Below are 228,684 nucleotides of genomic sequence, written 5' to 3' on the forward strand. Positions count from 1 at the left end.
CCTCATGGGGAACGTGAGCCCAGCGTAACTTCTGGAAGGGCGCTTCCAGCGAGGAAAACTTGCGCTGGCCATCGACCGCGCTGTGGGTTGGCTCGTCGTAGGCAAAGGCGATGCGGTTGAGCAGGGGCTTGAACGCGTCGGTACTGGGGAACCTGCATTCGATGGCAAAGCCCACGAGGTCCGCGGGAGGACTCTCGACATCGAAACCGATCAGGCACATGTGTTCGCCGCGCCACAGTTTCATGGTGAAACCATCGATCGTCTGTGCGTTCTGGAAAGCGGACATGAGCAGCGCTCCTTGCTGTGGCATGTGGGTCAAGAGGGGATCCGGCATTCTGTAGCCTGGAGCAAAACGCCAGCTCCCTCATGGCGGGGGGCTGGCAGCAGACCCCTGGTCAAAGACGATCCGCATCGATCACTGCCTGGGCAAACGCCCGCGGGTCTTCCTGCGGCAGGTTGTGGCCGATGCCGCCGCTGATCAGGCGGAACTGGTATTTGCCGGTGAAGCGCTTGGCGTAATCCGCGGGGTTCGGGTGCGGCGCGCCGTTGGCATCGCCTTCGAGGGTGATGGTCGGCACGCTGATGGTTGGGGCCGTGGCCAGTTTCTGCTCCAGGGTGGCGTAGCGGCTTTCGCCTTGAACCAGCCCCAGGCGCCAGCGGTAGTTGAACACCGTGATGTCGACGTGATCGGGGTTGTCCAGGGCCTTGGCGCTGCGCTCGAAGGTGGCGTCGTCGAACGTCCATTGCGGCGAGGCCAGTTGCCAGATCAGCTTGGCGAAGTCGTGAGTGTTTTTCTCATAGCCGGCGCGACCGCGATCGGTGGCGAAATAGAACTGGTACCACCACTGCAATTCCGCCTTGGGCGGCAGCGGATTCTGGCCGGCCGCCTGGTTGCCGATCAGGTAGCCACTGACCGACACCAGCGCCTTGACCCGCTCCGGCCACAGCGCCGAGACGATGTCCGCCGAACGCGCGCCCCAGTCATAACCTCCGAGCACTGCTTGCTTGATCTTCAGCGCATCCATGAAGTCGATGACGTCACTGGCCAGCGCGGCCGGTTGGCCATTGCGCAGGGTTTTCGCCGACAGGAAACGGGTATCGCCATAGCCGCGGGCATAGGGCATCAGCACCCGATAACCCTTGGCGGCCAGCAAGGGCGCGACCTCATCAAAGCTGTGAATGTCGTACGGCCAGCCGTGCAGCAGAATCACCACCGGGCCATCGGTCGGGCCGGTTTCGGCGTATGCCACGTCCAGCAGCCCGGCGTTGACATGCTTCAACGGACCGAAAGGCGAGGGGGCGGCATAAGTGGTGCCGGTGCTACCCGCGTCGGCTTGCGCCGCCGTGTTCGTCTGCGCCTGGGCCGTGCCGAGGATGCCGAACAGGGTGAGGGCCAGGACCGATGCGCCGATTGTGTGGTTGCGCAGTGTCATCTTCATGCTGATCTCTCCATTGGATTGCAAGCCGGGGGTGAGGATCTGGCCGATCCCCTTCAACCTGGGTTGCATTTGACGGCCGCGACGTATCTGGCCTGTGTCCGAATCCCGGGGCGGATGCAAGCTTATGTAGCGGGAGGTGATGTAGACACACTGCGATACATAGGGGATGGGCAGAAGGGCTGGGGCGTTCCATTCCCGCCTCCCGGGCTGCGCAAAGCTCGAGGCAAAAGTGGCTTTTGCCCCGGCTTGCCTTGGCGCCGATACGCGAGCGACGGGGCGGGCGAAACCAGGGGCCCGGTCGCATAAATTTGAAATGCACGGCATTGCCCGACAGAATCGCGCCCCGATCCGGTCAAAGGCGCCGGAGGTTCGTGGTGAAAAGGGGCGGCAGTTGAACCAACAGACATTGTCCATGCGCCTGGAGCGCGTGGCGGCGCATGTGCCAGCGGGTGCGCGCCTGGCCGATATCGGCTCGGACCACGGCTACCTGCCGGTGGCGTTGCTGCGCCGGGGCCTTATCGCGGCGGCGGTGGCTGGCGAGGTGGCGTTGACGCCGTTCCACGCGGCCCAGCGCAGCGTGCGTGAAAACGCGCTGGAGTCGGGCATCAGCGTGCGCCTGGCCAACGGCCTGGCGGCGATCGAGCCGGAAGACGGAATCACGGCAATCAGCCTTTGCGGCATGGGCGGCGAGACCATCCGCGACATCCTCGACAGCGGCAAGGCGCGCCTGAATGGCGACGAACGCCTGATCCTGCAGCCCAACGGCGGCGAGCAGCCCCTGCGCCAATGGCTGATGGAGCATGGCTACCGCATCCTCGGCGAGGAAGTGCTGCGGGAAAACCGCTTTTACTACGAAATCATCGTCGCCGAGCGCGCCGGGCCGGTGAGCTACACCGCCGAGGAACTGTACTTCGGCCCGCTGCAACTGCAGGCCCGCAGCCCGGCATTCCTGGCTAAATGGCAACGCATGCTGCGCCTGAAACACAAGACCCTGGCCCACTTCGCCCGGGCGCGGCAGGCCGTGCCCGAGGAGAAGGTCCAGGACATCGCCCGGCAGGCCCGGTGGATCAGCGAGTTGCTGGCTTGAGCGCGGTAAACTGGAAGCGGCTGCAACTTCCGTTTCCCAGATGCTGACCGTTCAGTTGGAAGCGTTGTTCAGCTGCTGAAGCTCAAGTTGCTTGGCAGCACTGGCTTCGAGGGTTGCACGCTCTTCATCCAGATACCGATAGATGCTTTGGAAGTTGGCGATTTTCTGTTTGATTTCTGCCATCTTCCTTTCAATTAACTTAGCGCCGTCAGCACAATCGATCAGCTTGTTCCGCTGCGCATCCAGAATCTCGCCTATTTCCCCCAGGGAAAACCCCATGCTTTGCGCGCGCTGGATAAAGTCCAGGTCCTGCAGAGTTTGCATTGTGTAAACGCGATAGTTGTTAGTTTGCCGCAGCGGTGAGATCAGGCCGATTTGCTCGTAATAACGCAGCGTATGGCGGCTGGCGCCGCTGCGGGCTTCGAGTTCGCCGATCTTCATGAAAACACCGCTTGACTATAGAGTTGGGTCGATAGTTTACGCTCGATTTCTCACCTTAAACAAGGAACAGGGAAATGAGCGTGGAGTGTTTTGTCACCGGGGGTACCGGCTTCATCGGTCAACATCTGGTGGCGTACCTGAGTGCCAAAGGTCACACAGTTAGGGTGTTGATGCGTCGCCCGGAGCGACTGGCTGCACTGCGCGAGCAAGTCGATAATTTGGGAGGGTGCGCAACCCGGGTATTTGCCGTAGCTGGCGATCTGGAACGGGACAACCTCGGGCTGAGTCTTGTTGACCGAGAAGTGCTAAGGCACGCCAGAGTCATATTCCACCTCGGTGCCCACTTCGCCTGGGGGCTTTCAGTGGAGCAGTCTCGTGCGGTGAATGTGGAAGGGGCAAAGCGCGTGGCGCTGTTGGCGGCTGAGCAAAAAAGCCGGTTAGTGATGATCGGCGGCTACATGCTGAAAAATCATGAACATCTGCAACGCATCGGAATTGATCCTCGTTATCCGCAACTGACGAATTGGCCTGCCGTCTACCGACAGGTCGGTGGTTACGAGGGAAGCAAGCTGGAGGCGCATTTTGCGACCCTGGAGGTCATGTCCGCCAAGGGCGGGGAGATGACCGTTGTCCACCCTGCGACGGTCTGTGGCCACAGCCGCACGGGGCATATCCTTGACGGTCAGCCGCTGGTGGCGCTGATACGCAACCTTGTGCAGGGAAAGCTGACGGCAGTGCCCGGCACCGCCGAGCACTGGCTGCCACTGGTCACCGTGGATTACCTGGTTGAGCTGGTGGCGGTGTGTGCTTTCGATCCTGCCATGGTGGGCCAGGAACTGCTGGCGCTTGATGACCAGACTCCCAACTTGCGAGAACTCCTGGTACAGGCGGCACAACCTTTGGGCGTAAAGTCTCCCAAGCATTACATTCCACTGCGCTTGCTGAAGTTGCTACTGAGTATTGCTCCCGTCGCGCGGTTTTTGAACACAAAACCCGAAGCCTTGGACTTTATCCAGACCACGCGTTTTGATACGGTCGCGGCCGAGCAATTTGCCAACAGGCATGGAATAGCCAAACCGGATATACGCCAGTCCTTGCAGCACACTGCGACGTTCGTTAACTCATATTGCCTAGCCAAGGGCCAGGCCCTCTGACTTCTCCCAGGGGAGTGAACCTGATCCACCCACTTTTTTCCGCCATTTCGTACGGAAACTTCAAGAGGCCGACAGCCCCCTACTGGGCGATCCAGCTGATGCCTCAATAAATACTTGGTGTGGTGGATCTTCGTATCCTCAAACTTTGCGCCGTCGATGTAGGGCGGCATTCTATCGAACGACAATTCAGCGACAGGGATCGTCATCAATGCCATCTACTTTCAGCAAAGGCGTCATATTTGCACTCTCCGCTGCGGCACTGAACGCAACGATCGGTGTACTCAGCAAAGTCCTCATGAGTAATGGTTTCACCGCTAGCAGTGTCGCTGTCATCAAGACCGTACTGGGTTGCGTGCTTCTGTCGATCTTGCTGTTTTTCCTCAAGCGCCCGGCGACGTCGACCAAATGGACTCAGGCGGCTATCTGCGCATTCCTTGGCATCTTTGTGCTGTTCTATTTCGAAACGTCCGCCTATCAACACTACGCTGCGGCAGGTGTGGTGGTGGTGCTGATGGCCAGTGCCTCGATTTCCTCGATCATTCTGGGGCGCGTTTTCCTCAAGGATGCCATCACCGCGAACGCTACCGTTGGCGCCGCATTGGCTATCGCTGGGATCTCGGTGATCTTCGGCGGCGACCTGCAGCAGGGCTTTACCCTGCAAGGTGCTGCGCTCGCCTCCATGGCCGGCTGCGGCTATGGGGCCTTTTCGGTTGCCATGAAGCGTATGAGGGTGTCGGGGGGGCTGCACTTCACCCGACAATTGTTGTTCTTTGGCAGCCTGTACCTGCTGATGCCGGCGGCGGCCGATGGTTTCGCGATAGGCGAGCTGTCGCCGCTGGCGATCGCCGCGCTGCTGGCGCTGGCCACGCTGCCGACAATCCTGGGCTTCTTCTGCACCACCAAGGCCATCGAGTACCTCAAGCCATCCCAAGTGCAAGCGCTGGAGCTGACCGAGCCACTGTTCGCCGCGCTGCTGGCGTTTGTGGTGCTCAATGAAGTACCGCGCGAAAGCCTGTACGCGGGAGCGGCACTGATCATCGTCGGCCTGTGTTTCTCCAATGAACTCATCCGCTTGGGCAGCAAAGCATCCGTCCCTTCGACCGAGTGAGCTTTTTTCGGAGCCTGATGACTTTGGCAATCAGTGGCTTTTAGGTGTTTTGAGCGATTGGACCGCTCCTGGCCGGAGCGGATATTCGATACCTTCCAGCCAAGCGGAACCGAGCGAGATCTCGCCTGTTGACCCGTTCTATCCAGTAATATGCAACCCCCATCCTCCGACGAGTCTGAAAATGGACCCTCACTCGATTCTGGCTTTTACCCTGGTCGCCGCGATTGCCATCGCCAGCCCGGGGCCTGCGACATTGATGGCGATCAACAACAGCCTCGCCCATGGCCAACGCAGCGCGGTGTGGTCCTCGTTGGGCAATGCCAGTGGCCTGTTCTGCCTGTCGGCGGCTGCGATGCTGGGGCTGGGGGCGTTGCTTGCCAGTTCCGAGTTGCTGTTCAACGCAGTGAAGATCATCGGCGCCGGTTATCTGTTCTATCTGGGGATCAGGCAGTTGTTCAAAAAGAGCCCGATGCTCGCGGACGGTATCCAGGATGACGTGAAGAAGAGCAGGCCCACTCGCGTGAAGCTGTACAAGTCGGCCTTCCTGACGGCGGTGACCAACCCCAAGGCGACGATGTTCTTCACCGCGCTGTTCCCGCAATTCATTGATCAGGGCGCGCAGCTGCTGCCGCAGTTCCTGATCCTCACTTCGATCTTCATGGGGCTGTCGGTGGCGTCCTTGAGCCTGTATGCCGCACTGGCCTCCCGGGCCAAGGGCGTGCTGACCCGGCCCGAGCTGTCCCGCTGGGTCAGTCGGGTGGTGGGCTCGACCTTCATCTGTTTCGGAGCGGCCATCCTGACCATGCGTCGACAGGCTGCATAAGAGGAGTGTGGCTATCCATGGATGGTTGGTTCTGGCCGGAACCAACCATTCCCATGCAACCGCTAACGACCAAAAGCGCTCATCTTGCGGCCTTTGGGAAACCCGTGGCTCCAAGGTTATGCATTCAGTGCGCGGCACAGGAATCCGGCCCGATATCGTTAGCTGATATCATCCGAAACCTTACCGGCCGAGTAGAAAGACCATGAACCGTCGTAAAAAAATCAATCAGCTATTAAAGGCTAACGCGAAAAAGGCCAGTGCCAAGCTGGCGCCGTGCAGCAAGCCCAAATACATCAGCAAGGCCGACCGATTGAAGCTGGCTGCCGAATCCAGTCCCGAGTCCGTGGTGTCCTCCGAGAGCTGATAGCGCGCCTTTTCCGGGTGGCTTCAGGCTGCCCGCCAAACCGGATCGCCTGCCCACGCCTGGCCGCCCTGGCCTTAACGCAGGCTCCACGCCACCCCGACATACATCGCCATGCCTTCCCCCGGCGTCGAGCGCGCCGCGTCCAGGCCTTTGTCGTCATAGCCCGGGGTGACGGTGGCGGCGTAGTGCTGGTCGGTCAGGTTGCGCAGGTCGAGCCAGGTCTGCCAGTCGCCCTTGGGCGCGTTGTAGCCCAGGGTGGTGCCGAACAGCGCGTAGGGATCGGCGTAATAGCTGTTGGCGTAGTCCACCGCCACCTTGGACACCAGTTGCGTGTTGAGCGCGGCGAAGAAGCCCAGGGGCCAGTCGTAGCGCAACTCGCCCTGGTAGTAGTGCATCGGCAGGCCCGGCAGGCGGTTGTCGCCGAAACGTTCATCGTCGCGGTAGCGGAAGTCGCTGAAGGTGTAGCTCTGGCGCAGGCTCAGCTGGCCGCCGTCTTTCCCTGACCACAGCTTGCTGTCCAGGCTGGCTTCCACGCCCTGGTGCACGGTGGGGCTGGCGTTGAGCTCATAGGGGGTGGTGGCGTTGGCGTCCGGCAATACCGAGAGCAGTTCGTGGCGTACCTGGGCGTAGTACCAGGCCAGGCTCCATTGGCCGATGGCGCTGTCGCCCCGGCCGCCGAGTTCCAGGGTGGTGGCGGTCTGGTTGTGTAGCTTGATCGGGTCGCGCTGGGTGCCGGTGGCGGCGCCGCTGCCGGCCGGGAAGCGAATGTTGGAGCTGTAGATCAGCGACCAGGGGTGGGGCGCCTCGACCGAGCGGCTGAGGTTGCCGAACAGTTGCAGGTCGGGGCTCAGCTGGTAGCGCAGGCCCAGGCGCGGCGCGTAGTCCCAGTCGCCGAGGCTGGTCTTGCCACCGCCGTCGGGGTAGGTCACGGCGCTTTCGCGGCGGGTGTAGAGGGCGGCCAGGCCGGTGGTCAGCCACAGGTCGTCGGCGATTTCCAGGTCATTGCCCAGATGCAGGACGCTGTCCGAGCCCTGGTAGGTGAAGTTGCGCATATGAGTACCCGGCGCATAACCGGCGGTGTTGCCGCTGGGGATACGCACCAACTCGCTGGCCCCTGAGTTGGGCAGGTGCTTGGTCACGCGCAGGCCCAGGGTGCTGTGGCTTTCCAGGCCCCAGAGGGTGTCGCGGCGCTTGTAGTCGAAGGTGCCGCTGACGTCGGTGTAGGCCACCTTGAGGCGGTTGGGGCCCTCGCGCAGGTCCATGGGGTAGTCGTGGTAGACCAGGCCGGTCTGGATACTTGAATCGTCGTCGATGTACCAGGTGGTCTTGTTGCCGATAAAGGTGCTGCCCGGCTGGTCGCGGCTGTCGTTACGCGTCACGTAGGCCGGGTTGGCCGCCCGCGGGTGCTGCTCGATGGAGCCTTTGGTGACCCGCCCGGCGAGGTCGTTGTCGGTCTGGCGATGGCGGATGTAGAAGCGCGTTTCCAGGTTCGGGTTGAAGCGATAGCCGAAGTTGGCGACGACCCCCTGGCTCTTGCTGGCGCTGTGGTCCTGGTAGCCGTCGGAGTGGGCGTCGGTCAGGGACAGGTAGTAGTCGAAGTCGCCCAGCACCTGCCCGGAGCTGACCTGGCGCTGCTGATAACCGTGGCTGCCGGTGGCGTAGCGCACCTGCAACTTCGGCGCGTCGTAGCCGGTGTGGCTGATGTAGTCGATGGCGCCGCCCAGGGCCAGGGCGCCGCGGTCGAAACCGTTGGCGCCGCGCAGCACTTCCACACGCTCCAGCCACAGCGGCTCGAGCAACTCATAGGGCGTGCCGCCCGGGCCGCTCAGCGGCAGGCCGTCGAGCAGGGTGTACAGCCCCGAGGCATGGGCGCCCGGCGCGCGGTTGATCCCAGAACCGCGGATCGAAATCTTCACCCCTTCGTTGCCCGCCGACTGGGCATAGACCCCCGGCTGATACGCCAGCACATCCTGGTTGCTGGCCACGCGGCCCTGCAGCGGGCGGCGCAGGTCGACCACATTGCTGCCGCCGGGCACCTGGGCCAGCCGCGCCTTGGCCTCCTCGATCGATGCGTCTTCGCCGCTGCGCTCCTCGGCGCCGATCAGCACCTGCCCCAGCTCCAGGCCCTGGGCTTCGGCCAGGGTCGGACAGACAAGGGCCAGGCCCAGCAAGGCAGCGGGCAGGGGACGGGGCGAGGGCATCGGGGGGAACTCCAGGCATGGGCAACGGGCAGTGAGAACTGCGACGTATGAAAGAACGAAGGAAACACATGGCAATTTTATCTTTTGCCAGGCAGGCGCAGATCGGCAGGAGTCCAGCGTCCATGCCCGTGCGCTATCAAGGCTGTTCGCAATGGATATATCCGCGCATCGGCGTTCGGCTATCGTCACCCTATATGACTCGATCGCGCAGCTACTGTGCTTTTGCGTTGACGCTATGTCGGCCGCTGCTGCGATTCACACAGCGCTCTCAAACGCGAGGACATCACGATGGGCGTCCACAAAGCTGTTGCTGTTTCGCTGGCCCTGCTCGGCGCAACCTTCCTGGCATCCGCCGCTCTGGCCGAGGGCCAAGGGTTGATTGCCGCCACCCCCGCCGAACTGAAATGGGCCGCCGCGCCCTCGGTCGGGCCCGGCGTGATGATTGCGGTGATCGAAGGCGACCTGAAAGCCGCGGAGCCCTTCACCCTGCGCCTGAAACTGCCGGCCAACACGAAAATCGGCGTGCATACCCACCCCGTGACCGAACGTGTCACCGTGATCTCGGGCACCTTCTACTTCGCCACCGGCGACACCTTTGATGCAGCCAAGGCCAAGGCCTATCACCCGGGCGACACCCTGATCATTCCCGTCGGCATGCCGATGTACGCCGCCACGCAAAAACAGGAAACCGTGCTCCAGCTCCACGGCACGGGCCCCTGGGGCATCACCTACCTCAACCCGGCGGACGACCCCAGGAACAGCAAAAAATAGGCAATGACTGAAGGCTGGATTCGATCTGATATGTGTCAGGCAAGGCCTGACACATATCCCTCTTAATGATTAACAGGCTACGGACTTGGCCACCCGGATGTACTCTTCAACGAAGTTGTTGGCAGAGTGAACCCTTACGCCTTTGAGCTTATCCAGTGGTGGGTTTTCCCAATACTCAGATGCGGTGATGGGGCAGATGGGGAATATGGAAATTCCCTGGGGTGGGTCAGCGACGAAGTCAAAGTCTTGAATCCCGTCTTTCGGGAAATCAATGTAAAACCGCGGTTGCAATCTTGGGTTGGTCCAGCCGGTAGAACCCACCAGGCCATGGGCCAATATATGCAACTGCGGTGGGTTGGACTTGAGCAGTGACAGGTGAATGTCCAAAACTTTCAATATGCTAGCCATCTTCGATCTCCTTTCGATGAGTGCGCCTCTTTTCACCTCGGCGCTCGGGTGTAAAACCCTCTAGCTGAAAGCCTGATACGTTTCAGAATGTCCCTTGGCAGGCAAGAAGTGCCACGTGCACTTCCTGGATGGTTCTCTCCTTGAGTACCGGGAGGAACGAGTAGGCGAACACGCTACTGTTCGAGAAGGAGTACGGCATGGACAGTGAACTCAGGCCAGTTAGAACCGGTTCGGCTGCTGTTGGGTAGACACTAGTAAAGGAGCCTGCCGGCTGCCAGGCCCGATCATCGGATACCGCAGAGGGCTGGACGCCTCCCGCGCAAGCGTTTTACCAGGAGGCAACCGCGGTGCCTGCTAAACCAGGGGAGGCCCGATACGCCGCTATTTTATTGAAAAGAAAACCGACTCTGCTTACCTCTCATCCAGGGCCCGAGGTTTCGCGCCCGCCATCACCCTTCGTCAAAGCCCTCGATCAAAGGTGCCTCCATGCTGCTTGCCCGCTGGCTGCCAGGCTTGGCCAATCTCCTGCAATACCGCCGCGAATGGTTCAGGTACGACCTGCAGGCCGGTTTGTCGGTGGCCGCCGTGCAGATCCCGATTGCCATCGCCTATGCACAGATCGTCGGGCTGCCGCCCCAGTACGGCTTGTACGCCTGCGTCTTGCCGATGATGGTCTATGCCCTGGTGGGCAGTTCGCGGCAGTTGATGGTCGGGCCGGATGCGGCCACCTGCGCCATGGTCGCCGGCGCGATCGCCCCCCTGGCGCTGGGCGATCCCGAGCGCCTGGCGCAGTTGGCGGTGATTGTCACGGTGCTGGTTGGCCTGATGCTGATCGGCGCCGGCATCGCCCGGGCGGGGTTTATTGCCAGCTTTTTCTCGCGGCCGATCCTGATCGGCTATCTGAACGGCATCGGCCTGAGCCTGCTGGCCGGGCAACTGGGCAAGGTGCTGGGCTACAAGATCGAAGGCGACGGGTTCATTCTCAGCCTGCTGAACATGCTGCAGCGGCTTGGCGAAACCCATCTACCGACCCTGGCCATCGGGGCGGGCGCTCTGGCGCTGCTGATCTGGCTGCCGCGACGCTTTGCCAGGTTGCCGACAGCGCTGGTGACGGTGGCCATCGCTACCTTATGCGTCGGGGTGCTGCGCCTGGACCGCTACGGGGTCTCCGTACTGGGGCCGATCCCTTCGGGCATGCCGCAATTGAGCTGGCCCGAGACCGACCTGAGCGAACTGAAACGGCTGCTGCGCGATGCGCTGGCGATCGCCACGGTGAGTTTTTGCAGCGCGATGCTGACGGCCCGCAGCTTCGCCGCGAGGAACGGCTACACGGTCAACGCCAACCATGAGTTCCTGGCGCTGGGGGTGTCCAATATCGCCGCCGGGGTCTCCAGCGGTTTCGCCATCAGCGGCGCCGATTCGCGCACGGCGGTCAACAGCATGGTGGGCGGCAAGAGCCAGTTGGTGGGGATCATCGCCGCCCTGGTGATTGCCCTGATCCTGCTGTTCTTCACCGCGCCCATGGCCTGGATCCCCCAGGCGGCGCTGGGGGCGGTGCTGTTGATGGCCGGCTGGGGCCTGATCGATATCCAGGCGATGCGGGTCATCCGCAAGCTCAGCCGTTTCGAGTTCTGGCTGTGTGTGCTGACCACCCTGGGGGTGATTGGCGTGGGGGTGCTGCCGGGTATCATCGTCGCGGTGCTGCTGGCGATCCTGCGGCTGCTCAAAAGCATCTACCAGCCCACCGACGCGGTGCTGGGCTGGGTGCGCGGGATCGAAGGCCAGGTCGATATCAGCCAATACCCGCAGGCGCGCACGCTGGCGGGGCTGGTGGTGTATCGCTTCGACGACGCGATCCTGTTTTTCAACGCCGACTACTTCAAGGCGCGCCTGCTCGAGGCGGTCGAACGCGAGCCCGAGCCCCGCGCCGTGCTGTTGGTCGCCGAGGCGGTGACTTCGATCGACGTCAGCGGCATCGTGGCCCTCAGGGAGCTGCGCGACACCCTGCTGGCCCGAGGCATCATCCTGGGCATTGCCCGGCCGCACGGGACATTCCTGCGGATGCTGGTGCGTTCAGGCCTGGCGCGCGAGTTGGAGCAGGGATTGTTGTTCCCCTCGGTACGCGCCGGCATCCGCGCTTATCGGGTCTGGCGCAATCAGTTGCAGCGCAAGGCGCAGACAGAGGAGCCTCGGGCCGGCACCCTGCCAGCGCCCGCCAAGCCGGCGCCATGACTGGACGCGGCCGTGGCCAGCCACCACCAACGCTTGACCCAAGAGGAGGTACGGCATGGAACGATTCACCGGCGGTTGCCTGTGCGGCAAGGTGCGGCTCGTGGCGTCGGGGCCGCCATACCGGGTCGGTTTGTGCCACTGCCTCGACTGTCGCAAGCACCATGGCGCGCTGTTCCATGCCTCGGCGATCTTCCCCGAGGACGCGGTGACCGTCGAGGGCGAAACCCGCGACTACGCTGGGCGGTTTTTCTGCCCGCATTGCGGCTCGTCGGTGTTCGCCCGCAGCGCCGACGAAATCGAAGTGAACCTGGGCGCCCTGGACGCCCCCGACCAACTCAAGCCCAGCTATGAAAGCTGGACTATTCGTCGCGAGTCCTGGCTGCCGGCGTTTCCACTCGCCAGGCGCTACGCGCGCGACCGTGATGCCAGCAGTCGCTTCGAGGAATAGCAGGCGCCCAGGCTTATGACCAGGGCGTCTCGGGCGTCACCCCGCGCGGGCGTTTCGCCAGGAGCTTGCGGGCGGTGTCGACGAAGGGCGTGACGATCAGGCTGTAGACCGTCAGGTAACGCCGCTGGTCCTGCTCGCCGGTGCCGAAGCGCAGCGGCTCGGGTGTCGAGGAGGTGACGTAGAGCGTGCCGAACATCCAGTCCCAGAGGGACAGGTTGGTGCCGAAGTTGCGGTTGAAGTGGCGGGGCGCGTCGCTGTGATGGATCTGGTGCTGGGCCGGGCTGTTCAACACATGCTCCAGCCGCGGGCCGAACGACAGCCAGACATGGCTGTGCCGCAGATTGGCCGCCAGGCTGTTGAAGATGAATATCAGGTAGGTCACGCCGAACAGGGTGTAGCGGCCGATCTCGCCGCCGCAGGCATACCAGAAGCAGCCGGCGTAGAGGCCCAGGCCGAGGCTGATGCTCAGCTTCTCGACGATCTTTTCCACGAAGTGCACCCGGCTCGCCGTTGCCGGCACCAGCACCGGCGCCGAGTGATGGACCTTGTGGAAGGCCCACAGCCAGCGTGAGTGAAACGCCCGGTGCGCCCAGTAATGGAGGAAGTCCTTGAGCAGGAACACCCCCAGCCCGTAGAGCAGCGCCAGCCCCAGGTTCTGGCCCAGGCGCGGGCGCTCGCCCCAGAGGTTGCTGAAAAAGGCCAGGTAGTCCCCGGAGCGCAGGATGTAAGGGTCGACCAGATGAACGATGGGCAACACCAGCGCGACCTTGAGGATGGCGCGCACGAAGTAGTAGCGGTAATCCAGCAGCGCCGAGGAATGCAGGTGCACCCGGCCGCCGCCAAGAAATTGCCAGAACGACCGGGCGTGGCTCAGGCCGCGGCGCTTTCGGAAACGGAACAGGCCATAGGCGACGCCGTAGGACACGCACAGGAACAAGACCCCGAGCCGGCCGTTCAGATTGAAAGTGCCGAGAAACTGCGCGGTGACAGGGGCGATCACCCACTCGGTCAGGTGCTTGTAGACAAGCGACAGGGCATCCACGAATCGCCAGCCTCTGAGCCAGAAAAAAAGAATGGCATTGTAAATCAGTTCGGTTTGGCCGGGCAGGGTGGCGCGACAAGCAGGCAAGGTGCCCCGCGCGCCATCCGCCTGGAACCGGCCACGGCTGTTGGAGTACGCTGGCTGCTCGCTGTATTCCGGAGGTGCCTGGCTCATGACCCTGTTACGGGAATCCGCAAACCGGTTGCTGCAACCTCGGGTGGGCGCGGGTTGCATCCGCGCGCGCGGCGCCGAGGGCGCGGTCCTGCAGTCGGCGTCGCTGTTCGACGGCCTGGTGACCATCGATCATCGCCGCTGGGCCTGCCGCGAAGCCGAGCTCAGCTGGACGGCGCCGCAGCACGTGGTGATTCTCACGGAGCGCGGGGCAACGGCAAAGACTCATATCCGCAGCAGTTCAACGCTCAATTACGAGGGCTGCGACCGCCCCGGGTCGATCAGCTTCGTGCCGGCCGGCGTCGAGCGCCAGGGCTATTTTCGCGACGCCGACCTGATCTACACCGCCCTGTGGATCGACACGGCCCTGGATTTTCCCGGCTGCCCGCGGCTGGCCGAATTGCCCATGCGCATCAACAGCGGCGATGGGGTGATCCATTCGCTGCTCGCCGCCCTCAGCGCCGAGATGGCCGGCGGGCATATCCCGGAGGCCAGCTACATAGAGCACCTGGTGGCGCTGGTGGGGTTGCGCCTGGGCCGGGTCGATACCGCCAGCGCTGGCGGCGGACGCCTGGGGCCGCAACTGCTCAAGCGCTTGAGCGACTACGTCGATGCACGAATCGACGGCAGCCTCTCGCTGACCGAACTGGCGCGGATCGCCAGCATGCCCGTGGACACCTTCGCCCGGCATTTCAAGGCCGAAACCGGCATGGCGCCCTATGCCTATGTGATCGAGCGCCGGGTGCGCCGCGCCGAAAGCCTGCTGCGGGCCGGCAGCATGCCGATCAGCGCCATGGCGCTGGAGCTGGGGTTCTCCAGCCAGAGCCACTTCACCTCGACCTTCCGGCGGATCACCGGGACCACCCCGAACAGCTACCGCCAGCAGGCGTCCAGAATCCTGACAAGCTCGTCCTGATACCTGAAAGAACGGCGCCGCGTCCTTGGCGATACTCGCGTCCAGCCGTTTATTTCAGGAGAGCACCATGGAAGACCTGGATTCTCCGCGTCCGTCGCGCCGCGCGCTGCTGCAAGCCGGGGCCGCCGCCAGCCTGCTTTGGGTGGGGGGCAGCGGCGCGCTGGCCCAACCCGCCCCGACGCCGCCCAGCCCCTCCCGCCCATTACCGTCCCAGGCGATCACCCTACGCATCAATGCCAGCGACCAGTTGCTGGACCTCGACCCACGCACCACCTTGCTCGACGCGCTGCGCCATCAACTGGGCATGACCGGCTCGAAGAAGGGCTGCGACCACGGCCAGTGCGGCGCCTGCACGGTGCTGGTGAATGGCCGTCGGATCAACGCCTGCCTGAGCCTGGCGGTGATGCATGACGGTGACGAGATCACCACCATCGAGGGGCTGGCCAATGGCGACCTGCTGCACCCCCTGCAGGCCGCCTTTATCGCCCGTGACGCTTTCCAGTGTGGGTACTGCACGCCGGGGCAGATCTGCTCGGCGGTCGGCATGCTGCAGGAGGTGCGCGCCGGCTGGCCGAGCCATGTCACTGAAGACCTGGCGTCCCCTTCCGTCAGCCTGAGCGACAGGGAGATCGGTGAGCGCATGAGCGGCAACCTGTGCCGCTGCGCCGCCTATCCCAACATTGTCGCCGCCATCCGCGACGCCGCCGAGGAGGCCTGAGCCCATGATGCCTTTCAGCTATGCGCGTGCGAGCGATGTGCAGCAGGCGGTCAGCCTGATGGCCGCGCAGCCACGGGCGCGCTTTATCGCCGGTGGTACCAATCTGATCGACCTGATGAAGCTGGGCATCGAGCGGCCCAGCCACCTGATCGATATCAGCCGCTTGCCCCTGGCCATGATCGAGGACAGCGCCGAGGGTGGCCTGCGTATCGGTGCCCAGGTACGCAACAGCGACCTGGCCGCCGACCGCCGTGTGCGCGAGCGCTACCCGCTGCTGTCCCAGGCGTTGCTGGCTGGCGCTTCGGGGCAGATCCGCAACAAGGCGTCGACCGCCGGCAACCTGCTGCAACGCACGCGCTGCCCGTACTTCTACGACCCGGGCATGGCCTGCAACAAGCGCGAGCCCGGCAGCGGCTGTTCGGCTCTGCAGGGGCACAACCGCATGCATGCGATTCTCGGCGCCAGCGAGTCGTGCATCGCGGTGCATCCCTCGGACATGGCAGTGGCCATGGTCGCCCTGGAGGCGCGGGTGGAGACCCTCCTGCCCGACGGCAAGCGCCGCTCCCTGGCCCTGGATGAGCTGTACCGCTTGCCCGGGACCACCCCCGAGCTCGAAACCCGGCTGGCCCATGGCGAGATGATCGAGGCCATCACGCTGCCGTCGCCACCCCCGGGGCGGCAGCTGTATCGCAAGGTGCGCGATCGCGCTTCCTATGCCTTCGCTTTGGTCGCCGTGGCGCTGGTGCTCGAAGTCCGCGCGGGGCAGGTGCGCACGGTCCGCGTGGCCTTGGGCGGCGTCGCGCCCAAGCCGTGGCGGGCTACGACGAGCGAGCAGGCGTTGCTCGGCCAGCCACCTGCTCAGGCGCTTTACGAGCAGGCTGCCGACGCCGCCCTGGCCGGCGCGCGCGGGCAGGGCGGCAACGATTTCAAGATCCCCCTGGCCAAGCGGACCCTGTACCAGATGCTGGCCCAGGCCGCCCAGGAGCAAGCATGAGCACATCCATGCCAACCGGCCCGATCGGCCAACCGCTGGACCGCGTCGACGGCCGGCTGAAAGTCACCGGCCGCGCGACCTACGCCTACGAGCAGCGGGACATGGGCGACACTCTTTATGGCTATATCCTCGGCGCGAGCATCGCCCGCGGCCGCATCGACGAGATCGACAGCCACGAGGCCGAACGCACGCCGGGTGTGCTGTATGTCATGACCCACCGCAACGCACCGGCCCAAACGGCCTTCGGCCCAGCGCTGACACCCACCCCGGGCGAGGTGTTCAGCCGCGCGCGCCCGGTGCTGGCCAGTGATCGTGTGCGTTACCACGACGAACCTGTGGCGCTGGTGGTTGCCTCGACCTTCGAGGCCGCGCGCGCGGCGGCCCGGCTGATTCGCGTGCGCTACTCGGCGGAGCAGGGCAACTTCGACCTTGCTTCCCGCCTGGCCCAGGCCTACAGCCCGCCGCGGACCAACGCCGGCTTCCAGACCGACAGTGCCATCGGCGATTTTGAATCGGGGTTCGCCAATGCGCCGGTCAAGCTCGACAGCACCTACAGCACCCCGTACCAAAGCCACGTGCCAATGGAGCCCCATGCCTCTATCGCCGTCTGGTCCGGGGAAGAGCTGACCCTCTACACCTCGGCGCAAACCCTGGCGAACTTCCGTGGCGGGCTGGCCAACACCCTGGGCATCGAGCCGGCGCGTGTGCGTATCGTCAGTCCTTATATTGGCGGCGGCTTTGGCGCCAAGCTGATCATCCATCCCGACGCGGTGCTGGCGGCGCTGGCCGCGCGGGTGCTCAAGCGCCCGGTGAAGGTGGCCCTGACCCGCCAGCAGATGTTCGCCAACGCCGGTTACCGCCCGGCCATGCAGCACCGGGTAAGGCTGGCGGCGGACAGCAGCGGCAAGCTGACGGCCCTGGGGCACGACGTCTGGTCGAGCACTTCGCGCTTCGAAGAGTTCTGCGAGCAGACCGCGGTGTTTGCCCGTTCGCTGTATGCCGCGCCGAATCGCCTGACCCGCCATCGACTGGTGCCGGTGGACCTCAATCGCGGCGAGTGGATGCGCTCGCCGGGCGAGGCGCCGGGCATGCTCGCCTTCGAAAGCGCCATGGACGAGCTGGCCGAACGCCTGGGCCTGGACCCCATCGAATTGCGGGTGCGCAACGAGCCGGAACTGGACCCCGAACTCGGCGTACCGTTCGCTTCGCGCAACCTGCTGGCCTGCATGCGCAGCGGTGCCGAGCGCTTCGGCTGGAGTCGCCGCAAGCCCAGGCCCGGCAGCGTGCGTGAGGGCCGCAAGCTGATCGGCATGGGCATGGCCGCGGCGATCCGCCCCAACTACCTGGGGCTGTCCAGGGCCCAGGTGAGCCTGGGCCCGACCGGGCGGGTGCTGGTGCGCCTGGACATGACCGATATCGGCACTGGTACCTACACCATCCTGACCCAGGTCGCCGCCCACAGCCTGGGGGTGCCGATGTCGGCGGTGCAGGTGCAACTGGGCGACAGCCGCTTCCCGCAGACCGCGGGGTCGGGCGGTTCCTGGGGCGCGGCCAGTTCCGGCTCGGCGGTGGAGGCCGCCTGCCAGGCCCTGAAGCAGCAACTGATCCAGGCCGCCGGCGCGCCTTACAACCAGGCGCCGGTGCGCTTCGCCGACGGCCGTATCAGCACGGGCGAGCGCTCGGAGCGCCTCGTTGACCTGATGCTGCGGGTGGCTCCCGCCGGGTTGCAGGCCGAAGGCAGCGTCGGGCCGATGGGGGAGGACTACAAGCAGTTTTCCCAGCATTCCAACGGCGCGCACTTCGTCGAAGTCGCGGTGGACATCGACACTGGCGAAGTCCGCCTGCGCCGCATGCTCGCGGTGATCGGTGCCGGGCGCATCCTCAACCCCAAGACCGCGCGCTCGCAGATCCTCGGCGGCATGGCCTGGGGCGTCGGCGCGGCGCTGATGGAGCAGACCCTGCTGGACACCCGCCACGGCCATTTCGTCAACCACGACCTGGCCGAGTACCTGATACCGGTCAATGGCGATATCGCGGCGATGGACGTGCTGTTCCTCGAAGAGCCCGATCCCAGGGCCAACGCCCTGGGCATCAAGGGCCTTGGCGAGCTGGGCGTGTGCGGGGCCGGGGCGGCGGTAGCCAACGCCGTCTACAACGCCACCGGCATCCGCGTGCGCGAGTTCCCGCTGACCCTGGACAAGCTGCTGCCCGGGCTGGCGGCCCTGGAGGAGTAGGCGCAGCCTGCATCGACAAAAAATCTCGACGGCATGCCCTGGATTGGGCAGGCTTGTGGCCTCGCACCCGCCTGGTTGGCGGGTGTGGAATTCAAGCCATCAGCCGACGGATTTATCCATGAACCTTGCCACCCTGGTGCTGTTTCTCCCGGCCTGTTTCGCCCTCAACATGGCGCCCGGGCCGAACAACCTGCTGTCGATCCGCAATGCCACCACCTATGGCTTTCGCGCCTCCTGCCTGGCGGGAGTAGGGCGGCTGGCCGCCTTTGCCCTGATGATCGCCCTGGCGGCGGCCGGGCTGGCGGTGGTGCTGCAAGCTTCGGAACTGCTGTTCCACGGGATCAAGATTCTGGGGGCTGGTTACCTGCTGTACCTGGCATACCAGCTATGGACCGCGGACACCCAGGTCGAGGCCGAGAACAAGACCGCGCCATTGGGCCTGCTGGCCTTGGCCCGGCAGGAATTCCTGATTGCTATCGGCAATCCGAAAGCGATATTGATCTTCACCGCCTTCCTGCCGCAGTTCGTCGACCCGCAAGCCCCGGTTCCCGCCCAGTTCCTGGTGCTCGGCGCACTGTTCCTGGCCCTGGAGTGGATCGCCATCAGCGCCTACGCCTACATGGGCCTGCACCTGCGCCGCTGGTTCGCCGAGCCACGGGGCAAGAGAATCTTCAACCGCTGCTGCGCGGCGTTGTTGTCGGCGGCGGCTTCGGTGTTGCTGTTGGCGCGGCGGGCGTGAGTCGGTTGGTAAGCATCGTTGGGACTACGGGCGCTCGGTTGAATACACAGCCAGAAGCTGCCTTTCACGCTGTCCACAGAAACACACTCACCGCGCGCTGCTGAAAGACAACATTGAAAAGGAGTTCGAATGAAAACGGATTGGCAACAAATTCGAGAGCGCATATGACTACCGCCATCAGGCAGGCAAAAAACAATCTGACGCTTAGATTCACGGGCAATCACCCGGCGGAGACGGATCTGTCACCTCTGGTTTGAACGTCTCCTATGGGGCGGGAGCCGCTCCATGGCCGAAACGAACAATGGAGGTTAGAACCCATGCTTCGTGAGGGATCACAAAGGAAAACTTATGCCTATCGACAACTGTCTTCATACATTTGAAGAGCTTGCCTCAACGGTGTTGCCTAGCCATTTTGCAAGGCTAAAGGCTGCCCTGGAGACTCCAATGCCTGCCGCAACCTTTGTTGGCTTCAAGAGCGCATCAAAAAAAGCTCTGTCCAAGGTGGGTAGAACCACAGATTTCCCAGGGTGCTACGTCTTCAGCGATCAAGGTAAGCCGGTCTATGTAGGTATTTCGAGAGGGGTAGTAAAGAGGCTCGTCCAGCATTTAAATTTCGAGTCGCACAACACCGCAAGCCTCGTCTACAAAATGGCTGCAGAAGACTATCCGCACGAAATGAAGCGTGATCAAGCGATGAAAGACGAACAATTCAAGGAAGTCTTTCTTTCAGCTCAGGGGCGCCTCCGACAAACAACGGTGGCCTTTATCGAAGTCAACAATGACCTTGAGTTGTACGCCTTCGAAGTACTTGCGGCCATGAAGCTAGACACAGATGTATGGAACACATTCCGCACACATTGAAGCTGATAGCTAACCTTTCCATAAAGCGGACTCTGCTACGCAAACAGGTCGCCGCCGTTCATTACAAACGTTAAGTCGCGTCCGCGCTGAATCGAATGTGGTCTGAAATGAGCGTCCGCTTCCGGCCACAAGCGAACATCTCGATAGCCAATCTCAAAGAGGCTGAACACTGAGGCCGGCGGTTATTTAAGCCGCAGCTCCCTAGAACTTTTCTCTATTTATCGGTCTATGTGGATAGGCTCATCCGCTCGGTAAGCGCGGCCTCGCAGGCTTACCGCAGCCGGATGGCCACACGTCCGATTGTCCAGCAGAGGTTGTCTTCGCTCATGAAATTCCCTGACCCACGGATGGTGCTCTTCGGCCTATTCGCGTTCGCGGCATTGGGCTCGGCATCAGCAACGCAGATGAAGACCTCAACCCCTGTTTTAGCAACTGAAGTCCCAGCCGTTCAGGCTCCTGCCCAGGCCGCCGGCAACCCTTGGCCGACCTTGGCCAGCATGCTTGGCAAGCAGCCCGGGCCATTGCTTGCCCATGACGACCGATACTGGCATGACGGCCGTTGGCACGATCGTCGAGACGATTGGCGCCGGCACGACTGGCGTCGAGAAGACTGGCGTAGGGAACAGTGGCGTAGAGAGCAAGCCCGCCGAGAAGCTGAACGCCATCGCGATTGGGAGCGCCACCACGATCGCGCCATGCGGCACCGCTACGAAGACAATCACCGATACTATCGTCGCTAGCGCGGCGCCACGAGATTAATCCACCTCAGGCAGGTGCCAAAACAAGCACGGGGATATTGAGTGGTTAGGTCAACGGGCGAGCCGGCGATACGTCAGATCTCAGCACTTCCTACGGAAATCCTGGTACTGGAAGCGGAGGCAGTTACGGAGGGTTTCAGGTTTCTTACGCGCTTGGTTGCAGAGTGGCAGAACGGGTCGAATCGGTTCGATCAACCCGGTGAATGCCTTTTGGGAGCTTTCCGCGATGGGCAACTGATTGCCATCGGCGGTCTTTCATATGATCCATATGCTGGGCCGGACATCGGCAGGCTGCGGAGGGTATACGTCGTGCGTGCAGCAAGGGGGCAGAATGTGGGTAAGGCCCTGGTGCAGCAGCTTTTGGCCTATGCGGCTCAGCGATTCCGTGTCGTGCGCCTATCCACGGATACACCCGAGGGCGCCGCATTTTACCTGCGCTGCGGGTTCCAACCGATACAAGATGATTTTGCTACTCATGTGAAGTCGTTAGTCGATGCCACCTAAAACATCATTAAGGATTATGCATGCCGCTGATCTCGCAACGTGTCGAGTTAGCACGTAACGGAGCTAACGATAAAGTGATTTGCCGAATGGCATCAGGTTGGGCGGTCATGGGCGATGTGCAATTTCTACCGGGTTACTGCCTGTTGCTGCCCGACCCCGTCGTTCCGAGCCTGAACGATCTGGATGCTGAGGCCAGAGCCACCTACCTGCTCGATATGGCCCGTATTGGTGACGCAGTTTTACAGGCAACCGGGGCGCTTCGTATGAACTATGAAATTCTAGGGAATTCGGAGCCAGAACTGCATTGCCACATTTTCCCACGCTACTCCTCAGAACCTGAACAGAATCGCAAGATGCCCGTATGGTTTTATGACTGGAAAACAGCGATTCCCTACGCAGAGGAAGCGCATGGGGATTTGCGTAAAAAAATTGCTCAGTTACTGAATGCATCGAGCCAGGATGCCTGAGTGCACTTGGCAATGCTTGAGGCTACGCGGGCCTCATTGCGTTTAGTGAGTCCATGAGCGCCCCGTTGCTTGTCAGTAGCCGATACCCGCTTTCAGCCTTGGGCCGAAAGCAGCCACCCGACCGGTAGTGAAATCAAGCTGGACTTGCAACGCACCCAGTATCAGCCCCGATCCCTGCTCATCAATGGAAAGGGAAGATGTAGTTCATCCAGGCCGACATGCGCAGGAGGATCTTGCGCATGATCGCCACATGGTGGAAGTGCTGGCTATAGAGCGCCGCCTGGCCATAGGCGCCACCGGGCATGAGTTTGGCGTAGGGCAGGTAGTCCGGGTCGGTGATTTCAATGACCACCGGCACCCGTCCCGGCGGCGGTGAGCCGGTGTAGCTCAGCAGGGTGCCGGATGGCTGGACCTGTCCTTCGCCGATCACCGCGATGACATTCTTCACCCGGCCCTTGAATACCTTGCCGGGGATACCGTCGAACGCCACTTCCGCCTCGTCCCCCGGGACCAGGCGCAGCAGGCTGTTCTGGCGCATCCAGGCAGAGAAGTAATGGCCCTCGTCCGGAATGAACACCATCGACGGGCGCAGCGGCAGCTTGCTCGCCATCATTCCCGGGCGCAGCGACACGTGGGTGACGAAGCCTTTGCTCGGGGCCCGGACCACGGTGCTGTTCAGCTCGAACTGGGCGTTGGCGATCTGTGCCTGCAGGTCGTCGACCCGGGCAATGGCGGCTTCCTGCTCACGGCGAGTGCCGAAGTTGCGCCTGATCAACTCGTTGATCCGGAACAGGTCGCCCCGCGCCGCCGTCTGCTGGGCCTTGAGCGACTTGAGGCGGTTCTCGAAAGGCTCGGGGTCGATGCGAAACAGCACATCGCCTGGCTCCAGCGGCGTGTTGCCCTGCACCGGCACCTCGATCACCCGGCCGGTGACGACCGGGATCACGGGCACCGAGACGAAGTAGGAGCGCGCCACTTCCGAATAGGGGTGGTTGTAGTTCATCAGGAAAATCAGCGCGCCGATCAATACCACGCCGCCCAGCACGGCGGTGGGCACCGTCCATTTGTTCAGCGGGATACGGAAGATCTTGAAGATGGCCACGCAGATGGCGGTGTAGGTCAGGATCAGTAACAGGTCCATGGGTCACGGCTTCCCTTCCGGGCGGGGCCCGGCCTGGGATTGTCCTTCCAGTCGCTCGACCCGCTGTCGCAGCTCGGCCAGTTCTTGGGCCAGATCTCTTTCGGCCTGCATCCGCGCCTTGTCGGTCGCGAACCCCCAGCCCCGGTCCTCGCGGTACAACATGGCCCAGATCCACAGGAACGGCCACAGGGCATGGAGCGTGAACAGACTGACCCAGCCTGCCGCGTGAATGGCGTCCTGATGTGGATGGTTCCGATGGACGGCAATTTCGTAGGGAATGTCGTGCAGGACAATGATTCCGTAGAACAGCACTATCCCGGCAAAGATAAGCATGCCCAGCGCAATCTGATCGAGCATGATTCGCCTCCCGGAAGCCATCGGCCTGCACGCAAGCGCTTATGAAGCCTGTTGATCCGCCACTGCCATCCGACAGTCCGATGGGACGGGCCTTACGAAATCCATACTAGTTCAAGTTCGATCGTCTGCCTGGCTGCCTTCCGGGAGGCGCGCGGCCCTGGACCTGGAAAGCTGCGCTCACCCAGGCCGCGGTTTATGATCGCTACCTGTCGTCCCTCACTGCGAGCCCGATCATGCCTTTTGAAGTGGACCTTCCCGAAATCCGCGCCGGCATCGTTGAATTCCCTGTCTGGCATGCGCGCGGTGGTACCTCCACCGGTTTGATCCTGGCTCGCGAAACCCTGCCCGAGGACCCGTTGCTGGTCGAAGAACTGTTGCGCCACCTGATGGGGGTGCCGTTGAGCGGCGAGCTGCCGGGCAATAACCAGATCACCGGCCTGGGCCGTGGCGGGCCCACCAGCAACAAGGTGTTCATCGCCGAGCGCCAGCCCGGCGAGGCGCGGATGGTCAGCACCCTGGCGCAACTGGCGGCGGGTAAAAGCGCGATCGACTGGAGCGTCAACTGCGGCAATATGTCCGCGGCCTTGCCCCTGTACGCCCTGGAACGTGGCTGGCTGAGCGCGGACGAGGACAGCGCGCAGATCGAGATCTTCAACAGCAATACCCAGACCACCATGCTCGCGCGCCTGGCGTTCCGCGACGGTCGCCTGCTGAGCGATACGCGCATTCCCGGGGTCAATGGCGTGTTCCCCGGGGTCGACCTGTTTCTCAGCGACCCGGTGGGGGCCAAGACCGGTCAGCTGTTCCCCACCGGGCAACACATCGACCTGCTCCATGGCGTGCGCGCCACCTGCCTCGACGTGGCGGTGCCGATGGTCATCGTCCAGGCCGCGGACCTGGGCAAGACCGGCCTGGAAACCCCGGCGCAACTGGACGCCGATACCGACTTCAAGGCGCGCTTGATCGGCTTGATGGTCGAGGGCGGCCTGCGCATGCAACTGCGCAATCGCAGCGGCGCCTTGATGAGTGCCGATGAGTTGCAGCGCAGCGAAACCCTGCCGAAGATCTGCATCGTCAGCCCGGCCCAGGGCGCGGGCGATATCAATACCCGCTATTTCACCCCGCAAAACGCCCATCCTTCATTGGCCGTCTCCGGTGGCTGCTGCCTGGCCGCCGCCTGCCTGGCGTCAGGCACCGTGGCCCATGAACTGCTCAAGACGCCCAGGCCCCTGAGCGCCACCACGGCGGAATACCCGGTGTCGATCGAAAACCCGGCGGGGGTGCTGGACACCTTGATCACCGCGCGCGAGGAGGGCGCCTCAATGCGCATCGACGCGGCCGCCTACCGGCGCAGCGCGCAGATCCTGCTCAAGGGCCGGGTGCCGCTGTACAACGCTTCGGCGGCGTTGGTCGAGGCGTTGCAAGGGCGGCGTTGACCCGCAGGCGCTCCGGGGCCATCGCCGAACGGGGCCGTACGGTTCACAGGTCCAGGTCGACCCACACCGCCGCGTGATCCGAGCCGGCGTTTTCCTTCTTGTCCAGCTGCGGGTAGACCTCCCAGCGCTTGGGCTGGCTGCCCGGCCACATGCCCTTGCGCCATACACCGCCGGCGGTGACGGTGGCGAACAGCGCGGGGGAGAGCAGCAGGTAGTCGATCTTGTTCGCCGCCTTGCAGGTGTCGAAGGTGCCGGGGTAACCACCGTCATCGAAGGCCGGATGGACAAAGGCATCCTTCAGGTCGGTGCCCTTGAGCAAGGGCTCCAGCGGCGCGCTGTCCGGGGTGTCGTTGAAGTCGCCGACCACCGCGATATAGGCCTCGCCCTGGGCCACCAGCTCTTGGTAGATGAGCTTGATCCGCTCGGCCTGGGCCAGGCGTTTTTTCGCCGAGGCCGCAAGGCCGCCGAAGCCTTTGCTCTTGAGGTGGTTGACCAGGACGATCAGCTGCTTGTCCTTTTGTTTTCCAGAAGGCAACGGGATATGAAACTGCGCGCAATCGCGGGAAAAGATCAGCTCGCCGTTGGCCGCGCTGTCGTCGACATGGCTGCGCAGCTGGCCGATGGGGTAGCCTGCGGCGGTCATCAGGCCGACATCGATGCCCCGCGTATCGTTGCCGTCGATCAGCATCACATGGGAGTACAGCGGGCCGCCCAGGGCGCCGATGATTTCGGTATTGAAGTCGCGCAGGGCCGGGCGGCTTTCCGCCTCGACCACCGCCAGCACATCGGCTTGCAGGTCGATCATCACCCGCGCGGTATTGCGCATGGCTTCCAGGTCCACCGGGGCCTCGATCAGCTCCAGCGAACCGACCCACTCGGTGCGGCCGTTGGCGACAATCTCCAGGCCACCGGCCTTGGGCCGCTTGACCAGGCTGCCGCGGTTTTGCCGCAGGATCACAAAGGGGCCCTTGTCCGACTTGCTCAGGCCCAGCTCGGTCAGCAGCTTGACCATCTGCGCCTTGTCCTGGTCGGTGTAGATGGGCTCGCCCAGCAGTTGGTTGAGCTTGGCGAAACGCTCCAGCACCGGCTTGCCTTCGGCCCAGCCTTCCAGGTTCATGGCCTTGGCGCGGTTGAACAGGTTTTCAACGTTGTAGGACGCGAGTCTCATCGGGCTCTTCCTTTGCGTGGGGCGGACGTCAATGCGCATTACAACTGATAAAAATGACCGAATGCCGACAGACGCGGCATCTTGTTGCCTTCTTTATGCTGAACTCAAGAAAGGGCTAAACCGGCCCGGGATTCCCGGTGGGCGAGTCGCAGAGTGCCGGTGGGGAAGCGACCTGGCAGGCAGCACTTCGCCCGAACCGAATGGGGAGGACAGGGCATGAATGATGCGTCCCGCGAGCAGGGCGAGCCGTTCAAGCGGCTGTTCTTCGCCTTGCCCTGCACCGCCACCCAACGCCGGGCCATTGCCCAGTGGCGCAGCGCGCTTGGGCTCAGGAGCGGCCGGCCGGTGCCGGCGGAAAACTTTCATTTGACCCTGATGTTCCTGGGCTCGGTCGCCGTGGTGCAGATTCCGCGGATCTGCGCCGCGGCGGCGAACGTGCGAACGCCCGGTGAGGCGCTGCACGTCCCGCTCGACCGCCTGGAGGTCTGGCGCCGGGCCGGGGTCTTGTTGCTGGCGCCGGCACAGGCGCCGCTGGCGTTGCGTCAGCTGGTGTATGCCTTGCAGGAAGCGCTGCTGCCCCTTGGGTTGGTCGATTCGCCGCGGGAGTTTCGCCCACACTTGACCTTGATGCGCGACTATCGGGCGCCGGTTCCTGAGTCCCAGACCCCTGCGGATTTTCAGCTGAGTGCCCGGCACTTCGCCCTGTACGAGTCGCATAAAGGCCGTTATCGGCCGCTGGCCGAATGGGCACTGGAGCGGTGACGGTCGGGGCAGCCGCCGGTCAGCCGAAATCCGCGTGCCTCAGGGCCTGCACGTTATAGTTGATGAGGCCGAATCAATGGGAGGCGGGCATGCGCCAGATCGTCAGCAAAGAGCCGTGGTGGGCCGCGCCGCCGAAGCCGGGCCAGGATGAGTCCGAGCTGGACTGGGGCTGGCTGGTCACTTACAACGAGGGCGAGCCGCGCTTCGAGTTCGTCAAGGAGCGCCCTTCGGAGCAGGAGATCCGTCAGCGCAAGAGTTGCCGGACCACGCCGTCCGAGTAGCCGGTCGGCGCGGAGGGCAATCTTGCGTGACCCTCACTGTTTGTAGCCGATCTGCCGCAGCAGGTTCTTGCGCCACAGGATGTCGTCGTCGCCTTCCAGGCCCTTGGCGCAGAAGCCATCCACCACCCCCAGCACCGCCCGGCCCTGCGCCGTTTCAGCGAGAATCACCTGGCTCGGGTTGGCGGTCGCGCAGAAGATGCGGCACACCTCAGGCACCATCTTCAGGGCGTTGAGCACGTTCAACGGATAAAAACCGTCGCCGAGAAACACGATAAAGCTATGGCCGGCGGCGATCGCCTGGGCGTTCTTTTGCGCCAGCGCGATCATCGTTGGATCGCTGCCGGACCAGCGCACCAGGCATTGGCCGGAGGCTTCGCAAAAGGCCAGGCCAAAGGCGATGTTCGGCACGCTGGCGACCAAGGCTTCGTGGATGTCCTCGACGGACTTGATGAAGTGGGTCTGGCCGAAAATGAAGTTGGTGGCTTCCGGCTTGTCGATGTTCACGCTGATCAGTTGCATCTCGAACCGCTCCTTGCCGATGTCGCGCGGCGCTAGGGGGCGTTGACGAAAAGGGGCAGCCGTCGCCGCCCGTTATCGCGGCGGCGAGATTGCTTGCTGCAACAGATCAAGCATAGCCACTCACGGATCGTTGCTTCGCTCGTTCGCGCTTGGGGCGCGAGTACCGGCAACAGGATCGACGGTCATGCGTCGCGAGCGGCAGGCTGCTATGCCTTCCCTAGGGGGCAATGGTTTCGGGCCGGCCGAGAGGCGGGGCGATACCGATGCGTGGTCGTGGTCACGGTGCCTGCCTGGCGCACGCAACGAACAACGGGCGCCCGTTTCGCAGGAGGTGGCAGATGTTATTCATTGTCAGTTGGTCAATCAGCCCCGAACGTCGTAACAGTGCGATCGAGCGATTTCTCAAGACGGGTGGGGCGCCACCCGCAGGGGTGAGCATGCTGGGACGCTGGCATGCCGTCGGCGGCATGACGGGGTTTGGGATCGCGGAAACCAGCGATCTCGCGCTGATGCAGAAATGGGTGCTTGAGTGGAGCGACCTGCTGCGCATGGAAGTGCACCCGGCGTTGACCGATGAACAGGCCGCGCCGCTATTGGCGGCAGCGCTTGGCAGGTAACGGGCAAGCAGACCGTTGGCGATCCGCCGAGGGCTGTCTGCCTCGGCCAATATACGGGGTAACGCTGTTTGTCGGCGTGCCCCGGCCATTCACGAAGTGGAGGTTGTCATGCCGAAGTTCGTCATCGAGCGCGAGATGCCGGAAGCCGGGGCGCTTACGCCGCAGGATTTGCAACAGATCTCGCAAAAATCCTGCAAGGTTATCAGTGAGCTGGGGTCGCAAGTGCAGTGGCTGCATAGCTACGTCACGGGCGACAAGATCTATTGTGTCTATATCTCCCCGGACGAGGAACTTGTCAGGGAGCACGCCAGGCTAGGCGGTTTTCCGGCGGACCGGGTATCGCGGGTGACCTCGATCATCGATCCGACGACCGCGGAGTAGGGCCTTGCGGTGACATGTGTGCGCCTGGCTCGGCGTCCCCTTACTCCAGGGCGAGGTGATGTCGCTGGCAGGAAAACAAGGCCGCCCTCGGGGCGGCCTTTTTCATGGGCGCGGCGTGCCGCGTTAGCGTCGCGGGGCGTCTTGCCAGGCACAGGCTCGGCTATGCTGCAGAGTCGACGGCCGGTTTGCGGCCGATGTCCACACCTTGAACCAAGAGCGCCATGAGAAAAACCACCCAGCAGATGTTGCTCCACGAAATCGCCGACTGGCGCCACCGTGGCCTGATCGATGCCGAGGCGCAGCAGCGGCTCGGCGCCCTGTACGAACGTCCCGAACACCGCTTGTCCACGGTCCTGCAATGGCTGGGCATCGGCGCGGTGCTGCTGATCGGCATGGCGGTGCTGGGCGGCATCGGCCTGCTGGCCGAGTCGGTGCTGGTGGGGGCGGTGCTGTTTTTCGCCGCCGGTGTCGGGCTATGGCTGATCGGCGCGCGCCTGGCCCGCGACCCGGCGCGGCGCATGCCGGTCACCGGGGTGGCGATCCTGACCATCGGCCTGATCCTGATGGGCGCCAGCCTGTTGCTGGGCAGCTCCGACAGCGAGACCGGCGACTTCGGCAACCTGCCCCTGGCGCTGCTGGTCACCGCCGCCCTGAGCATCGCCACCGCCTATGGCTATCGCCTGCGCTGGCCGCTGCTGCTGGGCCTGCTCTGCGTCTTCCACGGCCTGGGTTCGTGGGAGTGGTATGGCGGTTCCGGCACTTACTATTTCGGCATCCAGGACCCGCGCTCCATGGCCGTGATCGCTGCGTTGACCGCGCTCCTGGGGCTATGGCACCAGCGCGCCGAGGATCACGCCTTGCGCCGGTTCAGTGGCTTCGGACGGCTGTATGTGATCTTCGGATTGTTGTACTTCAACTGTTCGCTGTGGTTCCTCAGCCTGGAGGAAGCTTACCGTCAGACCCTGACCTGGACCCTGTTGTTCACCCTCGGCGCCATCGTCCAGCTGGTACTCGGCGCGCGTTTCAAGCACCCCAGCTTCACCGGTTTTGGCGTGGTGTTCCTCGGCATCGACCTGTACACGCGCTTTTATGAGTACGCCTGGGAACAGCTGAGCGCCGCGGTGTTTTTTGCCGTGGCTGGCGCGGTAGGCATGCTCCTGGGCTGGTTGTTCGAACGCACCGCGCTGCGCGCCGGGGAGGCTGGCCAATGAACCCGGATCGCCGTAATCGCCAGGTGCACAACGCCCTGGACCAATGGCTGCGCGACGGCCTGATCGACACCCAGGCCCACGCGCGGATCGCCGAGCTGTATCCGCAGACCCGCTGGGACTGGCGTTCCCTGGGGCGCTGGTTCCTGACCTTCGGCGCCATCAGCCTGGCGGCGGGCTTGCTGATCCTGCTGCATGAACACCTGACGTTCACCTTGCCGAAACTGGCGGGCGGCCTCGGCCTGTTGATGGTCGGCTTGTTCGTCGCCGGGCGCTGGCTGCTGGGCAAGCAGCTGAAGCTGCTCGGCGCGACCCTGGCGTTGCTCGGCGGGTTTGCCCTGATCGGCCTGAGCCTGGTGCTGGGCATGATCTACTCCGACGGCTCGGGCAACTGGCCGGCGCTGTTGCTGGTGGACCTGCTGCTGTTGCTGGCGCTCAGTTATGTGCTGAACAACGCCTTGCTGCTGACCCTGTGCAGCGTGCTGTTCTTCATCTGGTTCGGCGGGCGCAGCGGTTATGAGTCGGGGTGGGGCGCCTACTGGTTCGGCATGAACTACCCGCTGCGTTTCCTCGGCGCGGCCCTGGCCATGGTGCTGTTCGGCTTTGTCCATCTGTGGGGCGAGGCCTCGAGGCTGGCCCGTTATCGCGGCTTTGCCAAGGTGTGGATTTCTGCCGGGCTGTTCATGGCCCAGATGTCGTTGTGGCTGCTGTCGCTGTTCGGCAGCTACGACCTGATCGACGGTCCGTGGCACCTGGCCGAGGCCGGCGAACTGGTGCTGTTCAATGGGCTGTGGGCAGCGTTCAGCCTGGGCTTGCTGGCACTGGGCATTCGCTTGCGCTTTTCCATGCTGGTGGGCTATGGCGCGACCTTCTTCATCATCCAGCTGTACACGCTGTTCTTCACCCAACTGGCGGACACCCTGGGCTGGTTCGTCAGCCTGCTGATTGCTGGTGGCAGCCTGCTGGGGCTGGTGATCTGGCTGGAAGGCAAGCGCCAGCAACGCCGGGCTGGGCCGGGCGAAGCGGAATCGGTGTAGGGAAGGGGAGAAGCCCATGCCCGAAGTTGCGGGCATGGGCAGGCGACGGACCCTAGGCTGTCAGTCGTTTTTCGATATCCCGGTAGGTTTCGCTGTCCGTGGCCGCCAGCAGTTTGCGGCCATCCTTGAAGGTGCCGATGAAGGTCACCTCGGTTTCCTTGCCGGCTATCAGGTAGCCCGCGAGCGCACCCACCGGACCCAGCAGCATGGCCCCGGCGATGCCGTAGCCAATGGCGTCCCTGTTGGTGATGCTGTCCTGTGTCGCGATTTCCAGGTGTTTGAATGCGGAAGCTTTGACCTCGACGCCCGGGGAGGGGTTGGTCACGGTCGGCAGCTTGAAGACGCCCTGTCGGTACTCGCCATTCCCTTGTAGAAAATCACCAGCCAATACATTGATCTTTGCCATGTTGAATATCCTTGTTCAAGCATTGCGGATTGACCATACAGCGCCGTCCCGTGCCCACCGTCAATGAGGGGGCGATGAAGGGCGGTACCACTGATCGGTGATGTTGCGCCTAACAGCATCGGTCTCGAGTGTAGACGCCTGGTTGACGCAGATCAGTGCGCTGGTCGCAATGGGCTACCGCTCGTCCGTTTGATTCTGCGCGGGCTGCAAGGCTGTCACGAGCTGTCCGGCGTCCATGTTCGGCAATGTTAATAAATGTTAGGTATTAAAAAATACTTCACATAATCCGTTCATTGATGGATGATCAGGCCACACCTGATAACAACAAATCACAGGACGGCCCCTCGATGTCCGACACGGTCTCGATTCACCCGCCAGGCGACCCTGTCGCCCCCGCCGCCCGTGCTGCCCTTTACCCCGCGGCCCGCCGCCCGCGCCTTGCCGGCGTGGAGCAAGCCGCTGTCTTCCCTGGAGTACCCCATGAATAACAAGAATGTCGGTGTTGTCGGCCTGGGCGCGATGGGCCTGGGCATTGCCCGCTCGCTGCTGCGCGCGGGTTTCAAGGTGCATGCCTGTGACGTGCGTGAAGCGGTCACCCAACAGTTCGCCAGCGAAGGCGGGGTGGCCTGTGCGTCGCCGGCGCGAATGGCCGAAGCCTGCGATGTGATCATCACAGTGGTAGTCAACGCCGAGCAGACCGAAACCGTGCTGTTCGGTGGGGAGGGCGCCGTGTCGGCCTTGGGTGCCGGCAGCCTGGTGATCGGTTGCGCCACCGTGGCGCCGACCTACGCCGTGGAGCTGGGCGAGCGCCTGGCCGAACAGGGCCTGCTATACCTCGACGCGCCGATCTCCGGCGGCGCGGCCAAGGCTGCCGCCGGCGAGATGACCATGATGACCTCCGGCCCGGCTGCGGCCTACGCCAAGGCCGAAGCGATACTCGCCGGTATGGCGGGCAAGGTCTATCGCCTGGGCGACGCCCACGGCCTGGGTTCCAAGGTCAAGATCATCAACCAGCTGCTGGCCGGGGTGCACATCGCCGCGTCCGCCGAAGCCATGGCCCTGGGCCTGCGCGAAGGGGTGGACGCCGACGCCCTGTACGAAGTGATCACCCACAGCGCCGGCAACTCCTGGATGTTCGAGAACCGCGTGCCGCACATCCTCAAGGCTGACTACACACCGCTGTCGGCGGTGGACATCTTCGTCAAGGACCTGGGCCTGGTGCTGGATACCGCCCGCGCCAGCAAATTCCCGCTGCCGCTGTCGGCCACCGCGCACCAGATGTTCATGCAGGCCTCCAGCGCCGGTTTCGGCCGCGAGGACGACTCGGCGGTGATCAAGATTTTCCCGGGCATCGACCTGCCGACCGCCAAGCCCGAGCCTGTCTGAGGAACGCTCCATGACCCATTCCACCGCACGCCCGTTGCTGGGCTGCATCGCCGACGATTTCACCGGCGCCACTGACCTTGCCAACATGCTGGTGCGCGGCGGCATGCGCACGGTGCAAAGCATCGGCATCCCCAGCCGCGAAGTGGCGGCCGGGCTGGATGCCGACGCCATCGTCATCGCCCTCAAGTCGCGCACCACACCGGTCCAGGACGCAGTCGAGGAATCCCTCGCGGCCCTGGACTGGCTGCGCGAGCAAGGCTGCGAGCAGATCTTCTTCAAGTACTGCTCGACCTTCGATTCCACCGCCGCCGGCAATATCGGCCAGGTCAGCGAGGCCCTGCTCAAGGCCCTGAACAGTGATTTCACCCTGGCGTGCCCGGCGTTCCCGGAAAACGGCCGGACCATTTTCCGCGGCCACCTGTTCGTCCAGGACCAGTTGCTCAGCGAATCGGGCATGCAGCATCACCCGCTGACGCCGATGACCGACGCCAACCTGGTGCGCGTGCTGCAGGCCCAGACCCAGCTGAAAGTCGGCCTGCTGCGCTACGACAGAATCGCCGGGGGCGTCGAGGCGGTGCGGGCGAAAATCGCCGAACTGCGCGCGCAGGGCGTCGGCATGGCCATTGCCGACGCGCTGTCCGACCAGGACCTCTACACCCTGGGCAGCGCCTGCGCCGACCTGCCGCTGCTCACCGGCGGCTCGGGCCTGGCCCTGGGCCTGCCGGGCAACTTCCGCCGCGCCGGCAAACTGCGCGACTTCGACGCGGCGTCGCTGCCGACGGTTGCAGGCGACGAAGTGGTGCTGGCCGGCAGTGCCTCGGTGGCCACCATCGGCCAGGTTGCGGCCTGGCTGGAGGCCGACCGTCCGGCCCTGCGCATCGACCCCATGGCCCTGGCCGCCGGCGAGCCGGTGGTGGAGAACGCCCTGGCCTTTGCCCGCGACAGTGACGAAACCGTACTGATCTACGCCACCAGCACCCCGGCCGAGGTCAAGGCGGTGCAACAGCAGCTCGGCGTCGAACGCGCCGGCGCGCTGGTGGAGAACGCCCTGGGCGAGATCGCCGCGGGCCTGCGCCAGAACGGCGTGCGCCGCTTTGTGATTGCCGGTGGTGAAACCTCTGGCGCGGTGGTCAAGGCGCTGGGGGTCAGCCTGCTGCAGATCGGCGCGCAGATCGATCCGGGCGTGCCGGCCACAATCAGCAACTCCAGCGAACCGCTGGCGCTGGCCCTGAAGTCCGGCAACTTCGGTAGTCGCGACTTCTTTGCCAAGGCCCTCAAGCAACTGGCCGGAGGTGGCCAATGAGCGCCGCGGCGAATAAGGAACAGGCCCTGCGCGAAGAGATCTGCGACGTCGGCCGCAGCCTCTACCAGCGCGGCTACACCGTGGGCAGCGCCGGCAACATCAGTGCGCGCCTCGACGATGGCTGGCTGATCACCCCGACCGACGTCTGCCTCGGCCGCCTCGATCCGGCGGCCATCGCCAAGGTCAACCTGGCGGGGGAGTGGGTGTCCGGCGACAAGCCGTCGAAGACCCTGGCCCTGCATCGCCAGGTCTATGACCGCAACCCGGGCGTCGGCGGCGTGGTGCACACCCATTCCACCCACCTGGTGGCGCTGACCCTGGCCGGCGTATGGCGGCCGGACGACATCCTGCCGCCGCTGACGCCGTACCAAGTGATGAAGGTCGGGCACATCCCGCTGATCGGCTACCAGCGCCCGGGTTCGCCCAAGGTCGCCGAGCAGGTGGCGCAACTGGCCAACAGCGTGCGCGGGGTGATGCTCGAACGCCTGGGGCCGGTGGTCTGGGAAAGCTCGGTGGCCAAGGCCAGCTACGCCCTGGAAGAACTGGAAGAAACCGCGCGACTCTGGCTGATGAGCAATCCCAAGCCGGCGCCGCTGGATCAGGCAGCCCTGGATGAGCTGCGCGAGACCTTCGGCGCGCACTGGTAGGTAGCGCGCCGCTGCAACTCGAAACTGTAAACCGACATTGCAAGCACCGCCCGGGAGCCGCCGTCAGGCTCTCGACGGCCCCGGCTTGCCTGAAAAAACAATAACAACAGGACATCCCCGCATGACGTTCCCTGACTGCAGCTGTTTTGGCTTCACCGGCGCTTCTTTCTCTTATGAGGGAGGGGCCGCGCAATGAGCCCGCTTATCCTGATGTTGACGGCCGGCGCGGGCATCGCGCTGCTGCTGTTCCTGGTGCTCAAGTACAAGTTCCAGCCCTTTGTCGCGCTGATGCTGGTGAGCATCCTGGTGGCGCTGGTGGCCGGGGTGAAACCGGCCGACCTGGTGGCGACCATCGAAGGCGGCATGGGTAAGACCCTCGGCCATATCGCGATCATCATCGCCCTCGGCGCCATGATCGGGCGGATCATCGAGCTGTCCGGCGGCGCCGAGGCCCTGGCCAAGACCCTGATCGAGCGTTTCGGCAACCGCCGCACGCCGCTGGCGCTGACCATCGCCGGGTTCATCATCGGCGTGCCGGTGTTCTTCGAAGTGGGGGTGATCATCCTTATGCCGCTGGCCTATGGCGTCGCTCGCCGGGCGCGCAAGCCGCTGCTGGTGTTCGCCTTGCCGATGTGCGCGGCGCTGCTCACCGTGCACGCGTTCCTGCCGCCCCATCCGGGCGCCGTGGCCGCGGCCAGCCAGCTGGGCGCCGACCTGGGCCGGGTGCTGATGTTCGGCCTGCCGATCACCGCCTTCCTGTGCTACGTCGGCTACCGCGTGGCCGGGCGCATGACCCGGCGCTTCTACCCGATGACCGACGACATCCGCGCCGAAGTCTACGGCCCCCACGTGACCAACGAGGACCTGCTGGCCTGGACCAATGGCAACGGCCATGAGCAGAACCCGCAACAGGCGGCGGTGGCGGCGTCCCACATGGGCCTGGAAGAATCCACCAGCGCCATTGTCGCCAAGCTGCCACCGGCGCCCGCGCCGGGTTTCGGCCTGATCGTCAGCCTGATCCTGCTGCCGATCGTGCTGATCCTGCTGGGCACCCTGGCCACTTCGCTGCTGCCGGCCGAATCCACCCTGCGCGGCATCATGACCGTGCTCGGCGCGCCGCTGGTGGCGCTGCTGATCGATACCTTGCTGTGCGCCTGGCTGCTGGGTTCGCGCCGTGGCTGGAGCCGCAACCAGGTGTCGGACGTGATCGGCTCGGCCTTGCCGGGCGTGGCCATGGTGATCCTGATCGCCGGGGCCGGCGGAGTGTTCGGCAAGGTGCTGGTGGACACCGGGATCGGCGCGGTGGTCTCCGACCTGCTGCGCACCACCGGCCTGCCGGTGCTGGCCCTGGGCTTTTTGCTGACCATGCTGCTGCGTGCGGTGCAGGGGTCGACCACCGTGGCCCTGGTGACCACGGCCGGGATCATCAGCCCGCTGATCGCCACCCTGAACCTGACCCCCAACCACATGGCGCTGCTGTGCCTGGCCATGGGCGGTGGCGGGCTGGCGATGTCGCATATCAACGACGCCGGCTACTGGATCTTCACCAAGCTCGCCGGGCTCAACGTCGCCGACGGCCTGCGCACCTGGACCGTGATCACCACCTTGCTCGGTACCCTGGGTTTCTGTATTACCTTGCTGATCTGGCCTTTTGTCTGAGCCGTTTTTAGGAGCCAACATGCCTCGTTTTGCTGCCAACCTAAGCATGCTCTACCCGCAACACGGGTTTCTCGAGCGTTTCGCCGCCGCGGCGGCCGACGGTTTCGAAGCGGTGGAATACCTGTTCCCCTACGACTACAGCCCCCAGGAGCTCAAGCAGCGCCTGAGCGACAACGGCCTGGTCCAGGCCCTGTTCAACGCGCCGCCCGGCGACTGGGCGGCGGGCGAGCGGGGCACCGTGACCCTGCCGGGGCGCGAGGCGGAGTTCCGCGCCGGCTTCGAGCGCGCCCTGGAATACGCCGCGGTGCTGGGCAACTCGCGCATCCATGTAATGGCCGGCCTGCTGCCCTCGGAAGAGCTGCGCGAACGCCATTACGCGGTGTACCTGGAGAACCTGGCCTACGCCACCGCCCAGGCGGCCAAGGCCGGGGTCACGGTGCTGCTGGAGCCGATCAACACCCGCGACATGCCGGGCTTCTTTCTCAACCGCCAGGACCAGGCCCAGGCGATTTGCAAGGAAGTCGGCGCGAGCAACCTCAAGGTGCAGTTCGACTGCTACCACTGCCAGATCGTCGAAGGCGACCTGGCGACCAAGCTGCGTCGCGACTTCGCCGGCATCGGCCATATCCAGATCGCCGGCGTGCCGGACCGCCACGAGCCGGACCTGGGCGAGCTGAACTACCCGTACCTGTTCGCGCTGATGGACCAGCTGGGCTACGACGGCTGGGTTGGTTGCGAGTACCGACCGCGCGGCGATACCTCGGCCGGCCTGCAATGGCTGCGGGACTGGAAAGCCTTCTGAGGGGCGGGTGGGGCGGCGCCATGGGTCAGTGGGTGCCGCCCGCGAAGCGCGATTCTGCGGGAATCTGAACATTTCTGGAGGTGTCGGCCTTCGCTCCCCAGCTGCGGGTACATTGGCTCCCTGTCGCCAGGGCCATCACTGGTGCCATCAATGGGAGCGGGGAGCATGGAAAAGTCGATATTCGTCGATCAGTCGGGCCTGGACGACGCGCCTTGTCGTCCGCGCGATCTGCATTGGGAACAGATTCCCACCGTGACCCTGGAGCGCATCGAGCGCGAATACCGCCGTGCCCGGCGCACCACTATTCTTGGTCAGTGGATCAATATCGCCAGCGTGCTGCTGGTGGTGCTGAGCGCCGCCTGCGGCCTTTGGCTGTGGAACCACTTCCGCGCCCAGGGGCTGGACCAGGGCTTTGGCCTGCGGCAACTGTTCGTGCTGCTGTTCTTTTTCGCCAGCCTGTGCGCGGTGGTGGAGTGGCTGCGACGCATTCGCCGCACTACCCGGGTGGCCCTCGACGGCTTGGGCGAAGACCTGCGGGATATCGCCTGCGTGCTGTGGTTCAGAAAGCAGCACCAGTGAGCGGCACCCGCGCAGCGGCTGTCAGTCTTTCGCTGCAACCGCTTGCGAGTCGGAGGGCAGCAGCAATTCCACCCCTTGCTTGCGAATCCCGTCCGCCGCGGCCTGGGCCAGGTCGTCGTCGCTGATGATTACGTCGAACTGCTCCAGCCCGGCGATGCGGTACATGCTGAAGGTGCCGTACTTCGAACTGCTGGCCACCAGCACCACCTGGGACGCCGACTGCATCGCCACCTGCTTGACCTCGACCTTCAGCGCCGACGGCGTGGTGATGCCGCGGCGCAGGTCCCAGGAGCTGGTGGACATGAAGGCGATATCGGTCACCACCTGACGCAGGGTCGCCACCGCCAGCCCGCCGACGCAGGAATGGTTGTCGTGGTCGAGCTGGCCGCCGGTGTGGATCACCGTCACCTGAGGCGCCTCCATCAGCGCCTGGACGATGCCGAAGTCATTGGTCACCACGGTCATGCCCGACAGCGCCTTGATGTACGGCACGATCTCCAGGGTGCTGGTGCCGGCGTCCAGGTACACCGTCATGTCCGCGTGTAGCAAACGCGCCGCCAGCCGGGCCATGGCCTGCTTCTGCGGCAGCTCGACCACCGCCTTGCTCTGGTGGCTCGGCTCGCTGTGCAGCTGGCTGGCGATGCGCACCCCACCGGTCACCGAATAGGCCCGGCCTTCCTGCTCCAGCAGCGCGATATCGCGGCGCACGGTCATGTGCGAGCAGTCGAACATCTCCATCAACTGATGCACGCTCAACACCTGGTGCTTGCGCAACTGGCGCAGGATCAGCTCGCGACGCTGCTCGGGAATCATCGGGGCGCCGCTATCGCTGGCGATGTCCTTGGGGTTGGGCATTGAGGCTCCGCAGTGGCTGGGCAGAAGGCAGGTAACTGGCGGACATAGTAGCGAATCCGCGGGGCGGGAACGAGAAGCACGCAACCGATCGTCCCCCTGTACGAGCGCGTGGCTCTGCCTCTGCAGGAGCGCAGCTTGCGCGCGATGAACGATGACGCGATATTCCTGCATTGCGCGTGACGGCTATCGAGCATCGACCGGCGAGCAGCTACTAAGGAGCGGTCATGGACCCCAAGCGTTATGAACACCTGACGATCAGCGTCGAGCCCCATGAAATGCGCATGAGCCACTGGGTGTACGCACCCAGGGTGGTGGATGCTCGCGATGGCCGGGTCGTGCTGGACCTGAGTGGCGGGCCGTGGGACCTGGTGTCCTGCTCGCCATCGACGGCGGCGGTGGAACTGCTGTTGCGCAAGTACCCCGGAGAGCGTGAGGCGGTCTGCCTGAGCATTCGCCTGGCCGACAACAGTCTCTGGCTGGGCGACAGCCCGGTCGCCGCCGGGGATATCGAGGGGGCGTTGGAGAGGGCGCATGGCTGAGCCGCGCCGTGGCTCATGCCGGCGAAGCGTCACCGGGCCTGACGACCGTTGGTAAGCTGGCGGTTCTTTCTTTTGCCAAATGGCATTAAAGTGAATGCCATCTGTCATCAGGCCGGGAGATGATCATGACCGCCGCCGCCAAGAATACCGCCACCGTGAAACCCTCGGCCGAGGCTGAGAAGGCCAAGGGCAGTGCGCCCAAGGCCATCGCCAAGGTCGAACCACGCAAGCCCTCCGCCAGCCGCGTCCGCGGCCCCAAGGCCAACCTGCTGCGCGAAGAGGCGGCGGTCTATGCGCTGCCTTCGCCCATGGTGCGCGGGCTGCTGCCGGGCACCGACGCCGATGACCCGATGGCGGTATTCAGGGCCACCCAGCTGGGGTTCTCCCTGGGCGCGGTGATCGAGCTGGTGGAGTCGGTCGAGGCCTTCAAGCGCTACAACGTGCTGGCGAAGATCGTCGGGTTTTCCGAGCGCACCCTGGCGCGGCGCCTGAAGAACCAGGACCAGGCCCTGACCCCCGAACAGAGCGCCCGCGCCTTGCATTACGCGCAAGTGCTGGAAAAGGCCGAGGCGGTGCTGGGCTCCCGGGCGCTGGCCGAAGAGTGGATGACCCAACCGGCGCTGGGCCTGGATGGCGAAGTCCCCATCGACCTACTGGCCAACCCGGTGGGCTATGAACTGGTGACGGACTTTCTGCACCGGCTCGAGTTCGGGGTCTACTGATGCTCACCGACCCCTTGGCCCCGGCCCTGCATTTCTGGCGCCTCGACCAGGCCCGGCATGCCTCGACCTGGAACAGCGGCATTGGCGCCGAAGGCAGCGGCGGGCGCTGGAACCCCAAGGGGGTGCAAGTGGTGTACGCCAGCCTGGACGCCTCGACCGCCATCCTGGAGGTGGCGGTGCACAAGGGCTTCAAGGCCCTCGACTGCCTGCCCCACACCCTGACCGCGGCCCGGGTGCTGGACCCGTCGCGGGTCCACACCGTCCGCCCCGAAGACATCCCCAACCCCAACTGGCTGATCCCCGGCACCCCCAGTCACAGCCAACAAGCCTTCGGCGCCAGCCTACTGGAGCAGCATCCCTTCGTGCTGATCCCCTCCAGCGTGTCGCGCCATAGCTGGAACCTGCTGATCAACCCCTTGCTGGCCACGGGGTTGTATGAACTGGTGTTGCAGGAGCGTTTTGCGCTGGATGGGCGGTTGAGTCCGCCGGAGCGTGTCGTGTAGCGCAGCAGCACCGAGCAATTTCAGAATCTTCCTACACCCCGGCCGTAGCCACTTAGCGTAACGTTCCGTTGCCAACTGCAACCAAACTTGCCCCCATCTTGATGGGGGCTTTTTTATGGACGATGTGGAAGTGGACACGGATGAGCGGCTATGTACCCAACGCCCCGAAGGGCTATCGCAATAGAGGCGTGGAGCCTGTCGATATCGGTGAACAGCGCTGGGCCGAATACAAAGACCTGCCAGTTAAACCAGAGGCAAAACCAGCCCTTAAAGGCTGTGTCTTCGCCAAGTCCTGCGCCTTGCCCAATGGGGTGATAAACCACAGCAACCCCGGTGGTTTTGTGCCCGTCGAGTCGTTGAAACAGTACGGCACCTTCGCGGTATTGGGCACCGGCTCGGCGATAGCTGCGGCCGGTACCCCACTGCAATGGATCGGTGGTTCAGGGAGTGCTTCAGCCCTCGTAGCCCGCCTGGGAGGCAGCCTGGCTTTGGCGGGCTCCACGGCTGTGGGCTTCGCCGCGTTACTGCTGCCTGACGATACGTCGGCCGACAGCGCCTTCTATACCTCCGAGCAATACGCACAGTTGAGCCAAGGGAACACCCGTGTACGGGTCAACGTAAAACACCTGCCGGACGGTACTGTGAGCGTGTACGGGTTCTATACCGGGACCAAGACGGAGTGGCAGCAGGTGCCTGTCATCGAAGCGAAAGCGCGGGGCGACCAACTGGTAGCGGACATTGGGAATGGACTAGAGGTCATATGGACCCCGGCAGCTGACCCAAAGGCTGTGCTAGGAATCCCTGCCTTGGAAGGTGTTTCGTTGAAGCCAGGGGTATGGGTGTACCCGCCGACCGAACAGGCCGATAAGATACTGGTCAACCCGGAACATCCGCCTGACTACCGGGATGCGATTATCTGGTTCCCTGACAAGCCCCAGATTGCTCCGATCTACCTATCGATAAGCGCCAAGGGCGGCGGAGACCTTAAGTACCACAAACCTCCAAAAGAACTTGCTGCTTTTTCAGACGCTAAACCAGCAAAGGATAAAAACCCTGTCCAAGGAGGCGGCGGCATGCGACGACGCTGGAAGGATCGTAAAGGCCGTATTTACGAATGGGACAGCCAGCACGGAAGAGTTGAAATTTTCAACTCGCAAGGAACCATACATTTTGGTGAGTTCGACCCTGAAACAGGCGAACAAACCAAACCTGCCAAAGCCGGTAGAACAACCCCAAAATAGAGAGGCTATCAGCGTGTTTTTATGGATTAGCGGTTTTTTGCCGGGCGATAACGAAGACGACTCACTGAAGTACGAACTCAATGTACCTCACGAGTTTGAACGAAAAGTCCTGGATACTCTTGGATGGACAGACTTGGAAAACAGCCCCGAGGGCGATTGGCTACTTAACACGATGCAGGTACAGCAGATTGCAAAGATTATTGGCGAATCTCTTCCAGCAGACTTGGATTTGTTCATCGGCGTAACTGCGTAGAACGGGTGAATCATGCCTGGACGAACAGCAGAAAAATAGGAGTGCTTTATGTATCTGTGTATCACCGGCTTTTTGCCAGACAGTTTTAGCGACACCTCATTGAAATACGAGCTGGACGTAGCACCTGAATTCGAATAGCAGATCGTAGCTCTGCTGGGCCATAAAAGCCTCAACGCAATGGCAAGCGGGGAGTGGTTGTTGACGGTGGAGCAGGCTCGGCAGATCGCTGTTTTGATCAAAGAACCCATTCCTGATGATCTGGATATTTTTATTGGGGTTGAAGCGTCCCTGTTGGGTCGATAGTTCAGGAAACATCGATGAGTGGGGCACTCGGTACGGTGCGGGTGAGGATGACAAAAAGGCAGGGAGTTCGACTCTGCAGCGACGGAATGAACGAGGCCAGCAGACCCTTATGTTTTTATGTATCGCAGGCTTTTTCCCCGATGGTCACGAAAATGAATATGTGCAATTTGAACTGGGCGTAGCACCGGAATTCAATCAGGCCGTGCTTGATTTGGTCGGCTGGAGCTCCCTCGAAGAGGGCGTGAAATATGGCGTTGTAGCGTTAACCGCGACACAAGTCAGGCAGATTGAGAGTGTGCTTGGGCAACCCATACCGAGTGATCTGGATATCTGTATCAGCGTTTTTGCCTAGAAACTGGATGCGGTCTATGCACCTGTACCTCACCGGCTTTTTATCCGATGGCTTTGATGACACGTCATTAAAATATGAGTTGGACGTTGTTCCGGAATTTGAACAGAAGGTCATGGGCATCTTGGGCTGGGAAAGCCTCGCCGCAGAGGCTGATGGTGAGCTACCACTGACCAAGGAACAGGTCATGCAAATAGCTGCGGCCATCAAAGAATCCTTACCCCATCACCTCGATTTGTTTATTGGTGTGGTGGCTTAGCTCCACCCATCATCCGTGATCCCTGTCGACCCATTGACGGGCGAAATCAGGAAGTTCTGATCGTTCTTCTCGTCCCCTACGATTAGCAAAGGTTTTTAGTACGGAGGTTTGGGAAAGCTCTGATATTTACGACTTTTCTGCATTGATAGGGTCGGTGCCTGAATTTTTCAGACACTCAGGATGTACTCATGGCCTATGTCATCAGGGAAGGAGACCCGACCACGACCGGTGGAAAGGTTATCGCAGGTTCGTCAACAACCATCGTTGAGTACCGCAAAGTTGCACGCATCACCGACCCGGTGTGGTGTCCGGTGTGCCAGTCGGTGGGGTATATCGCGGAGGGCCATAACACATGGCTGGATAACCAACAGGCTATCGCGGTGGAAGGGTGCGCCGTTCAGTGTGGCTGCCCTGTAGGTTCTAACCGTCTTGTCGCCACTCAATCTTCTGTCCTCTCGGATAATCAGCCAGCGGTTCCTGTTCCCGTCGCCTTGGTGCCGCAAGTTGTGGCGAATACCCATCAATGGGCCGAAGCGATCAGGCGGGGATATTCGCAAAACCAATTCGCAGATTCGCTGCCGCGCGATCAGGTGAAGGGGCTGGCGCCCATCAGCGAAACGGCGCTGTCAGCGCCCGCTCGGTTGTCGCAACAAGGCGTAGAGCCGGGCTTTTATATCGTTCAGTCCCCGATGAGCCGTGCAGCCCTCGAAGTGGTGCTTTTCGGTCGGCCCGACGCGGCCCTCCTGGAGAAGTTTCGTCGGCTCAACCCCCAACTGACGGACACCGCCAAACCCGGCCAGATGGTGGTCCTCAGCCATCCCGAAAACCATCAGTGCAGCCGTGAAGAAACACTGCTGATGGACGCAGCGCAAAAGGTCAGCGCCGCGCTGGACACCCTCACGGCCGAGGAGGCGGCCTTTATGGTCCAGTACCGGCAGCAGATCGAGTCGGTCCTGTCTTATGGCTCAACCAACCTTGGGGTCGCGACCGCTGCCGCCGGCAATCATCTGGACGGTATTAAAAGAACCTTGCAGGCCATCGAATCCCTCCACCAAACCTACTTCCTGCGGGATGGGCATCTACGCAGCGTCCAGTTCTTCGCTGAACGGCGGGCACTGCTCGCCCGGCTGGACGCAAACCTCACCGCCATCACGAAAATGAGCATCGCCTTTCCCGACCACCCGGACCTGAAAACCGCACTGGGGATTTCCAGCCGCAGCCTGGTCCATCATTGGACCAAAGCAGGAGCAGCGGGGCAGATACCGGGGTATGCGACGCATATCGAGGGTGTGTCGAAGGCTTCCACGGTGCTCAAGTATGGGGGGTGGATTGGCACGGCTTTGGGCGGTGGCGCGTCTTATGTGAAGGTTCAGGATGTTTGTTCTGCGGGGAATAAAGAGGCTTGCGAGAAGGTGAAGTTTACTGAGGTGGGGAGTTTTGTTGGTGGGGTGTTCGGAGGGGCAATCGCCAGCCCGGTTTTAACCCAGGCTATGACTTCCATCTGTGCTGCAGTTGCTGTTCCTACAGGGGGGATGGGCGGTGTTGTCTGTGGCTTGGTGGTGGTTGGAGCGGGGAGCTATTTGGCAGGGAAGGGCGGAGAGGCCTTCGGAGAGCTCCTCGGAGAAAATATTTATGAGGTCGGGCAATGAGTAAGTTAAGTACTGCGGAATACGTGCTTACCTTTTTGGGTGTAGCCACGTTTTTGGGTGGGGGAGTTACTGCAGGGGTGTATTTCTATCTGAGTTGCACCCGAATGGATGAGATTTTGGGGTATGTAAAAAACTGCAAAGTAGTAAATAACCAAAGGTATTACCTTTATATGGGGGGGTGGGGGCGCTTTTTAATGATAGGGATGATTTCGGGTGCCTTGGCATACTCTAACTATCAAATTAGAAAGGGGATGATGGATGCTGGTGATGTAGATAATTTTCCTGAGCCGCTCAAGCGGAGACTGATTGCAATGTTTAACATGCAGTTAGTATTCCTGGTCTGTCTAATAGTTGAGTTTATTGTTCTGAAATTGATCAGGCCGTGATAAGTGGCGTTATTTATGAGGTTTTCAATTGGGCCTGCTTAACCTGGCGGCAGTTGTGCTTGCATTCACATTTGCCGGAATACTTGTTGGTGCCTTTGCCCTGATGGGTGTTTTTCTGTATGTCGGGTATTCACGTATGGAGGAAATGCTGGGCCATCTTGAGAATTGCCAAGCAATACAGCAAAGAAGGTTTCTTATGCACGTCGGGCCGTGGGGGACAGTCATGCTTACGGCGTCGATTGCGGGAATCATGACATTTCCCGGAATCTATCTTCGTCACGGCGGAGTCAGTCAGGCGGACTTGGACGCTTTTCCATCGCCCCTGAAGCGCAAGCTGATCCTGTTGCATATCGTGAATATTGCGTTGGCCGTGGGTGGTTTTTTGGTCGGCGGAGCAATGGTTGTGTGTTGGAACTATGTAAAAAAGGCGGACTTTAAGGCCCCGAGGTTCGGACATAAACTGCCACGTCTTTGTCGTTGCCCCGTATCGAGCCCAGAGCTAGCCTTTGATCGTCGCTGCAAACGCAGTGATCGGGCTTGGTAACCCGTTTTGATGCAGGCGCAACGATATGGAGTTCAATTATGTGCGCCGACAAGTCGTCCGCAGATCGCGGCTTTTCTAATCTCCTTTTCCTGCTCAATTACGTCTGCTCCCCAAGAGCAAAAGGAGGTGCGCTATGAGCACCTCCACCCCCGTCAAAACCCTCGGCTTCGTCACCTTCGGTCTTTGCGGCGACGGCGATCAAACCCTGTTCCGCGTCAATGCCGACGTACCTCTGCACCAAGCCCTGGAACACGCTTCGACCCTGCTGTACTACGCCAAGAAACTTGCCCTCGATGCCGCCATGGAAGAGCAGGGCGAACGTTACGCCTGGGCCGCGCACTTTCTGGCGGAGATGGGCAAGGCGGTGATCGATGATGTGGGGTTGGGCTTAAGGGAAGAGGAGGCGTTGCAGGTTTAACAGGTAGGAGGATGTCGGGTAGGGCGTCGTTTCTGGGTGGCAGGGAAGCGGCGTCGATTTCCCAAAGTCTGGTTCGACTATCTTTCAGGGAATGAAGCCGATGGATCGCAATGACCGTCGGCGTTCCCTTCGGCCGGGCCATCCAGGACCTGTTCTCGCAGTTGCTGCTGGGGCGCCGTATCGGTCGGGAGCTGCCCGGGGACGCAGCGACGACAAAAGAGCAACTATGCTAGGTCTGATGCCGGAATTGATTGAGCAGATCGGGCTTTGCGTCCTTGCGTCGTGTAAAAGCAATGGGAATGGGATCGATCCGCTTGGGTTGAATTGACCGTCGCTGCATCTCAAGGTCGGTCTGTTGGAGGTCTGAAGTTGCGAATCGCTTTTCTGGTGAACCGAGACGTGGAGAGCAATCTCACTCTCAACTTCCTGTTGCCCGAGATTCACGAGAGCACCGTGGGGATATTCCTCTCGGAGAGAGTGGGAACGGGCAGCAAGGTACCCCGCATGCTCGGACAACTCGCATTGATCGAGCAGGACTTCTTCAATGCCTTGGCTCCGGGGTTGAGCGGATCGAGCGACCAGGTCAGCAGCGGGCATCGATTCGGTTTTGCAGAACTGCAGCAACGCTTTGGGGTACCTGTGCGGGTGTTGCCCAGCTTGCGGGAACCGCAGGGCCTGCAAATGCTGCGGGATGCGGGAGCGGATCTGTTTGTCTCAATCCGCTTTGGTCAAATCCTCTCCAATGAAGCGTTGGTCATTCCGTCACGCGGCGTCCTCAACCTTCACTCTGGTCTCTTGCCTCACTATCGAGGCGTTCTCGCGACGTTCCGGGCGCTGCTCAATGGTGACCCGGAGATTGGCTGTACGCTCCATTGGATAGACAGTCCCGGCATTGATGTGGGTCGCATCATTGAGACGGCGCGGGTGACGGTCGAAAAGGAGCGCTCCTTGCTGTGGCACATCCTTGCACTTTATCAACCAGGCGCGAGCCTCATCCTGGACGCAATCAGACGCCTGGAGCGCGGCGAGCCCATGACGGGGGCGCCTCAGGATCCATCTGCAGGCGCCTACTACTCCTTTCCCAGCGAAGATGACCTGATGCGCTTCACCACACTGGGGTGGCGGCTCTTCGATCGCGAGGACGTCTGGGATCTTTTCGAGTCGTACGGATTTCCGTTGCGCACGCGCACGCTTTGAGCGTTGAACGGCGCCAGGCGTCCAGAGGTAGCGTGCTGTTTGCCTCCAACATCCGGTCACGAGAGGCACGCCAGAGCGCTGGTCCCCATGCCATGACCGGTGGAAGGAAGATGTTCACCGGGCTGGGGAGGCATTGATCTGGCGTTTTTCCAGCGTTGAATCTGACAGACTCGCGTGAGCGGCTGCATGACTGTGTTTCCAGTTGCGACCATGGCCGGATAGGCCGACTCCTCGATACCCCGCGCAGAGCGCAGCCCGCCCTGAGTGACCGCATTCCAGATATTTCCAAGACGATGGGGTTAGACATAAACTGCCACGCCTTTGTCGTTGCCCTGTATAGAGCCCGAGACTAGCCTTTGATCGTCGCTGCAAACGCAGCGATCGGGTTTGGTCGCCCGACTTGATACAGGCGCAACAGCGCCCCCTTGACGATTGCAGGCGCTTTTTTTGCGCTCGCATTTCCGTGCAATGGCGGCTGTGCGTGGAAGGGCTTCGGCCCTGCCGGGTTCCTGTATCTCCGGTCGACCAATCCGCGCACGGCTGCCACCCATTCGTTTGGTCGCGAACGTGGCAGCTCTCACTTTGATATGGGAGTTTCAATCATGTACGCCATCAAAACCGCTGCAAATTGTGGTCGCTTCAACGGGGCAAATGGCGGTGCACTATGAGCACCTCCACCCCTGTCAAAACCCTCGGCTTCGTCACCTTCGGTCTTTGCGGTGACGGCGAGCAAACCCTGTTTCGCGTCAACGCTGACGTGCCTCTGCACCAAGCCCTGGAGCATGCTTCGACCCTGCTGTACTACGCCAAGAAACTCGCCCTGGATGCGGCGATGGAAGAGCAGGGCGAACGTTACGCCTGGGCCGCGCACTTTCTGGCGGAGATGGGCAAGGCGGTGATCGATGATGTCGGGCTGGGCTTGAGGGAAGAGAAGGTGCTGAAGGTTTAGTGGAGGGATGATGTTGCAGAGCGCCGTTTCTGGGTGGCAGGGAAGCGGCGTTTTTTAGGGTGGTTACCCCGCATCGCACTGTCGATTTCCCGGAGTCTGGTTCGACTATCTTTCAGGGAACGAAGCCGATGGGTCGCAATGAGCGTCGGCGCTCCCTGCCTGAGCACTTTCACGCAGACGAACCAGGAGAAGACCATGCGCAAGCTAATCGTTGCCGCTTTCATGAGCCTGGATGGCGTTATCCAGGCGCCCGGCGGGCCCGAAGAAGACACCAGCGGCGAATTCCGCTTCGGTGGCTGGATAGTGCCCTACGCCGACGAAGCCTTCGGCCGGGCCATACAGGACCTGTTCTCACAGCCGTTCGACTTGCTGCTGGGGCGGCGCACCTACGACATATTCGCGGGCTATTGGCCGCACATACAGCCCGGCTCAAGCAACAGCGTCATCGCCGACCTGTTCAACCGCGTGCCCAAGCACGTGGCCACCCATAGTCCCGACACCCTTGATTGGCACAACAGCCATGCGCTGCAAGGAAACCTTGCCGACGCTATACAGTCTCTCAAACAGCAGGACGGCGCCCAGCTGTTGACCCAGGGCAGCGGCGAGCTGGTGCGCCAACTGCTTGCAGCTGGGTTGGTGGACGAGCTTCGGCTGATGATTCATCCCATTGTGTTGGGACGCGGCAAGCGGTTGTTTGATGAGCATGCCCAAGCGTCGGCTTTCACGTTGGCGAATTCGATCAGCACGCCCAGTGGGGTGCTGGTTGCCCGTTACGTCCGCAGTGGTGAAGTACGTACAGGAGTGTTTGAAGAGTAGAAAGCCCGTGCCTTAGCAGACAGCTACTTCTGGGGTTTGGGAGGGAGTAGATGTTCCTGGGTGTTCGTTTAGCGGGGAAGCGGTTGGTTATAACTGACTGTTAACGGCCAATAGCTGTCTCTCACAAAAGACCGCTGCTGGCTAGATGTTATCAGTCGATGGCACCAGTCCCGACCGAGACTTTGCGATCTATAGTAAGTAGTATGCGGCCCACAAACGGCGCCTTCCTCAAGCCCAAACACACAGCAGTGCGAATTGACATGGCAAGAGCAAAAAAAGAAAGACCAGTTCTTGATGCAACCAGTATTAGCCTCGAAGAGTGGCTTTCCATGGTTTTCACTTACAAAGAAAAGAGAAAATATAGATTCATAGATTTTCGCTTTCCAACAGATACCCATGCAGCCGAATATCTGGCCTCAGCTGAACTAAGATCGGAGTTTGAAACTAAGAATCTAATACGTTCATTCTTAATCCCCCCTGGGGTTCAGGGATATGATCATCAATTTTTTCACCATTGGATAGATAATGGGGACATTACCCAGATGATTGAGACGAACGAGTATGCTCGTCGCCTTTTCAGAAATGAAGGTTGGGAAGGTTTGACTTGGATATTAGATCTCCTCCCAGATTGGCCTCAACACGCTATTGGCGCATTGGACGCTTTCATACGGGCGCATACACTCTACCTCTCCGATGACCGAATATGGGGCCTTTGTGACGCGGTTTCGATAATTCGCCATAAGTATCTACTTTCATCTAATCCTCGTGACATACTCAACGATGTTTCTTCAAGGGATTTTGAATTTCTCATCGCCGCCTTGTTTAGAAGGCAGAAATATCACGCAAAAGTCACTAAACAGTCACGGGATGGAGGGGCTGACATAATATGCAGTTCACTCGATACCCCCATAAAGCAAAAGGTATTGGTTGAGTGCAAGCACCACACTGGCACCATCGGCGTTGAAGTAATTCGTAAGCTGGCAGGAGTTGTAAGTGAAACCGGAGCCACGAGCGGCTGGGTTGTGACCTCTAGCAAATTTAGTTTGCCAGCGGTGGAATTTGCTAGTGCTACAGGGAGGATTCAGCTCCTAGATTACAAGGCATTGAACCTTAAATTTAACGAGTATTTTGGTGCGCGATGGAGTGAGTGCTTGCCATCTCTAATCAGTGAGGAGCAGCGAAATCAAGTCAAACATGCCGCTAAAGTAAGTTGAAAGCGGTTAGCGCGTGATCGGGCAGCTTCCGGCTAAAAGCAGGCATTGGATGTGACTACGGAGCTCGAGGTGATTCAAAACTCCTTTAGACGTTCGTCTTCAGCCGATCGCCATATGGACAGCATGCATCACCCGAGGTACGGTTGAATTGCGGTGGCAACCTGCCATCTTTAAGTGATGCCTAGAGGGATTTAGAGTGCACGTTAAATCGATCAAGCTGATCAACTTCAAAAAATTTCGCGACGACCTCCTAGAGTTCAACGACGACGTCAATATTTTCGTCGGCGACAACAATGCTGGTAAAAGCACAATCCTGGAAGCGTTAGAGATTGTTCTCAATTACAACCATCGTGGACGGCCCTTCAACGGCGAGTTCTCCCCCGATCTTTTCAATCAAGATGCCGTCACTCTATTTCTCGCCTCAGACTTGAGCTCCAAGCACCTGCCCAGCCTGATCATCGAAGCCTACATTGATGGTGTGCCTGAGTACCGAGGCTCGAATAACAGCCTCAAGGCTGACGCCCAGGGTGTCGTGGTACAAGCCTGTTTCGACTCGTCGCTGGAGGCCGTTTACGAGAGCCACCTCCTGACCAAGCCGAACATCACCAGCATTCCGATTGAATTCTATAAGGTGGAATGGCTTGATTTCGGTTGGAACCCGATAAAGCCGATCGCCAAGAAGTTCAAGGCGCTTTATATCGATCCCACACGTATCCACCCCACCATGGGGAAGAACCAGTACATTTCGAGCATCCTCAACACCGCCTTGGCGAAGGAAGAGCTCGTCAAGCTGACCCTCAATTATCGTGAGAACCTGCAAGTGTTTAACAACTCCGGGGAGGTTAGGACGGTCAATGCCAACCTTGATGCGGGTCACCTTATCACTGATAGCAAGCTCACCATTGCAGCAAGCACCTTACCAGCGGGCTCCATCCAGACTGGCCTGCAGCTTGAGGTCGATGATGTGCCGTTTCACTTCATCGGCAAGGGTGAACAGAGCAATGTGCAGATCAAACTGGCCATTCAGAACAAATCCCATGACATCGATCTGGTGATGATGGAAGAGCCCGAAAACCATCTGTCTCACACCAATCTGAACAAGCTGGTGCACTACATCGAAACCCAGCGAGGAGAAAAGCAGCTGTTTCTGACCACGCACAGCTCGTATGTGTTGAACAAGCTGAGTATCGACAAGATTTGCCTCGTGCAGTCAGGGTACAAAAGGCTGCACACGCTAGATCCGAAAGTGGTAAAGACCCTCAAGCGTCTTCCTGGCTACGACACCCTGCGAGTGGCACTGTCGGGCAAGGTCATCCTAGTCGAAGGACCGTCGGACGAACTGGTGCTCAAGAAAATCTACCAACGAAAACATAACCGACTTCCTGAGCAGGACGGGATAGATATCATCGTGGTACGCGGTGTGGGGTTCAAGACGTTTATCGAAGTGGGCAAAGAGATCGGCACCAAGATCCACGTGCTCAGGGATAATGACGGCGACTATAACGGTAACGTTGTGCAAGGACGTCTGGAGTACGCTGCGTTTCCTAACATCCAGTTGTACTCGTCGATGAATGACGCCGAGTTTTCGCTTGAGCCAGCGATGATTTATGCCAACGCAATTGACATCAAAACCCTTGACGCTTTCGCGAAGGAAGTCTTGTCGACGGAAACCTTCAATATCTACAACGCAGAGGTCGCTCTGGAGGACCGAAGGGAAAATCTGATCCGTTGGTTCAAAAGCGTAAAGGGCAACGGTAAAGGCGCTCGAAAGGTCGATTCGGCGGTCAAACTGTTTGATGGCGAACTGGACTTCAAGTACCCAGCATTCCTTGACGAGGTGCTCGATTTTGCCTAACGAACTCTGGATCGCAGGCGCCGGGTCAGGTAAAACGCACAAGATCATTACTGAAGCCATTGAGGTTATTAAGGCTGGCGGGCGGGTGCTTGTAGTCACCTACACGACCAATAACCAGGCAGAGCTACGCTCTCGCTTTGTTGAGCTGTACGGTGCTAGCAGTGAGCACTTCGTCGTTAAAGGGCTGTTCTCTTTTTACCTAGAAGATATGGTACGTCCCTATCAGAGCGAGGTATTTCCAGATCGAATCACGACTATCTCCTTCACTGAGAACAACCCTCACTTGATACCAGGTACAACCTACTACATTGAAGGCAGAGCTGAAAAATCAAAAGACGGCACGATCAATCCGCTGCATTACCTGACAGCCTGCAAAACCAAGGCGTACTCCGGACTGTTGGCAAAGCTTGCGACGCTCATTGCGAAGCTATCCAAAGATGCCCCTGCCAAGCGGCTGAAAGAGATTTATCAAAGAGTTTTTTTTGATGAAGTGCAGGATTTGGTCGGTTGGGACTACGACGTGATCAAATCACTAAACAAGGTCATGGTCGACTCGATCTGTTGTGTGGGCGACTTTCGACAGACGATCTACACCACGACATTCGGCCATAAAGCTCCGCAGACGCCTCAGCAGAAGGTCGATTACTTCGTCGGTAAAATGAGATTTGAAAAGCATTCGATGCCAAAGAATCGCAGGTGCATCCAAGAAATCTGCGATCTCTCCGACACGATCCACCCGGGGGCTTATGACAAGACAGTATCGGGTGTCGAGAAAGTGCCAGACGAAATATCGCATCACCATGGTACCTTCATAGTGAAGCAATCTCAGGTGAGCGATTATCTGGCAGCATTTCAGCCCCAAGTACTACGTTGGTCGTCAACCACCGGCACTGGATATCTACCGTGTGACCTTATCTGTTACACGTTCGGCTCCTGCAAAGGCTTAGGCTTTGATCGAGTGCTTTTGATCCCGCCAGATAAACACCTGAAGTTCGTTGGCGGGAATGCCAAGGCGTTCGACAAGGATAAAACAGAGGAGTCGCGAAACAAGCTATACGTCGCGATCACCCGTGCGCGCTATAGCCTTGCCTTCCTCGTCGAGGATAAGAAGGTGAAAGGGCTCCCTTATCCCGTGTGGGATGGCGCTGGCGCGCTCACTACAACGATTGAAAAGTGAGGCAGAGGGCGGCCTGGTGGCTCGTCGATGTCGAGATAGATTAAATGCTCTATGTCTCATAGGCGCATCGAATGGCTGCTTTTGGCCGCAAACAGCCTTCCGGGAATGGCTGCTTCCGGCCAAAAGCACACTAAAAAACTCTACCAAACGATCAAAAACTCAAAACCAACCTCACCTCACCCCCACCCCAAACACCTCCCCACCCTTCGTCGACTGAATCACCCATTCCCCCCTCACTCGAAACGACTTAGCCGACGCATAGGTATCTTCCATAAACTGGAAATAAACGATTTTCCCATCGACCACTTTGGCAAGAATCGAGAACGGCGAGGTAAAGCGATGGCCCACGCCAACCGAGGTGTAGGTAAAGCTACCGAAGACCGCGACTTTTTCACCTTCGCCGAAGATATCGGTGACCGAGAAGTCGTTGATGTCCCAGTAGGTGCCGACGTTGGAGAAGGTGTCGACGTAGATCTGCCGGCCTTTGCGGGTGCCGGCCCAGGGTTCGATCTGTTGCAGTTCGGGGTTGTCGAAGTTCAGGGACACGTAGGTGGCGTCTTCGCTGACCAGTTGGGTGGCGGCGTGTGCGACGCTGTTCTTGGCGGTGTTGGCCAGGAAGGCGCTGACGACGTCGATCGGGGCTTTGGTTTTTTGTGCTTTTTCGATTGCGGCGAGATTGGCCATTTTATTGCCTGCTCAATGAAGTGTTTCAGGGGGTGAGTTGAAGTTCTTGCTGTATCGCTTCTGGCGTCTAGGACGCGGATTTATGGCGCTTGTCGACTCAAGGTTGGTGGGGCGGTTGAAGCAGAGCGCGGATACCCGGGCAGCCAGCAAGCCACCCGGATACCTGGCTCTTGATTTCTACAAACCAAACAAGCGTTGCGCATTCCCCCGCCCAATCTTCTCCCTATCGTTCTCACTGATCAGCGCCTGATCAAACCAGTTACTCGCCGTGGCCATGCTTTCATACGGGTAGTCCGCCGAGAACAGCACACGATCGACGCCGATTTCGCTGATGGCGTCCAGCAGGCCCTTGGTGTGGAAGTGGCCGGCGGTGGTCAGGTAGAAGTTGTGGCTGAAGTAATGGCTGACCGGTTTTTTCGCGTTGCCCAGGCCTTCGCCTTCGCGTTGCATGTGCAGGCGGTGTTCCAGGCGCGGCAGCATCAGTGGCAGGCCTTCGGCCAGGTGGCCGAGGATGAGGGTCAGGTTGGGGAAACGGTCGAACAGGCCGCTGAGCATCAGGCGGATCGCGTGGGTGGCGGTTTCATGGGCGAAGCCCCAGGCCGAGCCGATCAGCGATGGATAGCCCTCATAGATCCGCCGCTGGGTCGGCAGCGGTTCGCGCGGGTGCAGGTAGACCGGCACGTTGAGCGCCGCGACCCGCTCCCAGAATTCCCATACCGGCGGTTCGTCCAGGTACTGCGCGGTATTGGCGTTGCCGATGTTGGTGTAGCCGTTGATCAGTGCCCCCACCATGCCGTAATCCTTTACCGCACGTTCCAGTTCGTCCGCCGCGGCCCTGGGCGATTGCAGGGCCACCGTGGCGAAGGCCTTGAAGCGTTGCGGGTGGCGGGCGACGAACTGCTCGGTGATCTGCTCGTTGGTGCGTTGCGCGAAGGCGATGGCCTGGCGCGGATCGAGCAGCGACTGGGCGCCGGGGGAGGTGAGGGAGAGGATGGCGAGGTCGATGCCATTGCGGTCCATCTCGGCGACGCGCTGGTCGCTGTCCAGCAGGCGTTTTTCCACATCCGCCATATAGGCCCGGCCATTGCGCGTGGCTTCGCCGGAAGCATCCCACAGGCTGTTGTTCAGCTCGGTGCTGACGTGTTCCTCGAGTACGATTTTGCCTTTCATGCTGATGTAGCCTCTTTAAGGATAAACAGGTACGTAGCGCGTCAAACTCGGTCTGGGCCTAGGCCTCGGCGGTGGACAGGCTGATGTGTTTGTATTCGATGAAATCGTCGATGGCCGCGACGCCGTTCAGGCGGCCCAGGCCGGACTGGCGATAACCGCCTTCCTCGAATTCGTCGTAGACCTTGGCCCAGTCGTTGATCCACACGGTGCCGGCCTGCACCTTGCGCGCCACGCGCAGCGAGCGCTTGGTGTCGCGGGTCCAGATGGCGGCCGCGAGGCCGTATTCGCTGTCGTTGGCCAGGGCCACGGCTTCGGCTTCTGTATCGAAGACTTGCAGGGTCAGCACCGGGCCGAAGGTTTCCTGTTGCACGATGTCCAGCTTCGAGTCGCTGACTTGCAGCAGGGTCGGGCGGTAGAAGGCGCCGTTGGCCAGCTCGCCTTCGGTGATGGGGCCGCCGCGCACTATGACCTTGGCGCCGGCGGCGATGGCGGCCTCGACGGCCTGGTCGACCCGCTGCACGTTGGCCTTGTCGATCAAGGGGCCCATGTCGCTGCGCGGGTCGGACGCCGGGCCGACCCGCACCGCTTGCAGGCGCGCGGCCAGGCGCTCGCGCAGTTGCTCGGCGATGCCGCGCTGCACCAGCAGCCGCGAGCCGGTCATGCAGAACTGCCCGGCGAACACGGTCAGGGCTTTTTCCAGGACCGGCAGGGCGGCGTCGAGGTCGGCGTCGTCGAACACCAGGTGCGGGGTCTTGCCGCCCAGCTCCAGGCCGAAGCGCTTGAGCGACTGCGCGCCCACCGCGGAAATCGCGCGGCCGGTGGCGGAGGAACCGGTGAAGCTGATGACCGGCACCTGGGGCGAGGCGATCAGCCGGCGCGAGCCTTCGCCGCCGGACTCGGTGAACAGGTTGACCACCCCGCGCGGCAGGGACGGCGCCTCGGACATGACCTTGGCCAGCAGGGCATTGGTCTGCGCGGTCTGCGCCGGCATCTTGATCACCACCGTGGCGCCGGCGGCCAGGGCCGGTGCCAGCGAGCGCACCATCAACACCACCGGCGAGTTCCACGGCACGATGATGCCGGCCACGCCCATCGGCTCGCGCAGCACGATGGACAGCACGTCGGGGCGCGGGGTGCCGCTGTGGCCGCGTTCGGTGCGGGCCAGGGCCGCGTAGTAGCGCAGCTTGGAGGGCACCATGCTGACTTCGAAGCGGGCTTCGGGCTTGATCTTGCCGTTCTCCAGCGCCAGTTGCTCGATCAGCGCCTCGCTATTGCGCTCGAAGGCGGCGGCCAGCTCGTCGAGGACCCGGGCGCGCAACGCGCTGTCGTCGGTCCAGCCACTGTTGAAGGCGCGCACGGCCGCGGCGATGGCCGCATCGGCCTCGGCGGCGCCGCCATCGGCGTAGTGGCCGATGACCCGGGAGGTGGCCGGGTCGATGGATTCGCGGTGTTCGGTCGAGTCGACCCAGGCGCCGTCGATCCAGTGTTGGGCAGCGGTGTTTTGCATGGTCATGGCAGTGTTCTCCACATTAGCTGTAGCGACGCGCGATGTATTCGGCGGTGGCGATGGTGGTGATATTGGTGGCGACCGAAATGGCGTCCGGGAAGATCGACGCATCGACCACCCGCAGGCCCTGCACGCCGTGGACCCGGCCTTCCAGGTCGACCACCGCGCCGGGGTCGCCGGCAGGGCCCATGGGGGCGGTGGAGGTGGGGTGGTGGTAGGTGTCGAGGGTGGCCAGCATCGACTGCTCGATCTGCTGGTCGCTGCTGGTCTGGGCGCCCGGGTTCAGTTCCGAGTGGATCAGGTCCTTGAGCGGCGCGGTCTGGCCGATCTTGCGCGCGAGCTTCACCCCTTCCAGCAGGCGGGCGCGGTCCTCGGCCTGGGCCAGGAAGTTGAGGTCGATCAGCGGCGCTTGCGCCGGGTCGCGGCTGGCCAGTTTCAGGCTGCCCACCGACAGCGGGCGAGTCAGGGCCACGGCGAGGACAAAACCGACCTGGGTCGGGCTCTGGTCGTGGGGGAACAGGTGGGTGGCGGTGATGTGCAGGTCGAGGTCGCCGTTTTTCGCCGTGGAACTGTGGGTCCAGAGCTTGGCGCCGATCACTGGGGACTGCTTGCCGATCAGCTCGGGGCGGGCGGCATAGGCGTTGTAGTAGAAGGGGTGGTCCTTGAGCCGCTGGCCGACGGGCAGGGCGGCGACCAGGGGGATCGACAGCGACGCCAGGTGCTCGCGCGGGCCAATGCCCGAGCGCAGCAGGATCGCCGCGCTGCCGTAGGTGCCGGCCGAGAGTATGACTTCGTTCGCATGGATGACTTCGCCGCTGGCCAGGCGCACGCCGGTGGCGCGGCGGCCGTCGAACAGCACCTTGTCCACCAGCACGTCGCCGCGGATCTGCAGGTTGCCGCGGGCCCGCACGGCATTGTCGAGGTAGGCGATGCCGGTGTTGACCCGCACGCCGTCGACGATGTTCATCGGGTAGGGACCGACACCCTTGGCGTCGGCGCCGTCGAAGTCGTCGACCGCGCGGAAACCGTTGGCGACGGTGGCGTCGACGAAGGCCCGCTGCATGGGGCTGATGTCATTGCGAGTCAGCTGGTGCACCGGCAGGGGGCCGTCGTGACCGTGCAGCTGGTTGCTGCCGGTGTTGCGTTTTTCCAGCTTCTTGAACGACGGCAGCAATTCTTCATAGGACCAGCCGGCAGGTTCCAGTTGACCAGGTCCTGCTTGCGGGCGCGGATCGCCACCGCGCCGTTGACTGCCGAGCTGCCGCCCAGCACCTTGCCGCGAATCGCGTGGATCGGGTGGCCGATATAGCCGGGCAGGGTCTGGTAGCCCCAGTCGCTGCCGGCATCGCCGCCGACGCTGTCGCTGCTGGCGATGACTTTCGGGTAGTCGCGGGTGCCGTAGACGTGGCCGGCTTCGAGCAGCAGCACGTTGCGCTCGCGGCGTTCGCTCAGGCGCCGGGCCATGACCGCGCCGGCCGAACCGCCACCGATGATCAGCACGTCCACCGGGTTGCCGGCACTGCCGTCGCGCTTGCCGTTGGCGCCTTGCGGGGCTGCCGCGAAAGCGGGGCCGGCACCCAGCATGGAACCGATGGCCAGGGTCGCCGAGCCGACGACTGTCTGGGCCAGCAGTTTGCGGCGCGAAGGGTTTTCTGGTTGGTGGTGACTCATCGCTCATCTCCCATAGCAGGCGAATGCCTGTCAGATGGAAGCTGAGGCTAAGGTGCGCTCGGGTTGAGCGACAGCCACTGTTAAGTGAACCGCTGGTTCAGTATTGCTTGACCGGGCGGCGGGCCCTGCGCGCTCAGGCGGTGGCGCCGCCCGGCAGCAGCCCGCGAGCGATCAACGCCGCGTCCCAGGGCGCCGGGCGACCGATTTCCTCGCCGAGAAATTGAATCAGCGCCTGGACCTTGGGCGGGGTTTTCAAGGTCTTGAGGTACACCGCCGAGATGTGCCCGCCGGACGGCGCGTAGTCGTCCAGCACCGACACCAGCCTGCCGTCGAGCAGGGCGTCGGCGGCCAGGAAGGTTGGCAGGATCGCCAGCCCCAGGCCGGCCAGCGCGCCTTCGAGCAACTGGTGCCCGGAGTCGGTCCGCATGCGCACGCGGACGCGGAACGAGTTCTGCGCGCCGTCCATGGGCAGGCTCCACATGCCGTTGGGTTCGCGGTTGTAGTAGATCAGCCCGTCGTGCTGCTGCAGGTCGCCGGGGTGCTCGGGAGTGCCCTGGCGCGCCAGGTAGTCGGGGCTGGCGCAGATCAGGTGGCGGTTCTCGGTCAGCGGCCGCGCCACCAGGCAGGAGTCGTTGAGGTTGCCCAGGCGGATGGCGACGTCGAAATGGCCATCCTGCAGGTTGGCCACCCGGTCCTGGGCTTCCATGTCGACGCACAGTTGCGGGTATTGCAGGGCGAAGCGCGCCAGCAACGGCGCCAGGTAGCGTGGGGTGAAGGCCATCGGCGCCGCTAGGCGCAGGGTGCCGCCGAGGCTGGCCTGGTGGTCCTGCACCGACTCTTCGGCGCGCGCCAGGTCCAGCAGGATGCGTGTGCAATCGGCGTAGAACAGCTGGCCGGCCTCGGTCAGCTTCAGCGGCCGGCCACGGGTCAGCAACACCACGCCCAGGCGCTTTTCCAGCTGCTGCATGCGTTGGCTGACCAGCGACTTGGTGGTCCCCAGGCGTCGTCCGGCTTCGGAAAAACTGGCCGCCTCGACGACCGCAACGAAGGTGCTCATGTCCGAGAATTTATTCACCGCCACTCCTGTTGCCCTGGGTTGAGGAACCTGAAAAGAAACACGCAGGTTCGCGTGCTGCTCAGGGGCGACATGAGAAGCCAAGCGCATCGGACAACGCAAGTGGCGAACCGGCCAGAGATGAAGTTGCCGCCCGGGGCGACGGACGGGGGCTGTTGCCGATGGACAGACGCCCGGGCTACCTGGTGTTGCCGAAGTTTGGCGCGGATCGCACGGTTTTCCATGGCCCTGTCACTTCGCGGCTATTCTCTAATTTCAGGTCGATGGCCTAAAGATCCATGTCCACGCCTATGGCCTGATGTCCTGCTCGCCTGGGTAAAAACGCTTTTCTCAGCCTTGCTGAGCCGTATCGGGTGTTGCTTCGAGGACGGGCCCCTCCAGTTCGAGGGCGGTTAATGGCGCTTCACGGTGATCAGGGACGATGACCGTGAGGGCATGCATGCAGTGGCGGCCATGGATATGAGCGTCGGGTCAACGACCGGAGAAGAGGCGGCGGACTTTTTCGTGCAGACCCTGGAACAGGCCAACGATGCCGTGGTGATCATCGATGATCGCAACCAGGTGGTGTTCTTCAACGCGGCGGCCGAACGCTTCTGGGGCTGTCCACGGTGCGAGGTGCTGGGCAGCGACGTCAGCACGCTGGTGCCGATCCCCATCCGCTCGCGAAACGACGGCGAGACTGGGGTCAACAAGATCATCGGCACCAGCCGCGATGTCTGCATCACGCGCAAGGATGGCGAAGAGCGCTGGGGCGCGATGGCGATTTCGAAGATCACCCTGCAGGGGCGCATTTTGTATGCCGCTTTTTTCAAGGACGTGACCCAGACGCGGCTGAAGGATATCGAGCAGCGCCTGCTGTCGATGTCGGTCAACGCCAGCAGCTCGGCCACCTGCATCGTCGACGCCGACGGTCGGCTGATCTATATCAACGACGGGCTGGTCCGCTTGCTGGGGTATTCCCGCGAGGAATTGCTGGAGCGCTCGCCGCAGGTGTTCTTCGTCGCCGATACCCCAGGGCGGGTTCAGGCCGACGAGCTGCAACTGGAGAGCATCCTCAGTGGCCAGCCCCATGAAGCCTGCGGCCTGATCAGCAAGCGTAACGGCCAGCGGCTGTGGGTGCAGGTCTGCTCGGCGCCGGTGTTCGACGCCGGCGGGCGGATCGGCAACATCGTCATCGTGTTCACCGACATCACCCGTTCCAGGCTGCCCGAAGTGCTACAGGACAAGGTCATCGGCGCCTTGTTGCAAGAGCAGCCCCTGGAACGCGTGTTGACGCTGCTGTGCCAGGAAATCGAGCGCCTGGCGCCGGAGGTCGTCGTCTCGATACTCAGCGTGGACCCACAGGGGCTGCTGCATCCCCTGGCCAGTCCCGGCCTGGCGGCCGACTATTCCCAAGCCATGGAGGGACTGCCGATCGGGCCCGCCGCCGGTTCCTGCGGCACCGCGGCCTTTCGCGGCGAGCCGGTGCTGGTCACCGATATCGACACCGATCCGCTGTGGGCCGATTATCGTTTGCTGGCGCGGCAGGCCGGGGTGCGGGCCTGTTGGTCGATCCCGCTGCGCAACAGCGCCGGCAGGGTGCGCGCGACCTTTGCCCTGTACTTCCGCGAGCGCCGCAAGCCCGATACCACCCATGCCCATCTGATCATGACCGGGACCCACCTGTGCATGCTGGCGCTGGAGCGCGAGGAGGCGCGCCAGTCGATCCGCCACATGGCCTTGTCCGATGCCCTGACCGGCTTGCCCAATCGCAGTTCCCTGTTGGCCGAGGCCAACCGCAGCATCGCCGAGGTGGCCCTGGAGCAGGGCGAGCTGGCGGTGCTGTATGTCGACCTGGACCGCTTCAAGCAGGTCAACGAGGCCCTGGGGCATGCCTCGGGCGATGAGCTGCTGCAGGTCATGGCGCAACGGCTGCGCAGCGTGCTGCGCGAGTCGGACATCGTCGGCCGGCTGTCGAGCGACGAGTTCGTGCTGGTGCTGCCCCGGATGAACGCCACCCGGGTCACGACCTTTCTCGAGCGCCTGATGCCGACCCTGGGCGCCCCGGTCGATATTGTCGGGACCGCCGTGCTGCCTTCGGCCAGTGTCGGCGTCAGCCTGTACCCCAGCGACGGCCAGGATATGGAAAGCCTGCTGCATTGCGCCGATATCGCCATGTACCAGGCCAAGCGTACCGAGCGCGGCGGTTTCAGGTTCTTCCTCGAGGAGATGGACCAGCTCGCCCAGCAGCGTCTGCAGCTGGAGACGGCGCTGCGCCAGGCCCTGACCAGCGACGGCCTGCATCTGGTCTATCAACCGCAGATCGATTTGCGCAGCAACGGCCTGGTCGGGGTCGAGGCGCTGGCGCGCTGGGAGCATCCGCGCCTGGGCAATATCCCGCCCGCGCAATTCATCGCGCTGGCCGAGGAGTGCGGGTTGATCAACTACCTCAGCCAGTGGGTGCTGTGCGAAGCCTGCGAGCAACTGGCGCGCTGGCGTCGATCGGGAATCCGGGTGCCGTCCATCTCGGTCAACCTGTCGCCGATCAACTTCCATAACCTCAACCTGGCGGCCCTGATCGCCCGCCAGTTGCAGCGTTGCGGCCTGCAGCCGGCGGACCTGTGCGTGGAGGTCACGGAGGGCGTTTTCCTGTGCAGCAGCCCGACCACCGAGCAGACCCTCCAGGACTTGCATACCCTGGGCGTGCGCCTGGCCATCGACAACTTTGGCGCGGGATATTCCAGCCTGGGCTATCTGCGGCGCTTGCCGATCAATGAGCTGAAGCTGGACCAGAGCTTCGTCGAGGAGCTGGAGCACGACGCCTCCTGCCGCGCCTTGAGCGAGGCGGTCATCGGCATCGGCAAGGGCCTGTCCCTGCGGGTGATCGCCGAGGGCATTGAACACCCCGCGCAGCGCGACATCCTGCAGGCGCGGGGCTATGACGTGGGGCAGGGCCAGCTGTTTTCCTCGCCATTACCGGCCCGGGCGTTCGGGCAGTGGTTTGTGGGTTGGCAGAGTTAGCCGGCCGGTCGATGGGGCAGCGCCGCGCTCCAGGCGGATGCGAAGTGGACCGCGACGGGCCTGCACACGACCCTTTCTTTTCCTTCTTTCCAGGGCCGCTGCGGGCATTGCCCGGTGCCAGGCATGGGCGTGGTCATTCAAACACTCTGTTCTTTAAGTCAAGTTGTTAGCGTGTAGGGATTTTCTGTTTTATGCCGTGGAAAACCAATTAAACCTGACGGTTTGTTAGATGTTTAGTTGTGGGTATTTAGTGTTTCTGCTTATTGGATTTTGTAACTGTTGGCGTATTCCGTATGGGACTGATGTGATTCGGGAAAATCATTTGTCAGCGGTATTTTTGTGGGCTTTAGTGGGGGTGGAAAACAATTCGCGAACACTTCCAAACAGCATGATTCAATCATGGGTGGTTTAAATATAATAAGAAGGTAAGCCATGACAGACTCCACAAAAGTGCCGGCTGCGTGCGATACAGCGGGCGATTTTCATAATGAGAAAACCGCCGGCGGACTGAAAAGAACCCTGACGCCCCGCCACCTGAACATGATCGCCATCGGCGGCTGCATCGGTACCGGGCTGTTCGTCGCCTCGGGCTCGACCATTGCCCAGTCCGGGCCGGGCGGCGCGCTGCTGGCCTTTGTGGTCATCGGCGCCATGGTGTTCTTCCTGATGACCAGCCTCGGTGAACTGGCGTCCTGCATGCCGGTCACCGGTTCATTCTCGACTTATGCCTCGAAGTATGTCGATGAAAGTTTCGGCTTCGCCCTGGGCTGGAACTACTGGTATGCCTGGGCGGTGACCGTTGCAGTCGATCTGGTGGCCGCGCAGATCATCATGGCTTATTGGTTTCCGGAGGTGCCGGGGTATATCTGGAGTGCGGCTTTTCTATTGATCATCAGCGCACTTAATATGGCCTCGGTGCGCTTGTTCGGTGAGTCCGAATATTGGTTCGCCCTGATTAAAGTCATCACTATCCTGCTGTTTATCACGGTGGGCATTCTGATGTTGTTCGGCATTCTCAGCGGCGGCGAAAATGCCGGCCCCAGGCTCTGGTTGATTGGCGATGCGCCGATTGTCGGCGGCCTGGGGGCCCTGGTCGGGGTGGCGATGATCGTGGGGTTTTCGTTCCAGGGCACCGAGTTCGTCGGCATCGCCGCCGGTGAAACCCGGGACCCCGGGAAAAACGTGCCGCGCGCGGTGCGGCAGATCTTCTGGCGGATCCTGCTGTTCTACGTGCTGACCATCCTGATCATCGGCCTGTTGATTCCTTACAACGACCCGAGCCTGTTGAGGAATGGGGTGTCCGATATCCGTGTCAGCCCCTTCACCCTGATCTTCGAACGGGCCGACATGCTCGGCGCGGCTGCGGTGATGAACGCGGTGATCCTGACCTCGGTGCTGTCCGCCGGGAACTCCGGCATGTATGCCTCCTCGCGGATGCTCTACAGCCTGGCTCTGGAAGGCAAGGCGCCGGCGATCTTCGCCCGTTTGAGCGCATCCGGCACCCCGCGGTGGGCGCTGCTGGCCACGGCCACGGTGGCGGCCCTGTGCTTCCTGACCTTCATCTTCAGCCCGGGGCAGATCTATAACTGGCTGCTCAACACCTCGGGCATGCTCGGCTTTATCGCCTGGCTGGGCATCGCGGTCAGCCACTACCGGTTTCGTCGCGGTTATGTGCGCCAGGGCCATGACCTGGGCAATTTGCCTTATGTGTCGCGGTTCTTTCCGTTCGGGCCGATTTTCGCCTTTGTCCTGTGCCTGTTCGTCACCCTGGGGCAGAACTATCAAGCCCTGCTCGGCGACTCGATCGATTGGGCCGGGCTGACCGCCACCTATATTGGCCTGGTGCTGTTCCTGGCGATCTGGCTGGCGCACAAAGTTGTCAGTGGATCCAGGTTCGTCCGGTTTGCTGACATGAGCTTTTCGATGATTCGCAACAAGTCCGAGACTTGCCCGCCGCTGGAATCGGCTATGAATGAGAATGCGGGTCTTCCTGTGCGAATGACCCAGGTCGGAGCCAAGTGATGAGTCAGGATTTTCTCGAAAGTTATTACCAGGCCACGGTTGAAAAGACCGCCTATCCGGCGCTTGGCGGCCGGGTGGAAACCCGGGTGTGCATTCTGGGCGGCGGGCTGGCCGGGCTGTCCACGGCGCTTGGCCTGGCCGAACGCGGCGTAACCGACGTGGTGGTGCTGGAGTCCCACACCGTGGGGCACGGCGCCTCGGGGCGCAACGGCGGTTTTGTATTCGGCGGCTATTGCCTGGGCAATGCCGAGCTGCTCAAGACCCTGGGCCGCGAGGAAGCGCGGCGGCTCTACCGGCTGACCATCGACGCGGTCGAACTGATCCGCCAGCGCGTCCGGCAATACGGTATCCAGTGCGACCTGACCGACAGGGGCGTGCTGCTGGCCAACTGGTTCAACGACCCGGCGCGTCTGGAAAAGCCTCGGCAACTGATGAAGGAGGTCTACGGCGTCGACTGGCAGTACGTACCGCCGGGCGAGTTGCGGGAAAAGCTCAAGACCGAGCGCTATTTCGGCGCCTTGTTCGAGAGCAATGCCTTTCACTTCCACCCGCTCAAATATGTGTATGGCGTGGCGGCGGCTGTCGCCGGCTACGGCATCGATATCCACGAACACTCCGCGGCCCTGGCGATCGAGCAGCAGGGCGGCAAGTACCTGATCAGGACCGCGGGTGGCGAAGTCCTGGCTGAACAGGTGGTGTTCGCCGCGGGTGGTTACGCCCGTGGGCTGTACCGCCCGGTGGAGCGAGCGACGCTGCCGATTGCCACCTATGTGGTGGCGACCGAGCCCCTGGGCGAGCGTTTGCGGGAAGCGATCGACTGCGAGTCGGCCATTTACGACACCCGCTTTGCCTTCGACTATTACCGCCCACTGGCGGACAGCCGGATTCTCTGGGGCGGGCGCATTTCCATCCTCAATCGTGGCCCGCAGGCGATTGCCGGCTTGCTCAAAGCCGATCTGGTCACGGTCTACCCGCAATTGGCCGACGTCGAGATCGAGTATTCCTGGGGCGGGCTGATGAGCTACGGCCGCCAGCAGATGGCGCAGATCGGCCGGGACGACAACGGCGTGTGGCATGCCGTGGGGTTCGGCGGTCACGGCATGGCGCCGACCACGGTGGCGGGGGAAGTGCTGGCGGATGCCATCGCCAAGGCCATCCCCATTCCCCAGGGCTTTGGCCAGTTCGGCCTGGTGCCCACCTTTGGCTTGGCCGGTCTGGTCGCGGCGCAGGCGACCTATACCGCCTATCAGGCCCTGGACGCCTACGATGCCCACCGTTTGAACAAATGACCGCAGCTTCTCCCGGGCCATACAGGTCATGGAGCAATCTCAGCGTTTTCTGGCCCAAACCCCGGAATGAACTTATGCTGGCGGGCAAATCTGCACTCATTGAAAACCCAAGGCGTGACGCGAGGACGTTCCGAGCGTCTACGACTTGAACAAGTGACGCTGCTGCAGCCCGTATTGGCTCTTGGCATATTGAAATTGGGAGATTGTGTATGGTCATCAAACCCCGCGTTCGCGGCTTTATCTGTGTGACGACCCACCCGGTCGGTTGCGAAGCCAACGTCAAGCAACAGATCGACTACGTCACCGAACAAGGCACCATCGACGCTGGGCCAAAGAACGTACTGGTGCTCGGCGCTTCCACCGGCTACGGCCTGGCCGCACGTATCACCGCCGCCTTCGGTTGCGGCGCCAACACCCTGGGTGTGTTCTTCGAGCGCGGCAGCGTTGACGGCAAGCTCGGCACCGCCGGCTGGTACAACACCGCGGCTTTCCACAAGTTCGCCGAAGAAAAAGGCCTGTACGCCAAGAGCATCAACGGCGACGCCTTCTCCGACGAAGTCAAGCGCCAGACCATCGAAACCATCAAGCGCGACCTGGGCAAGATCGACCTGGTGGTCTACAGCCTGGCCGCTCCGCGCCGTACCCACCCGAAAACCGGCGAAGTCCTGAGCTCGACCCTCAAGCCGCTGGGCAAATCGGTGACCCTGCGCGGTGTCGACACCGACAAGGAAATCGTTAAGGAAACCACCCTGCAGCCAGCCACCCAGGAAGAAATCGACGGCACCGTGGCCGTGATGGGCGGCGAAGACTGGCAAATGTGGATCGACGCGCTGCACGAAGCCGGCGTCCTGGCCGAAGGCGCGAAAACCACCGCTTTCACCTACCTGGGCGAGAAGCTGACCCACGACATCTACTGGAACGGTTCCATCGGCGAAGCCAAGAAGGACCTGGACCAGAAAGTCATCGGCATCCGCAAGGAGCTGTCGGACCTGGGCGGCGACGCGCGGGTATCGGTGCTCAAGGCCGTGGTGACCCAGGCCAGCTCGGCGATCCCGATCATGCCGCTGTACTTGTCGCTGCTGTTCAAGGTCATGAAAGAGCAGGGCAGTCACGAAGGTTGCATCGAGCAGGTCTACGGTCTGTACAAGGACAGCCTGTACAACCCGAACCCGATCATCGACCAGGAAGGCCGCCTGCGTGCCGACTACAAGGAACTGGAACCTGCTGTCCAGGACCGCGTGAAGCAGCTGTGGGATGAAGTCACCAGCGAAAACCTCTACCAGATGACCGACTTCGCCGGCTACAAGCAGGAATTCCTGCGCCTGTTCGGCTTCGAGATCGACGGCGTCGACTATGAAGCCGATGTCGATCCGGACGTGAAGATCGCCAACCTGATCCAGGTGTAAGCGAACTTAACGCATCATTGCCAACGCCCCTCCCATGAGGGGCGTTGTCGTTTCTGCCCGGGCTGTGCGCAGGTTCAGGCCGGTGCCTGGCAACGGTCGGCCTGGGCCGGGATCGACATCTGGCGCATCACTCGTGTTGAATGTCGGCCCATTGCCAAGGGGGAAGACCATGCAAGCCGCACCCGTGCGCATCACCGCCGAGGAGATGCTCTCCGACAACTGGTACCTGCTGAAGAAATACAGCTTCGACCTGCAGCGCCGCGACGGCAGCTGGCAGGCGCAGACCCGCGAGGTCTACGACCGCGGCAATGGCGCGACCATCCTGCTGTACAACCGCGAGCGGCGCACGGTGCTGCTGATCCGCCAGTTCCGCATGCCGACCTACGTCAACGACCACAGCGGCTACTTGATCGAGACCGCCGCCGGCCTGCTGGACAATGCCAGCCCGGAGGAGCGCATCCGCCTGGAAGCCGAGGAGGAAACCGGCTACCGCGTCGGCACGGTCGAGAAGATCTATGAAGCCTTCATGAGCCCAGGCTCGGTCACCGAGCGCATCCACTTTTTCATCGGCGAATACTCCCCCCGACGACCGTATCGGCGACGGTGGCGGCCTGGAGGAAGAGGGCGAGGACATCGAGGTGCTGGAGCTGGGTTACCAGCAGGCGCTGGACATGGTGCGCAGCGGCGAGATCGTCGACGGCAAGACCATCATGCTCCTGCAATATCTGGAACTGCGCCTGATGCCGCCGCGCCGCCTGACGATCCTGGTGGCCGCGCCCCGGTACTCGGCAACCGACGATGCGGCGGCGCTGGCGCGGCAGGTTGCCAGCCTGGATGACTGGGCCGCGCAGTTGTTCGAGGCCGGGCACAGCCCCGTGTTCGGCCAGTGGCTGGGGTTGGCGACGGATGCTTCGAGCGCTGTCGACGAGTTCCAGGCGGGTGCGCGGCAGCAGTTGCAACGTTGCGACGCGCTGCTGCGCATCGGCGGGGCCTGCGCCAGTGCCGATGCCCTGGTCGCCATGGGTGAGCAATTGGGCTTGCCGGTCTACCGTTCGCTGCAGGACATCCCGCGTTGCACTTCGGCCAGTTGAGCCAGCGCTCACCTGGCCGGTTGGCCGACGGCCTTGTATCGGAGTGTGTATCGGCCCGCTGCTGATACACCTGCTTGTCCTGGCGCCGGTTGCGCACACAACCCGGATACACCCCGAGGATTAACTACGTCCACCCGCCAGCACCGAGCTTCTCGGTGTCGGTGGCGGGAACCGTTAATCAATCCATCGAAGGGGTATCAGCATGTTCAAACTCTCCAATGTTTCCAACGTCGCGCTCGGCCTGGCGCTGGTCGGCGGCCTGGGCCTGTCCACCGCCGCTTCGGCGCTGAGCATGACCGAGCTGTCCCAGGGCTACACCCTGGCCGCGGCCGACGGGGTCAAGACCTCCACCGAAGGCAAGTGCGGCGAAGACAAGTTCGCCAAGACCGACACTAACCACGACGGCAAGGTCTCCCGCGAGGAGTTCATCGCCGCCGCCCCCGAGCGCGCCGCCGAGTTCGACAAGATCGACGCCAACCACGATGGCGCCATCAGCCTGAGCGAAGCCAAGCAGTACCTGGCGGCCAAGGCCGGTTCGGCCGAAGGCAAATGTGGCGAAGGCAAGTGCGGTGCGGCGATCGAGTCCTGATCGACGGTGGCGGGGGGCATCCGGGTGCCCCCCGGTTTTTTCCGGGGCAACCAGGAGACTGGCCCATGCAACCCTCTCACAGCGTGTTATCTACCCTGGCTCCGCGGCTGCCCGTTTCGGCAACCGTGGGGCTTGGCTTGCGTCGTGCCTTGCTCGACTCATTGCATACGGCGCCTGCGGGCGCTTTTGACTTTCTGGAACTGGCGCCGGAAAACTGGATCGGCATCGGCGGTGCCCATGGCGCCGCGTTGCGCGCCCTGGCCGAGCGCTGCCCGTTGACCTGCCACGGGCTGTCGTTGTCCCTCGGTGGCCCGGCACCGCTGGACCTAGGGTTCCTGCGGGAAGTGCGGCAGTTTCTCGAGCGTTTTAAGGTGCCGCTGTACAGCGAACATCTGAGCTACTGTGGCGACGACGGGCACCTCTACGACCTGCTGCCGCTACCGTTCACCGAAGAGGCGGTGCGCCATGTCGCGGCGCGCATCCGCCAGGCCCAGGAGGTGCTGGGCCGGCGTCTGGCGGTGGAGAATGTCTCGTACTACGCTGCGCCGCGCCAGGACATGGACGAGCTGGCGTTCACCAACGCGGTGCTGGCCGAAGCCGATTGTGACCTGTTGCTGGACGTCAACAACCTCTACGTCAACTCGGTGAACCACGGGTTCGAGCCCCAGGCCTTTCTTGCCGGCCTGCCGCCAGAACGGGTGGTGGCGATGCACGTGGCCGGGCACTACGACCAGTCCGACAGCCTGAAGATCGACACCCACGGTGCGCCGGTCAAAGCGGTGGTCTGGGATTTATTGGCGCGCGCCTACCAACTGTTTGGCGTGCAACCGACCCTGCTGGAACGGGACTTCAACTTCCCGCCATTCGCCGAGCTGCTGGGCGAGCTGGACAGCATCCGCCAGTTGCAGGCCAGTGCCTGCCAGATGCAGGGGCGGCTGGCCCATGGATAAGCCGCTGATCGCCCTCGACGCCCAGCAACAGGCCCTGACCGCCTACCTGCGCGACCCCGAGCACCGGGCGCCGCCCGCCGGGATGGACCGCGCGCGGGCGGAGATTTACCGCGAGCTGGTGTTCGACAACCTGCAGTCGTTGCTCAGCGGTACTTTTCCGGTGCTGCGTTCGGTGCTCGGCGAGACGGACTGGCGCCGGCTGCTGCGGGTGTTCCTGCGCGAGCACCGCTGTGCCACGCCAAAGTTCGGCGAGATCGCCGGCGAATTCGTGGCCTGGATGGCTTCCACGCCCGCCGGTTTGCAGGACGGCAGTTGGCCGGCCTTCATGGTCGAACTGAGCCATTACGAGTGGATCGAAATGGCCCTGCAACAGACCGAGGCCGAACCGCTGCCGGCCAGCGACCCGGAGCTGCTATTGCGTCGCCCGCTGCGCCTGTCGCCCCTGGCCTGGCCGCTGGCCTACGCCTGGCCGGTGCAGCGCCTGGGCCCGGCCTGGCGTCCCAGCGACCCCGGGGCAGCACCGACCTTGTTGCTGATCTACCGCGATGCCGGCTACCGCGTGCGCTTTTGCGAACTCAGCCCGCTGGCCTGGCGCCTGCTGGAGCGTATCGAGGCGTTCCCCCAACTCCACGGTCGCGCCCAGTTGCAAGGCCTGGCCCTGGAAGCGGGCATCGACGACCTCGACACCTTTCTCGCCAATGGCCAGAGCCTGCTACGACAACTGCACGGCCAAGGCACTATCGGCCCAATGTAGCCGCTGGCGCAGCCTGCGATCGGCGGCGTAGCCGTCGTAAAACCTGGTTGCACGTTCTTCCTGGCACACCGCGTTGCCTGGGTTTGCGTCTGCTGCGCAGCCGATCGCAGGCTGCGCCAGCGGCTACGGGGATATGTGCCTGTTATCGAACTTCCGCCGTAGAAACACCAAAGCCGCAGCTCACGCTGCGGCTTTTTTGCCCCTCGGTATCAGCGTCCGTGGCGCAGGCGCCCGATCAATGCATCCAGGCTGAGTTTGCCCGGGCCCTGGAACAGCAGGGGCAGCAGCGCCGCCAGGTAGATCGCCGGCAGTTTGAAGTTGCCGTGGCCCTTGTTGCTGATGGCGTAACCCTGGGCCAGTTCACTGAGGCTCGACCAGTCGGCCGGCCAGTGCACGGCGGCGGTGGCGACCACAGTGACCACGATCAGCACCAGCGCGGCGCAGCGGGTGCCCAGGCCCAGCAGCAACGCCAGGGGGCACAGCAGCTCGGCCCACATCGACAGCTGCCAGTTCAGGCTCGCCGGCAACTGGTCGAAGGGAAACGGGAAGGCGGACTGGATCTGCTGGAACCAGTTTTCCCCCCGCCATTTTTCCAGGCCCGACTCGAAGAACTCCCAGGCCAGCAACAGGCGCAGGCTGAGGAGCGCGACCCAGGGGGACAGGCGATTGAGGTGGCGTTGCAGCCCGTCGAGGGCGGACGAAAGCGTGAGGATCATGGGGTGGATCTCCTGGGCAAAGTGGGGGGCATTACAAAAGCGGCGCCGTCTGCGACGTCGATCGCAGCGCCTGCGCCAGCGGCTACCGGGGCGGTATCAGCTCAGCGCGGGTTCAGGGCCTGGCGTTGCCGGCGTTTGTTGGCCTGAGCCAGCTTGCCCAGCAGGTTGATCGCCATGGCCGAGCAGGTGAGCGTGAAAGGCAGCAGGTACCAGGCGCTCAAGGGGATGCGTTTGAAATTGGAGAAAGCGAATATCGCGGCGATCACCCACATGCCGGTGGTGTGCAAGCGTTTCCAGGCCGTGCGGCTGAGCAGCGAGGCCGGGCCTTTGAACGAGGTCAGGGTCAGCAGCAGGATAAACAGGTAACCCACGGACCCGGGCAGGTTGCCCAGGGTGCTGCGGCCGGGCCAGAACTCCGGGTTCAGTTGCCCGTAGCTGTAGATCAGCAGCGCGTGGACCAGGTGCGAGAAGGCGAACGCCAGGCCGATGAAACGGCGCTCGCGCACCAGCGTCTGGCTCAGGGGAGAGGGCAGCAGCACGGCGAACGCCGAGGCAGTGAAGGCCAGCAGAAATAGCACGAAAGATGAGCGCGCGGTGGCGCGGATGGCGCTGCGGGTGGCCTCGATCAGGTTCGGCTCGAGCAGTAGCACCAGCGCGGTCATCAGCAGCACGGCGGCGGCCAGCAGGCTGAACAGCCGCCAGCCGTGGAAACGCGAGGGAAGGGATTGAGTGGGCATGAGAGGCTCCTTGAGGTTGGGCGCCGCTGTCGCGGCGCGTCCCAGGAGTCTTGCAAGGCCATGTATATCGGCTGTGTCGGCGAGGGGCGGTTATGTATGCCTGTGTAGCGAGGCGCTCAGAGGCTGGCCTTGTTGCTGACCAGGATCAGTTCCGCGCACAGGCCACCGCCCTGGCGATTGCTCAGGCGCAGCGAGCCACCCAGGGCCACCGCCAGTTGCTGGGCGATGGCCAGCCCCAGGCCGGTGCCGCCGGTGTCGCGATTGCGCGAGCTTTCCACCCGATAGAACGGCTTGAGCACTTCGGCCAGTTGCTCTTCGCTGATCCCCGGGCCGCGGTCCAGGACCTTGACCGACAGGCGATCGCCGGCTTGTGCCTGGACCTCGATCCGCGCCGCGCCGGAGAACTTCAGCGCGTTGTCCACCAGGTTCACCAGCACCCGGCGCAGGGCGTGGGGGCGGGTGTCGATCAGCGCGCCGTTCTTGCCGGCCAGCTCGACGTCCTGGCCGGTGTCCTGGTAGTCGAACACCAGGCTGTCGAGAAACGCGTCCAGGTCGATGCGGCAACTGGCCTCGGTGGCGCCATGGATGCTGCGGGCATAGGCCACGCCCTCGCGCACCAGGTGCTCCATTTCACTCAGGTCGTTCCACAGCTTGTCCTTCTCGGCGGAGTCGTCCATGAACTCGGCGCGCAGTTTCATGCGGGTGATCGGCGTCTGCAGGTCGTGGGAGATCGCCGCCAGCAGTTGCATGCGCTCCTTGAGGTAGGCGCCGATCCGCGCCTGCAGGGCATTGAAGGCCTTAGCCGCGTGCACCACTTCGATCGGGCCTTTTTCGTCCAGGTGTACGCCGTGGGTGTTGGGGTCGAGGCTGTCCACCGCCTGGGCCAGCCGGGTCAGTGGGCGCACGGCGATGCGTACCGCCAGCCAGGCGCAGAGGATCAGCACCAGCAACTGCCCCAGCAACACTGCCGGCAACCAGGGCGATATCGGCGTCATCGCCGGGCGCACGTCGATGGTCAGTGGGCTGCCGTCGGCCAGTTGCAGGTGGGCCTGATAGTGCTGGCGCGGTCCGGGAATGGTGTTGAACGCCAGGTCGTAGTCGCGGCCGAGGGCGCTCTTGATCGAGTTCACCGAGACCGGTACATCCTCGCCGTCCAGGGGCTGGCCGGGTTCGCCGGCGCTGAGCAGGTAGCCATAGTTGCGCCGTTGCAGACGTTGCAGCCAGGCGGGGCGCTCGGCGGCGGGCAGGCGATCGAGGATGGCGATGGAGGTGGCGACGTCGCTCTCCAGGTTGCCGAGCATGGTCATCTTCGCGCTCTGGTAGCGCTCGTAGGACTGCGCGGCGAACGACAGGCCCTGGGCCAGCGCCAGGCCGATCAGGAAAATCAGCGACAGCCGCGAGGCGAGGGTGCGCGGCCAGTGCAACGCAAGCTTCATGACGCGGCCTCGAGGATCTCCACCGGCAGCGAGAACACATAACCCTCGCTGCGCACGGTCTTGATGTAGGCCGGTTCGCGAGCATCGTCCAGCAGGCGCTGGCGCAGGCGGCTGACCAGCAGGTCGATGGAACGGTCGAACAGGTCGGCGTCGCGGCCCTGGGTCAGGTTGAGCAGCTGGTCGCGGTTGAGCACCCGTTGCGGGTGGTCGAGGAACACCCGCAGCAGCCGGTATTCGGCGCCGCTCAGGGCGACCAGGGTGCCGTCCTGGTCCAGCAGGTGGCGCGCGGTGGTGTCCAGGCGCCAGCGGCCGAAGCCCAGCAGGCGGCCGCTCTCGGTGACCACCAGGTTCGGCGGCAGCATGCGCGTGCGGCGCAGCACGGCATTGATCCGCGCCAGCAGCTCGCGGGCGGCGAAGGGCTTGACCAGGTAATCGTCGGCGCCCATCTCCAGGCCGATGATGCGGTCGGTCTCATCGTTGCGCGCGGTGAGCATCAGCACCGGCGTAGCCTTGTGCTTGCCGGCGCGCAGCTCGCGGCACAGCAGCAGGCCATCGTCGCCGGGCAGCATGATGTCGAGCACGATCAGGTCCACCGGGGTGGTTTCCAGGAAGCTGCGCATCTGCCTGCCGTCAGCCACTACCGTGGTGCGCAGGCCGTTCTTTTTCAGGTAGTTGCCTACCAGCTCTCTGATCTCGCGGTCGTCATCGACTATCAATACGTGATCGACATGATCCATGGGGTTGCCTCTGTATAGGGTCGTGCTGCCTAGTCTATAGGGCCCGGGCGGGCCTGCCTGCGGCGCTTTGTATTGCAGTGTATCTGGCGCCTGGCTGAATACACGGCGATGCAAAACAGGGTTTTTCCGACGCCTTTGTATCGCTGTGTATCCCCCGGCGGCGTGGATACGCAGGGAAACAGCAAGGGCGGTTTGCCGACACAGGCGCGATACCTTGCGCGCATTCAATGGGCTCCATCGAGGCACAGCCACTGGCCTCGCCACCAAAGCCCATTGTCGTTCGAGGAAACCCGCATGAAACGCACCGCCCTCTACGCCGCCTGCCTGTTCGCCGCGCTGAATATCTGCACCCTGTCGGCCCGTGCCGAAAGCACGGTACAGGCCCAGACCTACAGCTACGGCACCCAGCTGGATATCCAGAAAGTCCTGTCGATGACCGAAGACGCCGAGCCGAGCTGCGGCGTGGTCAATGCGCGCATGACTTACCTCGATTCCCAGGGCCGTACCCAGGCCCTGGATTACCGCAAGTTCGCCAACAACTGTAACGACGGCAACTGAGTGCACTCATTTGTCATGTAGTCCCTGTTGAACATGAGGATCAGCCCATGAACACCCTGAAAACCTGCCTGCTTTCCCTGACCTTGACCCTGGCCGGCGTGGCCGTGGATGCCAGCGCCGCCGATTCGTCCTGCACGACCTGCTTCCAGCTCGCGCCCTTGAGCCAGGGCGGCCAGCCAGAGCGAGCGGCGCCGCTGCTCGCCGAAGGCGGCTACGAGCGCACCCCGCAGGGGATGCGCGCCGACAACCAGGCCTGAACCGGGCCTGCCACCCCTGAATACGCCCGCCATCGATGGCGGGCGGGACATTGACCGATCACAGGTGATGCCATGTTGCTCATAGCGTTTCTCGGCGGGGTCCTGACCATCCTCAGCCCCTGCATTCTTCCGGTGGTGCCGTTCCTGTTCGCCCGGGCCGACCGCTCGCGCGGCTCGGTGCTGCTGACCCTCGGCGGCATGGCGCTGACCTTTGCCCTGGTGTCGAGCCTGGCGGTGGTCGGCAGCGACTGGATCGTCCGGGCCAACGGCATCGGGCGCCAGCTGGCGCTGATTGTGCTGGGGCTGTTCGCGCTGTCGCTGATCTTTGCCCGCTTCGGCAACTGGCTGGCGCGGCCCTGGGTCAGCCTGGGCAATCGCCTGGACGGCCTGCGCCTCGATCGGGCGCGCAAGTTCTCCGGACCCTTGGCGGCGCTGTTGCTGGGGGTGGCCACCGGCTTGCTCTGGGCGCCCTGTGCCGGGCCGATTCTCGGGGTGATCCTGACCGGCGCCATGCTGCAAGGGGCGAGCGCCCAGACCAGCCTGTTGCTGCTGGCCTACGGCCTGGGCAGTGCCCTGTCCCTGGGGCTGCTGATCTTTGCCGGAAGAGGGCTGGTCAACCGGCTCAAGCCGTCCCTGCCGGCCACCGCCTGGCTGCGCCGCGCCGCCGGTTGCCTGGTGTTGCTGGCGGCCGTGGCGATCGGCAGCGGGGTGGACGACCGCCTGCTGGCCAGCACCTCATCCCAAGGCGGCGCGGCCCTCGAGCAAGGCCTGCTGAAGAGCGTGCCCAAGGCCCTGGACTACCTGATCGACAAGGCTGGCGCGGCACCCGCCGAGGCGCTGCCGAGCAAGGGCCCGATGCCTTCGCTGAGTGGCGCGGTGCAATGGTTGAATTCGCCGCCGCTGGACGCCGAGGCCTTGCGCGGCAAGGTGGTGCTGGTGGACTTCTGGACTTACGACTGCATCAACTGCCAGCACAGCCTGCCGTATGTGAACGCCTGGGCGAAAAAGTACGCCAAGGACGGGCTGGTGGTGATCGGCGTGCACACCCCGGAATACGCCTTCGAAAAGGTCATCGACAACGTCAAGGCCCAGGTGCGCAAGCTGGATATCGGCTACCCGGTGGCCATCGACAACGACTATGCGATCTGGCGTGCCTTCGACAACCAGTACTGGCCGGCTCACTACTTTATCGACGCCCGCGGCCAGGTGCGCTACAGCCACTTTGGCGAGGGCAGTTACGAGGCGCAGGAGCAGGTGATCCAGCAGCTGTTGCGCGAAGCCAAGGCGCCTTGAGGGGCCGGGTTGCCGATTGGGGGCCGGGCGGTGGGGCAGGCACACCGCGTTCTTCAGAGCGCCAGCCAGCCTCTACAACCACCAGCGCAGCAGGAAAAAGAACGCCATGCTCAGCAGCATGCTGACCAGGGTGTTGCGGGTGTAGATCACCAGCACGATGGCCACCAGCGAGCTGATCAGGTACGGGTTGTCGTAGGCCAGGTTCAGCTGGTGCTCGGGCATGAACACGATCGGTCCGCAGATCGCGGTGAGCATGCCCGGTACGGCGAAACCGAGAAATTGCCGGGCGTTGCTGCTCAGGCGCACCGGCAGGCGCGGTTCGAGAAACACGTAACGGTTGAGAAACACCAGCAAGCCCATGCCGAAAATCACTGCCCAGACCATCATGTGCGCTCCCGGTATAACTTGTTGCAGAGAAAACCCGCGGTCATGCCCATCAGGCCCGACAGCACCAGGGCCGAGCCCCATTGCCAGTAGCTGAACAGTACCGAGCAGAACAGCGATACGGCCACGCAGACCACGGTCGGCACGTTGCGCACCAGCGGCGTGATCAGGGCGATAAAGGTGGCGGCGATGGAGAAGTCCAGGCCCAGGTGTTCGAGCCCGGGAATGGCGCGCCCGAGGACGATGCCGGCCAGGGTGAACAGGTTCCAGGCGATGTAGAAGGTCAGGCCCACGCCGAGGGCGTACCAGCGATCGAACTGCTGCTTGTCGTGCTGGCTGGTCAGGGCGAACAGCTCATCGGTGAGCAGGAACCCCAGGCCGACCCGCCAGCGTCCTGGTAGCGGCGAAATCACCGAACGCATGCTCATGCCGTACAGCAGGTGCTGGGAGGTCAGCAGCAGAGTGGTGAGCAGGATCGAGAAAATCCCCGCGCCGCCCTTGAGCATGCCGATCGCCACCAGTTGCGCGGCGCCGGCGAAGACGATGCTCGACAAGCCCTGGCCTTGCAGGGGCGTGAGATTGGCCTCGATGGCCATGGAACCCGCCAGCAGGCCCCAGGGCGCGGTGGCCAGGGACAGCGGCAGGATGGCAACGGCACCACGCAGGAACGCGGTGCGGGGAAGAACAATGCTGGACATGACAGCCTGCAATCAAGGAACGGGAACCGACTGTGCCAGCCCGCGACGGAAATGGCTTGAACGATCTTGCGCACTTGGCGCCAACGACCGTTATTTATCGTTCACCCCGCAGATGCTTCGGTAGGAGCGGCCGGTCGACGCTCGATTGTCGGCGATTGGAGCAATGCGGTGTGCCTGGCATGACGCCTCGCGAGCAAGCTTCGCTCCTACAGAGGCGAGTGTTTGCCACAAATCCCGCATTCGCCTGGTCATTGCGTAGACGCTGCCCGCTGGCCATGGCGCCAACCCGATCTGTCTGCTAAAACGCTTCGCTAGCATCGGCCAGCTTCCCTGTGGGGGAGGTGGCCTGTCATCTTCCTGCAACAGCCCCGTGCCAAGAAGGGTGTCTGGCCGCTACCGGCCAGGTCACTACGGGGCCGTTCACCCACTGCCCCATCCCAAGGAGAGGGTCTATGAGAAAACTGTTTGCAACCGCGGCGCTGGCCGCGCTGATGATCTGCACCGTCGGGGTCAGCCAGGCACGGGAGGCGCGACAGCAGCGCGAATCGGTCGCCGGGGTGTTCGACTACTACCTGCTGTCGCTGTCCTGGTCGCCGACCTTTTGCCTGACCCATCCGGAAAACGAGCAGTGCTCTGGCAAGGGCTACGGTTTTGTCCTGCATGGCCTGTGGCCGCAATACGCCAAGGGCGGCTGGCCGCAGTCCTGCCCGCCCTTGACGCAGCTGAACGCCGAAGAGCGGGCCAAGGGCCTGACCCTATTCCCGACGGCCAAGCTGATGGAGCACGAATGGAGCAAGCACGGCACCTGTAGCGGGCTGGGCGCCATGGGCTACCTGGAGACCTCCGACCAGGCCCTGGGCAAGGTGAAGATTCCCGAGGTGCTGGAACCTTCGACCACCGTGCATTACTTCGAGGCCCGGGAGATCGAGCAGTTGTTCCGCCAGGCCAACCCGGGCATTCCGGAGAAGGGCGTAGCGGTGTTGTGCAGCGGCCCGGAACTCTCCGAAGTGCGGGTCTGCCTGGACAAGAACCTGGGGTTCGGCGCCTGTGGCAAGGGCGTGCGCACCCAGTGCCGCCAAGGCGATATCCGCATACCGCCGATTCGCTGACCGGCGAGCGGCCAGGGGGAGGCGGCATAGGCTGGCCTGAGCATCTAGGGTTGCAAGACGCCCGTCTTCATCCAAGGAGTCCATGATGCTGCATATCCGCACCCCCCTGATCCTGCATCCCGGGTTGTCCACGGCCACCCGGCGTATCTGGCTCAAGCTGGAAAACCTGCAACCCAGTGGCTCGTTCAAGATGCGCGGCCTGGGCCTGCTCTGTACCCAGGCGGCGCAGCAGGGCAAGCGCCGCGTGGTCTGTCCGTCCGGCGGCAATGCCGGGCTGGCCACGGCGATGGCGGCGGCCAGCCTTGGCCTGCAAGCCTGCATCGTGGTGCCACAGACCACCGCGCAAACCACCCGCGAACGCATCGCCCGGACCGGCGCCGAGGTGCTGGTGCATGGCCAGGTCTGGGACCAGGCCAACGAACGCGCGCTGCAACTGAGCAGCGCTGCCGACAGCGAATACGTGCCGGCCTTCGACCACCCGGTGCTGTGGCAAGGGCACAGCAGCATGATCGATGAAATCCTCGAAGACTGTCCGCAGGTCGACACCATAGTGGCGTCGGTGGGCGGTGGAGGCTTGCTGGCCGGCATCCTCACCGGCCTGCTGCGTCACCAGCGCCAGGACTGCCGGATCATCGCCTGTGAAACCACTGGCAGCGCTTCCTTTGCCGCAGGGCTGGCGGCCGCGCACCCGGTCAAGTTGGCGAAGGTCGACACCGTCGCCAGTTCCCTCGGCGCGGCCCAGGTGGCGGCCTGGCCGTTGCAGCAGATCCAGGCTTTTGCCCATCAGTCGCTGGTGTTGTCGGATGCCGAGGCGATCCTCGGCGTGGTGCGTTATGCCGACGATCTGCGCCAGCTGGTGGAGCCGGCCTGCGGCGTCTCGCTGGCGGTGGCCTACCTCGATCACCCGGCCATCGCCGCGGCGCGGGACGTGGTGATCGTGGTGTGCGGCGGCGTCAGCATCAGCGCTCGCCAGGTGGCGGACTGGGGCGCTTCGCTGCCGGGCTGAAAGCCCCTGGTGTATGCTGGCCGACCTGTTGTACCTGTGGTTTTACGGAGGGTTCGGATGGACGCCACCACATTGTTTCTGTACGTCGTCACCGTCAGCGCGGTGATGATGACCCCGGGGCCGTCGATGCTGCTGGCTCTCAATAACGGTGCCACCCATGGCATGCGCATCGCCGGTTGCGGCATGGCTGGCGCGATGCTGTCCGACCTGTTGCTGATCGGTGCGGTGGGCTGCGGCCTGGGGGCGTTGCTGCAAGCTTCCGAGCAGCTGTTTTCCATCGTCAAGTGGGGCGGCGCGGCGTACCTGTTGTACCTGGCGTGGGTGCTGTGGAAGGCGCCGACAACGGCGCTGGCCGCGCAGAGCGGCGGCGCTGCCAGCAGCGGGCGCGGGGCTTTCATGCGCTCATTGCTGGTGGGGCTGTCGAACCCCAAGGGGTTGCTGTTTTTCTCCGCCTTCCTGCCGCAGTTCGTGCGCCCCGACCAGCCGGTGGCGCAGCAGTACCTGATCCTGGCGCTGGTCAGCACGGCGATCAATTGCGTGATGATGGCGACCTACGCTTTTGGCGGGCGCTATGCCATGCGCACCTTCTCCGCGCGGGCGATGCTGTGGATCAACCGCAGCTGCGCCGGCATGCTCGCGGTGCTGGCGCTGGGCCTGAGCCTGTATCGGCGCAGCGATATCCGCTGAGTCTGCATGAGTCTGACCTGCCGGCGCGCTGCGCCTATCGCCAGCAAGCTGGCTCCTACAGGCTTTGCGGCGAGCGCGGACTCGCGGCAGGCGCCGATCCTGTAGGAGCCAGCTTGCTCGCGAGGCGGTGTGTCAGGCACACCGCGTTGTCCCTGGCGCGGCCTTTCTGAAACAGCCTCTAGAACCTCAAGGTCGCGCCGCTGGTCAGCCAGCGGTCGCGGCCTTCGTTCAACTGGCCACCGAGCACCAGGTCGAGGTCCAGGTTCGCCCCCAGGTGCAGCCGTGGCCCGGCTTGCCAGGCCTGCTCGCCGCCGCGCTGGCCGTAACGCTCGGCGACCAGGGTCAGGCGTTCGCCCAGGTCGTATTCGAAGCCGCCGCCCCAGGTCCAGTGGTGGTTCTGCTGGCCGTCGTCATAGGCGTGGGCCCAGCCGGCGTTGAGGTTCAGGCGCAGGCTGTCCAGGGGCTGATAGGTCAGCGGCAGGCCGATGTCGCCACCGTCGAACGAGTGGTTGCGGTTGAGGGCGAAATGCGCGGACGTCGCCAGCGCCAGTTGCAGGCCAAGGTCTTCGCGGTTCCACAGTTGCGCCTTGAGTTGCGGGCTCAGTTGGGTTTCGCCGTGGCCGTCCTCACGGTTGCGCTCGAGGGCGGCGCCCAGTTGCAGCCTGGGCAGGCCGGCGAAGGTGCAGGCCGGGGAGACCACCGCGCCATGGCTTGCGCCGTGGTGGCGCAGGCTCTGGTACCAGATATCCAGGTTGCATTCCCCCGGGGCGTTGATTGCGCCGTCGTCCACCACATAGGCGCCGCCCGCGGCATTGGCCTTGGCGACCAGGGTCAGCAGGCCGATCAGGCTCAGGGTGAGGCCGACGAACATCAGGTTGCGCCGCAGCATGCGCCGTTTCGCCGGGGGCAGGTCGCGGGTGAGGCTGGCGAAGCGGTTGTGGCGCGAAGGGCTGTATTTGGACATGTCGGTTCTCGCTAAGGCATGGGCAGCGGCCGCGCTGTGTGGGCCGCTGCGTAGTCGAGTGGGGAAGTAGTCGAGTGGGAAAAGGGTCATTGCCAGTCGCTCACTGACAGGGTCTGGATGCCCGCGGCCCTGGCCAGGGCCACCAGCTCTTCGGTGTCGTCGCCGCCGGGCAGGGCGATCACCATGTCCGGCCGGCTGTCGCGCAACATGAAGGCGTTGCGCAGGCGTTCGGCGAGCTTGCCGTGCAGCTGCCAGTTGGCCGGGTAACGCACGATGTCGGCGCCGATTTCCCGGCCCCAGTCTTCTATTTCTGCGCCGAGGAACTGGTTGCCGCCGTGGATCAGCACCTGCACTTCATGCAGGCGCTGAAAGGCGTCGAGCACCCGCCGGCACATCTGGACGTCGGCGCAGTGGCGCCCGGCGCAGATCAGGACACGCATCGTGCGGTCTCCTGCGCCGTCGGCTGGATGCTCAACGGGTTGTCCAGGAGCATTTCGCCCAGTTCGGCGTTATCCAGGTCGCGCTCGCCGGCCCGCTCCAGCGCCGGATAGGCCAGGGCCGCGATGTGGTGGTGCACGCGCCGGTAGTCGCGCAGCACCCGCTGGAAAATGTCGCCGGACTCGGCCCAGGCCGTGCGGTCCTCGCGCAGGCTGCGAAAGTGCTCGCGGCTGGCGTCGGCTTCCAGCCGCCTGACCAGTTCCTTGCGGTTCACCAGCTGGTGGGCGTTGGCCAGGTCTTCGCGCAGGAACACGGTGATCGCCAGGCTCAGGCTGTCGACCACGGCCTGGTGCAAGGGCTCGATGCAGTCCAGCTCGAACACCGAGAACTGCTCGCCGCGCCGCAGCCGGCGCGCCGCCAGTTGGGTCAGGCTGCTGGAGAGGATGTCGCCGGCGTGTTCCAGATTGATCACGAACAGCAGGATTTCCTGGGCGCGGTCGGCGTCCTGGTCGCTGATGCCGTCCTGGCCGATATCCGCCAGGTAGGCGCGGATCGCGGCGCTGAGCAGGTCCAGCGACTGGTCGATGCGCCGCACTTCATCGGCGCCGGCCGGGGTCGAGGCCTGGAACAGGCGCAGCACCCGGTCGAGCATCAGCGACAGCATGTCGGCCAGGCGCAGGGCTTCGCGGGCGGCGTTGGACAAGCCGATATTGGCCACCGCCAGGCCGGCTTCGTCCAGGTAGTGCGGCATGCCCGGGTCGACGTCGCGCGGCGGCTCCGGCAGCAGGCGGTTGAGCAAGGTTGCCATGGGACCGGTCAGGCCGATGAACAGCAAGGCCAGCACCAGGTTGAACAGGCTGTGCAGGTAGACCACCTGCAGGCTGGCATCGAGGGCGGCGACCGGCGCGCTCTGGGCGATCCAGGGCAGGCACGGCAGCAGTACGGCGGCGCCGCTGAGGCGCACCAGCAGATTGCCCAGGGGCAGGCGCCGGGCGACGCTGGAATCGGCGTTGAACAGCGACGGCAGGGCGCCGCCGATATTGATCCCCAGCACCAGGGCCATGGCGGTCACCGAGGACAGCAGCCCGGTGGCGGCCAGGGACGCCACCAGCAGCACCACGGCGACGCTGGAGTGGCACAGCCAGGTCAGCAGCGCCGCCGCCAGCAGGGCGATCAGCAGGTCGCCGTCGAGGCCACGCATCAGCGCGGCGAACACCGGCGTGCCTTCCACTTCGCCCAGGGTGCCGCCGAGCATGCGCAGGGCCAGCAGCATCAGGCCCAGGCCGATCAGCGCGCAGCCGAGGCTTTCAAAACGCGAGTCGTCGCGCAGGCGAAAGACGATAAAGCCTGCCAGCAGCACCAGCGGCGTGAGGATCGAGATATCGACGCTGAGCAGTTGCACCACCAGGGTCGAGCCGATATTGGCCCCGAGCATCACCGCCAGTGCGGGGGCCAGGCCCAGGGTGCCGGTGGCGGTAAAGGAGCTGGCCATCAGGCTCACCGCGGTGCTGCTTTGCAGGACCCCGGTGATGGCGATGCCGGACAGCAGGGCCATCCAGCGGTTGTTCAGGTGCTGCCCCAGCCACTGGCGCAGCTGGGTGCCGAAGCCGCGCAGCAGCGCCGAGGAAATCATCTGGGTGCCCCACAGCAGCAGGGCGATGGAGCCAGCGAGGTTGATCAGCAGAGTAGTTCCCGACATGAGGACTCTCCCTTGTGTGTTTCATGGCTTGGCGGATCGCAGCAGGCGGATGCAGCGGCGATGAAGAGCGCTGGCAAGGCCCAGCAGCAGGCGGATCTCGACCCCGCTCAGCAGGCCCCGGGCATATAGCCGCACGCTGGCCTTGGTCAGCAGGGTGGCGATCCGTTCCAGGACGATTACCAGCAGCGCGCGCAAGGCGCGTTCGGCCGATGACAGCAGCTCGATGATCGGTTTCATGCTGGGTGCTCCACTTGGGCGGGGCCCGGTGTTTGCGATACCTGGATGGGCGGTGCCTGGGGTAGCGCCGCGGACCGTCAGGCCCTCAGAACCATTGCTTGAAGCGACGGATATAGAGGGTCTTCATGGTCTGGGCGACGACGCAGTAGCACAGCAGGGTGCCGACCAGCCAAGGGAAGTATTCCCACGGCAGCGGTACCAGGCCGACCATTGCACCCAGCGGCGAGAACGGCACGTAGATGCCCAGGGCCATCACCAGGCCGGTCATCAGCATCACCGGCAGCGCCGCGGTGCTCTGGATGAACGGGATCTTCTGGGTCCGCAGCATGTGCACCACCAGGGTCTGCGAGAGCAGGCCTTCGATGAACCAGCCGGACTGGAACAGGGCGGCCATTTCCACGCTGTTGGCGGCGAACACGAACCACATCAGGGCGAAGGTGGTGATGTCGAAGATCGACGAGGTCGGCCCGATCCACAGCATGAAGCGCCCGATGTTCTTGGCGTCCCACTTGCGCGGCTTGCGCAGGAACTCCTTGTCCATCTTGTCCCACGGCAGCGACAGCTGGGAGATGTCGTACATCAGGTTCTGCAGCAGCAGGTGGATCGCCAGCATCGGCAGGAACGGAATGAACGCACTGGCCACCAGCACCGAGAACACGTTGCCGAAGTTGGAGCTGGCGGTCATGTTCAGGTACTTCATGATGTTGCCGAAGGTCTCGCGGCCCTTGATCACGCCTTCTTCGAGGACCATCAGGCTCTTTTCCAGGAGGATGATGTCCGCCGATTCCTTGGCGATGTCGGTGCCGCTGTCCACCGAGATACCGACGTCGGCGTCGCGCAGCGCCGGGGCGTCGTTGATGCCGTCGCCGAGGAAGCCCACGGTATGCCCGTTGGCCTGCAGGGCCTTGAGCACCCGGGATTTCTGCAGCGGGGTGAGCTTGGCGAACACCGTGCGTTCTTCCACCAGGCGCGCGAGCACCGCGTCGTCCATGTGCTCGATATCCCGTCCGAGCAGCGGCTGGCCGACTTCCAGGCCGACCTCGCGGCAGATCTTCGCGGTGACGATCGGGTTGTCGCCGGTCAACACCTTCACCGTCACGCCGTTTTCGCGCAGCGCGGCGATGGCCGGGCCGGCGGTTTCCTTGGGCGGGTCGAGGAAGGTCAGGAAGCCTTCGATGATCAGCTCGCGCTCGTCGCTGGCGCTGTATTGCTGGCGGGTCTGCCCCGGCGCCAGGTCGCGGGTGCCGACCAGCAGCACGCGGAAACCATCGCGGTTGTATTCCTCGGCCAGCTCCAGCAGCGCCGCCCGGCGCCCGGCGTCGAGGGCCACGGTGACGCCGTCCTGGCGCACCCGGGTGGCGGTGTCGAGCATCTCCTCGACCGCGCCCTTGCACACCAGCAGGTGATGGCCGCTGGCGTCGGCGAGGATCACCGAGAGGCGCCGACGGACGAAATCGAACGGCAGTTCATCGACCTTGCTCCAGGCATCGGGCGCGCTGAACTTCGGGTTGTTTTCGGCGTAGCTCACCACCGCGCGGTCCATCAGGTTCTTCATGCCGCTCTGGTGGTAGCTGTTGAGCCAGGCCAGTTGCAGCACCTGGTCGCAGCGGCTGCCGCTGATATCGACGTGGTGCTCGAGGATGATCCGGTCCTGGGTCAGGGTGCCGGTCTTGTCGGTGCACAGCACGTCCATGGCGCCGAAGTTCTGGATCGCGTTGAGGCGCTTGACCACCACCTTGCGCTTGGCCATGGCCGCGGCGCCCTTGGCCAGGTTGGCGCTGACGATCATCGGCAGCATTTCCGGGGTCAGGCCGACGGCCACCGCCAGGGCGAACATGAAGGCTTCGGCCCAGTCACCCTTGGTGAAACCGTTGATCAGCAGCACCACCGGCACCATCACCAGCATGAAGCGGATCAGCAGCCAGCTGACGCTGTTCACCCCGCGGTCGAAGGCGGTCTGGCTCCGCGAGCCGACGATGGAGCGCGCCAGGGAACCGAAGTAGGTGCGCGATCCGGTGGCCACCACCACCGCGGTGGCGGTGCCGCTGACCACGTTGGTGCCCATGAAGCAGATGTTCGGCAGGTCGAGCAGGTCCTGTTGGTCGGCTGCCGTGCGATGGGCGGATTTCTCCTGCACTGCGCCCAGGGTGTCGTACTTCTCCACCGGCAGCGCCTCGCCGGTCAGCACCGCCTGGCTGATGAACAGGTCGCGGGATTCGATCAGGCGGATATCGGCGGGAATCATGTCGCCGGCCGACAGTTGCACGATGTCGCCGACCACCAGGTCGCGCATCGGCACTTCGCGCAGCGCGGCTTTCATGCCCATCTGCTCGCGGCGCAGCACGGTGGCGGTGGTCCGCACCATGGCCTTGAGCGCCTCGGCGGCCTTGGACGAACGATATTCCTGCCAGAAGCGCATCAGGCCGCTGACCAGGACCATGACCAGGACGATGATCACCCCGGTCAGGTCGGTTTCCTCGCCGGCTTGCAGGGGCAGCCAGAAGTCGGTGAAGAAGCTGATGGTGGTCAGCGTCATCAGCACATAGATGAACGGGTTGTTGAAGGCTTGCAGCAACTGCACCAGGGCATGCGGCGGCCGGTCGTGGGCCACTTCGTTGAAGCCGTCGCGCTGCAGGCGGCCTTCGGCGTCGAGTTCGGTCAGGCCGTTGGCGTTCGACTTGACGTTGTCCAGGGTCACGCCAAGGCTGTTCTGCGCTTCGCGGGCGGCGCGCATCGACAGCCGGGTGTCGTCGCGGGTGGGGTTTTGCGAGGAGGCGGTGCGGGTTTTTACCGTAGTCATTACGTGTGCTCCTGCCGCAGGCTTGCGGCACGACACACAGACCACTCACCTATTCAAAGACGAGCGAACGTATGTCGAGCCGCAAGTAAGCGATCGATTCAGGTAGTTGCGTTTTATTGGTTTTAACGTTCGCCGCCTATTCAATGGATATGAACAGGCGACGAACCTACTACTGGCTTCGTCCATAACAATGACCACCAACTTTTAGTTGTAAGCAGGCAATAGGAAGTTGCCGAATTCCTTATTAGGGAAAACGTTAAGGAAGGACTTGAAAGTGCCTTCGATTGAACTAGAAGTGCGAGTCCCGGGACAGGCTCAGCAGCAGGCCGGCCTGCATGAGGAGGCCGGCCAGGCTCCGACTCTGAGGGTCCTGGCTGTCGTCGAAACTCCAGCGTTGCTGGAGCCGGCAGGTGACCGGGCAGACGCGCCAGTTGGCCCGCGGCCGGGTTTGCGAGGAGGGGGTGGAATACAGGGTGCCGACCCGGGAAACGGCCGCGCGCTCAGCGCAGGGCTTGACCCGCATGGTCGATGCAAAGGCGCGTACGCCGGGCATTACAGTGGATTTGAAGTTCATAACAGTTGCCTCGCGACCGGACTGGCTCCGGTGAAGGCAAGTTACGAAGGAGCGTCAAGCTCTAGCGCAGCTCACCCGACCGAAAAGTCGAGTCCCGTCATGTTCTGGGTTAAGTGCCCAGCCCTGCGCAAGCGCATCGACCAGACAGCGTCTAGATACTGTGTCCATTGGCTTCTTTTGTGAGTTGAAAAAAGGCCGGTTTGGCCGGCCCGCGCAATTTACTCAGGGCCACCTGTCAAGTCAAGATTAAATTGCCACGAATCATATGTTCGTTCAGCTTTAAGTAAGGTCTGTAGCGGAACTCAGATAAATGATGGGCAAGTTATATAAGGCAGTTCTGAATGACGGCCATAACAATGCTGGAGATCGTTATTGTGCTGTAGCCGTTGAGAAACAGGCCGAGGCGCATTGCGCGCCCCGGCGGATATATCAGTCGAGGATCAGGTGCGGCAGGAAGCGGCTGGAGTCCTTGGTGATCAGGCTGTCGTCTTCACGCACGCCGATACCGGCGGCCTGGTCGCCGATGACCCAGGAGCCGATCAGGGTGTAGCTGTCGCCAAAGCGCGGCAGCGGGGCGAAGGACTGCAGGATGTAGGGCGCGTCGGTGTAGGGGCCGTCTTCCTTGACCACCTCGTCCTGCGGGGTGCGCAACTCGATGTTGGCGCCTTCGCGGGAAAAGAACGGCTTGCGCACCCAGCCCTTGGGCACCTCGCGTTGCGGGTGTGGGTCCAGGTGGGTTTCCAGCAGGTTCGGGTGGCCCGGGTGGGCCTCCCAGAGCAGCGGCAGGATGCCCTTGTTGGAGAGGATGGATTTCCACGCCGGTTCGAAGAACTGCGTGTCGCTGGCGGCGATCGCTGCGCCGAAGGGCTCGTGGAAGATGAACTCCCAGGCGTGCAGTTTGAACAGGTGCGGGATCCAGCGGTCCTGCAGGTCGACGAAGCGGCCTTCGGCGGTGAGGCCGATGTCTTCCACGTCGATGTGCTGCGACTCGATGCCGGCCTTTTCCGCGATCAGGCGCAGGTAGTCGGTGGTGGCGCGGTCCTCCACCGAATCCTTCATCGAGGCGAAGTAGAACGGTCGCGTGATCCCCAGCTGAGCGAAAGCCTGGTGCAGCCGGGTGTCGATGCTGTTGAACTGGTCGGCATGCCGTGGCAGCAGGCCGCGCTCGATGTTCTGCTCCAGCCAGCCCCATTGGAACGCCGCGGTTTCATAGAGGCTGGTGGGCGTGTCGTAGTTGAGCTCCAGCAGCTTGGCCGGGCCCTGGCCGTTATAGGAAAAATCCAGGCGGCCATAGAGGTGCGGGTGACCCTCGAGCCATGAAGTGCGGATCATGTCGTAGAAGGCCGGCGGGATGCTCAGGCGATCGAGCAGGGCCTCGCTGCGCACCACCCGGTCCACCAGGTCCATGCACATCTCATGGATCTCGGTGGTCGGGTCTTCCAGGTCGTCCTCGATCTGCTTGAGGCTGAACTGGTAGTAGGCGCTTTCGTCCCAGTAGGCTTCGCCGTCGATGGTGTGGAACAGGAAGCCGAGTTTTTCCGCGGTCTGTCGCCAGTCCGGGCGTTCGTTGCAGAGGATCTTCTTCATGGCGCGCTTCCTTAGCTGCTCGAGCGTCCCGAACTCCAGCTCGAGGAGCTGGAGCCGCCCCAGCCGCTGCGGGCGCTGGCCTGGCTGCCGAAGCCGCCGCGGGAGGTGGCGGAGGACACGGACATCGGCCGGGTGTTGGTCCGGAAGCCGCTGCCCGACTGCGCCTGGCGTGACTTGGAGAAGGTCGAGCCGCTGGCGATGCGCTGGTTGAGCGTCGAGTTGGCGTAGCTGCCGCGGTCGTCGCGATAGCGGTAGACCGGCTCGGAGTAATAGTTGCGGCTACCGCCGCTGAGCAGGTTACCGATCAGCAGGCCGGTGAGCAGGCCGCTGTCATTGCTGCTGAACGACGAGCTGCGGCCAGCCTCGGGGCTGACCCCGGCTGCCGCCAGCTGTTCGCGGGTGAAGGCGCCCTGGGCGTTGATTTCAAAGCCGCCGAGCTTGGGCACGAACTTGCCGCTGGAGTCCACCTGGCACCAGTTTTCGACGAAGTCGGCATCGCAGTCGGCCTGGTTGTCGTAGACCGGCGCCTGAGCGCGGTGCTCCGCCATGGCCTTGATATAGGCATCGGAGCAGACGTCCACGGCGATCTTGCCGTCCACGCATTCCTGCACCGACTGGAAGTTGAATTTCTGCTGGACCGCGAGGGTCTCCGGCTCCGAGTTGCAGCCCGAGATCGCCAGCGCCACCGAGGCGGCCAGGGAGAGCTGAACGTATTGGCTTCGTTTCATCGAGGGCTCCGTGCGGTCGATCAGTTCTGCGAAGGGGTCATGCAGGCGGCGTTGAGCAGGCCGACGCTGATGGCCACGGCGGCGACATAGATGCCGGCGGCGATTTCGCCGTTGCGGATACGCTGCGAAGTGCCCTTGAGCACCAGGCTGGTCATCAGGAACGCCAGCAGTTGCACCACGGCGGCGATCAGCGCCCAGACGGCGAAGTCCAGCAGGCTGATGGAGTAGGCGATGACGTTGCTCGCCGGGATGGCGAAACCGATGATGGCGCCGCCCAGGGCGATGGCGGCGGAGACGTTGCCCTCGCGGATCAGCTGGAATTCCTTGTGCGGCGTCAGGCGGGTGTAGACGAACTGGAACAGGGCGAACAGCACGGCCGCGCCGAGGATGTAGGTCAGGAAACCGACCACGGCGAATTTGTTCAGGGAGATGGAAAGGGCTTCAAGCATGGGTTCTGGTCCTTGTCAGAGGGTTTGCAGGTCGGTCATGTACAGGGAAATACCGAGGGAGGTCACCAGGCTGACGGTGCCGTCGGCGTATTGCTCCACGGAAAACAGCAGGAACTCGCGGCGATTGGTCAGGCCGGTGTCGCGGGCATAGAGCATCGAATGGCTTTCGAAGGCGAAGGTCTCGTCCGGCTTGGACACCTGCTCGCGCAGCGGCACCAGCTCGGTCTGTCCGGCTTCGGTGCCCCATTCGCGCAGGTACTCGACGCCGTCGAGGCTGTAGGTGGGCTGGCCGATCAGGCTGTTCGGGCCGGCCAGGCGCCGCAGCTCGGCTTCGCTGTTGACGGCCTGGTTGCTCAGGTAGTTGAACAGGATGATCGATTTGACCTGGCCGTCGATGCCGCCGCTGGTGTGCACCTGCAGCCAGTAGTCCTCGTCGTCCAGGTAGTAGCGCGACAGCCATTCGGACTGGCCCAGGTCCACCAGGCCTTCGCTGTAGACCGCCTGGTCGTCGGGAATCGCCACGCGGCTGTTGTCGGCGAGCAGCAGCTTGAGGCTGGCATCGAAGCGGATGCCCGCGCCCATGCTCAGGCCCAGTGGCCCGGTGGCGAAACTCGAGCTTGTGGTGGCCGGGGCCTGGAGCCCCAGAAAGCGTTTAAACCATCCCATTGTCGATGTCCTTGAGGCGGGTGGAAGCGATGTAGAAGAGTTCGCCGCCCTGGATCCGCGTATCGCTGTGCGGGTTGATCTGCGGGTGTTGCGCGCCGCGGGCGCGGTAGCCGATCAGGGTGGCGTTGTAGCGTTCCTTGAGGTGTACGTAGAGCTCGGCGAACCGGCCCTGGTAAGTCTCGGGCAGGCGCATGACGTATTGGGTGGCGCCCTGGCCGACGCACAGCAGTTCGTTGATCACCACCGAGGAGCCCGGGTCCTGGGAGGAGCGCACCAGCATCTCGATGGCCATGCTCGAGGTGCACTCCAGCTTGGGGGCGTAGGAGGCGGCCAGGGTGGCGATTTCGCTGTCGTTGAAGTGGGCGACCACATGGCCGCTGGGGCGCAGCTGGTTGATCGCCAGCACGCTGGCCAGGGTCAGGTCGTCGGAGCTGGTGCGCACCAGCACCCGTTCGGCGCCGGGAACCCCGGCGCGCAACAGCAGGGCCGCGGACGACAGGCTTTCGCCCTTGATGAAGGCAGCCTTGCCCTGCATCGGGTTCTCATCGAGGCTGGCGTCGCAGATGACGATCAGGTTGTCGTTGGAGGTTTCGTCCTGCAGCAGCAATTCGATCACCCGCTCGCTGGACGCGCCTTCCCAGCCGACCAGCACGGTATGCCCGGTCTTGCCGGTGAAGTCGCCTTTGCCTTTCATGCCTTTTCTCCATACTTCGATAACGCTGCTGGTGGTCTTGCCGATGGCCGCGGTCAGCAGCGCGATGCCGCCGAGCATCACCCACACGGCGACGAAGACCCGGCCAGCGGCGGATTGTGGCGACAGGTCGCCATAACCCACGGTCAGGGTGGTGGTGAAATAGAAATAGATGAAGGTCGCGGGCGCGGTGAGGTGCTGCTCGCCCAGGGCCACCAGGCCGAGATAGGAGGTCGCGGCATGCACGCCGAGCGCGATGGCCAGGCCCATCCAGCCGAAGCGCTGGAAGAAGGTGGCCGCGTATACCCGAAGCAAGATGAAAATCGACATCGAATCCCTGATTTCCTGATGAGCTGATCTATCCGTGATGCTGCGCGCCGTGCCCGGGCAGGGCATGGCTCATTGCCGCGCGGCATTAGACATCGGCTTGGCGCCGGATAAAAGCATTTTTGCTGCGATGAACCCCGCGAAGGCGCCAAAGATGTGCCCTTCGAAGGACACCCCGGCCCGTGGCAGGAACCCCAGGACCAGGCCGGAATACAGAAACATCGTCACCGCGGCGGCCAGCAGGCTGCTCCAGCTGCGCAATAACCAGGCGCGGGTGAGGATGTAGGCCCACAGGCCGAAGACCCAGGCGCTGGCGCCAACGTGGATGCCCCTGAAGCCGAACAGCCAGACCAGCGCGCCGCCGAGCAGGATGATGATCAGGCTGGCCACCACGAAGCGCCGCTGGCCTTCGGCGATCACCATGGCGCCGAGGATCAGGAAGGGCACCAGGTTGGCGGTCAGGTGAGTAAAGGAGCCGTGGAGAAAGGGCGAGGCGAGTATCCCCGGCAAACCCTGCAGGGTGCGCGGGATCAGGCCGAAGAGATTCAGGCTGTAGCCGCTCAGGCTGTTGAGCACCTGCACGGCGATCATTACCAGGGCCAGGCCCGCCAGGGTCTTGAAACCATTTGCAACGGCCATCGAGGCCCTCCAGGAGGCCGAAAAAACACAGGCGATTCACTGTAGGAGCGCAGCTTGCTCGCGATGGACTGGAGGGCGCCGCGCTCATCCAGGCAGTACGCGACATCGTTAACGACCATCGCGAGCAAGCTGCGCTCCTACAGGTTGAGTGGTGCAACAGCGCTGTTTACTCGGCGGACTGCTGCTTTTTCAGGCGTTCGAGGATGGCGTTGGCACTGCCCTGGTCCGGCACGATGTTGGCTTCGCGCAGGCGACGTTCCAGGTCGTTGCCGTTGCTCGAGTCGGCCAGTTGCTCCTGGGCTTCCATTTCCGCCGCGCGCTGGTCTTGCTTGGCCTGCAGGCGGTTCAGGGTGTTGACCGCGGTTTCCAGCTTGCCGTTGGCGCCGCCGCTGGCGATCGAGGCGCTGACCTGGGCTTTCTGCACGCTCTCGCGGGCCTTGGCCATGTCCACTTGCTGGCGCAGGCTGCGGATGCGCGCTTCGGCCTTGCCGATGTCCTTGCGCATCTTCTCGGCGTAGGCGCCGAATTCGCTGGCTTGCTTTTGTTCCGCTTCCAGGCCGGTGGTCAGGGTCGAGATGGCTTCGGCGACTTCCAGGGCCAGGTCTTCGCGGTTGGCCTGCAGCGAGGCTACTGCCTTGGATTCCAGGTCGGCGATCTTCGCGGTGAATTCGCTGACTCGCTCCGAAGACAGCTTGTGCTTGGCCATGATGGTGACCAGTTCGCGCTTGGCGTTGGACAGGGCGTTGTCGGCGTCGCGGATTTCCTGGTCGAGGATGCGCAGGGCCTGCTGGTCGGCGATGCTTTCGCCGACTTCGTTGGCGCCGCCGCGCAGGGCGGTGAACAGTTTGTTCCAGATGGACTGAGTCATGTAGGTGTACTCCGGATTCTCGGCAATCAGTTGAAGAAGCTTTCGAAGGCTTCGGTGGCGCGTTGGACGTTGTCCACCAGGGTCTTGACCTCGGTCACCACGTTGGTCAGGTTCGAGCTGGCGCTCAGGGCGCCGAACATGTTGTAGACGGTCTGGCCGTTGGGCATGGACTCGATGCCGATCGAGGAGAGGGGGAACATCTCCCGGCTGCGCAGCACCGCGTCATTGAAGCGGGCGACGTCGTTGATCGACTCCAGGTCCACCAGCACGGTGTCGACGATGATCTGCTCGCCGACCACCGCGATGTAGATCGGCAAGCCGCCGAAGTCGTGCATTTCCAGCTTGATGCTTGGCTCGGCGCCTTGAATCAGGCTCAGGCCGATTTCGTTCGAGGTCACTTCGTCCAGGGCCTGCAAGGCGCCGAAGAGGCGGTCGATGGTCCAGTTTTCACCTGCGATCATGTCATTCTCCAATACCGGTGCGCCGCCGATCAGGGGTTGGCGCAGCTTCTTCTCAATGTGCTTGAGCACGCTCCGGTTTTCCGGAAGTACCCAGGTTTCGTGTTTCACATAACCAGCGGCACTCAGGCCCGCGCGCATCTGCTTCATGTAGAAGCTCGACGGCTTCTTGGCGGAAGCCTTGCTGGGGGCCCTGTTGCTGGAGGCCTTATTGCTGGCCGCCTTGTTACTGAAAGGTTTCGAGCGCTCTCCTTGTCGACTCTCTGAGGAAGCCGGTAGGTCAGCAGGCTGACTGGCCGGGAGGGTCTTTTTCATGGGGTGACTCCGTTGTGCACGTATCACGCGTGAGAACATTACAGGGGAATCTGTTACTGCTCAATGACTCACGCGTGATATTTTTTTTGCTCGGCGAAGCAACGGTCGCAGGGCTCTGGAGCGGCATTTTGCGTTAATCAGCCGACTGCCGTGGCTCAGGGGGGGCATGCCGGTGCCTGGGGGCTGGGCGAGGCTTTTCGGGTCTCGATCATTGCCCGGGCGATGTCGGGGTGTGGAATTTATACAGGGTGCAGGGGTAGCCGTCTGCCGTGATTGGATGACAGCTGTAGGCGTCCCCGACGAGCGTGGGAATGACCCGGGCCCAGAAATCCCGGGCCGGACGGTTGTCATCGATATGGAAGATCTGCCAGTGCCCGGGCAGCAGCTCCAGCAGTTGCCTCACCACCTGCCGGCCGATGCCGCGACCGCGAAAGCGCCGGACCACGAAGAAGTAGGCGAGGTTGTACTGCGCCTCGGCGAAGTGCACCTGGTCGTCGACTATGGCAAAGCCCGCCAACTCGCCGTCGACCCGCAGCAGCCAGGGACGGGTGCCGGGCTGGCGCCAGTATTCGGTCTTCGGCTGGATCTGGAACAGACCGTGGCGGCCGAGCTTGAGCGGCAGCCACTCGCTGAATTCGTACATGAAGAACTGCATCAGGTTTTCGATGCATTCCAGTTCGTCGCGCTGGGCCGGGTGCAGTTCGATCTGGCTCATGGTTCCAGGCTCCGGGCAGGTTCATCAAGGCTGTAACGCGGGCGGGCGTTGAGGGTGAGCGTGTCGGGCATGGGATTCGTCCGTGAGCCAGGGGTGTTTTTCTTCAATACAGGGGGCGGCCTGCGCATCTACCTTGGCCACCGGACTCTCCGATTGATCCTTTGAAGGTGTGTGATGAGCGTAGTGTTTTCCATGGCGGCCTTCGCGCTAGCCTCTTCGATTACCCCCGGCCCGGTCAATATCGTGGCCCTGAGTTCCGGCGCGCAGTTCGGCTTTCGCGCCAGCCTGCGGCATGTCGGTGGCGCGACCCTGGGCTTTGTCCTGTTGCTGGTGCTGATCGGCCTGGGTTTGCATGAGTTGTTGCGGCTATGGCCGTTCCTCACTCGCGGCATCCAGTTGTTCGGGGTGGCCTTCCTGCTGTTCATGGCCTGGAAGCTGGCGGTGGACGACGGCCGGCTGAGCAGCGACGACAAGGCCAAGGCGCCGTCGGCCTGGTACGGCGCGATCATGCAATGGCTCAACCCCAAGGCCTGGCTGGCCTGCGTCGCCGGCATGGGGGCCTTTGCCGCCAATGGCGAGGCGCTGCTGGTGTGGCAGTTCGCGCTGGTGTACTTCGTGATCTGCTACCTGTCGATTGCCTGCTGGGCCTACGCCGGGACGTTTTTGCGCCAGTACTTGAGCAACCCGAAGGGCATGCGCCTGTTCAACCGCAGCATGGCGGCGCTGCTGGCGGCGAGCGCGGTGTATCTGTTGTTGCCTTGAATCGGCGTTGGCTTTATCGCGAGCAAGCTCGCTCCTACAGAGATCGCGTCCTCTGTAGGAGCGAGCTTGCTCGCGATGAGGGCGTCAGGTCTGTCAATCACCCGCGATATTGCCCCGGTGTCGCCGCCAGGTGCTGCTTGAAGGCGCGCTGGAAGTGCGCCTGGTCGGCGAAGCCGGCTTCCAGGGCCACATCGGCGATCGGCTCGCCGTCACGCAACCGGGACTGGGCGAACTGCACCCGCTGGTTGACCACGAACGCGTGGGGCGTCATGCCGTAATGCTGCTTGAAGGCGCGGATCAGGTAGGACGGCGACAGCTCGGCGGCCTGGCAGATTTCCTCCAGCTTCAGCGAACGGGTGCAGTGTTGGCGAATGTAGTCGGCGGCCCGTTGCAGTTTCTGGTTGCGCTCGCGTGGCGGCCAGCTTGCCGGGTTCAGGCGCTGCTGCAGGTCGCTGAAAAACGCCACCGTGGCGCTGTGCTTGTGCAGCGTCTCGGCCTGTTCGTCCACCAGCACTTCATACAAGCGGTTGAGCCCGGCATAGAGTTCGGGGTCGTCGCTGTGGGGCGTGGAAAAGGCGCGAAAGCCCAGGTCCTGGCTGAACCCCAGCTGATGCTGCAGGTCGGTCAGCCAGGAAGTGTCGACATAGAGCATGAGATACGACCAAGGCTGGTCGTCGATCGGGTTGCAGGCGTGCACTTCGCCGGGGTTCATCAGCACCACGGTGCCGGCGCCGATGCGAAATTGCGCCTGCTCGTGCAGGTAGGTGCTGTGCCCGGCGGTGATGGCGCCGATGGAAAAATGCTCGTGGGCATGCCGGGCGTAACAGACCTTGCGCCCGTCGGCTATCGAGCGGGCCTCGATAAAGGGCAGCGCCGCATCGCGCCAGAACTGCGGGGCGGTATCGGGGCTGTGGCTCAAGCTCGGCTTCATCAAAGGCATCCCATCGGCAAGCGTCGGCCACCGAGTGTATTAGCTCTCGCCGGCGAAGGCTCGTTCCAGCGCGGCGATATCGAGTTTTTTCATCTGCAGCAGGGCCTGCATCACCCGCTGTGACTTGGCCGTGTCGGGGTCGGTCATCCAGTGGTTCAGCGCGCAGGGCACGATCTGCCAGGACAGCCCGAACTTGTCCTTAAGCCAGCCGCACTGCTGGGCCTCGGGCGCGCCGCCGTAGGACAGGGCGTTCCAGAAATGATCGATTTCGCCCTGGTTCTGGCAGTTGACCTGCAGCGAGACCGCTTCGTTGAACTGGAACACCGGGCCGCCGTTGAGACCGGTGAAGGTCTGCCCGTCGAGCTCGAAGGACACGGTCATCACCGAGCCTTCGGGGCGGCCGTGGAACTCGAAGCCGGCCTTGCCGTAGTGGGTGAGGGCGGTGATGCGCGAGTGCTCGAAGACCGAACAGTAGAACTGGGCGGCGGCTTCGGCCTGGTGGTCGAACCACAGGCAGGGGGTGATGCGATGAATGTGCGACATGACGGTTCTCCTCGGCAGGTGATCCACGCTTGAGCAAGCGTAGTCAGCCGATAGTCGTCCGGGGTTGCCGTAGATCGACAACTCACCGCCCTTCATCCGGGGGCGGTGGGTGCATGACCGGCGGTCGCAGAATCCCGCCTGTTCGACAAACTGCGCTTAGCTGTATGGAAAACCTCGCGGCGCGCGTAGGCCTTCGGCCACAGCGACACCGCTCCAGGATCCCGTGAATCCTGTCCCCCCTCGGCCTGAGGAGTTGCGTATGCTGACACTCAATATCAATGGCAAGGACCAGCAGCTTGAAGTGCCCGCGGACATGCCGCTGCTCTGGGTGCTGCGCGATGTGGCGCACCTGACCGGCACCAAGTTCGGCTGCGGCATGGCGCAATGCGGCGCCTGTACCGTGCATGTCGACGGCGCGCCGCTGCGTTCCTGCGTGACCCCGGCCGCGACAGTGGCCAACGGGCAGAAAATCCTCACCATCGAAGGCCTGTCGACGGACGGCTCACACCCGGTGCAGCGCGCCTGGGCCGAGCTGGACGTGGTGCAGTGCGGTTACTGCCAGTCCGGGCAGATCATGTCGGCCGCGGCCTTGCTGGCGAAGATCCCGTCGCCCACCGACAGCGATATCGACCAGGCGTTGTCCGGCAATATCTGCCGCTGCGGCACCTACCCAAGGATCCGCGCGGCGGTCAAGCGCGCCGCTGAAATCGGCTGAGTCGGCATTAAGAGGGGCAAGGCATGATCACTGCATCGCGTCGTGGATTTCTCAAAGGTGGCGCGCTGCTCGGCGGCGGGCTGGTGGTGGCGTTCGTCATCCCGGGAGCCAATCGTTTTGCCCGGGCGGCGAGCGAAGAATTCGTGCCCAATGCGTTCTTGCGCATCGCTCCGGACGGGGTGGTCACCGTGGTGCTCGGCCATTCGGAAATGGGCCAGGGCATCTGGACCGGGCTGTCGATGCTGATCGCCGAGGAGCTGGATGCCGACTGGTCGAAGATTCGCGTCGAGCACGCGCCGGCCGCCGCGGTGTATGGCTTGCCGGCGTTCGGCGGGATGCAGATCACCGGCGGCTCGACCTCGACCTGGATGGAGTTCGACCGCTATCGCCAGGCCGGCGCCGCGGCCCGGCAGATGCTGATCGAGGCGGCGGCCAAGCGCCTGCAGGTGGCGCCCTCGACCCTGCGCACCGAGCAGGGCTGGGTGGTGGCCGGCGACCAGCGCCTGAGCTACGGCGACCTGGCCAACGACGCCGGGCAACTGCCGGTGCCGGAACCGGCCTCGCTGCGCTTGAAGGAGGCCAAGGACTGGCGGCTGATCGGCAAGCCGACCCCGCGCCTGGACACCCCGGAGAAAATTACCGGCCGCGCGCAGTTCGGCATGGACATGTATTTCGATGGCCTGCTGACCGCCGTGGTCCTGCGTTCGCCGGTGTTCGGCGGCACGCTCAAGTCGTTCGATCCCCAGGCGGCGCTGGCGGTGCCCGGGGTGATCAAGGTGCTCCAGGTGCCCACGGGCGTGGCGGTGGTCGCCGAGCATTACTGGGCGGCCAAGCAGGGGCGCGATGCGCTCAAGGCCGAATGGGACCTGGGGCCGAACGCCAACATGAGCAGCGAAAGCCTGATGCAGAGCTTTCGCAAACTGGCGCTGACCCCCGGGACCAAGGCCGCCGAGGCCGGCGATGCGGCCGGGACCATGGCCAAGGCGACGCAGGTGCTCAAGGCCGAATACAGCGTGCCGTACCTGGCCCATGCGCCGATGGAACCGCTCAACTGCACGGTGCGCATCGGCGCCGACAAGTGCGAGATCTGGACCGGCACCCAGTTCCAGACCCTGGACCAGATGGTCGCGGCGAAAATCACCGGGCTCAAGCCGGAACAGGTGCAGATCCATACGCAATTTTTGGGCGGCGGTTTCGGCCGTCGGGCCAACCCCACCTCGGACTTCGTCAGCGAAGCGGTGGAGGTGGCCAAGACTGCCGCCGCCCCGGTGAAAACCGTCTGGTCGCGGGAAGACGACGTGCGCGGCGGCTACTTCCGTTCGGCGTTCCTGCATCAGGCGCAGGTCGGCCTGGACGCCCAGGGCCTGCCGCTGGCCTGGCAGCATGTGCTGGTGGGGCAGTCGATCATGGCCGGCACCTCGTTCGAGGCCAGCTTCGTCAAGAACGGCATCGACAACACCTCGGTCGAGGGCCTGGCGGACGGGCCTTACCTGAAGGGCACGCCGAACCATCGGGTCGACCTGCATTCGCCGATGACCGGCATCACCGTGCTGTGGATGCGTTCCGTGGGCCATACCCACACCGCGTTCGTCGTCGAGTCGTTGATCGACGAGATGGCCGCCGCGGTGGGCAAGGACCCGGTGGAGTACCGCCGCACCCTGCTCAAGGATCACCCGCGGCATCTGGGCGTGCTCAACCTGGCGGTGGAGAAGGCCGGCTGGGGCAAGCCGGTACCCAATGGCCATGCCCTGGGCGTGGCGGTGCACGAGTCCTTCGGCAGCTACGTGGCGCAGGTGGCCGAGGTGTCCCAGGAGGCCGAGCGGATTCGCGTGCACCGGGTGGTCTGTGCGGTGGATTGCGGTATCGCGGTGAACCCGCAAAGCATCGTCGCGCAGATGGAGTCGGGCATCACCTTCGGCCTGGGCATGGCCCTGCACAGCCGCATTTCCTTCAAGGACGGCCGGGTGGTGCAGTCCAACTATCACGATTTCCAGGTGTTGCGCCTGAACGAGATGCCCGAGGTCGAGGTGCACATAGTCGCCAGCAGCGAGAAGCCCGGCGGTATCGGCGAGGCGGGCGTGCCGCCCACGACGCCGGCAGTGGCCAATGCGGTGTTCGCCCTGACCGGCCAGCGCCTGCGCGAGCTGCCGCTGCAACTGGCGGGGGTGTGAGATGAAACGCCACCTGCTCCTCGGCTCGCTGATCCTGATCGGCCTGGGCGGTTATGCCTCGGACCTGTTCGCCGCCGATGAACCGGCGCTGGCGGCATTCGCGACGGTGCAGAAGGTATTCCAGAGCCCGCGCTGCCAGAACTGCCACATTCCCGGGGATGCGCCCTTGCAGTTCGACGCCGGCACGCCCCATGCCATGGCCGTGGTCCGTGGCCTGGACGGCAAGGGCGCGGCGGGGCTGCCGTGCGCCGCCTGCCATGGCGCAAGCAACCCGCCGGACAGCTACGGCCCGCATACGCCACCGGGGGCACCGCACTGGAGCCTGCCGCCGGCGGCGCACAAGATGGCCTGGATCGGCCTGCCGGCCGACCGCCTGTGCCAGATGATCAAGGACAAGGCCAGCAACGGCGATCGCGACTTTGCCGCGCTGATCAAGCATGTCAGCGAAGACAAGCTGGTGCTCTGGGGCTGGAATCCCGGTGGCAATCGCGCGCCGGTACCTGTGCCCCACGACGTGTTCGTCAGCCAGTTCAAGCGCTGGGCCGAGGCGGGCGGACCCTGTCCGGCGGTCGGAAGTTGACGCCAGGAGCCCCCAGCGAGGGCTGGTTGCGGGGCAGTCGCAGGCCCCGGCAACTAAGCTCTATAGGTGATACCCGCCAATGGAGTGTGCGATGTTTTCCCCAGACAAGCCTGTCCAGGCACCGAACCCGGTGCCAGCCCCGGAGGCGGACGACCCGTCCCGGCAACTGTTGCGCGATCAGAACCGTCGGGCCGAGCAGGAGCTGGCCGCGGTGCAGGTAGCCAACCTCGATAAACTGACCCTGCTGCCCAACCCCCACGGCTTTGCGGTGCTGGCCGGCGATGCGCTGCAGGCCTGCAAGGACCTGAACTGCCCGGCGACCTTGCTGCTGTTCGATCTTGACGATATCTACCGTATCGCCCGCGCTTATGGGTCGGAAGAAGGAGAGGCGGCGCTCAAGACCTTCGCCGACGGCCTGCGCATCGCCTTTCGCGAAAGCGACGTGGTCGGGCACCTGGAGTTCCAGCGTTTCGCGGTGCTGCTGACCGGCTCGGAACGGATGGAAAAGCTGGCGATCATCGCCCGCCTGCAGGCCATCCTCGACGAGCGCACCACCACCCAGCAGTGCATTTATGACATCTGCTTCAGCATCGGCCAGATCGAGTTCGATCCGGCCCGGCCGGTCGATGTGGAAACCTTGCTGGCGGATGCCGACAAGTCCATGAGCAGGCCGGCCTCGGGCCGCAGGTAAAGGGGTAGCCGCCGATCCACGGAGGTTTTCGTCAAACGGCTGTGTGGGCTGGACGGGGAGAAGGTCCAGCCGATAAAAAACCGCCCAAGGGCGGTTTTTTATCCTGTGCTGGTCACTCGGCGGTGGGCACCAGGAACGCGGCTTCCAGCAACTGCCGGGTGTAGGGATGCTGCGGCGCGGCGAAGATGTGCTGTGCGTCGCCTTGCTCCACCACCTGGCCATGCTTGACCACCATCAACTGGTGGCTCAGGGCCTTGACCACCGCCAGGTCGTGGCTGATGAACAGGTAGGTCAGGTTGTACTTGGCCTGCAGCTTGCGCAGCAGCTCCACCACCTGGCGTTGCACGGTGCGGTCGAGGGCCGAGGTCGGCTCGTCCAGCAGGATCAGCGCCGGCTTGAGCACCAGGGCGCGGGCGATGGCGATGCGCTGGCGCTGGCCACCGGAGAACTCGTGGGGGTAGCGGTGCCGGGTTTCCGGGTCCAGCCCCACTTCCTTGAGCGCTTCGATGATCGCCTGTTCCTGCTCGGCGGCGCTGCCGATCTTGTGGATGCGCAGGCCTTCGCCGACGATCTGGCTCACGCACATGCGCGGGCTGAGGCTACCGAAGGGGTCCTGGAACACCACCTGCATCTCCCGGCGCAACGGCCGCACCTGCTGCTGCGACAGGCCGTCCAGTTGCTGGCCTTCGAAGCGGATGGCGCCCTTGCTACCGATCAGGCGCAGGATTGCCAGGCCCAGGGTGGATTTGCCCGAGCCGCTTTCGCCGACGATGCCCAGGGTCTGGCCCTGGGGCAGGCTGAAGTTGATGCCGTCCACCGCCTTCACATGGTCGACGGTGTGGCGCAGCAGGCCTTTCTTGATCGGGAACCAGACCTTCAGGTCCTCGACCTGCAACAGCGGCGGGCCGACCACATTGCTCGCTGGCTTGCCGCTGGGCTCGGCCGCCAGCAGTTCGCGGGTGTAGGGATGCTGCGGCGCGCGGAACAGTTCTTCGCAGGATGCCTGTTCGACGATGCAGCCGCGCTGCATCACGCAGACACGGTGGGCGATGCGCCGGACCAGGTTGAGGTCGTGGCTGATCAGCAGCAAGGCCATGCCAAGGCGCGCTTGCAGCTCCTTGAGCAGTTCGAGGATTTTCAGTTGCACGGTGACGTCGAGGGCGGTGGTCGGCTCGTCGGCGATCAGCAGTTCCGGTTCGTTGGCCAGGGCCATGGCGATCATCACCCGTTGCCGCTGGCCGCCGGACAGCTCGTGGGGCAGGGCCTTGAGGCGCTTGTGCGGCTCGGGGATGCCCACCAGTTCCAGCAGCTCCAGGGTGCGCCGGGTGGCGACCTTGCCGATCAGGCCCTTGTGCAGGCCCAGCACCTCGTTGATCTGCTTCTCGATGCTGTGCAGCGGGTTGAGCGAGGTCATCGGCTCCTGGAAGATCATCGCGATGCGGTTGCCGCGAATATGCCGGATGGTTTTTTCTTTCTGGGTCAGCAGGTCCTGGCCGGCGTACTGGATGGTCCCGGACGGATGGCGGGCCAGCGGGTAGGGCAAGAGGCGCAGGATCGAGTGCGCGGTCACCGATTTTCCAGAGCCGCTTTCGCCCACCAGGGCCAGGGTTTCGCCGCGCTTGATGTCGAAGCTGATGCCCTCGACCACCCGTTGCGTGTGCTCGCCGACGCCAAATTCGACGGCGAGGTCGCGGACTTCGATCAGATTGTCCTGATTCATCTCATTTCCTCGGGTCGAAGGCATCGCGAGCGGACTCGCCGATAAATACCAGCAGGCTCAACATGATCGCCAGCACGGCAAAGGCGCTGATGCCCAGCCACGGCGCCTGCAGGTTGGATTTACCCTGGGCCACCAGTTCGCCCAGGGACGGCGCGCCGGGGGGCAGGCCGAAACCGAGGAAGTCGAGGGCGGTCAGGGTGCCGATGGCGCCGGTGAGGATGAACGGCATGAAGGTCATGGTCGAGACCATGGCGTTGGGCAGGATATGGCGGAACATGATCGCGCCGTTCTGCATGCCCAGGGCGCGGGCGGCGCGCACGTATTCCAGGTTGCGCCCGCGCAGGAACTCGGCGCGCACCACGTCCACCAGGCTCATCCAGGAGAACAGCAGCATGATCCCCAGCAGCCACCAGAAGTTCGGCTGCACGAAGCTGGCGAGGATGATCAGCAGGTAGAGCACCGGCAGCCCGGACCAGATCTCCAGGAAGCGCTGCCCGGCCAGGTCGACCCAGCCGCCATAGAAGCCCTGCAGTGCCCCGGCGATGACGCCGATGATCGAACTGAGGATGGTCAGGGTCAGGGCGAACAGCACCGACACCCGGAAGCCGTAGATCACCCGCGCCAGCACGTCGCGGCCCTGGTCGTCGGTGCCCAGCAGGTTGTCCGCCGAGGGCGGCGCGGGGGCCGGGACCTTCAGGTCGTAGTTGATGCTCTGGTAGCTGAACGGGATCGGCGCCCACAGCACCCAGGCGTCCTTGGCCGCCAGCAGTTCGCGGATGTATGGGCTCTTGTAGTTGGCCTCCAGCGGGAACTCGCCGCCGAAGGTGGTTTCCGGGTAGCGCTTGAGCGCCGGGAAGTACCAGCCGTCGTCGTAGTGCACCACCAGTGGCTTGTCGTTGGCGATCAGCTCGGCGCCAAGGCTCAGGCCGAACAGGATCAGGAACAGCCACAGCGACCACCAGCCGCGCTTGTTGGCCTTGAACAGTTCGAAGCGCCGGCGATTGAGGGGGGACAGGTTCATCTCAATGCTCCCGGCTTTCGAAGTCGATGCGTGGGTCGACCAGGGTGTAGGTCAGGTCGCCGATCAGTTTCACCACCAGCCCCAGCAGGGTGAAGATGAACAGGGTGCCGAACACCACCGGGTAATCGCGGTTGATCGCCGCCTCGAAGCTCATCAGGCCCAGGCCGTCGAGGGAGAAGATCACCTCCACCAGCAAGGATCCGGTAAAGAAGATGCCGATGAAGGCCGAGGGGAAACCGGCGATCACCAGCAGCATGGCGTTGCGGAACACATGGCCGTACAGCACGCGGCGCCTGGTCAGGCCCTTGGCCCGGGCGGTGACCACGTACTGCTTGTTGATCTCGTCGAGGAAGCTGTTCTTGGTCAGCAGGGTCATGGTGGCGAAGTTGCCGATCACCAGGGCGGTCACTGGCAGCGCCAGGTGCCAGAAGTAGTCGAGGATCTTGCCGCCCCAGCTCAGCTGGTCGAAGTTGTTCGAGGTCAGGCCGCGCAGCGGGAACCAGTCGAAATAACTGCCGCCGGCGAACATCACGATCAGCAGGATGGCGAACAGGAACGCCGGGATCGCGTAGCCGACGATGATCGCCGAGCTGGTCCAGACGTCGAAGTGGCTGCCGTGGCGGGTGGCCTTGGCGATCCCCAGGGGGATCGACACCAGGTACATGATCAGGGTGCTCCACAGCCCCAGGGAGATCGACACCGGGAGCTTTTCGCGGATCAGGTCGACCACCTTGGCGTCGCGAAAGAAGCTGTCGCCGAAATCCAGGGTGGCGTAGTTCTTGATCATGATCCACAGGCGTTCCGGCGCCGACTTGTCGAAGCCGTACATCTTCTCGATTTCCTTGACCAGGGCCGGGTCCAGGCCCTGGGCCCCGCGGTAGCTGGACCCGGCCACCGAGACTTCGGCGCCGCCGCCGGCGATCCGGCTGGTGGCGCCTTCGAAACCCTCGAGCTTGGCGATCATCTGTTCCACCGGGCCGCCGGGCGCGGCCTGGATGATCACGAAGTTGATCAGCAGGATGCCGAACAGCGTGGGGATGATCAGCAGCAGTCGCCGCAGAATGTAGGCCAGCATCTTATTGCTCCACGCCGTCGGGGGCGGCCTGCGAGTGGGTGTCCAGGGTCACGGCGGGCTTGGCGTCGGGCTTGATCCACCAGGTCTGGATGCCGACGTCGTACTTGGGCGGGACGCTCGGGTGGCCTATGTGATCCCAATAGGCGACGCGCCAGGTCTTGATGTGCCAGTTGGGAATCACGTAGTAGCCCCATTGCAGCACCCGGTCGAGGGCGCGGGCATGGGCCACCAGGCTCTTGCGCGAGTCGGCATTGATCAGGTCTTCCACCAGGGCGTCGATGGTCGGGTCCTTGAGGCCGATGAAGTTGCGGCTGCCGGGGTTGTCGGCGCTGGAGGACTTCCAGTATTCGCGCTGCTCGTTGCCCGGCGAACTCGATTGCGGGAAGCCGCCGACCACCATGTCGAAGTCCCGCGAGCGCAGGCGGTTGATGTACTGGGAAACGTCGACCCGGCGGATCACCAGGTCGATCCCCAGGTCCGCGAGGTTGCGCTTGAACGGCAGCAGCACGCGCTCGAACTCGGTCTGCGCCAGCAGAAACTCGATTACCACCGGCTTGCCCTGGGCGTCGACCATCTTGTCGTCGACGATGCGCCAGCCGGCTTCCTGCAGCAGCTGGTAGGCCTGGCGCTGCTGGGTGCGGATCATGCCGCTGCCATCGCACACCGAGGGCTGGAAGGCTTCAGTGAAAACCTGGTCGGGGATCTTGCCGCGCAGCGGTTCGAGGATCTGCAACTCGTCGGCGTCGGGCAGGCCGGTGGCGGCCATTTCCGAGTTCTCGAAGTAGCTGCGGGTGCGGGTGTAGGCGCCATTGAACAGTTGCTTGTTGGTCCACTCGAAGTCCAGCAGCAGGCTCAGGGCCTTGCGCACCCGCACATCCTGGAACAGCGGACGGCGAATGTTGTAGACGAAGCCCTGCATGCCGGTGGGGTTGCCGTTGGGGATCTGCTCCTTGATCAGCCGGCCTTCGGTCACGGCCGGGATGTTGTAGGCGTTGGCCCAGTTTTTCGCGCTGGTTTCCAGCCAGTAGTCGAACTGGCCGGCCTTGAGGGCTTCCAGGGCCACGGTGTTGTCGCGGAAATAGTCGGTGGCCATGACGTCGAAGTTGAACTGGCCGCGGTTGATCGGCAGGTCCTTGCCCCAGTAATCCTTGACCCGCTCATAGCGCACCGAGCGCCCGGCCTTGACCTCGACCACCTTGTACGGGCCGCTGCCGAGGGGGATTTCCAGGTTGCCCTTGGAAAAGTCGCGGTGTTCCCACCAGTGCTTGGGCAGTATCGACAGCTGCCCGAGGATCAGCGGCAGCTCGCGGTTGTTCTTGTGCTTGAACTTGAACAGCACCTTGAGCGGGTCTTCGGCGATCACGTCCTCGACATCGGCGTAGTAGCCGCGGTACATCGGCGCGCCGGCCTGCATCAGGGTCTGGAAGCTGAACACCACGTCTTCGGCGCGGATCGGCTGGCCGTCGTGGAAGCGCGCCTCGGGGCGCAGGTAGAAACGCACCCAGCTGTTGTCCGGGGCTTTCTCGATCTGCCCGGCGATCAGGCCGTATTCGGTGAAGGGTTCGTCCAGGCTCTGGCGCATCAGGGTGTCGTAGATCAGGCCGATATTGTCCGCCGGCACGCCTTTGTTGATGAACGGGTTGAGGCTGTCGAAGCCGCCGAAGCCGGACTCGCGGAAGGTGCCGCCCTTGGGCGCGTCCGGGTTGACGTAGGCGAAGTGCTTGAAGTTCGCCGGGTACTTCGGCGGTTCGTTGTACAGGGTCAGGGCGTGTTGCGGGGCGGCCTGGGCGAGGCAGGCGATCCCCGCCAGCAGCACGCCGCCGGCCCACGGGAGCAGGGCACGCAGGGGCATCATTGGGCTTTCTCCAGAGACTTCAGCCACCAGGCGCTCAGGCCCAGTTGGTAGGGCGGCGTGGTGACGAAGGCGAACCGGTTGCGGTACGCCAGGCGATGATAGTTGAGGTACCAGTTGGGGATGATGTAGTGCTGCCACAGCAGCACCCGATCCAGGGCCCGACCGGCGGCCAGTTGCTCGTCGCGGCTCTGCGCGGCGAGCAGGTGTTCCAGCAGGTGATCGACGATGGGATTGTCGATGCCCGCATAGTTCTTGCTGCCCTTGACCCCGACCTGGCTGGAGTGGAAGTACTGCCATTGCTCCAGGCCCGGGCTCAGGGTCTGGTTCAGGGTCATGAGGATCATGTCGAAATCGAACTGGTCCAGGCGCTGCTTGTACTGCGCCCGGTCCACGGTGCGCAGGCGCGCGTCGATGCCGATGCTGGCCAGGTTTTCGACGTAGGGCTGGAGGATCCGTTCCAGGTTCGGGTTGACCAACAGCAGCTCGAAGCGCAGCGGTTGCCCGTTGCTGTCGAGCAAGCGCTGGCCGTTGAGCTTCCAGCCGGCTTCGGCGAGCAGGCCCAGGGCCCGGCGCAGGGTCGCCCGCGGGATGCCGCGGCCGTCGGTCTGCGGCAGGCTGAAGGGCTGGGTGAACAGGCTGGCGGGCAACTGCTCGCGGTAGGGCGAGAGCAGCAGCCATTCATGGCCGACCGGCAGGCCCGTGGCGGAGAACTCGCTGTTGGGGTAGTAGCTGGTCGCGCGCTTGTAGGCGCCGCTGAACAGGGTGCGGTTGGTCCACTCGAAATCGAACATCAGGCCCAGGGCTTCGCGCACCTTGCGCTCGGCGAAGATCGCCCGGCGGCTGTTCATGAACAGGCCCTGGGTCTGGGTCGGGATCTGGTGCGCCACCTGGGCCTTGATGATGTCGCCGCGATTGACCGCGGGGAAGTTGTAGCCGTTGGCCCAGTTCTTTGCCTGGTGTTCGATGTAGATGTCGAACTCGCCGGCCTTGAAGGCTTCGAAGGCGACGTCGCTGTCGCGGTAGAACTCCACCGCGACCTTGTTGAAATTGTTGAAGCCGCGATTGACCGGCAGGTCCTTGCCCCAATAGTCCTTGACCCGCTCGAACAGCAGCGAGCGCCCCGGTTGCACCCGGGTGATGCGGTAGGGGCCGCTGCCCAGCGGCGGCTCGAAGGTGGTGGCCTTGAAATCGCGGTCTTTCCAGTAGTGCTGTGGCAGCACCGGCAACTCGCCCAGGCGCAGGATCAGCAACGGGTTGCCGGAGCGCTTGAAGACAAAGCGGATGCGCTGCGGGCCGAGGATGTCCACCCGCTGCACTTCCTGCAGGTTGGTGCGGTATTGCGGGTGGCCTTCCTTGAGCAGCAGCCGATAGGAAAACGCCACATCGTAGGCGGTGATCGGCTGGCCATCGTGGAAGCGCGCCTCGGGGCGCAGGTTGAACACCACCCAGCTGCGGTCTTCGCTGTATTCGACGGAACGGGCGATCAGGCCGTAGCTGGAAGTCGGCTCGTCGCCGGACGGCGCGTACTGGCCGGTGCCGACCATCAGCGGCTCGTTCAGCTCGTTGACCCCGTATTGCAGGAAGTTGGGCGTGGAAACCGGGCTGCTGCCCTTGAAGGTGTAGGGGTTGAGGGTGTCGAAGGTGCCAAACGCCATGACCCGCAAGGTCCCGCCTTTGGGCGCGGCGGGGTTGACCCAGTCGTAATGGGTGAATTTGGCGGGGTACTTGAGCGTGCCGAACTGCGCGTAACCATGACTTTCAGTGATCGTTGCGCTTGCGGGAAAGCTCAAGGCCAGACTGATTAGGGACAGGAGGAGGGGACGCATCAAGTCAGAGATCCGATCCAGGCGGCTTGGGCTTTGTGCTCCGTACAGTAACAGCTTGTATCGACAGGAAAAAGGCCGCCCCGGGATGGCCACGACATTTGCTTGTCGCCGCTGGATACAGCGCAATCTGTAGCCGCTGCCGAAGGCTGCGATCGACCGGTACGGTCGTGGGGATCGTCCTGGCGCAGGAGGGCCTGCGGCCCTATCGCAGCCTGCGGCAGCGGCTACACCGGAAGAGTCGTCGGATACATCGCGATTTCAAGGCAGTCTTGTAGCCGCTGCCGAAGGCTGCGAACGACCGGCACGGTCGCGGCGATCGTCCTGGCGCAGGAGGGCCTGCGCCAGGAGCTACAGATCAGTGAGGCAGGTAGACGGTCAGCATCTGGCCTGGCTTGAGGGCCTGGCCGGCGCGGGGATTCCAGCGCTTGAGGTGCTGCATCTCGACGTTGAAGCGCTTGGCCACCATGTACAGCGAATCGCCTTGCTTGACCTTGTACTGGGTCGACTTCTTGTCGGCGCGGGCGACCAGGGTCTTCTTGCCGGAAGCCTTGGCGCTGGTCTTGCTGCTGGCCTTGGCCCGGGTGTCCTGCATGACCAGGGTCTGGCCGATCTTGAGCTGCTTGCCGCTGAGCTTGTTCCAGCGTTGCAGGTCCTTGACGTCGACCTTGTTGGCCTTGGCGATCTGCGACAGGTTATCGCCACGCTTGACCCGATAGTTGCGCTTGGCCTGGGCCATTTCGCGACTGTCGGCACCCTCGAACACCGGCTTGAACGAACGCTGGCTGATCAGCTCTTCGGGTTTCATGGTCGACAGGCTGGCGCTCAGCAGTTGCGCCTTGGACGTCGGCACCAGCAGGTGCTGGGGACCGTCGATGGTGGTGCGCTGCTTGAAGGCCGGGTTGAGCTGGAACAGCTCGTCTTCGTCGATATTGGCCACCGCAGCGACCTTGGACAGGTCCATGCGCTGGTTGATCTCGACGACCTGGAAGTAGGGTTCGTTGGCGATCGGGTTCAGGTTCACGCCATAGGCTTCCGGCGCCAGCACCACCTGGGACAGGGCCAGCAGCTTGGGCACGTAGGCCTGGGTTTCCGACGGCAGCGGCAGGTTCCAGTAGTCGGTGGGCAGGCCGAGTTTCTCGTTGCGCTCGATGGCCCGGCTGACCGTGCCTTCGCCGGCGTTGTAGGCCGCCAGGGCCAGCAGCCAGTCGCCGTTGAACATGTCGTGCAGGCGGGTCAGGTAATCCATGGCCGCAGTGGTCGAGGCGGTAATGTCGCGACGGCCATCGTAGAAGCGGGTCTGGCGCAGGTTGAAGGAACGCCCGGTGGACGGGATGAACTGCCAGAGGCCTACCGCATCGGCCCGGGAATAGGCCATTGGGTTGTAGGCGCTCTCGATCACTGGCAGCAGGGCCAGCTCCAGCGGCATGTTGCGTTCTTCAAGGCGTTCGACGATGTAATGGATATAGAGGCTGCCGCGTTCGCTGGCATTCTCGAGAAACGAGGGGTTGCTGGCGAACCACAGGCGCTGCTGTTCGATGCGCGGGTTGACGCCGATGCCTTCCTGCAACTGGAAACCTTCGCGCATGCGCGCCCAGACGTCCTGGGGCAATTGCGGGCTGGGTTTTTCATTCAGCCAGATGGGTTTCTGCTTGATGCGGGCGTTGAAATTCTGGGTGTGCGAAGCGTCGGTTTGCGGGACGTGGCTCGTGCTTTGGCAGCCCGCCAGGGTGGCGGACACAGCCACCGCGATGGCTTGAGCCAACCGCGTCAATGCGTCTGAATTGATGGATTTACGAATAGATGACGACATTGGCTGGAAGTAAGTTCCGGGCAAAAATGTCGGGCGATTCTAGAAAGCGCACCCGGTGCGGTCAACCATTCAGAATTTTCGTACCAACCCGCAACCTGCTTAGAACTTATCTTTCCAAGCCCGCAAGGCAGCAAAAACCGCACTCTGAGCCCGGTTATCGAGGCCATTCCGTTCGTCCGCTTTTTGTTTAACGGATGTTTCACCGGTACGCAGGAAAGGATTGGTGAGCTTTTCCAGGGCCAGGGTGGAGGGCAGGGTCATGCGGCCGTTCTCCCGCAGTTCGCTGACTTTGCGCAGGCGCTCGGCGATGTCCGGGTTATCCGGCTCCACCGCCTGGGCAAAACGCAGGTTGCTCAAGGTGTATTCGTGAGTGCAGTACACCAGGGTGTCCGCGGGCAACGCGGCCAGGCGGCTCAGCGAATGGTGCATCTGCTCCGGCGTGCCCTCGAACAGGCGCCCGCAGCCGGCGGCGAACAGGGTGTCGCCGCAAAACAGCAGGCCGTGATGGTAGTAGGCAATATGTCCCAGGGTATGCCCGGGCACCGCGTAGATGTCGAAGTCCCAGCCAAGGATGCTGGCCCGGTCGTTGTCGTTCAGGGCCACGTCGCGCCCCGGGATGTTTTCGTTGGCCGGGCCCCAGACCTTGGCGCCGCTGGCTTTTTTCAGCTGTTCGACACCGCCGACATGGTCGTGGTGGTGATGGGTCACCAGGATATCGCTCAGCACCCAGCCCGGATGTTCGGCGAGCCAGGCCTGCACCGGTGCGGCGTCACCCGGGTCGACCACTGCGCAACGCTGATGGCTGTGGTCCTGTAACAACCAGATGTAGTTATCGGTGAACGCGGGCAGGGCACTGATCTGTATCATCGTTGGAGTCGCCAAGCGGAAAACATTGGCGCATCTTAGAACTTCTTGGCGGGTTGGAGAATGCAATGACCGATAAAGCGTTCGCTCAGGCCGATCCTGACTGGCTGGCCCTGATCAGTGCTGCCCGTGAGTGGCTGTCCGGGCCACTGGGGCAATTTCTGCTGGATGAAGAACGGCGCATGCTCGACGACGAGCTGGGGCGCTTCTTCGGCGGCTACCTGGTGCATTACGGCCCGTCGGCGCAAACCCCGCCGGCGGCGCCCCAGGTGCAGCGCAATGTCCGCCTGGGCGCGCCGCTGCCCGGCGTCGAGATCGTCTGCGAGGAGCAGGCCTGGCCCCTCAGCGAGCACGCCGCCGATGTGGTGGTACTGCAGCACGGCCTGGATTTCTGCCTGTCGCCCCACGGCCTGCTGCGCGAAGCCGCCAGCGCCGTGCGACCGGGCGGGCACCTGTTGATCGTCGGTATCAATCCCTGGAGCAGCTGGGGCCTGCGGCATGTGTTCGCCCATGACGCTTTGCGCAAGGCGCGCTGCATTTCCCCGTCGCGGGTCGCCGACTGGTTGAACCTGCTGGGCTTCGCGCTGGAGAAACGCCGCTTCGGGTGCTATCGTCCGCCGCTTGCTTCGGCGGCCTGGCAGGCTCGGTTGGCCGGCTGGGAGCGCAAGGCCGGGGACTGGCAACTGTCCGGCGGCGGCTTCTACCTGCTGGTGGCGCGCAAGATAGTGGTCGGCCTGCGCCCGGTGCGCCAGGTACGCCGCGAGCCGATGGGCAAGCTGGTGCCGCTGCCGATGGCCAAGGTCAACCGCCGGCACAGCGAACCCCCTCTTTAATTCAGCCGGGCCGAACCTGCCCGGCTTGGGCGTTGTCGATCGACGATCGGCAAGCCACAGGTATTTTCGATTGGAAGTCTGGCATGAGCGATAGCGTAGAAATCTTCACCGACGGCGCCTGCAAGGGCAATCCTGGCCCGGGGGGCTGGGGCGCACTGCTGGTGTTCAAGGGCGTGGAGAAGGAACTCTGGGGCGGCGAGGCCAACACCACCAACAACCGCATGGAGCTGATGGCGGCGATCCGCGGCCTGGAAGAACTCAAGCGCGAGTGCCAGGTGGTGCTGGTCACCGACTCGCAGTACGTGATGAAGGGCATCAACGAGTGGATGGCCAACTGGAAAAAGCGCGGCTGGAAAACCGCGGCCAAGGAACCGGTAAAAAACGCCGACCTGTGGCAGCAGCTCGATGAGCAGGTCAACCGCCACCAGGTCACCTGGAAATGGGTACGCGGCCATACCGGCCACCATGGCAACGAACGGGCCGACCAACTGGCCAACCGCGGCGTTGACGAAGTGCGCGGTTACAAGCAGGCCTGATGCTTTGAGCCTGTAGTCAGTTGCAACGCAGCGGCCGTTCGAGCCGCTGCTTCACTTCCCGCATCGCGCGGGGCGAATCCACCAGCACCGCGTCCATCTTCAGGCAGGCGGCCGCCTGGTAATCCTCGGCCGTATTGATCCCGATCGCCAGCATCCGCACCTTGCCCCGGGACTGGAAGCAGTCCACCGCGGCGGGCGTCCACAGCCGGGCATCGACTTTGGAGCGGGCCTCGCCCAGGGTGAAGGCCTCGACCAACTGCACCGGGCGCCGGTACTCGAAGGCCACCCAACTGTCTGGCGCCGGCGGTGCCGTGCAGCTGTGGGCCAGGGCGACGCTGGCCAGTCGATCCCGGGTGTCGTCCCGGGACTCGAATAGCCGCGCTTGCGGATAGTGCGCGAACGCCTGCTGGTAGCTGGCATCGGTGGAGTAGATCAGCACCCGGTTCCAGGCATGCAGTTGCTCCAGCACCTGGGCGACCGCCTTGGCCTGGGGAGCGGCGGGCAGGGCCTTCATGTCGAGAATGACCGACACCGAGCCGGGGATCGCCGCCAGCGCCTGCTGCAATGAGGGGATGGTCGCCGCCTGGGAGCGATAGGGAAAGGTCACCTGGCCATCGTCCGCGGTCTGCTTGAAGTTCCAGCCAGCATTCAGTGTTTGCAACTGCGCCAGGGTTTTCTCGCTGACCGCGCCGGACGCCGGGGTATTGGCGCTCAGGTCCGCTGGTCGATACAGCACCGGTACGCCGTCGCGGCTCAGTTGCACCGTCAGCCAGAGCATGTCGACGCCGTTGCGCAGGGCGTTGTCGATGGCCAGCAGGGTGTTCTCGGGAAAGTCCGCTGCGCCGGCGCGATGGGCGACGATCAGCGGCCTTGGCCCGGCGTCGCTGTCGGTTGCCGGAAGAGAAGAACAGCCACTGATGAAGGCCGCGGCCAGCAGCAGTGGGAGCATCTGTCGAGTCTCGAGCATGGGAGGGCGGTTTCCTGGAAATGAGCGCAAGGCCGGGTGCCAGCCCCCGCCCGCTTGAATGTGCCGTACGGTAGCGCAAGGGCCTTGCTCAGTTAAAGAAACGCGTAATGCACGGGCTGAATTAGTGGCGCGGTTCCGTGACGGTCAAAGGGTGAGGATGGCGCTGGCCAGTTGCAGGTCGGAGTACCCTGGGTTGCCGAGCGTCTGGCGAATGTGCCGCATGGCCGCTTCCAGCTGGGCGCCGCGGATCTCGCCGGCGCTGGCGACAAAGGCCGCGGCATCGGTCCGGGCGGCGAGCACGAGTTTGTCGTCCTTGAACGAGCTGGTGGCTTTCGAACTGCCTTCGGTGGTGCTCAAGGCCAGGCTCATGGTGATGTCGGTGCTGATTACCAGGCTGGTGGCCTGGCCGACGTCGGCGAACAGGCAGGCGCAGAGCAGCAAGGTCAGGCGGGTTTTGCAGGGGGTCATAACAGGGCGAGGTCCGCTGAAAATAGGGGCGGGCACCCTAACAAGCCGCCACGCGGCGAACTGCATGAGCTTTGCGAATGATTGTTAAAAACTGCGCACGCCGGGACCAGGCGAATCCGCCATGCGTGCCATGCCGCGAGAGCGTGCTAAAATCCCGCGCCTTGAAAGACTTCCACCGTTGAGAACTGACCCCTGATGGCCAACAGATCTGTTGTACTCGATACCGAAACCACCGGCATGCCGGTGACCGACGGCCACCGGATCATTGAAATCGGTTGCGTCGAGTTGATCGGACGGCGCCTGACCGGTCGGCATTTCCACGTCTACCTGCAGCCGGATCGCGAGAGCGACGAGGGCGCGATTGGCGTCCACGGCATCACCAACGAGTTCCTGGTGGGCAAGCCGCGCTTCGCCGAAGTCGCCGACGAGTTCTTCGAGTTCATCCAGGGCGCGCAGCTGATCATCCACAACGCGGCGTTCGACGTTGGCTTCATCAACAACGAATTCGCCCTGATGGGCCGGCACGACCGCGCCGACATCACCCAGCACTGCACCATCCTCGACACCCTGTTGATGGCCCGGGAACGCCACCCCGGCCAGCGCAACAGCCTCGATGCCTTGTGCAAGCGCTATGACGTCGACAACTCCGGCCGTGAACTGCACGGCGCCTTGCTCGACTCGGAGATTCTCGCCGACGTCTACCTGACCATGACCGGCGGCCAGACCAGCCTGTCCCTGGCCGGCAACGCCTCGGACGGCAACGGCAGCGAAGGCTCGGGCAACCGCGCCAGCGAAATCCGCCGGCTGTCGGCGGATCGCCAGCGCGGGCGGATCATTCGCGCCAGCGAAGCCGAACTGGCCGAGCACCAGGTGCGTCTCGAGATCATCGCCAAATCCGCCGGTGCCCCGGCGCTCTGGACCCAACTGGCCGAAGCCAAGGCCCAGCAGCAGTAGTTGTTCGTGGGCGACCTTTTGTTACAGGAGGTCGTTGACGGGGTTACGCGCCGGCCCCCGAGCTTCTACCCTGAGGTGATTGGCGGACCCTTGTCCGCCGCCTCAGGATGCCTGGTGCCATGTACAAAGACCTGAAATTCCCCGTCCTTATCGTGCATCGCGACATCAAGGCCGACACTGTCGCCGGCGACCGGGTGCGGGGGATCGCCAGGGAACTGGAGCAGGAAGGCTTCAGCATCTTTTCCGCGGTGGACTACGCCGAAGGGCGCCTGGTGGCCTCGACCCATCACGGCTTGGCCTGCATGCTGATCGCCGCCGAAGGCGCCGGGGAAAACACCCACTTGCTGCAGAACATGGTGGAGCTGATCCGCCTGGCCCGGGTGCGCGCGCCGAACCTGCCGATCTTCGCCCTGGGCGAGCAGGTGACCCTGGAAAACGCCCCGGCCGACGCCATGAGCGAGCTCAATCAGCTGCGCGGCATTCTTTACCTGTTCGAAGACACCGTGCCATTCCTGGCGCGCCAGGTGGCGCGGGCGGCGCGCAATTACCTCGATGGCCTGTTGCCGCCATTTTTCAAGGCGCTGGTGCAACATACGGCCGACTCCAACTATTCCTGGCACACCCCGGGGCACGGCGGTGGCGTGGCCTATCGCAAAAGCCCGGTGGGGCAGGCGTTCCACCAGTTCTTCGGTGAGAACACCCTGCGTTCGGACCTGTCGGTGTCGGTCCCGGAGCTGGGTTCGCTGCTCGATCACACCGGGCCCCTGGCGGAAGCCGAGGCGCGGGCGGCGCGCAATTTCGGCGCCGACCACACCTTCTTCGTGATCAACGGCACCTCGACCGCCAACAAGATCGTCTGGCACTCCATGGTCGGTCGCGATGACCTGGTGCTGGTGGATCGCAACTGCCACAAGTCGGTGCTGCACTCGATCATCATGACCGGTGCCATCCCGCTGTTCCTCTGCCCGGAGCGCAACGAACTGGGGATCATCGGCCCGATCCCCCTGAGCGAATTCAGCCGCGAGTCGATCCAGACCAAGATCGACGCCAACCCGCTGACCCAGGGGCGGCCGCCCAAGGTCAAGCTGGCGGTGGTCACCAACTCGACCTACGACGGCCTTTGCTACAACGCCGAGCTGATCAAGCAGAGCCTGGGCAACAGCGTCGAGGTGCTGCACTTCGACGAGGCCTGGTACGCCTATGCGGCCTTCCATGAATTCTTCGAGGGGCGTTACGGCATGGGCACCTCGCGCAGCGCCGACAGCCCGCTGGTGTTCACCACCCATTCCACCCACAAGCTGCTGGCGGCCTTCAGCCAGGCCTCGATGATCCATGTGCAGGACGGCGGCGCCCGGCAGCTGGATCGCGACCGCTTCAACGAAGCCTTCATGATGCACATCTCCACCTCGCCGCAATACAGCATCATCGCCTCGCTGGACGTGGCCTCGGCGATGATGGAGGGGCCGGCGGGGCGCTCGCTGTTGCAGGAAATGTTCGACGAGGCCCTGAGCTTCCGCCGGGCCCTGGCCAACCTGCGCCAGCACATCGCCGCGGACGACTGGTGGTTTTCCATCTGGCAGCCAGAGCGGGTGGAAGGCATCGACCGGGTCAGCACCGCGGACTGGCTGCTGGAGCCGGAAGGCGAGTGGCACGGGTTCGCCGGGGTGACCGACGACTATGTGCTGCTGGACCCGATCAAGGTCACCCTGGTGATGCCCGGGCTTACCGCCGGCGGTGCCCTGAGCGAGCGCGGGATCCCGGCGGCGGTGGTCAGCAAGTTTCTCTGGGAGCGCGGGCTGGTGGTGGAAAAGACCGGCCTGTATTCGTTCCTGGTGCTGTTTTCCATGGGTATCACCAAAGGCAAGTGGAGCACCCTGCTGACCGAGTTGCTGGAGTTCAAGCGCAACTACGACGCCAACGTCAGCCTCGCCGCCTGCCTGCCGAGCATCGCCCAGCAGGACATGGCGCGCTACCAGGGCATGGGCCTGCGCGACCTGTGCGATCAGTTGCATGCCTGCTACCGCAGCAATGCCACGGCCAAGCACCTCAAGCGCATGTACACCGTGCTGCCGGAGGTGGCGATGAAGCCCGCCGACGCCTACGATCAGTTGGTGCGGGGCGAGGTCGAGGCGGTGTCCATCGATGCCCTCGCCGGGCGGGTGGCGGCGGTGATGCTGGTGCCATACCCGCCGGGTATTCCCCTGATCATGCCGGGCGAGCGCTTCACCGAGTCGACCCGCTCGATCATCGATTACCTGGCTTTCGCCCGTACGTTCGATAGCAGCTTTCCCGGCTTTGTCGCGGATGTGCATGGATTGCAGCATGAAGACGAAGGCAATGGGCGGCAGTACACCGTCGATTGCATCAAGGTTTGAGGACGTTTCCCGCTATGCAGCCAATGATCAATCCCAAGTACCCCGGCCTGTCGGTGCGCGTCGCCGACGATGGTTTCGCCGCGTATGTCTGGGGCAGCGATTTCAGCTTCGAAGTCAGCGCCTATGCCCAGGCACAGAGCGGGCAGGTGGTGGCCAAGTGGCCGTTGCACCCCATCACCCCGTACCGCAAGTGCTACGGCATCGACCCCGAAGAGTTCAGCAGCTATCGCGATGCCGCGGACAGCGCGGTGTTCATGGCCTACCTGGACGACGAACCGGTTGGCCATGTGGTGGTCAGCACCAACTGGAACGGTTACGCCCATATCGACGAGCTGGCGGTGCATGCGCCGGCGCGGCGCCACGGGGTGGCCAAGGCCCTGCTGGATGTGGCGCAGTTCTGGAGCCGCAAGAAAAAACTGCCGGGCATCATGCTCGAGACCCAGAACAACAACCTGGGGGCCTGCCGCTTGTATGAGCGCTGCGGTTATGTGGTCGGTGGCATCGATCACCTGCGTTACCGCGGGATCGATCCGACCACGGCCGAGGTGGCGATTTTCTGGTATCGGCTGTTCAACGACGAGCTGGCACGGCAAGCCGGGACCTAGCCGGCCAGCATCCCTTCAGCCTTTTCCGTGAGGGTTTCCAGCAGCGCTTCCAGGGTGGGCGAGGATGGACTGCCGCCGCGGGTCAGCGCATAGAGGGTGACCGGGATCGGCGGCGACAGCGGGCAGACGTCCAGCCCGCCTTCGCGCGCACCCAGGGCGGTGAAGGGGTCGACAATCGCCAGGCCTTCGCCGGCCTCGACCATGCTGCGCATCATCTGGTGGGTCTGTACCCGGGTGTGGATCGTCGGGCTCGGGCGCAGGTTCTGCAGCTTGCTGTCGAGGGTCACGCTCAGCGGGTCCTGGCCTTCGAGGCCGACCATGGCCTGGCCCGCCAGGTCCTGCAGGGAAATGTACTTCTGCTTCGGTTGCAGCCAGCCGTGGGGCGCCAGCAATTGCAGCTTGCCCTGGGCCAGGGCCACGCACTGGATATCGGGGTGGTCGGGGTGGTGCAGGCTCAGGCCCAGGTCGCCTTCGCGCAGCAGCAGGCTCTTGATCATATCGCGGGTGCCCTGGCTGGCGAGGTGGCACGGGGTGTCGGGAAAGCGCCGGCGCAGGGCGGCGATGCTCTGCGGCAACAATTGCTGGGCCAGGGGCGGGGTGCCGATGATGCGCAAGGGCGGTGCCTGGTATTGCTTCAGGCTGTCGGCCAGGCGTTGCACGGGTTCGAAGGCGTCATACAGGGTGGCGATCGCCGGCTGTAGCTCGCGGGCCTCGCGGGTGGCTTGCAGGCGTCCGCGAACACTGGCGAAGAGCATGAAACCCGATTGGTTTTCGGCGTCGCGCAGGATCGTTTCCACCTCGGCCACCGGCAATTGCAGCAGCTCGGCGGCCGTGCCCAGGTGTCCGGTTTGCAGGAGCGCCTGAATCACTTCGATATGACGTAAACGCATGCTTGAAGTCCATGTCCAGCCGGTGGGGGATTCACACTGAATCCTAACCCATGTCCGCGCCTATGACTTCTGCTCATAACGGTACGTTATGAAGGAAGGATGGTCTCGGGTTCGCGAATGAGGGTGATGCCCGATTGCACGAGGAGGAACTGGTTGTCGTCCATTTTGTTGACGCGATCGCCAATGGCCAGGCGATAGGTGGTGACGGGCTCCGAGCCGGCGATACCCTCTGGCGAGGGGGTGGATTCCTGGAACTCATGCACCGAATAGACACGGCCTTCCGCGTCCCTTGCATGAAATTGTCCGACGAGTACTGCTGCCATCTTTAGAGCCTCTGGAGATAAAACACTCAATTTGCGGTCCTGTAGACCGTGCTTGGGCGAACTAAGTTTAGCGGCGGAAAAAAAATAGTCCGCGGCCCTGATTGCAGCTGGCGTGAAGCCTGGAAAAGCCCACGGAACTTCCTTCGACGGGTGGCTGTGGGCAGGGTGGATCATCTATAACTACCAGCCTCCTCAACCAGAAGTCGGGAATTCGCTATGAGCAACGTCTACACGATTGCAGTACTGGTGGGCAGCCTGAGAAAGGCCTCGATCAACCGGAAAGTGGCGCTGGCCCTCGCGGAACTGGCGCCGGCCAACCTGCGGCTGAATATTGTCGAGATCGGCGACCTGCCGCTCTACAACGAAGACATCGATGTGGATCCACCGGCAGCCTACAGGACTTTCCGTGAACAGGTGAGAGCAGCCGACGCCGTGCTGTTCGTCACTCCGGAATACAACCGCTCGGTTCCCGCACCGATGAAAAACGCCATCGACGTGGGGTCGCGCCCCTACGGCAAGAGCGCCTGGAGCGGCAAGCCAGGGGCAGTGATCAGCGCCTCCCCGGGCGCTATCGGCGGTTTTGGCGCCAACCATCACCTGCGCCAGTCCCTGGTGTTCCTCAATGTGCCATGCATGCAGCAGCCGGAAGCCTACCTGGGCGGCGCGGGCTCGGCCTTCGACGAGGCGGGCAAGCTGTCCGAGTCGGTCAAGCCGTTCCTGCAGAACTTCATCAACGCCTATGCCCAGTGGGTCGAACAGCACAAAAAGCCCTGATCCTGGCACCGCGGGAGTCGGCCAGCCGGCTCCCGTGGGTAATGGAATATTCCACTCGCCACGGTAAAAGCGCTTTACCGCATATCTGAATATTCATATATTCGCCGCTCCAAATGCCTGGAGTGGCCCTGGTGTCCGACTCTCTCAACCCCGCCGAGCTGTTCAAGGCGCTTGCCGACGAAACCCGCAGCCGTATCGCCTTGCTCGTGACCCGCGAAGGCGAATTGTGTGTCTGCGAGCTGACCGCCGCCCTGGGCCAGAGCCAGCCGAAGATCTCCCGGCACCTGGCGCTGTTGCGCAGCTGCGGCCTGCTGGCCGACCGCCGCCAGGGGCAGTGGATCTACTACCGGCTGCACCCGCAATTGTCACCCTGGGTGAGCACCCTGCTGCAGGACACGCTGGAGGCCAACAGCCCCTGGCTGCAGGAGGACCTGCAACGCCTGCAGACCATGATCGATCGCCCCGTGCGCTGCTGCTGAATTCCCCCTTTACCTCACTTTCTGTTCAAGGCTGCCTGGCATGCTGACTGCTTCATTGATTTTCCTGCTGACCATTACCCTGGTGATCTGGCAACCCAAGGGCCTCGGCGTGGGCTGGAGCGCGGTGCTCGGTGCGGTGCTGGCGCTGCTGTTTGGGGTGGTGCAACTGACGGATATCCCGGTGGTCTGGCAGATCATCTGGAACGCCACCGGCACCTTCGTCGCCTTGATCATCATCAGCCTGCTGCTCGACGAGGCCGGGTTTTTCGCTTGGGCCGCCTTGCATGTGGCGCGCTGGGGGCAGGGCAGCGGACGCAAGCTGTTTGCCTTCATGGTGCTGCTGGGGGCGCTGGTGTCGGCGCTGTTCGCCAACGACGGGGCGGCGCTGATTCTCACGCCGATCGTGATTTCCATGCTGCTGGCGTTGCGTTTCTCCCGGGCGGCGACCCTGGCGTTCGTCATGGGCGCCGGGTTTATCGCCGATACCGCGAGCCTGCCGCTGGTGGTGTCGAACCTGGTGAACATCGTTTCCGCGGACTTCTTCAACATCGGCTTCAACCAGTACGCCGCGGTGATGCTGCCGGTGAACCTGGTCAGCGTGGCGGCGACCCTGGCGGTGTTGCTGTGGTTCTTCCGCCGCGACATTCCGCAGGCCTACGACCCCGAAGAGCTGGCACAGCCGGCCAGCGCGATCCACGACAAGGCCACCTTCGTTGCCGGCTGGTGGGTGCTGGTCATCCTGCTGCTGGGGTGTTTTGCCCTGGAGCCGCTGGGCATTCCCATCAGCGCGATTTCGGCGGTGTGCGCGGCCCTGCTGCTGGGCATCGCGGCCAGGGGCCACAAGATTTCCACGCGCAAGGTGCTCAAGGAAGCGCCGTGGCAGATCGTGATTTTCTCCCTCGGCATGTACCTGGTGGTGTATGGCTTGCGTAATGCCGGGCTGACCACGCACCTGGCCGGCTGGCTCGACCGCTTCGCCGACTACGGCATCTGGGGCGCGGCCATGGGCACCGGGCTGCTGACCGCGGTCTTGTCATCGATCATGAACAACCTGCCGACGGTGCTGATCGGCGCGCTGTCCATCGACGCCAGCCAGGCCAGCGGCCTGGTCAAGGACGCGATGATCTACGCCAACGTGATCGGCAGCGACCTGGGGCCGAAGATCACCCCGATCGGCAGCCTGGCCACCTTGCTCTGGCTGCACGTGCTGGAGCGCAAGAACATTCATATCGGCTGGGGCCGCTACTTCAAGGTTGGCATCGTGCTGACCCTGCCGGTGCTGCTGGTGACCCTGGCGGCGCTGGCCGTGCGCTTGTCGGTGATGTGAGGGTCCACCGCGCACCCTGTAGGAGCCAGCTTGCTGGCGATGCAGGCACCGTGGTGTGTCAGGTATGACGCTATCGCGAGCAAGCTCGCTCCTACAGGGGGCAGGCGGAGGCTCAACTGGTTCCGGGGACGTTCGGCCAGAGGTCCGCCACCAGGAACAGGCGTTCGGCTTCTTCCCAATCGCCGGCGCGGTTTTCCGTCAGGCGCACCAGCAATTGCGCCGGAGCGTGCGGGTCGAGCTCCTCCAGCCAGGCTTGCAGCCGGGGGGCGCTCCAGGTTTGTTCCGCCGGGTAGGACGCTGGCGCCAGCCAGGCCTGGCGCGGCAAGGGTTGCCAGCGCCCGGGCGGGCTTTGATCGATAAAGGCCGGCCAGTCGCGCTGATGCAGCCAGCGTCCGCGCAGGTGCTGCGGGTGGGCGCCGCGGGGCGGTTGCGTGGTGCCGGGCCAGGGGTAGAGCAGGTAGCCGCCGAGCCACAGGTGGGCGCTGAAGTCCTGGATATCCATGGCCGCCAGCACTTCCAGGCTGTCGGCCCGGGCGGAGATCGGCAACTGGTGTTCGTTCAGGTGCGCCAGCTTGCGGTCCAGGCGGTCGTGGCAGCCGGGGCCCAACCATAACGCGGTGTCCGCGCCGTTGCCCGATTGCGGGCCGAGGTAGAGCTTGATCGCCAGTTCCAGGTGGTGAATGCCGTCGCGATCGCGCAGCAGCATGTCCAGTTCGCCCAGGGTGTGGCCGGCGCGACGGATCGGCAGGTTGGCCGCCAGCAGCTCGACACCGGGCGCGTGCTGTACGGCAAATTGCCACAGGCGTTCGTAATAGAGACCCAGGCGCTTGGTCGGCCCGAGGGCCAGCCAGCGGCGCAGGGCGCGGCCGTCCTGGTCCAGCTGGCGCAGCCAGTGCGCCAGCAGCTGTGGCGCCTGCACCCAGTCGCTGCCGGCCAGTGGATGGCGCTGCGGCCAGGGAGTCTCGTCGAGCATCGGCGGCGCGAGGATGACCCAGGCCAGGTCGCGCACTTCGGGGTGGCGCAACTGGCGGGGGAGGTCGAGCAAGCCGGGAAACAGGATCATTCTGCGAGCATAGCGCCTAACGTCGAGGCTGAAAGGATTTTGTCTATGGCCGGCTTTCGCCCATAATCTCTGCTTTGCCCGTCCCAGAACCCCTGCAGGAGCCCCATGGAGCAATTTCGCAATATCGGCATTATCGGTCGCCTGGGCAGTTCGCAGGTGCTGGACACAGTTCGCCGACTGAAAAAGTTTCTGCTCGCCCGCCACCTGCATGTGATCCTCGAAGACACCATCGCCGAAGTCCTGCCCGGCCACGGCCTGCAGACCTCCTCGCGCAAGCTGCTGGGCGAAGTCTGCGACATGGTGATCGTGGTCGGCGGCGACGGCAGCCTGCTGGGCGCGGCCCGTGCCCTGGCGCGCCACAACATTCCGGTGCTGGGGATCAACCGCGGCAGCCTGGGCTTCCTCACCGACATTCGTCCGGACGAGCTGGAGGTCAAGGTCGCCGAAGTCCTCGATGGCCACTACCTGGTGGAAAACCGCTTCCTGCTGCAGGCCGAAGTACGGCGTCACGCCGAAGCCATCGGCCAGGGCGATGCGCTCAACGATGTGGTGCTGCACCCGGGCAAGTCGACGCGGATGATCGAGTTCGAGATCTACATCGACGGTCAGTTCGTCTGCAGCCAGAAGGCCGACGGCCTGATCGTCGCCACGCCGACCGGCTCCACCGCCTACGCCTTGTCCGCCGGCGGGCCGATCATGCACCCCAAGCTCGACGCCATTGTGATTGTGCCGATGTACCCCCATACCTTGTCGGGAAGGCCGATTGTGGTCGATGGCAACAGCGAGCTGAAAATCGTCGTGTCCAAGGATATGCAGATCTACCCGCAGGTTTCCTGCGACGGGCAGAACCATTTCACCTGTGCCCCCGGTGACACCATCACCGTCAGCAAGAAGGCGCAGAAACTGCGCCTGATCCACCCGCTGGACCACAACTATTACGAGGTCTGCCGGACCAAGCTCGGCTGGGGCAGTCGACTGGGTGGTGGAGGCGACTGATGCTCGATCCCGCGCGTAGCTACGACCTGATCGGTGACGTGCACGGTTGCGCCATGACCCTTGAGCACCTGCTGGACAAGCTCGGTTATCGCAAGCAGGGCGGCGTCTGGCGGCATCCATCGCGCATGGCGGTGTTCCTCGGCGACATCATCGACCGCGGCCCACGGATCCGCGAAGCCTTGCACATCGTCCACGACATGGTCGAGGCCGGCCAGGCGCTGTGCGTCATGGGCAACCATGAGTTCAACGCCCTGGGCTGGGTCACCCCGGCACCGCCCGGCAGCAGCAGGCAGTTCGTGCGCGAACACACGCCGCGCCATGCCCGCCTGATCAACGAGACCCTGGCGCAATTCGAGCAGTACCCCAAGGACTGGCACGATTTCCTCGCCTGGTTCTACAAGATGCCGCTGTTCGTCGACGCCGGGCGTTTTCGCGTGGTGCATGCCTGCTGGGACGCCGGCCTGATCGAGCCGCTGCGGGCGCAATACCCCGATGGCTGCATCGACGAGCACTTCCTCCAGGCCTCGGCGATCCCCGGCAGCTTCGCCAATAACGTGTTCGACCGCCTGTTGCGCGGCACCGACATGCGCCTGCCCCATGGCTTGACCATGACCAGCGGCGATGGCCTGACCCGTTCGTTCTTTCGCACCAAGTTCTGGGAAGACGACCCGCAGACCTACGGCGACATCGTGTTCCAGCCCGATGCGCTGCCCGAGCCGGTGGCCCGCACGCCGCTGTCCTCGGCGGAGAAAAATAACCTGCTGCGCTACGGCGTCGATGAGCCGTTGCTGTTCGTCGGCCATTACTGGCGCAGCGGCAAACCGGCGCCGATTCGCTCGAACCTGGCCTGCCTGGATTACAGCGCGGTGCTCTACGGCAAGCTGGTGGCTTATCGCCTGGACCAGGAAACCCGCCTGGACCCGGATAAATTCGTCTGGGTCTATGTCGAGCGGCCGGAGGAGCAGCAATGAGTGCGGTTGCAGTATTGCGTCTGCCGTTGAATGTGGACCTGAGTGGCTTCGTCAAACTGCTGCAGCGCATGCAGGTGCCGCACCGGGTCAGCGAGGAAGCGGGGGAGCAGGTGCTCTGGGTGCCGGACGCCATCAGCGAGGATGTGCGCTCGTTGTACGAGCGTTTTCCGGCGGGCGACCCCGAGCAGCAACTGGACATCCCCGAGGCCGGCGCCGCCATGCGTCGTCCGGGGTTCGTCGAGCAATTGCGCCGTAGCCCGGCCACCGCGCTGATCCTGCTGCTGAGCCTGATCGTCGGAGCCCTGACCCTGCTTGGCGAAAATCTCGGCACCCTGCGTTGGCTGACCTTTCTGGAATTTCGCGTGGTTGGCGACTACATCCAGTTCACGCCCCTGGCCGACAGCCTGGCGGCGGGGCAGTGGTGGCGCCTGGTCACGCCGATGCTGATCCACTTCGGCTTCCTGCACATCGCCATGAACGGCATGTGGTACTGGGAGCTGGGGCGGCGCATCGAACAGCGCCAGGGCAGCATCAACCTGCTGGGCCTGACGCTGCTGTTCAGCCTGGTGTCGAACTACGCGCAATACCTGTTCAGCGGGCCGAGCCTGTTCGGTGGCTTGTCCGGCGTGCTGTACGGCCTGCTCGGGCATTGCTGGATCTATCAGTTGCTGTCGCCCAACCCGGCCTATCGCCTGCCTCGCGGAGTCCTGGCGATGATGCTGGTGTGGTTGCTGATCTGTCTGTCGGGGCTGATCTCGGTGATCGGCTTCGGTGAAATCGCCAACGCCGCCCACGTCGGTGGGTTGCTCGTCGGATGCCTCACAGGTTTGTTGGGCGGCTTGTACAGCCGCCGTAAACTGGCCCTCTAATGCTGGAGACCGCTTATGTCGTCGTTTGTTGAAATGATTGAAAACATCACCCCGGACATCTACCAGAGCCTGAAACTGGCGGTAGAGATCGGCAAGTGGTCCGATGGCCGCAAGCTCACCGCCGAGCAGCGCGAGCTGTCCCTGCAGGCGATGATCGCCTGGGAAATGCAGAACCTGCCCGAAGAGCAGCGCACCGGTTACATGGGCCCGCAAGAATGTGCGTCGAAGTCGATCGAAGTGCCGAACATCCTGTTCAAGTCGGATGCCATCCATTGATCGAGATCGGCCGTGGCTCCATCAGTAAAATGTCGGCGCGCCTGGACGGGGCGGACGTGCAGTATGCCTTTCGCCTTGGCGACACCGAGGTGCCGGTCAATCCATTGATCGGCAGCACCCTGCGCCTGGAATACCTGGGGGCGATCCACTGCACCCATTGCGGGCGCAAGACCAAGACCAGCTTCAGCCAGGGTTACTGCTACCCGTGCATGACCAAGCTGGCCCAGTGCGATATCTGCATCATGAGCCCGGAACGCTGCCACTACGACGCCGGCACCTGCCGCGAGCCGTCCTGGGGCGAGCGGTTCTGCATGACCGACCACGTGGTGTACCTGGCCAACTCGTCGGGGATCAAGGTCGGCATCACCCGCGCCACCCAGTTGCCGACCCGCTGGCTCGACCAGGGCGCCAGCCAGGCGCTGCCGATCATGCGCGTGGCGACCCGCCAGCAGTCCGGTTTCGTCGAGGACCTGTTCCGCACCCAGGTGGCCGACAAGACCAACTGGCGTGCCTTGCTCAAGGGCGACGCCGAGGCGGTGGACCTGGCGCAAGTGCGCGACCAGCTGTTCGCTTCCTGCGCCGAGGGCCTGCGCGCCTTGCAGGAACGCTTCGGCCTGCAGGCGATCCAACCGGTCAGCGATGTCGAGCCGATCGAGATCCGCTACCCGGTCAAGCAGTACCCGGCCAAGATCGTCAGCTTCAACCTGGACAAGAACCCGATTGCCGAAGGCACGCTGCTGGGGATCAAGGGCCAATACCTGATCTTCGATACCGGCGTGATCAATATTCGTAAATACACGGCCTACCAGCTCGCCGTGCATCAGTAGAAGGATTCGCCGCATGCGCACCGAACAACCGAAGATGATTTACCTGAAGGATTATCAGGCGCCCGAGTACCTGATCGACGAAACGCACCTGACCTTCGAGTTGTTCGAGGACCACAGCCTGGTCCATGCGCAACTGGTGATGCGCCGCAACCCGGCGCATGGCGCCGGCCTGCCGCCGCTGGTGCTCGACGGCCAGCAGTTGGAGCTGCTGTCGGTGTCCCTGGGCGACCGCGAGCTGACGGCCGCGGATTACCAGCTGAGCGCCAGCCACCTGACCCTGCAGCCGACCCGCGAATCCTTCACCGTCGACACCAGCGTCAAGATCCACCCGGAAAGCAACACCGCCCTGGAAGGCCTGTACAAGTCCGGCGGCATGTTCTGCACCCAGTGCGAGGCCGAGGGCTTTCGCAAGATCACCTACTACCTCGACCGCCCGGATGTGATGAGCAAGTTCACCACCACCGTGGTGGCCGAGCAGCACAGCTACCCGGTGCTGTTGTCCAACGGCAACCCGATCGCCAGCGGGCCGGGCGAAGACGGCCGGCACTGGGCGACCTGGGAAGACCCGTTCATGAAACCGGCCTACCTGTTCGCCCTGGTGGCGGGTGACCTGTGGTGCGTCGAGGACAGCTTCACCACCATGAACCAGCGCGAAGTCGCGCTGCGCATCTACGTCGAGCCGGAAAACATCGACAAGTGCCAGCACGCCATGACCAGCCTGAAGAAGTCCATGCGCTGGGACGAACAGACCTACGGCCGTGAGTACGACCTGGACATCTTCATGATCGTCGCGGTCAACGACTTCAACATGGGCGCCATGGAGAACAAGGGCCTCAACATCTTTAACTCCAGCGCCGTGCTGGCCCGCGCCGAAACCGCCACCGACGCCGCGCACCAGCGGGTCGAGGCGATCGTCGCCCACGAATACTTCCACAACTGGTCGGGCAACCGCGTGACCTGCCGCGACTGGTTCCAGCTGTCGCTCAAGGAAGGCTTCACGGTATTCCGCGATGCCGGTTTCTCCTCGGACATGAACTCGCGCACGGTCAAGCGCATCCAGGACGTGGCCTACCTGCGCACCCACCAGTTCGCCGAAGACGCCGGCCCCATGGCCCACGCCGTGCGTCCGGAGAGCTTTATCGAGATCTCCAACTTCTACACCCTGACCGTGTACGAGAAGGGTTCGGAAGTGGTCGGTATGATCCGCACCCTGGTGGGCGCCGAAGGCTTCCGCAAGGGCAGCGACCTGTACTTCGAACGCCACGACGGCCAGGCCGTGACCTGCGACGATTTCGTCAAGGCCATGGAAGATGCCAACGGCATCGACCTGGGCCAGTTCAAGCGCTGGTACAGCCAGGCCGGCACCCCACGCCTGGCGGTCAGCGAGGCCTATGACGCGAAGGCGAAGACCTACAGCCTGACCTTCCGCCAGAGCTGCCCGCAAACCCCGGACAAAGTGGAAAAACTGCCGTTCGTGATTCCGGTCGAGCTGGGCCTGCTGGACTCCAAGGGCGCGGCCATTGCCTTGCGCCTGGCCGGCGAAGCCACCGCGCAAGGCACTTCGCGGGTGATTTCGGTGACCGAAGCCGAGCAGACCTTCACCTTCGTCGACATCGCCGAACAGCCACTGCCGTCCTTGCTGCGCGGTTTCTCGGCGCCGGTGAAGCTGAGCTTCCCGTACAACCGCGACCAGTTGATGTTCCTCATGCAGCACGACAGCGACGGTTTCAACCGTTGGGACGCCGGCCAGCAACTGGCGGTGCAGGTGCTGCAAGACCTGATTGCCCAGCATCAGCAGAGCCAGGCGCTGGTGCTGGACCAGCGTCTGGTCACGGCGCTGGCTACGCTGCTGGCCGATGACAGCCTGGACCAGGCCATGGTCGCGGAAATGCTTTCGCTGCCGGGCGAGGCCTATCTGACCGAGATCAGCGAAGTGGCGGATGTCGAGGCCATTCACGCGGCGCGCGAGTTCGCTCGCCAGCAATTGGCCGATAGCCTGTTCGACGCGCTGTGGAAGCGTTACCAGGCCAATCGCGAGGTTTCCCGGAGTACCGACTATGTCGCCGAGTCCGCGCACTTCGCTCGCCGCGCCCTGCAAAACATCGCGTTGTCGTACCTGATGCTCACCGAGAAGCCGCAAGTGCTGGCGGCCGCCATCGAACAGTTCGACGCCGCCGACAACATGACCGAGCGCCTGACCGCGCTGGCGGTGCTGGTCAACTCGCCGTTCGAGGCCGAGAAAGCCAAGGCCCTGGCGGTGTTCGCCGAGCACTTCAAGGACAACGCCCTGGTCATGGACCAGTGGTTCAGCGTCCAGGCCGGCAGCACGCTGCCGGGCGGGCTGGAGCGGGTCAAGGCCTTGATGCAGCACCCGGCATTCAACATCAAGAACCCGAACAAGGTGCGCGCCCTGATCGGCGCCTTCGCCGGCCAGAACCTGATCAACTTCCACGCCGCGGACGGCTCCGGCTACCGCTTCCTGGCCGACCTGGTGATCCAGCTCAACGGCTTCAACCCGCAGATCGCCTCGCGGCAACTGGCGCCGCTGACCCGCTGGCGCAAATACGACAGCGCCCGCCAGGCGCTGATGAAAGGCGAGCTGGAACGCATTCGTGCTTCCGGCGAGCTGTCCAGCGACGTGTTCGAAGTGGTGAGCAAAAGCCTCGCCTGACGCCGGGCTTGGGCCTATGTAGGCTCGACAGCTGTAGCCGCTGCCGAGCCTGCGAGGCTGCGAAAAGCCCCGCAGGGGCTTGCCTGACAATCTCCCGTCCAGCCTCTTGCGTCCCTGCGGGCCGTTCGCAGCCTGCGGCAGCGGCTACAGGGTGGTGGTCAGGGCGCTGCTCAGGTCAGGGTGATAGTTCTGCGCGCCGATGGCGTGCAGGATGCCGACCCGCTCAAGCTTGGTGTGGACCTTGAGGTTGGCTTCGCACAGCTTCACCACAATCGCGCGTTTATGCAGCTGGCCAATCACTTCCTCCAGCATCTGCAAGCCCGTGATGTCCATGAAAGGCACGTGTCTCAGGCGAATGATCAGCACCCGTGGGTCGCTGTGAGTCTGCGCCAGCGCTCGTTCGAAAGTCTCCGCGGCACCAAAGAACAGCGGCCCCTCGATGGTGTAGATCAGCACGCCCGGTGGCAGATGCAACTGGCCGTTGCCGTGCAGCTCATGCTGCAGGTCCTGTTCCACCACCTGTTGCACCTCCACCGAGGAGGCCATGCGCCGCAGGAAATGCAGCATCGCCAGAATCACCCCGATATTCACCGCGATCACCAGGTCGCTGAACACCGTGAGGGTAAAGGTGGCCAGCAGAATCGCCACGTCCGCCCGGGGCGCCCGCTGCACCATGCGCTTGAAGTGGTGCAGCTCGCTCATGTTGTAGGCCACCACGAACAGGATCGCGGCCAGGGCGCACAGCGGGATATTGGCCGCCAGCGGTGCGAGAAACAGGATGATCAGCACCAGGACCAAGGCGTGGACGATGCCCGCCAGCGGGCTGCTGCCGCCGTTGCGGATATTGGTCGCGGTGCGGGCAATCGCGCCGGTGGCGGCGAATCCGCCGAACAGCGGCGTGGCCAGGTTGGCGATGCCCTGGCCGATCAGTTCCTGGTTGGAGTCGTGGCGGGTGCCGGCCATGCCGTCGGCCACCACCGCCGACAACAGCGACTCGATGGCGCCGAGCATGGCGATGGCGAAGGCCGGGCCGATCAGGTCCAGCACCCGGGGCAGGCTGATCTCGGGCAACTGCAGCGCCGGCAAGCCCTGGGGAATGCCGCCGAAGGCACTGCCGATGGTGGCCACGCCGTCGAACTGGAACAGTGACTGCAGGGCCGTGGCCAGGGTCATGGCGACCAGGGGCGCCGGCAGGCGTTTGAGCTGCGCGACCCTGGGCACGCCCCACAACAGCGCCAGGCTGAGCAGGGCCAGCAGGGTGGTGGCCAGGTGCAGGTCGGGCAGGGCCTGCAACAGGTGCCAGAGCTTCTGGTGAAAGTGCTCGCCGCCGACGGCGGGCAGGCCGAAGAAGTCCTTCCACTGACTGACCCAGATGATCACCCCGATCCCGGCGGTAAAGCCGAGTATCACCGGGTCCGGGATGAACTTGATCAGGGCCCCCAGGCGACTGATGCCCAGCAGGAACAGGATGATCCCGGCCATCATGGTCGCCAGTTGCAGGCCGTCGACCCCGTACTTGGCGGTGACTCCGGCCAGAATCACGATAAAGGCCCCGGTGGGCCCGGCGATCTGCAAGCGGCTGCCGCCGAACAACGACACCAGCAGGCCGCCGACGATGGCGGTGTAGATCCCCTGTTCAGGCTTGACCCCGGAGGCGATGGCGAAGGCCATGGCCAACGGCAGCGCCACCACGCCGACAATCACCCCGGACACCAGGTTGCGGGCCCAGTGCGCGCGTCCCAGCAATCCGGCTTTCCACGCCTCGCGTATGGCAATCATGGTTCACTCCTGAAGTCCGGCTTGCAGACCACGCAGCTCAATCATAGCCAAAGCCGGGAGGCGCAGTCCGCGGCGTTGGTGTTCCAGCCTCAGCTACGCTTCGTACGTTGCCTCAGTATCGACTGAGCAGTCAGGTTCCAGGCTGGGTACGGTGGTTAACAAAAGATAACGTGGCGTCGATTGTCAGACGTTTCTAAAGCCCGATAGGATAGGTCAGCTTCCGAAGGGGCTCTAGATTGCAGGTTTCAGGACGGTGTCCTGGATCCCATGCCCCGAACGGCGCCCTGTAAAGGTTGAACGACCTAACAATAATAAATGGGGGAAAGGTCTATGAGTGAGCCTGTCATGGGTGTGAGTTCCTGCCGCCCGCCGGCCTTGCGCAGATTTGCGTTGCTGGCTACAGCGCTCTCGCTGTTGGGGGTCGCCCTGTTACCGGCCCCGGTCCAGGCCGCTGCGTCCGCAGCGGACACTGTCTATTCCACCGAATCGGCCAAGGCCAGCAAGGGCCTGATGCTCGATGTCGTGCATGCCGGTTCGCGCCTGGTCGCCGTTGGCGATCGCGGGCACATTCTCTATTCCGACGACCAGGGCCAGACCTGGACCCAGGCCAAGGTACCGACCCGGCAGCTGCTGACCGCGGTGTACTTCGTCGACGCCAAGCACGGTTGGGCCGTCGGCCACGATGCCCAGGTGCTCGCCAGCGAAGACGGCGGCCTGACCTGGACCAAGCAATTCGAAGACCTCAAGCGCGAAGCGCCGCTGCTGGACCTGTGGTTCCAGGACACCCGCAACGGTTTTGCCGTAGGTGCCTACGGCGCACTGCTGGCCACCACCGACGGCGGCAAGCACTGGGAAGACGCCAGCGACCGCCTGGACAACGAAGACCAGTACCACCTCAACGCCATTGCGGCAGTGAAGGATTCCGGGCTGTTCATCGTCGGCGAGCAGGGCAGCATGTTCCGCTCCGCCGACTGGGGGCAGACCTGGGAACGCCTCGAAGGCCCTTATGAAGGTTCGTTCTTCGGCGTGATCGGCACCGCCCAGCCCGCCACGCTGCTGGCTTACGGCCTGCGCGGCAACCTCTATCGCTCCACCGATTTCGGCAGCACCTGGGAGCAGGTCGAGCTCAAAGCGGCTCGTGGCAGCCTGGAGTTCGGCCTGTCCGGCGCCACGCTGCTGGACGACGGCTCGCTGGTGATCGTCGGCAACGGCGGCAGCGTGGTGCGCAGCACCGACAACGGCTTGACCTTCAGCGTCTACAACCGTCCGGACCGGATCTCCCTGGCAGCGGTGACGGCGGCCGGCAATGGCAACCTGATTCTGGCGGGGCAGGGCGGTGTGCGCTCGACCTCGGCGAATGGCGCCGATCTCGGAAAATAATCAGGGCAAGCAAGCCGGGCCAAATAATAAGAAGGCGGGAACACTTCCATGAGCAGTCATCAAACCGACAAGGCGACGTTTCTCGAGCGTCTGATTTTCAACAACCGCCCGGCAGTGATCGTCATCTGCCTGCTGGTCAGCGTTTTCCTGTTCTGGCAGGCCACGCTGATCAAGCCGTCCACCAGCTTCGAAAAAATGATCCCGCTCGAGCATCCCTTCATCGAGAAGATGATGGAGCATCGCAACGACCTGGCGAACCTGGGCAACACCGTGCGCATCTCGGTGGAAGCCAAGGACGGTGACATCTTCACCAAGGAGTACATGGAGACGCTGCGACAGATCCACGACGAGGTGTTCTACATCTCCGGCGTCGACCGCTCGGGCCTGAAGTCGCTGTGGAGCCCCAGCGTGCGCTGGACCGAAGTGACGGAGGAAGGCTTCGCCGGCGGCGAAGTGATCCCGCAGAGCTACAACGGCTCGGCCGACAGCCTCGACCTGCTGCGCAACAACGTGCTCAAGTCGGGCCAAGTCGGGCGCCTGGTGGCCAACGACTTCAAGTCGAGCATCGTCGACATCCCGCTGCTGGAGTCCTACCCGGACCCAGAGGACCAGGGCAAGCTGCTGGCCCTGGACTACCAGAAGTTCTCCCACGAGCTTGAGGAAAAGATCCGCGACAAGTTCGAGGCGCAGAACCCCAATGTGAAGATTCATATCGTCGGTTTCGCCAAGAAGGTCGGCGACCTGATCGACGGCCTGATCATGGTGGTGATGTTCTTCGGCGTCGCCTTCCTGATCACCCTGGTGCTGCTGTACTGGTTCACCTGGTGCATCCGCAGCACCATCGCCGTGCTCATCACCACCCTGGTGGCGGTGGTCTGGCAGCTGGGCCTGATGCACGCCGTGGGCTTTGGCCTCGACCCTTATTCGATGCTGGTGCCGTTCCTGATCTTCGCCATCGGTATTTCCCACGGCGTGCAGAAAATCAACGGTATCGCCCTGCAATCCAGCGGTGCCGACAACGCCCTGACCGCGGCCCGGCGCACCTTCCGCCAGCTGTTCCTGCCGGGGATGATCGCGATCCTCGCCGACGCCGTGGGCTTCATCACCCTGTTGATCATCGACATCGGGGTGATTCGCGAACTGGCCATCGGCGCGTCCATCGGCGTGGCGGTGATCGTGTTCACCAACCTGATCCTGCTGCCGGTGGCGATTTCCTATGTCGGCATCAGCAAGCGCGCGATCGAGCGCAGCAAGAAGGACGCCACCCGCGAGCATCCGTTCTGGCGCCTGCTGTCGAACTTCGCCAGCCCGAAAGTCGCCCCGGTGTCGATCTTCCTGGCCCTGCTGGCCTTCGGTGGCGGCCTCTGGTACAGCCAGAACCTGAAGATCGGCGACCTCGACCAGGGCGCGCCGGAACTGCGTCCGGACTCGCGCTACAACAAGGACAACAACTTCATCATCAACAACTACTCCACCAGTTCCGACGTGCTGGTGGTGATGGTCAAGACCGCCTCCGAAGGCTGCTCGCGCTACGAAGCCATGGCGCCGATCGACGAGCTGATGTGGAAGATGCAGAACACCGAGGGCGTGCAGTCGGCGATTTCCCTGGTGACCGTGTCCAAGCAAATGATCAAGGGCATGAACGAGGGCAACCTGAAATGGGAAACCCTGTCGCGCAACCCGGATGTGCTGAACAACTCCATCGCCCGGGCCGACGGCCTGTACAACAACAACTGCTCGCTGGCGCCGGTGCTGATCTTCCTCAACGACCACAAGGCCGAGACCCTCGACCGTGCGGTGCATGCGGTGCAGGAGTTCGCCAAGGAGCACAACAAGGAGGGCCTGGAGTTCCTGCTGGCGGCGGGTAACGCAGGGATCGAGGCGGCCACCAACGAAGTGATCAAGCGCTCGGAACTGACCATCCTGGTGTTGGTGTACATCTGCGTGGCGGTGATGTGCATGATTACCTTCCGCTCGTGGGCGGCAACCCTGTGCATCGTCTTGCCGCTGGTGCTGACTTCGGTGCTGGGTAACGCGCTGATGGCGTTCATGGGCATCGGCGTGAAGGTCGCGACCTTGCCGGTGGTGGCGCTCGGGGTGGGGATCGGCGTGGACTACGGGATCTACATCTATAGCCGCCTGGAAAGCTTCCTGCGTGCCGGCCTGCCGTTGCAGGAGGCCTACTACCAGACCCTGAAATCCACCGGCAAGGCGGTGCTGTTCACCGGCCTGTGCCTGGCCATCGGCGTGGCTACCTGGATCTTCTCGGCCATCAAGTTCCAGGCCGACATGGGCCTGATGCTGACCTTCATGCTCCTGTGGAACATGTTCGGCGCGCTGTGGCTGCTGCCGGCGCTGGCGCGGTTCCTGATCAAGCCGGAGAAACTGGCGGGGCAGAAGGGCAACTCGCTGTTCGCCCACTAAGCCTTGCGGCTGCAAGCAAAACCGCGACCCAGGTCGCGGTTTTTTATTGCCCGTCTCCGTGACCTGTAGCCGCTGCCGAGCCCGCGAGGCTGCGATCGACCGGCACGGTCGCGGCGGTCTTCCGGGCCCAGGAGGGCCTTCGGCCCTGGCGCAGCCTGCGGCAGCGGCTACAGGGTTTGTAACAATGGGGCGCGCGAACTTTGCAATGCCACTACAGCCGCGCCGCGCCGGACCCGCTATCATGGCCGCTTTCCATTGCTGACTGACGACCATGACTGCCGCTACAGACACTTTGCTGACTGCCCTCCAAGCCTGCGACATGCTGGAAATCGACGGGCTGCATGCCTTCGACTTCACCCTTGACGACCAACAGCTGCTGATCGAATGCATGGACGGCCGCGCGGCCAAGCGCTGGAGTTTCAGCCTGGCCCAGGTCAACGCCGCGACCTTCGACGATACCCTGCAGAGCTGGACCATCGTCGGCGATTCCGGTGAGCACCGCCTGGTGTGCATGAGTGCTTTCAGTGCCCGTAACGATGAGGAGGATGAACATGAGGATGCGTAACTTCTGGCCACTGCTGATGGCTGGCAGTGTCGGCGCCATGGCCGTGCAGGCCGCGCCGGTCGAGACTCAGGAACTGCTGGTCGGTTCCTACACCCAGGGCCAGAGCGAAGGCATCTACCGCCTCAAGTTCGACGGCCGCACCGGCAAGATCGACGCCAAGCCGCTGCAGGTGGTCAAGAGCGCCAACCCGTCCTGGCTGACCCTGTCCAAGGACCAGAAACAGCTGTTCGTGGTCAACGAGAACGGGCCAGGACAAGCCGACCCGATCGGCCGGGTCAGCAGCTTCGGCATCGAAGCCAAGAGCCGCAAGCTGAACCCGATCAACCAGGTGCAGAGCCTGGGCAACGAGCCGACGCATTCGAGCCTGAGCGGCGATGGCCGCTACCTGTTCGTCAGCAACTATTCGGTGGTTGCGGATCCAGGCGGCAGCCTCGCGGTGTTGCCGGTCGGTACCGATGGCAAGCTGTCGCCGGTGGTCCAGCTCAGCAGCCACCCAGGCAGCCGGGTCAACCCCGAGCGCCAGGTGGCGGCCCACGTGCATTCGGTGGTGTCGTCGCCGGACGGCCAGTTCGTGTTCGCCAGCGACCTGGGCGCGGACAAAATCTTCGTCTACCGCTACGACCCCAAGGCCAACGCCGAGCGCCCCCTGACCGCGGCTGAGCCGGCGTTCGTCGAGCTGCCGCCGGGCAGCGGCCCACGGCACCTGCTGTTCAGCGCCGATGGCAAGCACGCCTACCTGACCCTGGAAATGAGTGCCCAGGTGGTGATGTTCGATTACCAGGACGGCAAGCTGACCCAAAAGCAGATCCTCGACTTGACCAGTGGCGGCAAGGACAAGAAGGCGGCGGGTGCGCTGCATGCCTCGAAAGACGGCAAGTACCTGTACGTGAGCAACCGCGGCACGGCCAATCAGTTGCTGGTGTTCGCCATCGACGAAGCCACCGGCCAGCTCAAGGAGATCCAGCGCCGTTCGGTGGAGGGCGATCACCCTCGCGAGTTCAGCCTCGATCCGAGCAACAAGTACGTGCTGATCGGCAACCAGAAGAGCAACGAAATCGTGGTGATCGAGCGTGACGCCAAGACCGGTTTCCTCGGCAAGACCGTGCAGAAACTGCCGTTCGATTCACCCAGCGATATCAAGTTCCTGGTGCGTCAATAAGCCACAGGCCCCGGTTGACGGGGCCTGAGCCTTTCTATTAATGACGCTGATATCTGCTACTGCTGGAAAAGATTTCAACCCGCCAACCCTCGGGCGTAGTTTTGCTTCACGGCCCGGCGCATCAAGGCTTCCGGGCAAACAAGCCGACTGCATACGAGGGTTACCCGAATGAACTTCAATCTCTTCTCCGTGATCGCCGCTTCCGCCATCTCCGCTACCGTGGCCCTGCCAGCCAGCGCCAACGTGGAAATCAGCGAGAAAAAATCCGCGACCAACACCTACACCCAGAAATACCTGCAACAGAGCGCCAACTTCTACGCCGCCCTGGATCACAAGATCCAACACTGAAATTCCCCGCAACGCCCAGGTATGCAGGAGCGACATCACTGGCTTCCCTGGATGGACTCGTTCATCCAGCGGACCGACAGTGATGTCGCTCCTGCATCACCTGTATGCGACGTTTTCCCTCATGCCAGGCAAATTAGCTTGGTAATGTCATATCGCCATATGTTTAAATTTGACGCTAATTAATTGACTCCTCCTTTCCAAGGATCGACAGCATGGCGATGCGTCTGGCAGTGGTTCTTCTGTTCCTTTATTCCACCCCGATTCTCTCGGCTGCCCAGCCCGTCGAAGGCGAGCCGGAAACCTCTCGCGAGCGCATGTTGACCCTGCTTGGGGATTGATTGGCCACGGATTCACGATCAATCCAACTGATGGTGACTATGCACCGAGGTTGTTTCTGCGGCGGGCGCTTTTAACGGATTCTGTGGGCACGCAAACATGCCCACGGAGACCACCATGGCCCACTCGATCCTCACCTCTGCCAAGCGCGGCGCCTATGTCGCCATTGGCCTGTACCTGGCCATGGTCCTCCTGGTCAGCCTCTCGGCCCAGACCCCATCGGCAGCGCAACCGCCGATCCAGGTCGCTTACCCGGCCATCCAGTTCGAACACCGCGCGCAAGCCGCCGAACACCCTGCGGATGCGGGAGTGGCGCTGCTATGAAAGGACGCAGGTTCTGGGTCATTGCCGTCCTGGCGTTCATGACCAATGGCGCGTCCTTGCTGGGGATAGGGCAGGGCTCGGCGGGCTCGCTGGCCCGGGCCATCGAATGCAATCACAACATCGCCCACAACATCGAAACCGCCAAGGCCCTGGGCCTGTTGGCCGGCAACCCGCCAGCCAAACCCAAGGCCGCGTTCTTCGGCCCGTTCAGCGTTGATTGCTCGGCGTTGCAGATGTGCAGTGTGCTGGCCTGATCCGAGGTACAACCCTGTAGCCGCTGCCGCAGGCTGCGATAGGTCCGAAGGACCTCCAGCGTCCGAGAGATCGCAGCGCCCGTTCCGGTCGATCGCAGCCTTCGGCAGCGGCTACAGGTCGGTGGCCAGCCAGATGCATTTCGCGGCATTTAAGCCCGGTTACGGCCAGCCTCAAGCGAGATTCGCAAACCCATGTAGGCGCAGCCTGCGGCAGCGGCTACAAGGGTGGTTTGGCCATCACCTGGGTGAACAGCTCCGACTCCAGGAACCGCTGCAACCAGCGCTGCAAATGCCGGTAAGGCGTCTGCGCAAACCACTCGCGATCGACATGGGCGAACTGCCGCACGAACGGCGCCAGGGCCATGTCCGCCAGGCTCGGGTGATCCGCCAGCAGGTAATCGCGCTGGCTCAACAGTTCATCCAACTGCCGTAGAAATACTTCTCCCTGGCCGCGGTAATGCTCCATCGGCTGCTCGGGATAACGCTCGGCGTATTTGTAGCGATTGAGGTGCAGCTTGAACACCTGGTCGTTTTCCGCGATCAGCGCGTCGATCCGGTGCTGCGCCGGCCCATCGTCCTTCAGTAACCAATCCTGCGGATCGTGCTGGGCCAGGGCCCAGCGCATGATATCCAGGCTTTCGTCGATCACCCGGCCGTCAACATTGAGCACCGGCACCGTGCCCTTGGGCGACAGCGCCAGCATCTCGGCCGGCTTGGCCTTGAGGCTGACCTCGACTATCTCCAGCGGCACCCCGCTGTAGCGCAGCGCGAGGCGCGCGCGCATGGCGTAGGGGCAGCGACGGAACGAATACAACGTATTCATTTCACCTCCAGGGTGCTCAGGCCATTGCCCTGGCGCCGTACCTGGATCTGCACCGGAATCCGCTCGTGCATTTCCTGCACGTGGGAAATCACCGCCACCTTGCGCCCCTGGGCCTGCAAGCCGTCGAGGGCGTCCATCGCCAGTTGCAGGGATTCCGGATCGAGGCTGCCGAAGCCTTCGTCGATAAACAGCGACTCGATCTTCAGCGTGCTGGAAGCCATGGACGCCAGGCCCAGGGCCAGTGCCAGGGACACCAGGAAGGTCTCGCCGCCGGACAGCGAATACACCGAGCGCAGTTCATCGCCCATTTCCGTGTCCATCACCAGCAGGCCGAGCATGCTGCCGCCGCGCTTGAGGCGATAGCGCCGCACCAGCTGGCGCAGTTGCGCGTTGGCGTGGTGCACCAGCAGATCGAGGTTGTAGGCCTGGGCGATCTTGCGGAAGGTGTCGCCGCTGGCCGAACCGATCAAGGCATTGAGCCGCGCCCAGCGCTGCCATTCGGTGTAGGCCTGGGCGATCTGTTCGCCCAGCGCCTGGTTGGCGTCTTGCCGACGCTGGTCTTCGGTCTGCTGGGCGCGCAGTTCGGCGCTCAACTGTTCGCTGGCGGCCAGCTGGTTGTGCAGCTCGCCCAGGGCACCGGCCAGTTGTTCGGCGTCGAGCTGGCCGTCGTGCTGGGCCTGATGGCTGTGCAGGCGCTGCTCGCGTTCGGTGACCAGGACCCTGGCCTGTTCCACCGCCTTTTCGCGCTCTTGCAGCTGCTGGCGCAACGCGGCGACCTGCTGGTCGTCGAGGCTGAGCAATTGCTCCAGCGCGCCGTCGTCCAGCTCCGGGTGCTGCTGGCGCCAGTCGGCGATCTTGCTGCCCAGTTCCTGCTGTTCGGCTTCCAGGGCCAGCAGGCGCTCCTCCTTGCCTTGCAGTTCCGCGCCCAGTTGCACCAGCAGGCGGCGGACTTCCTGCAACTGCTGGTTGGCCAGCACCTCGGCGGCGCGCGCCTGTTCCACAGCCTGTTCCAGATGCTGCTGCCACTGTTCGGCACTGGCATGTTCGCCCAGCAGTTGCGCGAGCTTGTTGTGGGCCGCCTGCTGCTGTTCGGCCAGGGTATTGAATTGTTCCTGGGCGGCTTGCAGTTGCTGCACGCGGGTCTGCTGGCGGTCCTGTTCCTTGTCCAGGGCCAGCTGGCGCTGTTGCTGCTCTTGCACTTCTTCCTTCTGCTGGTCGAGCTGCTCCAGGCGCTGCATGACCTGCTGGTCGATCTGCATGAACGTCGCGGCCGGGTCGTTGCGCAGGGCTTCGAGGGTATCGGCCGGCAGCAGGGTGGCGAAGGCCGACAGCTCTTCTTCCAGGCGCTGGCGGTCCGCGCCCAGCTGCTGTTGCTGCTGGGTCAGGTGGTGCGTGGCCTCGTGGCTGGCTTCGATCGCTGCCTGCAGTTGCTGTTGCAGGCGCCCAGCGTCCTTTTGCAGTTTCAGCAGGGCGCCTTGGCGCTGTTCGTCCTGCTGAATGCTCTGGTTCAACTGGCTCAGTTGCTGGTTCAGCCAGGCATCGCGCTTGCCGGCGTCCTGGTCGAGCAGCGCCGCCGACAACGGATGGGCTTCGATACTTGGCGCCAGGGCCTGCTGCTGGCTGGCCAGTTGTTCCTGTTGCTGGAGGAATTCCTTTTGCTGGGCGATCAGGCCGCCGACCTGGCTGCGCAGTTCGGCAAGTTTTTCCTTGAGTTCATCCACCGCCTTGCGCGCGTTGGCTTCTTCGCTTTCGTCATGGCGCCCCAGGCTCTGCAACAGCGCCTCGGGCTGATGGTAGGGATGCTCGTGGCTGCCGCAGACCGGGCAGGGCTGATCGTCCTGCAACTGTTCGCGCAGCTCTTCGACACTGGCACTGCGCGCCAGGCGCTGGCGTTCCAGCAGTTGCTGGGTCACCGTCAGGGTCTGTTCGGCGACCGTGAGTTCGGCCTTGCTCTGCAGGCCGATCCGGTTCAGCTCTTCGCGCTGGCGCGCCGCGGCCTGCAGTTTGTCCGCCAGCTCCGCGCCACGTTTGTCCAGCTCCTGTTGGCTGGCCCACAGCCGCGCCAGTTCTTCGAAGGCGCGCTGTTGCTTGCGGTTGTCCTGCAGCAGGTCGCTGAGGATCTGCAACTGTTCGGCCACCGCGTGGGGCTCGGCGCCGGCTTCGCTGTACAGCACTTGCAGTTCATCGCGTTGCGCGGCCAGTTGCTGCGCGGCGCTGGCGGTCCGTTGTTGCAGGCCGGGCAGTTCTTCCTGGCCCTTGTTCAGCCGGTTGCCGGCCAGCATCAGCTGTTGCAGGCGATCGCGGTAGGCATTCCAGGCATCGCTCAGCGGCGCCAGGTGGGTGCTGTGTTCCAGCTGTTCGGCAATCCGCTGCAGGCGTTCGCCCACCAGGCGCTGCTGTTCGAGCATGGCCTGGATCGCCTGCTGGCCTTGTTCGCTGGCCTGTTGCAGCTTGTCCTTGAGCGCGCCGGCTTCGCCGCAGGTCTTGCCCAGATGGGCGAGGGTGCTTTGCTCGGCAAAGGCCTCGCGCAGCAGCGGCGCGCTGGTGTTTTGCTGTTCCTGGGCGGCGAGCAACGCGGCCTGGGCCGTACCCAACTGCTGCTCCAGTTCGCCCTGGCGTTGTTGCTCTGCGCCTTGTTGCTGATGCTGTTGCTGGATCTGTTCGCGCAGCGGCGTCAGTTGCTGGTTCAGTTCCACCTGCCGGGCGAACTGATGGCGTTGCGGCGCCAGCTGCTCCAGGCGGGTCAGCCGGGTCCGTTCGCTGGCCAGGCCTTCCCAGGCCGATTGCGCCTGTTGCAGTTGCTCGGCGGCGCTCTGCTGCTGGTCCTGCAACTGCTGCAATTCCTTGAGCCAGCCGTGTTGCAGCTCCAGCTGCTTGAGCTGCGCCTGCTGGGTCTTGAGCTGCTGCTGGGCGGCGTCGAAGCGCTGGTCCAGTTCGGCCCGCGCCTCGGGCTCTAGCGGGGTGATGCCGCTGGCCTGGGCCTTGAGGGTCTTGTGCTGTTCCTCGGCCTCCTTGCTCTTGCTGTAGGCGCGCCGCCCGAGCTGGCTGTAGATCGAGGTGTTGGTGAGCTTTTCCAGCAGCTCGCTGCGTTCCTTGTCGTCGGCCTTGAGGAAGGCGCTGAACTCGCTCTGGGCCAGCATCACCGCGCGGGTGAACTGCTCGAAGTTGAGCCCCAGCTTGGCTTCGATCAGTTGTTCGTAGTCGCGCTTCTGGCTGGCCAGCAGTTGATTGCTGTCCAGGTCGTGCAGGCTCTGCTTGCTCGCCTGCAGCTTGCCGTTGGCCTTGTCCCGGGCGCGGTTGGTTTCCCAGCGGGCGCGGTAGCGATGGCCGTCGATGCCGACGAAGTCGACCTCGGCGTAGCCGCTGCCGGTGCCACGGCGCAGCAGGGTGCGCGGGTCGCTGGTGAGCATCTCGCTGTCGACCTCCGGCACCTTGGTTTCGCGGCCGATATTGTTCAGCCGCGGCACCGCGCCGAACAGCGCCAGGCACAGGGCGTCGAGCAGGGTGCTCTTGCCGGCGCCGGTGGGCCCGGTAATGGCGAACAGCCCGGCGCTGGCCAGGGGCTCGGCGGTGAAGTCGATTTCAAAGGGGCCGGCCAGGGAGGCCAGGTTCTTCAGGCGGATGGCAAGAATCTTCATGGCTGTTCCTCCTCGTGCTGCACTTCCTGGAGCAGTTGCGCGAAGTCCTTGAGGGTCTGTTCATCCACCTCGCTGCCGTAGCTGTCCAGCCAGGCGCGGCTGAACAGGTCCTGCGGGCTGAGCTGGTCCAGCTCCACCAGTTGCGCGGCGCCGTCGTCGCCCTCGCGGCCGCCATGGCCGGCGTATTCGGCGGCAATCCGCACCAGGCGCACGGCCTTGCCCTGCAGGGCGCTTTCCACTTGCTGACGCAGGTCCGGCTGCGGCTCGTCCAGGCGCACCCGCACTTCCAGCCAGGGCTGGCGCTGTTCTTCGGCCAGCAGGTCGATGTCCGGCAACTCGGCCAGTTGCAGCAGGATCTCCGCCAGCGGCGCCGGGCCCAGGCGTTGCAGGTTGACCGCGCGCGGGATCAGCCGTGGTTCGACGCTGACCAGGGTCTCGCCGTCGAGCTGGATATCGAGGATCTGGTGCTGGTAGCCGATCTCGGAGAACGACAGCGGAATCGGCGAGCCGCTGTAGCGGATGCGCTCCTCGCCGTTGACCTTCTGCGGCTTGTGCAGATGCCCCAGAGCCACGTAGCTGATGCTCGGGCCGAACAGGCTGGCGGGCAGGGCCTCGGCGTTGCCGATGATCAGGCTGCGCTCGGAGTCCTCCGATACCGAGCCACCGGCCATATGCGCGTGGCTGATGGCGACCAGCGCCTGGCCCGGCTGGCGCTTGGCGTTGGCCGCGGCGATCAGCCATTCATGCACCTGGCCGATGCCCCGCAGGTAATCGTCACCCAGGTGCGCGCCGGTGACTTCCGCCGGCCGCAGGAACGGCAGCGCCAGGCACCAACCGGCAATCGCGCCGCTGGCATCGGGCAACGGCAGCAACAGACGCTCGCTGTCCAACTGCCCGTCGTCCAGCCACAACACCCGGCCCAAAGCGTGGGTGCGCAGACGCCGCATCAAGGGCGCCGGCAACTCGATGCGCGACCCCGAGTCATGGTTGCCGGCGATCATCACAATGGTCAGGCCGGGCTGCTGCTCATGGGCACTGACAATAAAGTCGTACAGCCGCTCCTGGGCTTTGACCGGCGGATTGACCGTGTCGAAGATATCGCCAGCAATCAGCAGCACATCAGGGCTGTGCAGCGCCAGCTGGCGCAACAGCCATTCAAGAAAGCAGGCATGCTCGAAATCGCGTTCCTGGCCATGGAGGTTCTGCCCCAGGTGCCAGTCGGAGGTGTGAAACAGACGCAAGGCAAACTCCGCAAACAATCAGGTGAGCCGCAGGGAGGAGGAGAGCGGCGTGAGGGGGGAGAGTTTACTGCAAATCGGCTGGGGGGCCTGGTTGGATGGCGAATAGTGGTGCCGTTTAGCGGCAGCCAAAAGTTGACGCTCGGCAAGAGAGCGCTTGAGTCATGGGACGACGCTTGCGCGGATCATTCAAGTCGCTTCGAAAAAGCGAGCCAGGGAGCGGGGTAATGACCCCACCCCCATTCGTAGTGACATACCCCATGTTCGCATCTCCTGTGTGGAAGGTAGGCCATGACCGAAGCGAGTTCCGATCGCAGCCTTTCATGAGCAACGTGCGCCCTGTCCAATAGGCATTCCGGCGGGGGTTGGCTCTGGTCTGGTGTCCACTTTCCCCTGGGTCCATGGCGGTCGAGCAGTGCTTTACACCTGCGCTGCTTGGCCGCCAATTTACTTTAGGTTTAAAGTAAACTTTAAGGTCAATGGTTTTTCGGGTGGGAATATGAGAATTGGCGAACTGGCGAAAATCAGCGGATTGGCGCCTTCACGCATCCGCTTCTACGAAGCGAGCGGCCTGATCAAATCCGTCGAGCGCAAAGCCAACGGGTATCGGGACTACGCACCTGACACCGAGTGGGTCCTGGAGATCATCACGGGGGCACAGGCGGCAGGTTTTTCGCTGGAGGAGATCCGCCAGTTACTGCCGACGAATGCCAACGGATGGCGGCATGAAGAGTTGCTCAGTGGGCTCAAGCGCAAGGTCGAGGAAATCGAAATCCTCCAGCAACGGCTGGCCCAGAATAAAGCCCAACTACTGCTTGTGATCGAGGGTGTCGAGAGTAAGCCCGAGGGCGTGGGCTGTGTGGAGAACACGCAGTTGTTATTGCATCGTCTGCGCGAAGAGGGGGTGGCGCCCGCTTCAGGCCGCCGTAATGGTGCGTCTTCCAAGTAACACGCAACCTGTCAGGCTGATAAGGCCTGACAGGGGTAAAAAGCCATGCCCCTTTGATCAGTGCGTACCAACCAGGGTAACCAGTGGTTTTGGCGCGTAGAGCGCGCTTTGGAACGCTGGCACATATTCGTACTTCAGCATTTTCCCAAGCTGCAAGGAGCGGATGTAGTTCGACAGGCTGCCATTGCCAAGCGTAAGGGTTGCCGAGCCCGCGCTCCTGCTGGAACCGTGACTGAGCTGGCGGGAAACCGCGTACCCATAGGCTAATTGGCCCTTGTAATCGAGATTGGTGAAGCGGTTGGTGACGATATCGACGTCGCTGGACAGGTCATCGAGTTTCTTCGCTGTGAAGGACACGTCCACCTGGCCGGTCTGGCTGTCGGTAATGTCATAGACCACCGAGGTAGCCTCTTCTTTTCGGTCAATGCCCGTCAGCCATTTCGGCAGGTTATAACCGACAACGCCGCGAACCCTGGCAAGCTCGGCACTGAACTTTAAGGTCAAGCGTCGTGAGCTGGCTTTTTTCGTTGGTTTTCAGCGTGCCGTTTGCAATGGCTCAGCGAGTTTTATTGCCCGCCGAGAGCAAGGCCATCACGGCTTCAGCCACGGCCCTGGGCGACTGAGGGTTCTGCCCCGTCACCAGGCGTCCATCGGTGATGGCAAATGAGGTGAATGGCAACCAGGCCTTGCGGTAACGCGCACCCTGGCCGACCAGCCTGTCCTCGAGGAAGAAGGGAACCTGGTTCTTCATGCCCGAAAGCAGCTCTTCGCGATTTGAGAAACCGGTGATGTTTCTGTTCTTGATCAGTGCCTGGCCTTGCTCATCCTTGAGATCCACCAGTCCCGCCACGCCATGGCAGACGGCTGAGACGATGCCGCCCTGGTTGTAGATCTTTTCGGCGACACGACGCAGGTCCGGGTTTTCGGGAAAGTCCCACATGACGCCGTGGCCCCCCGTGAAATAGATGACGCTGAACCGGGAGGGATCGATGTCGGCGATCGGTATCGTGTTGTTCAGGCGAGCGCGAAACGCCGGTGACTGCAAATGCTCACGGGCGGCCTTGTCCATATAGAGCCAACCGAGGCTGCGCTCGTCCAGCGGAACCGCTCCGCCCTTGGGGCTGGCAAAAACCGTCGTATAACCGGCGGCCTCGACGACATCCGTGAAATGCGTCAGCTCGGTCAACCACAGCCCCGTGGTGTCGGTGCGTGAGGGATAGCTGGCGTGGTTGGTCATGATCACCAGTATCTGGCGATCCTTCGGTATTGCAGTGGAAGGGTTGGTTTCAGCATTTGCAAAACTCATGAATACACCGCCTATCAATACCAACGCACAAGAAACAAGGGTCTTCAACATCATCCGGGCTCCGACTGTCATGCAGTGCCAGTCATGCTCACCTTGAACCATGCTTTAAGGTCAACCCCCATATTTCCAAAAAGCTTCCGTTGGCGCTGGCGCGCTTCTGCTTGACTCTAAACCTGACTTCAACATTAGCGTCTGGCGCCGATTGGGCAAGAACGCACTTAACCATCCAGTCAGGAGCCACAGCATGAGCCAGCAAGACCACCCCGTGACGCAGATGAAATGGATGATCTATGGCGCCTACGGGTATACCGGCGAGCTGATCGCCCGCGAAGCCGTCAAGCGTGGGCTCAGGCCGGTGCTGGCGGGGCGCAGCCGCGACAGGATCGAACCCTTGGCCCGGGAGCTGGGGCTTGAGGCACGTATTTTCGGGCTGGATGACGAGGTGCGACTGCTAGCCCAGATCAAGGGCCATGGCTTGGTTCTGCATTGCGCGGGGCCGTTTTCGGCGACCGCCGCACCAATGATGGACGCTTGTCTGCGGGCTCATTCGCACTACCTGGACATCACCGGCGAGATTGCCGTGTTCGAGCATGCCCAGTCCCTGCATGAGCGTGCGCAAGCGGCGGGCGTGGTGATTTGCCCCGGCGTCGGCTTCGACGTGATTCCCACCGACTGCGTCGCCGCCGCACTCAAGGCCGCGCTGCCGGATGCAACGCACCTGGCCTTGGGGTTCGATTCGCGCTCCAGCTTGTCGCCGGGCACCGCCAAGACTTCGATCGAAGGCCTGGCCCAGGGCGGCAAGGTACGTCGCGAGGGGAAAATCGTGTCTGTACCCTTGGCCTATCGGGTGCGTCGTATCGACTTTGGCGCTGGAGAAAAGCTTGCCATGACCATTCCCTGGGGCGACGTTTCCACGGCCTATCACACCACCGGCATTGCCAATATCGAGGTGTTCGTGCCGGGCTCCGCCGGCATGATTCGCGGCGCCAGGTTCGCCAACTTCATTCGCCCGCTGCTGGGCTTGTCGTTCGTGCAGAAGCGGCTCAAGGCACACATTGGCAAGACCGTGATCGGCCCGGATGATGAAAAGCGCGCTGATCAGGGCACCTATGTCTGGGGCGAAGCCCGTAACGCTCGCGGCGATTGCAAGGTGGCGCGCGTGCACACCACCAATGTTTACAGTCTGACGGTCTACGGTGCGCTGACCGTGGTCGACTACCTGTTACAGGCGCGCCCGGCTGGCGGTACCTACACACCTGCGAGGTTGCTGGGCGCCGATCTGGTGACGCGCTTGCCAGGATCGGGCGCCTTGAACATCGAATAGGCGGTGTCCGATGAAACTGTCGGATGCAGTTGAAAAAAGGTATTGACCTTCAAGCTCACTTCAAACTTAGGCTGGCCCCACGTCAAATGAGGGACTGCCCATGAATGTGTTCGACACCCTGATACTCCCCAATGGTTCGACCATCAAGAACCGCGTCGCCAAAGCTGCCATGGAAGAGAACATGGCGGACGCCGACCAGGCGCCCTCCGAAGAACTGATGCGCCTGTATCAGGCGTGGGCCGATGGTGGCGCCGGGCTGATAATCACAGGCAACGTGATGGTCGATGGCCGCGCCATGACCGGGCCGGGCGGCGTGGTGCTGCAGGATGACCAGCAACTGGACAAGTTCAGGCGCTGGGCACGGATCGGTCGATCCGGCGGTGCGCAGTTCTGGCTGCAGATCAATCATCCCGGCCGCCAGATGCGGGCAAGCCTTGGGCAGAAGACCTGGGCACCGTCAGCCATACCGCTGAACCTGGGCAAAATGTCCAAGCACTTCGCCACGCCCCACGCGATGACCCCCAGCGTGATCGAAGAGGTTATCCAGCGCTTCGCACGGGCTGCGCGCCTCGGTGAAGAGGCCGGTTTCACCGGCGTGCAAATCCACGCGGCCCATGGCTATCTGTTGAGCCAGTTCCTGTCGCCGCTGACCAATCAGAGAACGGACGAGTGGGGCGGCTCCCTGGAAAACCGGGCACGCCTGCTGCTTGAGATTGTCACGGCGGTACGGGCCGTGGTTTCCCCAGGCTTTGCGGTGGCGGTCAAACTCAACTCGGCCGATTTCCAACGTGGCGGATTCACCGCCGATGACGCAAAAAAGGTGGTTGAGCTGCTTAACGACCTGGGTGTGGATCTGGTCGAGTTATCCGGTGGCAGCTACGAAGTGCCGGCCATGCAAGGCGAGGCGCGCGATGGTCGCACTCTGGCGCGTGAGGCCTATTTCGTCGAGTTTGCCCGTGACATCCAGACCGTCGCCAGGATGCCGGTGATGGTCACCGGTGGCGTACGCCGGCGTCCCATTGCCGAAATGGTCGTCAAGAGTGGCGTGGACATGGTCGGTATCGGAACGGCCTTGGCCATCGATCCCTACCTGCCGCGTGATTGGCTTCTGGGTAAAGACAATGCACCGCAATTGCCACCGATCACCTGGAAAAACAAGGCCATCGCGTCCTTGGCCAACATGGCGGTCGTCAAGTTCCAGCTGCGCAAACTCAGCCAGGACAAAAAGCCCTATCCAGGCGTGTCACCGTTACGCGCGCTGCTCTTGCAACAGCTCGCCAATGCCTGTCGCACTCGCCAATACCGGCGGTGGATAGAACAGCGTTCGGCGTGATTCGATGCCCATTTCAACCGCAAAGGCTCAAGGGTGAAATCCACTTTGGCGAGTAGCTGACAGCGTCTGCTTTGGGATGTGGATTAAACCGGTCCTCAGCATCATCGACAGGATGCCGAGGTTGCCAACAGCCGCCTCTGGCCTCGTATCCTTGGTAAGGCCTATCAAGAAGGCTCGGGATGTCTACCTTTTTTACCATGAGGGAATACCCTCTAAACGGACATCCCCATCTCCAGCGCCCGGGGCTCGAACCCCAACTCCGTGTACATACGGGTTGCACGTGCATTGAACGTCCATACCGACAGCCTTATATCTTTGGCGTTGTGCTCGATTGCCCAGTCTTGAACGAGTCGTACAAGGGTTCGACCAATACCCTTCCCCCAAAATTGTTCGTCTACACACACCGACCCAATACGAACGAAATCCAGCGGTTGCATCAGCGGACCGGAGCTTGTCGACAGGCTGGCAGAAATGAAGCCAGCGGCCTGGTGGCCGATATTCGCAATGAAAACAACCTGGGTTGGTTTCTCGAAAAAACTCATCCAGTGCGGGAGGTCGCGCGAAAAGTCCTGGGTGGCAGCAGTGTAAATATCGGGACGGGCAGCGTGATGAATCGCGTTGAGTAATTGTCCCAACTCACAAATGGTCAGCGCATCCTCTACGGTCGCCGTTCGGTACGTGATGGCTGTATCCATGATGGGCAATTCTCCTTGAGTGTTAAGCCATTACCGCTAAGGGTTGAAATCAGTACACAACGAATGGCTTCGACGCTGTCACTTCATAGTGCTGACGCGGCACGAACCTTACAGTCAACTGATGCGGAAAAGACGGGATATCGCAACTAAAGCTTTCTCACCGTCGGCCTCATAGAGGTTATATAAGGCTGTTTGATCGGTAAGATGATGCAGGCGGAAATGGTTGTAGAAAGCTTGGCCTAGGCGTTGTTCTTTAAAGATTCCTAGATCCCACAAGTCTAGAAACTCGTCATAGACGGCGCTCTCGATTTCCAGCGATCTGCTATCCATGTGAACCTCGATTGATGATGAGCGCTGACGAGATCCTATAAAGCCCATAATGGTTGTGCAATGCGCCCTCAGTTGAATGTCCGCCTCTGGGTAGCCAGTTGCGAAGGGCTGCAATCGACCGATTCTGTTGAAAAAGTCGGCGTTCGGATTCTGTCTCTTCTACAGAGCCGATCCATAACGGCCGTTCCATCAGAGTTTCGGGCACCATAACGACCTTAAAAAACAGAACCTTGAATATGAATCATGAACTTTGGCAGGAACCTGATGGCTGTCAGACCTTTTGTCTAGCCGGTGCTGAAGGTGATGGTGCGCGTGCGCTTATGCATTCGGAAGCGAAGCTTGTTTGGGAGGTTGAGGCTGAAAGTCATTTCGAAGCGATGACTAAATATTATGCGCACATGCAGTGGGGCGAGTACCTGACGGACTTTCCCGAACAAGACAAGACTTCCTACAGGAAACTGGGCTGGGAATGACCAGTCAAGAGTCGGATAAAACTGCGGAACCCTCTCTATCTGATAACCACTTGCCATGGTCTGCTTTGGGTCGACTTTGCTAAGTCTGATTGCCCGTCGTCACGCTTATCCGGTAACGGGCAAGCCTGCTCAAGCCCGCGCCAGCAGTAGCAAATACATCCTTTCAAGCAGATTCCTGCACTCCCGCCATGCGGCACCCAGCCCACGTTGTTCATATTGCTCGAACAGTTCGAAGCGCTCCAGGCGCAATCCGGTAGTGCGCAGTGCCTGGCAGTCGGCTAAGGCCAGTCGGGACAGGCTGGCATCTAACACAGGGTAGGGCTGGCTCGACTGGATCAGCCACCCCAACTCCGTCTGCTCGACATTGCAGAACAACAACTGGCAATCAGCCTTCAGTTCATGATCGAGAATCGAGTTCAGCCGCTCACGCAGGTGGTTGGTTGGCTGGAAGGCGCTGCCACTCAAATGGGTGATGAGCAGAAAACGGGCGCTGGAGGTGATGATCAAGATTCGTGGCCTGCCTCGACGGGGGAGAGCGGGGATTAGCTCACTCTCGGCCCGTGCTGGGGAAGGGGACAATTCTGAAATGGGGTGCAGAAACCGCAGCGCAAGGCTGCGCAGTTTCCTCGGTTATTTCGGATACAGCGGCGGCAGGCTGCTGGTGTCGGCCAGCGGGGCCTGGACGTGTTCGGCGATCGGGATGGCGCGGATCGCGCGCCACAGTTCTTCGCCTTGCCAGTAGTGGCCGGTTTCGCTGTAGAGCGCGCCATTCAGGCCGTCCAGGGCGTCGGACAGGGGCACGAAGCGGGCGGCCATGTCGGCCAGGGTTTCCGGTTGCTGGCGGGCCCAGGCGTCCAGGGCCTGGCGGGTGGCTTGCGGGTCGTTGGCCAGGCTGGCGCGCTTGAGGTCGTCGAGCAGGGTGCGCGGGTTGGGGCCGGCCTGCACGGCGCGCAGGATTGCCGGTTGCCAGCGTGCGCGCCACCAGAGGCCGAAGCCGAGCAGGGTGGTGCAGGCCAGCAGCAGGGTGCTGAGCTTCCAGGCCCACAGGGTGCCGCTGTCGCCACCAGCGCCAGATGGCGTCGTGCCGGCCGGGGTGTCCACCACCAGGCTCGGGTTGTTCGCCACTTGCAGGGTACGCGCCGGCAGGCTGCTGTGTTCCAGGTGGTCCTCATGGGTGTTCCACCAGACCACTTCCAGTGCCGGTAGGTCGATGCTGCCGCTGCGGTTCGGCACCAGGGCCTGGCTGTCTTCGCGGCTGCCGATCAGCCCGCGGTCGCTGACCTGATTGCTCAGCTGCGGCTGGTCCGGGTAGCTGCGCAGGCCATTGGCTTCGGTCACCGGCAAGGGTGGCAGCTGCGAGCTGGACAGGCCTTCGGCCTTGAGGGTCAGGCTGCGGGTCAATGAGTCGCCGACCTGGCTATGGTCCGGCTCGGGGTTCCAGCTTTCGCTCAGGCTCAGGCTGCGGGCCGGCAGCCAAGGCGCGTCGGCCGGGTATTCGGCTGGCTTGGCCTTGACCGTCAGCGGCATCTGCGCCGAGCTCACGTGCATCAGCTTGCCCGGCTTCAGGCCCTGGGGCGCCGAGTCCTGGGTGCTGGCAGTGTCGGCCAGGGTGGCGCTGAAGGTCAGCTCCGGAATGTCCAGCACGCCGCTGTGCTGGGGGAAGATCGCGTAGCGGATCTCGATCACGCCGTGGCGCACGCCGTTGATGACTTTTTCATAGGTGCGCGACTCGCCGAGCTGTTCGACCCGGGCGTCGTCGATCTGCAACGGCGTCAGACTGCTGTCGTCGTACAGCGACACCGAGTGATAGATGTGCAGGGTCAGCACTGCCTGGGCCTGCACGTAGACGCTGTCCTGGTCGAGGCTGGCGTCGATGAACACCGGCTCCAGCGGCGCGCTGTCGCTGCGGCTTGCGCTTTGCAGCACCTGCAGGGTGATCGGCTGGCTCTGTACTTCGCCCAGTTGCAGGGCCGGGATCACCACGGTGCCGGTGGTCCTGGGCAGCAGGGTGATGATCCAGCGGGTGATGGCGCGGTTGTCGCCGTTGAGGCTGGTCAACTGGTTGACCTGGCGCGTGCCCTGGACCTCGAACTGCGCTTGCAGCGGGGTCAGGTCGGGCTTGCCGAACAGCGTGACATTGTTGGATTCCAGGGTCAGCTCGACGGTTTCCCCGGAGTTCACGCGGCTGCGGTCGACACTGGCGACCAGCCCCTCGGCCCGGGCCGCAAAGGCGCCGAGTGTCAGTACAAGCGTGAGTAAGAGGGCGGTGAAGCGGGTCATCGAATTTTTCCCTGATCCTGATGTTGTTGCTGTTCGTACCAGAACTTGCGGCGCAGCAGTTCGCCCGGATCGTCCGGAATCTGCCGCAGCCATTGTTCCAATGCTTGACGGTGTTCGCCGTCGAAATTGTCCTGGGCATCGCGCAGCGGCGGCGTGGTGGTCTGTTCGTCGCCCAGTTCGCTGCCGGGAACCGCATCGTTGCCTGGGGTGGCGACCTCGTCGTCCGTCGCCTCGTCGGCGCTGGTGGGGTGGCTGTTCTCCGGCGGCTGCTGGCCCGGGGTGACCGGTGCCTGGGTCGCCGCGCCGGCTTGCGGCGGCTGGCGGGTTTCGTCGTTGTCCTGGCTTTCGCCCTTGGCCGGTTCTTCCGGCGGCGCGGGCTCGGTTTCCTGCAGCAGGCGTTCGACCAGGGCCTTGTTCTTTTGCGCGGCGGCAAGCTCCGGTTGCAGTTCCAGGGCCTGCTCGTAGGCATCCAGCGCGGCTTCCAGCTCGCCGCTCTTGGCCAGGGCGTTGCCACGATTGTAGTGGGCGCGGGCGTCGTTGCCTTCGGCAAAGCGCTGAGCGGCAGCGGCGTAGTTGCCGGCCTCGTACAGCGCCACGCCTTGCCACTGCGGGTCCTCGAAATGCTGCGCCGCCTCGCCGGGCCGCTTCTGTTCCAGCAGGCGCTGGCCCTGCTGGTCGGGGCGCAGCCACAGGTCGTTGAACTCGAAGGCGTAGCTGGGCTGCGGCACGGCGAACAGCAGCAGCGGCAGGCAGAACAGCCAGCCGCGGCGCCCGGCGCAGGCGGCGAGCAGCAACAGCGGCAGGAGCAGCCAGTAACCCTGGTCGGCCCAGGTGTCCAGGCGCAGGGTCTGGCCGTCGCTGCGCAGGTTCTGCGGACCGCTGAGCAGGCCCAGGCCGCGCAGGTCGTTATCGTCCAGGCGCGCCGGGCGATAGCGGCCGCCGACCTCGCCGATGAAGCGCTTCAGGCTCGGACCGTCGAGGCGCGACATGAGGATCGCGCCCTGTTCGTCCTTGAGAAAGCTGCCGTCTTCCTGGGCCACCGGCGAGCCCTGGCGGCTGCCGATGCCGAGCATCAACAGTTGCGGTGCCTGGCCACCGAGGGCCTGGCGGATGCCTTGGCGTTCCTGCTCGCTCAGGGACGAGCCGATCAGCAGGATCCGGCCCTGGCCCAGTGCGCCCTGGTCCAGCAGCTTCAAGGCTTTTTGCAGGGCCAGGTCGGCGCGATGGCCGGGCTGGGGCATGATCGACGGCTTGAGGGCTTCCAGCAGGTTGCGGCTGGTGGCCAGGTCGTCCGACAGCGGCACCAGGGTGTGGGCGCTGCCGGCGTAGACCACGATTGCCGTCTGAGCATCGCTGCGTACCTGCAACAGGTCCAGCAGCTTGCGCCGGGCCTGTTCCAGGCGATTGGGCGGGACGTCGCCGGCGAGCATTTCCGGGGTCAGTTCCAGCAGCACCACCAGCGGGTCGGCCGGTTTCTGGCTGGTCTGTTCGACCCGCTGCCAGCCGGGGCCGAGCAGGGCCAGCACGGCGAGAATCCAGGCCAGGCCGAGGGCGATCCACGGCAGTTTGCTTTCGCGGCCGTTGCCGCCGCTGAGCAGGGCGGCGTGAAAGGCCGGTGGCAGAATCATCTGCCAACGGCCGGCGCGTTTCTGTCGGTGCCACAACTGCCACAACAGCCAGCCGAGCAGCGGCAACAGCAGCAGCCACCAGGGACGGAACCAGTGGGGCCAGAGTTCGGCCCAGAACGGCGCGCTCATCGACGTCTCCGCAGGCGCAGGCGTTTGAGCCGTTCGCGCCAGTCTGGCAGAGGTTGCAGAAAACGCTCGCGGGTGAAGAAGCGTTGCAGCGGATGGTCCGGCCAGCGCTCGCGCACCACCAGCAGCATGCTCAACAGCAGCGCCGCGGCCAGCGGCCAGCTGTACAGCGCCTGTGCCGAACGGGCCTGGGTCGGCTGCTGGGTCACCGGCTCCAGTTGGTCGAGGGTGTCCTTGATCGCTTGCAGCTCCTGACTGTCGCGGGCGCGGAAATAGCGCCCGCCAGTGGTTGCGGCGATGGCCTTGAGGGCCGGCTCGTCGAGGTCCAGGCTCGGGTTGAGGCCGAGAAAACCCAGGGTGCCGCTTTGCTCCGGGTCGGCGCCGATGCCGATCGGGTAGATCTTCACGCCTTCTTCGGCGGCCAGGCGGGCGGCGGTCAGCGGGTCGATTTCACCACCGTTGTTGGCGCCGTCGGTGACCAGGATCAGTACCCGGCTCTGCGCCGGACGCTGGCGCAGGCGCTTGAGGGCCAGGCCGATGGCGTCGCCGATGGCGGTGTTCTTGCCGGCGATGCCGATCTTCGCTTCGTCCAGCCACACGCGCACGGTGTGCCGGTCGAAGGTCAGCGGCGCTTGCAGGTAGGCCTTGCTGCCGAACAGGATCAGGCCGACGCGGTCGCCTTCGCGGCTTTCCAGGAAGTCGCCGAGCAGGTGCTGGACCAGGTTCAGGCGGCTGACGTCTTCGTCCTGCCACTGCATGTCGGGGAAGTCCATGGAGCCGGACACGTCCACCGCCACCAGCAGGTCGCGACCGCTGGCGGCCACCGGCAGCGGCTCGCCCAGCCATTGCGGGCGGGCGGCGGCTACCAGCAGCAACAGCCACAACAGAATGAATGGAGCCTGCTGGCGCCAGGTCGGCAGGTTGGCTCGGGCGCGGCGCTTGGCCAGGCCTTCCAGGTCGCTGAGGAAGCTGACCTTGAGCGCCGGTTCGCCGCTGTCGGCCACCGGCAGCAGCACCCGCAGCAACCAGGGCAGCGGCAGCAGGGCGAAGATCCACGGCCAGGCGAACTCAAACATGTTTGCGAATCCAGATTTCCACCGCCTGGGTCAGGCCGGCGATGGCCTTGTCGTCGAGCTTGCACTCGGGCTTGTAGGCGCCTTCCACCAGGACCATCCAGCGCGTGAGGCCGGCCGCCGGGCAGCGGTTGTCGAGGAACGCCAGCCACTTGCGGCCGTTGAGGGTGTGGCTCTGGCTGTAGGGGTAATGGTTGCGGCACAGACGCTTGAGCAAACCGTTGAGCTGTTGCAGCCAGGCGCCGGCGGGCGCGCCGTCATAGGGCTTGGGCAGCAGCGCCAGTTCGGCGAGGGCGGCCAGGCGCAGCGGGTCCAGCGGTTGTTCGGCGCGGGGCAGGGCCCGTTGGCGCGGCCAGAAGCGCTTGAGCCGCCACAGGCCAAAGCCGAGCAGCGGCAGCAACACCAGCAACAGCCACCAGCCCGGTGCCGGCGGCCACAGGCCGATGGCGGGCGGGGCGATCAAGGGTTGCAGTTGGTCGAGGCTGCTCATCGGGTTTTCCCCGGGCGTTGCGGGTTCAGGTACTCGCGCAGTTGCTCGACCATTTCGCTCTGGGTGCTCAGGGGCATCAGCAGCACCCGCAGCTTCTGCGCCAGCAGTTCCCAGCGGGCGATGCGCGCTTCGCTCTGCGCCCGGTAGGCTTGGCGCAGTTCGTAGTTGAGGGTGTCCAGCTCCAGCTGCGCGCCGCGTTCGGCGAAACGCAACAGACCGGCGGCGGGCAGGGCGTGGTCCAGCGGGTCGGACAGCGGCATCAGCAGCAAATCGCAGTGGCGCGACAGCAGGCTCAGTTGCTGTTCGGCGGCGTCGCTCAGGGCGCGCTCGTCGCAGATCACGATCACCAGGCTGCCCGGGCGCAGCACTTCGCGACCACGGCGCAGGGCGGTGCCGAGGGCATCGCGTTCGGGTTCGGTTTCGCTGTGCAGCGACTGGTTGACCCGCACCAGGCGGTTGAGCAGTTGCAGCAGGCTCTGCTTACTGCGTCGCGGCTTGATCTCGTAGTGCTCGTCGTCGCCGAACACCAGGCCGCCGACCCGGTCGTTGTGGCCCAGGGCGGCCCAGCCGATCAGGCTCGCGGCCTGGGCGGCGAGCACCGACTTGAACATCAGCCCGGAACCGAAGAACAGCCGCCGGCTCTGCTCGACCATGATGAAGATCGGCCGTTCGCGTTCTTCGTGGAACAGCTTGGTGTGCGGTTCCTGGGTGCGCGCGGTGACGCGCCAGTCGATGCTGCGCACGTCGTCGCCGGCCTGGTAGACCCGCACCTGGTCGAAGTCGACGCCACGGCCGCGCAGCTTGGAGTGGTGCAGGCCGACCAGCGGGCTGCGCTGGCTCGGCGTGGAAAACAGCTGCACTTCGCGCACGCGATGGCGCATCTCGATCAGCTCGGCGAGGCTGACGCGGATGCCCGGGGCATCGACAGGGCTGGCGTTCATCGGGGTCAAGCGACGGCTACGACGTCGAGAATCCGCTGGACCACCCGGTCCTGGTCGATGCCGGCGGCTTCTGCTTCGAAAGACAGAATGATGCGGTGGCGCAACACATCGAACAGCACCGCCTGGATGTCCTCGGGGCTGACGAAGTCGCGCCCGGCCAGCCAGGCGTGGGCCCGGGCGCAGCGGTCGAGGGCGATGGAGCCGCGCGGGCTGGCGCCATAGGCGATCCATTCGGCCATCTCCGGGTCGAACTTGGCCGGGGTGCGGGTGGCCATCACCAACTGCACCAGGTATTCCTCCACGGCGTCGGCCATGTACAGGCCGAGGATTTCCTTGCGCGCGGCGAAGATCGCCTGCTGGCTGATGCGGCGCTCGGGCTTGGTTTCGCCGTTCAGCGCTTCGCCACGGGCCTGTTGCAGGATGCGCCGCTCGACGGCGGCGTCGGGGAAGCCGATCTTGACGTGCATCAGGAAACGGTCGAGCTGGGCTTCGGGCAGCGGGTAGGTGCCTTCCTGCTCGATGGGGTTCTGCGTGGCCATCACCAGGAACAGCGGCGACAGCTCATAAGTGCTGCGGCCGACGCTGACCTGGCGCTCGCCCATGGCTTCGAGCAAGGCCGACTGGACCTTGGCCGGGGCGCGGTTGATTTCGTCGGCCAGCACCAGGTTGTGGAAGATCGGCCCTTGCTGGAACACGAAGCTGCCGGTTTCCGGGCGATAGATTTCGGTGCCGGTGATGTCGGCGGGCAACAGGTCGGGGGTGAACTGGATGCGATGGAACTGCGCTTCGATGCCTTCGGCCAACTCTTTGATGGCCTTGGTCTTGGCCAGGCCCGGGGCGCCCTCGACCAGCATGTGGCCGTCGGCGAGCAGGGCGATGAGCAAGCGCTCGATGAGTTTTTCCTGGCCGAGAATCTGCGTTGAAAGAAAGGTTCGCAGCGCGAGTAGCGCTTCACGATGTTCCATCGATGACTGTTCCTGCAGAGGGTGACCGAGGGCGTTCGAATAACGCCAGGGCTGGGGGCGTTACTTTAATCCATCCGGGCCCCCGGCGACTAACGGCACCTGGCAAATTTCTGTAAATAACCGCTAATTGCCCGCAATCGCGCAGGGTATTTCGAGGCTTGGGAGAAGGGGATGGCGGCGGGTGCCTGACGCGCCGCCCTCACGGCGGGTGCCTGACGCGCCGCCCTCACGGCGCGTCAGTGGCGGGCGCTCAGTTCTTGAAGCTGGAGTGCTTGCGGCCCTGGTCGCACAGGGCGAAGACCACCACCATCACCGCCGAGACCGCCAGGATCAACGCCACGCCGTCGGTCGAGTGAGTCGCCGAGTTGGCCACCAGGGCCAGCCCGCCCAGGGGCGCCAGGCCGCCGGCGATGGCGGTGCCGATTTCACGGCCGGTACCGAAGCCGGAAGAGCGGGTCTGGGTCGGGAACTGGCGGCTGAGGAACGAGCCCTGGGGCGCGAACATCATCGGCGCCAATACCCCGGTGCCGATGGCGATGGCCAGGTAGATCATCAGTGGCTCGCCGGTATTGAGCAGGCTCAGGAACGGATAGGCGAACAGCACCGAGCACAGCCCGCCGAGCATCAGCACCTTCTTGCTGCTCCACTTGTCGCAGAGCCAGCCGAAGCAGGGCACGGCGACTATCGCCACCAGGCTGGCGATGGTCACCGACAGCGAAGTGACATGGGCTTCGACGCCTTTGTACTGGGTCAGGTAGGCCAGGGAGAAGGTCTTGAAGATGTAGCTCAGGGCGTTGTAGCCGATGGCCACGAACAGCACCACGGCCAGGCCCTTGAGGTCGTTCTTGAACAGCAGCTTGAGGGGTGAGGCCTGGACCTTGGCACTGTCCTTTTCCTGCGCCTTGTCCAGCTTCTCGAACTGCGGGGTTTCCGGAATGCTGCGCCGTACCCACAGGCCGACGCCGACCAGGGCGATGCTGCAAACGAATGGAATGCGCCAGCCGCCGGAGAGCAGGAACTCATTGCCGTTCATGGTCAGCAGGTAGACGGTCAGCGACGACAGCAGCAGGCCCAGGTTCAGGCCCAGCGCCGGCCAGGCCCCCTGGCTGCCGCGCTTGCCTTCGCTGGCGTGCTCATAGGAGGTCACCGCCGCGCCGGACAGTTCGGCACCGGCACCCAGGCCCTGGATGATCCGCACCAGCACCAGGATGATCGGCGCCCAGATGCCGATCGAGGCATAGCTGGGAATCAGGCCGATCAGCATGGTGCACACACCCATCATGCAGAAGGTGATGACCAGCACCTGCTTGCGCCCGAACCGGTCGCCCAAATAGCCGAACAGCACGCCGCCGAAGGGCCGGGCGATAAAGCCGATGGCAAAGGTGGAGAACGCCAGCAGCGAGGCGACTTTCGGGTTGCTGGGGTCGAAGAAGATTTTCGAGAAGACGATGGCCGCCATGGTGGCGTACAGATAGAAGTCGTACCACTCCAGCATCGAGCCGAAGATGGTCGCCGCCGCGACCTTGCGCAGGCGTTTTTGTTTTTGTTGCGGCGTTTCGCATGCGGCCGGGGCCGCCTCATGGACTGACATCTGAGGATTCCTTGTTGTTTGTAGTTATTTTCAAGCGGGCGCCAGGCACCCGTGCAGCGGGGATCAACGGGCTTTGCGGATTCTCTCGGCAATCATCTGGCCGATGGGGATGGCCGAGGTCGCGGCCGGCGAGGGGGCATTGCAGACGTGGACCATGCGCGGGGTTTCGGCGAACAGGAAATCGTGCACCAGGGTGCCGTCGCGCATCACCGCCTGGGCGCGAATCCCGGCCTCATACGGCAGCAGGTCGGCGACTTCCAGGGACGGGCAGTATTTGCGGCACTGTTCCAGGTAGCCGCGCTTGAACAGCGAGTTCTTCATCTCCGTGGTGCCGGAACCGAGGTTGTTCCAGATGGTTTTCCAGAAACCGGGGAAGGTTGCGTACTCGGCCACGTCGCGCCAGTTGACGGAGAACTTGCGATAGTTTTCCCGGCCCAGGCCGAGCACGGCGTTGGGGCCGACGGTGACGCTGCCGTCGATCATCCGGGTCAGGTGCACGCCGAGAAACGGCAGCTCCGGGTCGGGAATCGGGTAGATCAGATGATTGACGATGGCGTTCTTCGCCGCCGGCAGGCGGAAGTACTCGCCGCGGAACGGGATGATCTGGTGGTCGATCCTGACCCCGGCCAGGGCCGCCAGGCGATCCGATTGCAGGCCGGCGCAGGCCACCAGCTGGCGGGCGCTCCAGACCTTGTCGTCGCTGCTGATGGTGACTTTGTCGGCGGTTTCGACGATGGTGCGCACGGTCGTTTGCAGTTGCACTTCGCCGCCGGCCTGCTGAATGACCCGGGCCATGGCTTCGCACACCTGCCGGTAGTCGACGATGCCGGTGGCATCGAGGAACAGGCCGCCGAGGCCGACGATGTTCGGTTCGCGCCGCTGCAGCTCTTGCGCATCCAGCCGTTCGACCTTCAGGCCGTTCTGCTGCGAGCGCTCGTACAAGGCATGCATGCGCTCGACTTCCAGCGGCGTGGAGGCCACCAGCAGCTTGCCGCAGACCTCGAACCTGATCCCGTGCTCGGTGCAGAAATCCTTGGTCGCCTGGGCGCCGCGCTTGCACAGGTCGGCCTTGAGGCTGCCCGGGGCGTAGTAGATGCCGGCGTGGATCACCCCGCTGTTGTGGCCGGTCTGGTGCCGGGCCAGGACGTTTTCCTTTTCCAGGATCAGCAGCGAGGCGCCGGGCTGGCGTTCGAGCAGCGCCATGGCGGTGGCGAGGCCAACGATGCCGCCGCCGATGATGCAGTAGTCGTAGATCATGCAGATGTCACCTTGGTTATTCTTGTTCGGGTCTGATCATCAGGTTGTCAGACAAATATAAACAAACAAAAGACGCCGCGCGGCAGCGTCCGTCAGGCAGTGGGTTACAGGGGTTTAATCGATACTCGGCAGGTCGATTTTCAAGCGTTTGGCCGCGGCCCGCAGGTGCGCTTCGGCGCAGGCGGCGGCCTGCTGCCGGTCACCGGCGGCGATGGCTTCGTACAGCGCCTGGTGTTCGCGGCCGGCATCGGCGGAACCGCCGACCGAATGGGCCGCCGAGTTTTCCCAGGCGGTGCGCCGCGCTTCGGCCAGCTGTCCACGAAGAAAATCATGGAAGGCGACGAAGTAGTGGTTCTTGCTGGCGTCGGCGATGGCCCGGTGGAACTCCACGTCGGCCAGGGCGGCCGCGGCCAGATCGCTGCGCTGGTCGTGCATCTCTTGCAGGGCGCTGCGCATGCGTTGCAGGTCGGCGTCGTCGCGGCGCTGGGCGGCGATGGAAGCGGCCTGGGTTTCGATCCACAGGCGCATTTCGAACATCTGCACCAGATCGGGCTTACGGCCCTTCTGGCTGGGAAAACGAAACACGCTGCCGTTAGGATTCTGTGAAATGAACGAGCCCAGCCCGCGGCGGCTGACCAGGATGCCGTCGGCCTTGAGTTGCGCCACGGCCTCGCGCACCACCGAGCGGCTGACGTTCAGTTGCTCGGTCAATTGCTGTTCGGTCGGCAGGCGCGATTCGGCGGTCAGGCGGCCGGCATCGATTTCCTTGCGGATCGCATTGACCACTCGTTCGACCAGGGTGTCGGGGCGCTGGAGCTGAAGCATGGAGGAGGGGGCTCGTAAGTCAGGTTGTCAGACAATGCCGGGGCGCCGGTTTCTTGTCAAGAAACCAGTCGCTTGCTCACAGTGGGTTGAATCAAAGCTCGTCGATCAGAGCTCGTAAATCAGAGCTCGTAAAATCGCAGAGCTCGTAAAATCAAAGCTCGCTGATATAGGTGCCGGTGCCCTTGAGGATGTTCTGCAGGGTTTGCTCGACTTCCGCCAGGTCCGTCGCCGCGGTGTTGTGCAGGATCTCCAGGTGATCGCTGCCATTGAGCGCGTCGGCGTCGGTCGCGGCGATTTCGATCAGCAGGCGGGTCGGGCCAAGGGTGACTTTCACTCCGTCCAGGGTCGAGGGCTCGCCGTCCAGGGTGATCTCCAGTTCGTCCTCGTCCGGGTAGCGGGTCATCAGGAACATCTCGCCCTGGTTGCTGTGGCAGCAGAGCATGGCCATGTTGTCTTCTTCGTCGTCGCACGGGTTGGCGATCAGGTGGGCGGTGGTCATTTGCATGGGGCGAGTCCTGGGTCTGGCTCCGCTGGGGGAGCGGGGCGAACAAAGTGCAATTCTGCCAGCCCGGGGGAATTTCTGCTGCTTTGTGTGTCAGAGAACAGGTCACGATGGCGTCGCTGCAACTGTCCGTTTCTGGCACGACAGTCCCGTAAAGCTTCGGCGCGACCGCCGTTTTGTTCGGCGGCTGCTAGTGTTGTTCAAGGCTTGGCCCGCCAGTTGCCTGCCAATGACCGAATATGTCGCAGCACCGCAAGCAGCGCTCTTGCCGCACTCGTTAAGCTGCGCAACGGATGAGCACCTGTAAAGGCATTGCCCGGCGCACCGCGGCAGTCGTTTTTGCAGATGCCCATCCGGGAACGGTGAATGTGACCTGAGCGTCTCATACAGCTTCACCACCCTGTCATCCTGCGACCTCTGCCCGAGATCCAGGAGCAGGATGACCGACACCCCCGCAAGGGGATTGCATGCGACGCTTTACTCAATAACAAGCCCAAGCGGAGTACCACAGATGGCGTTCTTCACCGCAGCCAGCAAGGCCGACTTCCAGCACCAACTGCAAGCGGCACTGGCGCAGCACATCAGTGAACAGGCACTGCCACAAGTGGCGCTGTTCGCTGAACAATTCTTCGGCATCATTTCTCTGGACGAACTCACCCAGCGTCGCTTGTCCGACCTGGCGGGCTGCACCCTTTCTGCCTGGCGCCTGCTTGAGCGCTTCGACCACGCGCAACCGCAAGTGCGCGTCTACAACCCCGATTACGAACGTCATGGCTGGCAGTCGACCCACACCGCGGTCGAAGTGCTGCACCATGACCTGCCGTTCCTGGTGGACTCGGTCCGCACCGAGCTGAACCGTCGCGGCTACAGCATCCACACCCTGCAGACCACCGTGCTGAGCGTGCGTCGCGGGAGCAAGAACGAGCTGCTGGAAATCCTGCCCAAGGGCACCCAGGGCGAAGGCATCCTGCAAGAGTCGCTGATGTACCTGGAGATCGACCGCTGCGCCAACACCGCCGAGCTCAATGTCCTGAGCAAGGAACTGGAGCAGGTGCTCGGCGAAGTGCGCGTCGCCGTGGCCGATTTCGAGCCGATGAAAGCCAAGGTCCAGGAACTGATCGATGGCATCGGCAACAGCCAGTTCGAGATCGACGCCGATGAAAAGGGCGAGATCAAGAGCTTCCTGGAATGGCTGGTGGGCAACCACTTCACCTTCCTCGGCTACGAAGAGTTCGTGGTGCGCGAGGACCACCACGGTGGCCATATCGAGTACGACCAGGACTCCTTCCTCGGCCTGACCAAGCTGCTGCGCGCCGGCCTCACCGTCGACGACCTGCGCATCGAAGACTACGCCGTGAACTACCTGCGCGAACCGACGCCGCTGTCGTTCGCCAAGGCCGCCCACCCAAGCCGCGTGCACCGTCCGGCCTACCCGGACTACGTGTCGATTCGCCAGATCGATGCCGACGGCAATGTGCTCAAGGAATGCCGCTTCATGGGCCTGTACACCTCGTCGGTGTACGGCGAAAGCGTGCGGGTGATTCCTTATATCCGCCGCAAGGTGGAAATCATCGAACAGCGCTCCGGCTTCCAGGCCAAGGCGCACCTGGGCAAGGAACTGGCCCAGGTCCTCGAAGTGCTGCCGCGCGACGACCTGTTCCAGACCCCGGTCGACGAGCTGTTCAACACCGTGATGTCGATCGTGCAGATCCAGGAACGCAACAAGATCCGCGTGTTCCTGCGCAAGGACCCGTACGGTCGCTTCTGCTACTGCCTGGCCTATGTGCCGCGCGACATCTATTCCACCGAAGTGCGGCAGAAGATCCAGCAGGTGCTGATGGATCGCCTGAAGGCCACCGACTGCGAATTCTGGACCTTCTTCTCCGAGTCCGTGCTGGCGCGTGTGCAACTGATTCTACGGGTCGACCCGAAGAACCGCATCGACATCGACCCGCTGCTGCTGGAAAAAGAAGTGGTGCAGGCCTGCCGCAGCTGGCAGGACGACTACGCCGCGCTGACCGTCGAAAGCTTCGGCGAAGCCCACGGCACCAACGTCCTGGCCGACTTCCCGAAAGGCTTCCCGGCCGGCTACCGCGAGCGCTTCGCCGCGCATTCGGCGGTGGTCGACATGCAGCACCTGCTGAGCCTGACCGAGGCCAACCCGCTGGTGATGAGCTTCTACCAGCCGCTGACCCAGTCCACCAGCCAGCCGCTGCTGCACTGCAAGCTGTATCACGCCGATACCCCGCTGGCGCTGTCCGACGTGCTGCCGATCCTGGAAAACCTCGGCCTGCGCGTGCTCGGCGAGTTCCCGTATCGCCTGCGTCACGCCAGCGGCCGTGAGTTCTGGATCCACGACTTCGCCTTCACCGCGGCCGAAGGCCTGAACCTGGATATCCAGCAGCTCAACGACACCCTGCAGGACGCCTTCGTCCACATCGTGCGTGGCGATGCCGAGAACGATGCGTTCAACCGCCTGGTGCTGACCGCCGGCCTGCCATGGCGCGACGTCGCGCTGCTGCGTGCCTATGCCCGTTACCTGAAGCAGATCCGCCTGGGCTTCGACCTGGGCTACATCGCCAGCACCCTGAACAACCACACCGATATCGCCCGCGAGCTAACCCGGTTGTTCAAGACCCGCTTCTACCTGGCGCGCAAGCTCGGCAGCGATGACCTGGAAGACAAGCAGCAACGCCTGGAGCACGCGATCCTCAGCGCCCTGGACGATGTCCAGGTGCTCAACGAAGACCGCATCCTGCGTCGCTACCTGGACCTGATCAAGGCCACCCTGCGGACCAACTTCTACCAGACCGACGCCAACGGCCATAACAAGTCGTACTTCAGCTTCAAGTTCAACCCGCACTTGATTCCCGAGCTGCCCAAGCCGGTGCCGAAGTTCGAAATCTTCGTCTACTCGCCGCGCGTCGAAGGCGTGCACCTGCGCTTCGGCAACGTTGCCCGTGGCGGCCTGCGCTGGTCCGACCGCGAAGAAGACTTCCGTACCGAAGTCCTCGGCCTGGTAAAGGCCCAGCAAGTGAAGAACTCGGTGATCGTGCCGGTGGGCGCCAAGGGCGGCTTCCTGCCGCGTCGCCTGCCATTGGGCGGCAGCCGGGACGAGATCGCGGCCGAAGGCATCGCCTGCTACCGCATCTTCATCTCCGGCCTGCTGGACATCACCGACAACCTGAAGGACGGCGTCCTGGTGCCGCCGGCCAACGTCGTGCGCCATGACGACGATGACCCGTACCTGGTGGTGGCGGCGGACAAGGGCACCGCGACCTTCTCCGACATCGCCAACGGCATCGCCATCGACTACGGCTTCTGGCTGGGCGATGCGTTCGCTTCCGGCGGTTCCGCCGGTTACGACCACAAGAAGATGGGCATCACCGCCAAGGGCGCGTGGGTCGGCGTGCAGCGCCACTTCCGCGAGCGCGGCATCAATGTCCAGCAAGACAGCATCACAGTGGTGGGCGTCGGTGACATGGCCGGCGACGTGTTCGGCAACGGCTTGCTGATGTCCGACAAGCTGCAGCTGGTCGCGGCCTTCAACCATATGCACATCTTCATCGACCCGAATCCGGACCCGGCCACCAGCTTCGCCGAGCGCCAGCGCATGTTCGACCTGCCGCGTTCGGCCTGGAGCGACTACGACACCAGCATCATGTCCGAAGGCGGCGGCATCTTCTCGCGCAGCGCGAAGAGCATCGCCATTTCGCCGCAGATGAAAGAACGCTTCGACATCCAGGCTGACAAGCTGACCCCGACCGAGCTGCTCAACGCCTTGCTCAAGGCGCCGGTGGACCTGTTGTGGAACGGCGGTATCGGTACCTACGTCAAGGCCAGCACGGAAAGCCATGCCGACGTGGGCGACAAGGCCAACGATGCACTGCGCGTGAACGGTAACGAGCTGCGCTGCAAGGTGGTGGGCGAGGGCGGCAACCTCGGCATGACCCAACTGGGGCGTGTGGAGTTCGGCCTCAATGGCGGCGGTTCCAACACCGACTTCATCGACAACGCCGGTGGCGTGGACTGCTCCGACCACGAAGTGAACATCAAGATCCTGCTCAACGAAGTGGTGCAGGCCGGCGACATGACCGACAAGCAGCGTAACCAGCTGCTGGCGAGCATGACCGACGAAGTCGGTGGCCTGGTGTTGGGCAACAACTACAAGCAGACCCAGGCCCTGTCCCTGGCGGCCCGTCGCGCCTTCGCGCGGATCGCCGAGTACAAGCGCCTGATGAGCGACCTGGAAGGCCGTGGCAAGCTGGACCGCGCCATCGAGTTCCTGCCGTCGGAAGAGCAGCTCAACGAGCGCGTCGCCGCCGGCCACGGCCTGACCCGTCCGGAATTGTCGGTGCTGATCTCCTACAGCAAGATCGACCTCAAGGAACAGCTGCTGGGTTCCCTGGTGCCGGACGACGACTACCTGACCCGCGACATGGAAACCGCGTTCCCGCCGACCCTGGTCAGCAAGTTCGCCGAAGCCATGCGCCGCCACCGCCTCAAGCGCGAGATCGTCAGCACCCAGATCGCCAACGACCTGGTCAACCACATGGGCATCACCTTCGTGCAACGCCTGAAGGAGTCCACTGGCATGAGCCCGGCCAACGTGGCGGGCGCCTATGTGATCGTGCGCGACATCTTCCATCTCCCGCACTGGTTCCGCCAGATCGAAGCCCTGGATCACCAGGTCTCGGCCCAGGTGCAGCTGGAGCTGATGGACGAGCTGATGCGCCTTGGCCGTCGCGCCACCCGCTGGTTCCTGCGCAGCCGTCGCAACGAGCAGGATGCCGCCCGTGACGTCGCGCACTTCGGTCCGCACCTGGCGGCGCTGGGCCTCAAGCTCGACGAACTGCTGGAAGGCCCGACCCGCGAAGGCTGGCAGACCCGCTACACCGCCTACGTCGAAGCCGGCGTGCCTGAGCTGTTGGCGCGCATGGTGGCAGGTACTACCCACCTGTACACCCTGTTGCCGATCATCGAGGCCGCGGATGTCACCGGGCACGACGCCGCCGATGTGGCCAAGGCCTACTTCGCCGTGGGCAGCGCCCTGGACCTGCCGTGGTACCTGCAGCAGATCAGCGATCTGCCGGTGGCCAACAACTGGCAGGCCCAGGCACGCGAAGCCTTCCGCGACGACGTGGACTGGCAGCAGCGGGCGATCACCATCTCGGTCCTGCAAATGGCCGATGCGCCGCAAGACATGGAAGCCCGCGTGGCCCTGTGGCTTGAGCAGAACCAGAGCATGGTCGAGCGCTGGCGCGCGATGCTGGTGGAAATCCGTGCCGCCAGCGGCACCGACTACGCCATGTACGCGGTGGCCAACCGCGAGTTGCTGGACCTGGCCATGAGCGGTCAATCGGGCCTTGTAGCAGCGGCCTGATCGAGCGGTAAATGAAAAAGCCCCGTATCGCGAGATACGGGGCTTTTTTATGACCTCAAGAAATGCTGTAGCCGCTGCCGCAGGCTGCGATCGAGCGGAACGCTCGCAAGGGGCTCAAGGTCCTGCGGCAGCGGCTACAAAAAATGCCGCTTCTGTAGGAGCGAAGCTTGCTCGCGATGACGCCAGAACAGGCAACGCAATTTCCCAAGCCAAGCCGATGAAAAAAGGCGCCTGGCCGCTGTGCGGATCGCAGGCAAGCCTCGCTCCTACGGAGTATCTCCAGCCAGGCGCTTACTGCTTCAACGGCGTCAGCACCTCATCCTTGGCGTCCTTGAGCATGAACACCAGCAGCCTGGCGGGTTTGCTGGCGCTGGCGTTGGCCGATACCGGGTGCTGCGAGCCCGCCGGTTCGTACCAGGATTCGCCTGCCTTGTAGGTGATAGCCGGTTCGTCGTTGACCCGCGAGGTGATCTCGCCTTCGAGCACATAGGCCAGGGCCGCGCCCTTGTGCATGTGCGGCACCGTGGCCTGGCCCGGTGCGTAGTCGACGGTGAGCATCAGCGCGGTCTTGCCCGGCAGGTTGTTCAGGGCATGTTCCTGCAGGATCCTGGTTTTTTCCTGGCCGTACTCTGGGTCATGGGCGACGGCGCCCAGAGAGGTGAGCAGGGTCAGGCCGGCGAGGGCGCAGGTCAGGGCAGCGAGGGGCTTCATGGTCGGTTTCTCCGGTGCGAAAGGGGCCGGCTCAAGGTAAGCCCGCTGGCGCGACCGGCCTATAACCAATCCCGGCAAAGAAGCGCAGACCAATGCCTCAGTGTTCGAAGTCGAGGGCGCAGGCCAGGCGGCGGTCCAGCAGGTCGATGAAACCCTGGGCCGCCGGCAGATGGAAATGCGCCTGCATCTCGGTTGCCGAGCGCCACTGGCCGCGCACGGTCCAGCGCTGCGGGTCCGCTGTGTTGCACTGGGCGCTGTACGCCAGGCAACCGGGAGCCTCGCGCAGGGCGGCGAGAAGCGTGGTCAACTGCTGGCCAAGCTCCTCCGAACGGCCCTGGGCGGCCCTGATCTGCACGATATTGATGGCTGGACTGGACATCTAGAACCCTCCACGAGTCCTGTAGCCGCTGCCGCAGGCTGCGATCGGCTTGGGCGGCACTCCGACGGAGCAGGTGCAGAATCTCAAGATCGCAGTTGCAGTCACGGCGTTTGCTGGAGGCTCAGAATAGGGCCGCAAGATTGCAACAAAAATAACCAATCCCCGGGAAAAGCCCGGGGCCAATCAGGCGATCTGTTGCAGGATGTCGCGCACCTTGTCCAGGGCCGGGTCGATGTCCAGGGTCTCGATGGCGCCAAAGCCGATGAACAGCCCGTCCCTGGCCGGCTCCTGATAATAGAAGCCGTGCAGCGGGTAGAGCCCGACCTCGACCTTCTTTGCCAGCTCCAGCAACAGCGGGATATTCACCGGCACCTTGCACAGCGCCGCCATGTGGAAGCCGGCGGTGGACGGCACCGCCTGCAGCCAGGGCGAGAGGTCGCCGTTCAGGCGCTGCAGAATGCGCTCGCGGCGCCCGGCGTACACCGTGTGGCAGCGGCGGATGTGCTTGAGCAGGTAGCCCTCGGCGATGAACTTGGCCAGCGCCCATTGCGGCAGGGTCGAGGTGTGGCAGTCGGTGAGGCGCTTGGCCTTGATCACCGCGCGGAGAATCGCCGGTGGCAGCACCGCGTAGCCCAGGCGCAGTTGCGGCAGCATGGTCTTGGAGAAGGTCCCGACATAGGCCACCATGCCGCGCTTATCCAGGCTTTGCAGGGAATCGGTGGGCCGCCCCTCGTAGCGGAACTCGCTGTCGTAATCGTCCTCGATGACGATCGCCCCCAGCTCCCGCGCCCGCTCCAGCAGGGCCTCGCGGCGGGCCGGGCTCATGGGCATGCCCAGGGGGAACTGGTGGGACGGGGTGACGTAGATCAGCCGCACGCCGTCGGGAATCCGCTCGACCTGGATGCCTTCATCATCCACCGGTACGCCGATCACCGTCGCGCCCTGGGCGCTGAACAGCAGGCGCGCCGGGGTGTAGCCGGGGTCTTCCATGGCCACCAGGCTGCCGGGTTCGAGCACTACCCGGGCGATCAGGTCCAGGGCCTGTTGCGCACCGTTGCAGACTACGATGTCGGCGTCGCTGCAAACCACGCCGCGCGAGAACGAGACATGTCCGGCAATTGCATTGCGCAGCGCCGGCAGGCCTTCCGGCTGGCTGTAGAAACCGCCGCTCTGGGCGATCCGCCGCAGTGCGTCCTGGGTGCAGCGTCGCCACTCTTCCTGGGGGAACTGATTGCGGCTGGTGGCGCCGCCGATGAACTCGTAGCGCGAGGTGCCTTCCAGGGTCGGATGGCGCAGGGGCGAGGGCAGCTCGCGCCATTTTTCCAGGCTCTGCGCGCAGGCGAGGTCGGCGGCGCTCTGCTTGGGTTCGGCCTTCACCGGGCGGGCATTGACGAAGGTGCCGCGGCCGATCCGGCCGATCAGGAAATTCTCGTAGGTCAGCAGGCTGTAGGTGTCCGACACCGTCTTGCGCGAGATCCCCAGTTGCTCGGCCAGCAGGCGGCTCGGCGGCAACTGGGCGCCCGCCGCCAGCCGCCCGGATTCGATGGCGTCGCGCAGTTGCCGGTACAGCTGGTCGGCCAGGTCCTTGCGCCCGTTGATGACGACATGCAGTTCCATCGATGACATTCCAAAACGATCGGTGCCCGCCAGATTACCCGCAAGCCCGGGGTTCGTGTAGCGCCCCGGGATCGGCCTGCGGCCTTGGCGCGGACTGCGTCCGCGATCGCAGCCTGCGGCAGCGGCTACAGGGTACGACGCTGCTTCGGACCGGGCGGTGTAGCCGCTGCCGAAGGCTGCGATAAGCCCGAAGGGCTTCGGCGGTCTTGAACCTGACACTGTTCGATGGACTGCCGATAAACCCCCGGATTGGCTATAGGGGCAGGCCGACGCGGACCTTAGGCTAGGGAATACAAACACACGCTCAGGGTGACTCCCGATGGAACCCCGCCTGGACTACTACAGCGCCTCGCCGGAAGCCCTCAAGGGCCTGTTGATGTTCGAGGCACAAAACTTCGACCTGTCCATCGAGAAACCCCTGCTGGAGCTGGTCAAGATCCGCGTTTCGCAACTCAATCACTGCGCGTTCTGCGCCGACATGCACGCGGTGCAGGCGCGCCAGAACGGCGAGAGCGAACGACGCCTGTACGCCCTCGGCGTGTGGCGCGATTCGGCACTGTTCAGTTCGCGGGAGCGCTCGGCGCTGGCCTGGAGCGAGTCGGTGACCCTGTTGTCCGAGTCCGCGGTGCCGGATGCGTTGTTCCAGGCCGTGCGCGGCCAGTTCAGCGAGCGCGAGCTGGTCGACCTGACGGTCGCGGTGGCGGCGATCAACTCCTGGAACCGCCTGGCCGTGGCGTTCCGCCAACAGCCCAGCGTCTAGCCCGGATTCCTTTTCCCTCCACGCCAGCCAATGCTCGGCAAACGGCTGCTCGCGACAGGGCCCGAACAGACAACACACAACCTCAAGGCCGCTGCGGCTTTACCGAGGTGCCGAAGGTATTGCCCATCCGCGTGCTGGTGGCGGCCGGGGTGGCCAGGCCCATCTGGTTCGGCGGGCGCTTGTGGATCGGCACCTGCAGGGCTTCCTGGTTCTTCTGCCCGGCCTTGGCGCCGTCGGGGTTGTTGCCCATCTGCTGGCTCAGGCAACCGTAGTCCGGGGCCTTGTAGCCGCCCACGCTGACGTCGATACACCCCTCCGTGGGCGTTTTGCCGGGAGCGGCGGCGGGCGCTTCGCCAGGCGCGGCGGCGTGGCCGGCCAGGGGCAGGGCGCCGAGCATCAGGCTGGCGACAAGGGTGCGAAGCTGTTTCATCGGGGGCCTCCTGGCGGGCCCGGGAGGGGCCGTTGCGGTCCTTGAGTGTAAAGCAAGGCGGGTGGCGCAAAGGTGATGGTTTTTTTGCGGGCGCCGTCACATCAGGTTCATAAACTGGCCTCAGGATGACGGTTTTCAGGGACAGGTCAGCCGTGCAGCGACGCCGAGCAAAGGTCGGGTATCGGTCTTTCTTTCACGCGGTGTTCGCGCGCTGTGGTCTTGCGCTGCTGTTGGCGCTGGCCGCCTCGGGCGGGTTGCGGGCGGCGCAACCCGCGCCGCCGATGGTGGATTCGCACCGGCTGCTGGACCTGGACATCGCCGCGCAAGACCTGGCCGAAGCGCTTGAACTGTTCAGCCGCTCGACCGGGATGGCGGTGCTGGTGGACCGCGAGCTGACCCGAGGGCGTCGCTCGGTACGGGTCCAGGGGCGCTACAGCGCCCGGGATGCCCTGAGTCGCCTGCTGACAGGAAGTGGTTTGATGGCCCGTTACGCCCGTTCCGATGCCTTTACCTTGCAAGTCGCCCAGCTCAGCGATGCGCCTGCCCCCAAGGGGGCGGGCGGCAGTGCCGGGGCCTGGGCCAGCGACAGTTTCGCCAGTGCCCTGCAACGCGCGGTGGAGGCCGGCCTGTGCCGTTCGGAACTGACCCGGCCAGGGCGTTATCGCGCGGTGCTGCAACTGTGGATCGACCGCGGCGGGCGTATCGAGCACAGCCGCCTGGTCACCACCACTGGCGATCTGCGGCGCGACGAGGCGCTGGTGCAGAGCCTCAGCGAAACCTGGGTCGAACGACCCGCGCCGAGTTCGCTGCGCCAGCCAGTGACCTTGCTTCTGATACCCGACAGCGCAGGAAAACGCATGGATTGCAGACAACGCCAGGGAGCCTTTGGGGCATGAAGAATACCGGGCACAGTGCGATGGTCAGGTTGTTCCTGACCTCCTACGACGACTTCAAGGTGCGTCTGCGCCGGCGCCTGGGCTCGGAGGATCTGGCCAACGATGTGCTGCACGAAACCTACCTGCGGGTCGACCGCATGGAAGAGCCGCCGAACCTGGCCCAGCCCAATGCCTACCTCTATCGCATGGCCCTGAACATCGCCGCCGACCGCCGCGAGGCCGATGCCCGGCTGCTCACCGGCAGCGAGGTCGAGGAACTGCTGCAGGTCAGCGACGAGGCCCTGGACCCGTCGCGGGTGGTGGGCGGGCAGAAGGAAATCCAGTCGCTGCTCAAGGCGCTCTACGAACTGCCGGCGCGCCGCCGCAAGATCTTTATCGCCGCGCGCCTGGAGGAGGCGCCGCACCTGGAAATCTCCCAGCGCTTCGGCATTTCGACACGGATGGTCGAGAAGGAAATCAAGGCTGCCCTGGGCCACTGCGCCTCGCGCCTTGAAAGAAAAGTGATTCAGCGGTTCGGTCCCGGCGCCGGAAAACCGTCCTAGTCACTAAAGGCCCCGATTAATCCGTGAGTACCCGCACGCTTGAACATCTTTAGCATCTCCACTTCTCGGGCGACACCGGACCACCGGCTGCGCAACGAGGCCCAGGACTGGCTGCTCCTGCTGACCTCGGGGCGGGCCACCGCGGCCGACGCCCGGGCCTTGCAGCAGTGGTGCGCGCAGAGCCCGCAGCATGCCGAGGCCTTCGAGCAGGCCAAGGTGCTGTGGCACCGCCTGAAGCCGGCCGCCGAACACTGCCAGCAACAGACCCAGCCGCGGCGCTTCGGCCGCCGGGCCTTTCTCGGTGGGGCGCTGGCGGCCTCGGTGGCCCTGGTGGCGGTGCGGGTCTCGGTGCCCGGCGGTTTTGCCGGGCTGGGCGCCGACTACCGCACCGCGGTCGGCGAGCAGCGCCGGGTCGAACTGGAGGACGGGCTGAGCCTGGAACTCAACACCCAGACCCGTATCAGCCGGCGCGAGCTGGCCGACGGCGGGCAGGGCATCGAACTGCTCGAAGGCGAGGTCGAGGTGTTGAGCCAGAGCGCACTGCCGGTGCGAGTCCAGGCCGGCAACGGCTGGTTGAGTGCCTCCCAGGCGCGCTTCAACGTACGCAATACCAACCACAGTGTCTGCGTGACCTGCATCGATGGTGCGCTGCAGGTTGAGGTCGGCGGCCGGCTGATCCGCCTGGACAGCGGTCGCCAGCTGACCTACGACAACCGCCAGGTCGGCGAGCCGACGGCGGTGGACCCGACGGCGGTGATCGCCTGGCGCGAACAGGTGCTGGTGTTCGACAACGCCACCCTCAACACGGTGATCGACGAGATCAACCGCTACCGCCCGGGCATGCTGGTGCTGCTCAACGCCGAGCTGGGCAAGCGCAAGGTGCAGGCGCGTTTCAACCTCAACCAGCTGGCCGGCGTGGCCCTGCTGATCCGCGACGCCTACGGCGCCAAATGCACCGAATTGCCGGGCGGCGTGGTGTTGTTGAGTTGAAGCACAAAGCCGGTAGGCGTGGAGCTGGCTCGCGATAGCGTCCGTTCCGGCCAACCGCGTTGTCTGGATCGCGGGCAAGCCTCGCCCCTGCAGAATCGCCGTCGACCCAAATTCCCCGTGGCCGCTGCGTTAACGTGCGTTGCCGTTGTAGCCGCTGCCGAGCGCAGCGAGGCTGCGATCGAGGTGGGCGGCATTCCGACGAAGTCCTCGCAAAACCTGTGTACGCGGTTTGTCGGGAAGAACGGGTTGCCTGGTTTGCGGCTGCTGCGCAGCCGTTCGCAGCCTCGCGGGCTCGGCAGCGGCTACAGGTGCGGCGTCCAGCTCGACGCGGTAATCATTCCAACGGTCCCAGCACCTGGCGGTAACGCTCTTCGCCCTGGGGCGTCTGCCGCACCAGGCGGATCTCCAGGCCCGGCGGGTTTTCCTTGCGGTTGCCGCTGAGCTGGCGCCAGCCCTTGTCCCGGTCCCAGACCCGCAGTTGCAAGTCGCTGACATGCTCCAGCACCGCCACGCCGTTTTTCGGCGCGGGCAGCGGATAACGATCGCGGGCCGGCGCCGCCGCGCGGTACAGGGTGTCGCCCTTGAGCCACCAGCGCACCCGTTGCAGGCCCTCGCCGGGTGTCGCCGAGCTGCGGATCACATCCAGGCGGAAGGTGCCGCTGTCGGCGCTGCGCACGGTGAGGGCCGCCGGCACATCGACGACTTCGGCATCGGCCCCGGCCGGCACCGGCTCCATCAGTTCGACACTGGCCCGCAGCGCCACGTCCCGTTCCAGCTGGTGCAGGGTGCGCAGCAGCTCCTCGGTCTGCTCGCTGCTGGCCTGCAAATGGCTGTCGGCCCGGCTGACGCTGTCCAGCCCGCGCCAGGCGATCACGCTGACCACCGCCATCAGCAGGATCGCCACCATCACCTCGATCAGGGTAAAGCCGCCTTGGCGCTGGTTGGTCCGCGCCCTCATGGCTGCGCCACCACCCGGACCTGGCCTGTGGCGGTGCGTTGCACCGTCAGGCTGTGCCGGCCGTCGGACAGTTGCACCTGCAGCGGCGCGTCTATCCATTCGGCGTTGAGCACCAGCCGCGGGCCGGGCTCGATGCGCACTTTGATCGTCGGGCTTTCCCAGGGCCGCGGGCGCAGTTGCGGGTCGTCCTTGAACTGATCGAGGCCGCGGCCGTCGTCGCTGGGCCGGCTGAAGGCGAAACCCTTGGCATCCGCCCGCCAGCTGATGGGCCGGCCATCCACGCGCGCCTCGGCCTGGGCCACCTGGAGCAACTGCGCCAGGCGCTCGGCATCCTTGCGCAGGCCCTGCAGCGGGTCGGGGCGGATGCTCAGGCTGATGGCGGCGCTGGCGATCCCGATGATCACCAGCACCACCATCAGCTCGATCAGGGTGAAGCCCTGTTGTCGGGATGGGGTCATGGGGCGCGCTCCTGTGCGTCGGTTTTCATCCTGCCCGGCGAATGTGAAATAAAAACGTGACCATTGCGCGCTAGGCTGCGAAGACGGACAAACAGGAGGTCCTTGCCATGGCATTCGTCCATCGATTTTCCCCGCCGCAGCTGGTGCAGTCCGTGGCCCTGCTGGCGATCGTGGCCGGGGTGGCGACCTGGTCGTCGCTGCTGCTGACCCCCGCCGAGTCGCGCACCCCGCAGGCGCCGCCGCAAGCCCTGGCCGCCCAGGCCCAGAGCCCGGCGCAGCAGTGGTTTTCCAACCAGCCGCTGGCGCTGGACATCAAGGTCACCGGGCTGATGGCCAGCCCCCGCGGCGCGGTGGCGATCCTCAGCCTCAACGATGCGCCGCCGCGCAGCTTCCTGGTGGGCGAGCGCCTGGCCCAGGGCGTGCAACTGGTGGCCATCGAGGGCGACGGGGTGGTGATCGAGCGCGCTGGCGAGCGCTCGCGGCTGGATGTCAGCAAGTTGCCGGAAAGCCCGGCGCTGCCGGTGCTGACCCGGCAGTGATGGCTCTGTACGACAAGTGGCTGCACGCTGGAGCCTTCGGCGCTACGCAGGCGATGCCTAGCGGAGTCCCCTGTAGGAGCGAGCTTGCTCGCGATGGACCCGAGAACGCCGCGTTCATCCACTCAACACGCATTATCGTTAACGTCCATCGCGAGCAAGCTCGCTCCTACAGGGTTATTCCTTAACGATTGGGGTTTTTCGGTGCGCGCGCGACCAGGGTGTCCAGGCGCGCCAGGGGCGGGGCCTCGCGGCTGCGGTCGAGGACCCGCACGCTGACCCGGGACAACCGTGGGTCGGGGCTGGGCGCGATGTTCTGTTCGCAACGCAGCTTGAGCCGGCCCTGGTCGCACTCGATGTTCTTGGTCCCGGGCGGCAGGCGGCCTTCCAGGCGCAGTTCCGCCAGGCGCGACTGGGCCGCCAGCAGAGCGATGGATCTATCCCGCAGCAAGCCATTGCTCTGGGTCATCAAGCCGGCCACGCGGATCGCCGCCGACATGGCCACGGCGATGATCGCCAGCGCCACCAGCACCTCGATCAGGGTGAAACCCCGCTGTTTAGCGGCTGGCGGTCCGGCGGGTGGTTTGAGTAGTGGCTGGCGGGGCCGCGGCATGGACGTCTCGTGGCGCAAATGGAGGCTTGCAGGCTACATGGCAAATTTGACCGATTGGCGACGGTCACTCCCGAGCAACGTCAATATCACTGACATATTTTCTTGCAACACTGCGCGACGAATCGAAATCAAGCCAAGGAACGTCGAGATGGATGTCGTGCGCTTCACGTCACACCCCGGATCCTGCTGTCAGCCCCGTCGCCAGCCCCGCCGCCCACGCGGACAGGGCGGTTTCACCCTGATCGAGATCATGGTGGTGGTGGTCATTCTCGGGATCCTCGCCGCGATGGTGGTGCCCAAGGTACTCGACCGTCCGGACCAGGCCCGGGCCACCGCGGCCAAGCAGGACATCGGCGGGCTGATGCAGGCCCTCAAGCTCTATCGCCTCGACCACGGCACCTACCCGAGCATGAACCAGGGCCTGAAAGTGCTGGTGGAACGCCCGGCGGATGCCAAGAACAGCAACTGGCGCTCCTACCTGGAACGCCTGCCCAACGACCCCTGGGGCCGTCCTTACCATTACCTGAACCCGGGGGCCAACGGCGAAGTGGATGTGTTCTCCCTGGGGGCCGACGGCCAGCCAGACGGTGACGGCGTGAATGCCGATATCGGCTCCTGGCAGCTGTAAGCGCCGCCATGACAGCCCGTTCGCCGACAGCGGCGAAACAGCGTGGCATGGCCATTATCAGCGCCTTGTTGATCGCCGCCGTGGTGGCGGTGATCGCCGGCGGCATGCTGACCCGCCAGACCCTGTTCACCCGTGGGCTGGAAAGCGAGCAGCTGCGGGTCCAGGGCAGCTGGCAGCTGCAGGGCGGCATGGAAGTCAGCCGCCAGCGCCTGTGGGAAGACCGCCAGCGCGACGTGCTGACCCGCCTCGACCAGAACTGGGCGCGGCCGATCCAGCTCGCGGCCCTGGGCCCGGGCGCCGGGCCGTTCGAGGGGCGGCTGGAGGACGAGCAGAGCAAGTTCAACCTGCGCAACCTGCTGGCCAACGACCGGCTCGACCCGTTGCAGATAGAGAATTTCCAGCGCCTGTGCGAGCTGCTCGGGGTCAACGCGACCCTGGGCCAGCGCATCAGCCAGCGGGTGATCGCTTCCTACCCACGGCAGTTGAGCCCGGAAGGCACGGCGGCGCCGGCCAATAGCGGTTTCCACAGCGGCCGCGACACTTCGCCCGAGGCCGCGCGCAAACCGCTGTTGGCCAAGCAACCGATGCTGCGCAGTCTCGACGACCTGCTGGGGGTGAACGGCGTCGACGAAAAGCTGCTGGCGCGCCTGCAACCCTTTGTCACCATCCTGCCGGCCAATACCTGGGTCAACGGCAACACCGCCAGCGCCGAAGTACTCGCCGCGACCGTGCCGGGGCTGGCACTGCCACGGGCCAAGGCGCTGATCGCCGAGCGCGACAGCGGCCAGTGGTTCATCAATCAGGGTGACTTCATCAACCGCCTGCGCATGCCGCACGTACCGGCGGACGCGGTGCGGGTCGGCATCACCAGCGAATGGTTCCGCCTGCAAGGCCAGGCCCGCGGCGAGCGGCGCCGGGTCAAGCTGCTGGCCTTGCTGCACCGCAGCGAAGACAACATGCCGCGGGTGATCTGGTCGCGGGTGGGCGTATGAGCCGTTTGCGCGTCAGCCTGCCGCCCTTGCACACACTGACGGCCGAGAGCCGGGTGAGCTTTGCCCGGCTCCAGGTCAAGGACGGCCAGGTCAAGGAAGCCGGCGAAGCCAGCCTGATGCAACTGGGGCAGATGCCCAAGGCGCCGGCGGTGGAGTGTTTCCTGCACCCCGAGGACAGCCTGCTGGCGAGTATCGAGCTGCCGGCCCTGGCGCCGGCCAAGGTCAGCGCGGCGGTGGCCTGTGCCGCCCAGGCGCTGATTCTCGGCCACAGCGACAGCCTGTACGTGGCCCACAGCCCGCGCGACGGCGACGGCCAGGTGCACATCAGCTGGTTGCCGCGCGAGGCGCTGGCGCGGCTCGGCCAGGTGCTGGAGCAGGCCGGCCTGAAACTGCGCGGCCTGTACCCGGCGCCCTATGCCTTGCCGGTGCCGGCGGCGGGCCAGTTGACCGCCTGCCTGCAGGACCAGCACCTGTTGCTGCGCCATAGCCCGCGGCAGGGCAGTGTGCAACCGCTACCCGAAGACGCCTTGCAGGTGTTGCTGGCCAACGGTGCCGGGCTGCAATGGATAGGCGAGGCGGCCCCGCCAGCGGCCCTGGAGCAACTGCCGGACAGCTGCCGCTGGACCGGCCAGGCACCCGACTGGGGCCTGCACGGCGGGGTGCAGGACAACAGCGCTCGCCAGCAGGGCTGGGGCCGTGCCGCGGCGCTGTGCGCGGTGGCGCTGCTGGTCTGGACCCTGGGCCTGAACCTGTACGCCGCGCGCCAGGCGGCCCAGGGCCAGCAGCTCAAGGCGCAGATGAGCCAACGGGTGCAGCAGGTGTTCCCGGAATTGCCGGTGATCCTCAACCCCCTGCAACAGGCGCGCCAGCAACTGGCGGCGCGGCAGAGCGGGGCCAGCGGCGACGCTCCGTACAGCTTCAACAGCCTGGTGCTGCAGGCCAGCAATGCCATGCCCTTCGTGATCGGCGGGGTCGAGCGTTTGAACTATCAGAACGGCGAATTGCAACTGAGCCTGCTCAGCGACACCCGTGTCCCTGCGCCCGACAGCGGCTGGCAGGGCCTGCTGACCCAGGCCGGGCTCGAAGCCAGCCCCGGCGACCAGGGCTGGACCCTGCGCGCCGCCACAGGCATGGCGACCGGCGGGGTGCCGATGGAAGCCGACGACAGCGAGGAAGACGAGGATGAATAAGCTGAGCCTCAGCCATTACCGCCAGCGCTGGCAGCGCCAGGCCGCCCAGGCACAGCTGTACTGGAGCGGTTTGGCCCTGCGCGAGAAACGCCTGCTGGCCGGCGCGGCGGTGGTGCTGGGCGGCCTGCTGGTGTGGCTGGTGCTGATCGAGCCGGCGCTGAAGAAGATCGATTACTGGCAGGCCGAGATCCCCAAGCTGCGCTCCCAGTCCGAAGCCCTGGAGCTGGTGCTGCACCAGGCCGGCGGGCCCCGTGGCGGCGAGCCGGGGCAGAGCCTGGAGCAGTCCTTGCGCCAGACCCTGGATGCCGCCGGCCTGCAGGGGCTGTACCAGTTGCAGCTGGCGGGCGAGGGCGAGTCCCAGGCCTGGCACTTGAGTTTTCAAGAGGCCCCGGCGGATGCCGTGGTCGGTTGGCTGCTGGGCAATCCCCGGCAGTTCTCCCTGGAAGTGATGGAGGCCCGCCTGCAACGCGCGGGGCCGGCCGACATCGATGGCACGGCAGGCAAACTGTCCGGAACCGTTCGCATGGATCAGGCGCTTGGCGCTAAGGAAGCTTCATGAAGTGGTCAGGTTCTTTTTACGCCCGCCAATCGCGCAAGGCGCTGCCCTTGCTCCTGCTGGGGCCGCTGGCCCTGGCGCTGGCGGCGTGCAGTCACAACCAGGAGCCACAGCCACCGTTGCTGGTGGACAGCGAACTGGGACGGCCCCTGGGCGAGACCAATCGCAGTGGCGGCGATGTGGTGGCCGAGCGGGAGCGGGCCCAGGCGCAACAGACCCAGCGTCCCAAATTCCAGCATCCGATCAGCCGTGCGGGACGCGCGCCCGGTGCTCCCGCCGCCAGCGGCACCGTGGTGCGCAATCCCCTGGGCGACCAGCCGGTGCGCCTGAATTTCGTCGACGTCGATATCCAGGCCGTGGTCCGGGCGCTGGCGCGTTCCACCGGCCAGCAGTTCCTGGTGGACCCGCGGGTCAAGGGCAACCTGACCCTGGTCAGCGAAGGCGAAGTGCCGGCCCACCAGGCCTACGACATGCTGCTGGCGGCCCTGCGCATGCAGGGTTTCAGCGTGGTGGACGTCGGCGGCGTGGCCCAGGTGGTACCGGAGGCCGACGCCAAGCTGCTCGGCGGGCCGATCTACAACGCCGGCAAGCCGTCGGCCAACGGCATGCTGACCCGCACCTTCCGCCTGCAATACGAAAACGCGGTGAACCTGATCCCGGTGCTGCGCCCGATCGTGTCGCCGAACAACCCGATCAACGCCTACCCGGGCAACAACAGCATCGTCATCACCGACTACGCCGAGAACCTCACCCGGGTGGCGCAGATCATCGAAGGCATCGACATTCCCAGCGCCCTGGACACCGACGTGGTGCCGGTGCAGAACGGCATCGCCGTGGACATCGCCGGCATGGTCTCCGAGCTGCTGGAAACCCAGGGCGCCGACCCGACCCAGAAGGTCAGCGTGGTCGGCGACCCGCGTTCCAACTCGATCATCATCCGCACCGGCAGCCCCGAGCGCACCGAGCTTGCGCGCAACCTGATCTACAAGCTGGACAACGCCCAGAGCAACCCGAGCAACCTGCACGTGGTGTACCTGCGCAACGCCCAGGCCGGCAAGCTGGCCCAGGCCCTGCGCGGCCTGCTCACCGGCGAGAGCGACAGCGGCACCGGCGACAACGCGCGGGCCATGCTCGGCAGCATGGGCGGCATGAGCCAGGGCGGCAGTTCCAGCAGCGGCCAGAGCGGCAGCGGCGGTTCCACCAGTGGCAGCTCCAGCCTCGGCGGCAGCAGTTCCGGCAGCGGTTATGCCCAGGGCGGCAGTTCCAGCAGCCAGGGCGGCACCCAGGCCTCCGAGCAGAACACCGCCTTCAGCGCCGGCGGCGTGACCATCCAGGCCGATGCCACCACCAACACCTTGCTGATTTCCGCGCCGGAACCGCTGTACCGCAACCTGCGCGAAGTCATCGACATGCTCGACCAGCGTCGCGCCCAGGTGGTGATCGAAAGCCTGATCGTCGAAGTCAACGAAGACGACGCCGCCGAATTCGGCGTGCAGTGGCAGACCGGCAATCTCGGTGGCAGCGGCGTCATCGGCGGCGCCAACCTGGGCGGCAGCGGCCTCAACCTCAACGGCAAGACAAGCCTCGACGTGCTGCCCCAGGGCCTCAACGTCGGCCTGGTCAACGGCACCGTGGACATCCCCGGGATCGGCAAGATCCTCGACCTCAAGGTGCTGGCCCGGGCCCTGAAGAGCAAGGGCGGGAACAACGTGCTGTCGACCCCGAACCTGCTGACCCTGGACAACGAAGCGGCGAGCATCTTCGTCGGCCAGACCATTCCCTTCGTCACCGGCAGCTACGTCACCGGCGGTGGCGGCGACAGCAACAACCCGTTCCAGACCGTGCAGCGCGAAGAAGTCGGCCTGAAGCTGAATGTGCGACCACAGATTTCCGAGGGCGGCACGGTCAAGCTCGACATCTATCAGGAGGTCAGCAGCGTCGACCAGCGCGCCTCGGTGCAGGCCGGCACCGTGACCAACAAACGGGCGATCGACACCAGCATCCTGCTCGACGACGGCCAGATCATGGTCCTCGGCGGCCTGCTGCAGGACGGCTACAGCCAGAGCAACAACGCGGTGCCGTGGCTGTCGACTATCCCCGGGATCGGCGCGCTGTTTCGCAACGAAAGCCGCTCGACCAACAAGACCAACCTGATGGTGTTCCTGCGGCCCTACATCATTCGCGACAGCGCCGCGGGGCGCAGCATTACCCTCAACCGCTACGACTTCATGCGCCGCGCCCAGGGCGGCCTGCAGCCGGACCGCAGCTGGGCCATGCCAGACATGCAGGCGCCGCAATTGCCGACGGCGGAGCAGGGGGTGCCGGGGGTTGTGCCGGTGTCGGTGCCAGCGCCGAATTCGGGTCAGGTGCCGAGGGCGAGGATCAGGGCGGTGCCGGTGCAATGAGTGCGCCTGTTGCGTTTACACGCTCGGCGTCTGGTGCGCTGGGTGATGGGGGGGATATCCGTTGCTGCGGTTATGGCGGCTTAGGGTTTCGCTTTTACAGCGGGGGCGGGGTACATATCCGTTACTGCGGTAACGGCCACTTAGGGTTCCGCCCTTACGGCGGGTCACTTTTGGCAAACGCCCCAAAAGTAACCAAAAAGTCTCGCCCCTCCATTCGGCCCCTCGCTAAGGCTCGGGGTACCCTCACTCCGGCATTGCTCCGGGGGCCCGCCGCCACAGGCCATCCATGGCCTGGGGCGGCTAGCGCGGCATCCCTGCCGCGCTACCCCCTGCGCAACGCCTGCGTTCGGCCTCTGGGAAAGGGGCGGGTGGATCAAAGGCAAGATCAAAAGCAACAGCAACAGCAACAGCAACAGCTAAAGCCAAGCACGTTTTACGCGCCTCTTGTAGCCGCTGCCGCAGGCTGCGATCGGGCGCGCAGCGCACGCCAAACCCGACGACGCGATGTATCAGGCAGATCGAGGCGCATGGTTTTGCGTCTGCTTCGCAGCCGATCGCAGCCTGCGGCAGCGGCTACAGGGAACGTGTTCTCAGACAGGCCGACCGGTAGGTCGCCTCGCGTTGTTTTTGATTTTCTTGCCCCGTCGGGAGGCCGAGTGGAGGTTCTGCGCAGTGGGCAACCCGGCAGGGATGCCGGGTTAGCCGCCCCAGGCCATGGATGGCCTGTGGCGGCGGCCCACGGAGCAGGACCGGAGCGAGGGAATCCGAGCCTTAGCGAGGACCGGACGCTTGGGGCAAGAGCCTTTGGTTACTTTGGGCTCTTCAAAGTGACTCGCCGTAAGGGCGAAACCGCCAGCAGCCGTGACCGAAGTAACGGATATGTACCCCGACCCCGCTGTAAAAACGAACCCCTAAGCCGCCGTTACCGCAGCACCGGATCTGTACACAGCCCAGGCCAAGCCCCGGAGTTACTCCCATGACCCCCCAACTCCCTTACGCCTGGGCCAAATCCCAACGCATCCTCCTGCGCCATGGCGAGGAGGGCGCCGTACTCCTGGTCTGCCCCTCGACCCCCGGCTGGTCGATCAGCGAAGCGCGCCGCCAGTTCGGCCCGGCGCGGCTGGAGCGGGTGCGCGACGAAGAACTCGACGGCCTGCTGGCCAGCGCCTATTCCGACACCGGCAGTGCCGCCGCGGTGGTCGGCGCCGCCGAGAACGAGGTCGACCTCGACCGCCTGATGCAGGACATCCCGGAAATCACCGACCTCTTGGACACCCAGGACGGCGCGCCGGTGATCCGCATGATCAACGCCTTGCTGACCCAGGCCGCGCGGGACGAGGCCAGCGATATCCATATCGAGCCCTATGAAAGCCATTCGGTGGTGCGCTACCGGGTCGACGGCACGCTGCGCGACGTGGTCTCGCCGCGCAAAGCCCTGCACGGCGCGCTGGTGTCGCGGATCAAGATCATGGCCCAACTCGACATCGCCGAAAAACGCCTGCCCCAGGACGGCCGCATCGCCTTGCGCGTGGCCGGGCGGCCCATCGATATCCGTGTCTCCACGGTGCCCACCGGCCACGGCGAACGGGTGGTGATGCGTCTGCTGGACAAACAGGCCGGGCGCCTGCAACTGGAAACCTTAGGCATGGACCCGCAGGTGCTGGGCAAGCTCGACCACCTGATCCGCCAGCCCCACGGCATCGTGCTGGTCACCGGCCCCACCGGCAGCGGCAAGACCACCAGCCTCTATGCCGCCCTGGCGCGGCTGGACGCCAGCACCAGCAATATCCTCACCGTCGAGGACCCGGTGGAGTACGACCTGCCGGGGATCAGCCAGATCCAGGTCAACGCCAAGATCGACATGACCTTCGCCCTGGCCCTGCGCGCGATCCTGCGCCAGGACCCGGACATCATCATGATCGGCGAGATCCGCGACCTGGAAACCGCGCAGATCGCCGTGCAGGCTTCGCTCACCGGCCACCTGGTGCTGGCGACCCTGCACACCAACGACGCGGTGTCGGCGGTCAACCGCCTGATCGACATGGGCGTCGAGCCGTTCCTGCTGGCCTCGTCGATGCTCGGCGTGCTGGCCCAGCGCCTGGTGCGACGGCTGTGCCCGCACTGCAAGGAAGAAGACCCGACCGCCCCCGGCACCTGGCGCCCGGTGGGTTGCCCGGCCTGCAACCAGGTCGGCTACAGCGGGCGGACCGGCATCCACGAGCTGTTCTGCATCGACGATGACATTCGCAGCCTGATCCACCAGGGCGCCGACGAGCAGGCGTTGCGCGCCGCCGCGCGGCGCGCCGGGATGTTCAGCATGCGCGAGGACGGCGAGCGCTGGGTGCGCAGCGGCGCCACCGCCCCTGAAGAAATCCTGCGCGTAACCCGGGACGCCTGATGAACCGCTATCGCTACGAAGCCGCCGACGCCCTCGGCAAGATCGAGTCCGGGCACCTGGAAGCCGACAGCCAGAGCGCCGCTTTCGGCGTGCTGCGCAGCCGCGGGCTGACGGCGCTGATGGTGCAGGTCGAGAGCAACACGCCCAAGGCCGGTGGCGGCGGCTTGTTCAGCGCCAAGCTGTCGGACAACGACCTGGCCTGGGCCACCCGCCAGCTGGCCAGCCTGCTGGGCGCCAGCCTGCCGCTGGAGGCGGCGCTGAGTGCCACGGTCGAACAAGCGGAAAAAAAACACATCGCCCACACCCTCAGCGCGGTGCGCGCCGATGTGCGCAGTGGCATGCGCCTGGCCGAAGCCCTGGCGGCGCGGCCGCGGGACTTTCCGGATATCTACCGGGCGCTGATCGCCGCCGGCGAAGAGTCGGGCGACCTGGCCCAGGTCATGGAGCGCCTGGCTGACTACATCGAAGAACGCAACACCCTGCGCGGCAAGATCCTCACCGCCTTTATCTACCCTGGCGTGGTCGGGCTGGTCTCGGTGGGCATCGTGATCTTCCTGCTCAGCTACGTGGTGCCGCAGGTGGTCAGCGCCTTCTCCCAGGCACGCCAGGACCTGCCGGGGCTGACCCTGGCGATGCTCAACGCCAGTGACTTCATCCGCGCCTGGGGCTGGTTGTGTTTCGGCGTGCTGGCGGGCGGTTTCTGGAGCTGGCGTATGTATCTGCGCAATCCCCAGGCCCGCTTGAACTGGCACAGCCGGGTGCTGCGCCTGCCGCTGATCGGGCGCTTCGTGCTGGGCCTGAACACCGCGCGCTTTGCCTCGACCCTGGCGATCCTCGGCGGAGCAGGGGTGCCGCTGCTGCGCGCCCTGGAAGCGGCGCGCCAGACCCTGTCCAACGACCGCCTGAGCCAGAGCGTCAGCGACGCCACCGCCAAGGTCCGCGAAGGCGTCAACCTGGCCGCCGCGCTACGGGTGGAGAAAGTCTTCCCGCCGGTGCTGATCCACCTGATCGCCAGCGGCGAAAAAACCGGCGCCCTGCCACCCATGCTCGAACGCGCCGCGCAAACCCTGTCCCGCGACATCGAACGCCGCGCCATGGGCATGACCGCCTTGTTAGAGCCGCTGATGATCGTGGTCATGGGCGGGGTGGTGCTGGTGATTGTCATGGCGGTGCTGCTGCCGATCATCGAGATCAACCAGCTGGTGCAGTAACGACATCGATTGCCGGCTCGCTTTTCTGTAGGAGCGAGCTTGCTCGCGAAAAGACTCAAGACAACGCGATGTTTCGGCAAGAACCGCGTCAAGGTTCACGACCATCGCGAGCAAGCTCGCTCCTACAGGGGATAGCGTCAGTCCGGAGATTTTTTTCGCCTAGTCCTCACCACCCGAGCGGCACATCCGCAGAACTCGGGTTCCTCGTTCTGTCATGCACAACCACCCCCAGCGCCCCCAAGCCAAGACCCGCGCCGCGCCTGGCCAAAAGCTGGCAAAAGGCCCCGCGACACCTCGCTGTCACCTGCGTCGAAAAGCCCGTGCCAGGGCCCTCGAACACCCGAGAAAGTTTTTGAAAATCAAGCGCTTTCTCCCGAGGTTTTTTCCTTTATCTGTCACCGGAAACTGCGAACTTCTTCCCCATGGCCTCACCCCGCACAACGCTCTCAGAGCAGGGCAGAGGATCTGAGCGCCATGGCGTCATGCAAGAACCATTGACCTCCGTATACACACGACGAAAGGAGATTCTTCATGTTTAAGCGCACTATGATCGCAGCTTCCATGGCCGTAGCGGCTCTGGCTTCGGCCCAATCGATGGCGGCTGTTGTGGGTGGCGGTGCCACTCTGCCAGAGCAGCTGTACAACACCCCGGGCGTACTGACTCCTGGTTTCGGCACCTACTACGGCGTGGGCAGCGGTGGCGGCAAGACTGCCGTGCTGACCAACAACATCGGTTCGCTGACCACCACCCTGCCAGCCGGTACCACTGTGGACTACGCAGGCAGCGACTCGATTCTCAACGCCACTGAAATCAGCAACTACAAAACCGCCCACCAAGACGTACCGGCTACTGATCCTGCCAACTGGGGCCCACTGCTGCAATTCCCATCGGCCGCCACCTCGGTGACCATTCCTTACAACAAGGCCGGCACCACCAACCTGAACCTGACCAGCGAGCAACTGTGCCTGGCCCTGTCGAGCAACAACGGAGCCGCCCGTACCTGGGGTGAAGTACTCGGCACCTCCGATACCACTCCGGTTCGCGTGGTATACCGCTCCGGCAGCAGCGGTACCTCGGAAATCCTCACTCGCCACCTGAACAACCGTTGCCCATCGGTGTTCACCTCCGTCAGCAGTACTTTCGCCAATGCCCACCCAGGCGCGGAACCAGCTTCCTGGATCGGCGTCAGCGGCAGCGCCGCCGTGGCCAGCACCGTGGCTTCCACCGCCGGCGCCATCGGTTATGTCGGCCCTGAAGATGTCGACGCCACCAACAACGCTGTAGTGGCTCGCATCAACGGCCTGCTGCCAACCGTGGGCAACGTGCAGACCGCCCTGAGCACCATTGCGCCTCCGTCCACCGCCGCCGATCGTGCCGACCTGACCAAGTGGGCACCGGTATTGCCTAACCCGGCTACCGGCTACTCGATCGTTGGCTACACCAACTTCATCTTCGGCCAGTGCTACAAGGACACCGCGGATGTCAGCTCGATCCGCAGCTTCCTGACCAAGCACTACAACGCCACCTTCGCCAGCAGCAACGATCAGGCAATCATCGACAAGAAACTGATCCCGCTGACCTCAACCTGGAAGACCGCCATTCGCAATGCCTTCATTCCACCAACCAGCGCCCAGGGCGTGAACAATGCCAGCGTGTGCAACGGTATCGGCCGTCCAGCCTGATCCAGGCCGGGGTTGACTACCCGTAACACCGATCGGCAACGGCGCCAGCCGTTGCCGATTTTTTCTTCGCGCGAATTTCATGTTGCCATGGGGCATCCCGGGCAACAGAGGGAGTTGCCATGTCCAGATATCGGTTGGCTGCCCTGGCTGGGGCCTTGACCGGCCTTTGTACTGCTCCGGCCTCGGCGGCTCTGGACGGCGGCGGTTCCTACCTGATGCAGGGCTTCTACACCACCCCCGGCGTATTGCCGCCGACGGCGGGGGGCTATCGTGCCGCGGGCAGCGGGGCCGGCAAGAGGGCACTGCTGACCAATGACAGCGTGGCGCTGACTCCGGATTACCCCGAATCGTTCTCCGTGGACTACGCCATCAGCGAGTCACGGCTGACCGCCAGTGAACTCGCTGAATACCGCAGCGCCCATCAGGCGCCGGGGGCCATGGTCGGCTCGGCGGCGGACTGGGGGCCGCTGATCCAGGTCCCGGTGGCGATCACTTCGGTGGCGATTCCCTACCGAGTGCGCCTCGCTAGCGGCCAGCCAGTGGCCGACCTGGACCTGAACGGCGGCACGCTCTGCGGCCTGTTCTCCGGAGCCATCAGTACCTGGGACCAGATCAACCCGGCCTATTCGCGCACGCCGGTGACGGTGATCTACCGCGCCGATGGCAGCGGTACCAGTGAGCTGCTCACTCGTCACCTGAACAGCCTCTGCCCCCAGGCGTTCAGCACCAGCAACCGGTTCGCCACGGCCCACTACGGTCCGCTGCCCGGGCACTGGCGCGCGGAGAGAAGCGACCAGGACCTGCTGGCCAGGGTTGCCGCCAGCGAAGGCGCCATCGGCTATTCGGGGACCTCGGGCCTGGATATTTCCAGCAACGCCCAGGTGGCGCGGGTCAACGGCCTGTTGCCGCCCACCGCGATCACCCCGATCAGCCTGACGCAGATCCCGCCGCCGGCCACCGCCATGGATCGTGCCGACCCGCACAAGTGGGCGCCGGATATCGCCAACCCGGCCTACGGCTATGCCATGGTCGGCTACAGCTACCTGTTGCTCGGCCAGTGCTATCGCGACCCGCAGGACGCCACGGCCTTGCGGATTTTTTTGTTGCGTCACTTCGGGCCCAACCCCGAGGCCGGAAACGACGCCCGGTTGATCGCGCAGCACCTGATACCGCTGGACGCGGTCTGGAAAAAGGCCGTGCGCGACAACTTCCTGCTTTCTACCAGCCCCCTGAGCCTGAACTACCCCAGCGTCTGCAACGGCATTGGCCGTCCGCTCTGAACCCACACACGGATGAAGTTTTCATGACAAAGGTTCGGTGCCGGCCGGCGCCAACCGCCTACTACCTGAGCGCTCCGTCCGTGACAGCGGGTGGGCCGCCGACCTATTTCGCGACTGTGTAAAAGGATAAGTGAGCGATGCGCCTCGGTAAGCCCAACCCTGTTCTGAAGTCAGTAACCCGCTGCGAGGCGTTGCCTGTCCTGCGTCTCAATCCGCTGGCCCACGCCATTGCCCTGTTGCTGGTGGCGAGCAGTGCCCAGGCCGAGACGGCGTTCAGCGCCGGCTGGTTCGCCAGCAAGGGCGCGGCGCAGCAGACGGCGGGCGTCGGCGGGGTAGCGGGGAGCCTGCCCAAGCCGGGTTCGCCACCGCCCCTGGCCCAGCAGTTGAAGGCCAACCAGCAGTTGCAGCAGTCCTTGAGCAACGTCAATAACACGGTGGCGGCCATCGCCGCGCAGCAGGCGGCCCAGGCGGCCGGGCGGCGTTCGGCGCTGGTGGCGGCCTCGAGTATTCCCGATGGCTTGGGCGAGGGCGGGCTCAAGGTCGACGAGAATACCCTGACCAAAGGCTGGACCAATGCCAGCAACCCGGTGCAGACCCAGGCCGACGGCAAGACCACGGTGAGCATCGGCCAGACCGCGGACAAGGCCATTCTCAATTGGGAAACCTTCAACGTCGGGCGCAACACCACGGTGGATTTCCAGCAGCAGGCCGACTGGGCGGTGCTCAACCGGGTCAACGACCCGCAGGCGCGGCCGAGCGAGATCCAGGGTCAGATCAAGGCGGCCGGCACGGTGATGCTGGTCAACCGCAACGGGGTGATTTTCAGCGGCAACAGCCAGGTCGATACCCGCAACCTGGTGGCCGCCGCCGCGACCATCAGCGACAGCCAGTTCCGCGAGCGCGGGCTGTATGTCGACAGCATCGGCTCGCAGCCGACCTTCACCGACGCCGCTGGCAAGGTCCAGGTGCAACAAGGCGCGCTGATCCAGACCCGAGCGCCGGGCGTGTCCACCGAGTCCGGCGGTTATGTCCTGCTGCTGGGCAGCGAGGTGGACAACGCCGGCAGCCTGGTCACGCCCAAGGGCCAGGCGACCCTGGCCGCCGGCGACAGCTTCTATATCCGCAAGGGCGCCGGCACCGCCGGCAATACCACCTCGACCACCCGCGGCAATGAGGTGGCCAGCACCCGCAAGGCCGGCAGCCAGGCCGGCAAGGTCAGCAATAACGGCCTGATCCAGGCCTCCACCGGCGATATCACCCTGACCGGCCACCAGGTGCAGCAGAACGGCCTGGTCCTGGCCACCACCTCGGTGGACAGCCGCGGCACTGTGCACCTGCTCAACTCGGCCAGCGACAGCAGTTCCAGCGTGACCCTGGGCCAGGGCAGCCATACGGCGATCCTGCTGGACGCCGCCAGTGGCACGGCCCTGGACAGCCAGCGCAACGCGGGCCTGGCCGGGCTGGGCGGCCTTGGTAACAGCATCGGTGGCGCCTTCGACAACCTCAGCAGCGTGGCCGACCGTACCGACCAGTCGCGGGTAGAGATCGTCAGCGGCGGCACCGTGGACTTCCAGTCCGGCTCCATTACCCTGGCCACCGGTGGCCAGGTGGCGGTCAGCGCCGGCCAGCGCAGCCTGGTGCGCGACGGCGCGCTGATCGATGTGGCGGGTGCGGTCGGGGTCAAGGTGGCCATGGAGGCCAACAGCGTCAAGGTCAATATCCAGGGCAACGAGCAGCGCGATGCCGCCGGCAACCGCGACCAGGGCAGCCTGAACAACAACGATGTGTGGGTCGATGTGCGCGAGCTGGTCTATGTGCCGGCCGGGACCAATGGCTACGCCACGGACCGCTGGTACACCGCCGGCGGCTTGCTGGAGGTCGGTGGCTACCTGGGGACCCAGGCCCACGGGGTGGGCGAGTGGATGGCCCAGGGCGGTACCCTGACCTTCACCGGGCGTGATGTGGTGACCCAGGCCGGTTCGAGCATCAACCTGTCCGGCGGCACCCTCGATGTCCAGGGTGGCCTGGTGCGCCAGACCTGGCTCAAGGGCCCGGACGGGCGCCTCTACGAGTTGTCCCGGGCGCCGGGCGACATTCTCTACAGCGGTATTTACAAGGGTTATGAGGACAGCAGCCCGCGCTGGGGCCAGACCGATTACTACTACAGCCCGCTGATTGCGCCGCAGCAGCGCTACGAAGACGGCTATAGCGTTGGCCGCGATGCCGGCAAGCTGGTGGTCGGCACCGGCAGCGCGGTGCTCGAGGGCCAGTTGCTCGGCAACACCTACCAGGGCGAACGCCAGGCCCTGGCCCCCCAGGCCGGGCTCGATGGCTACGACCAGGCACAGAATGCCGTGGCCCGTGGCGCCCAGTTGCTCGTCGGCAGCTATACACCGTTCTGGCACAAGGACAGCGGCACCCTGCAAAACATCTTGCAGGCCACCGACCGCACCCTCAAGCAGGTGGTCCTGGCCCCGGGGCAGGTCCCCCAGGCCCTGGACATTGGGCTGGACTCGGTCCTGGGCGAGCGCCAGGGGCGGCTGCAACTGGATACCGGGCTACTCAACGGTTTCGACCTGGGCGCGGTGCGGGTCGCCGCCTACGAGAGCGTCACGGTCGACGGTGACCTGCAGGTCGGGCCGGCAGGGGAGATCGCCTTGCACGGTCCGCAGGTCCAGGTGAATGCCGGGCTGACCAGCCATGGCGGGCGCATTGCCCTGGGCAACGTGCTGCGGCAAAGGCCATCGTCGGCAGCTGACCTGATGGACACCCTGATCGGTTCCACCGCATCCCGGGCCAGCCTGGTCTTGAGCGAGGGGGCACGCCTGGACACCAGCGGCCTGTGGAGCAACCTGTTGCTGGCGCCGCAGGACAACAGTGGCCTGGCCTTTGTCAATGGCGGCAGTGTGTCCCTGCGCAGCCGTGGCGACCTGACCCTGGCCGCCGGCAGCCAGGTGGATGTCAGCAGCGGCGCGGTGCTGCTGCTGAACGGCAGCCTGCGTGGTGGCAAGGGCGGTGACCTGACCCTGGCGGCCAATGCCGGCACCAGCATCGGCAATGGCGTCCTGACCCTGGCTGGCCAGCTCAAGGGCCATGGGGTGAACGGCGGCGGCACTCTGAGCCTGCAGGCAGGCAAGGTGCAGATCGGCGGCGGAACGTCGCCCGACGCCGCGACCCTGGTCCTGGCCAGCGACTTTTTCGACAAGGGCTTCGGCGCCTACGACATCACCGGCAACCAGGGGTTGAAAGTCGCCGAGGGCGCCCAGGTGGATGTGCGGGTGCCGGTCTACGCCCAGTCCGCCGGGACGACCCGTGTCGCCACCGGCGAGCCGGCCGCCAGCGCGCTGCAGCCGTGGCTGCCGGAGCCCTACCAGGAGGACCCGGCCAAGGGCCGCCTGAGCCAGCGCGCCGGTGCCAGCCTGACCCTGCAGACCGGGGGGCTCGATTCCACTACTGCCGATATCGCCAGCGTGGCCCTGGATATCGGACAGGGCGCCACCGTGAGGGTGGACGATGGCCAGTCCATCGCCTTGCGCGGGATCGGCCAGATCAACATCGACGGTCATCTGATCGCCCATGGCGGCAAGGTCTCGATCAGCGCCACGCGGATGCCGCAGGTGGACACCGACGCCCTGAGCACCCTTCATCAGCGCTCGATCCTGTTGGGGAGCAATGCCCTGGTGGATGTTTCCGGGCGCGCGGTCACTGCCCTGGACGCCCAGGGCCGGCGCTACGGCAAGGTCAGCGACGGTGGCAGCATTGTCATCGGCGGTACCCTGGACCCGGCCACTGGCCGTGCGGCGGCGCCGGATCTGTTCGTGCAGCTCAAGGCCGGTTCGCGCCTCGAGGCTTCCGGCGCCCAGGCCGCCCTGGATATCAGGGGCGCCGGTTCGACGACCGTAGCCAGCAATGGCGGCAGTATCAGCCTCAGTTCGCTCAATGGCCTGTACCTGGACGGTGACTTGCGCGCCGCCGCCGGTGGCCAGGGGGCGGCGGGCGGCAGCCTGACGGTGGCCCTGGAGACCGCTGCCTATAATCGCGACCTGCTGGACAGCGATACGCCCCTGGCCCCGCGGGAACTGCTGATCAGCCAGCGCCGCTGGTCCCTCGACGAGACGGCTCCCGGGACGTTGGCCTATGGACAAGGCAATCTCAGCGTGGAGCAGGTCGACGCTGGCGGTTTTGGCAACCTGGCCCTGCTGAGCAACGGCCAGATCAGTTTCGACGGCGATGTCGATCTGGCCCTGGGCCAGGGCCTGCAGCTGTATTCGGCTTCCCTGGGGCTGGCCCAGGGCGCGGAGGCCGATACCCGGGTCAGGCTCAGTGCGCCTTACGTGCGGCTGGCGGAGGCTGCTCGGAACAATAACGGCTCCCCAGGGTTGACGGTGCCCGTGGTGCGTGGTGGCAGTTCGACCCAGGCGACCCAGGCGCAGTTGACCGTGACCAGCCAACTGCTGGATATCCGCGATGAGGTCAACCTCGGTGCCCATGGCGACATCAACCTGGGCAGTGGCCAGTTGCCGTTGGACCAGCGCGGCTTTGCCACGATGGAGGTGCGCAGCGCTGGAGACATGCGCATGCTGCGCCCCACGGGCAATATTTCCTTCACCCGCCTGAACACCCCGGGGGACCTGAACCTGACGGTGGCGCAGCTCTACCCGGAGACCCTGGCCCGTGCCGAGATCCGCACCCGCCACCTGAGTATCGGCCGCAGCAGCGTCAAGGACCCTGGCGTGCCCTATTCGGCCTATGGCAGCCTGCTGCTGTCCGCCCAGAGCATCGACCAGGGCGGGGTGGTTCGCGCGCCCCAGGGCAGCCTGAGGCTGGGCTTCAACGGCGGCGCGCAAGACAACACTTCGACCGTGCGCCTGCTACCCGGCAGCCTGACCTCCCTGAGCGCGGCGGGGCTGGTCATGCCCTTTGGCGGCACGGTGGACGGCCAGACCTGGATCCAGGACGGCAAGCCGCTGGGCGAGAGCGTACTCAATCCCATCCTGGGGCCCGAGTGGCTGACCCTGACGCTGTTGGGGCAGTCGATCGATGTCCAGAGCGGTGCCGTGGTCGACTTGTCGGGCGGTGGCGAATTGACCGGCGCCGGCTTTATTTCCGGGCGTGGCGGTTCCACCGATGCGCGTTTCAACCCCTTGGTGCGGATCGGCGCCGACGGTCGTTTCAGCCTGCCGGGGCGGGCCAGCAATCCGGTCTACGCCATCGTGCCCGGCAACCAGGCAGGTTATGCCCCTGGCGCCGGACAGAGCGGTGCCCTGGACCCGGTGATCGGCCAGCAGATCACTTTGGAGGCCGGGGTGCCGGGACTGGCGCCGGGGGTCTATACCCTGTTGCCGGCGACCTATGCGCTGCTGCCGGGGGCGTTCCGGGTCGAGCTCAACGGTGGCGCCGGCCTGGCCGCCCAGCAGCCGGGCCTGGCCATGGCCAATGGCTCCTGGAGTACCTCGGGGCGCTTGTCGGTCCTCGGCACCGGGATCCAGGACAGCCTGTCGCGCCAGGTGATCCTGACCTCGGCCGATGTGCTGCGTCGCTATTCCCAATACAACGAAACCTCCCTGACTCAATTCCTCGTCAGCGACGCGGCGCGCCTGGGCATTCCGCGCGCTGCCCTGACCGCCGACGCCAAGGGTCTGACCCTGAATCTGTTGCAGAACCAGACCGGGCAACCGTCCTTCACCTATGCCGGCACCAGTCGCTTCAGTCCGGACAAGGGCGGCTACGGCACCGTCGCCAGCGTGCTGAGCCAGAGCCAAAGTTCCCAGATGGAGATCGTCGCGGGCGGTCCCAGCGCGGGCTTTACCGGCACCTCGATCGATGCCGCGCAACTCAATGCCCTGGGCGCGGCCAGCCTGCGGATCGGCGGCACCGGTACCCGCCAATATGGCCAGGGCGGCAATTACATCACCTTCAGCTCCAACCTGAGCGACCTGACCTTGCGCTCGGGGGCCCTGTTGTCGGCCCCCGAAGTGATGCTCCTCAGTGGCATGACCACGGGTGGCATCGTGGTGGAACAGGGCGCCGGGATCGATACCCTGGGGCGTGGCGCCAGTGCCTACGATTCCCGCGATGGCTTTATCTACGATCCCGGCAGGACCAGCCTGCTAGCGGTGTCCAACGGCTGGCTCGACCTGCTGCCGCCGACCCCGGCGCAGAACGGCCAGGTGGGGCCGGGCAGTATTCGCATCGGCAGCTGTGCCGGTAGCTGCAGCGGTGTGACCCAGTTGTATTCCGAAGGCACCCTGGCCGCGGCCACCGATAACCTGTTCGAACTGGGGGACGAGGTGCGTTATGGCACCCGCAACCTGACCCTGGCGGTGGGTGGGGTCAATGTCGGCAGCGGCCAGAGCCTGGCCGCAGCCGCCGCGGGCCATACCCTGGCACCGGGCCTGACCCTCAACCAGCAGGTGCTCGACCGCCTGCTGCGCGGCGACCGCGAGCGCGGCGCGCCGGCCCTGGAAACCCTGACCCTGAATGCCCGGGATTCGTTGAACTTCTATGGCTCGACGCAGTTGAGCACCCTGGACCCGGTCACCGGCCAATCCAGCCTGAGCCACCTGATCCTGGGTACCCCGGCGATCTACGGTCATGGCGACGCCGAGGACGTGGCCAGCATTCGCACCGCGAACCTGATCTGGAACGGCACGGCCGGGCTGCCAGGCACGGTGATCAACCAGGGCGCCGGTACCGGCAGCGGCCGCCTGGAGTTGGCCGCCGAGCGCATCGAGTTCGGTTACGGTGCGCAATCGCAGCCCGATAGCCTGGCCTCCTTCGATCGCCTGGCCCTGGGTTTTGCCACGGTCGACCTGCGCGCCAGCCAGCGCCTGACCGCCAACCACAAGGGCAGCCTGGCGGTCTACCAGAGCCAGGGCGCCTACGAGAGCGGCAAGGGCTACAGCTACAGCGGCGGCGAGCTGAATATCGTTACCCCGTTGCTGACGGGCGAAGCCGGCTCGGTGAGCCGGATCAAGGCCGGCGGCGATATCCGTATTTCCGGTGGCGGTGCCGTGCCGGGTTCGATCAACACCCTGGGCGGCGAACTGGCGCTGCAGGGGCGCAGCATCAGCCTGGACACCGCGGTGGTGCTGCCCAGCGGCAAGCTGAGCCTGCTGGCCGAGCGCGACCTGGTGCTGGCGGGCAATGCCCGGCTAGACCTGGCCGGGCGCACCGTGCCCTTCAATGACCTGAACAAATACAGCTGGGGCGGCGATGTGCTGCTGGAAAGCCGTGGCGGCGATATTCGCCAGGCGGCCGGCGCGCGGATCGACCTGTCGGCGCAGAACAACAAGGCCGGGGCGCTGAGCGCCATCGCCCTGGACCCGGGAGCGGGCCAGGTAGAACTTTTGGGGGCGATCCTCGGCGGCAGTTCCGGTCATTACGATGCCGGCGGCACCCGGGTGCCGTACAAGGCCGGCGGGGTGGATATCCGTGCCCAGGGCGTGGGCGATTTCGCGGCCCTCAACCAGCGCCTCAACGAAGGCCAGGTCTATGGTTCGCGTAGCTTCCAGCTCAAGCAGGGCGACCTGCAACTTGGCAACGAACTCAAGGCGGGGGAGATCAACCTGTCCCTGGACAATGGCCACCTGACGGTACTTGGCACCGTGGATGCCAGCGGCGAGCAGGTCGGCAGCATCCGCCTGGCGGCGCGCAACGGGCTGACCCTGGGCGCGGCGGCGCTGCTCGATGCCCATGGCACGCAATTGCGGGTCGACAGCTACGGCAAGATCATCGATGCGCCGAACCGCGCGGTGGTCGACCTCACGTCGGGCGAGGGTCGGTTGGTGCTGGCCGAGGGCAGCCGCATCGACCTGCGCCACGGCACCGCCGCGACCCTGGGCAGCCAGCCCGGGCAGTATGACGGCCAGGCCCGAGGCACCCTGGAACTCAATGCGCCACGGCTGGGCGGGGTCAGTGGCGGCGATATCGATATCGATGCCAGCAGCCGCCAGCAGATCAGCGGGGCCAGGTCGATCGCGGTCAATGGCACCTGGCGTTATGACGACAGCGACAGTGACGCCTTGCTCAAGGACGGCAGCGACGCCGCCAGCGGCAGGCCGTACCGGGTGATCGACCAGGCCTACATGAACCGCAAGCACGACCAGAGCACGGCCTTCATCGACGCGGCGCTGGCCAACACCGCGTTGCTCGACGGCAAGCTGGCCGGCCTGACCGCCGGCGGTTATGCCGATGCCTTGCACCTGCGCCCCGGGGTGCAGATCAGCAGCGAGCGGGACGTGGTGATCCAGGGTGACCTGGACCTGTCCGGCTACCGCTATGCCAGCCTCAATCCGCACTTTGCCAGGACCGCGGTCTACGGCTCCGGCGAGACCGGTAGCCTGGCGATCCGCGCCGCCGGCAACCTCGAAGTGCGCGGCAGCGTCACCGATGGCTTTACCCCGCCGCCCGCCACCCCGGACGATGCCGGCTGGGTATTGTTGCCCGGCATGCAGCCGTTCGGCGGCGAGCTGGTGGTGCCGGGGCTGGGCGTGACCCTGGCCGATGGCTCGCTGTTCCTGGGCGGCAAGACCCTCAACTACGACTTGCCGATCAAGGCCACCACCTTCGCCAGTGGCGTGGTGCTGCCCACCGAGGGCCGCCTGGCGCAGGCGCTGACCCTGGATGCTGGCAGCGTCGTGCGCGGTGATGTGCGCGCCGCCGACGGCAGCCTGCTGTACGCCGCCGGCACCTTGCTGGAGCAGGCGGTGACCCTGCCTGTGGGCACCCGGCTCGGCGCCGGGACTCTGTTGACCACGCGCACCGCCTTGCAGGCCATGCTCTGGCCCAAGGGCGTGGCGCTGCCAGCGACCCTCGATCCGAGTAGCGGCCAGCAGGACACTTATGCCCTCAATGGCGATCTGGCGCTGAAAGCCGGTGCGCTGATCCCGTCCCAAACCGACGTCAAGCTGCCCAACGGTGCCTTGTCGGTGGCCTTGCGTCCGGCCGATGGCGAAAGCCAGGGGCGCAACTGGGCGATCGCGGGGTTGCTGCCCGAGGGCTCGCAATCCTGGTCGCTACGCCTGGTCAGCGGTGCCGACACCGAGGCGGCCGACACCCGCAGCGTCAAGCCCCGAGTGGTCGATGGCCAGTTGATCCTGGCCGATACCCATTACTCGCTGTTCAGGGACCGCGAGATCGTTCCTGGCAAGCCGGGGGGCAACTGGGTCTGGGGGGCTGAGGTAGAGAGTCCGGATTGGAGCTGGTTGGGCGGCGTGGTGGGGCAGCCGCTGTCGCCGGAAGATCTAGCTAACGGTTATTGCGATTGGGCGCCGGGACTGTGTGAATTCAAGCCCAGTGTCGATAGCTGGGTTTGGGGGCCTGAGGTGGAAAGCCCGGATTGGAGCTGGTTGGGTGGCGTAGTGGGGCAGCCGCTGTCACCGGAAGATGTGGCTAATGGTTATTGCGACTGGGCACCGGGACTGTGCGTCTTCAAGCCCGGTGAGCCAGGCGAACCCGACAAGCCCGGAGAGGTGATCGCGGTGCGCGCCATGGCGCCGATCTTCAGCGTGCTGCGCACCGGCACCGGCGACCTGGACCTGGTTTCCGGCGGCGACCTGAGCATGCAATCGGTATTCGGCGTCTACACCGCCGGCACCGAGTCCGAGGCCATGGGCGCAGGTTATGCGGCAACCCGCGGCGTGGGCAGTAAAGGCTCGGTACTGGGCGCTTACGACAACCTCGATCTGTACAGAGACGCCAATTACAAAGCTGGTTTCGACGAGCAGGTGGCGGCCTACGAAAAACTGGTGGAAGGCGATAGCCTCTACCAGGCCTGGTACCCGGAGCAGGGCGGCAACCTGCTGCTGTCGACGGCGGGCAGCCTGCGTGGCGATGCCTTGGGCAGTACCTTCGACCAGGGCCAGAGCACAGGCAGCAGTGCCCTATCGAGTGTCGGCATAGGCAACTGGCTATGGCGCCAAGGTAGTGGCTCTGCGGCGGTGGACCAGACGGTTCCAACTGCCTGGTGGATCAACTTCGGGACCTATGTCACCCCGACCATTGGCACGCCCATGCCGCAGGTCACCGGCTTTACCGGAGTCGGTACTTTGGGTGGCGGCAATCTCGAGGTACGGGTCGGCGCCGATGCCGGCACCCTGCTGCGCCGTGGCGACCGTACAACCCTGGCCGCGCCGCGCAGCGAGGCGCTGATCCTGGCGGTGGGCAGCACCGGGCGGGTGGGCGCCGATGGCGGCTTGACCCTGACCGGGGGGGGCGACCTCAAGCTGAATATCGGTGGCGGCCTCAATCCTTCCCTGGACGCCCGGGCTTCTAGTGTTCGCAGTGGGCCCGCGCAAGGGCAGAACCATGACTTGAACGGCGCCCTGATCAATCTACGGGGCAATGTGCAGGCCAATGCCGGGGCCATGGGCGGTATCAAGCAGAATTTCGGCCGCTTCAGCTTTAACCAGGATGCCCGCGAAGTGCGGGCCTATGATCCGTATTCGTCCTCGGTGGCCAGTGCCACCGGCGGCCTGGTGATCGTCCCCGGCGATGCCACGGTCAGCCTCGCCACCCGCGGCGATCTGGTGCTGGGTGGCGCGGTCGACCCGGGTCGCACGCGGCAGCACAATACGTCGGCGTTCAGCCTGGACGGCACTACCTACCTGGGCGGCGGTAGTAGCTGGTTTTCGCTCTGGACCGAGCATACCGCCATCGACCTGTTCTCGGCGGGGGGCAATCTGACGCCTTCGACACAGACCGGAGAACTGGCTGTGGGCAGCAATGACACCCCCCGGAGCCAACTCAATACCTCGCCGACCGACGGGCGCTTTATCTATCCCTCGATCCTGCGGGCCGTCGCCCCGGGCGGCAACCTGTACTATGGCTCTTCGGCGCTCTCTACCGACAGTGGCCAGAAAAACTCGCCTTATTCCCTGGTACTGGCACCTTCGCCCAACGGCCAGTTGCAGATGCTGGCCGGCGGCTCGATCTTCGCCGGCGGTTATGCGCTCAATCAGTCCGGAGCCGATAGCCGCCTGCTGCCGACGCCGTTCATGCCGGCCTTTGAAGGGCGCGAGCAGGGCGGTGGCGAGCGCCTGCTGGTGAGCAATCTCAGCCCCGATGGCCTGTCTTCCACGCAAGGCATGGGTGGCTTCCCGCTCTTCGCCTTTGGCGGCGACACCCTGACCACCTTCGGCGGCCGACGTGAGCCGGCGCGCTTCTATGCCATGGCCGGCGACCTGGTGGGCATACGCTCGGGCGAGCAACTGAACTTCAACGCTTCCAACTCGCGCCCGGGCCGGACCTGGTACGACGCGGCCGCGCCGGTCTGGATGCTGGCCGGTCGGGATATCGTCAACAGCGGCACCCAGTTGGGGCAGGCGACAGCCATTGTGCCTTTGCTGGGCGAGGGGGCGAGCAGCGGCAACCTGTTCGTGCACAACGATCCGCTGGATATTTCCCTGGTCTCGGCCGGGCGCGACATCCTCTATAGCAGCTTCAATGTCGCGGGGCCCGGGCTGCTGCAAATCAACGCCGGGCGCGATATCCGCATGGAAGACAAGGCGTCGATCACCAGCCTCGGCGCCCTGGTACCAGGCGACAACCGACCGGGGGCGAGCATCGTCCTGCAGGCGGGGGCCGGGGCCAGTGGGCCGAATTACACGGCCTTTGCCGCGCGCTACCTGGACCCGGCCAACCTGGCCAGCGACAGCGCGTCCCTGGCCGCACAACCGGGCAAGGTGGCCAAGACCTACGAAACGGAACTGGCCAGTTGGCTGAAGCTGCGCTACGGCTTCAGCGGCAGCGACGAGCAGGCCCGGGCCTACTTCGCCAGCTTGCCGGCGGTGGAGCAGGGACTGTTCGCGCGCCAGGTGTATTTTGCCGAGCTGCGCGCCGGCGGCCTGGAGTACAACCAGGTCGACGGTCCGCGCCAGGGCAGCTACCTGCGCGGGCGCAACGCCATTGCCGCGCTGTTCCCGGATACCGATGTGGCCGGCAACCCGATCGTCTACCAGGGCAATATCACCCTGTATGGCGGCGCCGGGGTGCACACCAATGTTGGCGGCGATATCCAGATGCTCACCCCGGGCGGGCAGCAGGTGTTTGGCATCGAGGGCGAGGCGCCACCGTCCACGGCGGGGGTGATCACCCAGGGCCAGGGCAATATCCAGCTGTATTCCCAGGGCAGCATCCTGCTGGGCCAGAGCCGGATCATGACCACCTTCGGCGGTTCGATCCTTGGCTGGTCGGCCGAGGGCGATATCAACGCCGGGCGTGGCTCGAAAACCACCGTGGTCTACACCCCGCCCAGAAGGGTCTACGACAACTGGGGCAACGTGACCCTGTCGCCGTCGGTGCCGAGCACCGGGGCCGGTATCGCCACGCTGAACCCGATTGCCGAGGTGGCGCCGGGGGATATCGACCTGATTGCGCCTCTGGGCACCATCGACGCCGGCGAGGCCGGGATCCGGGTCTCGGGCAACGTCAACATCGCGGCCCTGCAAGTGGTCAACGCGGCGAATATCCAGACCCAGGGCAAGTCCTCGGGGATTCCGGTGGTGGCGTCGGTCAACACCGGGGCCCTGACGTCCGCCAGTTCGGCGGCGTCTTCGGCGACCCAGGCCGCCGAGGATGTGGCGCGCCAGCAGCAGGCGGCGGCGCGGCAGAACATGCCGTCGGTGTTTAGCGTGCAGGTGCTGAGTTTCGGCCAGGAGCGCCTGGCGCCGACCCGGGATGGCGCCAGCCGGGCCAACCCCGGCTACAACCCGGACAGCCCGGTGCAGGTGCTGGGCGCCGGGCCGCTGAGCGACCAGGCGCGCCAGCAGTTGACCGAGGAGGAGCGGCGGCAACTGACCTTATAGGTTCTCTCGTGGCAACACAGTTCGGGGCGATCGTTGATCGCCCCTTTTTTTGCAGACCTGCCACACAGGTGCCCATCACCCCTTGAAACCTAGGCGAAGGCTCTAGTCCGCGGGTTTGCCATTTTCTGCCCGGATCCATGGAGAAGACCGGCGCCTATCGGCCGGCCCGGCGGATGATTGACGGCAAAATAATGGCAAATTAACATCGCGCCACTATTTTGATATCAGTTGTCTCGAGGGACCGAACATGTACTCACCCGCCTTCGCGGGGAGGTTGTGCCTGGCTTTGCTGTGCCTGACTCCACTGCACCTCGTTCATGCCGCTCCCACCCCCGGTGACACCGACCTGATCCGCGAACGCCAGGACCGCCTGCTCGAAGAGCAGCGCCGGCGCCTGGAAGAACTCAAGGACCTGCCCGGTAAAGAGGCGGCCCCTACGGCGCCGACCGCACCTGCCGACACCCGCTGCTTCCCGATCAAGGACATCGAGCTCAAGGGCGCCGACAGCCTGTCCGCCGCCGAGCAAACTCGCTTGCTCAAGCCCTATATCGGCCAGTGCCTGGGTGTCAGCCAGCTCAATGAGCTGCTCAAGGTCATCACCGATCACTACCTCGAGAAGGGCCTGGTGACCAGCCGTGCCTACCTGCCGCAGCAGGACCTGTCCGGCGGCCATTTGAAGGTGCTGGTGGTCGAGGGCCGGCTCGAAGGCTTGAAGGGCGCGGCCGACAGCCAGCTGTCCGAGCGCGAGCTGGCCATGGCCTTTCCCGGCCAGGTCGGCGAGCGGGTCAACCTACGGGAAATCGAACAACTGGTGGACCAGCTCAATCGCCTGCCGTCGAACCAGGCGCAAATGGAGCTGGCGCCCGGCAAGGAGGTCGGTGGCAGCGAAGTGCTGGTCAAGAACACCGCGCAAAAGCCCTGGCGAGCCGGGCTGTCGCGCAGCAACGACGGCCAGCGCAGCACCGGTGAGCAGCAGTGGGGCACCACCTTTGACTGGGACAGCCCGCTGGGGCTGGCCGATCAGCTGATGTTGCGCGGTGGCCACGACGCCATGAGCGATCACCAGCACACCTCCAACAACGCCATGCTCTATTACAACCTGCCCTGGGGCTGGTGGAACTTCAGTTACACCTACAGCCAGAGCGAGTACCGCTCCCAGGCCCAGGCCAATGGTTTCAGCTTCAAGCAGACCGGCGACAGCCAGAACCACCAGCTGCGCGCCGAGCGGGTGATCCTGCGTGACGCGGTGAGCAAGACCTCGCTGAATGCCGGCCTGGCCTACCTGCGCACCAACAACTTCATCGAAGACAGCAAGCTGGCCTTGAGCAGCAACCGCCTCAGCGAAGCCCAGTTCGGCATCAACCATGGCCGGCGCATCGGCGGTGCCTTCGTCAACCTCGACCTGGGCATGCAGCACGGCATTGGCGCTTTCGACGCCCAGGACAATGGCCACCCGGGACCGGGCGAGCCGAATGCGCGTTACCGCAAATACACCGCCACCCTCAGTTACCTGCAGCCGTTCAAGCTGTGGGGCGAGTCGTTCAGCTTCAGCAGCCTGATGACCGGCCAGCGCAGCGAAGACGTGCTGTTCAGCCCGCAGCGCACCAGCCTGGGCGGGCAGTCGTCGATTCGCGGGTACAAGGATCAGTCGCTGTCCGGCGACAGCGGCGGTTACTGGCGCAACGACCTGCGCTGGAGCCGTCCGGTGACCTGGGCCTGGCTCCAGCCACTGTTCACTGAGTACGGCAGCAGCCTGGGCTACGACCAGGGCGTCATCCGGGGCGACCGCTACAACGGCGAGCAGCATGGGCGGATGTCGAGCAATTCGATCGAATTGTTCGCCCGCGGCCAGCACCTGGCCACCAGCGTGACCTTCGCCCACTCCCTGGAACGCCCGGATGCCTTGAGCGAGCGCGAAGCGCCGATCTACTTCCGCGTGGATTTTTTCCTCTAAATAACGCTTCTTCGAGATCTCCGACATGGACGTTCGCCAATTTGCCTTCCTGGCTCGCCAACCTTCTGCGCGTGTGAAAGACAGCGAGCATTTCTGCGGCCTGCCCAAGCGCGGCCTGGCGTTCCTGCTGGCCAACGCCATGTTCTGGCAACCGCTGTGGGCCCAGGCGGAAGGCATCGTGGTCAGCGCGCCGGGCACCAGCCTGGGCCAGGCGGGCAACGGCGTACCCATCGTCAATATCGCCACGCCCAATGGCAGCGGCCTGTCGCATAACCAGTTCCACGACTACAACGTCGGCCAGCAGGGGGTGATCCTCAACAACGCCACAGACCGCACGCAGAGCACCCAACTGGGCGGGATCATCGTCGGCAACCCGAACCTCAAGGGCGTCGCGGCGCAAACCATCCTCAACGAAGTCAACGGCGGCAGCCCGAGCCAGCTGCGCGGCTACACCGAAGTGGCGGGGCAGTCGGCCCATGTGATTGTCGCCAACCCCTATGGCATCAGCTGCAACGGCTGCGGCTTCATCAACACCCCGAAAGCCACCCTGACCACCGGCAAGCCGGTGATCGAGAATGGCCAGCTCAGCCGTTACCAGGTCGATCAGGGGCAGGTGACCATCGACGGCGCGCAGCTCAACGCCAGCAACGTCGACAGCTTCGAGATCATCACCCGCAGCGCCAAGATCAACGCCGAGATCCAGGCGAAAAACCTGACCATCGTCACCGGGCGCAACGACGTCGACGCCCGGACCCTGAACGCCACGGCGCGCGCCGACGACGGCAGCACCAAGCCGGAACTGGCGATCGACTCTTCGGCCCTGGGCGGGATGTATGCCGGGGCGATCAGGCTGGTGGGCACCGAGGCCGGGGTCGGGGTAAAACTCGACGGCAAACTGATCGCCAGCGGCGGCGATATCCAGCTCGATGCCAATGGCCATCTGCGCATGGTCGACGCCTCGGCGGCCAATGGCGCGGTCAAGGTCACGGCGGCGAGTCTGGATGCCCAAGGATCGGTCCATGCCGGCAGCGCACTCACTGTGCAAACCCAGGGCGACTTGAACAACCGACAAAACCTGACCGCGCGCGACAGCATCAGCCTGAGCGCCGGCGGCCGCCTGACCAACAGCGGCATCATCGAAGCCGGGGTCAATGCCGACAACAGCCGCAATGCCAATGGCGATGTCAGCCTGAGCGCGCAGCACCTCGACAACAGCGGCAAGAGCGTGATTGCCAGCCGCAATCTGAGGGTGAACGCGGCACAAGCCCTGAACAATCAGGGTGGCACCTTGAGCGCGGGGCAGAGCGCCAACGTCAGCGCCGCGACCCTGGATAACCAGAACAAGGGGCGGGTGCTGAGCAGCGGTAGCCTGAATCTGAATGCCAACCAGTTGCTCAATAGCCAGGGCGGGCTGGTGAGCAGCAATGGTGAACTGGTCGCCAATGTGGCGGCGCTGGGTAACGCTGGCGCTGAGATTTCCAGCCTGGCCGGGGTGACCTTGAATGTTGCCTCCCTGGATAACGTCGCCGGTCTGATAGCGGCCGGTAGCGCTCTGAATATCAATGCCAGCGGTGCCTTCAATAACCAGGGCGGCCGGGTCCAGAGCACCGGCGCTGCACTGGTCAACAGCGCCAGTCTCGACAACAGCCAAGGCACGTTACTGAGCAGTGCGAGCCTGAGAGCGAAAATTGCCGGGCACTTGCTGAACCAGGCCGGCCTGTTGTCAGCGAACGATTGGCTGGCCCTCGACAGTGCCAGTCTCGACAACCAGCTCAAGGGACGAATCGTCAGCAAGGGCGGCCTCGACCTGAACACGGCGGGCGTTCTGGATAACCGCAGCGGCAGTGTCAGCACCGGTGGCGTCCTGACGCTCAATGCCAACCGAGTGGATAACCGTCAGGGCGGTTCGCTGGGCGCCGTCCAGGGAGTGAACCTGGGGGGCGGCAGTCTCGACAATCAGGGTGGCAGCGTCTCCAGCCAGGGCTATCTGAAACTGACGGGGACCACGCTGAATAACAGCAATGGCGGCAAACTGCTCGCCAATGGCGACATCAACCTGAACCTCGAACAACTCGACAACCAACTCGATGGCCAGTTGTCCGGGCAGGCGGCTGTGCAGGTCAAGGCTGCGCGGTTGAACAACGGCCAGGGTGGCAATCTCTACGCCAAGGGCAATCTGGACCTTACGGCGAGCGAGCAGTTGCTCAACGCCCGAGGCACGCTCAAGGGCGATGGCGCCATTCTGCTCAAGGTCGGCAGCCTGAACAACGACGGCGGCAACCTCTCCAGCGTCAAGGACTTGAAGCTCACCAGCCCGGGCACCATCAGCAACCTGGGCGGCACTCTGGTCAGCGGCGATACGCTCGACCTCAGCGGCGGCCAGCTCAACAACGGCGCCCAAGGCAGCATCTCCAGCACCAAGGCCCTGACGGCCAGCGTCAGCGGCCTCGATCAACAAGGCGGCAAACTGTTCAGCAGCACGGGGCTGAGCCTCGACCTGAACAACGGCCAACTGAATAACCAGGGCGGCTTGATCAACGCCCCAGGCCAGTTATTGCTGAAGAACCTCAAGGGTGTCGCGAACCAGAAGGGCGAGATTTCCAGCGATCAGGGTTTCACCCTGGCCGCGCAAACGCTGGACAACACCGACGGCAAGGTGATCAGTCAGAACGCATTGGGCCTGCGCATCGACCAAGCCTTGAACAACGTCAGGGGACTGGTGTCGGCCGATGGCCTGGATGTCCGGGCCGCTAGCATCGACAACACGGCCGGCAAGATGGGCAGCGACTCGGGCCTGGCCTTGCACGTCGAAGGTGCGGTGATCAACGTTAATGGCTCCGTTTCCAGTGCCGGGTTATCGACCTTCAAGGCGATGAGTCTGGACAATACCCAAGGCCAGCTGACGGCCGACCTTGGTCTTGGCGTCGAGTTGAGCGGGGCATTGAACAACCAAGGCGGCAAGGTCGGCTCCGGCAAGGCGTTGAACCTGGCCGCCGGCAGCCTCGACAACCGCGCGGCGGGAACGCTGCTGGCCGTCGATGGCAGCCTGACGGCAACAGTTGCTGGAGCCTTCGATAATCGGGAGTTGGGGAAACTCAGGGCCGGCGGCGGCATCGAGCTGACCACCGGCCGTCTGGATAACCGTGGCGGTAGCCTGTCCGGCAAGGATCGGCTGACCTTGCGCAGCGACCTGGCGGATAACCGGGGAGGGCTGATCCAGGCCGATAAGGACCTGAAGTTACTGGTCGGACAGTTGGATAACCGCGATAAGGGCGTGGTGACCGGCAAGGCGGCGATGGGCTATGAAGGCTCGCGACTGGACAACAGCGGCGGCCTGCTCAGTGCGGTCGGTCCGTTGACGCTCAAGGCCCTGGAAGTCACCAACAGCAAAGGCCGGATCGCCAGCCAGGGCGATCTGGACGCAACCCTCGACACCCTGAACCAGCAGGGGGGTGAGTTGGTCGCCAAAGGCAGTTTGCTGCTGACTGGCAAGACCCTCGACAATCGCGGCGGCCTGGTGGGCAGCACCCACGCATTGATCCTCAATGTCGACCAGGTGGACAACCGGGCGGGGGAGATCTCCAGTACCGAAAGCAGCCTGAGCCACACGGGCCAGCGTCTGGACAACAGCGACGGTGGCAAGCTGCTGTCCGCTAGCGACCTGCAGCTGACCGTGGCGCAATTGATCAACCAGACCAAGGGCAAGCTGTTTGCCCAGGGCGCTGCTCACCTGACCGGCACCACACTCGATAACGCCGGCGGTAGTTTCTCTGGTCTCAAGGGCCTGGATATCCGCCTGGACGGGGCCTTGCTCAACAACACCGGATTGCTCAGCAGCGAAGAGGCTCTGACCCTCAATATCGCCACGCTGGACAACACCGCGGGCAAGCTCAGCGGCGCCCGCGCCCTGTCGCTGGCCAGCCTGGGGGCAGTGCTCAACCAGGGTGGCTCGATCATCACCGACCAAGGGTTGATCCTGTCCAGCGCCAGCCTCGATAACAGCCACAACGGCGTGATCAACGGCAAGGGCGCAACCCGTGTCACCACCGGTGTCTTGGGCAACAGCCAGGGCGGCCACCTCACCAGTGACGGTACGCTGGAGCTGACCGCCACCCAGGTCAGCAACGGCGCCACCGGCCGCATTGCCAGTGAAAAGGATCTGACCGCCAGCGTCACGGGCCTGGATCAGCAAGGCGGCGAGTTCTTCAGCAAGACCCGTCTGGAGCTGGACCTGAACAACGGCCAGCTCGACAACCGCAACGGCCTGATCAACGGGCCCGTGCTGGTACTCAAGAACCTCAAGGATGTCGCCAACCAGAAAGGCGAAATTTCCAGCGCCCAGGCCTTCACCGTCGCTGCGCAAAACGTCGACAACAGCGGCGGCAAGCTGCTGAGCGACCAGGGCCTGACCCTGCGCATCGCCCAGCGCCTGAACAACCTCGACGGGCTGGTTTCCGCTGCGTCCCTCGATAGCCGCAGCGCCTCCCTGGACAACAGCCGCGGCATGATCAGCAGCCGTGGCGCTGTCGATCTGGGCGTGGCCCAGACCTTCAACAACCGCAATGGCACGCTGATCGGCGACGGGGCAGTGCTGTTGGCGGCCAACCGTCTCGACAACAGCGATGGTTCGGTGGCCGGCAAGGCCGATGTGTCGGCCACCCTCGGCACCCTCGACAACCAGAACGGTGAATTTATCGCCAGCGGTGCCCTGAATCTGACCGCCAGCGCGCTCGACAACCGCCAGGATGGTCTGGTGGCGGCTACAAAAGCGCTGAAACTCGAGGTCGGCGAGATCGACAACCGGGGCGGCGAACTCTCCGGCAGTGCCGGCATCAGCCTGACCGGCAACCGCCTGGATAACAGTGACGGCGGTCAGATCATCGCGGCCATGGGCTTGAGCATGACCCTCGGCCAGGTGCTCAACCGCAATCAGGGCTTGATCGACGGCAAGGCCGGTTTGACCCTGGATGGCCAGACCCTGGACAACACCGCCGGTCATTTGCTCAGCGGGCAGGACCTGCGGCTGGGCCTGGGCAGCGACCTGACGAACGATCAGGGCCAGATCAGCAGCGAAGGCACACTCGATGTCACCGGCGCCAACCTGAGCAACGCCGGCGGCAGCCTGTCGAGCGCAGGCGCCTTGAAGGTCAAGGTCAGCGCTACGCTCGGCAACCAGGGCGGGAAATTGGTCAGCGACGGCAGCGTCGACCTGCACAGCGCCGGCCTCGACAACCGCCAGCAAGGCGTGATCAGCGGCAAGGGAGTGGTCGGCGTGACCACTGGCGCCTTCGACAACAGCCAGAAGGGTAGCCTGAACAGTGGCGACAGCCTGACCCTCAGCGCCGGCCAGGTCACCAATCGGGACGGCGGCAGCATCGGCAGCGTCAAGGCCCTCACGGCCAGCGTTACCGGCCTCGACCAGATGGGCGGCAAGCTCTTCAGCGAAACGAGCCTCACCCTCGACCTGCACCAGGGGCAACTGAATAACCGCAACGGCCTGATCAATGCGCCGTCGCTGGTGCTCGACAACCTCAAGGACGTTGACAACCAGGGCGGTGAAATCTCCAGTGCCCAGGCCTTCGCGCTTGTCGCCGACAGCCTCGACAACAGCAACGGCAAGCTTCTCGGCAACCAGGCCGTGACCCTACGGGTCAATCAGGCCTTGAGCAACCTCAAAGGCCAGATTGCCGCGGCGGCCCTCGATGTACGCGCCGCCAGCCTGGACAACGCCGAGGGAACCGTTAACAGCCGTGGCGATTTGAACCTGAATATTGCCGGCCTGTTGAGCAACCGAGACAAAGGCCTGATCAACGCGAAGCAGAACCTGATACTCGGCAGCGCTGACCTGAATAACCAGGGGGGAACCCTGCTCGGTGGCAGCGCCGTGACCCTCAATGCAATGGCACTGAACAACAGCGCCAACGGCTTGATTAACAGCCAGGGCGGTTTGAGCCTGACCGCCCACAGCCTGAACTCCAATGACGGCGGGGAAGTGTCGGCCAAAGGTGACATGGCCTTGACCCTGGGGGCATTGACCCAGAATGGCGGTCGCCTGCTGGGCGACAGCGGTGTGCGTCTCGAGTTGTCGGGCAGTGACCTCGACAACCGCAATGGCTTGCTGATCGCCAAAGGCCCGCTGAGCATCAACCGCTTGCGCGACCTGAATAACCAGAATGGGGAGATTTCCAGCAGCCAGAGTTTCAACCTTATCGGTCGTACGCTGAACAGCAGCGGTGGCAAATTGATCAGCCAGAACCAACTGGGGCTGACAGGCGACACCTTGCTCAACCAGGGCGGCCTGATCTCTGGCTGGCAGGGGCTGGCAGTCAATGGCGGCAGCCTCGACAACCGCAACAACGGCACGCTGTCCAGCCGCAGTGGCGACCTGGATGTGAGCGTCAGCGGTGCCTTGCTCAACAGCAACGCCGGCGCGCTGGTCAGCCAGAAGACCCTGACCGTCAAGGCGGCCAGCCTGGATAACAGCGCAGGCATTCTGTCCAGCGGCGGGGCCCAGTTACTGACCGTTGGCGGGCTGTTGAACAATACGCTGGGTGGTTCGATCGACAGCGGCGCGGCCCTGACGTTGCAAGCCATGGCCTTGAACAACGGCGGCAACATCAATGCCCAGCAGTCGCTGGGCTTTACCGGCACGACCCTGGATAACTCCGGCGGCAGCCTGGCCAGCAATGGCGCGGTGAACCTCGACCTGCTGGGCAACCTGACGAACACCAATGGCAAACTAGCCAGTGGCGGTCCGCTGGTGATCAGCCGTAGCAGCCAGATCAACAACCAGGGCGGCCAATTGGTCAGCCAGGGGTTGCTGAGCGTGCTCAGCGGTGGCCTGGATAACCGCAATCGCGGCACTGTCGCGAGCAACGACACCCTGGTCATCAATAGCTCCGGTGCTGTCCAGAACAGCGGCGACGGCCTGATCTACAGCCAGAACGGCAACCTGCAACTCACTGCCGCCAGCCTGGGCAACGCCAAGGGCACCGTGCAAAGCCAGGGCGCGTTGAACCTGGCCGTGACCGGCGATATCGACAACCAGAGCGGCCGGCTCCTGGCCCAGAACGGCGATCTCAAGGTCAGCGCCACCAATCTCGATAACCGCGGCGGTACCCTCGCCAGCCTCAAGGGCGCTCTCGAAGCCCGTGTCGTCGGCGTGTTGAAAAATGGTTACGACCTGACCAACAACCGCCAGGGCGGCATCACTCAGGCTCAGCGCCTGAACCTCAGTGTATTGGGCGGCATCGATAACTATGGCGGGCGCATTTCGGCCCAGGGCGGCGATGCACTGATCACCACCGCCAACTTCGACAACCGTAACGGCGGCCTGTATGCCAAAGGCCTGGTCTACGTCAGCGGCAATAATTTCGACAACAGCGGCGACAACGACGGCCAGATCGCCGGTAATCGGATCGACCTCAGCCTCAACGGTCACTTGAACAACCGCATGGGCATCATCGAGAGCGACAGCACCCTCAGCGTGCGTGCCGCCAGCCTCGATAACCAGACCGGCCAGCTTCGGGCCCTGGGCACCGGCGGCAAGACCGACTTCCAGATCGGCGGCCTGTTCGACAACCGCAACGGCAAACTGGAAAGCGCCAACAGTGACCTGACCCTGAATGCCGCAAGCTTCCAGAACCAGGGCGGCAGCTTGTTGCATGTGGGCAACGGCACTTTCGATATCGCCACGGCCAACGTCACCAATGCCGGCGGCAGTCTCGTCACCCGAGGCGGGCTGACGCTCGCTGCCGACAGCTGGACCAACAGCAGCGTGATCCAGGCCGGGCGCCTGACCATCAACGTCAACAACCTGACCCAGACCGGCAGCGGGCAATTGCTGGCCTCCACCAGCCTGGTGGGCAACGGCGGTAACTGGGCCAACGATGGCCTGATTGCCAGCGACGGTACGGCCAGCCTGAACCTGGGCGGCAGTTATGGCGGCAACGGGCGTTATACCAGCCTGGGCGACCTGGGGCTGACGGCCGCTGCCGTGAGCCTGGGCAGTGCCGGCAGCGTCGCCAGCGGCGGCAATGCCACGATCAATATCGGCGGGCAGCTCAACAACTATGGGCGCATGACTTCTGCTTCCGGGATGAACGTCAATGCCGGGTCGATCAACAACTTCGGGACCCTGGGCAGCAGCGCCAACCTGCAGTTGGGGACGTCCAGCCTGCTGAACCAGAAGGGCTTGATCTTCAGTGGCGGCGACATGACCTTGAGCGTCGCCAACCTGACCAACCAGAACGGCGACCTGTACGGGCTCGGCAATGTGGCGATCGGCGGCTATGGCGGCGCTGCCCGGGCCGCGGGGGTCTACAACGTCTCCGGTTCGATGGAGAGCGGCGGGACCTTCGCGCTGAACGCCGATGTGTTCCAGAACCGGACCGATGGTGCGGTGGCGTCGGGCAGCCGTAAGCTGCTGTCGGGGTTTATCGCCAATATGTGTAATGACTGCAAAGGGAAGGTTTACACCTTCACCCTGGCGGCCCGCGAGGTCTACGAGAGCATCGACAACGACACCAGTGCCTCGGCGGTGCTGACCGCCGGCAGGGATCTGGTGTTCCAGGGCGGCAGCTTTCTCAATAGCAAAAGCACGGTGAGCGCGGGCGGCAATATCAATATCACTGCCGACAGCCTGCAGAACATCGGCGCGCAGAACGGGACCATCGAGCGCACGCGCCTGTACAAGGTCTACGACATGGGCGCAGGTGCTACCGGGCGGCTTTTCTCCGATGTCCTGACGCCCTATAACCAGCGCAACAACCCTGATTTCCCTTATGTGTATTACCTTGATTTGCAAGACAATATTCATAAGGCCATAGCTAAATCGGAGGATTACAGTGGGGGAGACGGTGAAAGCTATTCAGTGGTGTCTCTCAACAACGTCGCTACGGGGGCAGGCGTCGATACAAGCAGCGTCTATAACCGCGTATTTCCCGGCCTGGAATACGGCTTCGAAAAGACGACGTTTTCCCAGTACGACCCGAACAACCTGCTTGAACTGCCGAGCCAGTTCTCTCAGTACAAACTGCTCAGCGACGTTGAAATCGCCAAGGACAGTAGCGGTACCGTTAGCACCGCAGGCAGCCGTAATGCGGTTATCCAGGCGGGCGGCAATGTTTCGATCACCGCCGCCAAGGACCTGCAGAACAGCGTCATCCATCAGGACTACAACGTCGGCGGTGGTACGAATAAAGTCGCCGACACCCAGGTGAATACCAGCGGCACCACCGTTGTGCGGATCAATAGCCAACTGCCTCCCGATCTGGCCCAGCAACAAGTCAACCCATTGAGCCTGCCCGGCTTCGCATTGCCGACAGGGCCCAATGGCCTGTTCCGCTTGAGTGGGCAGGGCGCAGCGGTGCAGCAGGCGACCCAGGCCAATAGCGGGCCGCAGGACTGGAGCATGGGCAGCGCCTCGGTCAGCACCGCCCAGCGTCAACAGAACCTGCCGGACATTCAGGCGCGTAGCTTCCAGATTGCCGATGTTGCCCCAGTGGCCTCCAGCGATCGACAACTGACCCGGGTTACTCGCCAGGTCACCGACAGCAACGTGGGTGCCAGTGCGCTCGATGTCAGTGCCCCGGCCGATAATGGCGGCAACCTGCTGTTGCCAGGCTATGAAGGCAATGCAGGCGCGATCACTCAGGTGGGAGCCGTGCAGGTCGAAGGCGCCAGCCATAGCGCAGTTGCCACGGGGCCGGACCTGAGCGTGCCAACGCTGCCGCTGGCCCCCTCGACCGGCGTGACCACGCCTGGGAACAGCCAAACCCCCGGCCCAATGGTCGCGACACCAGTGGCCAGCCAAACCCTGGCCCGGGTGCAGGGCCTGCCGGATACCAGTTTCAAGCCCAATCCGCAGAAGTACCTGATTGAAACCAATCCGGTGCTCACTGACCTGAAACAGTTCATGAGCTCGGACTATCTGCTCGCCAACCTGGGCTATAACCCCGACGAGAGCCAGAAGCGCCTGGGCGATGGTTTCTATGAGCAGAAGCTGATCCAGCAGGCGGTCGTCGCCCGCACAGGCCAGCGTTTTATCGACGGCCAGACCTCGGACGAAAAACTCTTCAAGTACCTGATGGACAACGCCATCACCAGCAAGCAGCAGCTCGGCTTGTCGGTGGGTGTGACGCTGACCTCACAGCAGGTCGCGGCGCTGACCCACGACATCGTGTGGCTCGAAGAGCACGAAGTGAATGGGGAAAAAGTCCTGGTGCCGGTGTTGTACATGGCCCAGGCCGAAGGCCGCCTCGGCCCGACCGGTGCCTTGATTGCCGGTAACGATGTCAGCCTGATCGCCGGGCAGAACCTCGACAACGTCGGCACCCTGCGCGCCACCAACAACCTGTCGGCCACCGCAGGCAACAACCTGGTCAACAGCGGCCTGATCGAGGCCGGCAAACGCCTGGACCTGCTGGCGGGCAACGACATCGTCAACAAGGCGGGCGGCATCATCGCCGGGCGTGATGTGACGATGACCACGATTAGCGGCGATGTGCTCAACGAGCGCAGCGTCACCTCGGCGGACAGCGTGGCACGGGGCTATTCGCACAAGGATTACGCCAACAGCGCCGCGCGTGTCGAAGCCGCCAACGACATGAGCATTTCCGCCGGTCGTGACCTCAGCACCCCTGGCGGCGTGCTGCAAAGCGGCCGGGACATGAACCTGAGCGCGGGGCGCGACGCCAATCTGGTGTCCACTGAGCTCAGCAACAGCCTGGTGCTGGGTAAAAAACACTACAGCAGCGATATCACCCAGATCGGCGCCGAGGTCAGCGCCGGCCGCGACCTGACGGTCAAGGCCGGTCGCGACATCAACGCCATCGCCAGCGAAATCGAGGCCAAGCGCAACATCGCCATGGCGGCCACCGAGAACCTGACACTGTCCTCGGCGGCCGACGAGCAGCACTCCTACGAAAAGACCAAGAAAGTCACCCGCCAGGAAGACCACGTCAGCCAGGTCGCCACCACCCTCAACGCCGGCGGCGATGTCTCGCTCAGTGCCGGCAAGGACATGGCGCTGATCTCCAGCCGTATCACGGCCGGCGACGAAGCCTACCTGGTGGCCGGTGACAAGCTTGAACTGCTGGCGGCGCAAGACAGCGATTACTCGCTGTACGACAAAAAGAAAAAGGGCAGTTTTGGCAGCAAGCAAACCAAGCGCGACGAAGTCACCGATGTGAAAAACATCGGCAGCGAAATCACCACCGGCGGCGACCTGACCCTGGTCAGCGGCGGCGACCAGAAGTATCAGGCCGCCAAGCTGGAAAGCGGCAATGACCTGACGTTGCAGAGCGGTGGGGAGATCACCTTTGAAGGGGTGAAGGATCTGCATCAGGAGAGTCACGAGAAGAGCAGTAGCAGCCTGTCGTGGAACAGTGCCAAGGGTAAAGGCAACACCGATGAAACCTTGCGCCAGAGCGAGCTGGTGGCACAGGGCGAACTGGCGATCAAGGCTGTCGATGGTCTGAAAATCGACATCAAGCAGATCGACCAGAAATCGGTTAGCCAGACCATTGATGCGATGGTGCAGGCCGATCCGCAGTTGGCCTGGCTCAAGGAAGCCGAAAAACGCGGTGACGTGGACTGGCGCAAGGTGCAAGAGGTCCACGAAAGCTTCAAGTACAGCCACTCGGGCCTTGGCCAGGGGGCGATGCTGGCGATCATCATCATTGTGACGGTGCTGACGGCGGGGGCTGCTAGTGCGGCGGTGGGAACCGCAGCTGGGGCAACGGCGGGTTCTGGAAGTGCGATGGCTGCGGCTGGAACGTCTGCGATGGTCCAGGCGGGTACTGCCACAGCTGTTTCGGCTGCTGGATGGGGCAACGTGGCCGCCACTGCCATGATTACTTCGGCCGCCAGTGGAGCAGCAATCAGCACGATTAATAACAGAGGCAACCTAGGCGCAGTTGTAAAGGACGTCACCTCAAGCGATAGCCTGAAAAGTTATGCGGCTGCCGGTGTGAGCGGTGGTCTTGCCGGGGCAAATGTCGGTGCCCGCCTGGCAGTCAATTCAGCCCTGAAAACAGTTGTGAATGGAGGGAAGTTCAAGGACAACCTGGGCCAGGCAGCAGTGGGGTTGGCGGCGGATATGCTGACTGGCGCCATTTACGAGAAAGTTGGCGACAGTCTGGTAGGGAGCGGTTTACCGACCAAGGTTGCAGTACATGCGATTGTTGGTGGGTTGATCGGAGAGGCGGCGGGTGGAGACTTCGCGACTTCAGCGCTGGCAGCCGGAGCCAACAAAGCCTTGATCCAGATGGTAGGGGACAAGATCTTCCCTGGTGTCGCTCATGAGCAAGTGCTGGCAATGACTTCTCAACTGCTCGGTATGACTGTTGCGGCTGCAGCGGGAGGGAGTGATAAGGATCAGCAGGTTGCAGGATGGGTGGCGCAGCAGGGGACGGTTTATAACTACCTGGAGCACGATCAAAAAGAGCAGTTGGCCAAACAGCTGAATGAGGCATGCAAGGGTAAGGTTCAGTGTATTCATGACACGCTTGACCAATGGAAACCATTGGCTGATAAGCAGAATGCCTTTACGCCTGCCGAGCAGGCTCAATATGACCAGGCCCAAGGTATTCTCACTGAAAAGTTGTTGGGGAATTGTCAGTCGGATTTCTGTAAGACCTACACGCTAATTGAAATGAAGCAGGCAGGGCTCAACTGCGGGGATATCTCCTGCCTGCGTGAGTCAGCCGGTGCTACTCAGAAGGCGCAGTACCTCAACCAAGGGCAGTGGGGTAAGCTTCTTCTGGATGCTGTAGGCGATGGCGGAGCCATTGCAGGGGCGTTAGCACCTGTTCTGACGGGTGGTTCGAAGGTTGCCTCCGGTGCTGGGGCTGTTGTTGATGATGTGGCAGCGGGTGGTGCAAAAGGAATTGGTGCAGCGGGACAAGGTGCAAAAGGCGCAGAGGAGATAGGTAAGCTTCTTGATGACGCTCGTCACCAGTTAGAGCAATATATCGGTACGTTTAGCAAATATAAACCACCAACTGTTATTGGTGCCGTAGATCCGTTGACAGGGAAAATAGTAACAACGTCGAGTGGAGCGATTCCGAGTGAGATTGCACCTGAATTAAAGGCATACGCTGAAAGTTTGGGAGGGCTGGGGGTTAAAACTGCGTGTGGCAATACATTGGGACGCTGTGCCGAATTTAGAGCGGCTAATGAATTGCTGTTGAATAATCCCGGTCTTAAGCTTAGTGATATTAAGTTTACCTCTGCAATTCGCCCAAGAACGGGAGAGATTGTTCCTCGTTGCGAGAATTGCACTAACATGTTTGGAGCAGAGTGATGGATATGGATGAAGAGTTTTTAGAGGTCAATGATTTAGATTGGTTTGCCTCTTATCAAAATGGACTCCTTGCCCACTTTGCAACGGGGGGGCGAGGTGTTGTTCCTGCTATGGTAAGGAAATCAATTTCTGAGTATGAAGTTAATTATGATTTTTTTCATTCGATAATTGGTGATTCGGGCGTTGAGATTATTGAGGGTAATTTACCTGTTTTTAATAGCCTTGCTCAGCGTGAGCAATATTTGAGCTCGTTTGTTGAAATGGCCAAAAAAGGCATTTTTAGTCATGATGTTAGTGGTGATGGTGGTTACAAATTGATAGCTAGGCCTAAAGTTTGTAGAAGGTATTGTGATTTGCCGGTGCAAATAAAAAGTCTTCTTTTTGTGCTTTCTGTAAATCCTTCTGAAATTATAGAGGTAAGTGGTTTTGTTTGACTTCTTGCTGGGGGATTACATCTTTTAGGGAAGTGCTAGATCTCATCTGGTGTTTGAGTTTAGGCTCCAGCTTTTGCCGGGGCACTTTGTTTTTCGTGACACCAAATGCCTGCATCACGCGATTTTTTCGTTTTGTCCAAATTTTGGATGGACTAAAATGGGCGGTGCAATACCGCCCATCACTATTTAAACCAAAATCCTTTCGTGCAACTTCCGTCCCGCCACATCCATCAAATCACACCCATCGCGCAGCATGATGCTGCAAACCAGCGTCAGTTCCTGAAGCAGAACAGGTTCGTGTCGAGGGGCATCCGCTACCGAAAAACTTTCCAGTAGTTGGGTCACTGCGCGTATGCGATAAGCGGCCGCATCGTGCAGCACATCGATAGGCGCTTGGGTATCTATAAGCAAGGAAGGGATGTTGCAGTCGTGGCCGGTAATTGGCACGTAACGGTTCATAAACTCACCTCTGGTTGATTATCTGAGCTGTCACCCCATCGTCGCCAAACGAAAAGGGTGACGGCTGTACGCAGGTTGGCGAACCGACACCAGAAGTAAAGCCGGCAGACCCGAAGATCTCCCACGCACAGCCGTCATCAAGCGGTCGTGCGGATGCAAAAGTACCTGCAAGCAGGAGGTTTTGCATCAGTTCTGGTGTCAGGTCGCCAAACCCGGTCGCCATTTGGGCGACTAGTCGAAGGTAAACCGGCCTGTGCCGGGCGGGAATAAGGCGAGTTCACCGCCGCTTGTAAGGCTTTTCTGGTTATCAACGCAGCAGGCAGTTCTGTTTGATCTAGTCCTTCTCAAGGCATGACGACGTCGCGGCCGTTCCGGCCGATCGCAGCCTGCGGCAGCGGCTACGGGGGATCGCGCTCGATGCCTGCTGCGCAGCAGCGGCCTGCCCATCACCCCAGCCCTGTCACTACAAAAACTGCCCATCCGGCAGGGCGAGGTCGATGACCCCGCTGGTCAATACAGAGGCTGTCGCGATTGCCTTGGGTGAAAACAGGCGCAACAGAACGACTTTGCCCAGCGTATCGCTGCGTAACGCCATTTCGTGTCGATTGCCGATCAGCACTACGTCGGGCGCAATGGGCCAGCCGCCTGCCCGGGCATAGAAACGCGCCAGCGGTGGGTCGCAGGTGAAGACGCCGATATCGAGATTGCTGTGTTCCATGCAGCGCGTAGCCGCGGCGACGGTCCTCAGGCCCAGGCCTTGTCCCTGGCAAGCGGGATCGGTCATGACGCAGCTGAGCCCGGCGATGTCGAATGTGTGGCCGGCATGCTCGATCGTCTTCATGGCGACAGCGGCGTAGCTGAGCACCCGGTCGGGTGCGCAGATGTAGAACGAGAAGGTGTCGAACACGGGAGCGTGCAGCGGGGCGGCTTCGGCGTCTTCAGGCACGTCCGGCTCGGGATAGACGCGCCGCTGCAGCAAGGCAAATGCTCGCTGCAAGGCCGAGGAGGCCCGCTGGTAGGCGATGGCGTCGACAGTCCCGGGTTCCGTGGGCCTGAGGTCTGTCATGGGGGTGTCCTTGTCTGCAATAGCCTGGTTGAGGGATCGACATTCTCGCATGCCGGCCGTGTGGCGTTCACCGCGTCACCGCCCCCCACCTTTCCACTCCATATTTCCAGGCCAGGCACCCTGGCGCCCTCTGGCCTGTCCTGGCCGAACCTTCCTGGGGTGAATGAAGCTTTTGTGACAAAAGTTCGGTAGCACTTCGCCAGTCCCGTCATGGATATGTGACGCGCTTGAGGGGGCCTTCTGGCCACTGTTCTGAGCCGAGGCGGGACGCCGGGAGTGAGGTGATGGGGACTATGGAACGCTACGCGAAAGTGGGCATGCAGGAGCTGGACCAGCGGCTGTCGAAGATAGTCGAGGCCGCGCGCAAGAAGCCGGTGTCGGTCTATCGCTACGGGGCGCCGTGGGTCTGGATCGTTTCCCAGGATGACTGGCAGGGCGCCTTGAAGGAGGTGTCGAGCTACATCCCGCCGGGCCATTCGCTGGTGTTGCTGCGCCCGCAGATCGACGCCTTGCTCGACCAGCACCGCGACATCCTCCAGGGCCTGGATGCCGAGCCCGGCATGCTTATCGCCCCGCGCACGGTGATGCACATCCTGCTGTTGCAGCTGCTGTATTCGGTGCCCGGCGAGCAGCAGTTGTACGAGCAGCTCAATTACAACCTGCTGTTTCGCTGGTTCGTCGGCCTGGACCTGAACCAGAAGGTCTGGAGCCTCGGCGTGCTGAGCCGCGATATCGCCACGCTGTTGAACGATGCGCGGGCGGTGCTGCTGATCCAGAAAATCATCGGTGAAGTGTTCTGTGGCGCCTTGCTGCAAATGCCCGAGTTCTCGTTGAACTTCGCGCTGCTGCACAGCTGGCTGGCCAAGCACGCCACGACATCGACCTTGAGCAATTGAGGCGGCCAAACGCCGTACAGACGGCGACGGCGGTTTCGACGCGGTTGGACATTCTTGGAAATCTAGGGGGCGGTGTGGAGCATCTGTTCAAGAGATGGCGGCCGGGGCCGACCAGGCGCTGGCTGCCGGTGTGCGGCTGGCTGGCGCTGGTCGCGCTGAGCCAGCCGTTGTTGGCCGAGGAGGGCGGCCCGGTGGAGGGCGAACCGGTGCAAGGCAGCGCGGCGCCAGGCGAGGCCGCGCCCGCGCCCGCGCGGCTGGTGGATGTGAATGAGTACTTCGTGCGCGGCAACACCGTGCTCGATGCCCGGGCCATCGAAGAAGCGGTGTATCCCTTCCTCGGCCCGCAGAAAGCCCTGAGCGATATCGAGGGCGCCCGCGACGCCTTGCAGAAGGTCTACCAGGCCCGCGGCTACCAGTCGGTGTTCGTCGAGCTGCCGGAACAGAAGGTCGAGGACGGCATCGTCTACCTGCAGGTCAGCGAGACCAAGGTCGGGCGGGTGCGGGTGGTGGGGGCCAAGCATTATTCGCCGGTGGAAATCCGCGACGAGGTGCCGGCGCTGCAGGAAGGCGAGGTGCCGGACTTCGCCAAGGTCCAGGGCCAGCTGGCGAGCCTGAACAAGACCCCCGGGCGCCAGGTCATGCCGCTGGTTCGCGAAGGCCAGCGCCCCGGCACCATGGACGTCGACCTGCAGGTGGAAGACCAGAACCCGTGGCAGGCCAGCGTCGGCCTGAACAACGACTACAGCGCCGACACCAAGCACCTGCGGGCGGTCACCAGCCTGGGCTACAACAACCTCTGGCAACTGGGCCACAGCATTTCCCTGACCTATTTCACCGCGCCCGAGGACCAGGACAACGCCAAGGTCTGGTCCGGTTCCTACACCGCGCCGCTGAACGAGCGCTGGAGCCTGCAGTTCGCCGGCTACCAGTCCGACAGCAACGTCGCCACCATCGGCGGCAGCAACGTGTTGGGCAAGGGGCATTCCTACGGCCTGTCGCTGATCTACAGCCTGCCGGCCAGTGGCAGCTGGGCCAATTCGTTCTCGGTCGGGGTGGACTTCAAGGACTTCGAGGAGGAGCTGAGCCTGGGCGGCGACAGCGACAAGGTGCCGCTCAAGTACGCGCCGTTCACCTTCGCCTACAACGGTTTCCGTTATACCGAGACCTCCCAGTTGGGCCTCGGCCTGAGCCTGGTGGCCGGCACCCGCAGCCTGTTCGGCTATGGCAGCTCGGACGAAGACTTCGACTACAAGCGCTACCGCGCCAACCCCAGTTTCGCCGTGCTCAAGGGCGACCTGAATTACACCTACACCTTCGCCAACGACTGGCAGACCGGGTCCAAGGCGGCGTTCCAGCTGGCCTCGGGGCCGCTGGTGTCCAACGAGCAGTTCTCCGCCGGCGGCGCCACCTCGGTGCGCGGCTACCTGGCGGCCGAGCGCACCAGCGACGACGGCTACCTGTTTTCCCAGGAACTGCGCACGCCGTCCCTGGCCAAGTACCTGGGCGGTTATGTCAACGAATGGCGTTTCTATGCCTTCGCCGAAGGCGCGCGGATGTACCTGCGCGACGAGCTTCCCGACCAGGAGGCCGACTACAGCCTGGCCAGCGTCGGCCTGGGCACCCGCGCCAGCTTGAGCAAATGGCTTTCCGGCAGCCTGGACTGGGGTTACCCGCTGCTTGATGGACCGAACACCCAGAAACAGGACTCGCGCGTGCACTTCAGTGTGCAGGCGACGTTTTGATCTTTCACGGAGTAACTTTCATGCAGCGCTTACTGATTTCCCTGTTGATCTGCCTGGGCTTCGTGCTCCCGGCGACCGCCCAGGCGTGGTGGCAGGACGACTGGCACTACCGCAAGCAGATCTCGATCGACACCACGCCGCAAGGCGCGGCCATCAACCAGGCCCTGGGCCGCACCGCGCTGCTGGTGCGCCTGCACACCGGCAACTTCAGCTTCGACGGGGTCAAGGAAGACGGCTCCGACCTGCGCTTCGTCAGCGCCGACGACAAGACCGTGTTCAACCACCAGATCGAAAGCTTCGACCCGCTGATGGGTATGGCCCTGGTCTGGGTCGACGTGCCGAACGTGGAGGGCGGCCAGCGCCAGGACATCTGGATGTACTACGGCAACCAGAAGGCCCCGGCGACCGCCAACGGCCAGCTGACCTTCGACCCGAACTACGTCGCCCTCTATCACTTCGACGGCGCCAACGGCACCCCGGCCAAGGACACCACGGCCTACGGCAACCATGCGCAGAACGCCACCGGCGCGAGCATCGACGGGGTCATCGGCCGGGCCTTGCAGTTCAACGGCCAGCCGCTGCTGTTGCCGGCCAGCCCGTCGCTGCAACACAGCGCCGACGGCGCCTTTACCTTCAGTGCCTGGCTGCGCCTGGACCAGGCCAGCGGCGAACAGTTGCTGCTGGCCCGGCGTGAAGGGGCCAGCAGCCTGCTGATCGGGGTCAATCAGGGCGTGCCTTTTGTCGAGGTCGACGGCCAGCGCGCGGTGTCGACCCAGCCGCTCAATCCCGGGCAGTGGCAACACCTGGCCCTGACCGCCCAGGGCAGCCAGCTGGCGCTGTTGGTCAATGGCCGCGAAAGCGCTCGCCTGGCGGTGGCGCTGCCGGCGTTCAATTCGCCGCTGGCCATCGGCGCCGATTTGCCGCCGGCATCAACGCCAGGGGCAACGGCCGAGGCCAGTGCCTTCCTGCCGTTCAATGGCGCCATCGACGAGCTGCGCCTGTCCAAGGTGGCCCGTCCTGCCGGCCTGCTGCTGGCCGATGCCGCGGCCCAGGGCGCCGAGTCGAAGCTGGTGGTGTACGGCGTCGATGAAGAACAGTCGGGCTTCGGTTTCGGCAGCCTGGGTTTCTTGCTCAAGGCCGTGCCGGTGGACGCCTGGGTGATCATCGCGGTGCTGGTGCTGATGATGTTCCAGTCGTGGATCATCATGATCCGCAAGAACCGCATGGTCAGCCGCATCAGCAGTGCCAACCAGATCTTCCGCGAGCAGTTCGCCCGGGTCGGCACCCGCCTGGAAATGTTCGCCGACGACCGCGATCTGGCCCAGCACCTGGAGCATTCCTCGCTGTGGCGCCTGTACCAGGTGGCGGTCCAGGAGATCCGCACCCGCCGCGAGCAGGGCGCCGATACCTCGTCGGTCTCGGCGGCGACCATCGAAGCCATCCGCTGCTCCATGGACGGCGTGCGCACCCGCGAGAACCAGCAGCTCGGCTCCAAACTCTCGACCCTGTCCAACGCCATCGCCGGCGGGCCCTACATCGGCCTGCTGGGCACGGTGCTGGGGATCATGGTGGTGTTCCTCGGCACGGCCATGGCCGGCGACGTGAACATCAACGCCATCGCCCCCGGCATGGCCGCGGCCCTGCTGGCCACCGCCATGGGCCTGTTCGTCGCGATCCCGGCGCTGTTTGGCTACAACCGGCTGATCACCCGCAACAAGGAAGTCAGCGCCGACATGCGGGTGTTCGTCGACGAGTTCATCACCCGCCTGGCCGAGTTGCATGGCGCCAGCCAGTCCAGTGAAGCCGCGCCCGCGCGGGCTCATAACGCCAGCGTGCCGGCCTGAGGAGAAACGTCATGGCTTCTGTGAACGCCTCCCACGACGACGATGACGACGCGCCAGTGGACAGCATCAACATCACGCCCCTGGTGGACGTGCTGATGGTGGTGCTGGTGATGTTCATCCTCACCGCCACCGCCCAGGTCTCCGGGATCCAGATCAACCTGCCCAAGGCCAGCGCTTCGGTGTCGCTGTCCGAGGCCAAGACCAAGGCGATCTCGGTCAACGACGGCGGCCAGGTGTTCCTCGATGCCTACCCGGTGACGCTGCCGGAGCTGGAAGAACGCCTGCGCATGGAAAAGGCCCTGAACCCGGACTTCCCGGTGATCGTGCGCGGCGACGCCACGGTGCAGTACCAGAAGGTCATCGAGGTCCTGGACCTGCTGCGCCGGCTGGAGCTGTCCCAGGTCGGGCTGGTCACCGGCAAACCGAGCCAGGGCTGAGCCATGACCGCACAACCATCGATCACACCACCACCGATCGCACCACCACCGATCCAGCTGCCGCCAGTGAAGAACCGCACGGCGCCGCGCCTGCTCAAGTGGGGCGTGGGCCTGCTGCTGGGGGCTGGCGCCGCCTGGCTGCTCTGGCAGTGGGCCAACGACATGAGCGGGGTGCGCCGCGAGGCGCCCAAGGTGCCAACCATCATCCCGCTGCCGCCACCACCGCCACCGCCGCCGGAAAAACCCAAGGAGCCGGAGCCGCCGGTCGAGGAGAAGGTGCCCGAACCGGAACCGACCCCGGAGCCGGAGCAGGTCAAGCCCGAGGAAGAGGCGCCGCCGTCGCCGGTGGACGATCTGGCCAATCCCATGCAGATGGATGGCGATGCCCAGGCCGGCAGCGACGCCTTCAACATCGGCGCCGGCAAGGGCGGCGGCATGGCCGGCTCCGGCGGTGGGCGCCTGGGCAACGGCACCTACAGCCAGTTCCTGGCCTTCACCTTCCAGCGCGTGCTGCGGGAAAACCCGGACCTGCGCAACCAGGCCTTTTCGCTGCAAACCGACGTCTGGCTGAGCGCCGTCGGCGAGATCACCCGGGTCGAGCTGGTCAAGTCCAGCGGCAACCCGCAAATCGACACCCAGGTGCTGGCCGCCTTGCGCGGCGCGGCGCATCTGACGGAGCGGCCACCGGCCTCCCTGACCCTGCCTGTACGCCTGTCCCTGCAGGGGCGGCGTCCGGGTTAACCGAACGACTGATGCAAGTTTTGCCAAAAGGAGCTGTGTGCAAATGATTTCCAACGTGAATCGATTGTCCCTGGCGATCGGCATGGTCATCGCGACCCTGGTGGGACCGGTAGCGGCCGCGCCCGCCGCGCCCTCGGAAAACGCCACGATCAATCTGATCCGTTTGCTGGTGCAGCAGGGCGTGCTGAAACAGGAACAGGCCGACGGCCTGATCGCCCAGGCCGAGCGCGAAGCGCAGCAGGCGCGCCAGGCCAGCACCGCGGTGGCGGCAGGGCCGGCGGCAACGCCGGGGGATGTGCGGGTGCAATACGTGCCGGCCATCGTCCGCGACCAGATCCGCGACCAGGTCAAGGCCGAGGTCATGGCCACCGCCAAGCAGGAGAACTGGGCCCAGCCCAACACCTTCCCGGACTGGGTGTCGCGCATCAGCTTCGACGGCGACATTCGCCTGCGCGACGAGTCGCGCTACTACTCGGGCAGCAACAGCAACGAAATCGTCGACTTCGCCAAACTCAACGACAAAGGCCCGTACGACGTCAACCCCAATAGCAGTTCCAACCTGCCGCCCTTGCTCAACACCCGCGAGGACCGCGAGAACCTGTTCCGCCTGCGCGCCCGGCTGGGCATGAAGGCCCAGGTCGCCGAGGACTGGACCGCCGGCATCCGCATCGGTACCGGCTCGGACAACAACCCGGTGTCCACCACCCAGACCCTGGGCGGCGGGTTCGGCAAGAAGGACATCTGGCTCGACCAGGGCTACCTGACCTGGAAGGCCACCGACGCGCTGACCCTGACCGGCGGGCGGATCGCCAACCCGTTCTTCTCCACCGACCTGCTGTATTCCAACGACCTGAATTTCGACGGCGTGGCGGCGATCTTCAACCACAAGCTCAATCGCGACTGGGGCCTGTTCGGTACGGTCGGCGCGTTCCCGGTGGAGTACACCAACGACACCTCCACCAGCAACGGCTTCGACAAGGAAGAGAGCGACAACAAATGGCTGTACGGCGCGCAGATCGGCGCCAACTGGGCGATCAACGGCAACCACCGGCTCAAGGGCGCATTGGCCTACTACCGCTTCGACGACATCGAAGGCCAGCGCTCCGGTGCCTGCGAACCCTGGGCCGGGGCGCCGGGCTGCGACAGCGACGGCAGCCGCGTGGCCTTCATGCAGAAGGGCAACAGTGTGTTCCTGTTGCGCGACATCACGCCCAACCCGCTCAACCCGGCCGCCACCGCGCAGCCGCAGTTCGTCGGCCTGGCCTCGGAGTTCAACCTGCTGGACCTGAACCTGGTGTGGGACGCCGACCTGCCGGAGAACTTCAAGCTGCGCAGCCAGGCCAACTACATCCACAACCTGGGTTACGACGAAGGCGAGATGCGCAAGCGCTCCGCAGGCCAGATCGTCAACAACCTGGACAGCAACGGCGAGCTGGAAAGCGGCGCCAACGCCTGGATGGTGCAGTTCACCCTGGGCAACAGCCTGGAGCTGGCCAAGCAGGGCGACTGGAACCTGTTCGCCGGCTACAAGTACATCCAGCCCGATGCGCTGCCTGACGGCTTCAACGATTCCTCGTTCCACCTCGGCGGCACCAACGCCAAGGGTTACTTCCTCGGCGGCAACTACGGCCTGGCCAAGAACGTCTTCGCCACCGGCCGCTGGCTGAGCTCCGAGGCGGTGTACGGCGCGCCGTTCGACATCGATGTCTTGCAGCTTGAAATCAACACGCGCTTCTAGGGCGCAAGGGGCATTGTCATGACCAGTCTTGCTATGAACAGCACGGCGATGAACACGCGAGCCAGGGCAGGGCGCTGCCTGTTGTTGGCCCTGGGCGTGCTGATGGCCTGCGGGGCCAGCGCCGAAGGCATGGAGGAGCGCCTGCGCACCCAGTTGCGCAGCACCACCCAGCAGTTGCAGGCCCTGCAGAGCGAACAGGCCCAGGCCAGCGCGGCCCGGGTCGCCGCCGAGAACCAGGCCAAACAGGCGCAGGCGCAGATCAAGCAACTGACCGCCGACCTGGCCAAGGCCCGCGGCGTCGCCGAGCAACTGGCCGGCCAGCAGCAGAACCTGCACAGCCAGGCTCAGGCGCAGATGGCCGCCAGCAGCGAGCAGATCGGCAAGTTCAAGAAGGCCTATGACGAACTGCTGGTCATGGCCCGGGCCAAAGAGGCCGAGCGGGCCAGGCTTGCGGCGCAATTGAGCGAACGTGACACACAAGTGCAGCAATGTTCGGTCAAGAATCAGCAAATGTATGGCGTGGCCAAAGAGATCCTCGCGGCCTACGAGAAGATCGACGTGGCGCAGGTGATGAAAATCCGCCAGCCCTTCGCCGGCGGCGCCCGGGTCAAGTTCGAGGAACTGGCCCAGGGCTTTGGCGACGAGCTGTACAAAACCCAGTTCGATTCCCCCCGGGCAGCGAGCACCCACTGAATATCAGGGAAGAATCGAGCATGACTGAACAAGCGCAACTGATCGCCAGCGTCACCCCGCAGAGCCTCACCGAGCTGCTGCAAGGCGCCGGCTACCGGGTCAACCAGACCGACCAGAACGGCATCGTGCAACTGCTCAGCGCCAGCCAGGGCATCGGCTACGCCGTGCGCTTCGGCAACGCGGCGGGTGCTGGGCAGGGCAGCTATGTGGACTTCACCTTCAGCTGCGCGCTGCGGGTCCAGGGCGAGTTGCCGGCGGGCCTGGCCGAGCTGTGGAATGCCTCGCGACGCTTTGCCCGGCTGTCGGTGCAGGGCGAGTTCCTGGTGATGGAAATGGACGTGGTGGTGGCCGGGGTTGGCCACGATCATCTGCGCAGCCAGCTGGAACTCTGGGACCGGCTGTTGCAGGAATTCATCGTCTACCTGCGCGACTACAGCCAGCACGCCGCGCGCCTGCAGGCCCAACCTGAAGCCACGCCACAAGCCACGCCAGAAACCATGCCTGAAGCAGCGCCCGAGGCCGTCGCCGAGGCTGTCGTTGAGGTGCCTGGGCAGTGAAGAAGCCAAGCCTGGTGGTCGGTGTCGGCGCCCTGGCCCTGGTGGCGCTGGCGGTGTGGCTGGGCATGCGTCCGGGCAGCGACCCGGTGGCGGCGCAACAGCCCAGGGGGGCGCTAGCCAGCCCGATCGACGACGGCCCGGCGGTGGCGCGCCTGGGCAACCAGCGGGTGGCGCCGGAGGAGCTCAAGGCGCTGTTTGCGGCCTTGCCCGAGGCGTCCCGCGAGCAGCTGCGGGGCAATCGCCCGGCCCTGGAAAACTGGATTCGCACGCGCCTGGCGGAAAAGGCCGTGCTCGAACAGGCCGATGCCCAGGGCTGGCGCCAGCGTCCGGAGGTGGCCTTGCAGACCAAGGTGGCCACCGAACAGATCGTCTTTCGCGACTACTTGCGCTCGGTCAGCCAGGTGCCGGCCGGCTACCCGAGCGAGGCCGAGTTGCAGCAGGCCTACGACGCCGGCAAGGCGCAGTGGCAAACCCCGGCCTTGTACCGGGTCAGCCAGATCTTCCTCGCGGTGAATGAGCCGCAGGCGCTGGAGGCGACACGCAAGCTGGCCCAGGAACTGAGCAAGAAGGCCCAGGCCGCCCCTGGCGAATTCGCCGCCCTGGCCAGCCAGTATTCCCAGGACCCCGACAGCGCCCGGCGCGGCGGCGACTCTGGGTTGCAACCGTTGCAGCAACTGCTGCCCGAGGTCCGCGGTGCCGTGGCGCGCTTGAAGGTTGGTGCGGTGTCCGATGCGGTGCAGAGTGCGGCGGGTTTTCATGTGCTCAAGCTGACCGAGCAGCAACCGGCCCGCACCGCGACCCTGGACGAGTTGCGCGAACGCCTGACCCAGGCCCTGCGGGCGCAGCGCCAGGAACAGATCGCCAAGGCCTACCTGGAAGGCATGCTCGACACCGCGACCCTGAGTATCGACGGCGCGCAGTTGAGCAAGGTGCTGGAGGACAAGCTATAGGGGGCGGTGTGGCCGATACCGCTATCGCCTGAACAACGTGCAATGGATGCCATCACCCACACGACAGGGAGTCACTCATGTCCTTTCTCGAACCCGTCCCGATCTCGGGCATCACCCCCTACATCGCCCAGGCCGAACCCCGGGAAGCCTGGCTGGCCCTGGCCGCCGGGATCGAGCCGGAGCTGGCCCAGTATTTCCTGGTCACCGCCCGTTGCGGCTGCTTCATGCAGGCAGCGCGCAGCCTGAACATCAAGTCGACGCTGCTGCGCAAACAGCTGGCGCATCTGGAGGAACAGTTGCGCCGCCCCTTGTTCAGCTTCCAGGGCAGCGCCCTGAGCCTCAGCCGCGAAGGCCAGCAGCTCAAGGCGCAACTGATCGCCCTGGCCCACGAACGCACGCTGCCGGTGCTCGAACAGCCGCTGCTGCGCCTGGCGGTGGCCGAGTCGATCCTGCACGACATCCTCGGTCGCGACCTGATTGCCCTGTTGCGGCGCAACGCCAGCGTGCGCCTGGAGATCATCTCCATCGACAGCGAGCTGTCGCTTCGGGCCCTGAGCGCGGACGTGGTGGTGTGGCTGGGCGGGGTGGATTCGCCCAAGCCGGGGCCGAGTTTCGTCACCAGCGCGCCGCAGCCGCTGGTGCGCCTGGACTACCTGCCGCATATCGCCAAGCGTTATTCGCGGGTCGCGGCGCGCCCCGACAGCCTGGACGACCTGGCCGACTACATGCTGGTGCAATGGCAGCAGGACCGGCAGGTCGAGCCGCTGCGGCCATGGAACCAGCTGGTGGAGCAGCGCCTGGCGGGGGTGGTGCAGGTACATTCCTACGAGCTGATGCTGGAGATGATTCGTTGCAGCGCCTGCATCGGCCTGCTGCCCCATTATATGAGCCGCTTCGACCGCGGCCTGACGGCACTGCCCGGGCTGTTCGACGAGGCCATGGCGCGCCAGGTGTGGATGGCGGTGAACGCCGAAGTGGAGCACGACGCCGAGGTGCGGATGCTGGTGGAGCTGGTCCTCAATACCTTCCGCGAACGTGGCGAATGGTTTGACTCAGTCAATCCGCTGTAGGAGCAGCCGGTCGACGCTCGATTGCTGGCGATGGCGTCCTGCCTGATACACCGCGGCGCAGGCATCGCCAGCCAGGCTCCTACACCGGGAATGGGCTCGCCTGGCCCCTGTGTCCGACACTCGCCATCCGCGGCGCTGGCGCTCTACACTCGACGGCCGTCTCGCATGAACCAAGGAAGACTTATGCCCGCAGAGATCCCCAGCATCGTCATCGAACGTTTCAGTGAAGCCCATGTGCCGGGCATTACCGCGCTGTACAACGACCCCGCGGTCGCCCGTCAGGTGCTGCAGATGCCGTTTCAACCTTCCGAGGTCTGGCGCAATCGCCTGGCGCCGAGCAACGAACGACTGGTGGCCCTGGTGGCGCTGCACCAGGGCGCGGTGATCGGCAGTTGCAGCATCGAGCAATACTCGCGCATCCGCCGCGCCCACTGCGGCAGCGTCGGCATGGGGGTGGCGGTGGAATGGCAGG

At 64.0% G+C, this 228,684-nt stretch carries 199 protein-coding genes and 4 pseudogenes (2 of these 203 only partly in view); 123 read left to right on the forward strand and 80 right to left on the reverse strand.

Annotation, left to right across the window (positions count from 1 at the left end; translation table 11 throughout):
• Together BMY68_RS29540 and BMY68_RS05155 are read right to left on the reverse strand one after the other, a co-directional pair.
• Nucleotides 1–286 carry the 5' portion of a hypothetical protein gene (locus BMY68_RS29540; protein WP_139214878.1) on the reverse strand. 215 nt of this gene lie to the left of the window's left edge, so 286 of the gene's 501 nt are visible here — the first part of the coding sequence; the start codon lies at nt 284–286; its stop codon lies beyond the left edge, outside the window.
• A gap of 109 nt (nt 287–395) precedes the next feature.
• Entirely contained in the window at nt 396–1,439 is a 1,044-nt protein-coding gene (locus BMY68_RS05155) for an alpha/beta fold hydrolase (protein WP_085531229.1), read from the reverse strand.
• Nucleotides 1,440–1,830: 391 nt separating this feature from the next.
• Between BMY68_RS05155 and BMY68_RS05160 the strand changes: the two genes are divergently transcribed.
• A complete protein-coding gene (locus BMY68_RS05160) occupies nt 1,831–2,526 on the forward strand; it encodes a tRNA (adenine(22)-N(1))-methyltransferase (protein ID WP_085531227.1) in 696 nt (231 codons plus the stop codon).
• Nucleotides 2,527–2,577: 51 nt separating this feature from the next.
• Here BMY68_RS05160 and BMY68_RS05165 read toward each other — a convergent pair whose 3' ends face one another.
• Nucleotides 2,578–2,967 carry a MerR family transcriptional regulator gene (locus tag BMY68_RS05165; RefSeq protein WP_085531225.1) on the reverse strand — a complete coding sequence of 130 codons (390 nt, stop codon included), beginning with the start codon at nt 2,965–2,967 and terminating at the stop codon, nt 2,578–2,580.
• 74 nt (nt 2,968–3,041) lie between these two features.
• Here BMY68_RS05165 and BMY68_RS05170 point away from each other — a divergent pair, with 74 nt between their 5' ends.
• The 4 genes from BMY68_RS05170 to BMY68_RS05185 all read left to right on the forward strand — a co-directional run bounded on the left by BMY68_RS05170 (nt 3,042) and on the right by BMY68_RS05185 (nt 6,416).
• Nucleotides 3,042–4,121, forward strand: coding sequence for an SDR family oxidoreductase (locus BMY68_RS05170; RefSeq protein WP_085531223.1), 1,080 nt, complete (start codon nt 3,042–3,044; stop codon nt 4,119–4,121).
• A 208-nt stretch (nt 4,122–4,329) separates the two neighbouring features.
• Nucleotides 4,330–5,229: a DMT family transporter gene (locus tag BMY68_RS05175; RefSeq protein WP_085531221.1), complete on the forward strand. Its 900-nt coding sequence runs from the start codon at nt 4,330–4,332 to the stop codon at nt 5,227–5,229.
• A 181-nt stretch (nt 5,230–5,410) separates the two neighbouring features.
• Nucleotides 5,411–6,052: a LysE family translocator gene (locus BMY68_RS05180; RefSeq protein WP_009043496.1), complete on the forward strand. Its 642-nt coding sequence runs from the start codon at nt 5,411–5,413 to the stop codon at nt 6,050–6,052.
• A gap of 202 nt (nt 6,053–6,254) precedes the next feature.
• Entirely contained in the window at nt 6,255–6,416 is a 162-nt protein-coding gene (locus BMY68_RS05185) for a DUF2986 domain-containing protein (protein WP_085531219.1), read from the forward strand.
• A gap of 74 nt (nt 6,417–6,490) precedes the next feature.
• On the opposite strand, the gene BMY68_RS05190 is transcribed toward BMY68_RS05185, so the two are convergent.
• Nucleotides 6,491–8,617: a TonB-dependent receptor family protein gene (locus tag BMY68_RS05190; protein WP_085531217.1), complete on the reverse strand. Its 2,127-nt coding sequence runs from the start codon at nt 8,615–8,617 to the stop codon at nt 6,491–6,493.
• Between the two features lie 288 nt (nt 8,618–8,905).
• On the opposite strand from BMY68_RS05190, the gene BMY68_RS05195 reads away from it, so the two are divergent.
• Nucleotides 8,906–9,388, forward strand: a complete 483-nt coding sequence (locus tag BMY68_RS05195) for a cupin domain-containing protein (RefSeq protein WP_009043499.1) — start codon at nt 8,906–8,908, stop codon at nt 9,386–9,388.
• A gap of 69 nt (nt 9,389–9,457) precedes the next feature.
• Here the strand turns inward: BMY68_RS05195 and BMY68_RS05200 are convergent, their stop codons facing one another.
• The gene (locus BMY68_RS05200; protein WP_037004673.1) at nt 9,458–9,796 is read right to left on the reverse strand and encodes a hypothetical protein; all 339 of its coding nucleotides are present in this window, start codon (nt 9,794–9,796) and stop codon (nt 9,458–9,460) included.
• A 486-nt stretch (nt 9,797–10,282) separates the two neighbouring features.
• Here BMY68_RS05200 and BMY68_RS05205 point away from each other — a divergent pair, with 486 nt between their 5' ends.
• Complete coding sequence (locus BMY68_RS05205) at nt 10,283–12,028, forward strand: SulP family inorganic anion transporter (RefSeq protein WP_085531216.1); 1,746 nt, start codon at nt 10,283–10,285, stop codon at nt 12,026–12,028.
• Between the two features lie 55 nt (nt 12,029–12,083).
• Nucleotides 12,084–12,476, forward strand: a complete 393-nt coding sequence (locus BMY68_RS05210) for a GFA family protein (RefSeq protein WP_085531214.1) — start codon at nt 12,084–12,086, stop codon at nt 12,474–12,476.
• Nucleotides 12,477–12,489: 13 nt separating this feature from the next.
• On the opposite strand, the gene BMY68_RS05215 is transcribed toward BMY68_RS05210, so the two are convergent.
• The gene (locus BMY68_RS05215; RefSeq protein ID WP_085531587.1) at nt 12,490–13,518 is read right to left on the reverse strand and encodes a sterol desaturase family protein; all 1,029 of its coding nucleotides are present in this window, start codon (nt 13,516–13,518) and stop codon (nt 12,490–12,492) included.
• Between the two features lie 172 nt (nt 13,519–13,690).
• On the opposite strand from BMY68_RS05215, the gene BMY68_RS05220 reads away from it, so the two are divergent.
• The 9 genes from BMY68_RS05220 (at nt 13,691) to BMY68_RS05260 (ending at nt 21,880) form a co-directional block, all read left to right on the forward strand.
• Nucleotides 13,691–14,605, forward strand: a complete 915-nt coding sequence (locus BMY68_RS05220; RefSeq protein WP_085531212.1) for a helix-turn-helix domain-containing protein — start codon at nt 13,691–13,693, stop codon at nt 14,603–14,605.
• A 67-nt stretch (nt 14,606–14,672) separates the two neighbouring features.
• Nucleotides 14,673–15,323 (forward strand): 2Fe-2S iron-sulfur cluster-binding protein, encoded by a 651-nt coding sequence (locus BMY68_RS05225; protein ID WP_085531210.1) that lies wholly within the window; start codon nt 14,673–14,675, stop codon nt 15,321–15,323.
• A 4-nt stretch (nt 15,324–15,327) separates the two neighbouring features.
• On the forward strand, nt 15,328–16,317 hold the full coding sequence (locus BMY68_RS05230; RefSeq protein ID WP_085531208.1) for an FAD binding domain-containing protein: 990 nt from the start codon (nt 15,328–15,330) through the stop codon (nt 16,315–16,317).
• The gene (locus BMY68_RS05235) at nt 16,314–18,551 is read left to right on the forward strand and encodes a xanthine dehydrogenase family protein molybdopterin-binding subunit (RefSeq protein WP_085531206.1); all 2,238 of its coding nucleotides are present in this window, start codon (nt 16,314–16,316) and stop codon (nt 18,549–18,551) included. Before BMY68_RS05230 ends, BMY68_RS05235 begins: the two co-directional genes overlap by 4 nt.
• A 118-nt stretch (nt 18,552–18,669) precedes the next feature.
• Complete coding sequence (locus BMY68_RS05240) at nt 18,670–19,290, forward strand: LysE family translocator (protein WP_085531205.1); 621 nt, start codon at nt 18,670–18,672, stop codon at nt 19,288–19,290.
• 348 nt (nt 19,291–19,638) lie between these two features.
• Nucleotides 19,639–20,151: a GIY-YIG nuclease family protein gene (locus tag BMY68_RS05245; protein WP_239691065.1), complete on the forward strand. Its 513-nt coding sequence runs from the start codon at nt 19,639–19,641 to the stop codon at nt 20,149–20,151.
• Nucleotides 20,152–20,477: 326 nt separating this feature from the next.
• Nucleotides 20,478–20,891 carry a hypothetical protein gene (locus tag BMY68_RS30020; protein WP_239691064.1) on the forward strand — a complete coding sequence of 138 codons (414 nt, stop codon included), beginning with the start codon at nt 20,478–20,480 and terminating at the stop codon, nt 20,889–20,891.
• Nucleotides 20,892–20,951: 60 nt separating this feature from the next.
• Entirely contained in the window at nt 20,952–21,413 is a 462-nt protein-coding gene (locus BMY68_RS05255) for a GNAT family N-acetyltransferase (protein WP_085531203.1), read from the forward strand.
• Between the two features lie 20 nt (nt 21,414–21,433).
• Nucleotides 21,434–21,880 (forward strand): HIT family protein, encoded by a 447-nt coding sequence (locus BMY68_RS05260; protein ID WP_009043511.1) that lies wholly within the window; start codon nt 21,434–21,436, stop codon nt 21,878–21,880.
• A 181-nt stretch (nt 21,881–22,061) separates the two neighbouring features.
• Here the strand turns inward: BMY68_RS05260 and BMY68_RS05265 are convergent, their stop codons facing one another.
• A complete protein-coding gene (locus BMY68_RS05265; protein ID WP_085531201.1) occupies nt 22,062–23,021 on the reverse strand; it encodes an HlyD family secretion protein in 960 nt (319 codons plus the stop codon).
• Nucleotides 23,022–23,024: 3 nt separating this feature from the next.
• Nucleotides 23,025–23,378 (reverse strand): DUF3302 domain-containing protein, encoded by a 354-nt coding sequence (locus BMY68_RS05270; protein ID WP_009043513.1) that lies wholly within the window; start codon nt 23,376–23,378, stop codon nt 23,025–23,027.
• 233 nt (nt 23,379–23,611) lie between these two features.
• Here BMY68_RS05270 and BMY68_RS05275 point away from each other — a divergent pair, with 233 nt between their 5' ends.
• On the forward strand, nt 23,612–24,814 hold the full coding sequence (locus BMY68_RS05275) for a PrpF domain-containing protein (protein WP_085531199.1): 1,203 nt from the start codon (nt 23,612–23,614) through the stop codon (nt 24,812–24,814).
• Between the two features lie 43 nt (nt 24,815–24,857).
• Here the strand turns inward: BMY68_RS05275 and BMY68_RS05280 are convergent, their stop codons facing one another.
• Entirely contained in the window at nt 24,858–25,982 is a 1,125-nt protein-coding gene (locus tag BMY68_RS05280) for an endonuclease/exonuclease/phosphatase family protein (RefSeq protein WP_085531197.1), read from the reverse strand.
• Nucleotides 25,983–26,198: 216 nt separating this feature from the next.
• Between BMY68_RS05280 and thpR the strand changes: the two genes are divergently transcribed.
• Nucleotides 26,199–26,744 (forward strand): RNA 2',3'-cyclic phosphodiesterase, encoded by a 546-nt coding sequence (thpR, locus tag BMY68_RS05285; RefSeq protein WP_085531195.1) that lies wholly within the window; start codon nt 26,199–26,201, stop codon nt 26,742–26,744.
• An 89-nt stretch (nt 26,745–26,833) separates the two neighbouring features.
• Nucleotides 26,834–27,025 carry a hypothetical protein gene (locus BMY68_RS05290; protein ID WP_007931882.1) on the forward strand — a complete coding sequence of 64 codons (192 nt, stop codon included), beginning with the start codon at nt 26,834–26,836 and terminating at the stop codon, nt 27,023–27,025.
• Nucleotides 27,026–27,058: 33 nt separating this feature from the next.
• Here the strand turns inward: BMY68_RS05290 and BMY68_RS05295 are convergent, their stop codons facing one another.
• On the reverse strand, nt 27,059–27,544 hold the full coding sequence (locus tag BMY68_RS05295) for an adenosine-specific kinase (RefSeq protein WP_009043517.1): 486 nt from the start codon (nt 27,542–27,544) through the stop codon (nt 27,059–27,061).
• Nucleotides 27,545–27,882: 338 nt separating this feature from the next.
• Here BMY68_RS05295 and BMY68_RS05300 point away from each other — a divergent pair, with 338 nt between their 5' ends.
• The 4 genes from BMY68_RS05300 to BMY68_RS05315 all read left to right on the forward strand — a co-directional run bounded on the left by BMY68_RS05300 (nt 27,883) and on the right by BMY68_RS05315 (nt 30,787).
• A complete protein-coding gene (locus BMY68_RS05300) occupies nt 27,883–28,161 on the forward strand; it encodes a DUF3303 domain-containing protein (protein WP_007931878.1) in 279 nt (92 codons plus the stop codon).
• Between the two features lie 108 nt (nt 28,162–28,269).
• Nucleotides 28,270–28,542, forward strand: coding sequence for a DUF4242 domain-containing protein (locus BMY68_RS05305; protein ID WP_007931876.1), 273 nt, complete (start codon nt 28,270–28,272; stop codon nt 28,540–28,542).
• A 221-nt stretch (nt 28,543–28,763) separates the two neighbouring features.
• Complete coding sequence (locus BMY68_RS05310; RefSeq protein ID WP_085531193.1) at nt 28,764–29,753, forward strand: DUF2157 domain-containing protein; 990 nt, start codon at nt 28,764–28,766, stop codon at nt 29,751–29,753.
• Complete coding sequence (locus BMY68_RS05315; RefSeq protein WP_085531191.1) at nt 29,750–30,787, forward strand: DUF2157 domain-containing protein; 1,038 nt, start codon at nt 29,750–29,752, stop codon at nt 30,785–30,787. The genes BMY68_RS05310 and BMY68_RS05315 overlap by 4 nt, the downstream gene beginning before the upstream one ends.
• A 52-nt stretch (nt 30,788–30,839) precedes the next feature.
• On the opposite strand, the gene BMY68_RS05320 is transcribed toward BMY68_RS05315, so the two are convergent.
• Nucleotides 30,840–31,193, reverse strand: a complete 354-nt coding sequence (locus tag BMY68_RS05320) for a hypothetical protein (protein ID WP_007931870.1) — start codon at nt 31,191–31,193, stop codon at nt 30,840–30,842.
• Between the two features lie 300 nt (nt 31,194–31,493).
• Between BMY68_RS05320 and ltnD the strand changes: the two genes are divergently transcribed.
• From ltnD to BMY68_RS05350, 6 genes are all read left to right on the forward strand, one after another.
• A complete protein-coding gene (ltnD, locus tag BMY68_RS05325) occupies nt 31,494–32,579 on the forward strand; it encodes an L-threonate dehydrogenase (protein ID WP_274333318.1) in 1,086 nt (361 codons plus the stop codon).
• Nucleotides 32,580–32,589: 10 nt separating this feature from the next.
• Nucleotides 32,590–33,882 carry a 3-oxo-tetronate kinase gene (otnK, locus tag BMY68_RS05330; RefSeq protein ID WP_085531189.1) on the forward strand — a complete coding sequence of 431 codons (1,293 nt, stop codon included), beginning with the start codon at nt 32,590–32,592 and terminating at the stop codon, nt 33,880–33,882.
• The gene (locus BMY68_RS05335; protein WP_085531187.1) at nt 33,879–34,529 is read left to right on the forward strand and encodes a 3-oxo-tetronate 4-phosphate decarboxylase; all 651 of its coding nucleotides are present in this window, start codon (nt 33,879–33,881) and stop codon (nt 34,527–34,529) included. Before otnK ends, BMY68_RS05335 begins: the two co-directional genes overlap by 4 nt.
• A 192-nt stretch (nt 34,530–34,721) precedes the next feature.
• On the forward strand, nt 34,722–36,188 hold the full coding sequence (locus tag BMY68_RS05340) for a GntT/GntP/DsdX family permease (protein ID WP_085531185.1): 1,467 nt from the start codon (nt 34,722–34,724) through the stop codon (nt 36,186–36,188).
• A 19-nt stretch (nt 36,189–36,207) separates the two neighbouring features.
• Nucleotides 36,208–36,990: a 2-oxo-tetronate isomerase gene (gene otnI, locus BMY68_RS05345; RefSeq protein ID WP_085531183.1), complete on the forward strand. Its 783-nt coding sequence runs from the start codon at nt 36,208–36,210 to the stop codon at nt 36,988–36,990.
• 165 nt (nt 36,991–37,155) lie between these two features.
• A complete protein-coding gene (locus tag BMY68_RS05350; RefSeq protein WP_009048635.1) occupies nt 37,156–37,569 on the forward strand; it encodes a hypothetical protein in 414 nt (137 codons plus the stop codon).
• A 21-nt stretch (nt 37,570–37,590) separates the two neighbouring features.
• Here BMY68_RS05350 and BMY68_RS05355 read toward each other — a convergent pair whose 3' ends face one another.
• On the reverse strand, nt 37,591–38,424 hold the full coding sequence (locus BMY68_RS05355; protein ID WP_007931857.1) for a DeoR/GlpR family DNA-binding transcription regulator: 834 nt from the start codon (nt 38,422–38,424) through the stop codon (nt 37,591–37,593).
• 224 nt (nt 38,425–38,648) lie between these two features.
• On the opposite strand from BMY68_RS05355, the gene BMY68_RS05360 reads away from it, so the two are divergent.
• The 18 genes and pseudogenes from BMY68_RS05360 (at nt 38,649) to BMY68_RS05450 (ending at nt 52,798) form a co-directional block, all read left to right on the forward strand.
• Nucleotides 38,649–38,963, forward strand: coding sequence for a hypothetical protein (locus BMY68_RS05360; RefSeq protein ID WP_085531181.1), 315 nt, complete (start codon nt 38,649–38,651; stop codon nt 38,961–38,963).
• Nucleotides 38,964–39,088: 125 nt separating this feature from the next.
• Nucleotides 39,089–39,685, forward strand: coding sequence for a type II RES/Xre toxin-antitoxin system antitoxin (locus BMY68_RS05365; RefSeq protein WP_085531583.1), 597 nt, complete (start codon nt 39,089–39,091; stop codon nt 39,683–39,685).
• Nucleotides 39,685–40,188: an RES family NAD+ phosphorylase gene (locus tag BMY68_RS05370; RefSeq protein ID WP_009043530.1), complete on the forward strand. Its 504-nt coding sequence runs from the start codon at nt 39,685–39,687 to the stop codon at nt 40,186–40,188. Before BMY68_RS05365 ends, BMY68_RS05370 begins: the two co-directional genes overlap by 1 nt.
• A 140-nt stretch (nt 40,189–40,328) precedes the next feature.
• Nucleotides 40,329–41,429 carry a colicin E3/pyocin S6 family cytotoxin gene (locus BMY68_RS05375; RefSeq protein ID WP_085531179.1) on the forward strand — a complete coding sequence of 367 codons (1,101 nt, stop codon included), beginning with the start codon at nt 40,329–40,331 and terminating at the stop codon, nt 41,427–41,429.
• Between the two features lie 13 nt (nt 41,430–41,442).
• Nucleotides 41,443–41,682, forward strand: coding sequence for a pyocin S6 family toxin immunity protein (locus BMY68_RS05380; RefSeq protein WP_009043532.1), 240 nt, complete (start codon nt 41,443–41,445; stop codon nt 41,680–41,682).
• 48 nt (nt 41,683–41,730) lie between these two features.
• Nucleotides 41,731–41,985 (forward strand): annotated as a pseudogene (locus BMY68_RS30025) (pyocin S6 family toxin immunity protein).
• Nucleotides 41,936–42,337, forward strand: coding sequence for a pyocin S6 family toxin immunity protein (locus tag BMY68_RS29815; RefSeq protein ID WP_175534811.1), 402 nt, complete (start codon nt 41,936–41,938; stop codon nt 42,335–42,337). Before BMY68_RS30025 ends, BMY68_RS29815 begins: the two are co-directional and overlap by 50 nt.
• A 16-nt stretch (nt 42,338–42,353) precedes the next feature.
• Nucleotides 42,354–42,593: a pyocin S6 family toxin immunity protein gene (locus BMY68_RS05395; RefSeq protein ID WP_085531176.1), complete on the forward strand. Its 240-nt coding sequence runs from the start codon at nt 42,354–42,356 to the stop codon at nt 42,591–42,593.
• 188 nt (nt 42,594–42,781) lie between these two features.
• Complete coding sequence (locus BMY68_RS05400; protein WP_085531174.1) at nt 42,782–44,242, forward strand: PAAR domain-containing protein; 1,461 nt, start codon at nt 42,782–42,784, stop codon at nt 44,240–44,242.
• Complete coding sequence (locus BMY68_RS05405) at nt 44,239–44,628, forward strand: hypothetical protein (protein WP_085531172.1); 390 nt, start codon at nt 44,239–44,241, stop codon at nt 44,626–44,628. Before BMY68_RS05400 ends, BMY68_RS05405 begins: the two co-directional genes overlap by 4 nt.
• Before the next feature lie 28 nt (nt 44,629–44,656).
• On the forward strand, nt 44,657–45,172 hold the full coding sequence (locus tag BMY68_RS05410) for a hypothetical protein (RefSeq protein ID WP_085531170.1): 516 nt from the start codon (nt 44,657–44,659) through the stop codon (nt 45,170–45,172).
• Nucleotides 45,173–45,305: 133 nt separating this feature from the next.
• Complete coding sequence (locus BMY68_RS05415) at nt 45,306–45,590, forward strand: DUF3077 domain-containing protein (protein WP_085531168.1); 285 nt, start codon at nt 45,306–45,308, stop codon at nt 45,588–45,590.
• 504 nt (nt 45,591–46,094) lie between these two features.
• On the forward strand, nt 46,095–46,787 hold the full coding sequence (locus BMY68_RS05420) for a formyl transferase (RefSeq protein WP_239694065.1): 693 nt from the start codon (nt 46,095–46,097) through the stop codon (nt 46,785–46,787).
• A 664-nt stretch (nt 46,788–47,451) separates the two neighbouring features.
• Nucleotides 47,452–47,736 carry a DUF3077 domain-containing protein gene (locus BMY68_RS05430; protein WP_085531164.1) on the forward strand — a complete coding sequence of 95 codons (285 nt, stop codon included), beginning with the start codon at nt 47,452–47,454 and terminating at the stop codon, nt 47,734–47,736.
• Between the two features lie 195 nt (nt 47,737–47,931).
• A complete protein-coding gene (locus tag BMY68_RS05435; RefSeq protein ID WP_085531581.1) occupies nt 47,932–48,552 on the forward strand; it encodes a dihydrofolate reductase family protein in 621 nt (206 codons plus the stop codon).
• Nucleotides 48,553–48,812: 260 nt separating this feature from the next.
• A complete protein-coding gene (locus BMY68_RS05440; protein ID WP_175534812.1) occupies nt 48,813–49,766 on the forward strand; it encodes a restriction endonuclease in 954 nt (317 codons plus the stop codon).
• Between the two features lie 196 nt (nt 49,767–49,962).
• Nucleotides 49,963–51,621: an ATP-dependent nuclease gene (locus BMY68_RS05445; RefSeq protein ID WP_085531160.1), complete on the forward strand. Its 1,659-nt coding sequence runs from the start codon at nt 49,963–49,965 to the stop codon at nt 51,619–51,621.
• Nucleotides 51,614–52,798 (forward strand): UvrD-helicase domain-containing protein, encoded by a 1,185-nt coding sequence (locus tag BMY68_RS05450; protein WP_085531158.1) that lies wholly within the window; start codon nt 51,614–51,616, stop codon nt 52,796–52,798. Before BMY68_RS05445 ends, BMY68_RS05450 begins: the two co-directional genes overlap by 8 nt.
• A gap of 171 nt (nt 52,799–52,969) precedes the next feature.
• Here BMY68_RS05450 and BMY68_RS05455 read toward each other — a convergent pair whose 3' ends face one another.
• The 5 genes and pseudogenes from BMY68_RS05455 to BMY68_RS05475 all read right to left on the reverse strand — a co-directional run bounded on the left by BMY68_RS05455 (nt 52,970) and on the right by BMY68_RS05475 (nt 58,905).
• Nucleotides 52,970–53,482 (reverse strand): nuclear transport factor 2 family protein, encoded by a 513-nt coding sequence (locus BMY68_RS05455; RefSeq protein WP_085531156.1) that lies wholly within the window; start codon nt 53,480–53,482, stop codon nt 52,970–52,972.
• A 177-nt stretch (nt 53,483–53,659) separates the two neighbouring features.
• Nucleotides 53,660–54,652, reverse strand: coding sequence for an amidohydrolase family protein (locus BMY68_RS05460; RefSeq protein WP_085531154.1), 993 nt, complete (start codon nt 54,650–54,652; stop codon nt 53,660–53,662).
• A gap of 58 nt (nt 54,653–54,710) precedes the next feature.
• Entirely contained in the window at nt 54,711–56,159 is a 1,449-nt protein-coding gene (locus tag BMY68_RS05465) for an aldehyde dehydrogenase family protein (RefSeq protein ID WP_204840073.1), read from the reverse strand.
• 22 nt (nt 56,160–56,181) lie between these two features.
• Nucleotides 56,182–57,830 (reverse strand): annotated as a pseudogene (locus BMY68_RS05470) (GMC oxidoreductase).
• Nucleotides 57,831–57,963: 133 nt separating this feature from the next.
• Entirely contained in the window at nt 57,964–58,905 is a 942-nt protein-coding gene (locus tag BMY68_RS05475; RefSeq protein ID WP_085531150.1) for a LysR family transcriptional regulator, read from the reverse strand.
• Between the two features lie 435 nt (nt 58,906–59,340).
• Between BMY68_RS05475 and BMY68_RS05480 the strand changes: the two genes are divergently transcribed.
• The 8 genes and pseudogenes from BMY68_RS05480 (at nt 59,341) to BMY68_RS05515 (ending at nt 70,006) form a co-directional block, all read left to right on the forward strand.
• Complete coding sequence (locus tag BMY68_RS05480; protein WP_085531148.1) at nt 59,341–61,905, forward strand: EAL domain-containing protein; 2,565 nt, start codon at nt 59,341–59,343, stop codon at nt 61,903–61,905.
• 432 nt (nt 61,906–62,337) lie between these two features.
• On the forward strand, nt 62,338–63,927 hold the full coding sequence (locus BMY68_RS05485; RefSeq protein WP_092160413.1) for an amino acid permease: 1,590 nt from the start codon (nt 62,338–62,340) through the stop codon (nt 63,925–63,927).
• Entirely contained in the window at nt 63,927–65,216 is a 1,290-nt protein-coding gene (locus BMY68_RS05490) for an NAD(P)/FAD-dependent oxidoreductase (protein WP_085531146.1), read from the forward strand. Before BMY68_RS05485 ends, BMY68_RS05490 begins: the two co-directional genes overlap by 1 nt.
• Nucleotides 65,217–65,425: 209 nt before the next feature.
• Nucleotides 65,426–66,622 (forward strand): enoyl-ACP reductase FabV, encoded by a 1,197-nt coding sequence (gene fabV, locus BMY68_RS05495; protein WP_016704607.1) that lies wholly within the window; start codon nt 65,426–65,428, stop codon nt 66,620–66,622.
• Between the two features lie 169 nt (nt 66,623–66,791).
• Nucleotides 66,792–67,365 (forward strand): annotated as a pseudogene (gene nudK, locus BMY68_RS30030) (GDP-mannose pyrophosphatase NudK); the annotation flags it as partial.
• Nucleotides 67,366–67,915: 550 nt separating this feature from the next.
• Complete coding sequence (locus tag BMY68_RS05505) at nt 67,916–68,302, forward strand: EF-hand domain-containing protein (RefSeq protein WP_009048660.1); 387 nt, start codon at nt 67,916–67,918, stop codon at nt 68,300–68,302.
• A gap of 65 nt (nt 68,303–68,367) precedes the next feature.
• On the forward strand, nt 68,368–69,252 hold the full coding sequence (locus BMY68_RS05510) for an HvfB family MNIO-type RiPP peptide maturase (RefSeq protein WP_085531144.1): 885 nt from the start codon (nt 68,368–68,370) through the stop codon (nt 69,250–69,252).
• Nucleotides 69,245–70,006 (forward strand): HvfC family RiPP maturation protein, encoded by a 762-nt coding sequence (locus tag BMY68_RS05515; protein ID WP_085531142.1) that lies wholly within the window; start codon nt 69,245–69,247, stop codon nt 70,004–70,006. The genes BMY68_RS05510 and BMY68_RS05515 overlap by 8 nt, the downstream gene beginning before the upstream one ends.
• Nucleotides 70,007–70,215: 209 nt before the next feature.
• Here the strand turns inward: BMY68_RS05515 and BMY68_RS05520 are convergent, their stop codons facing one another.
• The 4 genes from BMY68_RS05520 to BMY68_RS05535 form a co-directional block, all read right to left on the reverse strand.
• Entirely contained in the window at nt 70,216–70,722 is a 507-nt protein-coding gene (locus BMY68_RS05520; protein WP_085531140.1) for an HvfX family Cu-binding RiPP maturation protein, read from the reverse strand.
• Nucleotides 70,723–70,823: 101 nt separating this feature from the next.
• On the reverse strand, nt 70,824–71,459 hold the full coding sequence (locus BMY68_RS05525) for a hypothetical protein (RefSeq protein ID WP_085531139.1): 636 nt from the start codon (nt 71,457–71,459) through the stop codon (nt 70,824–70,826).
• A gap of 116 nt (nt 71,460–71,575) precedes the next feature.
• Complete coding sequence (locus BMY68_RS05530) at nt 71,576–72,895, reverse strand: ATP-binding protein (RefSeq protein WP_085531137.1); 1,320 nt, start codon at nt 72,893–72,895, stop codon at nt 71,576–71,578.
• A complete protein-coding gene (locus tag BMY68_RS05535) occupies nt 72,892–73,632 on the reverse strand; it encodes a response regulator (protein ID WP_023968023.1) in 741 nt (246 codons plus the stop codon). Before BMY68_RS05535 ends, BMY68_RS05530 begins: the two co-directional genes overlap by 4 nt.
• Before the next feature lie 294 nt (nt 73,633–73,926).
• Between BMY68_RS05535 and BMY68_RS05540 the strand changes: the two genes are divergently transcribed.
• The 3 genes from BMY68_RS05540 (at nt 73,927) to BMY68_RS05550 (ending at nt 75,740) form a co-directional block, all read left to right on the forward strand.
• Complete coding sequence (locus tag BMY68_RS05540; RefSeq protein WP_009048667.1) at nt 73,927–74,190, forward strand: DUF2790 domain-containing protein; 264 nt, start codon at nt 73,927–73,929, stop codon at nt 74,188–74,190.
• A 47-nt stretch (nt 74,191–74,237) separates the two neighbouring features.
• Nucleotides 74,238–74,447, forward strand: a complete 210-nt coding sequence (locus tag BMY68_RS05545) for a hypothetical protein (RefSeq protein ID WP_085531135.1) — start codon at nt 74,238–74,240, stop codon at nt 74,445–74,447.
• A gap of 72 nt (nt 74,448–74,519) precedes the next feature.
• Entirely contained in the window at nt 74,520–75,740 is a 1,221-nt protein-coding gene (locus tag BMY68_RS05550) for a cytochrome c biogenesis protein DipZ (protein ID WP_085531133.1), read from the forward strand.
• A 72-nt stretch (nt 75,741–75,812) separates the two neighbouring features.
• On the opposite strand, the gene BMY68_RS05555 is transcribed toward BMY68_RS05550, so the two are convergent.
• Both BMY68_RS05555 and BMY68_RS05560 read right to left on the reverse strand, forming a co-directional pair.
• Nucleotides 75,813–76,124 (reverse strand): AzlD domain-containing protein, encoded by a 312-nt coding sequence (locus BMY68_RS05555; RefSeq protein WP_009043562.1) that lies wholly within the window; start codon nt 76,122–76,124, stop codon nt 75,813–75,815.
• Nucleotides 76,124–76,822 carry an AzlC family ABC transporter permease gene (locus BMY68_RS05560; protein WP_085531131.1) on the reverse strand — a complete coding sequence of 233 codons (699 nt, stop codon included), beginning with the start codon at nt 76,820–76,822 and terminating at the stop codon, nt 76,124–76,126. Before BMY68_RS05560 ends, BMY68_RS05555 begins: the two co-directional genes overlap by 1 nt.
• A 452-nt stretch (nt 76,823–77,274) precedes the next feature.
• Between BMY68_RS05560 and BMY68_RS05565 the strand changes: the two genes are divergently transcribed.
• From BMY68_RS05565 to BMY68_RS05575, 3 genes are all read left to right on the forward strand, one after another.
• Nucleotides 77,275–77,931, forward strand: coding sequence for a ribonuclease T2 family protein (locus BMY68_RS05565; RefSeq protein ID WP_085531129.1), 657 nt, complete (start codon nt 77,275–77,277; stop codon nt 77,929–77,931).
• Between the two features lie 85 nt (nt 77,932–78,016).
• On the forward strand, nt 78,017–78,937 hold the full coding sequence (locus BMY68_RS05570) for a pyridoxal-phosphate dependent enzyme (protein ID WP_085531128.1): 921 nt from the start codon (nt 78,017–78,019) through the stop codon (nt 78,935–78,937).
• A 57-nt stretch (nt 78,938–78,994) separates the two neighbouring features.
• On the forward strand, nt 78,995–79,624 hold the full coding sequence (locus BMY68_RS05575) for a LysE family translocator (protein ID WP_062825678.1): 630 nt from the start codon (nt 78,995–78,997) through the stop codon (nt 79,622–79,624).
• A gap of 178 nt (nt 79,625–79,802) precedes the next feature.
• Here the strand turns inward: BMY68_RS05575 and BMY68_RS05580 are convergent, their stop codons facing one another.
• The 15 genes from BMY68_RS05580 to BMY68_RS05650 form a co-directional block, all read right to left on the reverse strand.
• Complete coding sequence (locus tag BMY68_RS05580) at nt 79,803–80,588, reverse strand: hypothetical protein (protein ID WP_085531126.1); 786 nt, start codon at nt 80,586–80,588, stop codon at nt 79,803–79,805.
• An 86-nt stretch (nt 80,589–80,674) separates the two neighbouring features.
• Nucleotides 80,675–81,028, reverse strand: a complete 354-nt coding sequence (locus tag BMY68_RS05585) for a DUF2493 domain-containing protein (RefSeq protein ID WP_085531124.1) — start codon at nt 81,026–81,028, stop codon at nt 80,675–80,677.
• Nucleotides 81,016–82,725, reverse strand: coding sequence for a Na/Pi cotransporter family protein (locus BMY68_RS05590; RefSeq protein ID WP_085531123.1), 1,710 nt, complete (start codon nt 82,723–82,725; stop codon nt 81,016–81,018). Before BMY68_RS05590 ends, BMY68_RS05585 begins: the two co-directional genes overlap by 13 nt.
• A gap of 21 nt (nt 82,726–82,746) precedes the next feature.
• A complete protein-coding gene (locus tag BMY68_RS05595) occupies nt 82,747–82,962 on the reverse strand; it encodes a hypothetical protein (RefSeq protein ID WP_009043569.1) in 216 nt (71 codons plus the stop codon).
• A gap of 85 nt (nt 82,963–83,047) precedes the next feature.
• A complete protein-coding gene (mgtA, locus tag BMY68_RS05600; RefSeq protein WP_085531121.1) occupies nt 83,048–85,762 on the reverse strand; it encodes a magnesium-translocating P-type ATPase in 2,715 nt (904 codons plus the stop codon).
• 289 nt (nt 85,763–86,051) lie between these two features.
• Nucleotides 86,052–86,336 carry a hypothetical protein gene (locus BMY68_RS05605; protein ID WP_007920982.1) on the reverse strand — a complete coding sequence of 95 codons (285 nt, stop codon included), beginning with the start codon at nt 86,334–86,336 and terminating at the stop codon, nt 86,052–86,054.
• Between the two features lie 429 nt (nt 86,337–86,765).
• Nucleotides 86,766–87,923, reverse strand: coding sequence for a glutathionylspermidine synthase family protein (locus BMY68_RS05610; RefSeq protein WP_085531119.1), 1,158 nt, complete (start codon nt 87,921–87,923; stop codon nt 86,766–86,768).
• Between the two features lie 11 nt (nt 87,924–87,934).
• Entirely contained in the window at nt 87,935–88,651 is a 717-nt protein-coding gene (locus tag BMY68_RS05615) for a DUF1190 domain-containing protein (protein ID WP_085531117.1), read from the reverse strand.
• Nucleotides 88,652–88,671: 20 nt separating this feature from the next.
• Nucleotides 88,672–89,100 (reverse strand): DUF350 domain-containing protein, encoded by a 429-nt coding sequence (locus BMY68_RS05620; RefSeq protein WP_009043573.1) that lies wholly within the window; start codon nt 89,098–89,100, stop codon nt 88,672–88,674.
• Between the two features lie 15 nt (nt 89,101–89,115).
• Entirely contained in the window at nt 89,116–89,766 is a 651-nt protein-coding gene (locus BMY68_RS05625) for a DUF2491 family protein (protein ID WP_085531115.1), read from the reverse strand.
• Nucleotides 89,753–90,787 (reverse strand): ion channel, encoded by a 1,035-nt coding sequence (locus tag BMY68_RS05630; protein ID WP_085531113.1) that lies wholly within the window; start codon nt 90,785–90,787, stop codon nt 89,753–89,755. Before BMY68_RS05630 ends, BMY68_RS05625 begins: the two co-directional genes overlap by 14 nt.
• Nucleotides 90,788–90,856: 69 nt before the next feature.
• Nucleotides 90,857–91,423 (reverse strand): rhomboid family intramembrane serine protease, encoded by a 567-nt coding sequence (locus BMY68_RS05635; protein ID WP_085531111.1) that lies wholly within the window; start codon nt 91,421–91,423, stop codon nt 90,857–90,859.
• A 166-nt stretch (nt 91,424–91,589) separates the two neighbouring features.
• The gene (locus BMY68_RS05640) at nt 91,590–92,291 is read right to left on the reverse strand and encodes a PspA/IM30 family protein (protein ID WP_009043577.1); all 702 of its coding nucleotides are present in this window, start codon (nt 92,289–92,291) and stop codon (nt 91,590–91,592) included.
• Nucleotides 92,292–92,317: 26 nt separating this feature from the next.
• On the reverse strand, nt 92,318–92,899 hold the full coding sequence (locus tag BMY68_RS05645) for a YjfI family protein (protein WP_009043578.1): 582 nt from the start codon (nt 92,897–92,899) through the stop codon (nt 92,318–92,320).
• Nucleotides 92,900–93,272: 373 nt separating this feature from the next.
• Entirely contained in the window at nt 93,273–93,779 is a 507-nt protein-coding gene (locus tag BMY68_RS05650) for a GNAT family N-acetyltransferase (protein WP_085531110.1), read from the reverse strand.
• Nucleotides 93,780–93,953: 174 nt separating this feature from the next.
• Between BMY68_RS05650 and BMY68_RS05655 the strand changes: the two genes are divergently transcribed.
• A complete protein-coding gene (locus tag BMY68_RS05655) occupies nt 93,954–94,541 on the forward strand; it encodes a LysE family translocator (RefSeq protein ID WP_085531108.1) in 588 nt (195 codons plus the stop codon).
• A 97-nt stretch (nt 94,542–94,638) separates the two neighbouring features.
• On the opposite strand, the gene BMY68_RS05660 is transcribed toward BMY68_RS05655, so the two are convergent.
• Entirely contained in the window at nt 94,639–95,472 is an 834-nt protein-coding gene (locus BMY68_RS05660) for an AraC family transcriptional regulator (protein ID WP_085531106.1), read from the reverse strand.
• Nucleotides 95,473–95,511: 39 nt separating this feature from the next.
• Nucleotides 95,512–96,015, reverse strand: coding sequence for a VOC family protein (locus tag BMY68_RS05665; RefSeq protein WP_009043582.1), 504 nt, complete (start codon nt 96,013–96,015; stop codon nt 95,512–95,514).
• 259 nt (nt 96,016–96,274) lie between these two features.
• On the opposite strand from BMY68_RS05665, the gene BMY68_RS05670 reads away from it, so the two are divergent.
• From BMY68_RS05670 to BMY68_RS05685, 4 genes are all read left to right on the forward strand, one after another.
• Nucleotides 96,275–96,730, forward strand: a complete 456-nt coding sequence (locus BMY68_RS05670) for a (2Fe-2S)-binding protein (RefSeq protein ID WP_038579523.1) — start codon at nt 96,275–96,277, stop codon at nt 96,728–96,730.
• Between the two features lie 23 nt (nt 96,731–96,753).
• Nucleotides 96,754–98,901, forward strand: a complete 2,148-nt coding sequence (locus BMY68_RS05675) for a xanthine dehydrogenase family protein molybdopterin-binding subunit (protein WP_085531104.1) — start codon at nt 96,754–96,756, stop codon at nt 98,899–98,901.
• Nucleotide 98,902: 1 nt separating this feature from the next.
• On the forward strand, nt 98,903–99,481 hold the full coding sequence (locus BMY68_RS05680) for a hypothetical protein (RefSeq protein WP_085531102.1): 579 nt from the start codon (nt 98,903–98,905) through the stop codon (nt 99,479–99,481).
• Between the two features lie 91 nt (nt 99,482–99,572).
• On the forward strand, nt 99,573–100,172 hold the full coding sequence (locus tag BMY68_RS05685) for a GGDEF domain-containing protein (RefSeq protein ID WP_085531100.1): 600 nt from the start codon (nt 99,573–99,575) through the stop codon (nt 100,170–100,172).
• Between the two features lie 112 nt (nt 100,173–100,284).
• Here the strand turns inward: BMY68_RS05685 and BMY68_RS05690 are convergent, their stop codons facing one another.
• The 7 genes from BMY68_RS05690 to gloB all read right to left on the reverse strand — a co-directional run bounded on the left by BMY68_RS05690 (nt 100,285) and on the right by gloB (nt 110,346).
• The gene (locus BMY68_RS05690; RefSeq protein WP_062825692.1) at nt 100,285–101,892 is read right to left on the reverse strand and encodes an ABC transporter ATP-binding protein; all 1,608 of its coding nucleotides are present in this window, start codon (nt 101,890–101,892) and stop codon (nt 100,285–100,287) included.
• A gap of 1 nt (nt 101,893) precedes the next feature.
• A complete protein-coding gene (locus tag BMY68_RS05695) occupies nt 101,894–102,913 on the reverse strand; it encodes an ABC transporter permease (RefSeq protein ID WP_085531098.1) in 1,020 nt (339 codons plus the stop codon).
• 1 nt (nt 102,914) lies between these two features.
• Nucleotides 102,915–103,988 carry a microcin C ABC transporter permease YejB gene (locus tag BMY68_RS05700; protein WP_007920957.1) on the reverse strand — a complete coding sequence of 358 codons (1,074 nt, stop codon included), beginning with the start codon at nt 103,986–103,988 and terminating at the stop codon, nt 102,915–102,917.
• Nucleotide 103,989: 1 nt separating this feature from the next.
• Nucleotides 103,990–105,843 (reverse strand): extracellular solute-binding protein, encoded by a 1,854-nt coding sequence (locus tag BMY68_RS05705; RefSeq protein ID WP_085531096.1) that lies wholly within the window; start codon nt 105,841–105,843, stop codon nt 103,990–103,992.
• Nucleotides 105,840–107,669, reverse strand: coding sequence for an extracellular solute-binding protein (locus tag BMY68_RS05710; protein ID WP_085531095.1), 1,830 nt, complete (start codon nt 107,667–107,669; stop codon nt 105,840–105,842). Before BMY68_RS05710 ends, BMY68_RS05705 begins: the two co-directional genes overlap by 4 nt.
• Before the next feature lie 355 nt (nt 107,670–108,024).
• Nucleotides 108,025–109,479 carry a transglycosylase SLT domain-containing protein gene (locus BMY68_RS05715; protein WP_085531093.1) on the reverse strand — a complete coding sequence of 485 codons (1,455 nt, stop codon included), beginning with the start codon at nt 109,477–109,479 and terminating at the stop codon, nt 108,025–108,027.
• 99 nt (nt 109,480–109,578) lie between these two features.
• On the reverse strand, nt 109,579–110,346 hold the full coding sequence (gene gloB / locus BMY68_RS05720; RefSeq protein ID WP_053260919.1) for a hydroxyacylglutathione hydrolase: 768 nt from the start codon (nt 110,344–110,346) through the stop codon (nt 109,579–109,581).
• 65 nt (nt 110,347–110,411) lie between these two features.
• Between gloB and BMY68_RS05725 the strand changes: the two genes are divergently transcribed.
• Both BMY68_RS05725 and rnhA read left to right on the forward strand, forming a co-directional pair.
• Complete coding sequence (locus BMY68_RS05725; protein ID WP_009043593.1) at nt 110,412–111,176, forward strand: class I SAM-dependent methyltransferase; 765 nt, start codon at nt 110,412–110,414, stop codon at nt 111,174–111,176.
• A gap of 83 nt (nt 111,177–111,259) precedes the next feature.
• Nucleotides 111,260–111,712 (forward strand): ribonuclease HI, encoded by a 453-nt coding sequence (gene rnhA, locus BMY68_RS05730; RefSeq protein ID WP_007920943.1) that lies wholly within the window; start codon nt 111,260–111,262, stop codon nt 111,710–111,712.
• A 16-nt stretch (nt 111,713–111,728) separates the two neighbouring features.
• Here rnhA and BMY68_RS05735 read toward each other — a convergent pair whose 3' ends face one another.
• Together BMY68_RS05735 and BMY68_RS05740 are read right to left on the reverse strand one after the other, a co-directional pair.
• On the reverse strand, nt 111,729–112,679 hold the full coding sequence (locus tag BMY68_RS05735) for a glycerophosphodiester phosphodiesterase family protein (protein WP_085531091.1): 951 nt from the start codon (nt 112,677–112,679) through the stop codon (nt 111,729–111,731).
• Nucleotides 112,680–112,823: 144 nt separating this feature from the next.
• A complete protein-coding gene (locus BMY68_RS05740) occupies nt 112,824–113,147 on the reverse strand; it encodes a DUF2388 domain-containing protein (RefSeq protein ID WP_062825696.1) in 324 nt (107 codons plus the stop codon).
• Between the two features lie 195 nt (nt 113,148–113,342).
• On the opposite strand from BMY68_RS05740, the gene dnaQ reads away from it, so the two are divergent.
• From dnaQ to BMY68_RS05755, 3 genes are all read left to right on the forward strand, one after another.
• Nucleotides 113,343–114,101: a DNA polymerase III subunit epsilon gene (dnaQ, locus tag BMY68_RS05745; protein WP_085531089.1), complete on the forward strand. Its 759-nt coding sequence runs from the start codon at nt 113,343–113,345 to the stop codon at nt 114,099–114,101.
• A gap of 119 nt (nt 114,102–114,220) precedes the next feature.
• The gene (locus BMY68_RS05750; protein ID WP_085531087.1) at nt 114,221–116,476 is read left to right on the forward strand and encodes an Orn/Lys/Arg family decarboxylase; all 2,256 of its coding nucleotides are present in this window, start codon (nt 114,221–114,223) and stop codon (nt 116,474–116,476) included.
• A 14-nt stretch (nt 116,477–116,490) separates the two neighbouring features.
• Nucleotides 116,491–117,081 (forward strand): GNAT family N-acetyltransferase, encoded by a 591-nt coding sequence (locus BMY68_RS05755; protein ID WP_062825699.1) that lies wholly within the window; start codon nt 116,491–116,493, stop codon nt 117,079–117,081.
• Here BMY68_RS05755 and BMY68_RS05760 read toward each other — a convergent pair.
• Both BMY68_RS05760 and BMY68_RS05765 read right to left on the reverse strand, forming a co-directional pair.
• Entirely contained in the window at nt 117,078–117,971 is an 894-nt protein-coding gene (locus BMY68_RS05760; RefSeq protein WP_085531085.1) for a LysR substrate-binding domain-containing protein, read from the reverse strand. The two genes, BMY68_RS05755 and BMY68_RS05760, sit on opposite strands and share 4 nt — an antisense overlap.
• A gap of 86 nt (nt 117,972–118,057) precedes the next feature.
• Complete coding sequence (locus tag BMY68_RS05765) at nt 118,058–118,294, reverse strand: hypothetical protein (RefSeq protein ID WP_025809195.1); 237 nt, start codon at nt 118,292–118,294, stop codon at nt 118,058–118,060.
• A 216-nt stretch (nt 118,295–118,510) separates the two neighbouring features.
• On the opposite strand from BMY68_RS05765, the gene BMY68_RS05770 reads away from it, so the two are divergent.
• The 3 genes from BMY68_RS05770 (at nt 118,511) to BMY68_RS05780 (ending at nt 120,874) form a co-directional block, all read left to right on the forward strand.
• Complete coding sequence (locus tag BMY68_RS05770; protein WP_062825701.1) at nt 118,511–119,068, forward strand: NADPH-dependent FMN reductase; 558 nt, start codon at nt 118,511–118,513, stop codon at nt 119,066–119,068.
• A 131-nt stretch (nt 119,069–119,199) separates the two neighbouring features.
• Nucleotides 119,200–119,547 (forward strand): metalloregulator ArsR/SmtB family transcription factor, encoded by a 348-nt coding sequence (locus BMY68_RS05775; protein WP_009043602.1) that lies wholly within the window; start codon nt 119,200–119,202, stop codon nt 119,545–119,547.
• A gap of 40 nt (nt 119,548–119,587) precedes the next feature.
• Nucleotides 119,588–120,874, forward strand: a complete 1,287-nt coding sequence (locus BMY68_RS05780; RefSeq protein ID WP_009043603.1) for an arsenic transporter — start codon at nt 119,588–119,590, stop codon at nt 120,872–120,874.
• Between the two features lie 112 nt (nt 120,875–120,986).
• Here BMY68_RS05780 and BMY68_RS05785 read toward each other — a convergent pair whose 3' ends face one another.
• Entirely contained in the window at nt 120,987–121,937 is a 951-nt protein-coding gene (locus BMY68_RS05785; protein WP_085531083.1) for a DUF1853 family protein, read from the reverse strand.
• A gap of 105 nt (nt 121,938–122,042) precedes the next feature.
• On the opposite strand from BMY68_RS05785, the gene BMY68_RS05790 reads away from it, so the two are divergent.
• The 6 genes from BMY68_RS05790 to pepN are packed head-to-tail and all read left to right on the forward strand — an operon-like array spanning nt 122,043 to nt 128,547.
• Nucleotides 122,043–122,933 carry an NAD(+) kinase gene (locus BMY68_RS05790; RefSeq protein ID WP_007920913.1) on the forward strand — a complete coding sequence of 297 codons (891 nt, stop codon included), beginning with the start codon at nt 122,043–122,045 and terminating at the stop codon, nt 122,931–122,933.
• Complete coding sequence (locus tag BMY68_RS05795) at nt 122,933–123,904, forward strand: metallophosphoesterase (protein WP_085531081.1); 972 nt, start codon at nt 122,933–122,935, stop codon at nt 123,902–123,904. Before BMY68_RS05790 ends, BMY68_RS05795 begins: the two co-directional genes overlap by 1 nt.
• Nucleotides 123,901–124,773, forward strand: a complete 873-nt coding sequence (locus BMY68_RS05800) for a rhomboid family intramembrane serine protease (RefSeq protein ID WP_007920906.1) — start codon at nt 123,901–123,903, stop codon at nt 124,771–124,773. Before BMY68_RS05795 ends, BMY68_RS05800 begins: the two co-directional genes overlap by 4 nt.
• Before the next feature lie 15 nt (nt 124,774–124,788).
• Nucleotides 124,789–125,049 (forward strand): YeaC family protein, encoded by a 261-nt coding sequence (locus BMY68_RS05805; RefSeq protein ID WP_007920905.1) that lies wholly within the window; start codon nt 124,789–124,791, stop codon nt 125,047–125,049.
• Nucleotides 125,046–125,876 carry a DUF2797 domain-containing protein gene (locus tag BMY68_RS05810; RefSeq protein ID WP_085531079.1) on the forward strand — a complete coding sequence of 277 codons (831 nt, stop codon included), beginning with the start codon at nt 125,046–125,048 and terminating at the stop codon, nt 125,874–125,876. The genes BMY68_RS05805 and BMY68_RS05810 overlap by 4 nt, the downstream gene beginning before the upstream one ends.
• A 13-nt stretch (nt 125,877–125,889) precedes the next feature.
• On the forward strand, nt 125,890–128,547 hold the full coding sequence (gene pepN / locus BMY68_RS05815) for an aminopeptidase N (protein ID WP_085531077.1): 2,658 nt from the start codon (nt 125,890–125,892) through the stop codon (nt 128,545–128,547).
• Nucleotides 128,548–128,691: 144 nt separating this feature from the next.
• Here the strand turns inward: pepN and BMY68_RS05820 are convergent, their stop codons facing one another.
• Nucleotides 128,692–130,326 (reverse strand): SulP family inorganic anion transporter, encoded by a 1,635-nt coding sequence (locus tag BMY68_RS05820; protein WP_009043609.1) that lies wholly within the window; start codon nt 130,324–130,326, stop codon nt 128,692–128,694.
• A gap of 330 nt (nt 130,327–130,656) precedes the next feature.
• Between BMY68_RS05820 and BMY68_RS05825 the strand changes: the two genes are divergently transcribed.
• The 8 genes from BMY68_RS05825 (at nt 130,657) to BMY68_RS05855 (ending at nt 137,116) form a co-directional block, all read left to right on the forward strand.
• Nucleotides 130,657–131,706, forward strand: a complete 1,050-nt coding sequence (locus BMY68_RS05825; protein WP_085531075.1) for a WD40/YVTN/BNR-like repeat-containing protein — start codon at nt 130,657–130,659, stop codon at nt 131,704–131,706.
• A 48-nt stretch (nt 131,707–131,754) separates the two neighbouring features.
• Entirely contained in the window at nt 131,755–134,130 is a 2,376-nt protein-coding gene (locus BMY68_RS05830) for an efflux RND transporter permease subunit (RefSeq protein ID WP_009043611.1), read from the forward strand.
• 271 nt (nt 134,131–134,401) lie between these two features.
• On the forward strand, nt 134,402–134,695 hold the full coding sequence (locus tag BMY68_RS05835; protein WP_016704661.1) for a DUF5629 family protein: 294 nt from the start codon (nt 134,402–134,404) through the stop codon (nt 134,693–134,695).
• Nucleotides 134,682–135,854 (forward strand): lactonase family protein, encoded by a 1,173-nt coding sequence (locus BMY68_RS05840; protein ID WP_062825710.1) that lies wholly within the window; start codon nt 134,682–134,684, stop codon nt 135,852–135,854. The genes BMY68_RS05835 and BMY68_RS05840 overlap by 14 nt, the downstream gene beginning before the upstream one ends.
• Nucleotides 135,855–136,022: 168 nt before the next feature.
• Nucleotides 136,023–136,202 (forward strand): hypothetical protein, encoded by a 180-nt coding sequence (locus BMY68_RS05845; protein ID WP_007923220.1) that lies wholly within the window; start codon nt 136,023–136,025, stop codon nt 136,200–136,202.
• A gap of 212 nt (nt 136,203–136,414) precedes the next feature.
• Nucleotides 136,415–136,540 carry a hypothetical protein gene (locus BMY68_RS30260; RefSeq protein ID WP_009043615.1) on the forward strand — a complete coding sequence of 42 codons (126 nt, stop codon included), beginning with the start codon at nt 136,415–136,417 and terminating at the stop codon, nt 136,538–136,540.
• A 115-nt stretch (nt 136,541–136,655) separates the two neighbouring features.
• Nucleotides 136,656–136,862, forward strand: a complete 207-nt coding sequence (locus BMY68_RS05850; RefSeq protein ID WP_085531073.1) for a hypothetical protein — start codon at nt 136,656–136,658, stop codon at nt 136,860–136,862.
• Nucleotides 136,859–137,116 carry a hypothetical protein gene (locus BMY68_RS05855; RefSeq protein ID WP_009043616.1) on the forward strand — a complete coding sequence of 86 codons (258 nt, stop codon included), beginning with the start codon at nt 136,859–136,861 and terminating at the stop codon, nt 137,114–137,116. The genes BMY68_RS05850 and BMY68_RS05855 overlap by 4 nt, the downstream gene beginning before the upstream one ends.
• Nucleotides 137,117–137,333: 217 nt before the next feature.
• On the opposite strand, the gene BMY68_RS05860 is transcribed toward BMY68_RS05855, so the two are convergent.
• The 3 genes from BMY68_RS05860 to BMY68_RS05870 are packed head-to-tail and all read right to left on the reverse strand — an operon-like array spanning nt 137,334 to nt 142,818.
• The gene (locus tag BMY68_RS05860) at nt 137,334–137,939 is read right to left on the reverse strand and encodes a glutathione S-transferase (RefSeq protein ID WP_085531071.1); all 606 of its coding nucleotides are present in this window, start codon (nt 137,937–137,939) and stop codon (nt 137,334–137,336) included.
• Nucleotides 137,936–141,577, reverse strand: coding sequence for an AAA family ATPase (locus BMY68_RS05865; protein WP_085531070.1), 3,642 nt, complete (start codon nt 141,575–141,577; stop codon nt 137,936–137,938). Before BMY68_RS05865 ends, BMY68_RS05860 begins: the two co-directional genes overlap by 4 nt.
• Nucleotides 141,574–142,818, reverse strand: coding sequence for an exonuclease SbcCD subunit D C-terminal domain-containing protein (locus tag BMY68_RS05870; RefSeq protein WP_085531068.1), 1,245 nt, complete (start codon nt 142,816–142,818; stop codon nt 141,574–141,576). The genes BMY68_RS05865 and BMY68_RS05870 overlap by 4 nt, the downstream gene beginning before the upstream one ends.
• Before the next feature lie 496 nt (nt 142,819–143,314).
• On the opposite strand from BMY68_RS05870, the gene BMY68_RS05875 reads away from it, so the two are divergent.
• Nucleotides 143,315–143,764 carry a MerR family transcriptional regulator gene (locus BMY68_RS05875; protein ID WP_085531066.1) on the forward strand — a complete coding sequence of 150 codons (450 nt, stop codon included), beginning with the start codon at nt 143,315–143,317 and terminating at the stop codon, nt 143,762–143,764.
• Between the two features lie 57 nt (nt 143,765–143,821).
• Here the strand turns inward: BMY68_RS05875 and BMY68_RS05880 are convergent.
• Nucleotides 143,822–144,247: pseudogene (locus tag BMY68_RS05880) on the reverse strand (acetoacetate decarboxylase (ADC)); the annotation flags it as partial.
• A 73-nt stretch (nt 144,248–144,320) separates the two neighbouring features.
• Entirely contained in the window at nt 144,321–145,124 is an 804-nt protein-coding gene (locus tag BMY68_RS05885) for a type 1 glutamine amidotransferase domain-containing protein (RefSeq protein ID WP_085531577.1), read from the reverse strand.
• Between the two features lie 190 nt (nt 145,125–145,314).
• On the opposite strand from BMY68_RS05885, the gene BMY68_RS05890 reads away from it, so the two are divergent.
• The gene (locus BMY68_RS05890) at nt 145,315–146,394 is read left to right on the forward strand and encodes a saccharopine dehydrogenase family protein (protein WP_085531064.1); all 1,080 of its coding nucleotides are present in this window, start codon (nt 145,315–145,317) and stop codon (nt 146,392–146,394) included.
• Nucleotides 146,395–146,494: 100 nt separating this feature from the next.
• Nucleotides 146,495–147,727 carry an NADH:flavin oxidoreductase/NADH oxidase family protein gene (locus tag BMY68_RS05895; protein ID WP_009043625.1) on the forward strand — a complete coding sequence of 411 codons (1,233 nt, stop codon included), beginning with the start codon at nt 146,495–146,497 and terminating at the stop codon, nt 147,725–147,727.
• Nucleotides 147,728–147,939: 212 nt separating this feature from the next.
• On the opposite strand, the gene BMY68_RS05900 is transcribed toward BMY68_RS05895, so the two are convergent.
• Nucleotides 147,940–148,422 carry a GNAT family N-acetyltransferase gene (locus BMY68_RS05900; protein ID WP_085531062.1) on the reverse strand — a complete coding sequence of 161 codons (483 nt, stop codon included), beginning with the start codon at nt 148,420–148,422 and terminating at the stop codon, nt 147,940–147,942.
• 114 nt (nt 148,423–148,536) lie between these two features.
• Nucleotides 148,537–148,752 (reverse strand): hypothetical protein, encoded by a 216-nt coding sequence (locus tag BMY68_RS05905; RefSeq protein ID WP_085531060.1) that lies wholly within the window; start codon nt 148,750–148,752, stop codon nt 148,537–148,539.
• Between the two features lie 236 nt (nt 148,753–148,988).
• Here BMY68_RS05905 and BMY68_RS05910 point away from each other — a divergent pair, with 236 nt between their 5' ends.
• Complete coding sequence (locus BMY68_RS05910) at nt 148,989–149,225, forward strand: hypothetical protein (protein WP_048381736.1); 237 nt, start codon at nt 148,989–148,991, stop codon at nt 149,223–149,225.
• Between the two features lie 129 nt (nt 149,226–149,354).
• Here BMY68_RS05910 and BMY68_RS05915 read toward each other — a convergent pair whose 3' ends face one another.
• From BMY68_RS05915 to BMY68_RS05965, 11 genes are all read right to left on the reverse strand, one after another.
• Nucleotides 149,355–149,732, reverse strand: a complete 378-nt coding sequence (locus BMY68_RS05915; protein WP_085531058.1) for a hypothetical protein — start codon at nt 149,730–149,732, stop codon at nt 149,355–149,357.
• A 123-nt stretch (nt 149,733–149,855) separates the two neighbouring features.
• Nucleotides 149,856–151,505, reverse strand: coding sequence for a BatD family protein (locus tag BMY68_RS05920; protein ID WP_085531056.1), 1,650 nt, complete (start codon nt 151,503–151,505; stop codon nt 149,856–149,858).
• On the reverse strand, nt 151,502–153,262 hold the full coding sequence (locus BMY68_RS05925) for a vWA domain-containing protein (protein WP_085531054.1): 1,761 nt from the start codon (nt 153,260–153,262) through the stop codon (nt 151,502–151,504). Before BMY68_RS05925 ends, BMY68_RS05920 begins: the two co-directional genes overlap by 4 nt.
• Complete coding sequence (locus BMY68_RS05930) at nt 153,259–154,335, reverse strand: vWA domain-containing protein (protein WP_085531053.1); 1,077 nt, start codon at nt 154,333–154,335, stop codon at nt 153,259–153,261. Before BMY68_RS05930 ends, BMY68_RS05925 begins: the two co-directional genes overlap by 4 nt.
• Entirely contained in the window at nt 154,328–154,822 is a 495-nt protein-coding gene (locus BMY68_RS05935; protein ID WP_085531051.1) for a DUF4381 domain-containing protein, read from the reverse strand. Before BMY68_RS05935 ends, BMY68_RS05930 begins: the two co-directional genes overlap by 8 nt.
• Entirely contained in the window at nt 154,819–155,763 is a 945-nt protein-coding gene (locus BMY68_RS05940) for a DUF58 domain-containing protein (protein WP_007925772.1), read from the reverse strand. Before BMY68_RS05940 ends, BMY68_RS05935 begins: the two co-directional genes overlap by 4 nt.
• Nucleotides 155,764–155,768: 5 nt before the next feature.
• Nucleotides 155,769–156,728, reverse strand: a complete 960-nt coding sequence (locus tag BMY68_RS05945; protein WP_007925774.1) for an AAA family ATPase — start codon at nt 156,726–156,728, stop codon at nt 155,769–155,771.
• A gap of 250 nt (nt 156,729–156,978) precedes the next feature.
• Nucleotides 156,979–158,319 (reverse strand): MFS transporter, encoded by a 1,341-nt coding sequence (locus tag BMY68_RS05950; RefSeq protein ID WP_085531049.1) that lies wholly within the window; start codon nt 158,317–158,319, stop codon nt 156,979–156,981.
• A 63-nt stretch (nt 158,320–158,382) separates the two neighbouring features.
• Nucleotides 158,383–159,576 (reverse strand): L-2-hydroxyglutarate oxidase, encoded by a 1,194-nt coding sequence (gene lhgO, locus BMY68_RS05955; RefSeq protein ID WP_085531047.1) that lies wholly within the window; start codon nt 159,574–159,576, stop codon nt 158,383–158,385.
• Nucleotides 159,577–159,690: 114 nt separating this feature from the next.
• Nucleotides 159,691–160,401: a FadR/GntR family transcriptional regulator gene (locus tag BMY68_RS05960; RefSeq protein ID WP_007925785.1), complete on the reverse strand. Its 711-nt coding sequence runs from the start codon at nt 160,399–160,401 to the stop codon at nt 159,691–159,693.
• Nucleotides 160,402–160,552: 151 nt separating this feature from the next.
• A complete protein-coding gene (locus BMY68_RS05965; RefSeq protein ID WP_085531045.1) occupies nt 160,553–160,906 on the reverse strand; it encodes a hypothetical protein in 354 nt (117 codons plus the stop codon).
• A gap of 508 nt (nt 160,907–161,414) precedes the next feature.
• On the opposite strand from BMY68_RS05965, the gene BMY68_RS05970 reads away from it, so the two are divergent.
• The gene (locus BMY68_RS05970) at nt 161,415–166,286 is read left to right on the forward strand and encodes an NAD-glutamate dehydrogenase (protein ID WP_085531043.1); all 4,872 of its coding nucleotides are present in this window, start codon (nt 161,415–161,417) and stop codon (nt 166,284–166,286) included.
• A gap of 291 nt (nt 166,287–166,577) precedes the next feature.
• Here the strand turns inward: BMY68_RS05970 and BMY68_RS05975 are convergent, their stop codons facing one another.
• The 3 genes from BMY68_RS05975 to BMY68_RS05985 form a co-directional block, all read right to left on the reverse strand.
• Entirely contained in the window at nt 166,578–166,997 is a 420-nt protein-coding gene (locus tag BMY68_RS05975; RefSeq protein WP_085531041.1) for a cupin domain-containing protein, read from the reverse strand.
• 97 nt (nt 166,998–167,094) lie between these two features.
• Nucleotides 167,095–167,376, reverse strand: a complete 282-nt coding sequence (locus BMY68_RS05980) for a putative quinol monooxygenase (RefSeq protein ID WP_085531039.1) — start codon at nt 167,374–167,376, stop codon at nt 167,095–167,097.
• A gap of 183 nt (nt 167,377–167,559) precedes the next feature.
• Entirely contained in the window at nt 167,560–168,993 is a 1,434-nt protein-coding gene (locus BMY68_RS05985) for a MocR-like pyridoxine biosynthesis transcription factor PdxR (protein ID WP_085531037.1), read from the reverse strand.
• 319 nt (nt 168,994–169,312) lie between these two features.
• Between BMY68_RS05985 and BMY68_RS05990 the strand changes: the two genes are divergently transcribed.
• Complete coding sequence (locus tag BMY68_RS05990; RefSeq protein ID WP_085531035.1) at nt 169,313–169,753, forward strand: carboxymuconolactone decarboxylase family protein; 441 nt, start codon at nt 169,313–169,315, stop codon at nt 169,751–169,753.
• 82 nt (nt 169,754–169,835) lie between these two features.
• Here the strand turns inward: BMY68_RS05990 and BMY68_RS05995 are convergent, their stop codons facing one another.
• The gene (locus tag BMY68_RS05995; protein ID WP_085531033.1) at nt 169,836–170,183 is read right to left on the reverse strand and encodes a hypothetical protein; all 348 of its coding nucleotides are present in this window, start codon (nt 170,181–170,183) and stop codon (nt 169,836–169,838) included.
• Between the two features lie 281 nt (nt 170,184–170,464).
• On the opposite strand from BMY68_RS05995, the gene BMY68_RS06000 reads away from it, so the two are divergent.
• From BMY68_RS06000 to BMY68_RS06010, 3 genes are read left to right on the forward strand one after another with little or no spacing between them, the layout of a single operon-like run.
• Nucleotides 170,465–171,079, forward strand: a complete 615-nt coding sequence (locus tag BMY68_RS06000) for an STN domain-containing protein (RefSeq protein ID WP_085531575.1) — start codon at nt 170,465–170,467, stop codon at nt 171,077–171,079.
• Nucleotides 171,076–171,621, forward strand: a complete 546-nt coding sequence (locus BMY68_RS06005) for an RNA polymerase sigma factor (protein ID WP_009043644.1) — start codon at nt 171,076–171,078, stop codon at nt 171,619–171,621. The genes BMY68_RS06000 and BMY68_RS06005 overlap by 4 nt, the downstream gene beginning before the upstream one ends.
• Nucleotides 171,622–171,660: 39 nt before the next feature.
• Nucleotides 171,661–172,611, forward strand: coding sequence for a FecR family protein (locus tag BMY68_RS06010; RefSeq protein WP_085531031.1), 951 nt, complete (start codon nt 171,661–171,663; stop codon nt 172,609–172,611).
• 334 nt (nt 172,612–172,945) lie between these two features.
• On the opposite strand, the gene BMY68_RS06015 is transcribed toward BMY68_RS06010, so the two are convergent.
• Both BMY68_RS06015 and gspH read right to left on the reverse strand, forming a co-directional pair.
• Entirely contained in the window at nt 172,946–173,569 is a 624-nt protein-coding gene (locus tag BMY68_RS06015; protein ID WP_085531029.1) for a type II secretion system protein GspJ, read from the reverse strand.
• Nucleotides 173,566–174,027, reverse strand: a complete 462-nt coding sequence (gspH, locus tag BMY68_RS06020) for a type II secretion system minor pseudopilin GspH (RefSeq protein WP_085531027.1) — start codon at nt 174,025–174,027, stop codon at nt 173,566–173,568. The genes BMY68_RS06015 and gspH overlap by 4 nt, the downstream gene beginning before the upstream one ends.
• A 107-nt stretch (nt 174,028–174,134) precedes the next feature.
• Here gspH and BMY68_RS06025 point away from each other — a divergent pair, with 107 nt between their 5' ends.
• Nucleotides 174,135–174,566, forward strand: a complete 432-nt coding sequence (locus BMY68_RS06025; protein ID WP_085531025.1) for a type II secretion system protein N — start codon at nt 174,135–174,137, stop codon at nt 174,564–174,566.
• A gap of 181 nt (nt 174,567–174,747) precedes the next feature.
• On the opposite strand, the gene gspI is transcribed toward BMY68_RS06025, so the two are convergent.
• Nucleotides 174,748–175,176, reverse strand: a complete 429-nt coding sequence (gspI, locus tag BMY68_RS06035) for a type II secretion system minor pseudopilin GspI (protein WP_085531021.1) — start codon at nt 175,174–175,176, stop codon at nt 174,748–174,750.
• A 148-nt stretch (nt 175,177–175,324) separates the two neighbouring features.
• Between gspI and gspG the strand changes: the two genes are divergently transcribed.
• From gspG to BMY68_RS06105, 13 genes are all read left to right on the forward strand, one after another.
• Entirely contained in the window at nt 175,325–175,804 is a 480-nt protein-coding gene (gene gspG / locus BMY68_RS06040; protein WP_062825734.1) for a type II secretion system major pseudopilin GspG, read from the forward strand.
• Nucleotides 175,805–175,812: 8 nt separating this feature from the next.
• On the forward strand, nt 175,813–176,796 hold the full coding sequence (gspK, locus tag BMY68_RS06045; protein ID WP_085531019.1) for a type II secretion system minor pseudopilin GspK: 984 nt from the start codon (nt 175,813–175,815) through the stop codon (nt 176,794–176,796).
• Nucleotides 176,793–177,986: a type II secretion system protein GspL gene (gspL, locus tag BMY68_RS06050; RefSeq protein ID WP_085531017.1), complete on the forward strand. Its 1,194-nt coding sequence runs from the start codon at nt 176,793–176,795 to the stop codon at nt 177,984–177,986. Before gspK ends, gspL begins: the two co-directional genes overlap by 4 nt.
• Nucleotides 177,979–178,545: a type II secretion system protein GspM gene (gspM, locus tag BMY68_RS06055; protein ID WP_062825737.1), complete on the forward strand. Its 567-nt coding sequence runs from the start codon at nt 177,979–177,981 to the stop codon at nt 178,543–178,545. Before gspL ends, gspM begins: the two co-directional genes overlap by 8 nt.
• Nucleotides 178,542–180,947, forward strand: a complete 2,406-nt coding sequence (gspD, locus tag BMY68_RS06060; protein ID WP_085531015.1) for a type II secretion system secretin GspD — start codon at nt 178,542–178,544, stop codon at nt 180,945–180,947. Before gspM ends, gspD begins: the two co-directional genes overlap by 4 nt.
• A 976-nt stretch (nt 180,948–181,923) precedes the next feature.
• A complete protein-coding gene (gspE, locus tag BMY68_RS06070; RefSeq protein WP_085531013.1) occupies nt 181,924–183,345 on the forward strand; it encodes a type II secretion system ATPase GspE in 1,422 nt (473 codons plus the stop codon).
• Complete coding sequence (gspF, locus tag BMY68_RS06075; RefSeq protein ID WP_085531011.1) at nt 183,345–184,556, forward strand: type II secretion system inner membrane protein GspF; 1,212 nt, start codon at nt 183,345–183,347, stop codon at nt 184,554–184,556. The genes gspE and gspF overlap by 1 nt, the downstream gene beginning before the upstream one ends.
• 531 nt (nt 184,557–185,087) lie before the next feature.
• A complete protein-coding gene (locus BMY68_RS06080; protein WP_085531009.1) occupies nt 185,088–186,239 on the forward strand; it encodes a substrate-binding domain-containing protein in 1,152 nt (383 codons plus the stop codon).
• 119 nt (nt 186,240–186,358) lie between these two features.
• On the forward strand, nt 186,359–187,519 hold the full coding sequence (locus tag BMY68_RS06085; RefSeq protein WP_085531007.1) for a substrate-binding domain-containing protein: 1,161 nt from the start codon (nt 186,359–186,361) through the stop codon (nt 187,517–187,519).
• A gap of 137 nt (nt 187,520–187,656) precedes the next feature.
• Entirely contained in the window at nt 187,657–200,325 is a 12,669-nt protein-coding gene (locus tag BMY68_RS06090) for a filamentous hemagglutinin family protein (RefSeq protein ID WP_085531005.1), read from the forward strand.
• A gap of 247 nt (nt 200,326–200,572) precedes the next feature.
• Nucleotides 200,573–202,279, forward strand: coding sequence for a ShlB/FhaC/HecB family hemolysin secretion/activation protein (locus BMY68_RS06095; protein ID WP_085531003.1), 1,707 nt, complete (start codon nt 200,573–200,575; stop codon nt 202,277–202,279).
• Nucleotides 202,280–202,304: 25 nt separating this feature from the next.
• Nucleotides 202,305–215,585 (forward strand): two-partner secretion domain-containing protein, encoded by a 13,281-nt coding sequence (locus BMY68_RS06100; protein WP_239694067.1) that lies wholly within the window; start codon nt 202,305–202,307, stop codon nt 215,583–215,585.
• A complete protein-coding gene (locus tag BMY68_RS06105; protein ID WP_085531001.1) occupies nt 215,585–216,019 on the forward strand; it encodes a hypothetical protein in 435 nt (144 codons plus the stop codon). Before BMY68_RS06100 ends, BMY68_RS06105 begins: the two co-directional genes overlap by 1 nt.
• Before the next feature lie 186 nt (nt 216,020–216,205).
• Here BMY68_RS06105 and BMY68_RS06110 read toward each other — a convergent pair whose 3' ends face one another.
• Nucleotides 216,206–216,478 (reverse strand): hypothetical protein, encoded by a 273-nt coding sequence (locus BMY68_RS06110; RefSeq protein ID WP_085530999.1) that lies wholly within the window; start codon nt 216,476–216,478, stop codon nt 216,206–216,208.
• A 463-nt stretch (nt 216,479–216,941) separates the two neighbouring features.
• Nucleotides 216,942–217,544 (reverse strand): GNAT family N-acetyltransferase, encoded by a 603-nt coding sequence (locus BMY68_RS06115; RefSeq protein WP_085530998.1) that lies wholly within the window; start codon nt 217,542–217,544, stop codon nt 216,942–216,944.
• 284 nt (nt 217,545–217,828) lie between these two features.
• Here BMY68_RS06115 and BMY68_RS06120 point away from each other — a divergent pair, with 284 nt between their 5' ends.
• The 11 genes from BMY68_RS06120 to BMY68_RS06170 all read left to right on the forward strand — a co-directional run.
• Entirely contained in the window at nt 217,829–218,440 is a 612-nt protein-coding gene (locus BMY68_RS06120; RefSeq protein ID WP_169897782.1) for a transposase, read from the forward strand.
• A 74-nt stretch (nt 218,441–218,514) separates the two neighbouring features.
• Nucleotides 218,515–220,182, forward strand: coding sequence for a ShlB/FhaC/HecB family hemolysin secretion/activation protein (locus BMY68_RS06125; RefSeq protein WP_239694068.1), 1,668 nt, complete (start codon nt 218,515–218,517; stop codon nt 220,180–220,182).
• A gap of 20 nt (nt 220,183–220,202) precedes the next feature.
• Nucleotides 220,203–222,026, forward strand: coding sequence for a DUF2341 domain-containing protein (locus BMY68_RS06130; RefSeq protein WP_085530994.1), 1,824 nt, complete (start codon nt 220,203–220,205; stop codon nt 222,024–222,026).
• Nucleotides 222,027–222,037: 11 nt separating this feature from the next.
• Nucleotides 222,038–222,463, forward strand: a complete 426-nt coding sequence (locus BMY68_RS06135; RefSeq protein WP_007928991.1) for an ExbD/TolR family protein — start codon at nt 222,038–222,040, stop codon at nt 222,461–222,463.
• 3 nt (nt 222,464–222,466) lie between these two features.
• Nucleotides 222,467–223,204 carry an energy transducer TonB family protein gene (locus BMY68_RS06140; protein WP_085530992.1) on the forward strand — a complete coding sequence of 246 codons (738 nt, stop codon included), beginning with the start codon at nt 222,467–222,469 and terminating at the stop codon, nt 223,202–223,204.
• A gap of 43 nt (nt 223,205–223,247) precedes the next feature.
• The gene (locus BMY68_RS06145; RefSeq protein ID WP_085530990.1) at nt 223,248–224,942 is read left to right on the forward strand and encodes a putative porin; all 1,695 of its coding nucleotides are present in this window, start codon (nt 223,248–223,250) and stop codon (nt 224,940–224,942) included.
• A gap of 48 nt (nt 224,943–224,990) precedes the next feature.
• Nucleotides 224,991–225,635: a DNA repair protein gene (locus BMY68_RS06150; RefSeq protein ID WP_085531573.1), complete on the forward strand. Its 645-nt coding sequence runs from the start codon at nt 224,991–224,993 to the stop codon at nt 225,633–225,635.
• A 20-nt stretch (nt 225,636–225,655) separates the two neighbouring features.
• Nucleotides 225,656–226,192, forward strand: a complete 537-nt coding sequence (locus tag BMY68_RS06155) for a YbjN domain-containing protein (protein ID WP_009043670.1) — start codon at nt 225,656–225,658, stop codon at nt 226,190–226,192.
• A complete protein-coding gene (locus tag BMY68_RS06160) occupies nt 226,189–227,142 on the forward strand; it encodes a peptidylprolyl isomerase (protein WP_085530988.1) in 954 nt (317 codons plus the stop codon). The genes BMY68_RS06155 and BMY68_RS06160 overlap by 4 nt, the downstream gene beginning before the upstream one ends.
• Before the next feature lie 77 nt (nt 227,143–227,219).
• Nucleotides 227,220–228,212, forward strand: coding sequence for a LysR family transcriptional regulator (locus BMY68_RS06165; RefSeq protein ID WP_085530986.1), 993 nt, complete (start codon nt 227,220–227,222; stop codon nt 228,210–228,212).
• Between the two features lie 183 nt (nt 228,213–228,395).
• On the forward strand, nt 228,396–228,684 hold the 5' portion of the coding sequence (locus BMY68_RS06170) for a GNAT family N-acetyltransferase (protein ID WP_085530984.1). Its footprint extends 230 nt past the window's final position; 289 of the gene's 519 nt are visible here — the first part of the coding sequence; it begins with the start codon at nt 228,396–228,398; its stop codon lies beyond the right edge, outside the window.

This window comes from Pseudomonas sp. NFACC41-3 (assembly GCF_900109505.1).
Taxonomy (GTDB): domain Bacteria; phylum Pseudomonadota; class Gammaproteobacteria; order Pseudomonadales; family Pseudomonadaceae; genus Aquipseudomonas; species Aquipseudomonas chlororaphis.

Bases quoted from the DNA above. Each gene is read 5' to 3' on its own strand.
- BMY68_RS05430 (WP_085531164.1), top strand. From the start codon at position 47,452: ATGAGCACCTCCACCCCTGTCAAAACCCTCGGCTTCGTCACCTTCGGT.
- BMY68_RS05680 (WP_085531102.1), top strand. From the start codon at position 98,903: ATGAAACGCCACCTGCTCCTCGGCTCGCTGATCCTGATCGGCCTGGGC.
- BMY68_RS06115 (WP_085530998.1), bottom strand. From the start codon at position 217,544: ATGACAGACCTCAGGCCCACGGAACCCGGGACTGTCGACGCCATCGCC.
- BMY68_RS05965 (WP_085531045.1), bottom strand. From the start codon at position 160,906: ATGCAAATGACCACCGCCCACCTGATCGCCAACCCGTGCGACGACGAA.
- BMY68_RS06000 (WP_085531575.1), top strand. From the start codon at position 170,465: ATGGTGGATTCGCACCGGCTGCTGGACCTGGACATCGCCGCGCAAGAC.
- BMY68_RS05185 (WP_085531219.1), top strand. From the start codon at position 6,255: ATGAACCGTCGTAAAAAAATCAATCAGCTATTAAAGGCTAACGCGAAA.
- BMY68_RS05290 (WP_007931882.1), top strand. From the start codon at position 26,834: ATGCGCCAGATCGTCAGCAAAGAGCCGTGGTGGGCCGCGCCGCCGAAG.
- BMY68_RS05370 (WP_009043530.1), top strand. From the start codon at position 39,685: ATGCTCACCGACCCCTTGGCCCCGGCCCTGCATTTCTGGCGCCTCGAC.
- BMY68_RS05690 (WP_062825692.1), bottom strand. From the start codon at position 101,892: ATGAATCAGGACAATCTGATCGAAGTCCGCGACCTCGCCGTCGAATTT.
- BMY68_RS05740 (WP_062825696.1), bottom strand. From the start codon at position 113,147: ATGACCCCCTGCAAAACCCGCCTGACCTTGCTGCTCTGCGCCTGCCTG.
- ltnD (WP_274333318.1), top strand. From the start codon at position 31,494: ATGATCAGGCCACACCTGATAACAACAAATCACAGGACGGCCCCTCGA.
- BMY68_RS05905 (WP_085531060.1), bottom strand. From the start codon at position 148,752: ATGGATAGCAGATCGCTGGAAATCGAGAGCGCCGTCTATGACGAGTTT.
- BMY68_RS05960 (WP_007925785.1), bottom strand. From the start codon at position 160,401: ATGCTTCAGCTCCAGCGCCCCGACACCCTGGTCGAACGAGTGGTCAAT.
- BMY68_RS05890 (WP_085531064.1), top strand. From the start codon at position 145,315: ATGAGCCAGCAAGACCACCCCGTGACGCAGATGAAATGGATGATCTAT.
- BMY68_RS05645 (WP_009043578.1), bottom strand. From the start codon at position 92,899: ATGAAGCAGATGCGCGCGGGCCTGAGTGCCGCTGGTTATGTGAAACAC.
- gspM (WP_062825737.1), top strand. From the start codon at position 177,979: ATGAATAAGCTGAGCCTCAGCCATTACCGCCAGCGCTGGCAGCGCCAG.
- BMY68_RS05670 (WP_038579523.1), top strand. From the start codon at position 96,275: ATGCTGACACTCAATATCAATGGCAAGGACCAGCAGCTTGAAGTGCCC.
- BMY68_RS05340 (WP_085531185.1), top strand. From the start codon at position 34,722: ATGAGCCCGCTTATCCTGATGTTGACGGCCGGCGCGGGCATCGCGCTG.
- gspF (WP_085531011.1), top strand. From the start codon at position 183,345: ATGAACCGCTATCGCTACGAAGCCGCCGACGCCCTCGGCAAGATCGAG.
- BMY68_RS05240 (WP_085531205.1), top strand. From the start codon at position 18,670: ATGAACCTTGCCACCCTGGTGCTGTTTCTCCCGGCCTGTTTCGCCCTC.
- BMY68_RS05375 (WP_085531179.1), top strand. From the start codon at position 40,329: ATGAGCGGCTATGTACCCAACGCCCCGAAGGGCTATCGCAATAGAGGC.
- BMY68_RS05530 (WP_085531137.1), bottom strand. From the start codon at position 72,895: ATGAAGCTTGCGTTGCACTGGCCGCGCACCCTCGCCTCGCGGCTGTCG.
- BMY68_RS05315 (WP_085531191.1), top strand. From the start codon at position 29,750: ATGAACCCGGATCGCCGTAATCGCCAGGTGCACAACGCCCTGGACCAA.
- BMY68_RS05640 (WP_009043577.1), bottom strand. From the start codon at position 92,291: ATGACTCAGTCCATCTGGAACAAACTGTTCACCGCCCTGCGCGGCGGC.
- BMY68_RS05985 (WP_085531037.1), bottom strand. From the start codon at position 168,993: ATGGAACTGCATGTCGTCATCAACGGGCGCAAGGACCTGGCCGACCAG.
- BMY68_RS05695 (WP_085531098.1), bottom strand. From the start codon at position 102,913: ATGAACCTGTCCCCCCTCAATCGCCGGCGCTTCGAACTGTTCAAGGCC.
- BMY68_RS05700 (WP_007920957.1), bottom strand. From the start codon at position 103,988: ATGCTGGCCTACATTCTGCGGCGACTGCTGCTGATCATCCCCACGCTG.
- BMY68_RS05305 (WP_007931876.1), top strand. From the start codon at position 28,270: ATGCCGAAGTTCGTCATCGAGCGCGAGATGCCGGAAGCCGGGGCGCTT.
- BMY68_RS05555 (WP_009043562.1), bottom strand. From the start codon at position 76,124: ATGGTCTGGGCAGTGATTTTCGGCATGGGCTTGCTGGTGTTTCTCAAC.
- BMY68_RS05235 (WP_085531206.1), top strand. From the start codon at position 16,314: ATGAGCACATCCATGCCAACCGGCCCGATCGGCCAACCGCTGGACCGC.
- BMY68_RS05320 (WP_007931870.1), bottom strand. From the start codon at position 31,193: ATGGCAAAGATCAATGTATTGGCTGGTGATTTTCTACAAGGGAATGGC.
- BMY68_RS05230 (WP_085531208.1), top strand. From the start codon at position 15,328: ATGATGCCTTTCAGCTATGCGCGTGCGAGCGATGTGCAGCAGGCGGTC.
- BMY68_RS05205 (WP_085531216.1), top strand. From the start codon at position 10,283: ATGCTGCTTGCCCGCTGGCTGCCAGGCTTGGCCAATCTCCTGCAATAC.
- BMY68_RS05165 (WP_085531225.1), bottom strand. From the start codon at position 2,967: ATGAAGATCGGCGAACTCGAAGCCCGCAGCGGCGCCAGCCGCCATACG.
- BMY68_RS05505 (WP_009048660.1), top strand. From the start codon at position 67,916: ATGTTCAAACTCTCCAATGTTTCCAACGTCGCGCTCGGCCTGGCGCTG.
- BMY68_RS05170 (WP_085531223.1), top strand. From the start codon at position 3,042: ATGAGCGTGGAGTGTTTTGTCACCGGGGGTACCGGCTTCATCGGTCAA.
- BMY68_RS05435 (WP_085531581.1), top strand. From the start codon at position 47,932: ATGCGCAAGCTAATCGTTGCCGCTTTCATGAGCCTGGATGGCGTTATC.
- BMY68_RS05900 (WP_085531062.1), bottom strand. From the start codon at position 148,422: ATGGATACAGCCATCACGTACCGAACGGCGACCGTAGAGGATGCGCTG.
- BMY68_RS06120 (WP_169897782.1), top strand. From the start codon at position 217,829: ATGGGGACTATGGAACGCTACGCGAAAGTGGGCATGCAGGAGCTGGAC.
- BMY68_RS05990 (WP_085531035.1), top strand. From the start codon at position 169,313: ATGGAACCCCGCCTGGACTACTACAGCGCCTCGCCGGAAGCCCTCAAG.
- BMY68_RS05570 (WP_085531128.1), top strand. From the start codon at position 78,017: ATGCTGCATATCCGCACCCCCCTGATCCTGCATCCCGGGTTGTCCACG.
- BMY68_RS05910 (WP_048381736.1), top strand. From the start codon at position 148,989: ATGAATCATGAACTTTGGCAGGAACCTGATGGCTGTCAGACCTTTTGT.
- BMY68_RS06090 (WP_085531005.1), top strand. From the start codon at position 187,657: ATGCGCCTCGGTAAGCCCAACCCTGTTCTGAAGTCAGTAACCCGCTGC.
- BMY68_RS05465 (WP_204840073.1), bottom strand. From the start codon at position 56,159: ATGCAAAACACCGCTGCCCAACACTGGATCGACGGCGCCTGGGTCGAC.
- BMY68_RS05930 (WP_085531053.1), bottom strand. From the start codon at position 154,335: ATGTTTGAGTTCGCCTGGCCGTGGATCTTCGCCCTGCTGCCGCTGCCC.
- BMY68_RS06080 (WP_085531009.1), top strand. From the start codon at position 185,088: ATGTTTAAGCGCACTATGATCGCAGCTTCCATGGCCGTAGCGGCTCTG.
- BMY68_RS05485 (WP_092160413.1), top strand. From the start codon at position 62,338: ATGACAGACTCCACAAAAGTGCCGGCTGCGTGCGATACAGCGGGCGAT.
- otnI (WP_085531183.1), top strand. From the start codon at position 36,208: ATGCCTCGTTTTGCTGCCAACCTAAGCATGCTCTACCCGCAACACGGG.
- BMY68_RS05800 (WP_007920906.1), top strand. From the start codon at position 123,901: ATGAGTGCGGTTGCAGTATTGCGTCTGCCGTTGAATGTGGACCTGAGT.
- BMY68_RS05770 (WP_062825701.1), top strand. From the start codon at position 118,511: ATGAGCAACGTCTACACGATTGCAGTACTGGTGGGCAGCCTGAGAAAG.
- BMY68_RS05750 (WP_085531087.1), top strand. From the start codon at position 114,221: ATGTACAAAGACCTGAAATTCCCCGTCCTTATCGTGCATCGCGACATC.
- BMY68_RS05515 (WP_085531142.1), top strand. From the start codon at position 69,245: ATGGATAAGCCGCTGATCGCCCTCGACGCCCAGCAACAGGCCCTGACC.
- dnaQ (WP_085531089.1), top strand. From the start codon at position 113,343: ATGGCCAACAGATCTGTTGTACTCGATACCGAAACCACCGGCATGCCG.
- BMY68_RS05535 (WP_023968023.1), bottom strand. From the start codon at position 73,632: ATGGATCATGTCGATCACGTATTGATAGTCGATGACGACCGCGAGATC.
- BMY68_RS05560 (WP_085531131.1), bottom strand. From the start codon at position 76,822: ATGTCCAGCATTGTTCTTCCCCGCACCGCGTTCCTGCGTGGTGCCGTT.
- BMY68_RS05575 (WP_062825678.1), top strand. From the start codon at position 78,995: ATGGACGCCACCACATTGTTTCTGTACGTCGTCACCGTCAGCGCGGTG.
- BMY68_RS05895 (WP_009043625.1), top strand. From the start codon at position 146,495: ATGAATGTGTTCGACACCCTGATACTCCCCAATGGTTCGACCATCAAG.
- BMY68_RS05490 (WP_085531146.1), top strand. From the start codon at position 63,927: ATGAGTCAGGATTTTCTCGAAAGTTATTACCAGGCCACGGTTGAAAAG.
- BMY68_RS05945 (WP_007925774.1), bottom strand. From the start codon at position 156,728: ATGGAACATCGTGAAGCGCTACTCGCGCTGCGAACCTTTCTTTCAACG.
- BMY68_RS30260 (WP_009043615.1), top strand. From the start codon at position 136,415: ATGGCGATGCGTCTGGCAGTGGTTCTTCTGTTCCTTTATTCCACCCCG.
- lhgO (WP_085531047.1), bottom strand. From the start codon at position 159,576: ATGATCTACGACTACTGCATCATCGGCGGCGGCATCGTTGGCCTCGCC.
- BMY68_RS05780 (WP_009043603.1), top strand. From the start codon at position 119,588: ATGCTGACTGCTTCATTGATTTTCCTGCTGACCATTACCCTGGTGATC.
- BMY68_RS05275 (WP_085531199.1), top strand. From the start codon at position 23,612: ATGCCTTTTGAAGTGGACCTTCCCGAAATCCGCGCCGGCATCGTTGAA.
- BMY68_RS05665 (WP_009043582.1), bottom strand. From the start codon at position 96,015: ATGTCGCACATTCATCGCATCACCCCCTGCCTGTGGTTCGACCACCAG.
- BMY68_RS05405 (WP_085531172.1), top strand. From the start codon at position 44,239: ATGAGTAAGTTAAGTACTGCGGAATACGTGCTTACCTTTTTGGGTGTA.
- fabV (WP_016704607.1), top strand. From the start codon at position 65,426: ATGGTCATCAAACCCCGCGTTCGCGGCTTTATCTGTGTGACGACCCAC.
- BMY68_RS05335 (WP_085531187.1), top strand. From the start codon at position 33,879: ATGAGCGCCGCGGCGAATAAGGAACAGGCCCTGCGCGAAGAGATCTGC.
- gspG (WP_062825734.1), top strand. From the start codon at position 175,325: ATGGATGTCGTGCGCTTCACGTCACACCCCGGATCCTGCTGTCAGCCC.
- BMY68_RS06135 (WP_007928991.1), top strand. From the start codon at position 222,038: ATGGCTTCTGTGAACGCCTCCCACGACGACGATGACGACGCGCCAGTG.
- BMY68_RS05585 (WP_085531124.1), bottom strand. From the start codon at position 81,028: ATGCGTGTCCTGATCTGCGCCGGGCGCCACTGCGCCGACGTCCAGATG.
- BMY68_RS06145 (WP_085530990.1), top strand. From the start codon at position 223,248: ATGATTTCCAACGTGAATCGATTGTCCCTGGCGATCGGCATGGTCATC.
- BMY68_RS05855 (WP_009043616.1), top strand. From the start codon at position 136,859: ATGAAAGGACGCAGGTTCTGGGTCATTGCCGTCCTGGCGTTCATGACC.
- BMY68_RS05715 (WP_085531093.1), bottom strand. From the start codon at position 109,479: ATGTCGTCATCTATTCGTAAATCCATCAATTCAGACGCATTGACGCGG.
- BMY68_RS05190 (WP_085531217.1), bottom strand. From the start codon at position 8,617: ATGCCCTCGCCCCGTCCCCTGCCCGCTGCCTTGCTGGGCCTGGCCCTT.
- pepN (WP_085531077.1), top strand. From the start codon at position 125,890: ATGCGCACCGAACAACCGAAGATGATTTACCTGAAGGATTATCAGGCG.
- BMY68_RS05765 (WP_025809195.1), bottom strand. From the start codon at position 118,294: ATGGCAGCAGTACTCGTCGGACAATTTCATGCAAGGGACGCGGAAGGC.
- BMY68_RS05510 (WP_085531144.1), top strand. From the start codon at position 68,368: ATGCAACCCTCTCACAGCGTGTTATCTACCCTGGCTCCGCGGCTGCCC.
- BMY68_RS05270 (WP_009043513.1), bottom strand. From the start codon at position 23,378: ATGCTCGATCAGATTGCGCTGGGCATGCTTATCTTTGCCGGGATAGTG.
- gloB (WP_053260919.1), bottom strand. From the start codon at position 110,346: ATGATACAGATCAGTGCCCTGCCCGCGTTCACCGATAACTACATCTGG.
- BMY68_RS05180 (WP_009043496.1), top strand. From the start codon at position 5,411: ATGGACCCTCACTCGATTCTGGCTTTTACCCTGGTCGCCGCGATTGCC.
- BMY68_RS05415 (WP_085531168.1), top strand. From the start codon at position 45,306: ATGAGCACCTCCACCCCCGTCAAAACCCTCGGCTTCGTCACCTTCGGT.
- BMY68_RS06140 (WP_085530992.1), top strand. From the start codon at position 222,467: ATGACCGCACAACCATCGATCACACCACCACCGATCGCACCACCACCG.
- BMY68_RS05155 (WP_085531229.1), bottom strand. From the start codon at position 1,439: ATGAAGATGACACTGCGCAACCACACAATCGGCGCATCGGTCCTGGCC.
- BMY68_RS05525 (WP_085531139.1), bottom strand. From the start codon at position 71,459: ATGCCCACTCAATCCCTTCCCTCGCGTTTCCACGGCTGGCGGCTGTTC.
- BMY68_RS05365 (WP_085531583.1), top strand. From the start codon at position 39,089: ATGACCGCCGCCGCCAAGAATACCGCCACCGTGAAACCCTCGGCCGAG.
- BMY68_RS06150 (WP_085531573.1), top strand. From the start codon at position 224,991: ATGAACACGCGAGCCAGGGCAGGGCGCTGCCTGTTGTTGGCCCTGGGC.
- gspH (WP_085531027.1), bottom strand. From the start codon at position 174,027: ATGACCCCATCCCGACAACAGGGCTTCACCCTGATCGAGCTGATGGTG.
- BMY68_RS05725 (WP_009043593.1), top strand. From the start codon at position 110,412: ATGACCGATAAAGCGTTCGCTCAGGCCGATCCTGACTGGCTGGCCCTG.
- BMY68_RS06110 (WP_085530999.1), bottom strand. From the start codon at position 216,478: ATGAACCGTTACGTGCCAATTACCGGCCACGACTGCAACATCCCTTCC.
- BMY68_RS06130 (WP_085530994.1), top strand. From the start codon at position 220,203: ATGCAGCGCTTACTGATTTCCCTGTTGATCTGCCTGGGCTTCGTGCTC.
- BMY68_RS05200 (WP_037004673.1), bottom strand. From the start codon at position 9,796: ATGGCTAGCATATTGAAAGTTTTGGACATTCACCTGTCACTGCTCAAG.
- BMY68_RS05850 (WP_085531073.1), top strand. From the start codon at position 136,656: ATGGCCCACTCGATCCTCACCTCTGCCAAGCGCGGCGCCTATGTCGCC.
- BMY68_RS06005 (WP_009043644.1), top strand. From the start codon at position 171,076: ATGAAGAATACCGGGCACAGTGCGATGGTCAGGTTGTTCCTGACCTCC.
- BMY68_RS05885 (WP_085531577.1), bottom strand. From the start codon at position 145,124: ATGATGTTGAAGACCCTTGTTTCTTGTGCGTTGGTATTGATAGGCGGT.
- BMY68_RS05980 (WP_085531039.1), bottom strand. From the start codon at position 167,376: ATGTCCAGTCCAGCCATCAATATCGTGCAGATCAGGGCCGCCCAGGGC.
- BMY68_RS05605 (WP_007920982.1), bottom strand. From the start codon at position 86,336: ATGAACTTCAAATCCACTGTAATGCCCGGCGTACGCGCCTTTGCATCG.
- mgtA (WP_085531121.1), bottom strand. From the start codon at position 85,762: ATGACTACGGTAAAAACCCGCACCGCCTCCTCGCAAAACCCCACCCGC.
- BMY68_RS05705 (WP_085531096.1), bottom strand. From the start codon at position 105,843: ATGATGCCCCTGCGTGCCCTGCTCCCGTGGGCCGGCGGCGTGCTGCTG.
- gspE (WP_085531013.1), top strand. From the start codon at position 181,924: ATGACCCCCCAACTCCCTTACGCCTGGGCCAAATCCCAACGCATCCTC.
- gspK (WP_085531019.1), top strand. From the start codon at position 175,813: ATGACAGCCCGTTCGCCGACAGCGGCGAAACAGCGTGGCATGGCCATT.
- BMY68_RS05660 (WP_085531106.1), bottom strand. From the start codon at position 95,472: ATGAAGCCGAGCTTGAGCCACAGCCCCGATACCGCCCCGCAGTTCTGG.
- BMY68_RS05735 (WP_085531091.1), bottom strand. From the start codon at position 112,679: ATGCTCGAGACTCGACAGATGCTCCCACTGCTGCTGGCCGCGGCCTTC.
- BMY68_RS05420 (WP_239694065.1), top strand. From the start codon at position 46,095: ATGCTCGGACAACTCGCATTGATCGAGCAGGACTTCTTCAATGCCTTG.
- gspI (WP_085531021.1), bottom strand. From the start codon at position 175,176: ATGCCGCGGCCCCGCCAGCCACTACTCAAACCACCCGCCGGACCGCCA.
- BMY68_RS05935 (WP_085531051.1), bottom strand. From the start codon at position 154,822: ATGAGCAGCCTCGACCAACTGCAACCCTTGATCGCCCCGCCCGCCATC.
- BMY68_RS05520 (WP_085531140.1), bottom strand. From the start codon at position 70,722: ATGATCCTCACGCTTTCGTCCGCCCTCGACGGGCTGCAACGCCACCTC.
- BMY68_RS06015 (WP_085531029.1), bottom strand. From the start codon at position 173,569: ATGAGGGCGCGGACCAACCAGCGCCAAGGCGGCTTTACCCTGATCGAG.
- BMY68_RS05210 (WP_085531214.1), top strand. From the start codon at position 12,084: ATGGAACGATTCACCGGCGGTTGCCTGTGCGGCAAGGTGCGGCTCGTG.
- BMY68_RS05805 (WP_007920905.1), top strand. From the start codon at position 124,789: ATGTCGTCGTTTGTTGAAATGATTGAAAACATCACCCCGGACATCTAC.
- BMY68_RS06100 (WP_239694067.1), top strand. From the start codon at position 202,305: ATGGACGTTCGCCAATTTGCCTTCCTGGCTCGCCAACCTTCTGCGCGT.
- BMY68_RS05860 (WP_085531071.1), bottom strand. From the start codon at position 137,939: ATGAATACGTTGTATTCGTTCCGTCGCTGCCCCTACGCCATGCGCGCG.
- BMY68_RS05970 (WP_085531043.1), top strand. From the start codon at position 161,415: ATGGCGTTCTTCACCGCAGCCAGCAAGGCCGACTTCCAGCACCAACTG.
- BMY68_RS05635 (WP_085531111.1), bottom strand. From the start codon at position 91,423: ATGGCCGTTGCAAATGGTTTCAAGACCCTGGCGGGCCTGGCCCTGGTA.
- gspD (WP_085531015.1), top strand. From the start codon at position 178,542: ATGAAGTGGTCAGGTTCTTTTTACGCCCGCCAATCGCGCAAGGCGCTG.
- BMY68_RS05540 (WP_009048667.1), top strand. From the start codon at position 73,927: ATGAAACGCACCGCCCTCTACGCCGCCTGCCTGTTCGCCGCGCTGAAT.
- BMY68_RS05760 (WP_085531085.1), bottom strand. From the start codon at position 117,971: ATGCGTTTACGTCATATCGAAGTGATTCAGGCGCTCCTGCAAACCGGA.
- BMY68_RS05480 (WP_085531148.1), top strand. From the start codon at position 59,341: ATGCATGCAGTGGCGGCCATGGATATGAGCGTCGGGTCAACGACCGGA.
- BMY68_RS05260 (WP_009043511.1), top strand. From the start codon at position 21,434: ATGCCGCTGATCTCGCAACGTGTCGAGTTAGCACGTAACGGAGCTAAC.
- BMY68_RS05710 (WP_085531095.1), bottom strand. From the start codon at position 107,669: ATGCGTCCCCTCCTCCTGTCCCTAATCAGTCTGGCCTTGAGCTTTCCC.
- BMY68_RS05655 (WP_085531108.1), top strand. From the start codon at position 93,954: ATGAGCGTAGTGTTTTCCATGGCGGCCTTCGCGCTAGCCTCTTCGATT.
- BMY68_RS05650 (WP_085531110.1), bottom strand. From the start codon at position 93,779: ATGAGCCAGATCGAACTGCACCCGGCCCAGCGCGACGAACTGGAATGC.
- BMY68_RS05630 (WP_085531113.1), bottom strand. From the start codon at position 90,787: ATGTCGATTTTCATCTTGCTTCGGGTATACGCGGCCACCTTCTTCCAG.
- BMY68_RS05975 (WP_085531041.1), bottom strand. From the start codon at position 166,997: ATGAAGCCCCTCGCTGCCCTGACCTGCGCCCTCGCCGGCCTGACCCTG.
- BMY68_RS05825 (WP_085531075.1), top strand. From the start codon at position 130,657: ATGAGTGAGCCTGTCATGGGTGTGAGTTCCTGCCGCCCGCCGGCCTTG.
- BMY68_RS05610 (WP_085531119.1), bottom strand. From the start codon at position 87,923: ATGAAGAAGATCCTCTGCAACGAACGCCCGGACTGGCGACAGACCGCG.
- BMY68_RS05460 (WP_085531154.1), bottom strand. From the start codon at position 54,652: ATGAAAGGCAAAATCGTACTCGAGGAACACGTCAGCACCGAGCTGAAC.
- BMY68_RS05455 (WP_085531156.1), bottom strand. From the start codon at position 53,482: ATGGCCAATCTCGCCGCAATCGAAAAAGCACAAAAAACCAAAGCCCCG.
- BMY68_RS05675 (WP_085531104.1), top strand. From the start codon at position 96,754: ATGATCACTGCATCGCGTCGTGGATTTCTCAAAGGTGGCGCGCTGCTC.
- BMY68_RS06095 (WP_085531003.1), top strand. From the start codon at position 200,573: ATGTACTCACCCGCCTTCGCGGGGAGGTTGTGCCTGGCTTTGCTGTGC.
- BMY68_RS05355 (WP_007931857.1), bottom strand. From the start codon at position 38,424: ATGCCCAACCCCAAGGACATCGCCAGCGATAGCGGCGCCCCGATGATT.
- BMY68_RS06085 (WP_085531007.1), top strand. From the start codon at position 186,359: ATGTCCAGATATCGGTTGGCTGCCCTGGCTGGGGCCTTGACCGGCCTT.
- BMY68_RS06025 (WP_085531025.1), top strand. From the start codon at position 174,135: ATGGCATTCGTCCATCGATTTTCCCCGCCGCAGCTGGTGCAGTCCGTG.
- BMY68_RS05360 (WP_085531181.1), top strand. From the start codon at position 38,649: ATGGACCCCAAGCGTTATGAACACCTGACGATCAGCGTCGAGCCCCAT.
- BMY68_RS05395 (WP_085531176.1), top strand. From the start codon at position 42,354: ATGCACCTGTACCTCACCGGCTTTTTATCCGATGGCTTTGATGACACG.
- BMY68_RS05865 (WP_085531070.1), bottom strand. From the start codon at position 141,577: ATGAAGATTCTTGCCATCCGCCTGAAGAACCTGGCCTCCCTGGCCGGC.
- BMY68_RS05785 (WP_085531083.1), bottom strand. From the start codon at position 121,937: ATGATCCTGTTTCCCGGCTTGCTCGACCTCCCCCGCCAGTTGCGCCAC.
- rnhA (WP_007920943.1), top strand. From the start codon at position 111,260: ATGAGCGATAGCGTAGAAATCTTCACCGACGGCGCCTGCAAGGGCAAT.
- BMY68_RS05300 (WP_007931878.1), top strand. From the start codon at position 27,883: ATGTTATTCATTGTCAGTTGGTCAATCAGCCCCGAACGTCGTAACAGT.
- BMY68_RS05195 (WP_009043499.1), top strand. From the start codon at position 8,906: ATGGGCGTCCACAAAGCTGTTGCTGTTTCGCTGGCCCTGCTCGGCGCA.
- BMY68_RS06165 (WP_085530986.1), top strand. From the start codon at position 227,220: ATGTCCTTTCTCGAACCCGTCCCGATCTCGGGCATCACCCCCTACATC.
- BMY68_RS05265 (WP_085531201.1), bottom strand. From the start codon at position 23,021: ATGGACCTGTTACTGATCCTGACCTACACCGCCATCTGCGTGGCCATC.
- BMY68_RS05840 (WP_062825710.1), top strand. From the start codon at position 134,682: ATGAGGATGCGTAACTTCTGGCCACTGCTGATGGCTGGCAGTGTCGGC.
- BMY68_RS05295 (WP_009043517.1), bottom strand. From the start codon at position 27,544: ATGCAACTGATCAGCGTGAACATCGACAAGCCGGAAGCCACCAACTTC.
- BMY68_RS05225 (WP_085531210.1), top strand. From the start codon at position 14,673: ATGGAAGACCTGGATTCTCCGCGTCCGTCGCGCCGCGCGCTGCTGCAA.
- BMY68_RS06105 (WP_085531001.1), top strand. From the start codon at position 215,585: ATGGATATGGATGAAGAGTTTTTAGAGGTCAATGATTTAGATTGGTTT.
- BMY68_RS05830 (WP_009043611.1), top strand. From the start codon at position 131,755: ATGAGCAGTCATCAAACCGACAAGGCGACGTTTCTCGAGCGTCTGATT.
- gspL (WP_085531017.1), top strand. From the start codon at position 176,793: ATGAGCCGTTTGCGCGTCAGCCTGCCGCCCTTGCACACACTGACGGCC.
- BMY68_RS29815 (WP_175534811.1), top strand. From the start codon at position 41,936: ATGATCTGGATATTTTTATTGGGGTTGAAGCGTCCCTGTTGGGTCGAT.
- BMY68_RS05925 (WP_085531054.1), bottom strand. From the start codon at position 153,262: ATGAGCGCGCCGTTCTGGGCCGAACTCTGGCCCCACTGGTTCCGTCCC.
- BMY68_RS05615 (WP_085531117.1), bottom strand. From the start codon at position 88,651: ATGAAACGAAGCCAATACGTTCAGCTCTCCCTGGCCGCCTCGGTGGCG.
- otnK (WP_085531189.1), top strand. From the start codon at position 32,590: ATGACCCATTCCACCGCACGCCCGTTGCTGGGCTGCATCGCCGACGAT.
- BMY68_RS05620 (WP_009043573.1), bottom strand. From the start codon at position 89,100: ATGCTTGAAGCCCTTTCCATCTCCCTGAACAAATTCGCCGTGGTCGGT.
- BMY68_RS05875 (WP_085531066.1), top strand. From the start codon at position 143,315: ATGAGAATTGGCGAACTGGCGAAAATCAGCGGATTGGCGCCTTCACGC.
- BMY68_RS05795 (WP_085531081.1), top strand. From the start codon at position 122,933: ATGCTCGATCCCGCGCGTAGCTACGACCTGATCGGTGACGTGCACGGT.
- BMY68_RS05350 (WP_009048635.1), top strand. From the start codon at position 37,156: ATGGAAAAGTCGATATTCGTCGATCAGTCGGGCCTGGACGACGCGCCT.
- BMY68_RS05835 (WP_016704661.1), top strand. From the start codon at position 134,402: ATGACTGCCGCTACAGACACTTTGCTGACTGCCCTCCAAGCCTGCGAC.
- BMY68_RS05685 (WP_085531100.1), top strand. From the start codon at position 99,573: ATGTTTTCCCCAGACAAGCCTGTCCAGGCACCGAACCCGGTGCCAGCC.
- thpR (WP_085531195.1), top strand. From the start codon at position 26,199: ATGAATGATGCGTCCCGCGAGCAGGGCGAGCCGTTCAAGCGGCTGTTC.
- BMY68_RS05845 (WP_007923220.1), top strand. From the start codon at position 136,023: ATGAACTTCAATCTCTTCTCCGTGATCGCCGCTTCCGCCATCTCCGCT.
- BMY68_RS05625 (WP_085531115.1), bottom strand. From the start codon at position 89,766: ATGGGATGGTTTAAACGCTTTCTGGGGCTCCAGGCCCCGGCCACCACA.
- BMY68_RS30020 (WP_239691064.1), top strand. From the start codon at position 20,478: ATGAAATTCCCTGACCCACGGATGGTGCTCTTCGGCCTATTCGCGTTC.
- BMY68_RS05790 (WP_007920913.1), top strand. From the start codon at position 122,043: ATGGAGCAATTTCGCAATATCGGCATTATCGGTCGCCTGGGCAGTTCG.
- BMY68_RS05545 (WP_085531135.1), top strand. From the start codon at position 74,238: ATGAACACCCTGAAAACCTGCCTGCTTTCCCTGACCTTGACCCTGGCC.
- BMY68_RS05550 (WP_085531133.1), top strand. From the start codon at position 74,520: ATGTTGCTCATAGCGTTTCTCGGCGGGGTCCTGACCATCCTCAGCCCC.
- BMY68_RS05175 (WP_085531221.1), top strand. From the start codon at position 4,330: ATGCCATCTACTTTCAGCAAAGGCGTCATATTTGCACTCTCCGCTGCG.
- BMY68_RS05820 (WP_009043609.1), bottom strand. From the start codon at position 130,326: ATGATTGCCATACGCGAGGCGTGGAAAGCCGGATTGCTGGGACGCGCG.
- BMY68_RS05995 (WP_085531033.1), bottom strand. From the start codon at position 170,183: ATGAAACAGCTTCGCACCCTTGTCGCCAGCCTGATGCTCGGCGCCCTG.
- BMY68_RS05920 (WP_085531056.1), bottom strand. From the start codon at position 151,505: ATGACCCGCTTCACCGCCCTCTTACTCACGCTTGTACTGACACTCGGC.
- BMY68_RS06155 (WP_009043670.1), top strand. From the start codon at position 225,656: ATGACTGAACAAGCGCAACTGATCGCCAGCGTCACCCCGCAGAGCCTC.
- BMY68_RS05245 (WP_239691065.1), top strand. From the start codon at position 19,639: ATGCCTATCGACAACTGTCTTCATACATTTGAAGAGCTTGCCTCAACG.
- BMY68_RS05310 (WP_085531193.1), top strand. From the start codon at position 28,764: ATGAGAAAAACCACCCAGCAGATGTTGCTCCACGAAATCGCCGACTGG.
- BMY68_RS05940 (WP_007925772.1), bottom strand. From the start codon at position 155,763: ATGAACGCCAGCCCTGTCGATGCCCCGGGCATCCGCGTCAGCCTCGCC.
- BMY68_RS05220 (WP_085531212.1), top strand. From the start codon at position 13,691: ATGACCCTGTTACGGGAATCCGCAAACCGGTTGCTGCAACCTCGGGTG.
- BMY68_RS05595 (WP_009043569.1), bottom strand. From the start codon at position 82,962: ATGAAACCGATCATCGAGCTGCTGTCATCGGCCGAACGCGCCTTGCGC.
- BMY68_RS05580 (WP_085531126.1), bottom strand. From the start codon at position 80,588: ATGTCCAAATACAGCCCTTCGCGCCACAACCGCTTCGCCAGCCTCACC.
- BMY68_RS05755 (WP_062825699.1), top strand. From the start codon at position 116,491: ATGCAGCCAATGATCAATCCCAAGTACCCCGGCCTGTCGGTGCGCGTC.
- BMY68_RS05590 (WP_085531123.1), bottom strand. From the start codon at position 82,725: ATGTCGGGAACTACTCTGCTGATCAACCTCGCTGGCTCCATCGCCCTG.
- BMY68_RS05400 (WP_085531174.1), top strand. From the start codon at position 42,782: ATGGCCTATGTCATCAGGGAAGGAGACCCGACCACGACCGGTGGAAAG.
- BMY68_RS05440 (WP_175534812.1), top strand. From the start codon at position 48,813: ATGGCAAGAGCAAAAAAAGAAAGACCAGTTCTTGATGCAACCAGTATT.
- BMY68_RS05950 (WP_085531049.1), bottom strand. From the start codon at position 158,319: ATGTCAGTCCATGAGGCGGCCCCGGCCGCATGCGAAACGCCGCAACAA.
- BMY68_RS05280 (WP_085531197.1), bottom strand. From the start codon at position 25,982: ATGAGACTCGCGTCCTACAACGTTGAAAACCTGTTCAACCGCGCCAAG.
- BMY68_RS05565 (WP_085531129.1), top strand. From the start codon at position 77,275: ATGAGAAAACTGTTTGCAACCGCGGCGCTGGCCGCGCTGATGATCTGC.